Source organism: Clostridium sp. HMP27, from assembly GCF_000765165.1.
GTDB lineage: Bacteria > Bacillota > Clostridia > Clostridiales > Clostridiaceae > Clostridium_AK.
In genome coordinates, this window is sequence record NZ_JMFY01000018.1 from 115,343 (window position 1) to 346,028 (window position 230,686).

The 230,686-nt window shown below is 31.1% G+C and carries 222 protein-coding genes, 2 tRNA genes, 2 pseudogenes, 6 riboswitches and 1 other annotated feature (2 of these 233 cut by a window edge); of the genes and pseudogenes, 58 read left to right on the forward strand and 168 right to left on the reverse strand.

Annotated elements, in window-relative coordinates; genetic code table 11:
* The 4 genes from DP68_RS09710 to DP68_RS09725 all read right to left on the reverse strand — a co-directional run.
* On the reverse strand, nucleotides 1–639 hold the 5' end (the start) of the coding sequence (locus tag DP68_RS09710) for a methyl-accepting chemotaxis protein (protein ID WP_035308936.1). It extends 1,443 nt beyond the left edge of the window; only the first 639 of its 2,082 coding nucleotides appear in the window; it begins with the start codon at nucleotides 637–639; its stop codon lies off the left edge, out of view.
* Nucleotides 640–978: 339 nt separating this feature from the next.
* Nucleotides 979–1,992 (reverse strand): homoserine dehydrogenase, encoded by a 1,014-nt coding sequence (locus DP68_RS09715; protein ID WP_035308938.1) that lies wholly within the window; start codon nucleotides 1,990–1,992, stop codon nucleotides 979–981.
* Nucleotides 1,993–2,099: 107 nt separating this feature from the next.
* A complete protein-coding gene (locus DP68_RS09720; protein WP_081957185.1) occupies nucleotides 2,100–2,534 on the reverse strand; it encodes a PadR family transcriptional regulator in 435 nt (144 codons plus the stop codon).
* 15 nt (nucleotides 2,535–2,549) lie between these two features.
* Nucleotides 2,550–3,398: a DegV family protein gene (locus DP68_RS09725; RefSeq protein WP_035308942.1), complete on the reverse strand. Its 849-nt coding sequence runs from the start codon at nucleotides 3,396–3,398 to the stop codon at nucleotides 2,550–2,552.
* A 204-nt stretch (nucleotides 3,399–3,602) separates the two neighbouring features.
* Here DP68_RS09725 and DP68_RS09730 point away from each other — a divergent pair, with 204 nt between their 5' ends.
* The 4 genes from DP68_RS09730 to DP68_RS09745 all read left to right on the forward strand — a co-directional run bounded on the left by DP68_RS09730 (nucleotide 3,603) and on the right by DP68_RS09745 (nucleotide 6,411).
* Nucleotides 3,603–3,929 carry a thioredoxin family protein gene (locus tag DP68_RS09730; RefSeq protein WP_035308944.1) on the forward strand — a complete coding sequence of 109 codons (327 nt, stop codon included), beginning with the start codon at nucleotides 3,603–3,605 and terminating at the stop codon, nucleotides 3,927–3,929.
* 38 nt (nucleotides 3,930–3,967) lie between these two features.
* Nucleotides 3,968–4,519, forward strand: coding sequence for a GDSL-type esterase/lipase family protein (locus tag DP68_RS09735; protein WP_035308946.1), 552 nt, complete (start codon nucleotides 3,968–3,970; stop codon nucleotides 4,517–4,519).
* 215 nt (nucleotides 4,520–4,734) lie between these two features.
* On the forward strand, nucleotides 4,735–5,337 hold the full coding sequence (locus tag DP68_RS09740) for an ECF transporter S component (protein WP_035308948.1): 603 nt from the start codon (nucleotides 4,735–4,737) through the stop codon (nucleotides 5,335–5,337).
* A gap of 102 nt (nucleotides 5,338–5,439) precedes the next feature.
* Nucleotides 5,440–6,411 (forward strand): P1 family peptidase, encoded by a 972-nt coding sequence (locus tag DP68_RS09745; protein ID WP_035308950.1) that lies wholly within the window; start codon nucleotides 5,440–5,442, stop codon nucleotides 6,409–6,411.
* Between the two features lie 469 nt (nucleotides 6,412–6,880).
* On the opposite strand, the gene DP68_RS09750 is transcribed toward DP68_RS09745, so the two are convergent.
* Complete coding sequence (locus DP68_RS09750; protein WP_291548347.1) at nucleotides 6,881–7,306, reverse strand: GNAT family N-acetyltransferase; 426 nt, start codon at nucleotides 7,304–7,306, stop codon at nucleotides 6,881–6,883.
* A gap of 247 nt (nucleotides 7,307–7,553) precedes the next feature.
* Here DP68_RS09750 and DP68_RS09755 point away from each other — a divergent pair, with 247 nt between their 5' ends.
* Nucleotides 7,554–8,207, forward strand: coding sequence for a hypothetical protein (locus DP68_RS09755; RefSeq protein WP_035308952.1), 654 nt, complete (start codon nucleotides 7,554–7,556; stop codon nucleotides 8,205–8,207).
* 29 nt (nucleotides 8,208–8,236) lie between these two features.
* On the opposite strand, the gene DP68_RS09760 is transcribed toward DP68_RS09755, so the two are convergent.
* Nucleotides 8,237–9,901 (reverse strand): Na/Pi cotransporter family protein, encoded by a 1,665-nt coding sequence (locus DP68_RS09760; RefSeq protein ID WP_035308956.1) that lies wholly within the window; start codon nucleotides 9,899–9,901, stop codon nucleotides 8,237–8,239.
* 353 nt (nucleotides 9,902–10,254) lie between these two features.
* Nucleotides 10,255–10,944, reverse strand: a complete 690-nt coding sequence (locus tag DP68_RS09765) for a DUF5668 domain-containing protein (protein ID WP_035308958.1) — start codon at nucleotides 10,942–10,944, stop codon at nucleotides 10,255–10,257.
* A gap of 186 nt (nucleotides 10,945–11,130) precedes the next feature.
* Here DP68_RS09765 and DP68_RS09770 point away from each other — a divergent pair, with 186 nt between their 5' ends.
* Nucleotides 11,131–11,493, forward strand: a complete 363-nt coding sequence (locus DP68_RS09770) for a hypothetical protein (protein WP_035308960.1) — start codon at nucleotides 11,131–11,133, stop codon at nucleotides 11,491–11,493.
* A gap of 134 nt (nucleotides 11,494–11,627) precedes the next feature.
* On the opposite strand, the gene DP68_RS09775 is transcribed toward DP68_RS09770, so the two are convergent.
* The 5 genes from DP68_RS09775 to DP68_RS09790 form a co-directional block, all read right to left on the reverse strand.
* Nucleotides 11,628–11,834 (reverse strand): heavy metal-associated domain-containing protein, encoded by a 207-nt coding sequence (locus DP68_RS09775; protein WP_035308961.1) that lies wholly within the window; start codon nucleotides 11,832–11,834, stop codon nucleotides 11,628–11,630.
* Nucleotides 11,835–11,872: 38 nt separating this feature from the next.
* Complete coding sequence (locus DP68_RS09780) at nucleotides 11,873–14,302, reverse strand: heavy metal translocating P-type ATPase (RefSeq protein WP_035308963.1); 2,430 nt, start codon at nucleotides 14,300–14,302, stop codon at nucleotides 11,873–11,875.
* A 20-nt stretch (nucleotides 14,303–14,322) separates the two neighbouring features.
* A complete protein-coding gene (locus DP68_RS19575; RefSeq protein ID WP_291548370.1) occupies nucleotides 14,323–14,460 on the reverse strand; it encodes an LDCC motif putative metal-binding protein in 138 nt (45 codons plus the stop codon).
* A 20-nt stretch (nucleotides 14,461–14,480) separates the two neighbouring features.
* Nucleotides 14,481–14,747, reverse strand: a complete 267-nt coding sequence (locus tag DP68_RS09785; protein WP_035308965.1) for a metal-sensing transcriptional repressor — start codon at nucleotides 14,745–14,747, stop codon at nucleotides 14,481–14,483.
* Between the two features lie 155 nt (nucleotides 14,748–14,902).
* On the reverse strand, nucleotides 14,903–15,460 hold the full coding sequence (locus tag DP68_RS09790) for a GNAT family protein (protein WP_035308968.1): 558 nt from the start codon (nucleotides 15,458–15,460) through the stop codon (nucleotides 14,903–14,905).
* A gap of 351 nt (nucleotides 15,461–15,811) precedes the next feature.
* On the opposite strand from DP68_RS09790, the gene DP68_RS09795 reads away from it, so the two are divergent.
* Nucleotides 15,812–17,020 (forward strand): cation:proton antiporter, encoded by a 1,209-nt coding sequence (locus DP68_RS09795; RefSeq protein WP_035308970.1) that lies wholly within the window; start codon nucleotides 15,812–15,814, stop codon nucleotides 17,018–17,020.
* Between the two features lie 74 nt (nucleotides 17,021–17,094).
* Here the strand turns inward: DP68_RS09795 and hpdA are convergent, their stop codons facing one another.
* The 5 genes from hpdA to DP68_RS09820 form a co-directional block, all read right to left on the reverse strand.
* The gene (gene hpdA / locus DP68_RS09800) at nucleotides 17,095–18,036 is read right to left on the reverse strand and encodes a 4-hydroxyphenylacetate decarboxylase activase (protein WP_035308972.1); all 942 of its coding nucleotides are present in this window, start codon (nucleotides 18,034–18,036) and stop codon (nucleotides 17,095–17,097) included.
* Between the two features lie 94 nt (nucleotides 18,037–18,130).
* Nucleotides 18,131–19,402 carry an MFS transporter gene (locus DP68_RS09805; protein WP_035308974.1) on the reverse strand — a complete coding sequence of 424 codons (1,272 nt, stop codon included), beginning with the start codon at nucleotides 19,400–19,402 and terminating at the stop codon, nucleotides 18,131–18,133.
* Nucleotides 19,403–19,417: 15 nt separating this feature from the next.
* Entirely contained in the window at nucleotides 19,418–19,681 is a 264-nt protein-coding gene (gene hpdC, locus DP68_RS09810) for a 4-hydroxyphenylacetate decarboxylase small subunit (RefSeq protein ID WP_035308976.1), read from the reverse strand.
* A gap of 4 nt (nucleotides 19,682–19,685) precedes the next feature.
* Nucleotides 19,686–22,403 carry a 4-hydroxyphenylacetate decarboxylase large subunit gene (gene hpdB, locus DP68_RS09815; RefSeq protein ID WP_035308979.1) on the reverse strand — a complete coding sequence of 906 codons (2,718 nt, stop codon included), beginning with the start codon at nucleotides 22,401–22,403 and terminating at the stop codon, nucleotides 19,686–19,688.
* Nucleotides 22,404–22,531: 128 nt separating this feature from the next.
* A complete protein-coding gene (locus tag DP68_RS09820; protein WP_035308981.1) occupies nucleotides 22,532–23,035 on the reverse strand; it encodes an HAD family hydrolase in 504 nt (167 codons plus the stop codon).
* A gap of 310 nt (nucleotides 23,036–23,345) precedes the next feature.
* On the opposite strand from DP68_RS09820, the gene DP68_RS09825 reads away from it, so the two are divergent.
* Nucleotides 23,346–25,754, forward strand: coding sequence for a glycogen/starch/alpha-glucan phosphorylase (locus DP68_RS09825; RefSeq protein ID WP_035308983.1), 2,409 nt, complete (start codon nucleotides 23,346–23,348; stop codon nucleotides 25,752–25,754).
* 308 nt (nucleotides 25,755–26,062) lie between these two features.
* Here DP68_RS09825 and DP68_RS09830 read toward each other — a convergent pair whose 3' ends face one another.
* The 3 genes from DP68_RS09830 to DP68_RS09840 form a co-directional block, all read right to left on the reverse strand.
* The gene (locus DP68_RS09830; protein WP_035308985.1) at nucleotides 26,063–26,299 is read right to left on the reverse strand and encodes a hypothetical protein; all 237 of its coding nucleotides are present in this window, start codon (nucleotides 26,297–26,299) and stop codon (nucleotides 26,063–26,065) included.
* 86 nt (nucleotides 26,300–26,385) lie between these two features.
* Nucleotides 26,386–26,901 (reverse strand): hypothetical protein, encoded by a 516-nt coding sequence (locus DP68_RS09835; protein WP_035308987.1) that lies wholly within the window; start codon nucleotides 26,899–26,901, stop codon nucleotides 26,386–26,388.
* 431 nt (nucleotides 26,902–27,332) lie between these two features.
* On the reverse strand, nucleotides 27,333–27,986 hold the full coding sequence (locus tag DP68_RS09840) for a DUF6483 family protein (RefSeq protein WP_035308988.1): 654 nt from the start codon (nucleotides 27,984–27,986) through the stop codon (nucleotides 27,333–27,335).
* 207 nt (nucleotides 27,987–28,193) lie between these two features.
* Here DP68_RS09840 and DP68_RS09845 point away from each other — a divergent pair, with 207 nt between their 5' ends.
* Entirely contained in the window at nucleotides 28,194–29,063 is an 870-nt protein-coding gene (locus DP68_RS09845) for a radical SAM protein (RefSeq protein WP_035308990.1), read from the forward strand.
* A 466-nt stretch (nucleotides 29,064–29,529) separates the two neighbouring features.
* Here the strand turns inward: DP68_RS09845 and DP68_RS09850 are convergent, their stop codons facing one another.
* From DP68_RS09850 to DP68_RS09860, 3 genes are all read right to left on the reverse strand, one after another.
* Nucleotides 29,530–30,981 carry a carbon starvation protein A gene (locus DP68_RS09850; protein WP_035308992.1) on the reverse strand — a complete coding sequence of 484 codons (1,452 nt, stop codon included), beginning with the start codon at nucleotides 30,979–30,981 and terminating at the stop codon, nucleotides 29,530–29,532.
* Nucleotides 30,982–31,116: 135 nt separating this feature from the next.
* Nucleotides 31,117–31,836, reverse strand: a complete 720-nt coding sequence (locus tag DP68_RS09855; protein WP_035308995.1) for a LytTR family DNA-binding domain-containing protein — start codon at nucleotides 31,834–31,836, stop codon at nucleotides 31,117–31,119.
* Nucleotides 31,837–31,840: 4 nt separating this feature from the next.
* Entirely contained in the window at nucleotides 31,841–33,514 is a 1,674-nt protein-coding gene (locus DP68_RS09860) for a sensor histidine kinase (RefSeq protein ID WP_035308997.1), read from the reverse strand.
* Between the two features lie 261 nt (nucleotides 33,515–33,775).
* On the opposite strand from DP68_RS09860, the gene DP68_RS09865 reads away from it, so the two are divergent.
* Nucleotides 33,776–34,900 (forward strand): M20 family metallopeptidase, encoded by a 1,125-nt coding sequence (locus DP68_RS09865; RefSeq protein WP_035308999.1) that lies wholly within the window; start codon nucleotides 33,776–33,778, stop codon nucleotides 34,898–34,900.
* Between the two features lie 72 nt (nucleotides 34,901–34,972).
* On the opposite strand, the gene DP68_RS09870 is transcribed toward DP68_RS09865, so the two are convergent.
* The 17 genes from DP68_RS09870 to pduA form a co-directional block, all read right to left on the reverse strand.
* On the reverse strand, nucleotides 34,973–35,788 hold the full coding sequence (locus DP68_RS09870; RefSeq protein ID WP_035309001.1) for an MIP family channel protein: 816 nt from the start codon (nucleotides 35,786–35,788) through the stop codon (nucleotides 34,973–34,975).
* Between the two features lie 49 nt (nucleotides 35,789–35,837).
* Nucleotides 35,838–36,386 (reverse strand): BMC domain-containing protein, encoded by a 549-nt coding sequence (locus tag DP68_RS09875; protein ID WP_035309003.1) that lies wholly within the window; start codon nucleotides 36,384–36,386, stop codon nucleotides 35,838–35,840.
* A 14-nt stretch (nucleotides 36,387–36,400) separates the two neighbouring features.
* The gene (locus tag DP68_RS09880; protein WP_035309005.1) at nucleotides 36,401–37,729 is read right to left on the reverse strand and encodes a 4Fe-4S dicluster domain-containing protein; all 1,329 of its coding nucleotides are present in this window, start codon (nucleotides 37,727–37,729) and stop codon (nucleotides 36,401–36,403) included.
* Between the two features lie 96 nt (nucleotides 37,730–37,825).
* Nucleotides 37,826–39,235 carry an aldehyde dehydrogenase family protein gene (locus DP68_RS09885; protein WP_035309007.1) on the reverse strand — a complete coding sequence of 470 codons (1,410 nt, stop codon included), beginning with the start codon at nucleotides 39,233–39,235 and terminating at the stop codon, nucleotides 37,826–37,828.
* Nucleotides 39,219–40,250, reverse strand: coding sequence for a cob(I)yrinic acid a,c-diamide adenosyltransferase (locus DP68_RS09890; protein ID WP_035309009.1), 1,032 nt, complete (start codon nucleotides 40,248–40,250; stop codon nucleotides 39,219–39,221). Before DP68_RS09890 ends, DP68_RS09885 begins: the two co-directional genes overlap by 17 nt.
* Before the next feature lie 12 nt (nucleotides 40,251–40,262).
* Nucleotides 40,263–40,541, reverse strand: a complete 279-nt coding sequence (locus tag DP68_RS09895; RefSeq protein ID WP_035309011.1) for a EutN/CcmL family microcompartment protein — start codon at nucleotides 40,539–40,541, stop codon at nucleotides 40,263–40,265.
* 21 nt (nucleotides 40,542–40,562) lie between these two features.
* The gene (locus tag DP68_RS09900; protein WP_035309013.1) at nucleotides 40,563–41,342 is read right to left on the reverse strand and encodes a flavoprotein; all 780 of its coding nucleotides are present in this window, start codon (nucleotides 41,340–41,342) and stop codon (nucleotides 40,563–40,565) included.
* Between the two features lie 13 nt (nucleotides 41,343–41,355).
* The gene (eutJ, locus tag DP68_RS09905) at nucleotides 41,356–42,174 is read right to left on the reverse strand and encodes an ethanolamine utilization protein EutJ (protein ID WP_363330951.1); all 819 of its coding nucleotides are present in this window, start codon (nucleotides 42,172–42,174) and stop codon (nucleotides 41,356–41,358) included.
* 5 nt (nucleotides 42,175–42,179) lie between these two features.
* Nucleotides 42,180–42,833 (reverse strand): phosphate propanoyltransferase, encoded by a 654-nt coding sequence (locus tag DP68_RS09910; protein WP_035309017.1) that lies wholly within the window; start codon nucleotides 42,831–42,833, stop codon nucleotides 42,180–42,182.
* 11 nt (nucleotides 42,834–42,844) lie between these two features.
* Entirely contained in the window at nucleotides 42,845–43,396 is a 552-nt protein-coding gene (locus tag DP68_RS09915) for a BMC domain-containing protein (protein WP_035309018.1), read from the reverse strand.
* Nucleotides 43,396–43,848, reverse strand: coding sequence for a glycerol dehydratase reactivase beta/small subunit family protein (locus tag DP68_RS09920; protein ID WP_035309022.1), 453 nt, complete (start codon nucleotides 43,846–43,848; stop codon nucleotides 43,396–43,398). Before DP68_RS09920 ends, DP68_RS09915 begins: the two co-directional genes overlap by 1 nt.
* Nucleotides 43,845–45,671 (reverse strand): diol dehydratase reactivase subunit alpha, encoded by a 1,827-nt coding sequence (locus tag DP68_RS09925; protein WP_035309024.1) that lies wholly within the window; start codon nucleotides 45,669–45,671, stop codon nucleotides 43,845–43,847. Before DP68_RS09925 ends, DP68_RS09920 begins: the two co-directional genes overlap by 4 nt.
* 13 nt (nucleotides 45,672–45,684) lie before the next feature.
* Entirely contained in the window at nucleotides 45,685–46,212 is a 528-nt protein-coding gene (locus DP68_RS09930; protein ID WP_035309025.1) for a diol dehydratase small subunit, read from the reverse strand.
* Between the two features lie 10 nt (nucleotides 46,213–46,222).
* Nucleotides 46,223–46,891 (reverse strand): propanediol/glycerol family dehydratase medium subunit, encoded by a 669-nt coding sequence (locus DP68_RS09935; protein WP_035309028.1) that lies wholly within the window; start codon nucleotides 46,889–46,891, stop codon nucleotides 46,223–46,225.
* A 17-nt stretch (nucleotides 46,892–46,908) separates the two neighbouring features.
* Entirely contained in the window at nucleotides 46,909–48,573 is a 1,665-nt protein-coding gene (locus DP68_RS09940; protein ID WP_035309030.1) for a propanediol/glycerol family dehydratase large subunit, read from the reverse strand.
* Between the two features lie 17 nt (nucleotides 48,574–48,590).
* Nucleotides 48,591–49,472 (reverse strand): propanediol utilization microcompartment protein PduB, encoded by an 882-nt coding sequence (gene pduB / locus DP68_RS09945; protein ID WP_035309032.1) that lies wholly within the window; start codon nucleotides 49,470–49,472, stop codon nucleotides 48,591–48,593.
* Nucleotides 49,473–49,493: 21 nt separating this feature from the next.
* Entirely contained in the window at nucleotides 49,494–49,775 is a 282-nt protein-coding gene (pduA, locus tag DP68_RS09950; RefSeq protein WP_035309034.1) for a propanediol utilization microcompartment protein PduA, read from the reverse strand.
* 243 nt (nucleotides 49,776–50,018) lie between these two features.
* Between pduA and DP68_RS09955 the strand changes: the two genes are divergently transcribed.
* The gene (locus DP68_RS09955; protein ID WP_035309036.1) at nucleotides 50,019–51,230 is read left to right on the forward strand and encodes a PocR ligand-binding domain-containing protein; all 1,212 of its coding nucleotides are present in this window, start codon (nucleotides 50,019–50,021) and stop codon (nucleotides 51,228–51,230) included.
* A gap of 22 nt (nucleotides 51,231–51,252) precedes the next feature.
* Nucleotides 51,253–52,014 carry a response regulator gene (locus DP68_RS09960; RefSeq protein ID WP_035309038.1) on the forward strand — a complete coding sequence of 254 codons (762 nt, stop codon included), beginning with the start codon at nucleotides 51,253–51,255 and terminating at the stop codon, nucleotides 52,012–52,014.
* 352 nt (nucleotides 52,015–52,366) lie between these two features.
* Here DP68_RS09960 and DP68_RS09965 read toward each other — a convergent pair whose 3' ends face one another.
* Entirely contained in the window at nucleotides 52,367–54,103 is a 1,737-nt protein-coding gene (locus DP68_RS09965; RefSeq protein ID WP_035309040.1) for an ABC transporter ATP-binding protein, read from the reverse strand.
* A gap of 420 nt (nucleotides 54,104–54,523) precedes the next feature.
* Here DP68_RS09965 and DP68_RS19580 point away from each other — a divergent pair, with 420 nt between their 5' ends.
* On the forward strand, nucleotides 54,524–54,694 hold the full coding sequence (locus DP68_RS19580; RefSeq protein ID WP_186430582.1) for a hypothetical protein: 171 nt from the start codon (nucleotides 54,524–54,526) through the stop codon (nucleotides 54,692–54,694).
* A 43-nt stretch (nucleotides 54,695–54,737) separates the two neighbouring features.
* Here the strand turns inward: DP68_RS19580 and amrS are convergent, their stop codons facing one another.
* Together amrS and amrA are read right to left on the reverse strand one after the other, a co-directional pair.
* A complete protein-coding gene (amrS, locus tag DP68_RS09970; RefSeq protein WP_291548469.1) occupies nucleotides 54,738–55,712 on the reverse strand; it encodes an AmmeMemoRadiSam system radical SAM enzyme in 975 nt (324 codons plus the stop codon).
* 28 nt (nucleotides 55,713–55,740) lie between these two features.
* Entirely contained in the window at nucleotides 55,741–57,144 is a 1,404-nt protein-coding gene (gene amrA, locus DP68_RS09975; RefSeq protein WP_035309042.1) for an AmmeMemoRadiSam system protein A, read from the reverse strand.
* A gap of 224 nt (nucleotides 57,145–57,368) precedes the next feature.
* On the opposite strand from amrA, the gene DP68_RS18930 reads away from it, so the two are divergent.
* On the forward strand, nucleotides 57,369–58,106 hold the full coding sequence (locus DP68_RS18930) for a DUF3298 and DUF4163 domain-containing protein (protein WP_052085739.1): 738 nt from the start codon (nucleotides 57,369–57,371) through the stop codon (nucleotides 58,104–58,106).
* 237 nt (nucleotides 58,107–58,343) lie between these two features.
* Here the strand turns inward: DP68_RS18930 and DP68_RS09985 are convergent, their stop codons facing one another.
* The 9 genes from DP68_RS09985 to DP68_RS10025 form a co-directional block, all read right to left on the reverse strand.
* Nucleotides 58,344–59,078: a cell wall hydrolase gene (locus tag DP68_RS09985; RefSeq protein ID WP_035309043.1), complete on the reverse strand. Its 735-nt coding sequence runs from the start codon at nucleotides 59,076–59,078 to the stop codon at nucleotides 58,344–58,346.
* Between the two features lie 3 nt (nucleotides 59,079–59,081).
* Nucleotides 59,082–59,206: riboswitch (cyclic di-AMP (ydaO/yuaA leader) on the reverse strand.
* 194 nt (nucleotides 59,207–59,400) lie between these two features.
* Complete coding sequence (locus tag DP68_RS09990) at nucleotides 59,401–59,676, reverse strand: DUF1294 domain-containing protein (protein WP_035309044.1); 276 nt, start codon at nucleotides 59,674–59,676, stop codon at nucleotides 59,401–59,403.
* Between the two features lie 222 nt (nucleotides 59,677–59,898).
* Complete coding sequence (locus tag DP68_RS09995; protein WP_035309047.1) at nucleotides 59,899–61,305, reverse strand: peptide MFS transporter; 1,407 nt, start codon at nucleotides 61,303–61,305, stop codon at nucleotides 59,899–59,901.
* A 236-nt stretch (nucleotides 61,306–61,541) separates the two neighbouring features.
* Nucleotides 61,542–62,114, reverse strand: coding sequence for a hypothetical protein (locus DP68_RS10000; protein WP_035309050.1), 573 nt, complete (start codon nucleotides 62,112–62,114; stop codon nucleotides 61,542–61,544).
* Between the two features lie 133 nt (nucleotides 62,115–62,247).
* A complete protein-coding gene (locus DP68_RS10005) occupies nucleotides 62,248–63,456 on the reverse strand; it encodes an ABC transporter permease (RefSeq protein ID WP_035309051.1) in 1,209 nt (402 codons plus the stop codon).
* Between the two features lie 23 nt (nucleotides 63,457–63,479).
* A complete protein-coding gene (locus DP68_RS10010) occupies nucleotides 63,480–64,172 on the reverse strand; it encodes an ABC transporter ATP-binding protein (RefSeq protein ID WP_035309367.1) in 693 nt (230 codons plus the stop codon).
* 14 nt (nucleotides 64,173–64,186) lie between these two features.
* Nucleotides 64,187–65,356, reverse strand: a complete 1,170-nt coding sequence (locus DP68_RS10015; protein ID WP_035309053.1) for an HlyD family efflux transporter periplasmic adaptor subunit — start codon at nucleotides 65,354–65,356, stop codon at nucleotides 64,187–64,189.
* 130 nt (nucleotides 65,357–65,486) lie between these two features.
* Nucleotides 65,487–66,650, reverse strand: a complete 1,164-nt coding sequence (locus DP68_RS10020; protein WP_035309055.1) for a M20 family metallopeptidase — start codon at nucleotides 66,648–66,650, stop codon at nucleotides 65,487–65,489.
* 102 nt (nucleotides 66,651–66,752) lie between these two features.
* On the reverse strand, nucleotides 66,753–68,036 hold the full coding sequence (locus DP68_RS10025; protein ID WP_035309057.1) for an L-serine ammonia-lyase, iron-sulfur-dependent, subunit alpha: 1,284 nt from the start codon (nucleotides 68,034–68,036) through the stop codon (nucleotides 66,753–66,755).
* A 299-nt stretch (nucleotides 68,037–68,335) separates the two neighbouring features.
* Here DP68_RS10025 and DP68_RS10030 point away from each other — a divergent pair, with 299 nt between their 5' ends.
* Entirely contained in the window at nucleotides 68,336–70,078 is a 1,743-nt protein-coding gene (locus tag DP68_RS10030; RefSeq protein ID WP_035309059.1) for a sigma 54-interacting transcriptional regulator, read from the forward strand.
* A gap of 67 nt (nucleotides 70,079–70,145) precedes the next feature.
* Here DP68_RS10030 and DP68_RS10035 read toward each other — a convergent pair whose 3' ends face one another.
* The 4 genes from DP68_RS10035 to DP68_RS10050 all read right to left on the reverse strand — a co-directional run bounded on the left by DP68_RS10035 (nucleotide 70,146) and on the right by DP68_RS10050 (nucleotide 74,784).
* On the reverse strand, nucleotides 70,146–71,018 hold the full coding sequence (locus tag DP68_RS10035; RefSeq protein ID WP_035309060.1) for a pyridoxamine kinase: 873 nt from the start codon (nucleotides 71,016–71,018) through the stop codon (nucleotides 70,146–70,148).
* A 13-nt stretch (nucleotides 71,019–71,031) separates the two neighbouring features.
* Nucleotides 71,032–71,958, reverse strand: a complete 927-nt coding sequence (locus DP68_RS10040) for a radical SAM protein (protein ID WP_035309061.1) — start codon at nucleotides 71,956–71,958, stop codon at nucleotides 71,032–71,034.
* 227 nt (nucleotides 71,959–72,185) lie between these two features.
* A complete protein-coding gene (locus DP68_RS18935; protein ID WP_052085740.1) occupies nucleotides 72,186–73,646 on the reverse strand; it encodes a cell wall-binding repeat-containing protein in 1,461 nt (486 codons plus the stop codon).
* A gap of 148 nt (nucleotides 73,647–73,794) precedes the next feature.
* A complete protein-coding gene (locus DP68_RS10050) occupies nucleotides 73,795–74,784 on the reverse strand; it encodes a cell wall-binding repeat-containing protein (protein WP_052085741.1) in 990 nt (329 codons plus the stop codon).
* A 274-nt stretch (nucleotides 74,785–75,058) separates the two neighbouring features.
* Between DP68_RS10050 and DP68_RS10055 the strand changes: the two genes are divergently transcribed.
* Nucleotides 75,059–75,784, forward strand: a complete 726-nt coding sequence (locus tag DP68_RS10055) for a DUF1287 domain-containing protein (RefSeq protein WP_035309064.1) — start codon at nucleotides 75,059–75,061, stop codon at nucleotides 75,782–75,784.
* Between the two features lie 51 nt (nucleotides 75,785–75,835).
* Here DP68_RS10055 and DP68_RS10060 read toward each other — a convergent pair whose 3' ends face one another.
* The 7 genes from DP68_RS10060 to DP68_RS10090 all read right to left on the reverse strand — a co-directional run bounded on the left by DP68_RS10060 (nucleotide 75,836) and on the right by DP68_RS10090 (nucleotide 84,091).
* The gene (locus DP68_RS10060) at nucleotides 75,836–77,443 is read right to left on the reverse strand and encodes a CTP synthase (RefSeq protein WP_035309066.1); all 1,608 of its coding nucleotides are present in this window, start codon (nucleotides 77,441–77,443) and stop codon (nucleotides 75,836–75,838) included.
* Between the two features lie 435 nt (nucleotides 77,444–77,878).
* Nucleotides 77,879–78,613, reverse strand: coding sequence for a nucleoside phosphorylase (locus DP68_RS10065; RefSeq protein ID WP_052085742.1), 735 nt, complete (start codon nucleotides 78,611–78,613; stop codon nucleotides 77,879–77,881).
* Nucleotides 78,614–78,616: 3 nt separating this feature from the next.
* On the reverse strand, nucleotides 78,617–80,326 hold the full coding sequence (locus tag DP68_RS10070) for an adenine deaminase C-terminal domain-containing protein (RefSeq protein WP_035309068.1): 1,710 nt from the start codon (nucleotides 80,324–80,326) through the stop codon (nucleotides 78,617–78,619).
* Nucleotides 80,327–80,340: 14 nt separating this feature from the next.
* Nucleotides 80,341–81,405 carry an ABC transporter substrate-binding protein gene (locus DP68_RS10075; RefSeq protein ID WP_035309071.1) on the reverse strand — a complete coding sequence of 355 codons (1,065 nt, stop codon included), beginning with the start codon at nucleotides 81,403–81,405 and terminating at the stop codon, nucleotides 80,341–80,343.
* Nucleotides 81,406–81,418: 13 nt separating this feature from the next.
* Entirely contained in the window at nucleotides 81,419–82,465 is a 1,047-nt protein-coding gene (locus DP68_RS10080; RefSeq protein WP_035309073.1) for an ABC transporter ATP-binding protein, read from the reverse strand.
* Nucleotides 82,466–82,477: 12 nt separating this feature from the next.
* Nucleotides 82,478–83,260, reverse strand: coding sequence for an ABC transporter permease (locus DP68_RS10085; RefSeq protein ID WP_035309075.1), 783 nt, complete (start codon nucleotides 83,258–83,260; stop codon nucleotides 82,478–82,480).
* Nucleotides 83,261–83,266: 6 nt separating this feature from the next.
* A complete protein-coding gene (locus DP68_RS10090; protein ID WP_035309077.1) occupies nucleotides 83,267–84,091 on the reverse strand; it encodes an ABC transporter permease in 825 nt (274 codons plus the stop codon).
* Between the two features lie 214 nt (nucleotides 84,092–84,305).
* Between DP68_RS10090 and DP68_RS10095 the strand changes: the two genes are divergently transcribed.
* Complete coding sequence (locus tag DP68_RS10095; RefSeq protein WP_035309080.1) at nucleotides 84,306–85,016, forward strand: MBL fold metallo-hydrolase; 711 nt, start codon at nucleotides 84,306–84,308, stop codon at nucleotides 85,014–85,016.
* Between the two features lie 631 nt (nucleotides 85,017–85,647).
* On the opposite strand, the gene DP68_RS10100 is transcribed toward DP68_RS10095, so the two are convergent.
* The 3 genes from DP68_RS10100 to DP68_RS10110 form a co-directional block, all read right to left on the reverse strand.
* Nucleotides 85,648–87,417: a helicase-related protein gene (locus DP68_RS10100; protein WP_035309082.1), complete on the reverse strand. Its 1,770-nt coding sequence runs from the start codon at nucleotides 87,415–87,417 to the stop codon at nucleotides 85,648–85,650.
* A gap of 141 nt (nucleotides 87,418–87,558) precedes the next feature.
* The gene (locus DP68_RS10105) at nucleotides 87,559–88,650 is read right to left on the reverse strand and encodes a M14 family metallopeptidase (protein WP_052085743.1); all 1,092 of its coding nucleotides are present in this window, start codon (nucleotides 88,648–88,650) and stop codon (nucleotides 87,559–87,561) included.
* Nucleotides 88,651–89,087: 437 nt separating this feature from the next.
* Nucleotides 89,088–90,782: a M3 family oligoendopeptidase gene (locus tag DP68_RS10110; protein ID WP_035309084.1), complete on the reverse strand. Its 1,695-nt coding sequence runs from the start codon at nucleotides 90,780–90,782 to the stop codon at nucleotides 89,088–89,090.
* Nucleotides 90,783–91,098: 316 nt separating this feature from the next.
* Here DP68_RS10110 and DP68_RS10115 point away from each other — a divergent pair, with 316 nt between their 5' ends.
* On the forward strand, nucleotides 91,099–91,917 hold the full coding sequence (locus DP68_RS10115; RefSeq protein WP_035309086.1) for a TIM barrel protein: 819 nt from the start codon (nucleotides 91,099–91,101) through the stop codon (nucleotides 91,915–91,917).
* Nucleotides 91,918–92,711: 794 nt separating this feature from the next.
* Here the strand turns inward: DP68_RS10115 and thiE are convergent.
* The 8 genes from thiE to dut form a co-directional block, all read right to left on the reverse strand.
* A complete protein-coding gene (thiE, locus tag DP68_RS10120) occupies nucleotides 92,712–93,338 on the reverse strand; it encodes a thiamine phosphate synthase (RefSeq protein WP_035309088.1) in 627 nt (208 codons plus the stop codon).
* 11 nt (nucleotides 93,339–93,349) lie between these two features.
* Nucleotides 93,350–94,177, reverse strand: coding sequence for a hydroxyethylthiazole kinase (thiM, locus tag DP68_RS10125; protein ID WP_035309090.1), 828 nt, complete (start codon nucleotides 94,175–94,177; stop codon nucleotides 93,350–93,352).
* A gap of 37 nt (nucleotides 94,178–94,214) precedes the next feature.
* Nucleotides 94,215–95,081 (reverse strand): hydroxymethylpyrimidine/phosphomethylpyrimidine kinase, encoded by an 867-nt coding sequence (locus tag DP68_RS10130; RefSeq protein WP_035309093.1) that lies wholly within the window; start codon nucleotides 95,079–95,081, stop codon nucleotides 94,215–94,217.
* A 62-nt stretch (nucleotides 95,082–95,143) separates the two neighbouring features.
* Nucleotides 95,144–95,638, reverse strand: a complete 495-nt coding sequence (thiW, locus tag DP68_RS10135) for an energy coupling factor transporter S component ThiW (RefSeq protein ID WP_035309094.1) — start codon at nucleotides 95,636–95,638, stop codon at nucleotides 95,144–95,146.
* A gap of 150 nt (nucleotides 95,639–95,788) precedes the next feature.
* A riboswitch (TPP riboswitch) is annotated at nucleotides 95,789–95,898 on the reverse strand.
* 83 nt (nucleotides 95,899–95,981) lie between these two features.
* Nucleotides 95,982–96,551: a pyridoxal 5'-phosphate synthase glutaminase subunit PdxT gene (pdxT, locus tag DP68_RS10140; RefSeq protein ID WP_035309096.1), complete on the reverse strand. Its 570-nt coding sequence runs from the start codon at nucleotides 96,549–96,551 to the stop codon at nucleotides 95,982–95,984.
* 1 nt (nucleotide 96,552) lies between these two features.
* Nucleotides 96,553–97,428, reverse strand: coding sequence for a pyridoxal 5'-phosphate synthase lyase subunit PdxS (pdxS, locus tag DP68_RS10145; RefSeq protein WP_291548638.1), 876 nt, complete (start codon nucleotides 97,426–97,428; stop codon nucleotides 96,553–96,555).
* Between the two features lie 125 nt (nucleotides 97,429–97,553).
* Nucleotides 97,554–98,831 (reverse strand): pitrilysin family protein, encoded by a 1,278-nt coding sequence (locus DP68_RS10150; protein WP_035309099.1) that lies wholly within the window; start codon nucleotides 98,829–98,831, stop codon nucleotides 97,554–97,556.
* 2 nt (nucleotides 98,832–98,833) lie between these two features.
* Nucleotides 98,834–99,265 carry a dUTP diphosphatase gene (dut, locus tag DP68_RS10155; RefSeq protein WP_035309101.1) on the reverse strand — a complete coding sequence of 144 codons (432 nt, stop codon included), beginning with the start codon at nucleotides 99,263–99,265 and terminating at the stop codon, nucleotides 98,834–98,836.
* Nucleotides 99,266–99,422: 157 nt separating this feature from the next.
* Here dut and DP68_RS10160 point away from each other — a divergent pair, with 157 nt between their 5' ends.
* Nucleotides 99,423–99,878, forward strand: a complete 456-nt coding sequence (locus DP68_RS10160) for a SoxR reducing system RseC family protein (protein WP_052085744.1) — start codon at nucleotides 99,423–99,425, stop codon at nucleotides 99,876–99,878.
* A gap of 109 nt (nucleotides 99,879–99,987) precedes the next feature.
* Here the strand turns inward: DP68_RS10160 and dhaM are convergent, their stop codons facing one another.
* The 3 genes from dhaM to dhaK form a co-directional block, all read right to left on the reverse strand.
* A complete protein-coding gene (gene dhaM, locus DP68_RS10165; protein WP_035309103.1) occupies nucleotides 99,988–100,377 on the reverse strand; it encodes a dihydroxyacetone kinase phosphoryl donor subunit DhaM in 390 nt (129 codons plus the stop codon).
* Nucleotides 100,378–100,465: 88 nt separating this feature from the next.
* Nucleotides 100,466–101,122, reverse strand: a complete 657-nt coding sequence (gene dhaL, locus DP68_RS10170) for a dihydroxyacetone kinase subunit DhaL (protein WP_035309105.1) — start codon at nucleotides 101,120–101,122, stop codon at nucleotides 100,466–100,468.
* 68 nt (nucleotides 101,123–101,190) lie between these two features.
* Nucleotides 101,191–102,183: a dihydroxyacetone kinase subunit DhaK gene (dhaK, locus tag DP68_RS10175; protein WP_035309107.1), complete on the reverse strand. Its 993-nt coding sequence runs from the start codon at nucleotides 102,181–102,183 to the stop codon at nucleotides 101,191–101,193.
* Between the two features lie 397 nt (nucleotides 102,184–102,580).
* Between dhaK and rocF the strand changes: the two genes are divergently transcribed.
* Complete coding sequence (rocF, locus tag DP68_RS10180; protein WP_035309109.1) at nucleotides 102,581–103,477, forward strand: arginase; 897 nt, start codon at nucleotides 102,581–102,583, stop codon at nucleotides 103,475–103,477.
* A gap of 158 nt (nucleotides 103,478–103,635) precedes the next feature.
* Here rocF and DP68_RS10185 read toward each other — a convergent pair whose 3' ends face one another.
* From DP68_RS10185 to DP68_RS10210, 6 genes are all read right to left on the reverse strand, one after another.
* The gene (locus tag DP68_RS10185; protein WP_035309111.1) at nucleotides 103,636–104,115 is read right to left on the reverse strand and encodes an L-2-amino-thiazoline-4-carboxylic acid hydrolase; all 480 of its coding nucleotides are present in this window, start codon (nucleotides 104,113–104,115) and stop codon (nucleotides 103,636–103,638) included.
* A 104-nt stretch (nucleotides 104,116–104,219) separates the two neighbouring features.
* Nucleotides 104,220–104,930 carry an ABC transporter ATP-binding protein gene (locus DP68_RS10190; RefSeq protein WP_363330952.1) on the reverse strand — a complete coding sequence of 237 codons (711 nt, stop codon included), beginning with the start codon at nucleotides 104,928–104,930 and terminating at the stop codon, nucleotides 104,220–104,222.
* 8 nt (nucleotides 104,931–104,938) lie between these two features.
* Entirely contained in the window at nucleotides 104,939–105,700 is a 762-nt protein-coding gene (locus DP68_RS10195) for an ABC transporter ATP-binding protein (RefSeq protein ID WP_035309114.1), read from the reverse strand.
* On the reverse strand, nucleotides 105,693–106,709 hold the full coding sequence (locus tag DP68_RS10200) for a branched-chain amino acid ABC transporter permease (protein WP_052085745.1): 1,017 nt from the start codon (nucleotides 106,707–106,709) through the stop codon (nucleotides 105,693–105,695). Before DP68_RS10200 ends, DP68_RS10195 begins: the two co-directional genes overlap by 8 nt.
* A 9-nt stretch (nucleotides 106,710–106,718) precedes the next feature.
* The gene (locus tag DP68_RS10205; RefSeq protein ID WP_291548519.1) at nucleotides 106,719–107,597 is read right to left on the reverse strand and encodes a branched-chain amino acid ABC transporter permease; all 879 of its coding nucleotides are present in this window, start codon (nucleotides 107,595–107,597) and stop codon (nucleotides 106,719–106,721) included.
* Nucleotides 107,598–107,732: 135 nt separating this feature from the next.
* Nucleotides 107,733–108,899 (reverse strand): ABC transporter substrate-binding protein, encoded by a 1,167-nt coding sequence (locus tag DP68_RS10210; RefSeq protein ID WP_035309115.1) that lies wholly within the window; start codon nucleotides 108,897–108,899, stop codon nucleotides 107,733–107,735.
* Nucleotides 108,900–109,199: 300 nt separating this feature from the next.
* On the opposite strand from DP68_RS10210, the gene ald reads away from it, so the two are divergent.
* Nucleotides 109,200–110,315 (forward strand): alanine dehydrogenase, encoded by a 1,116-nt coding sequence (gene ald / locus DP68_RS10215; protein ID WP_035309117.1) that lies wholly within the window; start codon nucleotides 109,200–109,202, stop codon nucleotides 110,313–110,315.
* 121 nt (nucleotides 110,316–110,436) lie between these two features.
* On the opposite strand, the gene DP68_RS10220 is transcribed toward ald, so the two are convergent.
* Both DP68_RS10220 and DP68_RS10225 read right to left on the reverse strand, forming a co-directional pair.
* On the reverse strand, nucleotides 110,437–113,307 hold the full coding sequence (locus DP68_RS10220) for a DNA topoisomerase IV subunit A (protein ID WP_035309118.1): 2,871 nt from the start codon (nucleotides 113,305–113,307) through the stop codon (nucleotides 110,437–110,439).
* Nucleotides 113,308–113,318: 11 nt separating this feature from the next.
* Nucleotides 113,319–115,274: a DNA topoisomerase IV subunit B gene (locus tag DP68_RS10225; protein WP_242966468.1), complete on the reverse strand. Its 1,956-nt coding sequence runs from the start codon at nucleotides 115,272–115,274 to the stop codon at nucleotides 113,319–113,321.
* 767 nt (nucleotides 115,275–116,041) lie between these two features.
* Here DP68_RS10225 and DP68_RS10230 point away from each other — a divergent pair.
* A complete protein-coding gene (locus DP68_RS10230; RefSeq protein WP_035309124.1) occupies nucleotides 116,042–116,413 on the forward strand; it encodes a hypothetical protein in 372 nt (123 codons plus the stop codon).
* Nucleotides 116,414–116,785: 372 nt separating this feature from the next.
* Here DP68_RS10230 and DP68_RS10235 read toward each other — a convergent pair whose 3' ends face one another.
* Together DP68_RS10235 and ptsP are read right to left on the reverse strand one after the other, a co-directional pair.
* Nucleotides 116,786–117,691, reverse strand: coding sequence for a tetratricopeptide repeat protein (locus DP68_RS10235; RefSeq protein WP_035309126.1), 906 nt, complete (start codon nucleotides 117,689–117,691; stop codon nucleotides 116,786–116,788).
* A 39-nt stretch (nucleotides 117,692–117,730) separates the two neighbouring features.
* The gene (gene ptsP / locus DP68_RS10240; protein WP_081957168.1) at nucleotides 117,731–119,449 is read right to left on the reverse strand and encodes a phosphoenolpyruvate--protein phosphotransferase; all 1,719 of its coding nucleotides are present in this window, start codon (nucleotides 119,447–119,449) and stop codon (nucleotides 117,731–117,733) included.
* A gap of 498 nt (nucleotides 119,450–119,947) precedes the next feature.
* On the opposite strand from ptsP, the gene DP68_RS10245 reads away from it, so the two are divergent.
* From DP68_RS10245 to DP68_RS10270, 6 genes are all read left to right on the forward strand, one after another.
* Entirely contained in the window at nucleotides 119,948–121,153 is a 1,206-nt protein-coding gene (locus DP68_RS10245; protein ID WP_035309130.1) for a dicarboxylate/amino acid:cation symporter, read from the forward strand.
* Nucleotides 121,154–121,182: 29 nt separating this feature from the next.
* Nucleotides 121,183–122,391 carry a threonine ammonia-lyase gene (ilvA, locus tag DP68_RS10250; protein ID WP_035309132.1) on the forward strand — a complete coding sequence of 403 codons (1,209 nt, stop codon included), beginning with the start codon at nucleotides 121,183–121,185 and terminating at the stop codon, nucleotides 122,389–122,391.
* A 234-nt stretch (nucleotides 122,392–122,625) separates the two neighbouring features.
* The gene (locus DP68_RS10255; RefSeq protein WP_035309134.1) at nucleotides 122,626–123,012 is read left to right on the forward strand and encodes a GntR family transcriptional regulator; all 387 of its coding nucleotides are present in this window, start codon (nucleotides 122,626–122,628) and stop codon (nucleotides 123,010–123,012) included.
* A 21-nt stretch (nucleotides 123,013–123,033) separates the two neighbouring features.
* Nucleotides 123,034–123,894, forward strand: coding sequence for an ABC transporter ATP-binding protein (locus DP68_RS10260; protein ID WP_035309136.1), 861 nt, complete (start codon nucleotides 123,034–123,036; stop codon nucleotides 123,892–123,894).
* An 11-nt stretch (nucleotides 123,895–123,905) separates the two neighbouring features.
* A complete protein-coding gene (locus DP68_RS10265) occupies nucleotides 123,906–124,556 on the forward strand; it encodes an ABC-2 transporter permease (RefSeq protein WP_035309139.1) in 651 nt (216 codons plus the stop codon).
* Between the two features lie 13 nt (nucleotides 124,557–124,569).
* The gene (locus DP68_RS10270; protein ID WP_035309142.1) at nucleotides 124,570–125,256 is read left to right on the forward strand and encodes an ABC-2 transporter permease; all 687 of its coding nucleotides are present in this window, start codon (nucleotides 124,570–124,572) and stop codon (nucleotides 125,254–125,256) included.
* Between the two features lie 115 nt (nucleotides 125,257–125,371).
* Here DP68_RS10270 and DP68_RS10275 read toward each other — a convergent pair whose 3' ends face one another.
* From DP68_RS10275 to DP68_RS10300, 6 genes are all read right to left on the reverse strand, one after another.
* Nucleotides 125,372–125,911 carry a hypothetical protein gene (locus DP68_RS10275; RefSeq protein WP_291548531.1) on the reverse strand — a complete coding sequence of 180 codons (540 nt, stop codon included), beginning with the start codon at nucleotides 125,909–125,911 and terminating at the stop codon, nucleotides 125,372–125,374.
* Between the two features lie 236 nt (nucleotides 125,912–126,147).
* Nucleotides 126,148–126,861 (reverse strand): superoxide dismutase, encoded by a 714-nt coding sequence (locus DP68_RS10280; RefSeq protein ID WP_052085746.1) that lies wholly within the window; start codon nucleotides 126,859–126,861, stop codon nucleotides 126,148–126,150.
* A 138-nt stretch (nucleotides 126,862–126,999) separates the two neighbouring features.
* Nucleotides 127,000–127,194, reverse strand: a complete 195-nt coding sequence (locus tag DP68_RS10285; protein WP_035309144.1) for a DUF4250 domain-containing protein — start codon at nucleotides 127,192–127,194, stop codon at nucleotides 127,000–127,002.
* A gap of 62 nt (nucleotides 127,195–127,256) precedes the next feature.
* Nucleotides 127,257–127,715: a hypothetical protein gene (locus DP68_RS10290; RefSeq protein ID WP_035309146.1), complete on the reverse strand. Its 459-nt coding sequence runs from the start codon at nucleotides 127,713–127,715 to the stop codon at nucleotides 127,257–127,259.
* 20 nt (nucleotides 127,716–127,735) lie between these two features.
* Nucleotides 127,736–128,119: a 4-fold beta flower protein gene (locus tag DP68_RS10295; RefSeq protein WP_035309149.1), complete on the reverse strand. Its 384-nt coding sequence runs from the start codon at nucleotides 128,117–128,119 to the stop codon at nucleotides 127,736–127,738.
* A gap of 22 nt (nucleotides 128,120–128,141) precedes the next feature.
* Entirely contained in the window at nucleotides 128,142–128,465 is a 324-nt protein-coding gene (locus DP68_RS10300; protein ID WP_035309150.1) for a hypothetical protein, read from the reverse strand.
* A gap of 175 nt (nucleotides 128,466–128,640) precedes the next feature.
* Here DP68_RS10300 and DP68_RS10305 point away from each other — a divergent pair, with 175 nt between their 5' ends.
* The 3 genes from DP68_RS10305 (at nucleotide 128,641) to DP68_RS10315 (ending at nucleotide 131,143) form a co-directional block, all read left to right on the forward strand.
* Nucleotides 128,641–129,264 carry a hypothetical protein gene (locus tag DP68_RS10305; protein WP_291548536.1) on the forward strand — a complete coding sequence of 208 codons (624 nt, stop codon included), beginning with the start codon at nucleotides 128,641–128,643 and terminating at the stop codon, nucleotides 129,262–129,264.
* Between the two features lie 149 nt (nucleotides 129,265–129,413).
* Nucleotides 129,414–129,980: a hypothetical protein gene (locus DP68_RS19585; protein ID WP_052085747.1), complete on the forward strand. Its 567-nt coding sequence runs from the start codon at nucleotides 129,414–129,416 to the stop codon at nucleotides 129,978–129,980.
* A 176-nt stretch (nucleotides 129,981–130,156) separates the two neighbouring features.
* Nucleotides 130,157–131,143, forward strand: a complete 987-nt coding sequence (locus tag DP68_RS10315; protein ID WP_052085748.1) for a GIY-YIG nuclease family protein — start codon at nucleotides 130,157–130,159, stop codon at nucleotides 131,141–131,143.
* A 104-nt stretch (nucleotides 131,144–131,247) separates the two neighbouring features.
* Here DP68_RS10315 and DP68_RS10320 read toward each other — a convergent pair whose 3' ends face one another.
* The 4 genes from DP68_RS10320 to DP68_RS10335 all read right to left on the reverse strand — a co-directional run bounded on the left by DP68_RS10320 (nucleotide 131,248) and on the right by DP68_RS10335 (nucleotide 134,809).
* The gene (locus DP68_RS10320) at nucleotides 131,248–131,814 is read right to left on the reverse strand and encodes an NUDIX hydrolase (protein WP_035309152.1); all 567 of its coding nucleotides are present in this window, start codon (nucleotides 131,812–131,814) and stop codon (nucleotides 131,248–131,250) included.
* Nucleotides 131,815–132,015: 201 nt separating this feature from the next.
* Nucleotides 132,016–132,879 carry an MBL fold metallo-hydrolase gene (locus DP68_RS10325; RefSeq protein ID WP_035309154.1) on the reverse strand — a complete coding sequence of 288 codons (864 nt, stop codon included), beginning with the start codon at nucleotides 132,877–132,879 and terminating at the stop codon, nucleotides 132,016–132,018.
* Nucleotides 132,880–133,068: 189 nt separating this feature from the next.
* Nucleotides 133,069–133,293 (reverse strand): hypothetical protein, encoded by a 225-nt coding sequence (locus DP68_RS10330; protein WP_035309156.1) that lies wholly within the window; start codon nucleotides 133,291–133,293, stop codon nucleotides 133,069–133,071.
* A gap of 124 nt (nucleotides 133,294–133,417) precedes the next feature.
* Nucleotides 133,418–134,809, reverse strand: a complete 1,392-nt coding sequence (locus tag DP68_RS10335; RefSeq protein WP_035309157.1) for an MATE family efflux transporter — start codon at nucleotides 134,807–134,809, stop codon at nucleotides 133,418–133,420.
* Nucleotides 134,810–134,980: 171 nt separating this feature from the next.
* Between DP68_RS10335 and DP68_RS10340 the strand changes: the two genes are divergently transcribed.
* Nucleotides 134,981–135,904: a ribonuclease Z gene (locus tag DP68_RS10340; protein WP_035309159.1), complete on the forward strand. Its 924-nt coding sequence runs from the start codon at nucleotides 134,981–134,983 to the stop codon at nucleotides 135,902–135,904.
* Here the strand turns inward: DP68_RS10340 and DP68_RS10345 are convergent, their stop codons facing one another.
* Complete coding sequence (locus tag DP68_RS10345) at nucleotides 135,905–136,858, reverse strand: RsmB/NOP family class I SAM-dependent RNA methyltransferase (RefSeq protein ID WP_035309161.1); 954 nt, start codon at nucleotides 136,856–136,858, stop codon at nucleotides 135,905–135,907.
* A 180-nt stretch (nucleotides 136,859–137,038) separates the two neighbouring features.
* Here DP68_RS10345 and DP68_RS19590 point away from each other — a divergent pair, with 180 nt between their 5' ends.
* From DP68_RS19590 to DP68_RS10355, 3 genes are all read left to right on the forward strand, one after another.
* The gene (locus DP68_RS19590) at nucleotides 137,039–137,200 is read left to right on the forward strand and encodes a diacylglycerol kinase family protein (protein ID WP_291548540.1); all 162 of its coding nucleotides are present in this window, start codon (nucleotides 137,039–137,041) and stop codon (nucleotides 137,198–137,200) included.
* A gap of 113 nt (nucleotides 137,201–137,313) precedes the next feature.
* Complete coding sequence (locus DP68_RS10350; protein ID WP_035309164.1) at nucleotides 137,314–138,369, forward strand: sensor domain-containing diguanylate cyclase; 1,056 nt, start codon at nucleotides 137,314–137,316, stop codon at nucleotides 138,367–138,369.
* 59 nt (nucleotides 138,370–138,428) lie between these two features.
* On the forward strand, nucleotides 138,429–138,878 hold the full coding sequence (locus DP68_RS10355) for a DUF523 domain-containing protein (RefSeq protein ID WP_035309166.1): 450 nt from the start codon (nucleotides 138,429–138,431) through the stop codon (nucleotides 138,876–138,878).
* A gap of 530 nt (nucleotides 138,879–139,408) precedes the next feature.
* Here DP68_RS10355 and brnQ read toward each other — a convergent pair.
* The gene (brnQ, locus tag DP68_RS10360; protein ID WP_035309169.1) at nucleotides 139,409–140,752 is read right to left on the reverse strand and encodes a branched-chain amino acid transport system II carrier protein; all 1,344 of its coding nucleotides are present in this window, start codon (nucleotides 140,750–140,752) and stop codon (nucleotides 139,409–139,411) included.
* 120 nt (nucleotides 140,753–140,872) lie between these two features.
* Nucleotides 140,873–141,129: a binding site (T-box leader), on the reverse strand.
* Between the two features lie 66 nt (nucleotides 141,130–141,195).
* Nucleotides 141,196–141,642: an Lrp/AsnC family transcriptional regulator gene (locus tag DP68_RS10365; RefSeq protein WP_035309171.1), complete on the reverse strand. Its 447-nt coding sequence runs from the start codon at nucleotides 141,640–141,642 to the stop codon at nucleotides 141,196–141,198.
* Nucleotides 141,643–141,782: 140 nt separating this feature from the next.
* Between DP68_RS10365 and DP68_RS10370 the strand changes: the two genes are divergently transcribed.
* Entirely contained in the window at nucleotides 141,783–142,199 is a 417-nt protein-coding gene (locus tag DP68_RS10370) for a carboxymuconolactone decarboxylase family protein (protein ID WP_035309173.1), read from the forward strand.
* Between the two features lie 206 nt (nucleotides 142,200–142,405).
* The gene (locus tag DP68_RS18945) at nucleotides 142,406–144,664 is read left to right on the forward strand and encodes an SBBP repeat-containing protein (protein ID WP_291548548.1); all 2,259 of its coding nucleotides are present in this window, start codon (nucleotides 142,406–142,408) and stop codon (nucleotides 144,662–144,664) included.
* Nucleotides 144,665–144,804: 140 nt separating this feature from the next.
* Here DP68_RS18945 and DP68_RS10380 read toward each other — a convergent pair whose 3' ends face one another.
* From DP68_RS10380 to DP68_RS10390, 3 genes are all read right to left on the reverse strand, one after another.
* Nucleotides 144,805–146,145 carry a hypothetical protein gene (locus DP68_RS10380; protein ID WP_035309175.1) on the reverse strand — a complete coding sequence of 447 codons (1,341 nt, stop codon included), beginning with the start codon at nucleotides 146,143–146,145 and terminating at the stop codon, nucleotides 144,805–144,807.
* A gap of 108 nt (nucleotides 146,146–146,253) precedes the next feature.
* The gene (locus DP68_RS10385; RefSeq protein WP_052085750.1) at nucleotides 146,254–147,180 is read right to left on the reverse strand and encodes a HAMP domain-containing sensor histidine kinase; all 927 of its coding nucleotides are present in this window, start codon (nucleotides 147,178–147,180) and stop codon (nucleotides 146,254–146,256) included.
* Nucleotides 147,181–147,197: 17 nt separating this feature from the next.
* Nucleotides 147,198–147,563 carry a response regulator gene (locus DP68_RS10390; RefSeq protein WP_052085751.1) on the reverse strand — a complete coding sequence of 122 codons (366 nt, stop codon included), beginning with the start codon at nucleotides 147,561–147,563 and terminating at the stop codon, nucleotides 147,198–147,200.
* 191 nt (nucleotides 147,564–147,754) lie between these two features.
* Here DP68_RS10390 and DP68_RS10395 point away from each other — a divergent pair, with 191 nt between their 5' ends.
* Nucleotides 147,755–148,894 carry a trypsin-like peptidase domain-containing protein gene (locus tag DP68_RS10395; RefSeq protein ID WP_035309176.1) on the forward strand — a complete coding sequence of 380 codons (1,140 nt, stop codon included), beginning with the start codon at nucleotides 147,755–147,757 and terminating at the stop codon, nucleotides 148,892–148,894.
* Between the two features lie 41 nt (nucleotides 148,895–148,935).
* Here DP68_RS10395 and truA read toward each other — a convergent pair whose 3' ends face one another.
* Nucleotides 148,936–149,685 (reverse strand): tRNA pseudouridine(38-40) synthase TruA, encoded by a 750-nt coding sequence (truA, locus tag DP68_RS10400; protein ID WP_035309178.1) that lies wholly within the window; start codon nucleotides 149,683–149,685, stop codon nucleotides 148,936–148,938.
* A 240-nt stretch (nucleotides 149,686–149,925) separates the two neighbouring features.
* On the opposite strand from truA, the gene DP68_RS10405 reads away from it, so the two are divergent.
* Together DP68_RS10405 and DP68_RS10410 are read left to right on the forward strand one after the other, a co-directional pair.
* Nucleotides 149,926–150,339: an Rrf2 family transcriptional regulator gene (locus tag DP68_RS10405; protein ID WP_035309179.1), complete on the forward strand. Its 414-nt coding sequence runs from the start codon at nucleotides 149,926–149,928 to the stop codon at nucleotides 150,337–150,339.
* A 183-nt stretch (nucleotides 150,340–150,522) separates the two neighbouring features.
* The gene (locus DP68_RS10410) at nucleotides 150,523–151,152 is read left to right on the forward strand and encodes a class I SAM-dependent methyltransferase (protein WP_035309182.1); all 630 of its coding nucleotides are present in this window, start codon (nucleotides 150,523–150,525) and stop codon (nucleotides 151,150–151,152) included.
* 188 nt (nucleotides 151,153–151,340) lie between these two features.
* Here the strand turns inward: DP68_RS10410 and DP68_RS10415 are convergent, their stop codons facing one another.
* The 10 genes from DP68_RS10415 to DP68_RS10460 all read right to left on the reverse strand — a co-directional run bounded on the left by DP68_RS10415 (nucleotide 151,341) and on the right by DP68_RS10460 (nucleotide 161,879).
* Nucleotides 151,341–152,516 (reverse strand): cyclopropane-fatty-acyl-phospholipid synthase family protein, encoded by a 1,176-nt coding sequence (locus DP68_RS10415; protein ID WP_035309184.1) that lies wholly within the window; start codon nucleotides 152,514–152,516, stop codon nucleotides 151,341–151,343.
* Between the two features lie 688 nt (nucleotides 152,517–153,204).
* Complete coding sequence (locus DP68_RS10420) at nucleotides 153,205–154,761, reverse strand: ABC-F family ATP-binding cassette domain-containing protein (RefSeq protein WP_035309187.1); 1,557 nt, start codon at nucleotides 154,759–154,761, stop codon at nucleotides 153,205–153,207.
* Between the two features lie 178 nt (nucleotides 154,762–154,939).
* Nucleotides 154,940–155,404 (reverse strand): 6,7-dimethyl-8-ribityllumazine synthase, encoded by a 465-nt coding sequence (ribE, locus tag DP68_RS10425; protein ID WP_035309190.1) that lies wholly within the window; start codon nucleotides 155,402–155,404, stop codon nucleotides 154,940–154,942.
* Nucleotides 155,405–155,566: 162 nt separating this feature from the next.
* Nucleotides 155,567–156,769 carry a bifunctional 3,4-dihydroxy-2-butanone-4-phosphate synthase/GTP cyclohydrolase II gene (locus DP68_RS10430; protein WP_035309192.1) on the reverse strand — a complete coding sequence of 401 codons (1,203 nt, stop codon included), beginning with the start codon at nucleotides 156,767–156,769 and terminating at the stop codon, nucleotides 155,567–155,569.
* 14 nt (nucleotides 156,770–156,783) lie between these two features.
* Nucleotides 156,784–157,437 (reverse strand): riboflavin synthase, encoded by a 654-nt coding sequence (locus DP68_RS10435; RefSeq protein WP_035309194.1) that lies wholly within the window; start codon nucleotides 157,435–157,437, stop codon nucleotides 156,784–156,786.
* A 38-nt stretch (nucleotides 157,438–157,475) separates the two neighbouring features.
* Complete coding sequence (gene ribD / locus DP68_RS10440) at nucleotides 157,476–158,561, reverse strand: bifunctional diaminohydroxyphosphoribosylaminopyrimidine deaminase/5-amino-6-(5-phosphoribosylamino)uracil reductase RibD (protein WP_035309198.1); 1,086 nt, start codon at nucleotides 158,559–158,561, stop codon at nucleotides 157,476–157,478.
* A 242-nt stretch (nucleotides 158,562–158,803) separates the two neighbouring features.
* Nucleotides 158,804–158,918, reverse strand: a riboswitch (FMN riboswitch).
* Nucleotides 158,919–158,977: 59 nt separating this feature from the next.
* On the reverse strand, nucleotides 158,978–160,003 hold the full coding sequence (gene mnmH / locus DP68_RS10445; protein ID WP_035309200.1) for a tRNA 2-selenouridine(34) synthase MnmH: 1,026 nt from the start codon (nucleotides 160,001–160,003) through the stop codon (nucleotides 158,978–158,980).
* 130 nt (nucleotides 160,004–160,133) lie between these two features.
* Nucleotides 160,134–160,505: a Rid family detoxifying hydrolase gene (locus tag DP68_RS10450; RefSeq protein WP_035309202.1), complete on the reverse strand. Its 372-nt coding sequence runs from the start codon at nucleotides 160,503–160,505 to the stop codon at nucleotides 160,134–160,136.
* 239 nt (nucleotides 160,506–160,744) lie between these two features.
* Nucleotides 160,745–160,945 carry an asparagine synthase gene (locus DP68_RS10455; RefSeq protein WP_035309204.1) on the reverse strand — a complete coding sequence of 67 codons (201 nt, stop codon included), beginning with the start codon at nucleotides 160,943–160,945 and terminating at the stop codon, nucleotides 160,745–160,747.
* A 118-nt stretch (nucleotides 160,946–161,063) separates the two neighbouring features.
* Nucleotides 161,064–161,879, reverse strand: coding sequence for a hypothetical protein (locus tag DP68_RS10460; protein ID WP_035309206.1), 816 nt, complete (start codon nucleotides 161,877–161,879; stop codon nucleotides 161,064–161,066).
* A 198-nt stretch (nucleotides 161,880–162,077) separates the two neighbouring features.
* On the opposite strand from DP68_RS10460, the gene hutG reads away from it, so the two are divergent.
* Complete coding sequence (gene hutG, locus DP68_RS10465; RefSeq protein WP_035309208.1) at nucleotides 162,078–163,091, forward strand: formimidoylglutamase; 1,014 nt, start codon at nucleotides 162,078–162,080, stop codon at nucleotides 163,089–163,091.
* 156 nt (nucleotides 163,092–163,247) lie between these two features.
* Here the strand turns inward: hutG and DP68_RS10470 are convergent, their stop codons facing one another.
* Nucleotides 163,248–163,739 carry a DsrE/DsrF/DrsH-like family protein gene (locus tag DP68_RS10470; RefSeq protein ID WP_035309209.1) on the reverse strand — a complete coding sequence of 164 codons (492 nt, stop codon included), beginning with the start codon at nucleotides 163,737–163,739 and terminating at the stop codon, nucleotides 163,248–163,250.
* Between the two features lie 82 nt (nucleotides 163,740–163,821).
* The gene (locus DP68_RS10475; RefSeq protein WP_035309210.1) at nucleotides 163,822–165,195 is read right to left on the reverse strand and encodes a hypothetical protein; all 1,374 of its coding nucleotides are present in this window, start codon (nucleotides 165,193–165,195) and stop codon (nucleotides 163,822–163,824) included.
* A gap of 190 nt (nucleotides 165,196–165,385) precedes the next feature.
* Between DP68_RS10475 and DP68_RS10480 the strand changes: the two genes are divergently transcribed.
* Complete coding sequence (locus tag DP68_RS10480) at nucleotides 165,386–165,946, forward strand: biotin transporter BioY (RefSeq protein WP_035309211.1); 561 nt, start codon at nucleotides 165,386–165,388, stop codon at nucleotides 165,944–165,946.
* Between the two features lie 39 nt (nucleotides 165,947–165,985).
* On the opposite strand, the gene DP68_RS10485 is transcribed toward DP68_RS10480, so the two are convergent.
* The gene (locus DP68_RS10485; protein WP_035309212.1) at nucleotides 165,986–166,972 is read right to left on the reverse strand and encodes a biotin--[acetyl-CoA-carboxylase] ligase; all 987 of its coding nucleotides are present in this window, start codon (nucleotides 166,970–166,972) and stop codon (nucleotides 165,986–165,988) included.
* A 166-nt stretch (nucleotides 166,973–167,138) separates the two neighbouring features.
* On the opposite strand from DP68_RS10485, the gene yfcE reads away from it, so the two are divergent.
* Nucleotides 167,139–167,684: a phosphodiesterase gene (gene yfcE / locus DP68_RS10490; RefSeq protein WP_035309213.1), complete on the forward strand. Its 546-nt coding sequence runs from the start codon at nucleotides 167,139–167,141 to the stop codon at nucleotides 167,682–167,684.
* 65 nt (nucleotides 167,685–167,749) lie between these two features.
* On the opposite strand, the gene DP68_RS10495 is transcribed toward yfcE, so the two are convergent.
* Nucleotides 167,750–168,646, reverse strand: coding sequence for a DMT family transporter (locus tag DP68_RS10495; protein WP_035309214.1), 897 nt, complete (start codon nucleotides 168,644–168,646; stop codon nucleotides 167,750–167,752).
* A 275-nt stretch (nucleotides 168,647–168,921) separates the two neighbouring features.
* Between DP68_RS10495 and DP68_RS10500 the strand changes: the two genes are divergently transcribed.
* From DP68_RS10500 to DP68_RS10520, 5 genes are all read left to right on the forward strand, one after another.
* Nucleotides 168,922–170,157, forward strand: a complete 1,236-nt coding sequence (locus DP68_RS10500; protein WP_035309215.1) for a hypothetical protein — start codon at nucleotides 168,922–168,924, stop codon at nucleotides 170,155–170,157.
* A gap of 84 nt (nucleotides 170,158–170,241) precedes the next feature.
* Nucleotides 170,242–170,967 (forward strand): ABC transporter ATP-binding protein, encoded by a 726-nt coding sequence (locus DP68_RS10505; RefSeq protein ID WP_035309216.1) that lies wholly within the window; start codon nucleotides 170,242–170,244, stop codon nucleotides 170,965–170,967.
* Nucleotides 170,954–171,706 (forward strand): ABC transporter permease, encoded by a 753-nt coding sequence (locus tag DP68_RS10510; RefSeq protein ID WP_035309217.1) that lies wholly within the window; start codon nucleotides 170,954–170,956, stop codon nucleotides 171,704–171,706. Before DP68_RS10505 ends, DP68_RS10510 begins: the two co-directional genes overlap by 14 nt.
* A gap of 28 nt (nucleotides 171,707–171,734) precedes the next feature.
* Entirely contained in the window at nucleotides 171,735–173,171 is a 1,437-nt protein-coding gene (locus tag DP68_RS10515) for a HAMP domain-containing sensor histidine kinase (RefSeq protein WP_035309218.1), read from the forward strand.
* Between the two features lie 14 nt (nucleotides 173,172–173,185).
* On the forward strand, nucleotides 173,186–173,881 hold the full coding sequence (locus tag DP68_RS10520; protein WP_035309219.1) for a response regulator transcription factor: 696 nt from the start codon (nucleotides 173,186–173,188) through the stop codon (nucleotides 173,879–173,881).
* Between the two features lie 32 nt (nucleotides 173,882–173,913).
* On the opposite strand, the gene DP68_RS10525 is transcribed toward DP68_RS10520, so the two are convergent.
* The 5 genes from DP68_RS10525 to DP68_RS10545 all read right to left on the reverse strand — a co-directional run bounded on the left by DP68_RS10525 (nucleotide 173,914) and on the right by DP68_RS10545 (nucleotide 178,608).
* Nucleotides 173,914–174,717, reverse strand: a complete 804-nt coding sequence (locus DP68_RS10525; RefSeq protein WP_035309221.1) for a DUF368 domain-containing protein — start codon at nucleotides 174,715–174,717, stop codon at nucleotides 173,914–173,916.
* A 182-nt stretch (nucleotides 174,718–174,899) separates the two neighbouring features.
* A complete protein-coding gene (locus DP68_RS10530; protein WP_035309223.1) occupies nucleotides 174,900–175,598 on the reverse strand; it encodes a DUF4956 domain-containing protein in 699 nt (232 codons plus the stop codon).
* Nucleotides 175,535–176,335, reverse strand: a complete 801-nt coding sequence (locus DP68_RS10535; protein ID WP_035309226.1) for a polyphosphate polymerase domain-containing protein — start codon at nucleotides 176,333–176,335, stop codon at nucleotides 175,535–175,537. The genes DP68_RS10530 and DP68_RS10535 overlap by 64 nt, the downstream gene beginning before the upstream one ends.
* Nucleotides 176,336–176,555: 220 nt before the next feature.
* On the reverse strand, nucleotides 176,556–178,076 hold the full coding sequence (locus DP68_RS10540) for a methyl-accepting chemotaxis protein (RefSeq protein ID WP_035309229.1): 1,521 nt from the start codon (nucleotides 178,074–178,076) through the stop codon (nucleotides 176,556–176,558).
* 217 nt (nucleotides 178,077–178,293) lie between these two features.
* Nucleotides 178,294–178,608: a hypothetical protein gene (locus DP68_RS10545; RefSeq protein WP_035309232.1), complete on the reverse strand. Its 315-nt coding sequence runs from the start codon at nucleotides 178,606–178,608 to the stop codon at nucleotides 178,294–178,296.
* Nucleotides 178,609–178,873: 265 nt separating this feature from the next.
* Between DP68_RS10545 and DP68_RS10550 the strand changes: the two genes are divergently transcribed.
* Nucleotides 178,874–178,949, forward strand: a tRNA-Met gene (locus DP68_RS10550).
* 264 nt (nucleotides 178,950–179,213) lie between these two features.
* Nucleotides 179,214–179,289 (forward strand) — tRNA-Met (locus DP68_RS10555).
* 88 nt (nucleotides 179,290–179,377) lie between these two features.
* Here the strand turns inward: DP68_RS10555 and DP68_RS10560 are convergent.
* The 9 genes from DP68_RS10560 to nagZ all read right to left on the reverse strand — a co-directional run bounded on the left by DP68_RS10560 (nucleotide 179,378) and on the right by nagZ (nucleotide 186,248).
* On the reverse strand, nucleotides 179,378–180,049 hold the full coding sequence (locus DP68_RS10560) for a YetF domain-containing protein (protein ID WP_035309233.1): 672 nt from the start codon (nucleotides 180,047–180,049) through the stop codon (nucleotides 179,378–179,380).
* 44 nt (nucleotides 180,050–180,093) lie between these two features.
* Complete coding sequence (locus DP68_RS10565; RefSeq protein WP_291548566.1) at nucleotides 180,094–180,447, reverse strand: DUF4363 family protein; 354 nt, start codon at nucleotides 180,445–180,447, stop codon at nucleotides 180,094–180,096.
* A gap of 39 nt (nucleotides 180,448–180,486) precedes the next feature.
* On the reverse strand, nucleotides 180,487–180,852 hold the full coding sequence (locus DP68_RS10570; RefSeq protein WP_035309236.1) for a DUF4363 family protein: 366 nt from the start codon (nucleotides 180,850–180,852) through the stop codon (nucleotides 180,487–180,489).
* Between the two features lie 15 nt (nucleotides 180,853–180,867).
* A complete protein-coding gene (locus tag DP68_RS10575; RefSeq protein ID WP_035309237.1) occupies nucleotides 180,868–181,596 on the reverse strand; it encodes a DUF421 domain-containing protein in 729 nt (242 codons plus the stop codon).
* A gap of 183 nt (nucleotides 181,597–181,779) precedes the next feature.
* On the reverse strand, nucleotides 181,780–182,640 hold the full coding sequence (locus tag DP68_RS10580; protein ID WP_035309239.1) for a permease prefix domain 1-containing protein: 861 nt from the start codon (nucleotides 182,638–182,640) through the stop codon (nucleotides 181,780–181,782).
* A gap of 15 nt (nucleotides 182,641–182,655) precedes the next feature.
* Nucleotides 182,656–182,982, reverse strand: a complete 327-nt coding sequence (locus DP68_RS10585) for a PadR family transcriptional regulator (RefSeq protein WP_035309242.1) — start codon at nucleotides 182,980–182,982, stop codon at nucleotides 182,656–182,658.
* A 302-nt stretch (nucleotides 182,983–183,284) separates the two neighbouring features.
* Complete coding sequence (locus tag DP68_RS10590) at nucleotides 183,285–184,049, reverse strand: MerR family transcriptional regulator (RefSeq protein WP_035309244.1); 765 nt, start codon at nucleotides 184,047–184,049, stop codon at nucleotides 183,285–183,287.
* Nucleotides 184,050–184,198: 149 nt separating this feature from the next.
* Nucleotides 184,199–184,720 carry a hypothetical protein gene (locus tag DP68_RS19595; RefSeq protein WP_035309246.1) on the reverse strand — a complete coding sequence of 174 codons (522 nt, stop codon included), beginning with the start codon at nucleotides 184,718–184,720 and terminating at the stop codon, nucleotides 184,199–184,201.
* A gap of 64 nt (nucleotides 184,721–184,784) precedes the next feature.
* The gene (gene nagZ / locus DP68_RS10600; protein WP_291548570.1) at nucleotides 184,785–186,248 is read right to left on the reverse strand and encodes a beta-N-acetylhexosaminidase; all 1,464 of its coding nucleotides are present in this window, start codon (nucleotides 186,246–186,248) and stop codon (nucleotides 184,785–184,787) included.
* A 199-nt stretch (nucleotides 186,249–186,447) separates the two neighbouring features.
* On the opposite strand from nagZ, the gene DP68_RS10605 reads away from it, so the two are divergent.
* Nucleotides 186,448–186,708 carry a thioredoxin family protein gene (locus DP68_RS10605; protein WP_035309248.1) on the forward strand — a complete coding sequence of 87 codons (261 nt, stop codon included), beginning with the start codon at nucleotides 186,448–186,450 and terminating at the stop codon, nucleotides 186,706–186,708.
* Between the two features lie 84 nt (nucleotides 186,709–186,792).
* Here DP68_RS10605 and DP68_RS10610 read toward each other — a convergent pair whose 3' ends face one another.
* The 6 genes from DP68_RS10610 to DP68_RS10635 all read right to left on the reverse strand — a co-directional run bounded on the left by DP68_RS10610 (nucleotide 186,793) and on the right by DP68_RS10635 (nucleotide 192,262).
* Nucleotides 186,793–188,019, reverse strand: a complete 1,227-nt coding sequence (locus tag DP68_RS10610) for an MFS transporter (protein WP_035309250.1) — start codon at nucleotides 188,017–188,019, stop codon at nucleotides 186,793–186,795.
* Nucleotides 188,020–188,064: 45 nt separating this feature from the next.
* Nucleotides 188,065–189,711 (reverse strand): ribosomal protection-like ABC-F family protein, encoded by a 1,647-nt coding sequence (gene abc-f / locus DP68_RS10615; RefSeq protein ID WP_052085752.1) that lies wholly within the window; start codon nucleotides 189,709–189,711, stop codon nucleotides 188,065–188,067.
* A gap of 434 nt (nucleotides 189,712–190,145) precedes the next feature.
* Nucleotides 190,146–190,736: an ATP-dependent Clp endopeptidase proteolytic subunit ClpP gene (gene clpP, locus DP68_RS10620; protein WP_035309252.1), complete on the reverse strand. Its 591-nt coding sequence runs from the start codon at nucleotides 190,734–190,736 to the stop codon at nucleotides 190,146–190,148.
* A 45-nt stretch (nucleotides 190,737–190,781) separates the two neighbouring features.
* Entirely contained in the window at nucleotides 190,782–191,192 is a 411-nt protein-coding gene (locus DP68_RS10625; RefSeq protein ID WP_081957193.1) for a helix-turn-helix transcriptional regulator, read from the reverse strand.
* A 96-nt stretch (nucleotides 191,193–191,288) separates the two neighbouring features.
* The gene (locus DP68_RS10630) at nucleotides 191,289–191,867 is read right to left on the reverse strand and encodes a phosphatase PAP2 family protein (RefSeq protein ID WP_035309253.1); all 579 of its coding nucleotides are present in this window, start codon (nucleotides 191,865–191,867) and stop codon (nucleotides 191,289–191,291) included.
* Nucleotides 191,868–192,019: 152 nt separating this feature from the next.
* Entirely contained in the window at nucleotides 192,020–192,262 is a 243-nt protein-coding gene (locus DP68_RS10635; protein WP_035309256.1) for a VTT domain-containing protein, read from the reverse strand.
* 436 nt (nucleotides 192,263–192,698) lie between these two features.
* Between DP68_RS10635 and DP68_RS10640 the strand changes: the two genes are divergently transcribed.
* Nucleotides 192,699–194,084 (forward strand): peptidoglycan binding domain-containing protein, encoded by a 1,386-nt coding sequence (locus tag DP68_RS10640; RefSeq protein ID WP_035309258.1) that lies wholly within the window; start codon nucleotides 192,699–192,701, stop codon nucleotides 194,082–194,084.
* A gap of 84 nt (nucleotides 194,085–194,168) precedes the next feature.
* Here DP68_RS10640 and DP68_RS19600 read toward each other — a convergent pair whose 3' ends face one another.
* Nucleotides 194,169–194,321: a hypothetical protein gene (locus tag DP68_RS19600; RefSeq protein ID WP_291548580.1), complete on the reverse strand. Its 153-nt coding sequence runs from the start codon at nucleotides 194,319–194,321 to the stop codon at nucleotides 194,169–194,171.
* Between the two features lie 112 nt (nucleotides 194,322–194,433).
* Nucleotides 194,434–195,069 (reverse strand): flavodoxin family protein, encoded by a 636-nt coding sequence (locus DP68_RS10645; RefSeq protein WP_035309260.1) that lies wholly within the window; start codon nucleotides 195,067–195,069, stop codon nucleotides 194,434–194,436.
* Nucleotides 195,070–195,327: 258 nt separating this feature from the next.
* On the opposite strand from DP68_RS10645, the gene DP68_RS10650 reads away from it, so the two are divergent.
* The 3 genes and pseudogenes from DP68_RS10650 to DP68_RS10660 form a co-directional block, all read left to right on the forward strand.
* Entirely contained in the window at nucleotides 195,328–195,672 is a 345-nt protein-coding gene (locus tag DP68_RS10650) for a helix-turn-helix domain-containing protein (RefSeq protein WP_035309263.1), read from the forward strand.
* 130 nt (nucleotides 195,673–195,802) lie between these two features.
* Nucleotides 195,803–195,904, forward strand: a riboswitch (TPP riboswitch).
* Nucleotides 195,905–196,042: 138 nt separating this feature from the next.
* A riboswitch (TPP riboswitch) is annotated at nucleotides 196,043–196,148 on the forward strand.
* A gap of 84 nt (nucleotides 196,149–196,232) precedes the next feature.
* Nucleotides 196,233–197,546 (forward strand): phosphomethylpyrimidine synthase ThiC, encoded by a 1,314-nt coding sequence (thiC, locus tag DP68_RS10655; protein ID WP_035309266.1) that lies wholly within the window; start codon nucleotides 196,233–196,235, stop codon nucleotides 197,544–197,546.
* A 135-nt stretch (nucleotides 197,547–197,681) separates the two neighbouring features.
* Nucleotides 197,682–197,861 (forward strand): annotated as a pseudogene (locus DP68_RS10660) (amidophosphoribosyltransferase); the annotation flags it as partial.
* A gap of 263 nt (nucleotides 197,862–198,124) precedes the next feature.
* Here DP68_RS10660 and DP68_RS10665 read toward each other — a convergent pair.
* The 17 genes and pseudogenes from DP68_RS10665 to DP68_RS10740 all read right to left on the reverse strand — a co-directional run bounded on the left by DP68_RS10665 (nucleotide 198,125) and on the right by DP68_RS10740 (nucleotide 213,888).
* Nucleotides 198,125–199,657 carry a methyl-accepting chemotaxis protein gene (locus DP68_RS10665; protein ID WP_035309270.1) on the reverse strand — a complete coding sequence of 511 codons (1,533 nt, stop codon included), beginning with the start codon at nucleotides 199,655–199,657 and terminating at the stop codon, nucleotides 198,125–198,127.
* 66 nt (nucleotides 199,658–199,723) lie between these two features.
* Nucleotides 199,724–200,725, reverse strand: coding sequence for a ketoacyl-ACP synthase III (locus DP68_RS10670; protein ID WP_035309271.1), 1,002 nt, complete (start codon nucleotides 200,723–200,725; stop codon nucleotides 199,724–199,726).
* Between the two features lie 124 nt (nucleotides 200,726–200,849).
* Nucleotides 200,850–200,941, reverse strand: a riboswitch (cyclic di-GMP riboswitch).
* A gap of 206 nt (nucleotides 200,942–201,147) precedes the next feature.
* The gene (locus tag DP68_RS10675) at nucleotides 201,148–202,431 is read right to left on the reverse strand and encodes a VanW family protein (RefSeq protein WP_291548587.1); all 1,284 of its coding nucleotides are present in this window, start codon (nucleotides 202,429–202,431) and stop codon (nucleotides 201,148–201,150) included.
* Nucleotides 202,432–202,472: 41 nt separating this feature from the next.
* Nucleotides 202,473–203,114, reverse strand: coding sequence for a hypothetical protein (locus tag DP68_RS10680; RefSeq protein WP_035309273.1), 642 nt, complete (start codon nucleotides 203,112–203,114; stop codon nucleotides 202,473–202,475).
* Nucleotides 203,115–203,555: 441 nt separating this feature from the next.
* A complete protein-coding gene (locus DP68_RS18950) occupies nucleotides 203,556–204,335 on the reverse strand; it encodes an ion channel (protein WP_291548592.1) in 780 nt (259 codons plus the stop codon).
* Nucleotides 204,336–204,453: 118 nt separating this feature from the next.
* Nucleotides 204,454–204,600 (reverse strand): annotated as a pseudogene (locus DP68_RS19240) (undecaprenyl-diphosphate phosphatase); the annotation flags it as partial.
* 6 nt (nucleotides 204,601–204,606) lie between these two features.
* Entirely contained in the window at nucleotides 204,607–205,602 is a 996-nt protein-coding gene (locus tag DP68_RS10690) for a DUF4003 family protein (RefSeq protein WP_035309275.1), read from the reverse strand.
* 172 nt (nucleotides 205,603–205,774) lie between these two features.
* On the reverse strand, nucleotides 205,775–206,527 hold the full coding sequence (locus DP68_RS10695) for a MerR family transcriptional regulator (protein WP_035309278.1): 753 nt from the start codon (nucleotides 206,525–206,527) through the stop codon (nucleotides 205,775–205,777).
* A gap of 61 nt (nucleotides 206,528–206,588) precedes the next feature.
* On the reverse strand, nucleotides 206,589–207,566 hold the full coding sequence (locus DP68_RS19245; protein WP_081957178.1) for a DUF2087 domain-containing protein: 978 nt from the start codon (nucleotides 207,564–207,566) through the stop codon (nucleotides 206,589–206,591).
* 135 nt (nucleotides 207,567–207,701) lie between these two features.
* Nucleotides 207,702–209,444: an arsenical pump-driving ATPase gene (arsA, locus tag DP68_RS10705; protein WP_035309402.1), complete on the reverse strand. Its 1,743-nt coding sequence runs from the start codon at nucleotides 209,442–209,444 to the stop codon at nucleotides 207,702–207,704.
* Between the two features lie 20 nt (nucleotides 209,445–209,464).
* Nucleotides 209,465–209,839, reverse strand: coding sequence for an arsenite efflux transporter metallochaperone ArsD (gene arsD / locus DP68_RS10710; protein WP_035309280.1), 375 nt, complete (start codon nucleotides 209,837–209,839; stop codon nucleotides 209,465–209,467).
* A gap of 13 nt (nucleotides 209,840–209,852) precedes the next feature.
* Complete coding sequence (locus tag DP68_RS10715; protein WP_035309282.1) at nucleotides 209,853–210,182, reverse strand: metalloregulator ArsR/SmtB family transcription factor; 330 nt, start codon at nucleotides 210,180–210,182, stop codon at nucleotides 209,853–209,855.
* A gap of 311 nt (nucleotides 210,183–210,493) precedes the next feature.
* Nucleotides 210,494–211,261 (reverse strand): type I 3-dehydroquinate dehydratase, encoded by a 768-nt coding sequence (aroD, locus tag DP68_RS10720; protein WP_363330953.1) that lies wholly within the window; start codon nucleotides 211,259–211,261, stop codon nucleotides 210,494–210,496.
* Nucleotides 211,262–211,422: 161 nt separating this feature from the next.
* Nucleotides 211,423–211,662, reverse strand: a complete 240-nt coding sequence (locus tag DP68_RS10725; RefSeq protein ID WP_035309287.1) for a PC4/YdbC family ssDNA-binding protein — start codon at nucleotides 211,660–211,662, stop codon at nucleotides 211,423–211,425.
* Nucleotides 211,663–211,676: 14 nt separating this feature from the next.
* On the reverse strand, nucleotides 211,677–211,871 hold the full coding sequence (locus tag DP68_RS10730; protein WP_035309288.1) for a YwbE family protein: 195 nt from the start codon (nucleotides 211,869–211,871) through the stop codon (nucleotides 211,677–211,679).
* 147 nt (nucleotides 211,872–212,018) lie between these two features.
* Nucleotides 212,019–212,564 (reverse strand): flavodoxin domain-containing protein, encoded by a 546-nt coding sequence (locus DP68_RS10735; RefSeq protein WP_035309289.1) that lies wholly within the window; start codon nucleotides 212,562–212,564, stop codon nucleotides 212,019–212,021.
* A 76-nt stretch (nucleotides 212,565–212,640) separates the two neighbouring features.
* Nucleotides 212,641–213,888 carry an MFS transporter gene (locus DP68_RS10740; RefSeq protein WP_035309290.1) on the reverse strand — a complete coding sequence of 416 codons (1,248 nt, stop codon included), beginning with the start codon at nucleotides 213,886–213,888 and terminating at the stop codon, nucleotides 212,641–212,643.
* 157 nt (nucleotides 213,889–214,045) lie between these two features.
* Between DP68_RS10740 and DP68_RS10745 the strand changes: the two genes are divergently transcribed.
* Nucleotides 214,046–214,687 (forward strand): hypothetical protein, encoded by a 642-nt coding sequence (locus DP68_RS10745; protein ID WP_035309291.1) that lies wholly within the window; start codon nucleotides 214,046–214,048, stop codon nucleotides 214,685–214,687.
* A gap of 41 nt (nucleotides 214,688–214,728) precedes the next feature.
* Here the strand turns inward: DP68_RS10745 and DP68_RS10750 are convergent, their stop codons facing one another.
* The 6 genes from DP68_RS10750 to DP68_RS10775 form a co-directional block, all read right to left on the reverse strand.
* Complete coding sequence (locus DP68_RS10750; RefSeq protein ID WP_035309293.1) at nucleotides 214,729–215,484, reverse strand: ABC transporter ATP-binding protein; 756 nt, start codon at nucleotides 215,482–215,484, stop codon at nucleotides 214,729–214,731.
* Nucleotides 215,481–216,293 (reverse strand): cobalt ECF transporter T component CbiQ, encoded by an 813-nt coding sequence (gene cbiQ / locus DP68_RS10755; protein WP_035309295.1) that lies wholly within the window; start codon nucleotides 216,291–216,293, stop codon nucleotides 215,481–215,483. The genes DP68_RS10750 and cbiQ overlap by 4 nt, the downstream gene beginning before the upstream one ends.
* 61 nt (nucleotides 216,294–216,354) lie before the next feature.
* A complete protein-coding gene (locus tag DP68_RS10760; RefSeq protein ID WP_035309297.1) occupies nucleotides 216,355–217,410 on the reverse strand; it encodes an energy-coupling factor ABC transporter permease in 1,056 nt (351 codons plus the stop codon).
* A gap of 191 nt (nucleotides 217,411–217,601) precedes the next feature.
* Complete coding sequence (locus DP68_RS10765) at nucleotides 217,602–219,194, reverse strand: oleate hydratase (RefSeq protein ID WP_035309299.1); 1,593 nt, start codon at nucleotides 219,192–219,194, stop codon at nucleotides 217,602–217,604.
* Nucleotides 219,195–219,372: 178 nt separating this feature from the next.
* The gene (gene dhaS, locus DP68_RS10770; RefSeq protein WP_035309301.1) at nucleotides 219,373–219,939 is read right to left on the reverse strand and encodes a dihydroxyacetone kinase transcriptional activator DhaS; all 567 of its coding nucleotides are present in this window, start codon (nucleotides 219,937–219,939) and stop codon (nucleotides 219,373–219,375) included.
* 143 nt (nucleotides 219,940–220,082) lie between these two features.
* Complete coding sequence (locus tag DP68_RS10775; protein WP_035309303.1) at nucleotides 220,083–221,792, reverse strand: methyl-accepting chemotaxis protein; 1,710 nt, start codon at nucleotides 221,790–221,792, stop codon at nucleotides 220,083–220,085.
* Between the two features lie 222 nt (nucleotides 221,793–222,014).
* Between DP68_RS10775 and DP68_RS10780 the strand changes: the two genes are divergently transcribed.
* Nucleotides 222,015–222,638 (forward strand): TetR/AcrR family transcriptional regulator, encoded by a 624-nt coding sequence (locus DP68_RS10780; RefSeq protein ID WP_035309304.1) that lies wholly within the window; start codon nucleotides 222,015–222,017, stop codon nucleotides 222,636–222,638.
* Nucleotides 222,639–222,810: 172 nt separating this feature from the next.
* Here the strand turns inward: DP68_RS10780 and DP68_RS10785 are convergent, their stop codons facing one another.
* From DP68_RS10785 to DP68_RS10800, 4 genes are all read right to left on the reverse strand, one after another.
* Nucleotides 222,811–224,214 (reverse strand): MATE family efflux transporter, encoded by a 1,404-nt coding sequence (locus DP68_RS10785; protein ID WP_035309305.1) that lies wholly within the window; start codon nucleotides 224,212–224,214, stop codon nucleotides 222,811–222,813.
* A gap of 219 nt (nucleotides 224,215–224,433) precedes the next feature.
* Entirely contained in the window at nucleotides 224,434–224,850 is a 417-nt protein-coding gene (locus tag DP68_RS10790) for a thioesterase family protein (protein ID WP_035309307.1), read from the reverse strand.
* 52 nt (nucleotides 224,851–224,902) lie between these two features.
* A complete protein-coding gene (gene ftsH, locus DP68_RS10795) occupies nucleotides 224,903–226,825 on the reverse strand; it encodes an ATP-dependent zinc metalloprotease FtsH (RefSeq protein ID WP_081957181.1) in 1,923 nt (640 codons plus the stop codon).
* A gap of 33 nt (nucleotides 226,826–226,858) precedes the next feature.
* On the reverse strand, nucleotides 226,859–227,311 hold the full coding sequence (locus DP68_RS10800) for a MarR family transcriptional regulator (RefSeq protein ID WP_035309308.1): 453 nt from the start codon (nucleotides 227,309–227,311) through the stop codon (nucleotides 226,859–226,861).
* Between the two features lie 176 nt (nucleotides 227,312–227,487).
* Between DP68_RS10800 and cls the strand changes: the two genes are divergently transcribed.
* Nucleotides 227,488–229,023: a cardiolipin synthase gene (gene cls, locus DP68_RS10805; RefSeq protein WP_035309309.1), complete on the forward strand. Its 1,536-nt coding sequence runs from the start codon at nucleotides 227,488–227,490 to the stop codon at nucleotides 229,021–229,023.
* A gap of 37 nt (nucleotides 229,024–229,060) precedes the next feature.
* Here cls and htpG read toward each other — a convergent pair whose 3' ends face one another.
* Nucleotides 229,061–230,686 carry the 3' portion of a molecular chaperone HtpG gene (gene htpG, locus DP68_RS10810; RefSeq protein WP_035309311.1) on the reverse strand. 255 nt of this gene lie beyond the right edge of the window, so 1,626 of the gene's 1,881 nt are visible here — the last part of the coding sequence; its start codon lies off the right edge, out of view — the gene reads right to left on this strand; it ends in the stop codon at nucleotides 229,061–229,063.

Genomic DNA, 230,686 nt, shown 5'->3' on the forward strand with positions numbered 1-230,686 from the left:
ATAAATTTCTTGAACTTGGTCTTTCTCTGGATGGGCTATAACAGCACCTTCTCCATCTATTACATAAGCATAAGCTTTATTTGTACTATATTTTTCTACCATTTTTTGAAGCTCGTCCAGCTTTAAATCTGCATCCATAACTCCAAGCATCTTGCCTTTATCATCTAGTATAGGAAATATAATAGAGTTAATTGCTTCGCTATCGTCATTTACAGTTAAATAAGATTTGCTCACGAACGGTTTTTGAGTAGAAACTGATTGTTTGAACCACCATCTATCTGCTCTATTAGCAAGTTTTCCCTTAGTCCTAGAAGTTTGATCTCCTTTCATGTCCTGTATACAGAACAAATCGAAGTAAGGATTTCTCTTTATTGTATCCTTTATGGCTTTTGTTTGAGCCGGTCCATCAAATGCTTTTACTATGTCACTACTAATAACTTCTTCAGTCAGCACATAGGCTTTATTCATGTAATCCGTAACTCCATTAGCAATGGTTTTGCCAAGAGTTGCATGATCTCCATATACATGTTCTTCTAAACTTCTTTGCATGGAGATATTAAAAATCAAATTGGATACTAGCAAAGGAATTGCAGCTATTAAAACTGCCATAAGTATTAATTTTTGCTTTATTGATTTCATTTGTTCCCCCTCTTCCTTGCACAATTTACAGAAATTTTAATTTTGTTGTAAATTAGCACATATCAATTTTACTGAGATACTTCCTACATAACTTTTACATTGTTAATTTTATTACAAATTAGCCCATCTTATAGTTACTGAAATGTTTACTTATAAGTGTATAATATATCAAATATTAACAAACTTCAATGAAATTTAACAATTTTCTCTGAAATATTATAACTTTCTTCAAGTACACACTTTGATACATGCAAAATTCACTATATTCGAAATTTTATATTAATTTTTATAAATCCTTTACATATATTTTCGGCAAAGTTTTCCAAAACTTTAGTTTATTTATCTTGATAAGTTTATTATATCTTTAAGTCCTGCTGCGGCAGCTCCTAAAGGATTAGAAGCTCCTCCTAATACATATATTTCTCCCATAGTATCCGTACTAAATACCGCTCCCTTATTTGTTCCTTCTACGTAAGATAATATATCATTCGAGTAAACTTCCGTAGGTTTTACCTCAATGGAAACCTTATCACGTTCTTTATAAGCATGAGCTAGAAGTTTTAATTTGGCACTTTTCTCCTTAGCTCTTTTTATGTCTTGCTCTTTAATTTCCTCTATACCCTTTATCTTTATGTCACTTAAGCTATATTCTGACTTCATAAGGCTATTAGCTAAAATTAATATCTTAGATGCACTGTCTATGCCTTCTATGTCTAGCTTGGGATTTTTTTCAGCTATTCCTTTTTCTTGCGCCTCTATCAAAGCTTCATCAAAAGAAATATTATTTTCATGCATTTTACTTAATATATAGTTAGTAGTTCCATTTAAGATACCCTTAATAGAGTTAATTTTACATCCTGCTAAACTATAATGTCCCACATCCATGGTTGGAAGAGCTGCAGCTGTAGCGCCGCTATACTTTATATTTACACCCTTCTCCTTTGCCTTTTTCATTATAGTAGAAAAATTTGAAACTAATGCTCCTTTAGAAAGAAGTACTATATCCATTCCCGAATTCATTGCATTTATTGTATGCTCTAAACCAACTCCTCCATTTACATCACTTGGGGTGCAGTCTACAAAAATATCTCCTTCATATATTGAATAGCTGTAAAAGGAATCACTATTCTGTTCTCCATATTCTATAAGTCCATCAGATCCTGTGGTGCATTTTAGAAGCATGTCTGAATTTAATCCATTATATTCAAATACACACCCCTTACTTCCTATAACTCCACTTAGAATTAAATTAATGTCATACTGTTCATATATTTCTGCATGCTTGTCCTTAATAAGCTGTATGAGAGCTTTCCCAACATTCCCATATCCGCATACTATTATTCTTTTGTCCATTAACATTTCACCCCTTTATAGAATACTGATTTATTATAATTATATCACAATTTTGACAAATATATAGTAAAAATAACAGTACCCAAGCAATAAAAGCTCATTTACTGTCATTTATAAAGATCCTTATATATAATTTTAAATACCTCTAGTGCTTCTTGAATTTTAACCTGTAAAAGTTCCTTTTTTTCATCAAATTCTACATAACCTGCTTCTGTAAGTGTATATATCTTTTGCATTCTATTTTGAGAATCATCCCACTTACCATCTATAAATTTTTGTTTCTCAAGTTTTTTTAAAAGAGGATATATGCCCCCAGTACTTGGTATCCATAATCCTCTTGTTCTTTCCCCTATTTTATGTGCAATATCATTTCCATTAGTCGGCCCTAAACTGAGTATATAAAGAACATATAGAGGAAGCAGCCCTTTAGTAAATACCTGTCCTACCGCTTCCTTTTCCTTTTCTACTTTTTTTAATTCCAATAACTTTTTTTTATATTCTTCATATAGCCTTTTTTCTTCAAGTTTAGAGTCCTTGCCCATATTAGACATATATTATTACTCCTCTACTAAAATCAAGCCAACCAAACCTGGTCCACTATGCACTCCTGCTACAGGACTTATTTGGCCTCCAAAAAATCCTTCTACTACATTTTCATGCGTTGAAATTACGTCATATACCTTTTTTGATTCTTCTAATGCATCTCCATGCATTATATATAGCTTGCACTTCTTTTTATCTAAAGTTTCTTTAGCAAGCTCTAAAAGTCTATTTAATGATTGCTTTCTTCCTCTTACTTTATCATAAGTATAATACTTTCCATCATTTTTATCCACACCTATTATAGGTTTAATATTAAGAAGTTCCGCAATGGTCCCAGATACTTTTCCAATCCTGCCGCCTTTTTTTAGGTATTCTAATGTGCCTACTACAAAAAATAAATGTACCTTATCTCTTATTCTTGGTATCTCATTTACTATATCAGCATAACTCATCCCCTGAGCTATCATTTCTCCACATTTTTCAGCTAATATACCTTCCCCCATGGAAATTGAACGTGAATCGTATACATGTATATTTAAGTTAGGATGATTTTCGCTTACTAGCTTAACACTATTATATATACCCGAAAGTCCTGAGGAAAGTGTAATTATAATAGCATGAGTGTATCCTTCATTTTCTAGTTTGGTTAACAAATCTTCTGTATCTTGCATAGAAGGCAGCGAAGATGTTGGTACTTCAATTTTAAAATTATCATAAACCTCTTGAGGAGTTATCTCCAATTTATCCTTATATTCTCTGTCCCTATATATAATCCTAAATGGCAAAATCTCTATATTGTATTTCTTTATAATATCTTCATGTAAATCAGCAGCTGTGTCTGTAATTAAAGCTATTTTTTCCAATGAATATTCCTCCCTATCAATATATCTTCTTAACTAGTATTTCACATATTATATAAATTATATCATCTTTCAAGCAATTATCAATACTGATACATATCATTACTGATACCAATCACCATTGATACCAATATTGCTAATAAAAGCTTTATATTTATATTTATTTTTATTAAATATTTAGCTATACTAATACCGAGGTGTTGATAAATGGAAAACATAAATAATCTAAATGAACTACAAAGTTTTATAAATGACAATACTTTTGCATTCTTATATGTATCTTCTAAAAACTGTAGTGTGTGCACTCCTCTTTCCTACAAGATGGAAGAAATGTTATCACAATTCCCAAATATTAATTTAAGGAAAATGGATTTGGATGAGCTTCCCGAAGTAGGGTCTACTTTGTCCTTATTTACTGTTCCAATGATGATACTATTTATTGAAGGACGTGAAACTTTTAGAGAATCTAGGTTTGTAAAAATAAATGAGTTCAGGGATAATATAAAAAGAATTTATGATATTTATTATAACTAAATCATATTACTATAATACTTTGTCTTAGGAGTGATATAATGAAGATAGTTTGCATTGGCGATAGCTTAACCTACGGGTATGGTGTTCCTACGGAAAATAGCTGGATACAGTTAGCTTCTAAAATATCAAATAATGCATTTATAAATTCAGGTTTAAATGGCGATACAACCTCAGGTATGCTCTTTAGACTTGAAGAAGATTTAATAGGCCTAAAACCTGATAAAGCATTTATAATGGGTGGAACTAATGACTTTTTAATGGGATATAAATTACAAAACACAATTGAGAATATAAATGTCATAATTAGTGAATGTATAAATAATAATATAACCCCTTATTTAGGTATACAAATGAAAGCAGATAAAAAATTAGCTGAGCTTTATTGGAGCTCTTATATAAATTATGATGAAGTTAATTTAAAAATTGAAGAGTATAGAACTCATTTAATAAAAAAGTGCGAAAAGGAAAACTTAGTCTACTTTGATTTCTATGAGGTATTTGAAAATAACTCTACAAAAGATCTTTATTCAGATGGAATACATCCAAGTATTTATGGTCATAAATTAATGAGTTCTATAATAGAATTCTAGTACATAAGAAATGTTAAAACTTTATTAAAAAATTAAAATATTACGAAAATAAAAACTTTAATGTTTTTTGATAATTTTTTAACATAGATATTTTACTTATCACAAAAACGTGATAAAATATTTTCGTCGGTATTCTTATGAAACTGAACAAGTAAGTTTAATAAGAAAGTTCCGAATTATATCCTTATCAAGGAATAAGAACGGAGGTAAGATTTATGGAAAAAAATCTAAGAACTACTACCCACATCAACACTAGACAGCTTGCCGTTGTTGGTATGTTGTCCGCTATTTCAATCATACTTGGAGCTACTGGATTAGGCTTTATACCTATTCCCCCTGCAAAGGCAACCATAATGCATATACCTGTAATTATAGGTGCTATTGTCGAGGGGCCTATGGTTGGTGCCTTAATTGGACTTATGTTTGGTGTATTTAGCGTAATACAATCTGTTATAAATCCAACACCACTATCCCCTATATTTATGAATCCTTTAGTTTCAGTATTACCAAGAGTTTTAATAGGTATAGTGTCTTACTATTGTTACATATCTATTAAAAACATTCCTTTTATAAAAAAATCAAATATGGTTAAAATAGGAATTACTGCTGCTATAGGCACTCTTACTAACACTATAGGTGTACTTGGCATGATGTATATCTTGTACGTAGAGAAATATGCACAAATCTTGCATATAAGCTCCTCTGCAGCTAAAAAAGGTATAATTGCCATAGGTGCTACTAATGGATTACCTGAAATCACAGTATCAATACTTATAACTATACCAGTAGTAATGGCAGTAAAAAAACTTAAAAAGTAACTTATACTCCCGATTTTTCTAATCGGGAGTTTTTTGAATATAAGTATCTTTTTATATTATATATTTAAAATTAAAACAAAATATAAAAGTGAGGTTTGAAAAATGGAAGAAATAAATTTTATAGATATAGAAGGCATTAGCGTGGGTCATGCAGAGGATATGGAAGGAGCTACAGGCTGCTCTGTTGTAATATGTAAGGATGGTGCTACAGCCGGAGTAGATGTGCGTGGTGGTGCACCAGGAACTCGTGAAACTGATCTTTTAAATCCCGTTAATCTTGTTGATAAAATACATGCAGTGGTTTTATCTGGTGGAAGTGCTTTTGGTCTTGAAGCATCTAATGGTGTGATGCAATACCTAGAAGAACAAGATATAGGGTTTGATGTAACTGTAGCTAAAGTTCCGATAGTATGTTCTGCGGTTCTTTTTGACTTAGTTATTGGTAATCCTAAAGTTCGTCCCGATAAGTCTATGGGATATAAAGCTTGCTTAGATTCGGAAAAAAACAATAAAGACGTTCAGGGAAATGTAGGAGCCGGAACTGGAGCTACAGTTGGAAAAATACTTGGTGCAGATCACTCTATGAAAGGCGGATTAGGATCCTATTCAGTTAAAGTCGGTGATCTTCAGGTCGGAGCACTAATAGCTGTTAATTGTCTAGGAGATGTAGTAAATCCTGAAAATGGAAAAATAATGGCTGGAGTCATTGATGAAAACTTAAACTTCATTGACACAGAAAACATAATGATATCTCAATATAGAGAAAAGAAAAATTTATTTTCAGGAAATACCACAATTGGAGTTGTAGTAACTAATGCTAAGCTTACAAAAGCTCAAGCAAGTAAGGTGGCTTCTATGGCACATAATGGATATGGAAGAACCATGCGTCCTGCTCACTCTATGGCTGATGGAGATACTATATTTACTATGGCTACTGGGACAGTTGATGCCGATATAAACGTAGTAGGACTTTTAGCGGCACGTGTTGTAGAAAAAGCTGTTATAAACGCCATAACTCATGCAGAATCACAATATGGGCTTATGGCTTGGAAAGACCTTCCCCATAAGGCTTAACAACATTTTTAATACTCTGGTCGTATAGACTTTTCATCTAGGAAGGCGTTCATTTTGCCGAGAACGGCTAATATTTACAAATTCAAAATCCCTAAGCCGTCTAAACTCGCTATCGCTCAGACAGTAGGCGGCTTTTAACGGTATTTTGAATTTATAAATAAAGCCGTTCCAAGGCTCATTCAATGCCTTCTACGATGAAAATTCTATGCTCCAGAGCATTAATAAGTTCTTCATGCGAACTGCTGAATGAAGAAATATTAGAACTCTTTTGCGTAGCGAACGGTTGCATAATTTATAGAAATCTATGATTTTGTTATAAATTAGCACATCTCAGTATGCTGAGATGTTTAATCAATTATTCAAATTCCATACGACCTGTTTAACAATTAATAGTTACAATAATGAGCTAGAGATTAGAGACTAGGGAATTCTTTAAAATCTATTGTTCCTAGAACCTTTAGCCTTCCCCTTATTTACGAAGTACCATACTTACATGAGTAATTCCTCCTTCATAAAATAATTCTCCATAAGGTGTAAAATTAAGCCTCTCATAAAATCTTTCTGCATGCTTTTGTGCATGAATATGTATTTCATGAGCTCCTAGTTCGAAGGATTTTTTCACTAAGTTCTCTACTAGCATTTTACCTATATCTTTACCTCTATATTCCTTTATCACCGCAATTCTTCCTAGCGAGCAGCTATCCCCTCTAAAAATTATTCTTCCGGTAGCTATAGGAACATCATCATTATAAAATATAATATGCGTAGAAGACACATCTAATTTATCTCTTTCAACTTCTTCTGGTACATTTTGTTCTTCAATAAATACCATTTTTCGTATTTCATGCGCATCCCTTAAATCATCATCTCCTGCTTTCCATATCACTTTAAACACTTCAACATCTCCCTTCATAATTTTATTATATAAGAGTTTTTTAAAATATTTAATAAAAAAAATTATATTTATATCAATGAGCTTATTATAAAGTATGTACCAAAAATCTTACATGTCCGATTTTTTATAAAATATACTAAGTATAAAATATCTTAAAAAGAGTAAATTAATTTATATATATTATATTTATTTAACACTATATTTATCTAATAAAAATACTTACTAAAGCAATAAGGGAGGAATAACAATGAGAATGCATAAGAAAAACGGATATGTATTAGGAGCTGCCATGGTAGCTGCCGCAGCTGGTGTAGGTACTTTAATATACAAAACAGTTAATAAAAAGTCAGATGATAATGAATATGAAGGTAAAGCTGGAACTATAGAAATTGAAGAGTTAGAAGATCTTCCAGGCAATGGCGAAATCTATGGAAATTTTAATAAAGTTGATAACATGAATACTTTTACCAATACTTTTACAAATGCAAGCACTTCTACAAATACTTCTGCAGATATAAATTATGGTGAAGATAATCAAATGAAAAACAATATAAATATAGATCAAAATGTGAGTAAAAGCTTTCAGGAAGAAACAAAAAAAGATAGAGATGACTTAACCAACTTGTGGAAAAAGGATTTTGATGCAACACTTAAAGGTGCTCCTAAAAATCCTGAAAAGGAGTCTAACACTTTAGGTACAACTAATACTTTTACAAATACTGCAGCTTCAAATCCTACTACAGTTAACTCTTCAACAACTTTAAGTTATACTGTAGGTGAAGCAATGCACGATGCGTTTAATGACAGTGTTAATTTAAATAATGATAATGATGATTATTCTTTTAATAAAAAGAATGCTGAAGCAACTAAAAATTACTATGATCAATATAAGAGAAATTAAAGGGATGCTATTTAGCATCCCTTTCAATTTTAATTTTTTCCAAGTATTTGATTTACTGTAGGATTTTCATTTAACTTATTTAAATGATTTATATCAAGTACTGCTTCTGCAATATTTAATGAATGATCTCCTATTCTTTCAAAGTTACTTAATATATCAAGATATATGGCACTTACCCTTGCTTCACAAGTAGCACTACTAAGTCTCTTTATATCATTGTCTCTAAGTAACTCTTGAACTTCATCTATTTTTTCTTCTACTTCATATACAGACTTTGCAAGTTGTATATTATTTTTTTCAAAACTTCCTGATGCCCTTGTAAGAGCGTCTAAGGTATATCCATATAACGACTGAAGTTCTTCCATAGCATCTTCTGAAAATACAAGTCTTTTATTTATCTTTTCCTTTGATAAATCTGATATATTCTTAGCATGATCTCCTATACGTTCTATATCTTTTACCACATGAAACATAGAAGTAACTATATCAACTTGTTGTTTGGAAAGTTCCTCATTAGATAATTTTACTAAGAATTTAGTTATTTCTTCCTCTAATAAATCTATAAGATCTTCAGTTTCCCCAACCTTTTTAATTAAATCTTCATCACCCTTTTTTAGTGATTCTACTGACATCTCAAGGCATTCTTTTGCCTTACCCGCCATATGTACTATTTCTCTTTGACATTGTCCTACTGCTATAACAGGAGTTTCAAGCAGTCTATCATCTATGTACTGAACTCCAATATGTTCTTCTATTTCGTCTCCTGGAATAATTTTATTAGCAAAAGCTACTAAGTATTTTATAAACCAAATTTGTATTAAAACATTTGCTATATTAAAAAATGTATGTGCATTTGCAATTTGCTTTGCTATATTTCCTGGGGTTATCATTACAATAAGACTAGACACCGGTTTTAGCAAAATTAAAAATATAGTTGTACCTATAACATTAAAAGTAAAATGTATAAGTGCTGCTTTTCTAGCATTCTTATTTGTTCCTATACTTGATAAAAGTGCAGTTACACAAGTTCCTATATTATCCCCAAATAGTACTGGTAGTGCAACGGATATAGGTAATACTCCATTTTGGCCTAATGCTATGAGTATTCCTATAGTTGCAGAAGAACTTTGCACTATTGCCGTAAGCCCTACACCAACTAATATTCCTAGAAATGGATTAAATGATAAAGTAGCTACTAGACTCTTAAATCCTTCAGATTTCGCAAGTGGTTTCATAGAACCAGACATAGATTCCATACCTATAAATAATATACCAAATCCTAGTATTATATTTCCTATTTCTTTTGTTTTTCCACCCTTAGAAAAGAGAATTATAATCGCACCAATCCCTACAAATATTGGCGCTATTGCGGTCAAATCCAAAGCTACAAGTTGCCCTGTAATAGTTGTACCGATATTAGCACCCATTATGACTCCTGCGGCTTGATACAAATTCATAAGGCCAGCATTAACGAAACCTACTACCATAACAGTAGTGGCACTACTACTTTGAATTACTGCCGTAACTACTGTACCTGTAAGAACAGCTTTTATAGGATTAGATGCAATCTTTTCAAAAAAGACCTTCAATCTATCTCCCGCTGCATTTTCTAGGCCATCTCCCATTACCTTCATTCCATAGAGAAATAAACCTAATCCTCCAAACAATCCAATCAACATTGATCCAATATTCATTTTCATGCTCCTTCCAAATTAATTATAAATAATACAAATCGATTACTCTAAGCATTTATACGCATGAGTTATAGATAATTTTAGTCTTACTATAAATCAATATACTTTTATTTTATCGATATGTTTCCCTTATAAATAATATATTAAATTTGACTAAAAAAAATAATTCTTAAATTTATTTAACACAATCTTAACAAAACACCCCCTCTAAATTACTTAAATGTATTTATTTTGAACTATGAGTCCATAGTTTTTTAATTCAAAACGAATTTTGTAAAGTCTAATCATTTAATCATTAAAAAACAAGCCATAATATAATTAAATTATATTATGGTTTTAAAATTGCTTTAAATTTATTTGTAGTTTTTAATATCTATTCCTCCAAAAGCTGCAACACATCTTACTTTTAAAACCAGCCCATCATTTAACAAACTTTCTTCATATTCTTTAGTTTTGTTGCTCCAACCTCCAAATATAGGAATCCCTGTAACAATTACCTTCCAACCTTCTGGCACTAATATATCTATTCCTCCAAAGGCTACCGTTAAGTCAAGCACTGCTCCTTCTCTTGCTAATTCACTTTTCCTCAAATCTATATCTGCTCCTCCGAAAATTGCAGTTACTTTTCCTCCCTTAAAGTTTTTAGATATGTTTTTATTTTCTATTCCTGAAAATAACGTAAAGTAATCTATATATTCATCTGAAACTTCCTTTATTCCCTTACCTAGAAATTTCTTATCTGAACGAGAAAAAATTATCTTTATTCCTATTATTATAAATACTATAGGCCATAATAAGGATCCTAAACTTTGGGTTATAATCCCTAGTTCCCTTAACTGAAAAAAAGCTCCTATTCCTATTATTATAAGTCCACTTGTATTAGAAATTGATTTATTTGTAATTTGTATCAATCCAATAAAAATTATTATTGATGGCCACCAAATAGAAATTATATCCCCAAAATCCCATATTCCAAGTTGATTAAACAAAGTTCCAATTCCTATAAATATAAATATTAATCCCAAGACAGATTTTTGTTTCATTTTTTCTATCCTCACTTAATTTATTATTTTTAAATTAATTATATACTATTGTAAACTTATTTGTTACTAATAGAAGTCATTTTTATTATATTTCTATAAACCTTCCATAATGTTATTATAATTTTTATTTTAAATTAGGACAAAATAAATGTGTACTAAAAACAAACCTTGAATGGAGGGTCTTAAATGGATAATAAAAAGTGTAGAGATATAGAAACTGAAAATAGAATAGAAGAATTAATAAATGTAGTAGAAAATCATACACGTACAAAAAGACATTTAGAGCAGCACTCAGATATTGCTTCACCTAATCAATTATCTAACGCTAAACATATTCAACAAGTTAGAGAAGATAATATAGATAGCTTAAAAGATAAAATAGTTTATGATGATGGTGGTCCAACAAAGGAAAAAGAAAACATTCGTAAAAATATAGAATTTGCTAATGGATATATTAAGAACAATAAGGATCATATGGGCGAAAAACAATTAGAAAACATGTTAGAAAAACAAGAAAATCGTCACCAAAAATTAAATGAACTTCAATAAAAAATATATAACATTTTTTAAGCATTAAAGAAAAGGCACTAGAAACTAGGGAATTGAGGATTTTATATAACAAACCCCAAATTCCCTAGTTTCTAGTACTTTAGTTTATTTGTGTTTAATACTATTTAATATTTTTATTCTATAGTTATTACTTCGTACCCTGCTTCTGCAACTACTCTTTTTATTTCATCATTACTTACTTCATCATCAAATCTTCCTACAAGTGTTTTACTTTCAAGATTACCTTCTAAATTTTCCCCACCTAATTCAAGCAGTGCATTTTTAACATGACTAAGGCAATGCGCACAAGTCATTCCTTCAACTATAATTTTCTTTCTCATTTTTATTTCTCCCTTCTCTTTTTAAGCTTTTTATTATATTATAACTTTAAGGTTTTTAGCCTTAATGCGTTTAGCAACACGGAAACAGAACTTAAACTCATTGCAGCTCCTGCAATCATAGGATTTAATAGCGGACCTCCAAATACATGAAGTATCCCCATTGCTACCGGTATCCCTATAGTATTATACCCAAATGCCCAAAATAAATTTTGCTTTATGTTTATTATTGTCCTCTTACTTAAAAGGATAGCTCTTGGCACATCCATTAAATCACTTCTCATAAGAACTATATCAGCAGATTCTATGGCCACATCCGTACCTGAACCTATAGCGATACCAATATCTGCTTGTGCTAAAGCAGGTGCATCATTTATTCCATCTCCTACCATAGCCACTTTCTTACCTTCCTTTTGAAGCTTTTTCACTTCATTAGCTTTATCTTGAGGTAATACTTCAGATAACACTCTATCTATTCCTACTTGTTTAGCAATAGCTTCCGCAGTTCTTCTATTATCTCCCGTAATCATTGCTACTTCTATTCCAAGCTTATGCATTTCTTCAACTGCCATTTTACTTGTTTCCTTCAATTTATCCGCCACTGCAATTATACCTATTATTCTCTCAGACAAAGCTACATACATAGGGGTTTTCCCATCTTCTGCAAGCTTTTCAGATATCTTTTCTATTTCCTTTGTTAAAAGATTTTTTTCATCCATTAACTTCTTATTACCTAGAAAAATATCTTTCCCATCTATTTTAACTTCTATTCCTTTTCCTGGGACTGCTTTAAATTCTTTAGTTTCTTTAAACTCTAGATTTTTTTCTTCTGCATTTTTTACTATAGATTCTCCTAGTGGATGCTCTGAATTTTTTTCTCCACTTGCCGCAAGTGTTAATAATTCTTCTTCATTAAAATCAAAAGTAATTATATCTGTCACTTCAGGTTTACCCTGAGTTATAGTTCCTGTCTTATCTAAAACCACTGTCTTTATATGATGAGCACTTTCCAAGGCTTCCCCACTCTTTATAAGAATTCCATACTCTGCTCCCTTTCCTGTTCCTACCATTATAGCTGTAGGAGTTGCTAATCCAAGGGCACAAGGACACGCTATTACTAGTACTGATATAAATATAGTTAAGGCAAATGTATTAGTTTCGCCATATAATTTCCATCCTATAGACGAAAGTATTGCAAGCACTATTACTATAGGCACAAAATATCCAGATATAATATCTGCAAGCCTTGCAATAGGCGCCTTGCTTCCTTGAGCTTCTTCAACTAATTTTATAATTTGAGATAGCACTGTATCCTTTCCTACTTTAGTTGCTTCATATTTTACAGATCCATTTTTATTTATACTTCCACCTATTACTCTATCTCCCTTTGTTTTTTCCACCGGAATACTTTCTCCAGTAAGCATTGATTCATCTATCGAAGTAATCCCTTCTACAATTACACCGTCTACAGGAATCTTTTCCCCTGGTTTTACTACAACTATATTTCCTACTTCTACTTCGTCTATAGATATTTCAGACTCTACTCCATTATTTATAACTCTAGCTGTTTTAGGTGCAAGTCCCATGAGTTTTTTAATTGCTTCTGATGTCCTCCCCTTACTTCTTGCCTCTAAATATTTACCCAAAGTTATCAAAGTGAGGATAACTGCAGCTGATTCAAAATAAAGGTTGTGTGCTGCATGGTGATTTCCTATAAATATTTTATACATAGAATATAAGCTGTATACAAAGGCGGCCAAAGTACCTATTGCTATTAGGGAGTCCATATTAGGCTCTCTTCTTATTAATGTTTTAAATCCTACTCTGTAAAACTTTGCCCCTAAAACTATAACAGGTATAGTTAAAGCAAGCTGAACTCCTGAAAACACTTTAGGATTGATATCGGGGCTTATGAAGTCTGGCACAGGAATTCCTATCATAGGTCCCATAGCTATATATAAAAGAGGAATTGTAAGTATGGCAGATAGTATGAACCTCTTCCACAAATCATCCATTTCTTTTTCCTTTTTTTCTTGATGAACATCCTTAGTTTCTTCTTCTATCAATTTATATCCTGATTTTTCTATAGCTTTTTTAATCTCACCTATACTAGCAATTTCAGGATCATAGGTAACTGTTAATTTCTCCAAGGCTAAATTTACATTTGCCTCACTTACACCATCTACCTTTTTAGCAGCTCTTTCTACTGCTTTAGAACAAGACGCACACGTCATTCCTTCTACGGAAAACATTTTAGTTTGAGTTTCTGTAAAAGCCTTATATCCTGCTTTTTCAATAAAGTTTTTAACTTCTTCCAAATTCATCTTTTCATCTTCAAAATCTATCATAAGTTTTTCTGTTGCAAAATTCACATTAGCTTCTTTTATCCCATCGACTTTTTTCGCAGCTCTTTCTACCGCCTTAGCGCAAGCCGAACAAGTCATTCCTTCTATTTTAAGAATCTTTCTCATTTTTCCCACCTCTCTTATAGTTATTTATTTTTAGAACTATCTTTCTTATTTTTATCATTGTTACTATTTAACCCACAGCAATCTAATTTATTGTTTCCAAAGGTCTTGTCATTTTCTTCTGCAATTTTTCTTATAAATTTCTTTAAAAATGCCTTCATAATTATTTCTCCTTTAATCATTACTTTTGAATAAGCTTTTCTAAAACTCCTATAATCTCATCTACCTTTTCATCTCCATTATCATTCATAAAGGCATGCTTTACACAATGATTTAGATGTTGTTTTAGTATAAGCATATTTGCTCTTTTCAATAAAGCTTGAGATGCTATTATTTGGTTAGATATATCTATGCAGTATCTGCCATCCTCTAACATTTTTATTATTCCCTCTATTTGTCCCTTACAAGTTTTTAAAGCTTGCATTGCTTTCTTTTGTTCTTCATTCAACTTCCATACCTCCCTCCCCCGGTGGGGGTGTGTTTTATTTCATTATATACTCATTAAGTGTATTTTTCAAGTATAAATTTTATCTTTTTTAAATCTTCCATTATTTACTAATCTTAAGACTTTTATTAAAATAAGGAGCAGATAAACTTAAGAGTTTATCTGCTCCTTATTTTGCCCCATTCACTATCTAATATCCCATATACATACATATCATACCATGTTCCATCTCTTCTGACTGCTTCCCTCAATATCCCTTCTTTTTTAAATCCCAGTTTTTCATATAACCCTATAGCTTCTTCATTATAACTTATTGTTTCAAGCTGAAGCCTATGTAAATTTAATTCTCTAAATGCGAAATCTATTACGAGGGATAGTCCTTCGGTACCATATCCCCTCCCGCGATAATTATTATTTCCTATTCCAAGCCCTAGCCATCCAAATCTATTGTTCCAATTTATTCTATCTATCTCTATATATCCTATAAATTCATTCTCTTCTTTAGTGCGAAGTGCAAAAAAATAGTTATTTGAATTATTCACTTCTCCTAAAAGCCATTCTTTTATTCTTCCTCTATACATTGGTGCAGCGGCATTAAAGTCGAATTTTCTTAAAAACTCGGTATCCTCATACCACTCCATCATTATGTCTATATCTTGTTCTTTTAATGATGTTATTTTTAACTTCTCACTTTTTAACAAATTATTTTTTAGCATTCATTATTCCTCCTATAAAAACTTCCCTACTATTTATATAATTATAAATCATATAAATAGTTGCATCAATTATTCTTATTTATAAATAAATTTACACATATAATTTTCAAAATGACCAAACTTAGTCAATTTCATAAATATTAACATTTCGTTAAATTAATTAAATTTTCTGCGTTTTTGTGAAAATATTGTGTCTAGTTCTCAATTATGATAAACTTAAATTGTTGAATTTTTAACATATCTATTATGCAATTTATTCACTTATTGTAAAATTATCAAATATACAAATTCTGTACAAAATTAACGATTATACAAATTTCATATAAATTTGTCGAACAAGGAGGAAATAGTATGTCAATAGAATTTTTAATGGATATAGTAGTTATACTACTAAGCACTAAATTATTTGGACTATTAGCTAAACGATTTCAAATGCCTCAAGTAGTTGGTGCACTTTTAGCTGGACTTATAATAGGTCCTGCATTTTTAGGATTAGTTCATTCTAGCGACTTTTTATCAAAGCTTTCGAAATTAGGTGTACTTCTTTTAATGTTTACTGCCGGACTTGAAACCGATTTAGACGAACTTAAAAAGAGTGGTAAGGCTTCATTTATTATTGCACTTGCTGGAGTAATCGTACCTTTGTTAGGTGGACTTGCCGTAGCTGGTTTCTTTAATAATGACGGAAAGCCTTTTAGTGGAGATCTACAAACTCTTTTGCAAAATATATTTATAGGTATAGTATTAACTGCTACATCTGTTAGTATTACGGTAGAAACCCTCCAAGAGATGGGAAAATTAAAAACTCCATCCGGTACAGCAATTCTTGGAGCAGCTATAATAGACGACATTTTAGGCATTGTACTTTTAACTGTTGTTACAAGTGTTTCTAACCCATCTGTAGATATCAAGGTAGTTTTGTTTAAAATTGTAGCTTTCTTTGCTGTTTCTGCGGTATTTGGAATATTGTTTTATCATGGATTCAACAAATTATCTTCCGTAACAGTAGATAAGAAAAAACTTCCAATATACGCTTTAATCTTTTGCTTCGTAATGGCTTTTGATGCAGAACACTTCTTTGGAGTAGCAGATATTACAGGTGCATACATTGCAGGTTTAGCTTTATCTAAAACAAGCGAAGCACATAATATAATGGAAACTGTAGAAACTGTTTCAACTACATTATTATCTCCTATATTCTTTGCTAATATTGGTATAGCTACTGTTATACATGGCATGAATATGAAAATGATAATATTTACCTTCTTATTATTATTAGTTGCTATATTAAGTAAATTAGTTGGATGTAAATTTGGAGCACAAGCTTGCGGATATTCTAAACAAGATGCTCTTCAAATTGGTACTGGAATGATATCTCGTGGAGAAGTTGCCTTAATAGTTGCAAACATCGGCGTATCTATGAAGCTTATGAAGGAAGAATATTTTGCTCCACTTATATTAGTAGTTATAGTTACAACAATTATAACCCCAATACTTTTAAAAGTTGTTTATGGCTATGAATCAGAAACCGAATCAGTTCCTGACTTAGAACGCGTATAAGACATATTTTAAATACAAAAACTCCTGGTAATTTATCCAGGAGTTTTTATTATATTAGCAACTGCTTACTTATATCAAAAGTTGGTTTCATGTCCTATATAACATGCAATTTCCCTATCTAAAAATAGATCTTGTATATAATCCATTTTATCCTGCGCAGTACCCTCTTCACTTTTATATGCATATTCCTTTCCTAACTGATTCCATTTGGAGTCTCCAAGTCTATGAAATGGTAATATGTTAATTTCAAACAATCCTAGAGAATTCATAAATTCTGCAGTTTGTATAATATTTTCATCATTATCATTAAAATCTCTTATTACTGGCATTCTTAAAACCAGCCTTCCATTCCAGTTTGACTTTGTAAGCTCTCTTATGTTTTTTAATATCAAATCATTATATACTCCCGTTTTTTCCCTATGCTTTTCTCTGTCCATATGCTTTATATCTATAAATGCAAAATTTATATATTTCATCACATCTAGAAAAGTTTCCGTATCCTTGTATGCTGTAGTTTCTATTGCAGTGTGTATATACTTTTGTTTACATCTTTCTAAAACCTTAATTAAAAATTTTGATTGTAATAGCGGTTCTCCACCACTAAAGGTAACTCCCCCTGTATCTCCCCAATATTGTCTATCCCTATTTAATATATTTATAAGGGAATCTATATCATACCATTTCCCACAAAGCTTTAAAGCTTCATAGTAGCACGCATTAGTACATTCAAAAGTATTACAACTTCTACATTTTTCCCAATGAATATTTAAAGACTTATCCTGATTTATACTTATTGATTGCTTTGGACAAACATTTATACACATTTCACATCCGTTATTAGATTTACACTTACTTTGGGCAAACATTAATTTTTCTCCATAATACCAGCTTTCAGGATTAGCACACCACTCACATTTTAAAGGACATCCAGACATAAAACAAATAGTCCTGCATCCAGGTCCATCATGTACCGAATAACTTTGTATATCAAAAATTAATCCTTTATTTTCTTGCAAGTTCTACTCACCCCTCCCACAATTAATCAAAGACTTTGCTTTAAAAAATTATTAATGTTTAACTTATCAAAGCAAAGCCTTTAATCAATCTTTGTTATTTGGCTGCTTCTTTTTTATTATCAATAGACAATGGTAATGATAAAGCTGCTACTATGGATACTGCAAAGGAACAAGTTGCAAATATTATAGAGTAAAGATAGCTTCCGGACCTGTCAAATAAAAATCCTCCCATGAAGCTTCCAAGAGCTGGTCCTATACCCATAACAACTAAAGTTGCTGTTCCCCAAATCTTGCCTAGTGTTTTACCCCCATAAATAGTACCTGCATATCCTGCAACTCCCCCTGGTTCAATTGCCCAGTAAATAGCGAATAATATACACGCAATTCCTCCTAGAATAATTGACTGTTTACTCATTAGAAGAAGTATGCACGCAATTACTCCCATAACTGGTGCAAAAACAAGCATTATTTTTCTGCCCTTTGTTTCATTTCCAACTTTTACAACAACCTTATCTGCTATGATTCCCATTAAAGGCATGGTGATTATTCCTGCAATACCTATCATTACATATAAATTAGTAGCTGTACCTAATGATAATTTAACATCCGTAGTCCAATAGGTAACAATTTGAGTCCAAATCAAAAATTCTGCTACCATACTAGTTAAAAAAGCAACTATTGCTCCCCAAATAGGAAATGTACCAAAGGCTTCTTTAACTGTCCATAAGTGTTCATTTCCAGATGCCTTTTTGCCTGGAGCAGTTCCAAATGCTTCTAGTCCGTAATCCTGAGGATTTTTCTTCGCTACAATTGCTGCAATTATAAGAGCAATTAATACCACTACTGAAAGCCCTCTCATTGCAAGTCTCCAGTCCATAGTAAGTAATATCTTTTTAACTCCTAAACTTAAAGCAACTTGAGCTACTGGCGCTCCCATAAAAGCAATGCCCCACATAGTAGCATAGGATTTCCCAATATACCATTTACGAACAGATACTGTAGAAGAAACCCAAAGCATACCTGTACCTATGCCTGCAAAAACTGCATAAGGAATTAAATATCCAAAATAAGTTTGAGCAAAACTTGTTACATAAAATCCTAAAGCCGCACATACAGAGCCAATAGCATAGGCAGGTTTAGTTCCCCACTTATCTATTATCATACCGCTGAAAAATGCTGTTACTGCATATACCATCATCATGATTGAGTATCCAAGGGAGACCTTGGATACACTCCATCCAAGGTCTTTAGTCATTGGTCCTAAGAGTACAGAAAAGGTAGATCTGTATCCAAATAGACAAAATACTGCTAGCCAAGAAGCAAGTACAACCATGTGACCTAATTTACTTGCTCTTCTATCTTCCATAGACTTTCCCCCTAATTATTTTTTTTCATATCCTTCACAAGTTACTCCCATAAGCTCTCCATAGGTCCAATACTCTTTATTAAGTCCACTACATATTCCCATATTATCTGCATTTGGATTTTTAAACTTGCTGCAATTTTTACATTTTGGCGCTTCGTTAAAATTCCCACATACTTCAGAATCTATAAATATAATAGAATTTGTTTTTCTACATATTCCTTTAGCTACGTCTATAGATGCAAAATTCAAACAATCATTGTGTTTATTGTTATTTGTCATAATACTACACCCCTTCATATTCTGTTCTTGCAACTACTTCATCTTGGATTGGTTTTCCTATTTCACACCAATATTGAGTAAATCCCGCTACTCTTACCATTAAATCTCTATAATTTTCAGGCTTCTGTTGAGCATCTTTTAAAACCTTAGAGTCTACTATATTATATTGAATATGATATCCACCCTTTCTCATATAAGCTCTTGTAAGATCGAGAAGTTTCTTTGCTCCTTCCTCACCTTTTATAGCACTTGGATGAATCTTTAAGTTCATTTGAGAATTTTGTGATTTAGTATGATCCCAGATAGTTGCAGAGTTAAACAACGCATAAGCTCCATTTTTATCTGTTCCAGGATATGCAGACATAGATCCATCTGAATACGTTGTTCCTGCCAGCCTACCATCTGGAGTTGCAAGTGTTGCTGCTCCCTGGGCACCATGAGTGGATACAGAAATTTGACACGCATACATCTTCTTACCAAATAGTGATTCATAGTTATGAGTCATTTCACAGAACCAATCTTCATATTCCTTTAGAATACTATCTGCGTACGCATCATCATTTCCGTATTTAGGCGCAAGTAAGCAATCTCCATATATTTTGTCATACTTACTTCCATCTTCTCTCTTTTCCTGATCTGCTAGTGAGTAACTTCCTACTTCTGATGCAGTCTTAAATCCAAAATTATTAAGAATCGCTTCTTGCACTTCTTCCAAAGTGTATTTTTTATCATCATATACAAGTTTCTTAATTGCCGCTAATGAGTTAACCATATTTATAGTTCCACAGCTCTCAACATTATAGGTTGCATTATATCTATATCCCATATTTCCAATATGCTGCCCTTTGTCTAGACAATCTGGTTTAAGCATTGAGCTAAACACTGCCATATTATTTTTTCTCCAGATGTCATGCTGAATATTATTTGTTCTAGCAAGGCAATCGCAAGTTATATTATAATATTCTTTATAGATATTCCAAAACTCTTCATAGCTTTCAAGCTTTTTGTTGTGAGGAGGATATACTTGAATATTTGTTCTGTAGTCCTTACCATTTGTTATCACTAGTTCCAATATTTTAGGATTTGCAATAAAGTGTACTCCTACGCTGGTTGGCTGTCCTGCTCCCCCTGGAATAAAGTATTTCTTTCCATTCAAAGTAAGCTCTTTCCATGCGCAAGGTGATGTTTCTAAGCATCCTCCTATGGCAAAGGATCTAGCTTCTTCTACTGTCATACCTTCTCCTGCATACTGATTTAATATAAATTGCATACCACCTTGATTATTCATCCATGCTGGATATCCCGCTCCAGTTTTATCACATTCAATGCATTTGAGTAAAAATTCTTCTGGAAGCTTTTCATCATATAAAACTGATAATGTTGGTTGAGGAGATCCACAGGTAATTCCAGCTTCAACTATTAACATTTCAAGTTCATTAGCTGCAGATTTACCATCCTTAGTGAGACCACCTAAGCTTAAGTTATTAAATGTATTTCCTGAAAGCACTCCGCCTACAACTCCTGTAGAAGCAAAGCAATCTATACATGTAAATTTAACTCTATGAAGCTCCAATAATTCTAAAGCTTCCTTTTTAGTAAGTCTTCCTGCTTCTAAATCCTGTTCAAACCAAGGATAAAGCACCTGCCCTACTCTTCCTGGTGAAAGCCCTGAAATGGCATCTTCATTTAAACAAGCAATATGAATAGTATAAGTAAGCTGTAGTGCTTCTTTAAAAGTTCTTGGCTGATTGTGAGCTATCCATTCTAAGCAATTTGCTATTTCTTCGTATTCTTCTCTTTGTGTTTCATCCTCTGTTATACTTATAAGTCTCCTAGCTTCTTTCACATAATTTAAAATCCAGTTTTGTATTCCCTCTACTACCAACTTTACAGCCTCATAGAAGTACAACCTGTCCATACCTATTACTCCGTCTCCATCAGCATTTCCAGCTACTTCCCTCTTACATTCTTCAGCCATTTTTATTAATCCATCAAATCCATATTGAAGAGGATAATAATAATTTATAACTTCTCTTCCTTGTGGAAGTGTAAATCCTGAGTCAAACATACATATTAAACTTTTCATTATATTTTCTTTGATTTGATAACTTGGAACCATTTGCTCATACTTATGTCCTAAATCTTCTACAGATTTTCCTACCCATGCCTTTGCCAGTGTTACCAATGCAGGAACTTCTTCTTTTCTAATGCCAAACTTTCCAGCTATAGATACTACATTTCCAAAGCTATTAGTAACATTTCCTCCGCCAGTACCAAATTTACTTAACTCACCAGCACTAGCACTTCCTCTTTTTAAAGCTTCTTTATAAAGTTCATCTTCCTTTGCTACAAAGAATCCTTCTGAAAGCCAAGGCATTGGAAATGATCCTCTGTAGTAGTTAGTTTTTTGCATTACAAGCTTTTCTCCTGGAAAAATAGTTGGAGTTAAATGTGAAAATGCACATTTTAATGCCTCAGCTCTTCTGATTACATTAACTTCTCCTTCTAGCTCATTCCATCTTCTTGTGTACCAGTATGGAAATTCTGTATTAGTGGAGGATAGTGTATTATAGTATATATCTCTTAGTTTTTTTGCTCTTTCCGTAGGTTCTTTTTTTACTTCTCTATCTACTAGCTCCTCCGGCGCAGTCCCTCCCGCTTGAAAATTAATAGGTAATCCTTTAGCTGCTAATATGTCTGCTAGCTTTGTCTTTATTGACATTTTATCTCCCCCTAATGTCTCAAAAATTGTTTTACAACCTATAAATATGTTTATACCTATTTTTTTATTACTTTACAAAAAGTTCAAAAACTGCAGTAATAGCTACTACAGTTTGAAATTATCTATTTTTATTTATATTTTAATATCTTTTTTATTACTTTGAGCAAGTTGCTTCCATTTACGTTAGCTTTATCACAAAATTCTCCAATCTTACCTGTTTTACATCCTGCCTTTATCCCAGCCTCCACATCGGTATCCCTGTCTCCTATCATCCAGCTTTCTTTAGCATTTATATTATATTTTTCTATAAGCTCAAGTAACATGGTAGGATTGGGCTTTCTACAAGAAGCATTTCTATCATAAAAGGGACAGTATACTATTTCCCTTATCTCTCCATAAGGTTCTATTTCTTTTATAAGCTTTTCATGTATCTTTTCAAGTTCCTCTTCTGTTAACGTTCCTACTTCAATCCCTCCTTGATTTGTTACTACAAATATACCGTATCCAGCCTCAGTTGCAATTTTAATTCCTTCCTTTGCCTCTTCAAATATTATTAAGTCTTCAGGAGTACGTACATATTCTTTAAAATCATTTATTACTCCATCTCTATCTAAAAATATTGCTTTATTCAAATACACTAACCTCCTGTATAAAAACTTGTTATTACATGAAATAAATAAAAAATAATTCTTATTATCTAATAACCAAGTTCACGAAAAATTTTCATTATAAATATTAATACTGCATTTATAGTTGTGTGCATAATAAACTATTTTGAATAATATAAATTATAGTTTATATAAATATATAATAATTTATTATAATTATATCCTTAATCCATAAAATTCTCAAATATGTTAAACTTTATCACCTTTTTTATTGACTAATAGTTAATAAAAATATATCATATGAAAATACAGTAAATAAAGAGGAGGGATTTCCTTGAATATAGATAAAGAAAAAATTAAAACCGACTTTCGGCAAAATCTCATCAATTTATATTCCATAGATATTGATGAAGCTTCTGCCTTTCAGAAGTATGTTGCCTTAGGTTTCTTAATAAGATCCTATGTTGGAGAAAATTGGTTAGAAACTAATAAAAAATATGCTAACAACAAAGATAAACAGGTATATTATTTTTCTATGGAATTCTTAATTGGTCGGCTTCTTGGTAATAATATGATGAATCTAGGGATTTATAACATATGTAAAGAAGCGTTAAATGAACTTAATATAAACATAAACGAACTTGAGGAAGTTGAAAGCGATGCTGGACTTGGTAATGGCGGTCTTGGGAGACTTGCTGCCTGTTTTTTAGATTCCATGGCATCTCTTAATATTCCCGGTCATGGTAATGGGATAAGATATAATTACGGACTTTTTGAGCAAAAGATAATTGATGGATATCAAATAGAGGTACCTGATAAATGGTTAAAAGAAGGTAATGTTTGGGAAACTAGAAAGCCAAATAAATCTGTTACTGTTGATTTTTATGGGACTGTAAAGCATATATATGAAAATGGCAAAACAAAATTTATACAAGAAAATACAGAAACAATACTTGCTGTTCCCTATGATACTCCTGTTATAGGGTATAATAATAAAACAGTAAATACTTTAAGACTTTGGAGCGCCGAACCTATTGATAAGGATTTTGACTTAAATTTGTTTAGCCAAGGAGAGTATTCTAAAGCAGTTGAATACAAGTCATCTATTGAGTCTATAACCAAAGTCCTTTATCCAGATGACTCCACAGAAAAAGGAAGACTCCTTAGATTGAAACAACAATATTTCTTTGTAAGTGCTGGAATTCAAAGTATAATTCGAAGATATAAAAAACTTAGCAAACCAATAACCGATCTTCCTAAATATATTGCTATACAAATAAATGATACTCATCCAGCTGTTGCAGTACCTGAACTTATGAGAATATTAATAGATGTTGAAGGACTTCATTGGGATGAGGCATGGAATATAACTACAAATACTATAGCTTACACCAATCATACAATTCTTGCTGAAGCAATGGAAAAATGGCCTGTAGATATATTCAAGGGACTTCTTCCAAGGATCTATATGATAATAGAAGAGATAAATAGGCGATTTTGTATTGAGGTTATAGATAAATTTAACGATTCAAATAAACTAAAGGAAATGTCAATAATACAAGATGGATATATAAAGATGGCATTCCTTGCTATTGTCGGAGGACATTCTGTAAACGGGGTTGCCAAACTCCATACAGACCTTTTAAAAAAGCAAGAACTATCTAATTTCAATGAATTTTATCCTGGTAAATTTAATAATAAGACCAATGGTATAACTCACAGACGATGGCTTTTAAAAGCTAATCCAAACTTAAGCAATCTTATAACTAAAAATATTGGAGAAGGTTATATATACGAACCACTAGACCTAATAAAATTAAAACCTTTTGCATATGATAGTTGGTTTAGAGAAGAATTTCATAAAATAAAAGTTAATAATAAAATTGAATTTTGTAAGTTTGCTAAAGATAAATTTAATATGGACATAGATCCTAATTCCATATTCGATGTTCAAGTTAAAAGATTGCATGCTTATAAAAGGCAGATTTTAAATTTATTTAATATAATGGATTTATATTTTAGACTTAAAGATAATCCTGAAATTGATATTATACCTAGAACGTTTTTCTTTGGTGCTAAAGCTGCTCCCTCTTATCATCTTGCAAAACAAACTATAAAACTTATTAATACTGTAGGCGATATGATAAACAATGCTCCTTGTGTGAAGGGAAGAATAAAGGTTTATTTCCTTCCTAACTATTCAGTATCCTTAGCAGAAAAAATAATTCCTTGCGCTAATGTAAGTGAACAAATCTCTACTGCTACCAAAGAAGCATCTGGTACTGGAAACATGAAATTTATGATGAATGGTGCCATTACCTTAGCTACCTTAGATGGTGCTAATATTGAAATAAAAGATGCTGTAGGAGAAGAAAATATAGTTATATTTGGACTAAACAAAGAGGAAGTTTTAAACTACCAAAAAAATCGCAACTATAACTCCTATGATTTTTATAATTCTGACATGAGGATAAAAAGAATATTAGACTGCCTTATAGATGGTTCGTTAAATCCTAATAAAAATGAATTTAAAGATATATATGATTCTCTTTTAAGTGGAAATGATGAATATTTTGTTTTAAGAGACTTTGCAGCCTATGTAGATGCACAAAATAAAATAGATGCTCTTTATAGGGATAAGGATCTTTGGAACAAAATGTGTGTTATAAATATTGCTCATTCGGGAAGATTTTCTTCCGATAATACCATCAAAAGATACTGGGAAGACATTTGGAGCGTATAAAAAGGATATTACGACATTTTTAATGTTAAACCTTCCGTATAGGTTCTGCCTTTAAGAAAGCGTTCACTGCGCAAAGAAGCTCTAATATTTATAAATTAAAATCACCTAAATTTTATAAACTCGCTGTCGCTCAGACAGTATAAAATTCTTAACGGTGCTTTACATTTATAAATAAAGAGCTTCTAATTGCTTGTTCAACGCTTTCTACAATGCAGAACCCATACTAAATTTAACATTAAAAAGTTTCCCGTAATTCACATTTTAATAAAATTATGTCTTAACATTTTTTCTCGTTTTTCATGAAGATATCATTGTAAAAACTCACTAATTAAAACTTGCAACTCTTTCTCATCATAATATATCTCATCGCTAATAAACTTTTCAATCTCAATAGTTCCATCGTTCATAAATTCTATTTCCCATCTTTGCCCTGGAACTGCAACCTCAACCATAATACTTTCTGCTCTTATTTTATTCAAGCCATAATATATGCTATTTTTATCCAACGTATTTAAAAATTCGTTTATGTCTTTAAATTCTTTCATACTCAACTCTCTACTTAGTTAAGACATAATGCTTCACAACATCTTATAGTTGTGTAACAATATAAGGAAAATGCGTATTAACTGCTTTATAGTTTTCGGATAATCTTTAACCCCTTATATGTATCTAAAGAATTAACCTTCATTGCATAAAAAAATGTAGATTCTGATATCGGAAGTTCATAAATCTCTCCATGAGAAAATTCTATATAGCTTTTAAATTCCTCAATAATTGATTTGATATCTAATGTTTCATAAACTTTAGTAGAAAAAGATAATGTAATATGATTTGGTGTACCACCACAATATCTAACAACATATGTGTTGTAATCAAAGACCGCTTGTTTAAAGCCATCTGGAAGTGAATATATACTAAGATTTTTTAAGGATTCTCCGTTATCTATTGCTTTCATAAATCTTCTCTCTACTCTTTTAATGGTTAATACTTTCCCCGACTTAAATGTTTCACTACTTATCTCCACATAATTAGGAATATATCCTAATCGTTCAGTTAGAGATTTGCAATACTGATACCAATCTCTCCATATTTGTGGGTTATCTTCGACTTTCCAATATATGGTTATTGAGGTATTAGTTTCTTTCATATTAATCACCCTTTAATGCCTAATTATAAAATTATGACTTCTTATCGATGCGACACAATATAATACAATTGCCCATTTATCTAATTATATATTACTATGTAACCTTTCGGGCCGCCCTAAAAGATATTTATGTGCTAATTCCTAAAACATCTTAGAAATTCAATTAGCTGAATTCCATTCTTTAGCAGTTTTCATGAAGGCATTTTTAATGCTGGAGAGTGTAGAATTTTTATCGTAGAAGGCATTGAATGAGCTTTAAAAGGGCTTTATTTATAAATTGAAAATACCGTTAAGAGCCTCCTACTGTTTGAGCTTACGGCGAGTTTAGGAGGCTTAGGTATTTTACATTTATAAATATTAGCCCTTTTTGGCAAAATGAACACCTTCCTAGATAAAAATTCTATACGACCCCCAGCATTAAAAATGTCGTCCTATTTTGAACTCAGAGAACTTTTTGCTTCCAGTATTTCTTCTCTTGATAAATTACCTTTTTCTAAAACAGCATCATCTAGTTTAAGCAAAAAATCATAAAATTCTTTCGCAAAGGTTATAGAATCTTCATCCTTGCCTGTAGCATCAAAAAGCTCATATAAATAGTCTTCTCCTGATGCAAAATCTCCTACTTCTTTGTAGTAACTTATAATTCTTTTTAAAGTTTCCTCAGAAAGAACATACCCTGAAGTCTTTTCTATTATAACGGGTATATCTTTAAAATACCTATTAAGATCAGTTTCTTTATCACATAAGAAAGCTTCAATAAATAGATTTAAAGCCTTTATATATATGTAAAAACTTTCGTTATCTTTTCCTTGAATAGCTAATATATGTGCTCTTTGTTCCAATAACTTTGATATTATAATAGCCTTATCTTTTTCAATTTCACCACCGACTTTTAATATATCAATTAAATTATCATTACTCATAGAATTGAAAAATAGGGAATTAAGTCTAAATAAATTGCTAAATGTCTCATCAATAAGTCGTAAAGCTGCATCGTAGTCTTTATCGTTTGTTAAATTAAGAACTTCCTCAAAGCTTTCTTCAAATTGATTTGTAAGTCTTTTAGAAAAGTTACTTTTAAGCATAAAACTATTCCTCCATTTTAACTAAATTATTAACAGCTAAATTATACCATAACTTAAACTTCCATAATACTTCATTAAATTTTTGCATTATTAGTTTTATTATGTATATGTTATAATTTACATACATCACGGGTTAAAATGTGAAATATATATAAGTACTTTAATATTTTAAATAAAATAGAAATTAATGAAAGGTAGTGAATAGGTATGAGATATGAAGGAGTAGTATATAGACCTCCAAGTGAAGCGTATAGTTTAATAGTGCAGGCAACCGTAGGGTGTGCCCATAACAAATGTACATTTTGCAGTATGTATAAAGATAAGAAATTTAAAATCAGATCTCTAGAAGATATATTTATAGATTTAGAAATGGGCCGTTCATACTATAAAAGAGTAGATAAAATTTTTTTAGCTGATGGCGATGCCCTAGTTCTTAAAACAGAAAATTTAAAGTCTATTCTTAGAAAGATAAGGGAACTATTCCCTGAATGCACACGAGTTGGTATTTACGGAACACCAGGAGATATTCTAAGAAAAAGCATAGATGAGTTAAAAGAGCTTAAAAGTGAAGGTTTAGGAATTGTATATCTTGGAGTGGAAAGCGGCAGTAATTTAATACTTCAAAATATCAAAAAAGGAGTTACTGCTGAGGAAATGATACAGGCAGGTAAAAAGATTAAAGAGAGCGGATTAACTTTATCTGCAACTCTTATTTCGGGGTTGGGTGGAAAAGAAAATTTAGAAGAACATGCTAAAGAGTCTGCAAAAGTCATAAGTGAAATTGATCCTGATTATCTAGGACTTCTTACTCTTATGTTTGAGTCAGAAACCCCTCTATATAAAGAAGTTCAGGAAGGTAAATTTAAGCTTTTACAACCAAGTGAAATAATGATGGAAACAAAACTTTTAATAGAAAATTTAAAGGTTACAAACTGCGTATTTAGAAGTAATCATGCCTCAAACTATGTATCTCTTAAAGGCACTTTGCCAGAGGATAGAGAAAATCTTCTAAATAAAATAAACTCCGTTCTTCAAGGAAATCAAGGTTATAAAAGCGAAGCCTTTAGAGCACTATAAAAGGATATTACGACATATTTAATGTTGAACCTATCGTATGCGATTTGCATTTAAGAAGGCGTTCACTACGTAAAGAAGCTCTAATATTTATGAATTTAAATCACCTAAACTTTTTAAACTCGCTGCCGCTCAGACAGTAAAAAGTTCTTTACGGTGTTTTAAATTCATAAATAAAGAGCTTCTAATTGCTTGCTCAATGCTTTCTACAATGCAAATCCCATACTTATGTTCAACATTAAAAATTTCGTTCAGGCTCACTGCTGAAGGAAGGAATTTCGTTTTGACGAAATTCCGTTAAATTGACACTTATAAAAGGGCTAGTAGGCCCGCAAACCGATGGGTCGCAAGATATTAAGTATTCTATTTTTTATCAGAAGTCTTTTATTGTACTCCCCTATCTTTAATTTACAATTTTTTTTATTTAGCGTAAGCTCCTGTAACGTTAAGGACTGCCGTCGTAATATTTCTATGATTGTAAACTAGCTTTATTTGCATTCACCTTAACTGTAACCTTTTTAGCTGTCATTAGGAACCATGTTAGAGCTAAAATTGCTCCTATTATTCCTGCTGGCAATCCAATTCCCATTGATAATTTAAATCCTTCTGGTGCAACTATTATATAAGTTATACATACTGCAGTCATAAATACAGCTGGTACTGATGCCATCCAATGACTTCTTCCTTTATAAACTAAATACATTGCGGATGTCCAAAGAACTATTGTAGCTAATGTCTGATTTGACCATCCAAAGTATCTCCATACTATTCCAAAGTCAATTTGTGTTAAAATAAATCCTATTATAAATAATGGTATACTAATCATTAACCTATTTTTCATAGATTCTTGCTTAAAGTTTATAGAATCGGCTATTGTAAGTCTTGCACTTCTAAACGCTGTATCCCCTGAAGTTATAGGACATGCTACAACTCCAAGTATTGCAAGTATCCCACCAATTTTCCCTAGTAAACTATTACATATTATATTTACAACTGCACCCGCATTGTTACCGTTTTCTGCCATGAACTTAGTAAGTCCCTCAACTCCTCCAAAGAAAGTCATTGATGCAGCTGCCCATACTAGTGCAATTATTCCTTCTGCTATCATTGAACCATAAAATATTCTTCTGCCTTGTCTTTCACTTGTAATACATCTAGCCATTAGTGGTGATTGTGTTGAGTGAAATCCTGATATAGCTCCACATGCAATAGTTATAAACAGCATTGGAAATAAAGGATAACTTTCTGGTTTAACGTGCATATTGTTAAGATTTCCTGCAATTTCTGGTATATTATATCCACCTATTATTAAAGCTCCACCTACTCCTACACACATTATTAATAAACATAATCCAAATAAAGGATAAACTTTTCCTATCAGCTTGTCTATTGGAACAAGAGTAGCTATTATATAATATGCAAATATTATATATAGAAAAGTTTTAAGTCCTATAGAAGGTACTAATCCATTTAATATTCCTGCTGGTCCACTTACAAATACAACTCCTGTAAGAACAAGTAGTATGACTGAAAATACTCTCATAAAGTTTTTAAAACCATTACCTAAATATTTTCCTACAACTTCTGGAATACTTGCTCCATCATGTCTTACTGATAGCATTCCTGAGAAATAATCATGTACTCCTCCTGCAAAGATAGATCCAAATACAATCCATAAGAATGCAGATGGCCCCCACATTGCTCCTGAAATTGCTCCAAATATAGGACCAAGTCCTGCTATATTTAAAAATTGAATTAAGAATATTTTCCATTCAGGCATTGGTACAAAGTCAACACCATCTTCAAGTCTTATTGCTGGTGTTTTTATTTTGTCGTCTGCCCCGAAAAGCTTTTCAACAACTTTACCATAAATGAAATAACCAACTATTAACGCAATAATTGAAAGTATAAATGATATCATGCTTCTCCCCCCATTTAAATTAAATTTTAAGCTACCACTTAACCTAAAGTTAATTCTATGGCTAAATTATACATAAATTTAATAGAATATTTTCATTTATTACGCCAAATAACAAAAAAAGCACATAAAGTGCATTTATATGCCCATTAAGTGCTTAAATGAATTTATATTATTTCTACTTACAGGTATTTCTCCTTCTGTTCCTTTTAGTTTAATCATATAGGTATTATTGAACCAAGGTATTATTTCTACTACTTTTTCTAAGTTTACTATATAGGATCTATGAGTCTTAAAAAACATGTTTGGGGGAAGTCTTTTATAAATCTCTGATATACTACAATTTTCTATGTAGCTGTCATTTATAGTATAAATTAATGTCTCCCTTTCTTTTGCCTCGCAATAACAAATATCACAAATATCTATTACTTTTAACTTATTATTCTTCTTTAATGTAATTTTATTACCTATACATGGTGTATTTTGTTTTTCTTCTCTATCTTCTAAAGCTTCTAACTGCGTCAAGGTCCTTATAATCCGCTCTTCTGAATAAGGCTTTAAAATATAATCAAATGCTTTTATCTCAAAAGCATCTACTGCATGCTCTTTATATGCTGTTATAAAAACAACAAAGCTTTTCTTTTCAAAGTTATTAACTATCCGTGCCAAAGCAACGCCATCTAATTTAGGCATGTTTATATCTAAAAATATTATATCTGGCCTATTTTTTTCAATGTATTCAAGCGCTTCTATAGAATCTTCAAATTCACCATCAATATCTATATTACTAAATTCACGTATAAAGTGCTTCAACTCTTCTCTTGCTGGATATTCGTCATCTACAATTATACAATTCATAAAATCATCCTTTCAATGTTTCCACTATAAAAGTAGTTCTAGTTCCTTTATCTAGCCTTTCCATTTGAAGTCCTTTTCCATAAAGATATTTTAATCTATTATTTACGTTGGATATTCCTATTTTATTTTCCTGCATATTGTCATTATATACTCTTTCTATAACTTTCTCTGAAATTCCTACTCCATCATCTTCAATAATAACTTTAGCTTTATTATTCGTTATCTTTTTCACGTAAATTTTAACAGTACCCCTTTTGCTTCCTTCTAAAATCCCATGTTTCACAGAATTCTCAACTATAGGCTGTATTATCAAGCTTGGTATTTTTATATTTATATCTTCATCTATATCATAAATTACATTTAATTTATCTCCAAATCTAGCCTTTTCCACTTCTACGTATGCTTTTACTTGTTCTAACTCTTTATAAATATCTACTAAATTATCCCCTATCTCTAAATTATATCTTAAATAAGTAGATAAATTAATAATAAGTTCCCTTGCTTTATCCGGATTTATACGTACAAATGAAATAATGGTATTTAAAGCATTAAATAAAAAATGAGGATTTATTTGAGTTTGCAGTGCTTTTATTTCAGCCTTTGTTGCCATTTCCTTAAGCTTCCCAAGCTTACTTATTTCAAGCTGTGTAGATATAATTTGTGAAAGCCCTATTGCTAAATTTGTATTTCTAAAGGATATAGCATCTTCCTTACCATAATATATTTTTAAGGTGCCTATTATTTCATCTCCATCCTTTAATGGCGCTATAATAGCTGATCTTAATGGACACGTACCGCATGAACAATCTATTTGCTCTGCATTTGTTAAAATTAATATTTCTCCCTTTTCTATAACCTTTTCTGTGGCACCAGTTAAAATATCATTTCCCTTAATATGATGGTCCTCCCCCATGCCAACATGGGCTAGAACGTATTTTTTATCCGTTATCGCTACTGCATCTGCATCGATGGATTCCCTTATAATTTCACAAATATTTTCAAAAGAATTGCTATTGATTTCTCTAAAGTATGGTAATGTCTTATTAGCTATTTCTAGAGCTATCTTTGCTTGCTTTGCTGCAATTTGCTCTTTTTCTTCAAAAATATTTTGTATTAATAAAATTAATATTGATATGCCTATAGCATTTGTAAATACCATAGGGATATATATATATTTAACTATATTTAAAGCTGTAGAAAATGGCTTCGACATAATAAGAATTAATACCATCTCTAAGCTTTGCATAAGTGCACCTCCAATAAGGCCATAAATCCATTTGTTTTTATAATTTGAGTACTTATAAAAAACACTGGTTACAATTCCTGAAACAATTGTTGCAATAGCACATGGAACTGCAGTAAGAGTACCAATATTTATTAATAATCTATGGAGCCCCGCAATAATTCCAGATGCAATTCCTACAAAAGGCCCACAAAGTAACCCTCCAGCTACAACCCCAATAATTCTTGTATTTGCTATTGCACCATTTATATCCGTTCCCATATAAGTTCCTAGCACACCAAATCCACCAAATATTATAGATAGAATAATTAAATCCTTCTTTTTAAATTTATCTTTTTGTATTATATTTTTAAAACTATTAGACCTTGATACAATAAATCCTACTAAAATCACATAACCCATATTATTAGTAAGATTTCTAATTAATTCCATCATTACCTCCATCTCCTACGCTTAAACTAAAAACATCTTTTCCAAATTATTTTATTTTGTATACACTAACACTTCACTTATAATATATACAATTATAGCATAATCATTTATGCTTTATTTTAGAGTTTTTTACAAAACTATTGCATAATTATAAGCACCATGCTATACTAACATCAATTTAAAACACAGTTGGATATTGCTAAATTACTCCATAGAGGTGCTGTAATTAAAGACCTTAGCATTTTTAAAAGGAGATGTATTAAAATGAATGTAAAAGATATTATCTTAAGTAACCTTTCTGAAATTAAGAATTTGAGAGAAATCTTGCATAAAAATGCAGAACTAGCTCATAAGGAATTTAAAACTCAAAAAATAATAATGGAAACACTTGAAGATCTAAATATAAAATATAGCCCTTGTGCTGGCACAGGTGTTGTAGGAGTATTAAGTACTGATGCGACTTGCATAGGTGTTAGAGCTGACATAGATGCTCTTCCTATAAATGGAGTATTTCATGGTTGTGGACATGACTATCATACAGCTATAGCACTCGGAACTGCAATGGTACTAAAAGAAATGGGCTTTGATAAATGTGTTAAGTTTTTATTTCAACCTGCTGAAGAGCTAGACGGTGGCGCCTACCCTATGATTCAGGAGGGTGCTTTAAAAAATCCTGAAGTTAAATATATGATAGGTTTTCATGTTTGGCCTAATTTAGAAGTCGGAAAAATAGAAGCTCCTGATGGTCCTTCTATGGCTTCCGTAGATGACTTTTCTATAAAATTCAAAGGCGTTGGTGGTCATGCTGCTATGCCTCATTTATGTAAAAATCCTATTTATCCCGCTATGGACTTTATACAAACTATGAATAATAAAACTAAAATGGAAGTAAATCCTTTAAACCCTCATGTATTAACTTTTTCATCAATTAATGCAAATAACACGGCATCTAATGTAATACCTGAAAAAATAGAGGTACTTGGAACTTTAAGAACCTTTGATACGGCTCTTGTTGATAAAATTAAAAAAGATTTATATGAAACCTGTGCTTTTTCAGCTAAAAAATATGATTGCGAATATGAATTAAACTTTCAAGTTGCATACCCTCCTTTAACTAATGATAAAGATTTATGTGACAAATTTTATAAATCTGCTGTGAATACTTTAGGTGAAGAAAATGTGTTAACTGCTGAAAAAACCTTTGGTGCAGAGGATTTTGCTTTCTTTGCTCAAGAAGTACCTTCAGTACATTTTAGAGTAGGTATAAGTGATGACAAACAAGGTTTACATCCACTTCACTCCCCAGTGTTTGATGCAAATAATGATGCAATTTTTTATGCTATTTATACTATAGTAAACTTTATATTAGAAGTAAGTGATGAAATTTAGAATTTCTATCAATTTAAAAATAGAGAGTCCCATATAGTATTTAATCAATACTATATGGGACTCTCTAAAAATTTACACTGACGTGCTTTTTCCTGATACTTTCTTATTTATTAAGTTTGGCAAATAAGGTACAACTAATTTTTCATATATACCGCCACCTAAAATTGCCCCTATAATTGGTGCAAATATTGGTACAATCAGTCCATAGCCATTAGGGCCAATAACTGTTGATCCCCATCCTGAGAGTAAGGCTACAAGTCTTGGGCCAAAATCACGAGCTGGATTCATTGCAAAACCAGTTAAAGGTCCATAAGACGCTCCAATAAATGCTACAGTTAAACCAATAGCTACTGCTGGTATTCCTGCCTTAGGAGAACCCTCGTTGTTTCCATCAGTTACTGCAAAAATAACCAGTAACAAAACTGCTGTAATACATACTTCAATCATAAAAGCATTAACCATAGATATATTGGCTGCTGGGAATGTACTAAATATTCCAGCGGTAGCCCATCCATCTTTTGATGCCCTTATTATGTTTTTACTACTTTCAAAGGCTGTAATAGTTGTTCCATATAACCCGTAAGTTAATGCAGCTCCTAAAAATGCTCCAATCACTTGAGAAATAATATAAGGGATAATCTTTTTTTTATCAAAGCCTTTCCATACTGCAAGAGCTATTGTTACTGCAGGATTTAACTGTGCTCCTGAAATTGATCCCACTATATATACCGCCATAGTTATTGCAAGTCCCCATACTAAGCTTAGTTCCCAAAATGTCACATTAGTTCCTGCTGTAACAAGTGCTGCAACAACTCCTGTTCCTATGAAAATGAAAAGAAATGTACCAATAAGTTCTGCTAGACATTCCCCAAGCAAATTATTTTTCATACAATCTCCCCCTATATTTTAATTATTATAAATATATTTAAATAAAGCTTTATAATAAGTGCTGCAGTAATTCCTTACTAGGCCCTGATATTACAGCTTTATTTACAAGCATTCCGCTTTCAAGTGCAGTACCTGCTCCAACTGTTACTGCATTTTTAACCGAACTAATTTCTCCAGTGAAAGTTATAAAAGCTTTCCCTCCTATCCCCACTCCCAATCTTACTTCTATTAGATCTATATTGGCTGACTTAACAGCAGCGTCGGCTGCAACAATAGCTGCAGCAATACTAAAAAACTCCAAAACGCCTAAGTCTTTTAGTTTTTCAATATTTCCTGATGCAGTTATAGCTGGAATTACCTGTGGATGAACATTTGGTAAAATCAATTTATTTACCACATAATTTTCCCCTAAGCTCATACCATGATTAATAGCAGTTTCTACAGCACCTACGTTTCCTGTGATTAGGATTACATATTTGCCTGGGCAAACACTTTTTGCAAAGATCAAATTAACTTCTGCAGCCTTTAGCATTTCATCTGCAACTTGAATTCCCCTAGCTATACTATTTAATTCAATCATACCTATAGTTCTTATCATTTTATCACCTCAGCTTAAATAGCTTTTATTGATATACTATCACTTATTTCGAAAATTACGCCCCCAATAGTTGCATGAACATCGGACCCCATTTTCCCTTCTTCTATCTTCCCTATGACTTGGCCTATCTCTACAGTGTCCCCTACCTGGATTACCGGAATTACTCCAGCACCTATACCTTGTCTTAAAGGAATTTTTACTTCTTTTGGATTTACTTCTTCCCCTTCTTGAAGCCTTTGCTTTTTATACTTATCTAAATGTAATCTTGCTATTAACCTGTTGGTAGGTATTTTTCTGTACTCCCTCATTGTATTAGCTGTAAAATTATTGGTTTTGTTTTGCCATTTTTCACCGTTGCTCCTTAACTTACCTTTCAAATAAATGTTTATTCTCTTTGGTGATAACCCCATAGGGCAAGCATACATTTCACATATTCCGCATTCGCAACATATAAGTGCTTGTTTTATGACTTCATTATCTAACTCATTTAATGCAACACTTCTCATAATCTTATGAGGATTTAACGGATGTCCAATTAAATTTCTAGGGCACATGTCTGTGCAAAAGCGGCATTGTATGCAAGCTGATTTTGCTTGATTTTTCATATGTTCAATAGTTAGCTTTTCTCTTTGGATTAAATAATGATTTTCAGAAATTACAATAATTGCTCCATCCGTTTTTGTTATAACTATATCTTTTATTTGATCTTTTGAAATCTTTCTTCCCATCATTGGTCCACCGATAATTAATGAATAATCCTTTATAAGTGTTCCACCACACTTATCTAAGACATCTTTTATCTTTGTTCCTATGGGCACTTTAATGATTGAAGGTGTCTGTATTTCTCCTATAACTGTAACAAACTTATATGTAACCATTTTTTCTTCAAGTGCTTCAAAGATATTGAATACAGTACCTGCATTTGATACTACAGCGCCAACATTTAAAGGTATTCCTCCTGGTGGTATTGTTCTTCCTGTAACCTCATAAACTAAGATTTGTTCATCTCCAGCTGGATAAAACACTCTACTTAAATGCAGCTCAACTCTAGAATTAAATTTTTTTACGGAAGCCTTTAGTGCCTCTATTTCTTCATGGTATTCTTCTTTTAATCCAATAATTATGTGTTCTGCTTCAATAGTTCTTCCAATTTCTTCTGCTGCTTGTATTATTTCATCGCTGTTATTTCTCATTATATACTTATCCGATTGAAGTAATGGCTCGCATTCTAATCCATTTATTATGAAATATTCCACCTTACAATTTAACTTAAGATGAGTAGGAAATCCAGCTCCACCTGCACCTATAACTCCAGCATTTTTGATTTTTTCAAGCAAATCCAAAATTCACCCCTCCTTTTAGATGAGAGTTATGAGTTAAGAGTTAAGAAAAATATATATCATAATATTAACTCCTTACTCTTAACTCTTATTTAATTTCTATACAATTCTAAATGCTTCAACCATTGTACATCTTCTTTTTCTTGTAAAACTTAATGCATTAGTAAGCCCTTCCCCTGTTGGTCCTGCTATGGTAAAGGTTGTATGTCCTTCTCCTCCAAATCCAATTCCTGCATAAGATGGTGCATTTTTAACGAATATCGTAGTGTCTATAGCTCTTGCCATCTTAGTTAAATTATCCACATTTTTGGAATGCATAATTGCTGTATGTCTATTCCCATGTTCATCTTCCACAGCAAGTTCTAAAGCTTCCTTAAAGTTCTTAGCCTTAACTATTGGAAGAATAGGCATCATGAGCTCTTCCTGAACAAAGGGATGGCTGTTTTCTGCTCTGTAAATTAAGCATTCAATTCCATTTGCTGCATCTTTTCCTATGCTTTGCAGTAAATACTTAGCATCTTTCCCTATAAACTTCTTATTTACGGAATACGTATTTGATTCTCTATCATAAATTAAAACTACATTAGCTAACTTCATTGCTTCCTCATCATTTAACTCGTATACTGCTTTATTGCATTTCATTTCTTTTATAAGTTCTTCATAAACATCCTGAACTACAATGGCTTCTTTTTCAGCTATACATGGCAGATTGTTATCAAAGCTACATCCAGCAATTATATCTCTTGCTGCTTTCTTGATATCTGCAGTTTTATCAACAACTACTGGAGGATTTCCCGCACCAGCTCCTATAGCCTTCTTTCCTGTAGAAAGGGCCAATTTAACTATAGCAGGTCCTCCTGTTGCAACTATCATCTTTATCTTTTTATGATTTAATAATATATCAGTATTTTCTAATATAGGTTTATTAACTGCTGTAATTAAATTATTTGGTCCGCCTGCGTCTTTTATGGCTTTGTTCAATTCCTTAATCATAGTTAATGATGCATTGAAAGCTCCTGGATGAGGTGAAAATACTACAGTATTTCCTCCTGCAAGCATTCCTATTGCATTGCAAGCAACTGTAGCTGCCGGATTTGTAGATGGTGTAATTGATCCTATAACACCAAAAGCACCATTTTCTACAAGTGTAAGTCCTTTATCACCTGAATAAGCAGTTGTATTTAAAACTTCAGTTCCTGGCGTTTTTTCTGCTGTCAGCTTTAGCTTTAAATATTTGTGATCAATCCTTCCCATGCCTGATTCATTAACGCAAAGTGTTGCAATGTTCATGGCATTATCAATTATCGCCTTTCTCATAGCATCTATTAATTTTTCTCGTTGTTCAATTGAGTATTCAGAATACTTTTTTTGTGCCTCATAAGCTGCTTCTATGGCTTCTTCCATGGTATCAAATATTCCATCACTTACGTCATTTTTAATATCTCTTTTACTCATTTCCTTTAAGACTTTTTCTATTATAAGTGATAACTCGTTACTTTCTAATTCCACTTTTTACTACCTCCTCAAAAGCATTTAATCCACATTGGGCAATCAACACATCCTGCTCAACTGTACCGCCGCTAACACCTATTGCGCCAACTATTTCTTCATTTATTCTTAGAGGAAATCCGCCACCAAAAGCAATTATTTTCTCATTATTATCAATTCCATAAAGTTCTCCAGTTGGCAATGACAGTTCTCTTAAGTCACCTGTGGATATCTTAAGCACTGCAGCTGTATATGCTTTTTTTTCAGCTATTTCTATACTGGCTAAAAGAGAATTATCCATGCGGGTAAGAAGTATAATACTTCCATTAAAATCTGTTACACAAATAACCATGGGTACTCCCACTTCATATGATTTTTGTATACACCTTTTAGTTACATATTCAGCAGTTTCTCTATTAATAGCAATTTTACTTATGGTAATTTCATTACTCTTTTTCGCCTCTGAATTATTCAATACTTTATTATTTTGTGTAAAGTTCTTTATATTTTCTTCTGTCTTTTTCATTATGTCTTTATAATCAAAATATCTAGCTATAGCATAAATAGTATCAGATAGTCTATTCACGTATTTCATCAAATTTTCATTAACATCATAGTGGGCAGTAAGCTCTGCTATATACCTCTCAGCTCTTCTTATATCTGTTCTTGCAACATCAAGATAAGCTGATTCCACAGTACCTCCCGGAACTATAAATCCAGTTTGTGAAGGCTTAAGTTCATCCATGCTATCTATGGTCTCTTCAAGAAATCTTATATCTTCATCGCTTATTCTTGTTTTAAAATAATCCGTTCCTATAGAAGCAAGTTCAGCTCCAACTTCAAATAAAGTCTTTTGAATCTTTAGGAGTTTATCTAAAGTATTTTTTTCTTTAATATGAATTTTCGCCATGCCAATAGACGAATTTGCTTCATCTATACTTCCATAAGCCCATACTCTTAGATCATGTTTTTTTGTCCTATCTCCACCTACGAGACTTGTACTTCCTTTGTCTCCAGTTTTGGTGTATATCTTCATTTTTCCACCACCCTAATAACCTAAATCCCATTCAATAGAGTCTACAATCCCTATAATAGATGCATCAGCAGGTATTACCTTATCTGAGATATCTGTATATCTTGCACCGCTTCCAGTGACTACAATTACAGTATCCTTTATTCCACCGCCTACTGTATCTATGGCAACTATAGGTTCTCCAATGGTTTTTTCATTTTCATCTATATGTTTAACTATCAATAGCTTGCTTCCAATAAACTTTGGATCCTTTTGTGTTGATACAACATTTCCAACAACTTTTGCTAAAAACATATCTATACTCCTTTACTTTTGTTAACAATAGTTAACATTAATTCCATTGTTGTATATATAATCCTTTGCCAGTGGAGTTAATAAAGAACCTTCTTTAACCCAAATTTCTTTTGAATTATTAGCCGCTAACATAATATCTTCTATAGTTAAAATTCCTGATAATTTTTTAATATTGCAGGTTTCTTCTTTATTTACAACAGTATTTTTTATTGCACTTTCATGATTTAAGTTCTCGTTTGCATTGCTCATAATACTAAACCTTGCATTTATAGTTCTTTTTATGTCAGCAGCATTTATAAACTTAACGCCAAAGCTTGTCAGTTTATCTTCATAGCCTAAAATAAGCTTATTATATGCTGCATTTTTGTTAAATCCTAAGCTTATATTTACTTGATTTTGAGGATCAAAACTATCTTTGACAACAATAACTTCTTTGTTCATCATAATGGCCTCAGCTATTCCCGTTGTTACTAAGTTATCCTCAATGCCTGCAGCACATTTAGCTAAAGTGTTTCTGGTCATTATTGGAACTATTATTATGTCGTCTTCTCTCACTGCTTTAGTAAGCTCCACTTTGCAATCTATTAACCTACCATTCAAATTAGTAATGTATTCTTCTGGTATAACCTTTTTAGATGCTTCTGTCATTACTATGTCATATTGAAGCATTTGCATAGAAGATAGTGTCTCAAAAATGCCTTTTAAATTTACAGCACCGCCAGATATAAATAAAAGTATTCTTTTATTCATCTTATTTACTATTTCAGCAATTATAGGCCTTAGTAAATCTTCAATATTCATTTACTCACCTCGCTTAATTGACACTGTTCATAGCTATTCCTATAGGAGTCACTAGAAGTGGATTATATGGTTTTATTGTTCTGATGCCTGTATATTTTTCAACTATCTTTTCCATATCCTTAAGGCAGCAGGTTCCTCCTACAAGATAGATATTATCTACATCATAGCCTTTTGTATGTTTTGAAATTATATCGGCCATTTTTTCTATTACCGGTCTAACTAAAGGAAATACCGTATTATAGTTGGTATAAGCAATTTTAAATTTTTCCGCTTCTTCATACTCCATCCCTAAACTTCCAGCTATAACTAAACTCAAATGGTGTCCTCCTGTAGGTTCATCAGCTGTATAAATCACTTTGCCATTTTTCAATATAGATATTCCCGTAGTACCTCCACCTATATCTACTACTGCACCATTTTGTATATTTAAAACTGAAGATGCTGCAGTTGGCTCATCAATTACATTAGTTACATTAAAATCAGCTGCTTCTACTACATTACTTATAACCTTTATATTTCCCCTGCTTATTCCTGGTGGTATTGCTGTAGCGGCATAATTTAATGTCTTATTTAGTTTTATCTCTAATCTTTCCTTTAACTTCCTTACTATAGTTACAGCTTGTAAATATTCAACTACTATGCCGTCTTTAACAACACTTGCTGGATATATTTCTCCAGCTATTGGAATATTATTTTTATCTAATACTGTTATAACTATATTAGATGTACCCAAATCCACACCTACTTTAAGCTCTTCTTTTTCATGTATTTTAATTGGATTTAAAATAGTATCTTCCATTTCTTTGATTAAAACATTAGCCTCATTTAACATAACCATCACCTGCTCTTACCTAATATCTTGACAAATTCATTGTTTCTTACTTCACAAGCATTAGCTTCATCTGTATCCAAGTGAATTTCAAGGGCTGATTTACTATTAGCTCTTATAAGAACATTTTTCAGTATTATTCCTTTATCTCCGCATGTCTCTACATCCACTAGTTCCCCATCTTTCACACCATAGTTTTCTGATAGTTCTGGAGTCATGTGAATATGTCTCTTAGCGCAGATAACCTTATTTTTAAAAATCAATATACCCTTGGGCCCAATAACAGAAAGACTTTCTGAATCCTCAAGCTCTCCTGAGTTTCTAATAGGCGGCTTTATCCCTAAAGCAAATGCATCTGTTCTAGATATCTCAATTTGGCTGTATTTTCTTACAGGACCTAAAATTCTTACATTTTGAAAAGAACTTTTAGGCCCTGCAATAGTTACCGTTTCATTAGCTGCAAACTGCCCTGGCTGCTTTACAGCATTTTTTATCGTCAGCTGATATCCATTACCAAATAGGCATTCTAAATCTTCTTGTGTAACATGAATATGTCTATTTGATATACCTATAGGTATTGAAAAGTCTCTATTTTTTATATCAGCTTTTCTCATAACATCTAATATAATATCCTTTATCAGTGTATCATTTATATCTATCATATATATCACCTTCAAATTTGTTTATGATGAATACATAAACCTCTTGATTGTCCTTTTCTCCTTGAACATTTTGGGTCATGGCATATATTACATATATCCTCATTTTCCTCATCTTCCATAAGTTCAAGTTCTTCTTTACTATCATCCTTATTATCTTCAAATGAGATACTTTCAACATGCTGTACACTTTCGCTATCACATTCCTGAGTATCTTCAACGTTACTTTCAATATCATCTTTTACATTTTCTTTTACTTCACTTTTATTAAGTTCAATTCCTATAGTCATATTAGATTCAATAATACTCTCTAAGCTTTTAACTGGCCTTGGTATAACAACTGATGCATATACCTTATTGACTTTACTCGAACTAATCTTTGCTGCTTCAATTGCTGCCTTAACTGCTCCTACATTTCCCTTTATCTTAATAGTTACAAGTCCAGAGCCTTTTGTTAGCTCGTATCCGATTAGTTCCACATTTGCTGATTTTACACAAGTATCCGCTGCTTCTATTGCCGCAGCCATTCCAATAACTTCAATAATGCCGAGGGCTTCTCCATTCATTAAAATCCCTCCCTATGAATTTCTATATCAAAGTTTTTCAAAACAGATATCACTGTTTCTGTAATTTTTTCTCTAAGTTTATCTTCTAAATTATCTATACCTTTAAGAGGCATTACTTTATATAGTCTTGCCGCATTGGCTCCTATTGTTCGTGCCTTTTCTTCTTTATCGTAGAAATTTAAATTTATATCTAAAAGCGGTTTTTCTTGTCTTAATTTATTATGCTGAAGTATTATTCTATTATCTATAATTGCAACAGCTATCCCCATTCTTGATTTTTGGCATGCTTCGTGTAAATACTTAAGTACACTGCTTTCATTAAAAGTTATATTTTTCACATCATAAGGAATGCCTTCTTCTTCTATCCCTGCAAGAAGTTCTTTTACAACTGCCTTTTCAGCATTACTTGCTATTACAAAGATAGCAGGCTTTTCTACATTACTTCCTATCATATGTTATTACCTCTCAAACTATTGTAATATGAAATTACAAGTCCTGTCGCAACAGCATTTCTAGGTCCTTCAATTCCCCTTATATTGCCGCCGCCGCAGACAACTCCATAATGAGATAATTCGTCTGATATCATTTCTGGAACTTCAAAATCTAATGCAGATCCCCCTACTAGCACAACAAAATCAATACTTCTCAAGTCATGATTAGGTGCAATATCCTTTAATGCTCTAATAGCATTTGTTACAAAAACCTTCCTTTTTGCTTCCCTTCTTACAATTCTTATCTTTTCTATAGCATGTTTAGTAGGAATTGGAATCATTTCGTCTTTTTTCACCACTATGTTTCTTGCAAATAAATTTGAGTCTAAAGGCTGTTGAAAGAAACATACACTCCCATCCTCATATCTTATATTGAAAAGACTTTCTACTTTTGCAAGAGGAAACTTTTTAATATCTTCCGCTAAATTATAGTCCTCAAGACCTAATTCAGACTTTATAAGCATTGTAACCATTTCTCCTGCACCAGCATGATGGATGGACTTGACAGTATTATTTTTATCAATATAAGCTGAATCTGTGGAACCTCCTCCCATGTCTAATATGACAAGAGGTTTATCAGTTCCAGGGGTAGTTAAAGCTCCTAGTACTGCCATACCTGCTTCTACTCCACCTATTAAAACTTTTACGTTAGTTTCACTTTCTAATTTTTGAGCTATATTTTCCATAGGAAGTTTACTTGTCTTTACCATAGCTGCAAGAGCTACAGCATTTTCTAAGGCAAATTCCTCTGCTAATCCCCCTTGAACCTTTTGTGGTATAAATGTATCTACGGCTAAAACATCCTGAATTTTAATTTCTTCTGTATCTTGATTTGTAAGTTCACTCATTACTTGTCTTACTCTCTCTATCATTCCACCTACATTAGTACCGGGCTCTCCACTTACATCTTCTAAAGGCCATACCTTATCTAAACTGTTCATTATAGCTAAGGCCCCTTCTTCTATGCTGATCCTGCTTTGCTTAATTCCCATAAGAATAAGTTTACCTGCAGGTATAACCCTTTCCTTTACATCCCCCTCAGGGGTTCTTATAACAACAGCCGACCTGTTGCCAATAAGAGCCCTTGAAATTGGGATTATATGTTTTGTTTCTTCAGGTGAAAGTTTAAAGACAGTGGCAAGTCCATAAGGATTAGATAAAACCTTTATAGTCCTTCCTGGCGTTGATACTTCTACTGCAGCAATCATACCCATGGGAACTTTATCAATATAGGCTACTTCGTCTACAATAGGAATTTGCTTAACTAGTCTATTTGATATTATTACTCCATCATCCCCCTGCGCTACTGCAGCAGTAATTTGTATATTTTTATTAAAGGCTTCATTTAATTTTTTAGCTGCTATTTCAAAATTTGTTGATTTTGGAATTATACAAATCACATCTTCATTACTATGAAGATATTCCAATTCATCCAGAAAAACCGTTCTCCCTATTCCTACTCCTATGCCTCCTGGAGTATCTGGATTATGTCCAATCATTGTAGATTCTGTAATTATGGTTTCAGTGATGGTTTCCATAGCTACATCACCAATAACTGGAGTTGCTTCATTAATGCAAATAACGTCTAGGTTTTCTAATGAAATATTTATATTTTTACATGCTTCCTTTAGTCCTAAAAGTACACCAGCGACATTGTCTGTTGTTCCTTTAATTCCAGTAGTTTTAACTATGCTGCTTGTAATGAAATTTAACTTATTACTAATATCTGCAATAGCAACTTCTGTAGTTGAATTTCCTATGTCTACTCCTGCCACAAGCTTCACTTGTCCCACCTACCTAAACTTTTAATCTACCTCTCTTTTCATATATCTCAGCTGCTTCTCTAACTAGTCTTGCATTCATTTTTGCATTATATTTGTTTTCTAATTCATCCACTATATCAAGCAGTTCTTGTTTTGTTGATCTATAAGGTCTTAGTGCATTATAGATTTCAAGAACTCTTGCATCTGGAACTGATGTTAACTCTGCAGCTCTTCTTAAATTTGTTGCAAATTGACTTCTTCCTACGGACTCTGCAATTTCAGCTTGATATAATAATACCTCTGGAGTTATTTTTATATCTTCTGGAGTCACACTTCCATTCAAAACTTCTTCAATAGTTATACCTTCTAAACTTTTTCCTGTTTTTGTCTTTATAAGATCTTTTCTCTTTTGTCCCAAAGGATAATCACTTTGAGTAAGCTTTTTTTCACTTTTAGTTTGTTCAACTATAGTTTTAGCTTCCACCACTGACTTCTCCTTACAATTTCCCATAGTCTTTAATACTTGATTTACTATTTCTTCTATTAAAACACTATTATCCATAATTTCACCCCTATTCGAAAACTGCTTTTAATTCTATAGGTTTAGCATTTGCTACTACATGTTCAGTTTCTTTTATATGCAATACCGCTGCTTTAGCTTGATATTTTGGTCTTGCCATTTGATCGTTTTTAACAGGTACTGGATCTGGAGATTCTCCTTTAGCGTACTTAGCTGCATTTTTACCTATAGCTCTAAAAGTCTCCCTGTCTATTAAAGGAGCCTGAGAAAATAACTCAAGGTTATTTAATGGTTCTAAGTCTTTTTGATGTATAACTGTTGTACCCTTTGACTGGATACCTACACCAATACCTGAACCACTTATTTTTGCAGCATCATGGCTCATAAATGCCACATCAGAAGTACGTAAAACCCTTATTACTCTTGGAGTAATTCCTTCTTCTTCTACACCAGCCATAACTTCTCTTAAAACATCATCATGAGGTATTCCAACTATAGTTTCTGTTTGATGTATTCCAAAGGAAGGCGCAAGTGCTATAACAACTTCATCACTTCTCTTTCCATACTCTGCAGTCCCTACTTCTTGTAAACTCATTCTTCCAACTTTTGAAACAGAATTCCCAGCTTTCACATCTTCACAACTATTATTTTTTGCTAATTGATTTAAAACCTGTTTTGTTATTAGTTCTATTAATTCCTCATTGGACATTGAATTAACCATACACTAATCACTCCCCGTTACATTTTGTCAGGATCTAAAGCATGAGTTATGTTCTTTATTTCTTCCCATCTCTCACCTTCAACTCTGTATCCTGTTCCAGGTCCCATATAATCATTTCTATCATTAACACCGCTTACAACGTTAAAGTCTTTATCAAATATAGATGATGCATGAAGATAGTCTCCAACTATTCTTTGTTTCAACAATTTTAAAACTCTTTCCGCAACTTCTTTGAAGCCGCCTTTGTAAAGTGCTTTAACAATATCAAGACCTGTAACTTCACGACTTAAAAGTTCTTGGGCTGCCTTTAAATCCTCTACTACATTTCTCTTAGGCATATCATTACTGCCATGAGCATAAGTTGCAGCTTCTACTTCTTCATCTGTAATAGCTGGTAGTCCTAATTCTTTAAACACAGCTTGTAGAGCTCTTGCTGCCTTGTTTCTTATAGCTATAACATCCTCTTCTTTTACTGGTTTTAAGCCTCCATCTACTTTCAAATCTCTTTGAAGAACTAAATAATCATCATAATCTTCAGCATCAAAGTTTGAGCCTGCAAACATGTTATCATAATTTGGTGTAGCACTATATCCTGAGAATATAAAATCAGTTCCCGGTAAGAATTGCATCATAGTTCTTGCAGTTCTTCTTATGTCAGAATGAGTAAAGGTTTGGTCGTTTCCTGATGCAACTTCCATATCCAGCATAGTGGTAATGAGATTTTCACCAAGTACCGCTCTTATACCTCCTGGTACTGCACCTGGAACGCCTATACAACTAATAGAACCATTTTGTAATCCTTGAACTCCTGCTCCCTTGGTTATCATGATACATCTTGCCTCAAGATAAAGCATTGATTTGCCATCTGCATATCCCATTTGGACTTCAGAGCCTGTACCTGACGTAAATCTCATCTTAAGACCTCTTGATGCATAAGCCGATGCCAAGAAGGATTTTGACCAAGGTGTGTCATCACCATCTACAAATACCTGCTCAGTTCCATAGACAGAAATAGTTTCTGCATACGCTGTATAAGCAAGCATTCCTAATCTAAGCTCTGTAGCTTCTTCTAATGCACACTGAGTTAATACTCCGCCTCTTCCAGTTTGAGCCCCTACTAAGAGTGAAAGAGCATTAAAAGGTGCATATCTTACTATACCTACTGTAGTTTCCATTTCATCAAAGCCTCTTAGAGCTGACTCTGCTGCATCTGCTGCAATTTGCACTGGATTATCACGTACGTTAGTAACATGGCATTGATTTGATGGAGTTCTTCTTGATCTCATCTTTTGAAGTGCCATCATCATTTCAACTACATTTAATTTGTCTACTATTTCTACAAGCTTTGCAGGAGTTAACGCAGTAGTTATATCTATAATGTCATCTCTTGAAACATTTATATCCGTAAGCATTCTAGCTATTTCAAGCGAATCCATAGCCATTGCTTTCTCTGTATTTTTTATATTAATGGAATGATCTGCTAAGAATACATCTATAAAATCAAAGTCTTCCCTTTTCTTCCCATCCATTTCAACTATCTTTCCATTTTCAACCTTTACACTTGCCTTTGGGTCACTAGGACTGTCTACAGCTATAAGCCCAACTTCTGGCCATTCCTTAACAAACCCATCGTTATGAACAGGTTTATTTTCTAATATTTCAAATCTCTTAGATCTTTTCACAGTAACACCACCTTCTGTTAAATATATGGCTTCGTATCAGTTTTAGGATCTTGTCCCATTGATCTTAAAATTGAAAGGCCCACTTCTCTAGCTGCTATTACAGATTGTCTTACAGCACCAGAATCTCCAGTAATAGTTATTATAACCTCATTAGAATGAGCTGTACCTGCATTAGGACTTGCATAGGTAACCATTTCTACGTTGGCTGTTTTCATTGCTGCATCTGCCATTACTACACCAATTCCAGCTGGAGCTCCTACAATTATTCCAAAAGCCTTCCCAATAGGTGCACCAAATGCTTTTTCTAGTGCTAAACTAGCTCTTGCAGTATATTGAAGTTCAAGATGTCCTACATCACATCCATAAACATCGCCAAAGGTTCTATCCAGTTGTGCTAGAGCTACTTCCACAGCCCTTCTAGCATCTGATACATCTTCAGCTGCTAAAATTATTAATGAGCCATGTCCTGCTCCACCTTTTGTATCTCTTGCAAGCTCTATGCTCACTACTTCAGTATTAGTAGCTTTTACAGCTTCATCTGCTGCCATTATTTGAGGACCTGCTCCTGTTCTTGAGCTAATTATTCCTATAGAACGATATTTTTTATCTAATTTCATACTTTCATGAAGACTGTAATCTACGTTAGCTATAACTAATCCAACGGTGTCTCCCCTTGCTGCTCCCACATATTCTGTTACTGCTGACGGTGCACTCATAACTTGTACCTCCTCTTTACCTTCTACAATACTATTTTCTTGACTTTCTCTACTAATTTCTTGCTCTATTATTTTTGAAGCTGTGGATTCAATAATTTTACTCATTTGCTCACTGTCTACATTTTGTAAATCTAAATGCTTTCTAATCTCAATTAAAACCTTTTCAATAATTTCATCATTCATATCAATTACCCCTTAAGCTTATTATTCTGATAACTTAGGTAATATTTTTTCTACATCTGTGTGTGGTCTTGGAATTACATGAATTGATATAACTTCTCCAACTCTCTTAGCTGAAGCAGCACCAGCATCCGTAGCAGCCTTTACTGCTCCTACGTCCCCTCTAACCATAACAGTAACTAATCCTGATCCTATTTTTTCATATCCTATAAGTGCAACATTGGCAGCCTTTACCATAGAATCAGCGGCTTCAATTGCAGCAACTAATCCCTTTGTCTCAACCATTCCCAACGCTTCTTGTCCCATAAAAATACCTCCTAAAATAAAAATTTATCTTACCAATATCTATTCTATAATATTATCAAAGCAAATTTACAGAATATTTTGCTTGTTTTATGGTTTATATAACCCTTGTAAATATGTAATTTTTTAACTTATTTTTGTACTTTTTTTACATTCAGTAATATATCTTACTTACATTATTGTTAATAATTTGATTTAAATGATATAATTATTTTATGCTGATTCCTAAACTTAGGGGGTGATTTTATGGAAAACTTGAATAAATATACGTTAGATAAAATTATAGATATACCTTCTCTTCAGAATATACAGGATAAATTCTCCAAAATGACAGGCTTATCTTCTATAACAGTTGATAAATTTGGAACTCCAGTAACAGCACCTAGTAATTTTTCAAAATTTTGCAATGTACTTAGGGATTCAAAAATAGGCTGTTCCAGATGCATTACCTGCGATGCAGAAGGCGGGTTAAGATCTATGTTATCAAAACAACCCATAATTTATACCTGTCATGCTGGGCTTACAGATTTATCTGCTCCAATAATTGTAAATAACACCTATTTTGGCTGCATGCTTTGTGGACAAGTAATGATCAAAGAAGGGAAAAATAAAAATTCTGTTAACATAAAGGAACTTTCAGAGGTTACAAGTATTCCAATTGAAAAACTTGAAGATGCTTTAAATGAAGTGAAAGTTGTTGAGTATGATGCATTGATAGATTCTGCTGACTTTCTTTCCTTGTTTGCTAATTTGATTACAGAAATGGGTGTTGCAACTATAACACATTTTCACCTACTTAAAGAAACAGAGGAAAAAATGAAATACCAAGAGTTAGCTAAGGATACTCAGTTCAAGGCTCTTCAATCTAAAGTTAATCCACACTTTTTATTTAATACATTAAATACTATTGCTGGCATGGCTCTTATGGAAAATTCTCAAAACACAGCTGACCTTATATATGCTCTTTCTGATTTATTAAGATATGGCATTAAAAATTCTGAAGACATGGTTGAAATAGGCGCTGAATTGGAAAGTATAAGAAAATACTTATTTATTGAATCAGTAAGATATAGTGATAAACTTAGTTTTGATATAAAAATTTCTGATGAGATATTAAAATATAAAGTTCCAGTTATGACATTACAGCCTATTATTGAAAACGCTATCATACATGGTTTAGAACCTAAGAAAAATCCTGGCAAGATAACAATCTTCGGAAAGATATTACCAAACAAAGATGTTTTAATTAAAATAAGTGATGATGGAATTGGTATGAGCAGTGAAAAATTAAATACGCTAATTCAAAATATAAATTCCTCTTCCAGCAGAAATTGTATAGGTATGAAAATTGTTCAGGATAGATTAACATATTATTTTGGATCTAAATATGAAATTAAAATGGAGAGTTCTCTGGCCACTGGAACAACAGTTTATATTACAGTTCCTCTTACTAATTAATATATCAGGAGGCGTTTTAATTATGTATAAGCTATTAATTGCTGATGATGAAGCTTTTGAACGTAAAACCATGAGATTTATCCTTAAAAAAAGTTTTGCTAATTTAGAAATAATTGAAGATGCTAAAACTGGGGATGAAGCTGTACAGTTATCAAGAAAATGTAAGCCTCACATAATCATTATGGATATTAAAATGCCCGAAAAAAATGGCTTAGAAGCGCAAAAATCAATTATTAAATTTCTACCAAATATAAAAACAATTATTTTAACTGCTTACGACAACTTTAGCTTTGCTCAAAGTGCAATTAAGCTTGGTGTAGTTGATTACATATTAAAGCCTGTTAAACCAGATGAACTTAAAGAATCTCTAAATAAAGCTATATACTTATTGAACAATGAAGATACAAATCTTAATTCTTTTAGCGATTCATCTCATGATAGAGATTCTATTCATGATGCACTAAAATTTATAAATAAAAATTTTAGTGAAAATATTACTTTGGAATCCGTATCAGAACATGTTCATTTAACTTCCCATTATTTTAGCAGATACTTTAAAAATAGTACCGGTGTAAACTTTATAGAATACTTAACTAAGCTGCGCATAAAAGAAGCCAAAAGACTATTGGTGTCTACAAATAAAAGTATAAGCAGAATTTCCCTTGACATTGGCTATGTGGATTCTGCATACTTTTCTAAAGTCTTTATGAAGTACGAAGGGGTTTCTCCCCATAAATATAGACTAAATGAAAAAAGGCATCCTCTTGATTTAGAAATGCCTTGATACTTTACGACCTATCGGTCTGCGGGCTTATCAGCCCTTTGATAAGTGTCAATTTAAAGGAATTTTGCCAAAGCGGAATTACCTCCTTCAGCAGTGTTGATGAAGACATTTTTAATGTTAAATTTAGTATGGGTTCTGCATTGTAGAAAGCATTGAACAAGCAATTAGAAGCTCTTTATCTCTCAATTTAAATCACCGTAAAGAACTTTCTACTGTCTGAGCGGCAGCGAGTTTAGAAAGTTTAGGTGATTTAAACTGAGAGATATTAGAACTTCTTTGCGTAGTGAACGCTTTCTTAAATACGGAACCCATACAGAAGATTTAACATTAAAAACGTCGTAATATTCTTTATTTATGAAACTTGATCAAACTGCATATTGTAAAGATTCATGTATTCACCTTTTTTATTCATAAGTTCATCATGATTTCCTCTTTCTTTTACTCCTTCATCAGTAAGAACAATTATCTCATCTGCATTCCTTATAGTACTTAATCTATGAGCAATTACAATAGTTGTACGATTCTTGGAAAGAAGTTCTAATGACTTTTGTATTAGTCTCTCACTCTCATTGTCAAGAGCAGATGTCGCCTCGTCCAATATTAGTATCTGAGGATTCTTTAAGAAAACTCTGGCTATTGATATTCTCTGCTTTTGTCCGCCAGATAGCTTGACTCCTCTCTCTCCTACATAAGTATCATATCCTTCTTCAAGTCCCATTATAAATTCATGTGCATTTGCCATTTTAGCTGCTTCAATTATTTGTTCATCAGTAGCATTCGTATCGCCATATGCAATGTTTTCCTTAATTGTTCCTGCAAACATATATACATCTTGTTGAACAATACCTATATTACTTCTAAGGGATTTTATCTTAATATCTCTAATATCAATACCGTCTATTTTTACTGACCCTTCATCTACTTCATAAAATCTTGGTATTATACTGCAAAAAGTGGTTTTACCACTTCCTGAAGGACCTACAATGGCAACTGTTTTTCCTGCTTCCATAGATATATTAATATCTTTGAGAACTGAATTTCTATTATCGTAGCTAAAGGATACATTTTCAAGAATAATTTCTCCTTTTGGATTCTCTAACTCTATAGCATCCTTTTTGTCTATAATATCTGGGTGTGTGTTAATAACTTCTAAAAATCTTTCAAAGCCAGTTATTCCTTTCTGATATTGTTCTGTAAAGTTTACAAGCTTGTCTATAGGATTAAGGAAAATATTTATATATAGAATATAAACCATTAGATCTTTAGCTTGAAAACTTCCATTACTTATAAATATACCTCCAAAAATCACTACTGAAAGATATAGTATCCCTTGGAAAAATCCATTCATACTAAAGAATTTTCCCATAATAGTATAACTATTCTCCTTTGTTTGTAAAAAAGCATCGTTTCCTATTTCAAATTTCTTATTTTCTATCTCTTCATTTGAGAATGACTTTACAACTCTTATACCTGAAAGGCTATCTTGAATTTGAGCATTTACATTTGCTATCTTTTCTCTATTACTCTTAAATACTGCTCTCATTTTTTTATTATAAAAAAGTGAAGAATATATCATAAATAGAGTTATAAATAATAATATAATTGTTATCCTTGCATCAATACTCATAAGTATCATAAAAGAACCGACAATTTTAAGCAAAGATATAAATAAATCCTCAGGTCCATGATGAGCAAGCTCTGATATATCAAATAAATCTGTAACTATTCTAGACATAAGTTTTCCTGTATTTGTATTATCATAATAAGAAAATGATAATCTCTGTAGGTGGCTGAATATATCGCTTCTCATATCAGCCTCCATTCTTGCACCCATAATATGTCCCCAAGAAGTTATATAGTATTGACAAAAATATCTCACTATATACATTAAAAGTAAGCCTGTACCAATTAAAGTTATATACTTTAATATCTCACTTCTTTCTTTTATATATACATTGTTTAGCATGAAGCTGACGATAATAGGGAACATTAAATCTATAAGCGATAACGTAAATGCACAAAGCATATCCATATAAAACATTTTTTTATATGGCTTATAGTAACTTATAAATTTCTTTAAAGTTTTCATTAATTATAATCTCCTTTCTTTACATATAGTTTTACTCAAACACTATCATTGCTAAGGTTTATATAAAGAATATCTCATATAATCAAACTCTACATGAACCTAATAATCAATTGATATACAAACTAAGATAACATTTTATTTGCTATTTATCAACATAATATTCTACATATTTTTTATCTATAATTAATTTTTTCAATATTTAATTACAGATAAATTTGTACAATATTTACAAACTTATATTCAGTATATTACTTTATATTAAAGGTAAAAATATAATTAGCCTATCTTTGCATGATTTATAAAAATCCTTGATTTTATTATAAATCAGCACATCTCAATTTATTGAGATGTTTCCTTGTATAACTTATAAAATCTTTGATGGAGAAAGGATGGTGAATCCTGATTATTTCAGGAGATACTATGGATAATAATAAAAGCCATTTAAAAACCGATGTTAAAACCAATGCAGAACTTAGAAAAATGTATCCACGAGATGGAGCTAAAATTGGTATAGAAAATGGAGAAAAGATTGGAGCTCATTCTATTGGTAAAAAATACACAAAGCGCTCTAAACTTTCTCATAATAATTAATAAAATGGGTGGTGGAGATCGAGTTCCACTGCCCATTTTGTATTTATTTTATATTGAAATCACAACTTTTACATTTTCCATTGGCTCTCAAGTCTTTAATTTCATATCCTTCTCTTTTAATTACTAGCTCATTACACTTAGGACAATAAGTATTATTATTTATACCAGGTACATTACCAATATACACATAATTTAAATATTTATCTCCTATTTCTTTTGCCTTTAAAACTCTTTCAACAGGAGTTGGTTCTTCTTTAAATTGATATGAAGGAAAATATCTAGAAAAATGTACTGGAATATTTTTATCAACAGATGCTATCCATTTACATAGCTCTTCAACTTCTTCTTCCGAATCATTATATCCATTTACAAGCAGTGTAGTTATTTCCACATGAGTTTTTTCACTGCAGAGCTTTATATTTTCTAGTACCTCCTTGATATCCCCCTTACAAACATCCTTATAATACTCATCCTTAAATGCTTTAAGGTCTATATTCATCGCAGATATATAAGGCAATAATTCCTTTAATGGTTCTTTGCTAATGTATCCATTACTTACAAGAACTATATCTATATTTTTATCTACAGCTTTCTTGCTTACATCCCATATATACTCATACCATATTGAAGGTTCATTATAAGTAAAAGCGATTCCTACGTTGTTTTTCTGCTCAAGAGCTAAATTTATCAAATCCTCAGGCTCCAAGTATCTAGTATCTACGTTATGTTGAGAAATACTATAATTTTGACAAAACCCACATTTAAAATTACATCCAAAGCTTCCTACAGAAAGTATATAACTTCCTGGTTTATAGTGATATAATGGCTTCTTTTCTATAGGATCTAAAGAAATAGAACTTATTTCTCCATAATTTGAATTGTATAGCTTTCCATCATGAACCTTTCTAGGCCCACATAGTCCTCTCCCTCCATCTTTTATATGACAGTTATGAGGACACAAATTACATATAACGTAATCATTATCTATTTTTTTATAAAACATAGCTTCCTTAAGCACGCTTTCTACCCCCTTTACCTTTCAAAGATTACCTATACCTTAATACTTCAAATCTTCGCAGAGAGTATTGTTCCCCAGAATTTATACCCGCTTTTCTGAGTACCACATCTAATTGCTTTTCCACAGTATCTATTCCCTCAAGGTCTGGAAGTAATAAAGCTCCCTTATATCCACTATTTACTATTACCCCATACTTTTTAGGATCTAAGTCTTCCCTCTTAGTATCCTCCGCAGGCATGAGCACATCAACAGAATATATAATTTCATCTAATTCCTTTTCTTGTAAGGGAGCAAATCTTGGATCTCCTACCGCTGCCTCCACTGCATTTTTTATTATCTCTTCTGCTATATTATTTGTTGTAGGCGCTGTTGTACCAATACATCCCCTAAGATCTCCATTCTTCTTTAGAGAAACAAATACTCCTCTTTTTTCTTTTAACATTTCCTCAGGTAAATCTTCAGGGATCTCAATATATTTTTTATTTCTTATATACCCTTCAATGCTTTTTCTAGCAAGTTTTACATATTCACTTTCTCTATCCTTTATCTTCTTTAATTTTTCCTCTTTTTTTGTTTCTAATTCCTTTAAGATATTCCTTTCTTCATCCCCTACTGCTTCTATTTTCATTACTCCATACCCTATTCCAAAAGGTCCTTCGTAAGAAAGAAGTTTCCCTTGTATTTTTTTATCATACAATGTTCCAAGTAAAATATAAAAAGATCTAAGTCCACACTCTCCAGCAACTTCACACATATTGCTATTCAAATTGAAAATTTCTTTTACATCTCCACTTTCTAAAAGCGTTATTATTTTATCATCAAATTCTGGTCCTTCCTTTGCATATCCATAGGGACTCTCTTCGCTTAATTTATGAGATAAGTCACCTGAGGCTATTAAAACCGCATCTATGGAAGAACTCTCTACAGTACTTTTAATTATCTTACCTACTTTATAAAGTTCTTCTGAGGATAATAATCCATATGTTATATGTACTAATTTGTAATTCTTATAATTTTTATTTATAAAATACAGCGGAACCATAACACCATGGTCTAATTCTAATTCTATATCATATAAGCTAGAATTTGTTTCATCTATAGCTACAGCCATTATATCCTCATTACCCAAATTCTTTAATAGATTGTTTGATGTTTCTCTATCTATATTTACTTGAAAATTTACATTTGGGGTATTAAAATTCCTAAAGTCCCCTTCTATACTCTCTGAATTCATTATTGCCACAGCATCTCTAAAAAGCGGTCCATGAGGAGTAATTATAATTATAGTTTCAGGCTTTTTTTCTGCTATATCCTTTGAAATTTCAATACATGCATCTATGGTCTTTTGGATCTTTTTTTCTTCCCCTTTTCCTACCTCCGCTACAGCAATAGGTGGATGCGGCATTATGTAATGTGATAAAATTTTACTCATTTATATTCTCTCCTTAATATAAAATTCACTATGTACTAATATATTTCTCTAAACTACCCATATTTAAACACTATAATTTAATTCAAAAAATATCTTACTGAATTACAGTGTATTAATAATCATAATTTAACCATTATTTTTGCAAATCATGAATATTATACATACATAATAAATCTAATAAGACAAATGCTAACTTATGAAGACGTAACTTTTGAGGTGATTAAATGAAAAAATCTTTACTTGTATTTTCTGCCTTAATACTAACTTTGTTAAGTTTAATCATAAATATCATTCATCCTGTTAATGCCCATTCCGCAAAACTAAAATCAAGTTCTACGCTTTTATATGATACAAATAATACACCTATAAGTACTACAAAGATAAATTACAAGGAAGATTATATTGAAGTGGATTTGAATATACCTACATTAAATAATTTAAAGGACAAAAATATTCAAGATAAAATAAATAAATATATATTAAATTCTATTTGTGATCTTAAAAATAAAACAGAAAAACTTGCTAAAACTGATATGAACAATAGCGTCTTAACTAACCCTTATACTGTACAAACAACTTATGATGTTCATTATGCAAATGCCTCATTCTTAAGCCTTACTATTATGTATTACGAATATACTGGCGGCGCTCATGGCATTTCATATAAACTACCTTATAATTTCAACTTAAAGACTAGTGAAAACATTACTTTAGGAAAATTATTTAAGCCAACCACAAATTACATTGACTTAATTAATAAGGAAATACAGCTTCAAATAAACAAAAAAAATTCTGTTCCTGGAGCTATTCCAATAACAGAATTTAAAACTATAAGTAATACTCAACCTTTTTATATTGATGGTAGTAACCTTGTAATTTACTTTCAACCTTATGAAATAGGTTCCTATGTATTAGGCATTCAAGAATTTACAATTCCTCTAAGAAAATTGCGATATTTTTAATGTTGAGCATATAAGTATGGGATTTGCATCGTAGAAAGCATTGAATGAGCTTTAGAGCAGCTTTATTTATAAATTGAAAATACCGTTAAGAGCCTCCTACTGTCTGAGCGACAGCGAGTTTGGGAGGCTTAGATATTTTGAATTTATAAATATTAGCCGCTCTTAGCGAAATGAACGCTTTCCTAGATGCAAATCCCATACGTTAGTTCAACATTATCTTAAAATGTCGCACTTTTTCTAATATGCGTAAACCATTTTACCTATCTTAGCTTTTATAGGCTTGGACAATAACCATTTACTTGTACAACTTGTATCATAAAAAAACAATGCACCATTACTTGGATCTTTTCCATATAAGGCTTCCTGTACTGCTTTTTTGTTAGCATCTGTTGCAGGTTTATTAATTTGTCCATTTTGTACTGGTGTAAATTGATTGTTACTGTTTATAACTGCATTTATCGTATTTGGAAACTTTGAGCTTTTAACTCTATTTATAACTACTGCTGCTACAGCCACCTGTGCACTATAAGATTCTCCCCCTGCTTCTGCTCTAACAAGTCTTGCAAGAAGATCTAACTCTTTTGCATTATATGATATAGCTGCCTTAAGATTTCCTCTACTTGCAGTAACCTTATTTGATGCTTTTGCCTTTGGTTGTGCTTTTGAAACTGTACTAACTGTTTTAGCATTAGCATTCGTCTTATTTGAACTATTTACATTTTGCCCCTTATTCTTATCTAAATTTCCAGATTCATCTGCATTATTAAATCTTACAGTTTTTAAATTTGTATTTTCCTTATCTTCATTAACTGCCTTATGCGTATTGCCTTCATTATTAGACAATGTCACCATTTCTTGATTTTGATATTTTCTCTGCTGATTACTAGCCATTTTAGCATTAGTATTATAAATCACAACACTTAATCCTAAAACTAAAATCATAGATAAAGCAAATACCTTTAATTTTTTCATAATTTTATACCTCCATTTTGCCTCCGAGGTTAGTTGACGGGTTCGGGTTAGAGGTACCCTACTTTTAAAAGATTCACCCCATAGGATATCCCCCGTACTCCATAAAGGAGATTCGGCATCTTTGTAAGTTACATTCTATAGTCTATTATACAAGTTGTCTATATGAAATTACTGGCATATTGCCTTAACCCATTGATTTCACTGGTATTGTTTACAGTAGATTTTTCTAATAAAATATAGTAAAAAACTTAAATTTTATATAAGTTTTTTGCGAAAATAAAAAGACATTTATATAAATGCCTTTTTAAGCAAATCATTTTTATTAAAATATCATATGATATTTTAATAAAAAAATTATAATCAAAACCCACTGTGTAATCATAAGAGTTGGAAAGCCGTATCTAAACATATTATGCAAAGTTTTATGATGAAATATCTTCATTCCTAGGTATGCTCCAGTAGCTCCAAATAAAAATGCCCACCCAAATAATACCTTTTCAGGCACCCTCCATTTATGCTTTCTTGCACAGTATTTATCCCACCCCATAAGCGAGTAGCTTATTATGTTTACGACTATAAAAATATAAATATAATACATATATATCTCCTTACATGATTTGAATGCCTATTAGTAATCAGTAATCTTAAATTTTAGTATAAATTAATAACCTATTAGAAATTTTCCTGTATCTATTTATAATTATATCACTTTTTATAAAAATATGTCTTAGTCCATTTAGAAGTTATCTGTATTTGAAATAATTTATAATTTTTACAGAAAAAGTGTGTGTAATCCATCAAATTACACACACTAACCTTCTTATTCCATCATTGAAACTAATTTTTTACTTAAAACTAATAATACTGCTCCAAGTACTATAGATATAGCTGCTATTCCACCAAATATTTGTAGATGTCCAAGTACTTCAACATAGGATGCCACATATCCTGCTGCTATATTAGCTATAAAGCTGCCCATTAACCATACTCCCATTAATAAAGAAGCATATTTTATTGGGGCAAGTGAACTTACCATAGATAATCCTATTGGGGATAAACATAGTTCTCCAAGGGTATGAAGAAAATAAGCTCCTACAAGCCACATTAAATTAGCTTTTACTAAAGTATTATCTCCAGCTGAACCTCTTTCAAGTACTGCTCCTACCATAAGTAGGAAACCTACTCCAAGAAGTATCATACCTAGAGCCATTTTTGCAGGTACTTTCAAGTCTCCTTGTTCCGTCTTAGAAAGGCTTATCCAAATTTTAGATACAATTGGTGCTAATATAACTATAAATACAGGATTTAAAGATTGGAACCAGGATACTGGTATTTCCATTCCAAATGCATTTCTATTTATATAATCTTTTGTGTAAATAGTAAGAGAACTTCCTGCTTGTTCAAATCCAGCCCAAAAGAATACAACAAATGCTGTTAGTATAAATATAACTGCGGTTCTATTTTTTTCTTGTTTTGTAAGGGGTCTATTTGCATCTTCATGATTTTCAGTTATAGATTTTGTTTTTATGACAGGTGACTTACCAATATCTCCAAGATATTTTTGAGCTAATAGTGTAAACAAGATTCCTCCAAAAATCATGCCTATAGCTGCTGCAAGAAAGCCATACTTAAATCCGTAGTGCATTATTTGCTCTCCTTGTCTTTGAGCAAATATATTCTCAGCTAAAGTACCACACACAAGTGGTGCTAAGAATGCGCCTACATTAATTCCCATATAGAAAATAGTGAATGCTGAATCTCTTCTATCATCTCCATCTTCATATAGTTGTCCAACTAATGTGGAAATATTAGGCTTAAAGAATCCATTCCCTATTATAAGAAGTCCTAACCCTATGTATAAAAAGGTTCTGGTTTGTGATGCAAAAAGGGAAAACTGTCCTATTGCCATAATAATACTACCTAGTATTATAGCTTTTCTCTGACCTAAGTATTTGTCAGATAAATATCCCCCAATTATTGGAGTAAAATAAACAAATCCAGTAAAATAACCATATATAAGAGCTGCTGTATTTTTGTCAAATCCTAATCCACCTTTTAAAAGTTCAGTACTTAAGTATATTATAAGTAGTGCTCTCATACCGTAGTAACTAAATCGTTCCCACATTTCTGTCAAAAAAAGCATATATAACCCCGGCGGGTGTTTTAGCTTTTTAGAGCTATTTTCAAAATTTCCTTGATGCATACCCTCTTCTTTTCTTAACTGCATTTTACCAACTTCCTTCGTTCATTATTTCGACATATTTTTTGACACAAAGAAAATTTTATCATCTTCTTTTAATTTCAACAAGATATTTTTATATATTTTTAATACAATTAATTTTTACTATTTTCAAGCTATATTAAATTCACTTATGATTTTATAAATTTATTTACCTGAATTTTTCTACAAAGCCATGCCTATAAATAATTAAGGCAATGCCATTTAAAGCATTGCCTTAGGAATTATGATAATTTTTCAATTTTTGATTTTAATCTACTATTGGACTGCTCCATTGAATTAATTATTTTATCAAAACTAGATTTTACTTGTTTTTCATCCTTTGAATCCACAGCCTTTTCAAAATCTTTCCACATAGCTTTCTTTTCTTCTCTCATCTTATCATGCTCTTTTTTCATTTCTTCTCGTTTTTCTTTATTTTCTTCTTTGCAGTCTTTTTTATTTTCTGCATTATCTTTTACCATATTTTCTTCCTTGTGCTTTTTAATTAACGGCTTAAATTGCTCCATTAATTCTTTTCTTTCCTTTATAGTCTTATCCCATTGTGCCTTTGTCCCTGGAACTATTTCATCTGCTTTTTCTACAAGCTTAGATTGTTTTTCTAATTTTTTGTTTATTTTTTCTTCTCTCTTTTCAAACTCTTCTTTCTTATCTTGTTTCTTATCTTTCTTTTGACTTTCTATTATATTATTGGGTGACTTTTGTTCATTTGAAGGCGTTGGTTTAGCCAAAACGGCTGAAGGCATCATAGATGCTGCAATAGTTAATGCAACTATAAACTTCTTAGATTTCAACATAATACATTCTCCTTTCTGTGTCATTTGTAAAACTCTTTCATGTTATTATAAGTTTACATACTTTGATTTTATGGTATGTTCTTTATTAGTATTGGGAAAAAAGGCGATATAAATTCAGTAAATAATTTCCATTTTACTCATATCTCAATGCATCTATAGGATCCATTTGGGCTGCTTTTTTTGCAGGGTATATTCCAAAAAAAATACCCACTGCCGAAGAAAACAATATTGTACTAGCTACAACTACCCAGGATACTTCTGGTACGATATTTGCAAAGGAACCTATTATATTTGCACCTATTACGCCCAAAAGCATTCCTATTATTCCTCCCACAACTGAAATTATCACAGATTCTGTTAAGAATTGAAGCAAGATTGTACCTGTGGTTGCACCTATTGCCTTCCTTATACCTATTTCTCTAGTTCTTTCAGTAACTGATACAAGCATAATATTCATAACGCCTATACCTCCAACCATGAGAGAAATAGCAGCTACCGCACCTATAAATGCAGTAAATATTCCTATTACCTTATTTATTTGTTCTAATTGTTTCATAAGTGCTTCTGCTTTATATATGTCTCTTCCTTTATTATTATGTCTGCTTTCAAGCATATTTAGAACACTATTTCCAGCTGTTTCACTTAGCTCCTTAGAAGTTGCACTTATAAGTATTGAATCTATTAAATTATCACTTCCATACAATTCTTGTACAAGTGTTACTGGTACCATAACCATAGCAGGTATATTTTCATCATCTCCTCCAAACATCTCCATTTCACTTTTTATAACCCCTATGATTAAAGCTTGCTTAGGAGAATTTTTAGGGCCAACCTTTATTGTTTTGCCAACCACATCTTCATATCCAAAAAGCTTTCTAGCCGCTATTTCATCTACTACAATTACAGACTTTCCTTCTATGTGCTCTCTTTCACTAAAAAACCTACCATATACTATTTCTAAGTTTCTAACATACTGTAATTCTTCATTGCCTCCGGTAATATATGCCCTCTTAGACTCTTTATCTGATGTTATTACTCCCTGCTTTTGTAATGTAGGAGTTATATATTTTACAGAAGATATTTTATCTCTGATTTGATCTATGTCTTCCATAGTTATATAATCACTTTTATTTGCCTTTTGAACATCAACTCTTATGCTTACAGATGTAGAACCTATCTTTTCAAATTCTCCTGTAATGGTACTTTGACCACCCTGCCCTAAAGAAACTATTGTAATTACGGAACTTATACCAATTATTATACCGAGCATTGTTAAAAGTGACCTTAACTTATTAGCCCTTATGCTATCTAAAGCTATTTTAAAGTTTTCAAAAAAACTCATTTTATTCTCTCCTCAAATGACGCTCACACTATAAGCCTATTTTTTACAGCTTCATCAGATACTATTTCCCCATCTCTAAATCTTACAATTCTTTTTGTATATTTAGCTACATCTGGCTCATGGGTGACCATTATTATGGTAGACCCTTCATTGTTTAAATCTTGAAATATTTTAAGTATCTCAAAGGTAGACTTGCTATCTAAATTCCCCGTAGGTTCATCTGCCATAATAACAGAAGGATTATTAACTATTGCCCTTGCTATTGCCACTCTTTGCTTTTGCCCTCCTGATATTTCAGTAGGTTTATGTGTAATTCTATCAGATAGTCCAACCCTTTCTAATGCATCAAGTGCCTTTTCTATTCTTTCTTTTTTAGAAATTCCTGCATACACCATTGGTAGTTCTACATTTTCAAGTATTGTCATACGCGGAAGAAGATTAAAGGCCTGAAACACAAATCCTATTTCTGTATTTCTTATTTTAGCAAGTTCATTATCTTCTAAATCAGATATATTTTTATTATTTAATATATACATACCACTATCCATTTTATCAAGGCACCCTAAAATATTCATAAAAGTGGACTTACCAGAACCCGAAGGCCCCATAATGGATGTAAATTCTCCCTTATCTATACTTAAATTTATTCCCTTTAAAGCTGTAAATTTAAGCGCTCCTGTATCATAGGTTTTATAGACATCCTTTACTTCAATTATCATATCGTTTCTCCTTATACTACCCTAACCTTAGTTCCAGTTTTAAAATTTCCAGATGGATTTAATACAACCTTTTCCCCTTGAGCTAATCCTGATTTTATTTCAGCTTCCATATCTGACTGAAGCCCTAGTACTACTTCCTTTTCACTTAACACTTCATTTTCAACTACATACACAAAGTTTTTCCCACTTTTATCTGTTCTTATAGCCTCTGTTGGTATCTTTAATACCTTTTTTACTTCTCCAAGCAGTATATCTACATCTGCATCAAAATCTATCTTTAAATCTTGTGGATTTCCTAGAATATCTATATCACAATCCAAAGTTTTATCCACTGCATCTGCTACGCCTACCCCCATAACATTTTGCCCCTTGCTTGCTGAAGGACTTATAAAAGAAACCTTACCCTCATATATTTTATCTCCATTTTTAATTATTGCACCTTGACCCAACTTAACCTTGAGTACATCGTATTTCCCTAAAGAAACCACTGCCTTTAGTGATTTTATATTCTCAAGAGCTGCTGCAGGTTGTGTTGGATTCCCCATGGAACCTTGCGATGCATTTAATGAAGTTATAACCCCATCAAAATCAGCTATTATTCCTTCTGAAGCAATGCTTAGCTTACTATATGCTGTATTAAGTGAAGTTTTAGCTAATGCAACTGAGTTATCTAAAAGCTGAAGCTGCTCATCAGATATGCTTTTAAAAGAATCCCTTTGCTGCTTAAGTGTTCCTAAAGTAATTTGATCCTGTGGATTTTTACTTTCCTCTAGTCTTTCAATTTCCACTTCTATATCTTTACGCTTGCTCTCCACCATCTCTCTTTGATTAACTGCATCTCTCTTTTGCAAAATAGCATTGTCATATTGAATTTGTGCCTGCCTAACTTGCGCATTTATGTCTGTTATATCATAATCTAAAATTTTATCTCCCTTTTTTAAATCGCTCCCTACTTTAACATAGACTTTATTTATTTTAAGTTGAGCTGCATAATAATCCTTGCTTTCTTTTGATTTAATTACTGCAGTAGTTGACAAATAAGACTTTATATCTCCCCGACTTATTGTAGCCACTTTCACTTCCTTAATCTTTGATTTTGCAATTCTCTGTCCTTGAAAATATATTCCGCCAACTAATAAAATTCCTATAATTAATAAAATAATTGCAGTTTTCTTTTTCATATTATTTCTCTCCTATATCAACTCTGCATTTTGAAAATTTTATAATATAGTATTTGAAATAATAATAAAATTAATACCAATAAAAAAAAGTTGCAAAGCAACTTTTCAGGTAATAGTTTAAAGCTAAAAATCAATCTTCTAAGAAGTCCACTGCAAACTGTGCATACAGTGCCGCTCCTCTTTTTAAAACATCTTCATCTACCGTAAATTTATCACTATGGTTAGAATATATTGCTCCTATAGCTTCGTTTTTACATCCTAAAAATCCATATACTCCAGGAACTACATCCATGAAGTATGCAAAATCTTCTGACCCCATAAGTCTATCCATTGAAACTAAGCTTTCTTCTCCATATAATTTTATTGATGCTTTCTTTGCTATTTCAGCAAGTTTTTCATCATTTATCACTGGGGATGGATAATATGAATATTCAAATTCCACTTCTGCATTTAAGGCCTTAGCTGTGTTTTCTATTATATTTCTTAAGTCCTTTTCTAAATATCCTCTAAGCTCCTTTGAAAAAGTTCTTATAGTTCCTTCCATTTCAACTTTATCTGCAATTATATTAAATCTATTTCCACCATGTATAGTTCCTATACTTATAACAAGAGGATTCAATGGATTGTTTTTTCTGCTCACATAAGTTTGAAGATTCATTATTATTGAAGCTGCTGCAACTACTGCATCTTCCCCTAAATGTGGTGCAGAACCATGGGCTGCCTTCCCCCTTACAGTTATTTTAAAATTATCACAGGAAGCCATGCGGCCACCTGGCTCAAAGTTTATCTTAGGCGCATCTAATGTCCCCCATATGTGCATTCCAAATATAGCATCCACTCCTTCAAGAATTCCCTGCTCTACATAGTACTCTGCTGCATGGCAGGTTTCTTCTGCTGCTTGAAATATAAACTTTATATTTCCATTTAACTCTTCTTTAATTTCCGCAAGTATTTTTACAGCTCCTAAAAGCATGGCAGTATGACAATCATGACCGCAAGCATGCATATTTTTGTTAGTAGATTTAAAAGGTAACTCTGTATGTTCTTCTATGGGAAGTGCATCTATATCTGCTCTTAGAGCTATGGTTTTTCCAGATTTCCCACCTTCTAAGTACGCCACTACTCCAGTCTTACCCTCAAACCTTTCAGTTTTCAATCCAATATTCCTTAATTCTTTTTCAATTTTATCAGTTGTCCATTCTTCCTCCCAGCTTAATTCTGGATGCTGGTGAAATTCTCTTCTCATGCTTATAATATAATCATTATACTTTTCTGATAACGCTTTAATATCCATAAAAAATCTCCCTTCCAATAAATAAAATCCCTACTCTTTATTTATATTAAATGTAGGGATTAATTTATCCATCATATTGGATTATTTATATATTTTTTATTATTAAATGCACTTTTTAACCATAACATCTAATATAACACTATCAGTATGATCCATACCTTCATTAGAAACCCTGCCTAAATTTTGTATGGTTTTTTCTACTGATTCATCTAATATACCATTATTTGACGGTATAACTACATCATTAAGGGCAAGTTCGCTAGCATCTAAGGCAGAAGCTACGGATATAGCAAGCTTATAAGCACACCCTATCTTTGCTCCATCACATATCATTCCTGTAAGACCTGCAATCATGTTACTTATAGCACCCTCTATTTGTCTTGTGTTACCTCCTAAAAGATAAGTAAGTCCAGCACTAGATCCTACACCTGCTGCTACTCCACATCCGCATACTGGAGTTAAAGAACCTGTATAGCTTTTTACAAATATAGTAACTAAATGACTTAATGCAACTGCTCTTATTATTTTCTCTTCTTCTATTCCTTTTTCCTGCCCTATAAATGCAATTGGAAGTATTGCTACAAGTCCGTGATTTCCTGAGCCTGCACTACTCATTACAGGAAGTGGATATCCAGACATTCTAGCTTCAGATGCCGCTGCTGTTAGTGCCTTTGCCTTATTTTCTACTCCTTCTAATTTACTATAAAACTTTGCAATACCAATTCCACTTTCTCCTTTAAGTCCAACATTCCCCATTGCCATGTTCATTTGAATTCCATCATCTATAAATTTTATTTTTTCATAATCTATTTCATTAACAAACATAATCAAATCTGAAATTGTAAATTCTCTTATTCTATCTCTTAAATTTGAAGCATCTTCCTTCTTTTCTTCATTATTAGCTAAAACTTCTTCTTTTTCAAATAATATCTCTTCATTTCTTGATACACTTACTAAATTCAAATGAGTATTTCTAATCTTTGATATGGATATATTTCCTATTCCCTTTGCTATAACTTCTATATATAATCCTGAAATGTCATCTTTAAGATTTAATTTTATTATCTTTTCATTAACTATCTTAAATGCTTTTTGTATATCTTCCTCAGATATTCCTTTAAGCGCTTCCAATTTATATTCAGATTTTCCCATTACTAGTGAAAGTGCTGCCGCAAATATAATTCCCTTTTCCTTCGTTCCCGGTATTCCAACTTCCATACCATTTTTTAATATATTTTTATCTACTATAATTTCTAAAGATTTAACTTCCTCGTGAAGCGCTTCTTTAGCTACTGCCACAGCATAAGCCACCGCTCCTGGTTCTGTACATCCTAGAGCTGGTGTTACTTGATTTTTTAATATATTTAATAATAATTCCTCATTCATAAAATTTCCTCCCTTTATTTCTATCACTATTTATTCTTATCAATATTTATAAGCAATAACCATGCCAATAGCTAAAGTGCCTTCTTTTTATACTTTATTTTAAATTTTCTTTTTATAATTCTCATATTTGATAAATATAAGTATGTAAACGTATAAACACTTGTGTTTATTCCTTATTTAAGGTATTATCAGAAATGAGAACTATATTATCATTTGTGATAATATAGTTCTATTATAGTTTAGTAAATTTTTTTCGATATTTTAATTATACTTGGAGTAAAATAAAGAGGAGATATATTATGTTAAATACCTTTCAAAAGGATCTGCAAGAAATTTGCGAAACCACTAAAGCCATAACTGGAATAGATATAACAATTGTAGATAAAAATCTTCAAAGAATATGCGGAACTGGGGAATTTAAAGAAAAAATAGGTGGATTTATTCCCCAAAATTCTGTTTACCATAAATCTCTTGAAACAGGAAAGAACTTTTTTATTACAGACCCTACTAAAGATTCCTTATGCCAAGGGTGCTATGCTCAGGATACCTGCAAAGAACAAGCTGAACTCTGCATGCCTATAGTAGTTGATGAAAATATAGTTGGGATACTGGGAATGAGTATTTTCAACCACGATATAAAAGGTCTATTTGTAGATAAAAAAGATGATTATGAAGCCTTTGAAAATAGACTTAGCAATCTAATAGCCTCTAAAATACACGAAAGACTTTTAGGAAGTATGGCTGAATATAAGTTATCTGAATTCAATACTTTAATAGATTCTATAAAAAACGAAGGGGTTATCACTATAAACAATGATGGGCAAATAATAACGGTAAATAAATACCTGAAAGAAAAATACTTAGATACCTTAAAAAATTCATCCGACATAAACTCTTTACTCTCTAAAAGCGCCATAAAAAGTTTAAAAGAAATAAATTTTAATGGTGAAATAGGCCCATTATCTATAGGCAAAAATTACTTTATAATAAACTCTTCTCCTATACTTGTAAAAGATAAACGTGAAGGAGCCGTATTGTTATTTTCAGACTTTAATAAAATGCAGAAATCCGTTTTTAAAGTAACTGAAAACCCAAATATAACTACCTTTGAAGATATACTTGGAGAAAGCGAAATCCTACTTAAAGCAAAGCTTCAAGCTATGCAAGTTGCTGAAAGTGATGTATCCGTACTTCTTTTAGGAGAAAGTGGTACTGGAAAAGAAGTTTTTGCAAGAGCTATTCACTGCTCTAGTAAACGTCGTGAAGATATATTTATGCCTATAAATTGTGGAGCAATTCCTGAATCTTTAATTGAAAGTGAACTTTTCGGATATGAAAAAGGCTCATTTACTGGCGGAAATCTTCAAGGAAAGCTGGGAAAGTTTGAAATAGCTAAAAATGGCACAGTATTTCTAGACGAGCTTGGCGATCTTCCTCAAGATTCTCAAGTAAAGCTTTTGAGAGTACTTGAAGAAAAGGAAATAATGAGAGTTGGCGGTCTTAAGACTATAAAAGTAAATCCAAGGATAATATCTGCCACAAATAAGGACTTACATAAGTTGGTAAGCGAAGATATCTTTAGAGAAGATTTATTTTATAGAATAAATGTAATTCCTATAAGAATACCTCCCCTACGTGAAAGAGGTTACGATATAATACTTTTGGCTAGATACTTTTTAAAGAAGTTTTGTACCATTTATGAAAAAGATATTAAAGGCTTTACAAATGAATGCGAGAAAGCCCTACTTTCATACTCTTTCCCAGGAAATATACGAGAGCTTAAAAACCTCATAGAATATGGAGTTAATTTTGCCACCGGTAGTAATATATCTTTAGATGTGTTGGGCGCAAAACTCAAAAATGGGAACATAAAAGTTGCTGAATCTTCCATGGATTTAAACCATATGGTAAAGGACTATCAAAAGGCATTGGTTTTAAATGCCCTAAATATTTATGGAAATGACCTAAACGGAAAAAAAGCCGCTGCAAAAGCCTTAGGCATAAGTATGGCAACACTTTATAGAATAATTAATGGCCAATAAATAATAGTTAAGGGAGAAATTCAATTTACTCTGAATTTCCCCCTTAATATTATTACCTGTTTTCTTACTACAGTAATTGATAACTATTCATATATACTGGCATATTAAGATTATTAAGTACATTTTCTAGAAGTACTCCTTCTCTTTCTGGATAATCAAATCCATAACTTGCCTTTATTGCCGAATTTACAAATTGAACCGCCCTATCTATGGCTACAGGAATGCTTTCTCCATTTAAAAGACTTCCTACTATAACACTACTAAATATATCTCCTGTTCCTGGATAATGTGCAGGTATAAAAGCACAGCTAACTTTCCAATACTTATCATGCCTTTTGTCATAAGCAATTACACTTGTGAACTTTTCATCCTTATCTTCAGGCATACTTGTTCCTATAACTACTTCCGGACCCATATCAGACAATTCTTTTAACCATAACTTTAGTTCTTCTGTACTTATATTTCTATTATACTCCTTGTCTAAAAGCAGCGCCATTTCAGTAAAATTGGGAGTTATTATTTGTGCCTTTTTAATAAGTTGTCTCATGTTTTTTACCATTTCATCATTCATGGTGCTGTACAATTCTCCATTGTCAGCAAGTACTGGGTCAACTACTACTAATGTATCCTGTTTCTTAAATTTATCTATAAATTCTTCTACAATTTCTATTTGCCTATTAGAGCCTAAAAAACCACTGTATATTGAGTCAAATTCTAAATTTAGATCCTTCCAGTGTTTTATATATGCCTCCATGGTATCTGTTAAATCTACAAAAGTATAATTATCAAATCCTCCAGTATGGGTAGACAATATAGCTGTAGGAAGGGGACATACTTGAATTCTCATAGTAGACAATATAGGTATTATTGCTGTAAGAGAGGTCTTACCAAAACCAGACATATCATGAATAGCTGCTACTCTTTTAATATGTTTTTCCATAGTATCCCGTCCTTTATATTAATCTAAAAGTTTTATAACCCTTATAATTAACTACTTCTACCTTACTATCTTCTTCTAATCCTTTTACTATATCATCTATATTTTCAGCATTTCTATCAGTTAAAAAGCTAATAATCTCATGCTGATTCATTGGATGTCTTTTTATTATATCAAGTATAGCCTTATAACTATCCTTTTCTTCACTATAAAAACTTCCTTCAGTTAAGGTATCTATCGCAATTCCTTCAAGTATCTCTGAAGCTTTTATCATTGTATCCTTAGATACTTGACCTGCATATCCTTCTGCTGGAGGTCTTACAGGGGTGTTTATATATAATCTATCATACCTTAAACCTTTTAAAAGCTCTCTTAATTTTTTAAGACTTTCTTCACTATCATTAAATCCCTTCACGAGCATAACTTCTACCCACAATTGCCCCTTGTATTCTCTGCAAAATTTAGCCAATCCCTCATATATATTTTTAAAGTTAATTTTTTTAATTGGCCTATTTACCTTTATAAATTCTTCCTCGTCGCACGCATCAAAGGTAGGAAGTACTATATCTGCTTTCATTAAGTCTAGTCTAACCTCTTCCAAGTCAAAAAGTCCTCCATTTGCAATAACTGCTACAGGTTTCTCAGTTAAGGCTTTAAGCTTATCAATAAGCTCTCCAAGTCTTGAATAGAGAGTAGGTTCTCCTTCTCCTACCACTGTTACCACATCAAAATTATCATTGCTTTTTATGTACTCTTTAAATTCTTCTACTATACCTTCAAGAGGGAAATATTCGCGTCTTTCATTGGTCATTTTGTCCGTTCTACCTAATTGACAATATATACAGGAATAGTTGCAAGTTTTTTTAGGTATAGGGCTTACTCCTAAGGATAATCCCATTCTTCTAGATGGTATAGGTCCAAATATATATTTATATTCTTTCATTATTTTAACCCCCATGCTTCATGAATTAGTTTTATATTAAAGTAATTTTATTTTATTATTTCATACTTCTATAAATATGGCAATTGTATCGATACTTATAATTGGATAAAAAAACAACAAGAATACCGAAATATTCTTGTTGTCTTTAAAAAGTGTTTTATTTATAGGAATTTAAGTTAAACATATTTTAAATTAAATTCAACCGGTGCATCCATAAAGTTTCATCATTATCTAGCTACACCGCCAACTTCTGATAATTCCTCATAGTAATCCACCACAACCTTACCATTTTCAAATTTAAGCACTGCTTTTGTAGACGGATACTGTTCATCATACTCCGAGTAACCTGACCAAGTAATATATAATTTATTTCCTTGTACTTTTTTATCAACTATTTTGGATTTTGAAAGCTCAAAGGCTAATCCTGGCTGACCAATTACTATATAGTACTTACCATTTACTTTTTCGTAATACAAACTATTTATCAATTTATTACTGTATTCCTTAGAAAAATTCTCACTAAGTAATTTTAAAAGTCCTTCTCTAGTAGAATACTCATCTTTAAGTTCATGATAGTAAGTATCATTTATTATCACTTCGTCACCATGTTTTAAAATATCCTTATTGAGCCCCACCGCAGAATTTATTATAAAATCCCATCCATTTTCCACATAGTTTCTTATTTCACTTTCACTTAAAGAAGCTAATATTTCTTGTGGTCTTGCTTTTTCCCCTATAGCATAGCTATATGCGTCTTCACTTATACTGCTTAGTCCGCCTAATATAGTTATTTCTTTTAATCCATCATTATTTCCCTTTAAAAAATTATCTGTGGCTTTGCCTGGATTATCATTTAAAAGTACTAATGGAGTTTTATTTATAGCCGCAAGCATTGAACCTGAAAGAGCATCTGGAAAATTTTCTCCTGAAGCCACTATAGATTTAGATAAATCTAGTTCATCTCTAAAGTGATTTATTATATTTATATTAGTTTCATATCTAGTATTCCCATATAATCTTTCTACATTTGGAAGTTTATTTTTAACAGCATCCGTTATTACACCAGGACCACCTATTAAGTATACCTTATCTACATTATGATTTTTTATGAATTCCTCTGTTTCCTTAGGAATATCATTTTTATTTACTAAAAGTATAGGCATTGATTTCATAGCTGCAATAGGAGCTATAGATAATGCATCTGCAAATAACGAACTGGTTGTAACTACTACTTCATAGCTTTCATCCATTTTTTCTGCTATTTTTACTGAGGTTCCATACCTAGTTGTTCCACTAATTCTTTCCACTTCTATGTTTAAAGCCTTTATTTCATCCTCTACCTTTTTGCTAACTGACCCATTTCCACCTATTATAAACACCTTTTTTACGTTGAGCTTAATAAGCCTTTCTTTAACATTAGAACTTAACTCATTCTTACTTGTAAGCAATATCGGTGCATTATACCTCTTTGCTAAAGGAGAAGTACAAAGTGCATCTGGGAAATTTTCTCCTGATACTATAAATGCAACCTCAGCATTATTTGCAAATTCGCTATCGCATATCTTTGCTGAAGTCTCATATCTATCCGATCCAAAAATTCTTTCCTTATTAACATTTGAAGCTAAAACTGCTGAGGTCAAAGAAAGGCTTAAGGCTAAAGTTAATGTACATATTGCTTTTTTATTCATATAGATTCCCCCTAAATTTTTTCAGTAGTATCTATATGAATTTATGTCCAGTTTGTCTTTAAATATACCAAACAAATTTCATCAAATTAATTTATATCCTAATAAAAAACTTATATATTTATATAAATATATAAGTTTTTTGTCTACACTACTTTACTTCTTCCACTGGCCTTTCTTTATCACCCCATACATAATCAAGGGCATTTTGGCTTAATACAGCAGTTCCACCTAATACAAGAGTATCTTTTATATTTTCTTTATTCTGACTAATAAACTCATCAGTAAGACTGCCTGGTTTTTCACTTAAAAGCATTAATGGTGCTTTATTTACCGCTGCAAGTATTGAACCTGAAAGAGCATCTGGAAAATTTGCTCCTGAAGCAATTACAAGTTTTGATAATTCTAATTCTTCCTTGAAATTATTTATTACATTTATATTTGTTTCATATCTTGTATTTCCATATAATCTTGTAGCATTAGGCAGTTGCCCCTTTACATTGTCACTTATTACTCCAGGCCCACCTATTAAGTACACCTTGCTTATATCATGGTTTTTAATAAAATCAGTCGTTTCCTTAGGTATCTCATTCTTGTCCACCAATAATATAGGCATAGATTTCATTGCAGCAATAGGAGCAATGGATAATGCATCTGCAAAAGCAGAACTCGTTGTCACTACTATTTCATTACTTGCACTCATGTTTCCTGCTATTTTAGCTGAAGTTGCATATCTATTAAGTCCATATATTCTTTCAGTATACATGCCTAAAGCTTGCATCTCTTCTACAACATCCTCAGATATAACTCCAGTTCCCCCTACTACAAAAACCTTTTTAGCATTAAGACTTTGAAGCCTTTCTTTAACTTTAGGATCAAGCCTATTTTTCCCACTCAAAAGTATTGGCGCATTATACTTTTTAGCTAAAGGTGCCGTACATAATGCATCTGGGAAGTTTTCCCCTGATACTATAAAAACAACTTCACTACCCTTTGTAAATCCCTTTTCACTTATAGCAGCTGAAGTCTCGTATCTATTTAGGCCAAAAATTCTGTCTGCATTCACAGTAGCTGCTGCTACTATAGAAGATATTGAAAAACTTAATGTTAAAGCTAATGCACATATTCCCTTTTTATTCATGTGTATTCCCGTCCTTTACTCATTTTATTCTATTACTTAATCTATTCTCTTTATACTATAAAATTCCTTGTAGTATTTGTAAAGGGATTTAAAAAAATCAAGAATATTTTCAGTCTTTGTATCGTAATCACTATATGGTAAAATGTTCATGAGAAACAACTTTCACAGTATAATAAGTCAAAATAAATATTAAGCTTTATGGCCAAAAGGGTACAGAGATATATACTGCAAACTAGAAAACTATATCCGTAATTTAGTTAAAGGAGGTGCCAGTATGAAAAAGAAATTACTTGTTATATCCCTGTTATTAATTAGTGCTTTTATGACCTTTTGCTATAAGAATTCCATTTCATATAATGATATTAAAAACAATATAGCTCAGTATCAAAAACCTAAAATCAAATATTTATTTAAAAAGCCTGTAAAAGTAGAAAAAGTGTCTGTAAATAATGACAAAGATAATGATGGAAAATTGGATTTAGAAGATATAGTAGAAGGCGCAAGACTTGATGCTAAAAACAAACCTATATATAAAAGTGTTTATTATCAAGGTGGTTATCCTCCAAGTACTGAAGGAGTATGCACCGATGTAGTATGGAGGGCACTTGAAAATGCTGGGTATAACTTAAAGGATATGGTGGATGAGGATATTAAAAACAATATGACCCTATATCCTCGAGTAGAAGGAAAGCCAGACCCTAATATTGATTTTAGGCGCGTCCCTAATTTACATATATTTTTTACAAGACATGCTGAAAGTTTGACTATAGAACTTACGCCTGGGGATGTTGAAAATTTAAAACAGTGGCAGGGTGGGGATATTATAACCTTTGATAATCCTCAGCATATTGCCATAGTTTCAGATAAAAGAAGAAAGGACGGCGTCCCCTTTATAATCCATAATTCAAGTCCTTACACTGCTGAAGCTGATGTTTTAGATTATTGGTATCCCAAAATAACTGGCCACTTCAGATATACTAAAAATATAAATAATGATTAGCATCCAAATATAGAAAGTCCCTTTAAGGGACTTTCATTTAAAATTAATAATTTATTTATTATTCAATGTTGCCTTTATAAAATCTGTAAATAACGGATGAGGCTTATTAGGTCTTGATTTAAGTTCTGGATGAAATTGAGTTGCTACAAACCAAGGATGGTCTTGAACTTCTACAATTTCAACTAGCTTTTCATCTGGACTAACCCCTGTAATTTTAAGTCCTGCATCCGTAAGAATTTTTCTATACTCATTATTAAATTCATATCTATGTCTATGTCTTTCATAAATTACTGATTTACCATATGCCCTAAATGCATTAGACTCCTCTTCAAGCTTGCAAGGATACAATCCAAGTCTCATAGTTCCACCCTTTTCGTTTACATCCTTTTGATCTGACATTAAATCAATTACTGGATGAGTAGTATTTTCGTATATTTCTGAACTATTAGCATCTGTATATCTTAATATATTTCTTGAAAATTCTATAACTGAGCATTGCATTCCAAGGCATATTCCAAGAAATGGCACCCCCTTTATTCTTGCATACTTTATAGCTTCAATTTTTCCTTCTATTCCCCTATCTCCAAAGCCTCCTGGAACCAATATTCCACTTACATCCTTTAAATAACTATCTACATTTTCAAAAGTAACATTTTCTGCATTGACCCATTTAATATTCACTTTAGAATTATTAGCAAAGCCTCCATGGCTTAAAGCTTCTACAACTGATATATATGCATCATGAAGTTCTACATATTTGCCAACAAGAGCTATCGTTGTATTTTCTTTTAAATTCTTGATTTTATTAATCATATTTAACCACTCTTCATTATGTATCTCATTTTCGGTACAGTTTAGGTTTAATTTATCACAAACCAGTGTATCTAGTCCTTCATTATGTAGCATAATGGGAACTTCATAAAGATGCTCTGCATCTAAATTTTGAATTACCGCATTAGCATCCACATTACAAAACAAGCCTATTTTTTCTTTTACATCCTGCGAAAGTGGTTTTTCACTGCGGCATACTAGAATATCTGGCTGAATACCTATGCCCCTTAATTCTTTAACTGAATGCTGAGTTGGCTTAGTTTTAAGCTCTCCTGCCTTTCCTAAGTAAGGTATTAGCGTTACATGAATAAAACATACACTTTCACGTCCAACTTCGTACTTGATTTGTCTTATAGCTTCCAAAAAAGGTAATGATTCAATATCTCCAACGGTTCCACCTATTTCAGTTATAACCACATCTACATCTCTTTCTTTAGATATTCTATATACTCTATCCTTAAGCTCATTGGTTATATGAGGAATCACTTGAACTGTTCCACCTAAATAATCTCCACGTCTTTCTTTTTGTAGAACGGACCAATATACCCTGCCTGTTGTAACATTATTATTTTGACTTAAATTTTCATCTATAAATCTTTCATAATGTCCTAAATCTAAATCTGTTTCTGCGCCATCATCTGTAACAAAAACTTCTCCATGTTGATATGGACTCATAGTACCTGGATCTATATTTAAGTATGGATCCAGCTTTTGTATAGAAACCTTAAGCCCTCTATTCTTCAATAATCTTCCGAGTGAAGCTGCTGTTATTCCCTTCCCTAGCGAAGATACAACTCCTCCTGTTACAAATACATATTTAGTATTCATTTAAATTCCTCCCTACTTTATATTCATAGACTATTGACAAACTACAATTTTGTTATTATAATAGAAATTACCCTGTAAAATGGGTTATCTATATCATGTTTTAAAACATACTTAATATCATATCATATTTTCTCTAGCTATGCTAGGGCTTTTTGGCGTTGGTATCTTTTTGAATCATTTTATAATATTACTTTCTCCTAACAGAAAAGCATCCCATATACTGGGATGCTTTATAAATTACATTATCAAAATTATCAGTAAGTAGGGGTAGCCGGCAGACTTTCATCTAACCGGCATTGTGGGAAAGAAGATTTTTTATCTTCGTGAATATATAATTCTACACAAATTAATTTTTTCCTTCATACTTTGCAGATTTTTTTTATTTATTTTAATACTTTACAATGATATTTTAATATTATTGTAAATCACCGCTTCTTACTTCGCCAGATTTACTAAAGCTCTAACTGCTATGTTAATAATTTTCTTTTCAACTTCATTATAGAGCTTATCCTTTTCTTCTAGTGTAAGTTGATTTTTTTGAAGTATATTAGAATCAGTACCTACTATAGCACCGACCCTATAACCTCTTTTAGAACCTACAATAAACGCTGTAGCACATTCCATTTCAGATACTGCAACATCAGTGTTTGATAACTTTTCATTTAATTCAGTATCTTGCATATAATAAGCATCTCTTGTAAGGCTTGTGCCCATAAAAACTTCTTCATTTAATTCGCCAGCCGCTTCCCTAAGCGCTAATGTCACATCAAAGTTTGCAATTGCAGGGTATATTTCTGGAAGATATACCTTACTTGTTCCTTCAGCTCTTACTGCTGCATTTACTATAACAGAGCTTCCTATTTTTAAATCCTCTCTTCTTCCTCCGGCGGAGCCTACTCTAATAAAAGTATGGCATCCAATTTTTGCAAGCTCCTCCATTGCAATTGCTGTTGACGGTCCACCTATCCCTGTAGAACATACAGTAAGCCTTACTCCATCCTTTTCTCCCGTATAAACTACATATTCCCTGTTTTCTGCTATCTTTTCCATAGTATCAAAGGTTTCTGCAATCCTTCTTGCCCTACCAGGATCTCCTGGAATTAATACGTAAGGTGCTACGTCTCCTTCTTTACATCTTATATGTTTTTGCATTGTTATATCGTAACTCATGTATTATTCCTCCACTATTAAGTTTACTATTTTTCCTTCCTTAACCTTTACAAGTCCCATATCTGTTATTTTAAGCTCAGGGCTAACAGGAAGGGAATTTGTGCTTAAGGACATCACAGGATTGTAGTGATTATATCCTAAATCCTTCATAGCTTCTTTTACCTTTGAAAGCTCAAAGCCAACTTCTTCTACTGACTTTTCAGAAAGTATTCCTGCCACATTAAGTTTAACACTTGCTAGGATGCTTTCATTTTCACAAACACAGTATCCTCCCTGATTTTCTATAATAAAGTTTGCAGCACATACTATGTCTACTGGACTTTTTCCTATCACAAGTAAGTTATGATGATCATGGGCATAAGTAGTTGCAACTGCCCCCCTTTTAATTGTATCTCCTGAAGCTAATGCTAAAGTTACATTACCCGTACCCTTATGTCTCTCAAATACACCTATAAGAGCATATGGAGAACCTTCCCAATCTATATATCCATTTACTACATCTAAATAATCAAAAACTTCCCCTGTAAAAGTACTTCCATTTTTCACATTTATAATTCTGCACTTAACCCTTCCATTTTCTACATTTGCCTTTATTTTTAGATCTTCTTCATTTATCTTTTCAAGTTTAACACTGTTATAAAAATCTTTCGGAAATTTATTTTCGGAAGGTGTATATTGATATTTTTCACCTTCTTCATAAACGCATTCCCCATTTTTATATACTGAATTAATACTAAATTTCTCTACATTATCTAATATTATAAAATCTGCTATTTTACCTGGGGCAACGGCTCCTCTGTCCTTTAAATCCATTCTCAAAGCTGGGTTTAATGTACCAAAAGTTATTGCCCTTTCAGGTTTCATACCAATCTTAATTGCCTTTTTAATTATGTTGTTTAAATGGCCTTCATTTATAAAGTTATCCGCCATTACATCATCTGTTACAAAACAAAAATTATTATAAATATCATTTTCTTCAATAAACTTTATGTTTTCCTCTGTTAACGACTTATCTTGAATTTCTACAAACATACCATTTAAAAATCTGTCTTCTATAGTTTCTGGAGTGTGCTGAGTATGATCTGAATCCACTCCATTAAATATAAACTTATATAAATCTTCTCCCACAATCCTTGGGCAGTGTCCTTCGATAATAAGCTTTGGATATTTGTTTTTTATATAACTTAAAAACTTATTTATCTTACTTTCTGGATTTTTAATCACTTCAACATAATTCATAACTTCCCCAAGGCATATTACCTTAGGATTTTTTATAAGCTCTTCAAATTCTTCTATGCCAATCTCCGCTCCTGAGGTTTCTAATTCTGTCGAAGGAACAGAACTTGGAATTCCATAAAAAATATCGGCAGTGCAGTTCTCATCTCTTTTTATCATTTCCTTTATTCCAACAATTCCAAATACATTAGCTATTTCATGAGGTTCTGCAACCACTGTAGTCACACCATCTTTGATAAGCTCGTGAGAAAAAGCTTCCGGAGTTACCATTGAGCTTTCTATGTGAAGATGTATATCTATAAGGGAAGGAATTAAATACTTTCCTTCCCCTTCTATAACCCTATTAGCCCTTATATTCTTTATATCCTTCAAAGTAGTATATAAAAACTTTCCGTCCTTTATCACAACCGAAGACTTTATAAACTTTTTTGAATACACATTAAATACTTGTATATTCTTTATTATTAAATCCATCATATATTTAACCCTTCTTATTTCCCAGAGGATATTTCCTTATTCCAAGTATCTATCCACTGCTTATTTACCTCATTTACATATTGCCAATTTACAGACTTTAACTTTTTAATCATTTCTTCTCCATAAGTTTGACCTTTAGCTTCTTCTTCAGTTAATTTTACATTCTTATTTGATGGTGCTTCTACTTTAGCTTTACCAGTTGCAGTTTGAACTTCTTCACTTAATGCAAAATCTATAAACTTTTCAGCAAGTTCTTTGTTCCTTGATCCCTTAACTACATTTATTGTATTAAGCCCTACATAACTTCCTTCTGCAGGAGTTACAAATTTAGCTCCCGGGCATGCCTTCAATATATTTCCATAAGCAAAGTCTTGAATAACTGCTACAGCTATTTCACCTTGATTAAACATATTTGCAAGCTCTGAGGATTTTCCATAATATTTAACAACACTTGGAGCAAGCTGTTTCATCTTATCAAAAGCTTTAGCTTCATTTCCCTTTATATCTACTCCAGCTTGATCACCTGCTACCATCATCATAAGTGGTCCTGCAGTTACTGTTATATCTGGAATTGCAATTTTTCCTTTAAGTTCTGGTTTCCAAAGATCTGCCCAGGATGTTATAGGAGTTTTAATAACTTCTGGATCGTATACTATTCCAAGACTATTTATAGTGTATGCTGGTCCATATCCTTCTCCTTGAGGAGCTTTTGCTAAATCATATACATTATTTAAGTTTGGAATATTTGCTGTATTTATCTTTTCAAATAATCCTTCTTTTATTCCCTGCATGGAATACAAGTCTGCAAGATAAATTAAATCAATTCCTTCTTTCTTTTGCTTAAGTTTTGTAAGTCTTTCTCCATTGTTACCCTTTTCTAAAACTATTTTTACATTGTATTTTTTTTCAAAAGGCTCATATATATTCTTCTTTAATAAATCCTCATTAAACCCCCAAGTGGAGATTGTGAGTGTTTTTGGTTCTTCCTTGGTATTTGTTGAAGCCTCTTTAGATCCACAACCTACTAAAAGTGTAGTTGCAGTAAGTACTGATGCAAGTAAAATACTTAATTTTTTCATTGATGTTTCCCCCTTAAACTAATATTAATTTATCTTTATTAAATTTAATATTTACCTTTTCACCATTTTTAAAGTTATTCTCAAAACTTGTATTTACAATAAAATCACCAAGCTTAGTGCTTACTATATACTGAATTTGCTTTCCTAGGAATGTACTTATGCCAACAATTCCTTCTATGGTATTTTCTGAATTTCTTCCATCAAATCTTTGAATTTCTATATCTTCCGGTCTTATGGTTCCTTTTGCATCCGACCCCTTTGTGTAGCTTGTATAGAATATTGTGCTATTTTTTGCTTTATAAACTCCTTGACCATTTTCTTCACTTATAAGATCTAAGTCTATGAAGTTTTCAAATCCCACAAACTTTGCAGTAAATTCAGTTAGTGGATTGTTATATATGTTAATTGGATTATCTAACTGTTCAATTATGCCGCCATTCATTACCGCAACCTTGTCTGAAATAGAAAAACATTCTTCTTGATCATGAGTTACATATATTGCAGTAATTCCAAGTCTTTGCTGAATCTTTCTTATTTCAACTCTCATTTTCACCCTAAGTTTTGCATCTAAGTTGCTCAAAGGTTCATCAAATAGTAATAATCCTGGTCTTATAACTAGAGCTCTAGCCAGAGCAACTCTTTGCTTTTGTCCTCCTGAAAGTTCATCTGGAAATCTCTTTTCAAATCCCTTAAGGTCTACTACCTCAAGCATTTCCATAACCCTTTTATTTATTTCTAAATTATCAACTTTTCTAAGCTTTAATCCAAATGCCACATTATCAAATATACTTAAATGAGGAAATAACGCATAGTTTTGAAATACATATCCAAAGTTTCTTTTATGCACAGGCACTTTAGTATAATCCTCACCGTCAAATATAAATTGCCCTTCTGTGCTGTTTAAAAAGCCTTGAACAAGCCTTAAAGTTGTTGTTTTTCCACATCCGCTTGGCCCCAAAAGAGAAACAAGCTCTCCCTTTTCAACTTGGAAATTAAAGTTTTTAAGTATCATATTATCGCCATAACCTGCAGTTATATTTCTTAATTCAAGTAATGCCATATATTATCACTCCTATTTAGCAAAATAACTTAACCCTAAAGTTTTTTCTACAATTACCATTAAAACTATTGTAAATACCATAAGCACAACAGATAACGCTGCAATAGTTGGGTCATAATTGTACTCTACATAACTTAGCATTTGTATAGGTAATGTGCTTACACCTGGTCCTGATAAAAATACCGAAAGAGGCACATTATTAAAGGAATTTATAAATGCAAGTATAAATGCTGCTATTACTCCTGATTTAATATTAGGAAGTACCACCTTAAAAAATGTCCTTCCTTTACTTAACCCCAGACTCATAGCTGCTTCCTCTATAGAATAATCAAAATTACTAAGACTTGAAGAAACTACCCTTATAGCATAAGGAAAAAGTATTATAGCATGTCCGATAAACAAGCTTAAGTAAACTGGAAAATCATTTTCTACCATTAAAAATTTTAATAATGCAAACCCTAAAACTATTCCTGGTATAAGTACAGGCGATACAAATATTCCATTAAGAACATTCTTACCCTTAAAGTTATATCTGTTTATAGCATAAGCTGCTGGAATTCCCATAATAAGTGCTACCATAGTAGCCAAAAAAGCAATTCCCAAACTAATTTTTAAAGTTTCCATAAACATTTCTACATTTAATATATTTTCAAACCATTTAAGAGAAAATCCCTTTGGAGGGAAAGCTAAAAAATTTTCACTGCTGAAAGAAGCTCCGATTATTATAAGCAGTGGTCCTAGCAAGAAAATATATACCATTAAAGTGAATATCACTAAAAATTTATTCTTTTTCACCTTGTCCTACCCCCTTTTATTTAAAGTTTTAGCGCCTCTATTCATGATGGAAGTAACTATAATTGTTGTAATTATCATTATAACGGCTACAACAGATGCGCTATTCCAATCAGATAAAGTCATTGCATTTTGATATATCAATGTTGCTAAAACCCTTGTCTTAGTCCCTCCTAAAAGCTGTGGAGTGGTGTATGCAGTAAGACATCCAGTAAATACAAGTACGCTTCCTGTCATGAGTCCTGGCACGCTTAATGGGAATACCACTTTTAAAAACGCCTTAAACTTAGAAGCTCCAAGACTTTCTGCTGCAAGCATGTAGTCTTCTGTTATATTTTCCATTACACCTATAAGAGAAAGTATCATTAAAGGCAGGAACAATTGCACAAATCCCACTACAATAGAAAATTCATTATATAACATGCTAAGTGGGCTATTGATTAAGTTAAGATTTAAAAGAATTGTATTTAAAAGTCCTTTCTTCCCAAGTATTACAATCCAACAAAAAGAACGAACAACTGGAGATGTAAGCATAGGAAATACTGCTAGCGCTATGTATAATCCTCTTCTTTTAACACCTATTTTAGATATGTAATACGCTGTAGGCAATCCTAAAGCTGCACATATTATAGTACTTATTAAACTTAGTTTCATAGTTCTTATAAATACATCTTGAAAAAAAGAATCCCTAAGTATGTTGGTATAGGCTTCTATAGATAATGCACCTTCAGCTTGAAATGTAGAAATACATATTTTAAATACCGGAATTATAGCGAACAAAGTCAAAAATATTGCAGCAGGTATCATTAAATAAAAGCCAGTTCTCTTTTTCATATTTGTCACCTCCTAAAATTTACACATTAACTACGATAATTCTTTATTTTATAATTACACAAAAGCCCGATTGTAACGAACTAAATATTTATTTTCGAAACCATCATTCGTGTTTTACAAGATAATAATATATCACTTTAGAAATATAGTCAATAGTTTATAAATAATAAATGGTGGTATAATAATATGTATCACTGAATACGGAGGTGTTTTTATGCAAACATTAAACTTTTTAGGAAGAGGTTCTGCTTTTAATACAGAAGAGGGAAATACTTCAGCTTATATAAGACGCGGTGATAAACTTCTCTTAATAGATTGTGGAGAAAGCATATTTGAAAGAATAAAACAAAAGAGGCTATTAGAAAATTCTAAAGAGATAACAATACTAATTACTCATTTACATTCTGACCATGTAGGAAGCCTTAGCAGCCTTATTTTTTACTGTTACTATATGCTAAATAAAAAAGTTTCTATAATATACCCCTCCTCTTATGCATTAAAATCTCTTTTTAGCATAATGAACAATAAAGATAATATGTACAACTTAATAGAAAGCTATGAAAATACTAGTATTTCTTTAGGTGATATAGAAGTTATGCCCGTAAAAGCTTCTCATTCTAAAGAAATGTATTGCTATGGTTATTTTATTTACTATGATAATAAAACGATTTACTATAGTGGTGATTCTAATGCCATTGAGGAAAACACATTAAATCTCTTTAAGAACGGAAAAATTGATGAGTTATATCAAGATACCTGCTACCCTGACTATATGGGAAGTGGTCATTTATCCATTAGTAAACTGTCTGATTTGATTCCCGAAAATCTAAGAGAAAAAGTTTATTGTATACATATAGATGGAAATGAACTTATTAAAGAGGCAACAAAGCTTGGCTTTAATATAGTAGAAATCAATAACTTATAGTCATCATAAAAGAATATTATGACATTTTTAATGTTAAATCTTCCGTATGGGTTCTGCATTTAAGAAAGCGTTCACTACGCAAAGAAGCTCTAATATCTCTGAATTTAAATCGCCTAAACTTTCTAAACTCGTTACCGCTCAGACAGTATAAAGTTCTTTACGGCGATTTAAATTGAGAGAGAAAGAGCTTCTAATTGCTTGTTCAATGCTTTCTACAATGCAGAATACATACTAAATTTAACATTAAAAATATCTTCATCCACACTGCTGAAGGGAGGAATTTCACTTTGGCCAAAGTTCCTTTTAAATTAACACTTATCAAATGGCTGTTAAGCCCGCAGACCGATAGGTCATAAAATATTAATCATTCTATTTTTTATAAAAATTTTTTTATTGTATTACCTTATCTTTAACTTATAAGCTATATTTCCTCATCCATTTAGCATAAGATCTTGCAATGTCAAGGAGTGCCGCCCTAAAAGATTTTTAGAAATTCAGTTATCTAAATTTTTTCCTTTAGCAGTTCACATGAAGAACTTTTTAATACTTCAGGGGCATTGAATGAGCCTTAGAACGGCTTCCTAGATGAAAATTCTATACGACCCAGAACATTAAAAATGTCGCCTTATCTCTATATTTTCTTTAGAATGTTATTTATTCCTTCGCTTGCTTTTAAACGCTGTTCTTGAATCCATTCTTCGTCAAATTCCAAATGGAACAACTTTGAAAAAGAGTAATATAAATTTAATTTTTGATAGTAAATCTCTAATTCATATAAGTCATTAAATCTATAAGAAGGTTTTGAAAGTTTTTCTTGTTTTGCTACAAATAATTCATCTACATAAGTTAAAAATGTGTGCATAAGATCTTTATCACTTACATCAAAAGGTACTTTCAAAAGCTTCCATTGGATTGATTCATCTAACTTATAAAACTTTAAGTTATCAAGTATAATTATATATTCATTTATATCCATCTTTCTGTAAAAAGATACTTTTTCTTCTCTTGTGCTCCATAATGCTAACTTTTCTCTTAAAGGTAAACTTTTTACCTTTAGTATTGCATCACTAGGCCCTATTACCCCTTCATTTATGTCCCTATCTTTTACCATAATCATCTCATCTATAAAGTCTTGCGTATGCCCATGGGATGCTACATATCCTATATCATATATACCCTTTCTACCTGCCCTTCCTGCAATTTGTTTTACCTCTTGAGAAGTTAAATATCTTACTTCATTGCCATCAAACTTTTTAACATCCATAAATACTATTCTCTTTATAGGCAAATTTACTCCCATACCAATTGCATCGGTAGTTATAAGTATAGAGGTTTCCTTATTTATAAATTGTTCATACTGCTTTCTTCTAACTTCTGGAGGCAAATCTCCATATATAAGACTTGCTTTTATGCCTAAATCAGCATAATGATATGCAAGATTTAAAACTCTCTTTTTAGAAAATACAACTAATGCATCTCCCTCTTGAATATCCTTATATGCAAAAGGATTTTCTTGTATCTCTAAAGGTATATCCCTTGTATATTCTCTAAACTCGTATTCATCTTCACAATCCTCTATTATTTCTATTAAAAGCTCTTTTGCATTTAACGCACCACACACATGAATTTCCTTACAATTTAACGCCAACATAGCTCTTGTCCATGCTGCTCCTCTTTGATCGTCATTTATCATTTGCACTTCATCTATTATTGCTAGGTCATAGTTTTCTCCTATATTCAACTTTTCTATAGTGCATGAAGTATGGGTTGCACCTTCTATGATTATCTCTTCTTCTCCTGTAAGTAAGTTGCACTTTACTCCTTCACTGTTAAGCCTTTCAAAATTTTCTAATGCTAGTATTCTTAAAGGTGATAAATATATTCCTTTAGTAACTTCTTTTAACCTTTGCATAGCATTGTAAGTTTTTCCAGTATTCGTTTCTCCCAAGTGAAGATAAAACTTTCTTTTAAGTCTTCGTGCATCTTCATATTCATCCTTTGGATTTTTAGGAAATATTGTTTCAAATTCATGATATATAAGCTTTGGAATATGCTTAGTTATAAGTACACTCATAGCACCTGATTTTAAATAAGCGCCATAATTCCCCTTCACTATTTCGTCAAATCTATAACTTGTATGATTTTTTCTATTGTAATCCTCTATGAGTTTTTTAGATATGTACTCTAAAATTTCTGAATATCTTTCATGAACTACTCTAAACTCTTTATTATCAAGACCTTCAAACTCTTTTAATTGCTTTATTTTTTTACGAACTGATGCCTCGTGCTCCCAAAGCATATGTGGTTTAGTATGCCTTACTATTTGTTCTATTTGATTTATTTGACTTTTTATTTTTCTAAAATTTCTATCTACTGTACTTTTACTGCTACCTCTTCCCATAGTAAAACTCCTTACATATGATATTTATAATTTACTATTATATCATTATTTCCCATTAAAAATGCCCCTCTTAGTAAAGCTTATATTTAGCTTTACCAGAGAGGAAAATTAAATGCTATATTTTATTAATATTATTATTTTTTATTCTACTTCTATTCCATCTTTAGTTACATATGGTCCTGTTTCTGGCATATTTTCAGCTATGCTTGTATCCGCTTCGTATAAGGAACCATCCGCTGTTGATGATACTAGAGACATAATAGCTTCTACAAAAGTTTTTGTTAGATATCCCGAAGATTTTTGTCCAAGACTCTGCATTTGTCCGCGCATTTCAATTAAAACACTTCCAGCTCCAGCTATACCGTAGGAATTTCTTGCTATTCCTTCATAAGCCCCGCCATCATATCTACTTACTTCTGCAAATCCAAAATGTTCTAGATCATTATATATAACTGAGCACATTTTCTTTGATAACTCTACTGCTTCAGGTTTTGCTTTTGGATCTGTAGGCCAAAGTATTGAAGTTTTAATCATATCTCCATCTTCTTCATTAAGATATGTGCCCTGATGATGTAAATCAATTATCCATTCAGGCTGAATAGCTTTAAATGTATTCAATACCGCTACTGATTCCTTAACAGGATTAGTTGGGAACGTCTTTCCATTATCCAATTTATAATACGGGCTGTCCTCCCAGTTTTGCCAATGCCAACGATTCATATCATATCCTACACCAGCACTTGAATAGCTAACCTTTGGTGCAGTTGGATCATCCGTATACCTTTGTTTCTTTTCTGTTCCATCAACATTTACCCTTGGCACAATATATAAAGTAACTTTGCTTAATATGTCTTCAATTTTACTATTATCTGTACTTAAATATTTTAATACGTTCAGTGCTGCCTCTGTTCCTAAGGGTTCATTCCCATGCTGTTGACTGATTACCATAACTTTTTTAGGGCCTGTCCCTATTTTCGCCAGATATATATCTCTACCTTGATTAGATTGTCCTATAGTTGAAAGCTGCATTTTGCCCTGAGATGATTTTTCAATTTGCTTCAACGTTTTTGATAATTCCTCATAGTCATGTAAGCCGCTTAAGCTTATGTTTTGAGTTTCAGTTACCCATGGACCGCTTGGCTTTAAGCTAGTACCACCTGCATAAATTGTTGATGATGCAGTAATTACTGATGCTAAAGCCAATGCTAAAGCAAGTGCACGTGATTTTCTCATAACATTCTCCTCCTATAAGTTCATTATTCTTTAATCATTTAGGTTTATTGCTTAACCTATTTTTATTATATACCCCTAAAATACTATTTTATGTCATAACATAGCATACGTGCGCAAGATATTTCCAACGATTTTACAACTTTTTTTCATATTTTCTTTTTTCTTTGCTATCTTTCTTATTTTTAAAATATTTATAAACTAATTAAAACCTTAATTAAAGAAAAAAATATAGGATAATTTAAAGAATTATGTAATTATTTTTATTGAAAAAAATTATAATTAAAGTATATATGTTTAATAAAATAATAAAGTTCATTAAAGTAAAAGAAAAAAGCTTATTAAAACAAACCAATAAGCCCTTTTCTTAAATTTATTACTATAAAAATTATAAAAAGTATACAATGATTTAAATCACTGTATACTTTTTAATAACAAACCTAAAATTTACTGTCATCCACACTTAAAAGTTCCTTTTTTATTTTATCTACTACTTCCCTTACAGTTCCATCTTCAAAAGGTGATTTAAGTCCTGCTTCGAATGCAAGTTTTAAGAAGGACTTACTTCCCCCAAGCTTACATAACTTAACATAGGATTTCCATGCCTTTTCTCTATTTTCCATGGACCATACATAGTATTGAAAAGCACATAACTGAGCTAAGGTATAATCTATATAATAAAAAGGTGATTCATAAATATGTCTTTGTTGCTGCCAATATCCACCTTTCTCAAGAAAGTCATTTTCTTCATAGGTTTTATGAGGAAGATACTTCTTTTCAATACCTCTCCAAGTATTTTTTCTCTCCTCAGGAGTCATATCAGGGTTTTCATAAATTTTCTCCTGAAACTCATCTACAGATACTCCATAAGGTATAAATAAAAGCGCATCTGCCAAATGAGAAAATTTATATTTTTCTGTTTCATCTTCAAAGAATAAATTCATCCAAGGATAAGTAAAGAATTCCATACTCATGGAATGAATTTCACAAGCTTCATAGGTTGGAAATTGGTATTCTGGTATTTCATAGTCTCTACTGCTGTAAACTTGGAAAGCATGCCCCGCTTCATGAGTTAAAACATCTACATCGCCTGAAGTTCCATTAAAATTTGAGAATATAAATGGAGCCTTATACTCGCTTATATAAGTACAGTACCCTCCACTTGCTTTCCCTTTTTTAGCTACTAAATCCAAAAGCTCTCCATTTACCATAAAGTCAAAAAATTCTCCTGTTTCCTTGGAGAGCTCATTATACATGTTCTTTGCATTATTCACCATAAAATTTGCATCACCATGGGGTTTCGCATTCCCAGTTTTAAATTTAAAATCTAAATCATAATAACTCATATTAGATAAGCTAAGTCTTTTTCTTTGTTTTTCTACAAGTTCTTGGCATACAGGTACTATACTTTCCTCTACCTGTTTTCTAAAATTCTTCACCATATCCTTATTATAGTCTGTTCTAAGCATCCTGTCATAAGCAAGCTCTACAAAGTTGTTATAGCCTAGAGCTTTAGCTACTCTTGTCCTTATCTTCACAAGCCTATCATATATGTTATCAAATTCTTTTTCATGTTCCTCAAAGAACTTATACTTTGCCTCTGATGCCCTTTTTCTTACTTCTCTATCCTTTGATTGCATAAATGGAGCCATCTGAGCTAAATTTCTCTCTTCTCCTTCAAAAATTATCTTTGCTGATGCAAGAAGCTTTGTATATTCACTAGAAACCTTATTTTCTTCTTGAAGATCTGAAATCACTTCGGGAGAAAAGGTCTTAATTGAAAGCTCTGCTATATCGAATAGCTGAGTTCCCCATTTTGCTTCAAGCTCTTCCTTAAACTTAGAGGATGTAAGAGCTTTATAATAATCTGATATAACCTCTTCATATAATGGCATATTGATATCCAAGAAGTCCTGCTCCTCTTCATAAAACTTATCTGTAGTATCAATGGTATGTCTTATTTCAGCTATTTGAGCCATAGATTCAAATTCACTTCTTAATTTATTTATATCTTCCATAATTTTATTTTGTTTCTCTAAAGTATCACTGTTTTTAAATTCTTCAAGAAGAATATTAAACTTTCCCTTAATTTCTTTTATATTAGGTCTTTCATATTTAAATTCACTAAACTTCATAGTACTCCATCCCTTCAATGTGTATTATTTTCTTAGTATTTTCACTTTCACATGCAATTATATGCACCATAATTCATATAAATCAATAGTATTATACCATATTAAGGATTAATTTATATATTTTCGGAAATGTATTTTTCAACAATTGGATTGCCCTTAAAGCTAATATAATTATTAAAATCCAAGCCGTGATATTACTATTTATACACTTGACAATTAACTATTATAATTGAATAATATTAATTATTAAATATGATCTCTAAATGAAGTTGTTTGATAGTCATATAATATAATTCAAGAAAGATGGTGCTTTATTATGGATAAATTATTATTCGGAATATCTGGCCTGCCTATAGGCGAAGAAGGTATGAAATTTACTTATAAAACTGGCATAGAATACTTAAAAAACATAGGACTTGATGCAATGGAACTCCCCTTTGTGCGTTCTGTAAATATCACAGATAAAAATAAAGATGAAGTTTTAAATTCAAAACTTTTAAATGACTTTTATCTTTCTGCACATGGCTCTTATTATATAAATTTAAATGCTGATGAAGATGAAAAACAAGAAAAGTCTCTTGAGAGAATAATAAAAGGCGCTGAAGCTCTTTTAAAAGTACAAGGAAGAAGTTTGGTATTTCATCCTGGATTTTATTTAAAGGACAGTAAACAAGAAACCTTTAATACCATTAAAGAGAACCTATTAAAACTTCCTGACCTTGGAGTGGATTATAGACTTGAAACCACCGGAAAAGGCACCCAATTTGGAAGCCTTGAAGAAAATGTAGCTCTTTGTAAAGAAGTTAAAACCTGTAAACCTTGCATTGATTTTTCCCATTTACACGCAAGATATAACGGCAGCTTAAAGACTTATGATGACTTTGCAACGGTACTTCAACATATAAAGAATGAACTTGGCTACGAAGCCTTAGAAGATATGCATATACATATATCAGGTATAAACTACGGAGAAAAAGGCGAAAAAAATCACCTTCCATTTTTAGAAAGTGATTTTAAATTTGAAGAATGCTTAAAAGCCTTTAAAACCTTTGATATTAAAGGCTGTGTGGTTTGTGAAAGCCCTATGCTTGAAAAGGATGCACTGCTTTTAAAAAGCTTTTATGAAAGCCTTTAGAAAAAATATAGCATTTTTAATATTGAATCTATCGTATGGGATTTATATTTAGGAAAGCGTTCGTTTCGTAAAAAAGGTCTAATATTTCTGCCCTTAAAATATCTAAACCTTCTAAACTCGCTCTGCTCGAACAATAGAAGGTTCTTAACGATATTTTGAGTTCAGAAATAAAGAACTTTTAATACTTACTCAATGCTCTCTACAATATAAATCCCATACTATTATTCAATATTAAAAATATCATTGAGCTTACCTGCTAAAGGAGGAAATTCAGCTAACTGAATTTCTAAATTATTTAGCACTTAGCACATAAACGTCTTTTAGGGAGGCAGCCCTATGGGCGACAAGAACTTGTACGAAATAAAATTTTAAATTTATAAGCTAAAGATATGAGGGTATGATAAAAGGTTCTTAATAAAAAAATTGTATCTAATATTTCCCTACCTATCGGTCTGCGGGCTTATCAGCCCTTTTATGAGAACCAATTTTAAAGGAACTTTTGCCAAAGCGAAATTCCTTACTGCAGCAGTGTAGATGAAGACATTTTTAATGTTAAATTTAGTATGAGTTCTGTATTGTAGAAAGCATTGAACAAGCAATTAGAAGCTCTTTATCTCTCAATTTAAAGCACCGTTAAGAATTTTCTACTGTTTGAACGGTAGTGAGTTTAGAAAATTTAGGTATTTTAAATTGAGAGATATTATAGCTTCTTTGCGAAGTGAACGCTTTCTTAAATGCAGAACCCATACGGAAGATTTAACATTAAAAATGTCATAATATCCTTTTAGTTTGAACTATTCCATCAAGCTCTTTAACTGTTCCGCAGCCTTTTTAATATCTTCTTTCCCAAGTATTGCAGATATAACAGCTACTCCATCTATATTGGCTGGCTTTAACTTTGTTATATTATTTTCGCTTATTCCTCCAATAGCTACTACAGGAATGTTTAAGCTTTTCTTTATACTTGAAAGTTCCTCTATGGTTACGCTATCTGCATCATCCTTTGTAGTAGTTGGAAATACTGCCCCAACTCCTACGTAATCTGCTCCATCTTCTTGTGCCTTTAGAGCTTCTTCAACATTAGATGTTGAAACCCCTATAATTTTTTCTGAACCTAATATACTTCTTACTATACTGCAAGGCAAATCGCTTTGCCCAACATGAACACCATCAGCATCTACAGCCAATGCAATGTCAACTCTATCGTTAATTATTAAAGGAACGTCATACTTTTTACATACTTCCTTCACCTTTAGAGCTTCTTTATAAAAGTCTAAAGAATCCACATCTTTTTCTCTTATCTGTACTAATGTTACTCCACCAAGTATTGCTTCCTCTACAGCTTTATCTAAAGATCTATCTTTTATGAAACTTCTATCTGTTACAAGATATAAAGTATAATTTACACTTTTCTTATTCATAATTAGTCTCCTTATTTTTCAGTTATCTTTGCATATTCATAAATTATTTCAGGAGTGATATTTGAAACGCTGTCAATTATAGCTGTCCTAAAACTTCCCGTTCCCAAATCCTTATCTGTTACAGCCTTGTATGCTCTTTCCCCGCTTATGCCCATAGTTAAAACTCCAAGTACTGTAGCTATATGCTTATCTTCTCCTGTTCCTAAAAATGCACCTATAAGAGAGGAACACATGCAGCCAGTTCCCGTAACTTGTGATAACATAGGGTGTCCATTATATATTAAGTATGTTTTATCATTGTAGCTTATGGAGTCCACCTTTCCTGTTATAGCTATTACAGAATTTAGTTTTTTAGATAATTCTTCTCCTAGTTTCTTTCTTCCTTCTATTTCATCTTTTTCTTCTACATCTACATCTACGCCTCTAGTCTTTGAGCTTAGTCCTGCTAAAACTTTAATTTCTGAAAGATTTCCTCTTATAACATCAAATTGTATATTTTCTAGTAAAAGCTTTGCAGTTTTTGTTCTAAGACTAGTTGCTCCAACCCCCACAGGATCAAGTATTACAGGAACATTTAGTTCATTTGCCTTTTTCCCTGCAAGTATCATAGAATTTATAGTTCTGCTGTTTAATGTACCAATATTTATTACTAGTGCCGAAGCAATAGATACCATTTCCTCAACTTCAGCTTCATCATCTGCCATTACAGGGCTTCCACCTAGCGCAAGTACAATATTTGCACAGTCGTTTACTGTAACGTAATTTGTTATGTGATGTACAAGAGGTGTCTTTTCCTTAACTTGTAAAAGAATACGATTAAGCTTTTCATTAATTCCCATAATAGTTTCCTCCAAACTTATATATAGATTTTTATTTCTATAGCATACCTGCATTTTTATACAGTGTGTAAAAATGATTAGTAGGACCTACACCATGGCCAATATCTAATGAGTGCTTAATTGCTTCTGTAATATATTCCTTAGCTCTTTTTATTGATTCTACTAAAGTATAACCCAATGCTAAATTAGAACATATTGCAGAAGATAAGGTACATCCTGTTCCATGAGTATTTTTAGTATGTATTCTTTCTCCTTCAAAATAATGAAATTCTTTTCCATCATATAATATATCTACAGCATCATCCGCTAAATGACCTCCCTTTAAAAGTACATTAGGGGCCCCTATGAAATGAATTATCTTTGCTGCAGTTTCCATTTGTTCTCTTGTTTCTATAGCCTTTAATGTTTCAGCTTCTTTTAACAATTCACTATACTCATGATTATCCGTATACATCTGTTTATAAGTTTCTATTATAGCCAATGCTTCAGGGATATTAGGAGTTATAATAGAGCTTAAAGGTATTAATTTTTCTATAAGTGCTTTTTTTGATTCAGGTTTAAGTAAATCAAATCCACTTTTTGAAATCATCACAGGATCTAAAACCATATTCTTAGGTTTATATTCATTTAACTTTTTACTGATTGCATCTATAGTTTCTATTTTTGAAACCATTCCTATTTTCACTCCATCTACCTCTATATCCTTAAATATTGCATCTATTTGAGCCTCTATAATTGAAGATGATAAATCCTCCACTGCCCAAACACCTTGAGTATTTTGAGCCGTAATAGCAGTTATAACACTCATTCCAAAGGTTCCATTTGCAGAAAATGTCTTTAAATCAGCCTGAATACCTGCTCCTCCTGAACTGTCAGAACCTGCAATAGTTAATACTTTTTTCATTTACAAAACCTCCTCATTTAGTTTTTTCAATACTTTTTAATCAATTTCAATTAGCCTTAGTGTTATTGCTTATAAACCATGTTTATTATGTTTCTCTTTAATATAATAGTTAGTACCACATAAGCTATTAATGCTCCTCCTAAACTGCTTATGGAAAAAGGTATTACATAAAATAGTGCTGCAACATCTTTTCCAAGTACTAATTTAGAAATTGGGTAACAAACAAGTGCTCCAATTACTCCCGTACCTATAACTTCTCCTAGAAAAGCATGTATAATCTTTTTGCCTCTTTTATAAAATAACGCTGCCAAAAATGCTCCTATCATGCTTCCAGGAAAAGCCATAATAGAACCTGTTCCTAAAATATTTCTTATAACTGATATACAAAAGGCAATACCTACTCCTATGTAGGAATTAAACATTACTGCAGAAAGTACATTAATTAAATGTTGTATAGGAAAACACCTTGAAGCTCCTATTGGAATATAAATTAAATTTGAAAGTAAAACTCCCATAGCTATAAGTAGTGCTGAAAAAGTTAATTTTTTTGTACCCATAAAATCACTCCTAAATTTAAATAATATAAAATTTTAGTACTATCCAGCAGAAAATTAGAAGTATTTTAAAAGTAGTAGTTTTTAATTTTTCTATAATATAAAAAACAAAAGACATAAACTCCCACGAAGTTTATGTCTTAAATATCAAAACAATATCTACATCTAACTCCCTACGCCGGCATTATCCAGATCAGGTTAAAGGGTCTAAGAATGGATTTCTTACTCTCAGCTGGCCATTACCAACTCCCCTGTGTAATTACCTATATTATTAATTTTCATTAACATCATACTATATATAAAAAATTAAGTCAATTGATCCCTATGAAGTTCCTAAAAATTCAAGTTAGAACTGGCACATAGAAATAAAGTATTTGTGGAACTGAAGATTTTCTGTAAGTTCAGGATGAAAGGATGTGACAAGGATATTATTTTGTTTAGCTGCTACTATATTCTCCTTTAACTTATGGAGTACTTCTACATCATCTCCCACACTAACAATAAATGGTGCTCTAATGAACACAAGCGGAATTGGATTATCTGATACACTCTTAATAACATCCTCAGTGCTAAAACTATTTATTTGCCTTCCATATGCATTCCTTCTAACTTTTATATTCATTACAGAAATATGTGTTATGTCGTCATTTTCAATTTCCTGTGCAAGCAGTATCATGCCTGCACAAGTTCCCCATACTGGTAATCCTAATAGTATCTTCTCTCTAAGCTTGGGAAGCATTCCTGTTTCCCTTAAAATTTTGCCAATAGCAGTACTTTCTCCCCCTGGTAAAATTAATCCATTAATATCTTCAATATCCTTTAACGTTTTAACTTCAACTGCATCAAAGCCTAATGCATTTATGCTTTTTATATGTTCTATAACTCCACCTTGAAGGGATAAAACTCCTATCTTCATCTTACCAGCCTCTTTCTGCATATCTATTAGTTAAATCTCTTAAGTCTATTCCACTCATCGGCTCCCCTAATTCTTCTGAAACCTCGGCAAGTCTCTTAGGATCATTATGATAAGTAGTTGCAAGTACTATTGCCTTTGCTCGTTTTTCTGGACTATCTGACTTAAATATTCCAGAGCCAACAAACACCCCTTCGGAGCCAAGCTGCATCATAAGTGCGGCATCTGCTGGTGTTGCAATTCCACCTGCTGCAAAATTCACTACAGGAAGCTTTCCTTCCTTCCAAACAAATTTTATCAATTCGTATGGAGCTGACATTTCCTTTGCAATTGTCATAAGTTCTTGTTCTGGAGCATTTTTTATTTTTCTTATTTCATCCATCATGCATCTCATATGCCTTACAGCTTCAACAACATTTCCTGTACCCGCTTCCCCCTTTGTTCTAATCATAGAAGCTCCCTCACCTATTCTTCTTAAAGCTTCTCCAAGATTTTTAGCACCACAAACAAAAGGAACTTTAAAATCCCATTTATTTATATGATAAGCTTCATCTGCAGGAGTTAAAACTTCACTTTCATCAATATAATCGATTTCCAAAGCTTGAAGTATTTGAGCTTCTACAAAGTGACCAATTCTAACTTTGGCCATAACTGGTATTGAAACTGCTGATTTTATTTCTTTAATCATTTTAGGATCGGACATTCTTGCAACTCCACCTTGCTTCCTTATATCGGAAGGTACTCTTTCAAGAGCCATTACAGCACAAGCTCCAGCCTTCTCCGCTATTTCAGCTTCCTTTGGATTAACAACATCCATAATTACTCCACCTTTTAACATTTGAGCAAGGTTTTTGTTTAGTTCATAATTGTTCATAAAAATATTCCCCCAATAAAATCTAAATTTTCTTACATCCATATTATAAAACAACAATGTATTAGTACAAAATGTACCGATACAAATTGTACCGGTACATTTTAGATGTAAATTTGTAAATCTTATAAGACTCACTTGATAATTTGTATTGTAGGAAAATTTAATACTTTATTTATTACCCTAGAAATTTCCTCGCTTGTGACTTCACTTAAAATTTCGGGCATTTTATATATAATATCATTTGATGAATACATTATTTCGCTGCAAGCTAAATCCTTCGCTAATTGCACTGACTTCTCTGACCTCAATGCCGTTTTAAGTTCTATATTTTTTATAAGTTTTTTAATTAATTGCTTATTAAAAATATAAGTATCTTGTTTAATTTTTTCTATAGAGCTATCTATAAGTCTTACCGCTTTTTCAATATTTTCTCCTGATGTCCCCATAGAAATTTTAAATAATCTTATTCCTCTTTCTTCTTTTATACTACTTTGAATTTCATAAGCCAGTCCATTTTGGGTTCTAATTGTATCATATAAAATACTAGAAGTTCCTTCTCCAAAATAATTATTAAATACCTTTAGACAGCCAAGTTCCTTTAGGGATAAATTATGTATTGGATAAGCATATTGTATTTTAGAACCATTTACACCTTCCCTAAACTTTACGAACATACCTGCATTATTATTTTCGTAAAGATAATCATTACCTATGTCACTTCTATTAAGATACTTATCTTCTAAGCCACATGACTTAATACTTTTTAAATTTCCCACATTCTCTTCTATCTCAAAAACATCAAAGCATTTTTCAACTACACTTATAGCTTCTTTCTCTAGAAGTCCCGTAACCACAGTTATCACCATATTAGATGGCAAATAATATTTGTTATAAAACTCTTTTACAACATCTAATGTAATTTTAGATATACTCTCATGCGTTCCTATTATTAAATCTTTTATTCTTCTATGCTGGAAAGCATTATGTAATAATTCATCCTCGCAAAACTGATATAAGTCCTCTGACCATTCATTAAGCTCTTGATTAATTATATCCATTTCCTCTTTAAAGCCATTTTCAGGGAAGGTAGGCCTTAAAACTATATCAGAAAAAAGTCCTAATCCTTTTTCAAAATCCTCATTTAGAAGGCTGCCATAATAAACTACATAGGGGTAATTTGTCATAGCATTTTGAAATCCAAACAATTCATCGCATAGCTTATTTATTTCTAGCTCAGTTTTATTTATTATTCCTTTAAACACCATATGTTCTACAGCATGAGCTGTGCCTAGTGGGAATCCTTCTTCTTTTATAGCTCCAGCATCTACTCCTATACAAAATGAGGTTATATTTCCCGGAACATATTTATATATAACTTTTAATCCATTTTTCAAGACTTCTTTTATCAAAATTATACACTCCCTGTAGACCCAAATCCATTTGCCATTCTATCAGAATCATTTACTTCCTGGACCTCAACGACTTTAACTTTTAGCACAGGTTTTATTACCATTTGAGCAATTCTCATGCCCCTTTCTACTTTAAAATCACATTTCCCATGGTTTATAAGTATTACTCCTATCTCTCCCCTATAGCCTTCATCCACAGTTCCTGGAGAATTGAGAACAGTAATAGAATTTTTAAGCGCTAAGCCGCTTCTTGGTCTAACTTGTGCCTCTGTATCCTTTGGAAGTTCTATTACTATACCTGTTTTTATCAAAGTTGTTTCATTAGGTTTTATTATCCTTTCCTCCACTGAGCAAAGATCCATTCCTGCATCACTCTCATGAGCATATCTTGGAAGTACTGCATCCTTATGTATTCTTTTTATATTAAGTTCCATTCATCATTCCTCCTTATCATTACCTCTATTTTATATTCTAAGTAAGTATTTAACAATACTATTATTCCATTTGCGTTTTTTGTCGTATGTGCTATAATATTAATTGAAATGTTATATCCGAGTATTTTACTTGGAAATAAGTAAAGAGGTGAAATTAATGAATCAGGTAGGATATGTTACACGTGTTAATGGTAATGAAGCTAATGTAATGTTTAAAAGAATGTCTGGTTGTGGCGATAACTGTGCGTCTTGCGGGGGAAGCTGTGAAGTTCCACCTATGCTTTTAGAAATGGAAAATACAGTTTCTGCAAAGCCTGGAGATTCCGTAGAAGTACTTATGGAAGATAATACTTTTTTCAAACTTACTTTTTTTGCTTATGTATTACCTCTTATATTTATGCTGGCAGGAATCGGAATTGGACATGTAGCCTTTAAAGATGATCTTATTTCAATATTTATGGGATTTGGATTTTTAGCAGTATCTTATGGAATACTTAGATTAGTTAATAACCATCATGTAAAAAATAATAAGCCTTCAGTATCTATGGTAAGAATACTATCAGAAGAAGAGCTTGCAAAAATAGAACTTTTAAGAAAGCAGGAAAGCTTTTAAGGAAATTGCATAGCAATTTCCTTTTATTTTGCCCATAACATGGATTTATTATTTGATTTATGCCATCCAGTATGTGCTGCCATTATATATTAGTCAATCTCTAATCCACCTAAGCCATTTTACCAAGCTTTAATTCCTCTAAGACCTTTATGATTTCCTTTAAGCTTTTATCCATACTTATTTGCACCGCTCCAGTTATGGCTCCCTCTACTAAAGCTGTATCTATTATCTTAACTTTATGCTTTTTATCTTCTGATAAAAATTCCAGAGCCATTTCTGCATTCATTAGTGCACTTCCAAGATCAAATAATATTACAACTCCGTCATCTGAATATACATTGTTTATGCCTTCCAATATAATATCTATGTCTGTACCAATACTCCCATCTTTAGTTCCTCCTGATGCTGCTATGGATACCTCTGGAGCCATTTGTAGTGCCAATTCCCTAACCCCTTCAGCAATTTTTTTACTATGAGATATTATAACCATTCCTACCATGTAGACACTCCTATCTTTTAAGTAATAACTAATAAAACAAATAATAATTTTAGTAAAATCTTATTTTATTAAAAAATGAAATTTAATCTTACTCGTTGTATATTGCTTTTTTATTATTATTTATAAAGTATTTGTATATTTCATTTAGCATAAAATAACTTGAAGTTGCTCCTGGATCTTGATGTCCTATGCTTCTTTCTCCTAAATATGCCGCCCTTCCCTTAGTTGCAACTATAGATTTTGTATATTCTAATCCTTTAAGCGCTTCATTCTTCATATTTTCTAAAGCTTTTTCGTCAATTAATCCATCATCCTTTGATTTCACAAGTGCATTTAATGCAGGTTCTATGGCATCTATCATAGTCTTTTCCCCTGCCTGAGACTTTCCTCTAGACTTAATTCCTTCTAATGCAGCTTTTAACATATTTATGAGATCATAAATATCCATAAACTCCTTATCTATAGCCATTGAAGCTTTCATAAATGCAGTACCATATAAAGGACCAGATGCTCCACCTACATTTGAAACTAGTGTCATACCTGTAATTTTTAAAATCTCCGATATACTTTCAGTATTTGTTTCATTCAGTTTTTTTATTACTGCCTTAAAACCTTTAGACATATTTATACCATGATCTGCATCACCAATATTCGCATCAAGTTCTGTTAGAAACTCCTTATTTTCTTCTATTACTTTAGCAATATTTTTTATAGTTTCTTTGACTTCATTTACCCCTATCTTCAACCCATTCACTCCCCTTAAGTAACCACTAATTTGTAATACCTTTTATAGCAAATTATATTTATTAATCATTATTTAAATCCGATAGTATTGGCTGGAGCATCCAACAGTTTTTTAAGTTCATCATCAAGCTTTAACAGTGTTATAGAGCATCCTGCCATTTCTAATGATGTCATAAACTCTCCTACATAGGTCTTATATATATTTATTCCCTTTTCATTTAATATTTTCTGAACTTTATTATTCACTATATACAATTCCATAAGTGGCGTTGCGCCAAGACCATTTATCATCACTGCAACTTCTTCTCCGAAAGAAACTTTTAAATTCTCTAGTATTTTATGGAGTAACTTTTCTGTTATTTCATCAGAGGTTTTCAAAGTTTCCCTGCAAATGCCTGGCTCACCATGTATCCCAACCCCTATTTCCATTTCATCATCTTTTAATGTAAATGTAGGCTTTTTAGCTTCAGGAACTATACAAGATGTAAGTGCAACTCCCATACTACCCAAGTTTTTTATAACTTTTTCCGCAATATTTTTTACTTCTTCAAGGCTTGCCCCTTCTTCTGCTTTTGCTCCTGCTATTTTATGCACAAATACCGTTCCTGCAATTCCTCTTCTTCCTATAGTATAAGTGCTATTCTCCACTGCCACATCATCATCTACTATAACACTTTGGACTTTAACGCCTTCCATTTCTGCCATATCCTTGGCCATTTCAAAATTCATTACGTCTCCGCTATAGTTTTTTATTATAAGTAAAACTCCCTTATCAGATTTCACAGCTTTTATAGCTTCATAAACCTTGTCTGGTGTTGGTGATGTAAATACTGAACCGCATACAGCAGCATCTAACATTCCATATCCCACATATCCCGCATGAGCTGGTTCATGTCCGCTTCCACCACCGCTTACCAAGGAAACCTTTTCATTACCAATTGTATTATATCTTATTATAATATTTTCTCCATCTAGTCTTTTAATATCTTTTGGATGAGCAGCTACCATACCATTTATCATTTCTTCTACAACCTGCTCGGAATTGTTTATTAACTTTTTCATATTTCCCCTCCCATATTCTAAATCTGATTTATAATTTTGTATTATGAAATTTCAACGTCATAATAAGATATCCTTTATTTTTACTATATATTACTAAAATTTTATAATATCCGTGTAACATTTTCCATTTACTGATACTATACTATACATGGAAAATAAATTATATAAATTTGAATTAATTTTTTTAAATTAATTTGATATTTCCCTGATTTAACTTTATTATACTCTTGTAATTTCTGAAATAAGTAACATACTAATAATAAGTATAATTCTTATATGTTAAATTAAGAATATTTTTAATTATATAAATTTGTTAAAAAACCTTATATTCTTTGTGAATATGTTATATAATTCATAATCGAACTATAAATTTATTAAAGTAAAGGGGGTTATTTATTTGGACATTAATTTGATTGGTGTACCACTATTTTATGGCTGCGATAAAAAAGGCGTAGAATTTGGTCCTAAAAAATTAAGAGAAAAAAATATAGCATCTGTATTAAACAAATATCATAACGTATACGATTTAGGCGATTTATATGTGCCGCAGGTATTGGAAGCTGCGAAGTATGAACATCATCCTAAAATGAAATATTTAAAACCTATTATCGAAGTAAATACTAATCTTGCACAACAGGTATATGCATCTTTAAGTTCCGGAAGTTTCCCCCTTGTTGTTGGTGGTGACCATTCATTAGGACTTGGAAGCATATCAGGTGTTAGTAAATATTATAAAAACTTTGGTGTTATATGGGTAGATGCCCACGGAGATATAAATTCTTATTTAACTTCTCCTTCAGGTAATATTCATGGAATGCCTCTTGCAGCTGCAATGGGAGAAGGTTTTGATGAACTAACTAATTTATATTTTCATGGAACAAAAGTTAAGCCTGAAAATGTATTTATAATTGGTGCAAGAGATTTAGATAAAGGTGAATGTGAACTTATTGAAAAGCTAAACTTAAATGTGTATTCTACTTCTAGAGTTCGCGAAGAGGGTATAAATTCCATAATTCAAGATATTTTAGCTAAGCTAAAATCCCAAAACGTGGAAAATGTTCATTTAAGTTTTGATATAGATTGTATTGATTCTTTACTTGTGCCTGGGACAGGTACTCCAGTTGGAGATGGTATGACCATAGGCGAAGCTAAAACAGTATTAAAATGTCTTGGAGAAAGTAGATTAATAAAATCAATGGATTTTGTAGAGTTAAATCCAGAACTTGATAAAAATGATGCTACTGCAAACTTAAGTGTAGATTTATTAAATTGGGCATTTAAATATATTAAATAAAAATTGCAAGGCAATTTTTAGTAACCAGTAACCATGGAAGTGTTGCTTTTTCCTAAAAGCCTCCATATACGGTTACTGGTTACTAGCTACTAACTATAAGCCCTAGACCTTGCCCTTAATTCCTACTAAATGTTTTGAACATACTTATTAGCTACCGTTTACCTCTTTGTTATAACCATATGACAACAGTCATCGCCATGAGATAACAATTCTGGAAACTCTAGTTTAAGCTCTGGGAAACAACTTACAATGCCAAAATCTCCAAAACTAGCTAATTTACAAAGTGTTTTTATTTCTTCTGGTGAACATCCAAGTTTTTTCCAAGCTTCTACAAGTGCACAATGTCTAAACTTTAATTCTCCTACTTTTTCTTCACTTTTTACTCTTTCCATACCAAAAGCATAAAATCCTTGGCCTTCTGAAATCTTATCCACAAGTTCTCCTGGATTTTTTGCATCTGCCATTTTTCTGCCCTTTATTTTGCCAAACTCAGTTATAGCATCATAAGCCATTTTTTCTGTATCTACTCCTTGTTTCTCTCCAGCTTTAAGTAAGAGATAAAACCAAGTAGCTCTATCCTGTATTGCCAATCTCACAGCCTCAGTTAATTCACTTTGTGTATATATTTTTTCTTCCATAATAAACCCCACCTTTACTTTTTAAATTTAATATATAAATTTTTACCTATATCTTTAATATACATCTATACCCTAATTTACTTCATAGCCCTTTAACCCAGCTCCTAGCATGAGCTTTCCCCTAAATACGCTTGTCTAACCATATCACTACCTAATAGATTCTCTGCGGTATCTGATAAAGCTATTTTACCTGTCTCAAGTACATAACCCCTATCTGCAATCATAAGTGCCATTCTTGCATTTTGCTCAACTAACAAAATGGTTGTTCCCATTTTATTTATTTCTTTTATTAACTCAAATATATTTTGAACAATTATTGGTGCTAATCCTAAAGATGGTTCATCTAAAAGAAGTAGCTGTGGCTTCGCCATCATAGCTCTTCCTATAGCAAGCATTTGCTGTTCTCCACCAGATAATGTTCCAGCTATTTGTTTTGTTCTTTCCTTTAATCTTGGAAAAAGGGTAAATATCTTTTCAAGCCCTTCTTTTTCTTCTTCTTTAGTCCTTATAAAGCTACCCATCTCAAGATTTTCCAAAACAGTCATCCTAGGAAAAACTTGCCTCCCTTCTGGTGACATACTGATTCCCATTTTAACAATGTGATTTGTATTTTTATTTGTTATATTTTCATTTTTAAATTGAATTGTTCCTTCAGTGGCTTTAATTAAGCCACATATTGTTTTCATGGTAGTTGTTTTTCCAGCTCCGTTACTTCCTATTAAAGTTACTATTTCTCCCTTTTCTATATATAAATTAATTCCTTTTACTGCTTTTATATTTCCATAACTTACATGAACATTCTTAAGTTCTAAAATGGGCATATTTAAACCCCCTTTCCTAGGTAGGCTTCTATAACCTTTTCATTGCATTGAATATCCCTCGGAAATCCTTCAGCAATTTTTCGCCCATGATCTATAACATAAATTCTTTCGCATATATTCATAACAAGTTTCATATCATGTTCAATTAAAAGTACTGTATTCCCTAGCTTTTTAAGTCTCTTTATAAATTTTTTCAACTCTTCAGTTTCATTTTCATTCATCCCTGCAGCTGGCTCATCTAAAAGTAAAATTCCTGGATTGCTAGCCAGCGCCCTTGCTATTTCAAGCTTTCTTTGCTCACCATAGGGTAAATTTTTAGAGAGCTCCTCACTTTTATTTTTTAAATCAACCATTTCTAGTATTTCTAAAGCCTTTTTTATATTTTCTTTTTCTTCTATCTTATGCCTTTTAGTTCTTAATATAGCATCAAAAGTGTTACTTTTGCATCTACTGTGAAGACCAACAAGTACATTTTCTATTACAGTCATTTTCCCAAACAACCTTATGTTTTGAAAAGTTCTAGCAAGTCCACATTTAGTAATTGTATAAGGTTTTAATCCTGTTATATGATTTCCCTCGTAGATAACTTCACCAGTAGTTGGAGTGTACATTCCTGTAAGAAGATTAAATAACGTAGTCTTTCCTGCTCCGTTTGGCCCTATAAGCCCTATTATTTCATTATTATCTATATACATATCTATATTTTCTACAGCAACTAATCCGCCAAATTTTTTAGTTATATTATTAATCTCTAATTTATGCATTCTTCCCTACCTCCTCTTCTTTATCATTTTTATTGGAGGTCATCTTATTGATTATCTTAGTAAGATTTATGTCCCCAAACAATCCTTGAGGTCTTACAAGCATCATGACAACTAGCACTATACCATAAAGCACCATCCTATATTCTTGAACACTTCTAAGTATTTCAGGTATAGATACTAACACCAGCGCTCCTATTATAGTTCCTGGTATGCTTCCCATTCCTCCAAGTATAACCATACTTAATATTTGAATTGATTCATCAAAAGTAAAACTTTGTGGGTCAATAAAAGTTACATAGTGTGCATAAAAGCTTCCTGCAAGCCCCGCAAAGAAAGCTGATATAGTAAAGGCTAAAAGTTTATATTTAAATATGTTTATTCCCATAGCCTCTGCTGCTATATCATCTTCTCTAATAGCTATCATTGCTCTACCTGTTTTTGAGTTTATAATATTTTTAATAACAAATATTGTAATTACAATTAAAATCACAATTAAATAATAATAATCTCTATCCTTTTCTATGATAAATCCAAAAATCTTAGGACTTGGTATTCCTGGAATTCCTAAAGGCCCACGTGTTAAACCCATCCAATTTAATTCTATAATTCTTGCAATTTCACAAAATCCTAAGGTTACTATTGAAAGATAGGATCCTTGAAGTTTTAATGTAGGGGATCCCAGTAAAACTCCAAACATAGCAGCCATAATTCCCCCACAAGTTGCTGTTATTAAAAATGAGTACCCAAACTTTAAAGAAAGTAGTGCTGATGTATATGCCCCTATTCCATAAAAAGCAGCATGTCCTAGAGAAACCTGGCCTGTAAACCCAGTAAGTAAATTTAAGCTAAGTGCTAGTACTATATATATTCCACCTAATATAAGTATTCTCATAATATAGGAAGAAAAATTAAGCATTGGTATTGAAACTACTAGTAATATAAATAAAATCATATAAAACTTTTTATATTTTAAAATACGTTCTATAATTTTTCTCAAAGTAGATTTCACATTTCTCACCTACACTTTCTTTGGAGCCTGTTTGCCCATGAGTCCAGTTGGCCTTATTATAAGAACTATTATAAGGATTGCAAAAGCTATGGCATCTCTATATCCTGCATGAATGTAAGCTGCCGCCAAGGTTTCAATAACTCCAATTATAATGCCTCCAAGCATTGCCCCTGGAAGTACCCCTATGCCTCCTAAAACTGCTGCTGCAAAGGCCTTCATCCCTACCATAAATCCCATCATAGGATCCACTGTTTGATAATACATTCCAACCATTGTTCCAGCCACTGATGCAAGAGCTGAACCTATAAAAAATGTTAAAGATATTATCATATTTACATTAATGCCCATAAGCATTGAAGTTTCTGTATTTTGAGCAGTTGCTCTCATGGCCTTACCTATTTTAGTTTTATTTACAATAAACTGTAGGCCAGTCATTAAAAATATGCAAATACAAAATATAATTATTTGAAGGTAGGTGAGTTTTGCATTTCCTAGATTTATGCCACCTAAATCTAAAATCATAGGGAAATTTTTTGTTTCAGATCCCCATATCATCATAATAAAATTTTGTAAAAATATAGATACACCTATAGTACTTATTAATGACGTAACTTTTGGTGCATCTTTTTTTCTTAAAGGATATAGCGCTATTTTATCAATTATTATTCCAAGTATCCCTGTAATAAGTATACTTAATGCAAAACCTAGGAAGAAATTCATATGAACTGAAGTTAAAAGCATCAGAGTTATAAATGCACCTGTCATATAAACAGAACCATGGGAAAAGTTAACTAATTCAAGTATTCCAAATACCATTGTATATCCTATTGCAACTAGTGCATAGGTACTTCCTATTGTAAGCCCATTGATTAATTGTTGAAGTATCATCTACACTCCCCCATCACTTAGTGCTATGTCGTAAGGTACTAGGAATTAGGTGCCAGGAAGTACATAGATTTGCACAAGCAAAATCCTCTCCATTTCTAGCGCCTAACTCCTTTATCCTATTTCCTAGTTTTCAAGTTATTTCTTAATATCAATTAAATTAAACTTTCCATCTTTTACTTGTAAAAGCACCATAGTCTTTATTACATCTCTATTTTCATTGAAGTTTGTAACACCAGTTATTCCATCATAATCTTTTATATTTTGAAGAGCATCCCTTAATTTTGCTCTGTCCGTTCCTGATACTTTTAGAGATTCGGAAATCATTCCTAGTGAGTCGTATGCTTGTGCTGCAAACTGATCTGCATCTGCTCCATAAGTATTTTTAAACTTTGTTAAGAAACCCTTAACCTTTTCACTTGGATCTCCTGGAAAGAAATTACTTGTAAGATACATTCCCTCTGCTGATTTTCCTGCAAGCTTTATTAGCTGTTCGTTATTTAATGAGCTTGTTCCAATCATCTGAATATCATAATTAAGTTGTTTTATTTGTTGAGTTATCATACCTGCTTCTGAATACATAGCTGCTAAAAATAATATATCTGGGTTTGTTCCTCTAATTTTAGTTATAGTAGGTGTAAAGTCCTTTGTTTGTCCCCCTATAAATGTTTCTTCTGCAACTATCTTACCACCAAACTTTTCAACCCCTTGCTTAAAGTAATCCTTTGCAGTAATCCCCCAGTCATTGTTTATATATATTATTGCTACATTCTTTTTACCTAAGAATTTCACAGCATATTCTGCAGCAATAGGGCCTTCAATTTCTTGGGTATTTACATTTCTAAACATGTAAGTTCCTTGTTTAGTAAATTGAGGATGTGAAGATGTAGGAGACAACTGAACTATTCCAGCCTTTTGATATATTGGAGCTCCTGCTAGGCATGCGGTACTTGCAAAGTTACCTACAACAGCTAAATAATCCTTATTGGAAGCTATCTTTTGAGCAATATTTGCAGCTTCCTTAGGATCATTCTTATCATCTAACATTTCTAGCTTTATTTTTACTCCATTAACTCCACCTGCATCATTAATTTCTTTAGCTTTCATTTCAGTTCCTCTTTTAAAAGCTTCTCCATACTGTGCATAATCACCTGTCATTGGCCCTACTACAGCTATCTTATACTCTGACACATTAGACCCTTGCTTTGCACCTTGATCCTTGTTTCCTCCACATCCCGTAAGCACTGCTGAGGTTATAATCGTCATCGCTGCTGCAATAGCTAATATTCTTTTAGTCCTTTTCATAAATACCCTCACTTTCCTTATTAATTATTTTCATAAAACTACAACTAAATATAAAAACTATTTCTCCCTATCTTTTTCGTGCACCTCCCAAATATAAACCCTATTTTAAAAATAATATGAGACTTTATATAACTTTATGATTACTACATTAATTCTTGCTTGCTTTATCAACCTTACTTCTAAATTTATATATATGTTAGTAATATTTTATTATATTGAAAACCAGTACCAGCATACTATATAAAAAATAGACTATTAATAAAGTAATAAAGTATTTAAGAAGAGGGGAGCAGATTTAATATGATAATTGGATTACCTAAAGAAATAAAAAATAATGAAAATAGAGTTGCACTAACACCTTCTGGTGTAGGTATATTAGTTAAGAATGGTCATACTGTTTTAGTAGAGACCTCTGCAGGTGTAGGCAGTGGTTTTGAAGATGACCAGTATATTTCATCGGGTGCTGAAATACTATGTGATAAAAAACAACTGTTTGATAACTCAGATATCATTGTTAAAGTAAAAGAACCACTTGATAGTGAATATAATCTTTTTAAGGAAGGCCAAAGTCTTTTCACCTATCTTCACTTAGCTCCAAATCCAATACTTACAAAAGCTTTACTAGATAAAAAGATTGCGGGCATAGCTTATGAAACCGTTCAGTTAAACAATGGCTTTTTACCTCTTCTAGTTTCTATGAGTGAAGTAGCGGGAAGGATGTCAATTCAAATAGGAGCAAATTTACTTCAAAAATATAATGGTGGAATGGGAATACTTCTTGGTGGTACAACAGGGGTAGCTCCTGCAGAAATAGTTATCATTGGTGGTGGAGTTGTTGGAACTAATGCCGCAAAGATGGCTATAGGTATTGGCGCCAGAGTAACAGTTCTTGATATAAATAGTCACCGTTTATCTTACCTTAGTGATATATTTGGCAGCAGAATTACTACTTTAATGTTTAATGAATACAATTTAGCCAGTGTAATAAAGAATGCAGATTTATTGATAGGTGCTGTTCTTGTCACTGGAGCCAGTGCACCAAAAACAGTAACAGAAGAAATGGTAAAAACCATGAAGAAAGGCTCTGTAATTGTGGATGTGGCCATAGATCAAGGAGGTTCTATTGAAACAATTGATAGAGTCACTACACACGATAATCCTTCTTATGAAAAGTATGGTGTCATTCATTATTCTGTAGCTAATATGCCTGGAGCCGTTCCTAGAACATCTACCTTAGCACTAGAATCTGCAACGCTTCCTTATTTAGTTCAAATAGCAAATAAAGGATTAAGAAAGAGTTTATTAGAAGACTCTTCTCTATTGCTGGGCTTAAATACCTATAATGGATATATAACAAGTAAACCAGTAGCAGATAGTCTTAAAATGAAATATACAGATCCATTATCATTATTATAATTTTAAAAGCCATGTATTTTATGAATACATGGCTTTATAATTAATCTAAAAAATTCATATGTTAAATTACCGAGTTTTAGCGTATGGAAGTAAATTTTCTTTTTATTAACCAGTCAAAGCTTTACTCGCAGCTTTTTAAAGTATCTCCCATAACAAGCAGCATGATATTATTTCCCCTGCCTGCTCTATTTTGCGGCTTTGTAGAAGCTATATCTAACTTCGTTTCATTTTCATGCTTAGATATCAAATGTAATTCCTGCAGCTCATCATCTATCACAGCTCCAAATAAAACTTCATCACCATCTTTTAAACTTATACCTGTAACCCCAGAAGCAACTCTCCCCATAGGACTTACAGATTCTTTATCAAATCTTATACACATAGCTCTTTTAGTTATTATTATAATATCACTTTTTTCATCAGAACTAGCAAAATCTATAGCCAATAGTGCATCGTCTTCTGCTTTAAATTTATATGAAGTAGTTATGCTATAATCTTGGTTAAACTCCTGCAAAGAAGTTTTCTTTACTAGTCCCTTTTTAGTAAAGAAGAGTACTTCATCAAACTTTGTTTTTGAATTTAGAGCTATTACATTTAAAATATTTACCTCCTTCAAATTAAGCTGCATCATTTCAAGCAGGTTTATAGATTTATCTGGTATATTTTGAAGCATAAAAGCTGGTATTCTAATAACTTCTCCATTACTTAAAAATAAAAGAATTTTATCTAAAGAATTAGTACTTATTTTAAAATCATACTTTTTAATTCCATTCTTAAACTCTCTTAAATTACCATCCTTACCTAATAACAGTTGAAAATTCTTAAATTCATAGCTTTCTACAACTTCTATTTCAACTACTTCATCTTGAGAACTTAAGTTAAACATTTGCTGAGGTAATATGTTTCTATCCACACTCTCAAGTTTTGGCTCTTCTAATGTAAAATTAAGGCCTAAAGCAGTTTTAACATGGATAAACTGTTCTTCTCTATCTCTATCTATTAAATACGTCTTAATTAATTTGTCCTCATTTTTAAGTTTAAGTGCCATAAGTTTAGAATAATTTGTACTAAATTTATCTAATGGAGTCTTTTTAACTCCTCCTGTAGAAGTGATAAACATTATATCCTTTTGATAAGCAAAATTATCTATTCCATAAGCATCAATTATCTTTTCTTCTTCTAAATTTATTCCCTTTATGATGTCATCTATCTTTTCACCTTTTTCTTTCCACTTCATTTCAGGGAGAGCTATAGTTCTTATTTGATACATATTTCCTTTATCTGTAAACACTATAAGAGTATCCCTTGTATTTACAAATATTAAGAACTTATTATAATCTCCTTCCCTATACTCGATTTCATCCACATCAGTATTTGAACGATTATAGGTTTTAAGAGGAACTCTTTTTATAAAACCTTCATTAGATAAGGTGATAACTACGTCTTCCTCTACTATTATTTCTTCTATATCAATTTTAGCTTCTTCATCATCTTCCACTAAACTTGTTTTTCTATCATTTCCATACTTATCTCTTATTTCAATAAGCTCTTCTTTTACTACACTTAAAAGTTCTTTTTCACTTTCGAGTATTTTCTTTAACTTTTTAATTTTTTTATCAAGTTCTCTATATTCTTTTTCAAAGGCTGTTATTTCAAGACCTGTAAGTCTATAAAGCATAAGTTCAAGTATTGCTTCTGCTTGCATATCTGTGAATCCAAATTTATCTACAAGATTTTTTTGTGCATCCTTTTTAGATTTGGATGCTCTTATGGTCTCAATAATTTGATCCATTATACCTATTGCTTTAATAAAACCTTCTACTATATGAAATCTTTTTTCCGCTATTTCAAGTTCTCTCTTAGTTCTTCTTGTTATTACATCCTTTTGGTGATTTACATAGTGAGTTATTATACTCTTAAGTCCTAATGTTTCTGGCTTTCCATTTGCCAATGCTACCATATTAAAACTTAAGTTACTTTGCATGTCTGTTTTTTTATAAAGATATTTCAGAACCTTTTCTGCCATATCTTCATCTATAGATTTCTTAAATTCTATGACAGATCTTATTCCTGTTCTATCTGATTCATCTCTTATATCGCTAATAGGCTCTAGTGCCTTTGAATGTTTTTTATCTGCAGTCATAATAGATATGGTTTCCAAAAGCTTTGCTTTGTTTTTTCTATATGGAAACTCTGTTATAACTATTCCAAGTCTTCCATTTTCAAGTCTTTCAATTTTTGCCTTTACTCTTAAAGTTACCTTGCCAGTACCTGTTTCATATGCACTTTGTAATGAGTTTTTACCTATTAGTATACCTCCAGTAGGCAAATCTGGTCCTTTTATATACTTCATAAGTCCTTTAGTATCTATATTTGTATCGTCTATGTAAGCTAAAGTACCATCTATAACTTCTTTTAAATTATGAGGTGGAATGTTAGTTGCAAGTCCTACAGCTATTCCAAAGGTTCCATTTACAAGAAGGTTTGGATATCTTGCTGGAAGCACTTCTGGTTCTTTTTCTGAATTCGAATAGTTATCCACCATGTTTACTACATCTTTATCTATATCTTTTATCATTTCCATGGCAATACTTGTCATTCTTGCTTCAGTATATCTCATTGCTGCTGCGCTGTCTCCATCTTGAGATCCCCAATTACCATGTCCATCAATTAATGGTTCTCTTGTTGCAAATTCTTGAGCAAGGATAACCATAGCATCATAAACTGAGGTGTCTCCATGCGGGTGATACTTACCTAGAATATCTCCAACAATTCTTGCTGATTTATAATAAGGCTTATCAGGAAATGCTGAAAGCTTATATGCTCCATATATTATTCTTCTATGTACAGGTTTCAATCCATCACGCACGTCAGGCAATGCTCTATCCTTTGCAACTTCCACAGCATAAGGAAGGTAGTTGTCTGGCATAGCTTCTTCAAGCGGCGCATTAATTATATTATTATCCTTAGGAATATCTATCTTTTTTGCCATACTCATCCCTCCTAAAATTCTGCGTACTTATACATATAATTTTTTCTAGGTTCTACCACATCCCCCATAAGTAAAGACACCATTTTTTCAGCCTTTGCAGCATCTTCTATGGTAATTCTTTGAAGCGTTCTTGTTTCAGGGTTTAATGTAGTCTCCCAAAGCTGATCTGGGTTCATTTCTCCAAGTCCCTTATATCTTTGAAGTAAATATCCCTTTCCAACTTCTTTTTTAACTTGTTCCAGTTCTTCATCACTATATGCATATTTTACTATGCTTTTCCCCTTGCTTTCCTTATATACCTTATACAACGGTGGCATAGCCATATAAAGATGTCCATTTGCAATTAAAGGCTTCATGTATCTATATATATATGTCATCCATAGTGTTCGAATATGATACCCGTCCACATCAGCATCTGACATTATTATTATCTTATCGTATTTTAAATCTTCTTCTCTATAATTATCAAGTACACCTGTACCTATAGCTATATTAAACATTTTAAGTTCTTCACTGCTTAATACATTTTCAAGCTTTTGCTTTTCTGTATTCATTATTTTACCCTTAGAAGGCATGATAGTTTGAAATCTTCTATCCCTGGCTTGCTTTGCAGAGCCTCCCGCAGAGTCTCCCTCAACCACAATAAATTCTGTAAAAGAAGGATCCTTTAAAGTACATACAGCAACTTTACCTGCCAGTGGTGCTGTACCTCTTCCTATCTTTTTCTTCTCTGCTTCATTTATCTTTTTAATTTTTTCTCTTCTAGCTGCTGCTTCTATAGCATTATTTATCATAATAGATGCAACATCTTTATTATCCTCTATCCACTCAGAAAACTTAGTATAGGTTAAATCATTCATCATAGTGTAGGCTTCATTATTACCTAATTTAGTTTTAGTTTGCCCTTCAAACACAGGATTTGAAATTTTTATTCTTATAATTGCAGTCATTCCTTCTCTTAGGTCATCTCCCTCAAATTCCTTATCCTTTTCTTTAAGCAAATTAAGCTTTTTAGCCCATTCTTTAAATGCTCTTGTCATACCTGTTTTAAATCCAGTCTCATGGGTTCCTGCTTCTGTAGTTGGAATGTTATTTACATAGCTTGCTATGTTTTCTGTAGTAGAATCAGTAAATTGAATGCACACTTCCCCATACATATTAAGGTCATTTACTTCTCTTTCGCCTTCAAATAATATAGGTGGATTGTGAATGACAGTTTTACTTTCATTTAGGTAATCCATAAAATCCAAAAGTCCTCTTTCAGAATGATACACCTTTTCTATTACTTCTTCCTTCCTATTATCGACGAATTTTAAAGTTATTCCTTTATTTTGAAAGGCTAACTCTTGAAGCCTTTGATCTATTACATCAAATTTAAATTCTGTAGTTGAAAACACTTCTTTATCTGCTAAGAATGTAATTTTAGTACCTGTTTCCTTAGTACTTCCTATTACTTCAAGTTTAGTTACAGCTGTTCCTGGCATTTTTCTTTTTGACTGTTTATCATAGGCATATTCAAATCTTTGTTTATATATATTTCCATTTTGTTTCACTTCAACTTCAAGCCACTCTGAAAGCGCATTTACTACGGATGCTCCAACACCATGAAGTCCTCCTGAAGTTTTATATATAGAATTATTAAACTTACCTCCTGTATGAAGCTCTGTAAATACCATTTCTACACCAGATTTCTTCTTAACAGGGTGAATTCCTGTAGGTATTCCTCTTCCATTATCCTGAACACTAACAGTCTTATCTTTATTTAAAGTAATTATTGCTGTATCTCCATAACCATTTGATATTTCATCAATGGCATTATCTAAAATTTCCCATATACAATGATGTAATCCCTTTGTCCCTGTAGATCCTATATACATTCCTGGTCTCACACGAACAGGCTCTAATTTTTCAAGTGAGGTAAGGGCTGTGACATCATATACTGAAGCATTTTCTATATTTTTTTCCACGCTAATTCCCCCTTGTAACATCTCAAGTTTAGATTATATCAAAATTTTAAAAATAAAACAAACGTTCCCATTAAAAAATGCAAAGCCTTTTCAGTTACCAGCCACCAGAATCCATCAATCAGTTTGCTAATAGCCAGAAACCAATAAAATTTCATTTTGCTATGCAAAATTTTCATAACTGGCTACTGGCTACTGATTATCAGTTATTGACTAATTATCACTAAAATTGTTCTGCAATTTTAACAGTTAATATTTCTTCTTACTCTATATCCATAGGCAATTTTTAATATTTCTGCATTTTCTAATAGATAAGATATATCTTCTGAGGCTGCAAATTTTACTCCATTTAGCTCATAAATCTCGTCATCTTCCCTTTGCTCATCCAGAGCAACTCCAAGACTTGGCCCCCCTCAGCCATAGCCTGAAATTTTAATTCTCACCACTTCACTGTTTGATTTTTCTAGATCTAATTTAAGTGCATTTAAAACTTCTTCTGATGCCAATATTTTCATAATCTCACCCCAACTTTGTAGTTAGTATCTAATAATTAATATTTTAAGTTTTATTTGAGTTTTTATACTTTATTTAAAAATGGTAACTAGAATTGATGATGCAAAATGCTAATTGATAAACTTTAGCACTATTTTTTACAACAAATAAAATTTATTACTTAGGACCCTCCTTCTATTTTCACAATTACTTAAAATTTGCATATAAAAATACTAGGGAACTTAATTATTTCCTAGTAAGGAAAGGAGGCGAAATTTATGTCAAGTATCGTTCTTCAATATGTTCTTATAGTATTTCTTGTAGTTGGAATAGCTTACCTGGTATATATATTAAAAGACAAAGGAATAGGTATCAAAGATGACTACTTTGGCATAGCATCCTTTATACTCTCTACCCTATCACAAGATGAAGCTACTCCTGAAAATGTAAAAAAGATAATTCGTGCTGTAGGAAAAGCTGTTGAATATGTAGAGGTTAATTATAAAGATGAAGATAATGCTATGAAAGAAGATACAGCTATGGAACTTTCAAAAGAATCCCTTGCTGCATTAAATTTAACAAACCCACTGCCTGAGGATTCTATACGATATATAGTTCGTTTAGCTGCAGCATTACTTCCTAAAAAGTAATTAATTTCAAGATAATATTGAAATTTTAGTATGGAATTTCCATCTAGAAAAGTCATTGAATTATGGTAACATCTCAGCAAACTGAGATGTGCTGATTTATAACGAAATCATAGATTTCTATAAATCATGCAACAACGGCTAATATTTATAAATGTGAAATACCTAAACATTCTAAACTCGCTAACGCTCAAACAATAAAAGGTTCTTAACGGTATTTTACATTTATAAATAAATCCGTTCTAAAGCTCACTCAATGATTTCTACGATGCAAATTCCATACTATATATTCAACATTAAAAATATCATTACAGCCTACTATAGGAAGAAATTCAGCAAGCTGAATTTCAGCACTACAATGTTAACTATTTAGTATTAATCATTGGCAAAAAAGAATTTTTTAATTGTTCTAAGTTCCTTGTCTCTTTTCACATATTCTATAAATTTAGGATATAGCTTAATTCCCTTTCTCATGTCTTCTGCTGCTTCTTCTAATCTTCCAACATTACAAAGAATACATGCTCTATTGTAATATAATGAGCATTCTTCTGGATTATATTTAATGCCATTACTTAATATTTCTATAGCTTCTTCATATTCCTTTTCCATTTTATATAAAAGTGCTAAGTTCAAATAACTATATCCATAAAATGATTCGGACTCTATAGATTTTTGGTAATACTCCTTAGCTTTTGGAATATTTCCAAGCTTTTTATTTATAACTCCTGCATTAAATAATGCTAAATAATTATTACCATTTATGATTAAAGCCGTCTCTATTTCCTCTAGCGCTTCTTCATTATTATTAAGTTCTTCATATATGGATGCTAAATTTACATGTGCCCAAAAATCCATCGGTTGTATCTCTATAGCTTTAAGATAATTTTCTATTGCTACTTCCTTTTCTCCAAGCTCATCATAGGCATTTGCCATAAAAAAGTAGGCCTTCTCATAATCATTATCTATCTCAATGGCCTTTTTATATAAATTTATAGCTTCTGCTAAATCACCCATATTATCCTTAACTGTTCCAAGACCATAATATGCTCTTGCCTCTTCAGGATTTAAAATTATTACTTGATTATACATATTTTCTGATTTGTCTAATTCATCTACTTCATCATATAAAAGTGCCAGCTTTATCAAAAGTTCTACATCCTTTTTCCCAAAAGACTCATTATAAGCTTTTTCATAAAAACTTATAGATTTTAGGGTTTCCCCATTTTCTTCAAACATAGATGCTATGTTTTTATAACTTCTATACTTATAATCGTTAATCATTTTCTCAACTCCTAGTACATTTTATCTGGCACCTGTTAACTACTCTTCTCTAAGTTCTGGTACACCATTTAAAAGCTCTCTTACTTCTTTCGATGTTCTTAAGTCATCTAATTTGTTAGCTAATCCCCTGCATTTTTCAAACTTTAAATCATTTATTTCTTTTCTAATTTCTAGTATCGAAGATGCATTCATGCTGAACTCTCTTAGGCCCATTCCTAAAAGAAGCGGGATAAGCTCTTTTTTTCCGGCCATTTCACCGCACATGCCAACATATTTTCCCTTTTGATTTGCATTTCTTACTATAATATTAATAAGCCTCAAGACTGCTGGATTATAAAAGTCATATAAATATGATACCTTTTCATTCATTCTATCTACAGCTAATGTATACTGCATCAAGTCATTAGTTCCTATACTTAAAAAATCTACTTCTTCAGCTAAAATATCAGAAATTATTGCTGCTGAAGGCACTTCTATCATTATTCCTACTTGTACCTTATCATCATATTCTATATTTTCTCTTTTCAGTTCTTCTTTGCACTCTTCTAAAAGCTTTTTTGCTTCCGTTATCTCCTCAACATTACATATCATAGGAAACATTATTTTTAAATTTCCATAGTTCGATGCTTTAAGCAGTGCCCTAAGTTGAACTTTAAATATATCTTTTGTACCTAAACATAATCTTATAGCTCTATATCCAAGGAAAGGATTTAATTCATTATCAATCTTTAAATATGAAAGATTTTTATCCCCTCCTATGTCCAACGTTCTTATTATTACAGATTTTTTATTCATATTTTCTAATACTTCTTTATATGCATTAAACTGCTCATCTTCAGTTGGCAGCTTATCTTTAGACATATATAAAAACTCTGTTCTAAAAAGCCCTATGCCTTCAGCCCCATTTTCTAGTGCTGCATTTAAGTCTTCTATAGAACCTATATTACAAGATACCTCTACTTTTATTCCATCCATTGTTTTCGTATCAATATTTTTATATTTAATAAGCTCTTCCCTAAAAATTTGTTGATACCTTATCTTATCTTTATAATCTTTCAGTATACCTTCATCTGGATTTATTATTATCAATCCTTCATTTCCATCTAAAATTATCAAATCATTATTTTTTATATTAAGTAAACCTTTTTCTAATCCAACCACTGCTGGTACTCCTATAGTTCTTGCAATGATTGCTGAATGGGATGTAACTCCTCCAATTTCCGTGATAAATCCTAGTACATTTTCTTTATCTATTTGAGCTGTATCTGATGGAGTAAGGTCATGAGCTATTAAAATACACTTATCCTGTATATTACTAATGGAAATTGTTTTAATTTCCATTAGTATATTTATAAGTCTGATGCTTACATCTCTTACATCAGCAGCTCTTTCTTTCATATAGCTATCATCTAAAGTTTCAAATATAGCAGCTATATCTTCTGAAGTAACCTTTACTGCATACTCAGCATTTACATTTTCATATAAAATTTTAGATATTATAACTCCTATAAATTCAGGATCATCAAGCATAAGTAAATGTGCTTCAAATATTTTCACCTTTTCTTTGCCAAGCTTTTTTTCTGCATTTGTAATAATTATTTTCAGCTCTTCTTTTGCCTTTGTTACAGCATTCTCTAACCTTTGTTTTTCTGTTATGCTATCACTTACTATTTTTTTAAATATTTTATATTTATTCTCCTTCAATAACAACGCTCTTCCAATTGCAATACCTGGTGACGCACTTATTCCCCTAAACAAGATATCCCCCCTAAATTAGGTTTTTAACTAATCTTTTATTAATTTTATTTCATATAAATTTGCCAAATTAATTTTTTAATAATTTTATTATATACATACTTCAGTGAATCTTTCAAATACTTACTTTATCTATAATTCGTCACAAAAAGTTTTTATCAAGAATACTATGATGTCTTATCCTTCATTATCAACGACATTTGTATTTGTACAGAGTACGTCAACTCTATTTGTACGCAATAGAGAGATAATATTGAATTTTACCATTATTTGCTCTTATTTTACTTGAAATTTGAACTTCATGGGGTTTTTCCATAAATTGTAATGATGATATTATATATGTATAGGATAAGAAAACTAATATATATATAATTATTTGAAAATTCCAACTAATGTTGCAATCATTCAATCCTTTTACAATTCTGCAAGTTATTATATTGTTTGCCATTTGGATTTATGAAATCCAGCAAAATATAATTATATTAAAAGGAGATTAAATCAATGAAAAAAGTAGGTCTTATTCCAAAACTAATCATTGCCATTGTACTTGGCATACTTATCGGTGCTTATGCTCCAACAATAATAGTAAGCATACTAGCAACATTTAACTCCATCTTTGGTAACTTTCTTGGATTTGTAATACCTCTAATCATCCTCGGATTCGTTGTGGCAGGTATTGCTGATCTTGGTGCCGGAGCTGGAAAACTTCTTGGAATTACTACTGCTTTAGCTTATGGCTCAACTTTAATAGCAGGATTTATCGCATACCTTACGGCAACTTCACTATTCCCAAGCTTTATTCACTCATCTAAAACTTTAGAAAATGCAGTTAATCCAGAAGAAAAATTACTTGCTCCACTTTTTAAAATAGATATGCCACCAGTAATGGGCGTTATGGCAGCACTTATACTAGCATTCATCTTAGGACTTGGAATTGCTGCAATTAAAAACGAAAAACTTGGAGATACTTTATATAAGATGTCGTTTGAATTTCAAAAAATAATCGAAAAAGTTATCTCAGGCATAATCATTCCACTGCTTCCTATTCACGTTGGTGGTATATTTGCTAACATGACACACGCTGGAGAAGTTTCCAGGGTTCTTTCGGTATTTTGGAAAGTATTTTTAGTAGTTATTACATTACACTTGATAATAATCTTATTTCAATTTACAATCTCATGCACCATTGGAAAGAAAAATGTATTTGCATGCTTAAAAAATCAAATCCCTGGATATTTGACAGCCATTGGAACTCAATCCTCAGCAGCTACTATACCAGTTAATTTAAAATGTGCTGAAAATAATGGAGTCTCAAAAGCAATTAGAGAATTTGTTGTTCCATTATGTGCAACTATTCATCTATCAGGAAGTACGATAACCTTAACTTGCTGTTCTATAGCAGTTATGCTACTTAATAATGTTACATTTACGCTTCCACAAATGCTTGGATTCATAATGATGCTTGGCGTTACAATGGTTGCAGCACCTGGGGTTCCTGGAGGAGCTGTTATGGCAGCACTTGGAATACTTCAATCAATGCTTGGATTTACAGAAGCACAACTTGGTCTTATGATTGCGCTTTACATTACACAGGATAGTTTCGGAACAGCTTGTAATGTATCAGGAGATAATGCTATAGCTATTTTAGTTGATAAGATTTATAGTAAAGATATAAAACTACCTAACGATTCAAGTTTCTCAAAATAATATAAATTGCCCAAGGGAGGAAATCTATAATGCAACTTAAATTAAATCTTGACATGGTTAAAAAGGCACAAGAAAATATTAAAGGAGTTGCAAGAAAAACGCCCCTTTTCTACTCTAGTACCTTTTCCAATATCACTGGATATAATATATACTTAAAATGCGAAGACAAACAAAAAACTGGCTCATTTAAGTTAAGAGGTGCATATAACAAGGTATGCTGCTTAACTGAAGATGAAAAAAAATGTGGAGTTATTGCATCATCTGCTGGAAATCACGCACAAGGCGTTGCCTATGCTGCAACTGCATTTGGGGTGAAATCAACTATATTTATGCCAATAACTGCACCAATGGCTAAGGTTAATGCAACTAAAGGATATGGAGCTGAAGTTGTTCAGTTCGGAGAGGTTTATGATGATTGCTATAATAAGGCTATTGAAATGCAAAAATCTAGTGGAGCTACATTTCTCCATCCATTTAATGATGATGAAGTTATGGCCGGACAAGGAACTATAGCACTTGAGATATTTGAAGAACTTCCGGAAGTTGATACAATCATTGCTCCAATTGGAGGAGGCGGACTTATATCTGGCATAGCTGTAGCTGCAAAGGCTCTTAAACCATCAATTAAAATAATTGGAGTTCAAGCTGAAATAATAGCTTCTACAAAGGCTTCACTTGAAGCTGGAAAAGTTACTACAGTTCCAGGAGCAAAATCACTTGCAGATGGCATATCAGTCATGACCCCTGGTGACAAAACTTTTGAATACATTAAAAAATATGTCGATGAAGTTGTAACAGTTACAGAAGATGAGATTGCACTTGCTATGTTCTCATTGATGGATAGGTCAAAGCTTATTGCTGAAGGAGCAGGTGCAACACCTCTTGCTGCACTTCTTGCTGGAAAAATTAGGGATGCTGGAAAAAATGTTGTTTCAATAATAAGCGGCGGAAATATTGATATAGCTATGGCCTCTAAGATAATAGAAAGAGAACTCACTAGACTTAGAAGAAGAATTTCCTTCGATGTTCAACTTGTAGATAAAGTTGGTCAGCTTGGTTCACTTATAACACTTATAAGCAAACTTGGCGGAAATATCATAAAAGTACGTCAAGAACAAAATTGGGATGAAGCCGGACTTGACTATGCTAATGTAAAGCTTGTAATAGCAACTGAATCAGATAGTCATTCTGATAAAATTTTAGATAATATTAAGAAAAATGGCTATAAATTAATATAGTAAAACCCAATCTTCTTTCCCCTAATTATACAAGGGGAATTTTTTTATGTCTTAAAAGGTTCAAATTATTATGTTATCTTCATATTTCCCTTTTAGCCTTTTAAATCCATTTTTGAATTCTATTTTTAAGAAATTTTATTTATTAGGTTGACAACTGTGTATAGTGTGTATATACTGTTAATATAATATATATACAGTATATACACACTATACGCTTTTAAAGGAGTATGCTACATGAATATAATAATTTCTAATACTTCAGGAGAACCAATTTATGAACAAATAGTAAAACAAATAAAAAAGCTTATATTTATTGGTGAGTTAAATGAAGGAGATCCCCTTCCCTCCATAAGAAACTTAGCTCAAGAACTTAGGATAAGTGTAATTACTACAAAAAGAGCATATGAAGAACTTGAAAATGAAGGCTATATTGTTACCATGCAGGGTAAGGGCTCATTTGTAGCTAGTCAGAATAAGGAACTTTTAAAAGAAAAAAGGCTTAGATTAATTGAAGAAAAGCTAGGTGAAGCAGTTAAGGAAAGCAGGCTTATAAGCTTATCTTTAGAAGAGTTAATCGACATACTTAGTATCTTATACAATGAAACATATCAAATTGATTAATAAATTTAGGAGGCTAATTTTATGAATAATATTTTAGAAGTTAATAACCTACGAAAGGAATATAATGATTTTACATTAAAGAATATAAGTTTCTCTTTAGAAAGAGGCTATATTATGGGTTTTATAGGCCCTAATGGTGCTGGGAAAAGTACAACTATAAAACTAATTATGAATCTTATAAAAAAGAACACAGGAGAAATTAAAATATTTGGATTAGATAATATAGCTCATGAAAAGGATATAAAACAAAAAATAGGATTTGTATATGATGAAAATTATTATTATGAAGAACTTACAATAAATGAAATGAAAAAAATAATTTCTCCCTTTTATATAAATTGGGATGAAAAAAGCTTTCAAAATTATATTAAACAATTTGATTTAAATCCTAAGAAAAAAATAAAAGAACTGTCCAAAGGGATGAAAATTAAATTTTCACTAGCCGTTGCCCTATCTCATGGTGCAGAGCTTATAATAATGGATGAGCCAACCTCTGGACTTGATCCTATTTTTCGAAGAGAAATATTAGATATTTTGTACAGTTTAATTCAGGATGAAAATAAGGGCATATTTTTTTCCACTCATATAACCACAGATTTAGAAAAAGTTGCAGATTATATAACCTTTATAAACAAAGGAGAAATAGTGTTTTCTATGCCAAAGGATATTATCCTTGATAAGTATGCCATTGTTAAAGGCAGTAAAGAGCTTTTAGATTGGGATACAAAAAAAGAATTTTTAAATATTAGCGAAAATTCCTTTGGTTTTGAAGCCCTCACAGATAATACTACAAAAATACGAAGTTTATTTAAAAACAATGTTATTATAGAAAGACCTTCTTTAGAAGACATTATGGTTCATACAGTAAAAAAAGTAATATGAGGTGGAATATTATGATTAATCTTATAAAAAAAGATATATTAATTCAGAAAAAAATGCTCCCACTTTTATGTGTATTTATAATTATATTTGCACTAAATAGTCAAGTTAATTCTCGTGGATCTATATATATTCTTGGAGTCACAATAGGATATATGTTAACCATTGGAGCTTTAGCATATGATGAAACTTATAAGGGACATATATTAATAAATAGTTTACCCTTAACCCGTAAAAATGTAGTGGTTTCTAAATACCTAGCAATATTTTTCTTTACTGCATTCTCCCTTATATTTTTAACTTTAATGGCACTAATATTTAATTTCCTAGGTATTTCAGACCTTTCAATTAGGTATATTTCCTTTGCAGATATAAAGACAATAACATCAACCTTGATTATATTAAGCAGTATAATGATTCCTTTATTTTTGAAATTTGGAACTAAACTAGGCAAGCTTTTTAATTTTATAATTTTCTTTATGTTTTTTAGCATTAGTAATTTTATTATGCAAAATAAAGATGAGATACTTATTAAAAACATATTAAATTTTATTATAAATAATAATGGTACAACTCTTACTATTATAAGTATTATAATTTTAGCTTGCATTTATATTTTATCCATGTATTTTTCTTTTAAAATATATGCTAATAAGGATTTTTAAAGTAGGTGTATTTATGATTAATTTAATTATCAAAGACTTAAAGCTTCAAAAGAAAATTTGTATTATTGGTATAACTTTTTATATATTCATGATATTTTCCCTTGGTTCTGCTAGTAAAGATATACCTGCGGAGTTTAGTATATTGGTATTCAACGGTTGTTATACTCTTATGGCAGTTTACATGGTATGTCTTTCAGTACTATATTCAGATGCATATGATGAAAAAAATAAGTCTCACATTATATTGAATAGTTTACCTATAAATAGGAGCACAATAATTATATCAAAATATATATCTTTATTCATTTATCTAATGATTTACCTTATTTCAATATTGATGTTTTCAAATATCTTAAAATTTGTATCTCCCAATTTAAAATCCTTAAACATTGCTGGAATATTATTATCCTTTATATTTATTGGAGTAACTTTCTCAATGTACTACCCCTTATACTTTAAAATAGGGAAAAAAATGTTTGGAGTATATAGAGTACTCATATGGTGTTCAATAGTAATATTTCCTACTATAATTAGTAAAACAATAAAAAAAGTACCTCTATCAGCGGTACAAAATATGTTAAATAATATAAAAGTTAATTATAAACTTTATCTTACCTCATTATCTATAATGGCCATTTGCCTTGTTACATTATCCTGTATGTTGTCAATAAAATTATATACTGCTAGGGATTTGGATTAATAGCTATTACAAATCTTAAAATTATGATTTATATTATAAAGAACTTTGGATTTCCAAGGTTTTTTATAATTTTTATTTAAAATATATCATCTAATTTTTTAGATTGTGATATTCATTACTCTGCCCCAGCACCTATGAATATTGAATCAACTTTATCTCTTTCAAAGTGAAATATTGTTCCATTATAAATCGATCCTAGAACTACTATATCTTGATTTCCAAAGCTATGCTCTTCATTTATTCTATCTTTATATTTATTAAGTACTTCTCTTCTAGTACTTCCTATCTCAATATCTTCTCTTGTTTTATAATTACATGGACTTGTTATTTTTATACTCCATACTTGTTGTTCCTCTTTATTTCTTATCATACCTACTTCAATACCTTTATCCTCATATTTCCATGTTTGATGTTCTAATCCGTCTGATATCCATATAACTTCTTCAGATTTCAATTCAGGTTGTCCTATGTTTTTTATTAACACTTTATCACTAGTGCCTAAATCTAAAAATCCAATAGTTCCCTGTGCCTGAGTACCATTTAACATACATTGAGCATATTGATTTATGCTACTTTGCTCTCGAATTAAAATAAAACTACAAATTCCCAATATTAAAATTAAAATAATAATTACACATGCACTTGATTTTTTCATAAACATGCTAACTTCCTTTCATAACTCCGCTAATATCACCTTAAGTATATTTTATTAAAATTTTTATGTCAATATTTTACATGAGCTGAATGTCTCTCTATATAAACTCCTATTAAAATAAAAACAACTTTGCTATGTTTTACGATAAAAATAGGAAAGTGCTAGAGAAGATGTAACATTACAAATCAAAGTTACATTTATTAACTCTTAGCACATTAATCCTAATTCAAAATTTTTTATTCTATTATTTGCATGGTTTCTTCATCAAAAATCCAATTAGGGCAGTATCTAGCATAAGATTTGTCCTTTTTCATTTCTGTTTCCATCACACCTTTGCCACTTTTAACGCCTTTAATTCCATAATGTATTTTATATTCCTCAAGTCTTTTATTTACTACATTCCAATTTATGTTTTGAAGGAATACGTCTATATATTTGCCCCTTCCAGTTGTAAAATCATAAAAATATGCATGTTCATATACATCAAGTACAAGTACTGGGTGGCTTTTCCACACAGCACCTACATCATGAGCATCTGATCCTATTATATGAAGTTTTCCATCCAAGTGATCTATGGTAACTATTGCCCATCCTCTCATGCTTTGGCCAACTTTTTTTAAATAACTTAAAAAGTTATCATAACTTATAAAATCTCTCTTTATAAGTTGTAACATTTCTGCTGAAGGTCTTCCCTTATCTATACCTGTTATATTTTCAAAATAAAGTTCATGAAGTTTTACTCCATCTAATGCATAAGTTTCTCCTAGCTTTAAGCTTCTCATAGAACTATAAGTAGTATTTGGATCTTCAAATTCATCCGCATCTTTTGTTATGTTCCATATTTCATTTAACTTATTTACGTATCCTTCATATAATTTATAGTGTTCTTCAAGCTGCTTTTGACTTATCCCCTTTACTGTTGAAAAATCAAATTTTTCCGCTATTACCATAGCAATCTCCTTAAAATTTTTTACCTATATATTATATGCAAGTAGGTTTCTTTTGTTGAATGATTAAGATTTTAAATAAAATAAAACTAGAGTTTTAACCCTAATTTTACTTCTAATGTTAAAATTTCTTACCATGAATTATATGAATTGATTAGTAGCTTCATTATAGTGAAATCCAACTTTTTCAAGTTTATCTTTTATCTCATTTTCTTTAATATCATAAGTCTTGCACAAATCATCTAAATTTAAAAATTCATCTCTAAGCTTCATATTTATAACACTAAATAATATATACGAATCCATATTTAAAAGCTTATCTTTGTCTAAATCCATAATACTATCTCTCCTTACATCCTTTGTATCATATATCTAATAATAAACTTATTATTCATTATTTATTTTTTATCATCTTTATCCTTTTTATCATTGTTGTCTTTCTTGTCATCCTTTCCTTTTTTATCACTTTTATCTTTTTTACTATCCTTACTATTATTACCACTTTTATTATCGTCATTATTATAATTCTTATCTTCTTCAGGCCATTTTATAAGTATTATTGGTATAATTTGATTAGATGAAACAAAAAGTATGCCTTTGCTTATCCTATCTTCAATTTCATCAATTCCTCTTGCTCTTATGTACATTTGAATTACATCTTTGTCTCTAGTGCTTCTAGCATCTATAGATCCCCTTGAATCTAAATAATAAATAGCTGCAAGTATTTGAGATTTATTACACCCTATAATTTTATAAAATTGTCTTTGAATATCTCCGTAATTTTCTACTTTAAACAAATCATTATAAAGTTGAAATAGTATATTAAGCCTTAAAAGTTCATTTTGAGCAGGAATCATTTAAATCCCCCTTCTATTTATTACCCCCTAAGCCACTTATAAAAGGTTAGAGGGGACCATCCTGAAGGTGGTCTAGGCGGTCTTCCAGGCCTTAAAGGTTCCTCTGCAATAAGAGGTTTATCTGGTGCAAGAGGTCTTGGTTGAAATAATGGTTCTTCCTTAAAATAGCTTCCTCCACCTAAAGAACTTATTGGAAATCTTGGATTCCAAGCCACTACTCTTCCTTGTCTATCAAAAAGTGTTAAATTATTTATAGCTCCTATCCACTGTTCATCTACATTCCATACATATCCATTAGCTATGTAAGCTACCCATCTTAAGTTTACATCAAATATATATTGATTATTTACAACCCATGCAACTAAGTTTCTGTATCTATCATACAAAGGCTCATAAGGTTCCATTAAGTTCTCCTCCTACATTTCATCAATTTGGCTCACCTACTCGTTCCAAAAGATCTCCATATAATTGAGATAAAAATAATTCTCCACCTTCAGAAAGTAAATCTTCTACTACATCTATGCCCGATCCTCGTATGTAAGCTGATACGGTTTTATCCTTCTCAATATTAAAAAAAATCCACCTTCTCTCAAACAGATAATAAAGTGCTGCTATTATTTCTATCCTATTACATTCTTGAACATTATAGTCTATGCTTATGCAAAATTCATATCCATAGGTAAAGAAGTCCTTATATAGTTGTACAAGCAAACTATTCCTTAATAAATTTCTCCCTGCTAAAAATAACATATATTCTCCAACTCTTAAAATACTTACTATAATATAATATTCTTAATAGATTTTTAGTGCACATCTTACTAATAATATTTTTATTATTCTTTTATAGAAATATCAGTTTTAATTAACACTTTCTCTGCAATCTTCATACTATATTATTGGTAATCTTAAATAAGGAGAGTAAATCATGTATATTGATGATTTTGAAGATTTCTATAGGGCAGATGAAGGTGAATTCCCTGAAGAATTTGACAGTAGGGATAATTTCGATGAAGACGATACTTTCGATGAATTTGAAGAATTCACTGAATTTGAGGAGTTAGATGATTTTAGAAACGACAATATCCTTAGAGATTTTGATGATACCGATGATATTAATGAGTTTGACGAAATTAATGATCTTGATGATAGCAAATTTACATGTCAAGGGGTTTGTCCTTTTTATAGACAATTTCCATTCTTCCCTCCCACATCTGGACCTGATGGTCCTGGTGGACCAGGTGGACCAGGTAGACCAGGTAGGCCAGGTGGGCCTGGACAAGGCAATAGGCCTCCAAGCGGCCCTCCTCCATCTATAGCCCCACAACAGCAACTATCTGCAGGCGGCCCTCAACTTTATGCAGTAGATCCAGGTTCTATACGAGGATGCAGGTTTAGATTTGTGTATATTTGGCCTAGACGCGGCAGAGGTTTTTGGATGTGGTTAACCTTTGTAGGAAGAAGATCTATAGCTGGCTGGCGCTGGAATGGATTTACATGGTTTTACTTTGGCATGGACTTAAGAAGAATAGAAAGCTTTAGATGCTATTAATTATAATATATATTCCTAATAACTTTTTGATGTACGCTTTAAATTATTGATATTTTTTAGTTTTATTTTAAATAATGAAGTTTTCAGTTAACACTTTTCATATAACCCTCATACTATATTATTGTTAATCATAAAAAGGAGAATAATTTATGTATATTAACGATTTCAAAGATTTCTATAGAGCAGATGAAAGTGAATTCCCAGAAGATTTTGATACTCGAAATGAATTTGATGAAGATGATGAATTTGAAGAATTCACTGCATTTGAAGACTTAGATGATTTTAAAGATGATGATACTTTTAGGGGCTTCGATGATACTGATGATATTAATGAATTTGACGAAACATATGATCTAAATGATAATTCATTCATGTGCCCAGCAATGTGCCCATTCTATAGGCAGCTTTATAGGCAAATGCCACCTCCTGGATATGGAGGAACTAGGCAAATGGATAGACCTCCAAGTGGACCACCTCCATCTAGTACACCTGCAGAACCATTTTCAGCAACTGGAGGTGCTCAAACCTTTGTAGATTCTGGTTCTATAAGAATGTGCAGATTTAAATTTGCATATATTTGGCCTAGACGAGGAAGTAGCTTCTGGATGTGGATAACTTATGTAGGTCGCAGTTCCATAGCTGGCTGGAGATGGGATGGCAGAAGATGGTTCCGCTTTGGAATGGATTTAAGAGACATAAGAAGCTTTAGATGCTAGTAATAGAAAAATTACGACATTTTTAATATTGAGCTGATCGCATGAGATTTTCATCTAGTATGAAAATTTCATGCACTTTTTAATATTAAAATTATCCTTTCCTTGCACCTACCTCCTGATACCTAAAGGAAATTGCTTCACAATTCTCCCTATGATATAATATTTTCGGTGATTATATGAATTTAATAGAAAAGGCAAATGCACTCCCTCATCATCCTGGTGTGTATATTATGAAAGATTCCTCTGATATAATAATATATGTAGGAAAATCTAAAAACCTAAAAAATAGGGTGAAACAATATTTTTATAATGGTAAAAAACCTTCTAACAAGGTTGAAAAATTAGTTAAGAACATAAGAGATTTTGAATTCATATTATGTGATACTGAATTTGAAGCGTTGCTTTTAGAAAATAAATTAATAAAAAAGTATAAGCCTCATTATAATAGGCTGCTTAAAAACTATGAAAAATATGGCTATATAAAAATTACTAGAGAAAAATTCCCCAAATTAGACGTATGTCTTAACATAGAGGATGATTCTCTTTACTTTGGTCCATATACAAATTATTATACTGCTTTAGATGCAGTTAATGCTATAAATGATAATATTCTAATACGTTCCTGCAAAGATAAAACATTCACTAAATCTTTTGAAGGGTGTTTGAATTTCCATTTAGGCAAATGCTTGGCTCCTTGTAGAAAAAATATATCTAAAGATATATATGAAAAAGAACTATTTAAAGCTATAAACTTTTTATATAGTAAAGATGAATCTATCTTAAAAATCATAGAAAAAAACATGGAGGCGGCATCCTTAGATTTAGATTTTGATAAGGCCATAAAATTTAGAGACAACTTAAAAGTATTAAATGCTATTTTAAGAGAAACTTCTTTCATTATAAACACTTTAAAGCATCAAAGAAAGGTACTTATTGAGGAGCTTGAAAATGGATACAAGCTATTCTTTATAATAGGTTATAAGGTGATACATAAAGAAATTGTAAGTTTAGGATTCGATATAATTAAGTACTATATAGAGAACAAATGGAGAACTCTATCTTGTGATGACTTGGATGTTAAGGACTATATTCTTAAGGAAGAATTAGATGAAGCAGAAATAGTTCAATGTTACTTAAATAGAGAAGATAAGGTTGTATTTTAGTTTTAATGATCCATTTAAAAAGTATGCTAATTTAGTAATTTTAGCATACTTTTTTACATACTATTACCGCTTTAAGCTTAGTCATTTTTTTCTATTTTTTAAGCTCACGGCTTATATAACGCTTGAGTTTTAGATATTATTTTGTAGTATATTTTCTTCATATGCGGTTCATTTGAGTATGTATCTATTTCTTCTATAGGTATCCATTTAACGCCGCTATTTTCATCAGGTTTAATAACAAGAGGTTCGTTCTCATCAGCCTCAACTAAATAAGCAATTGATATATGTAAATGTGGTGATACATACTTTCCACTTTTTATATGTCCTGGTACATGTATAATATCTAATGATACAATATCCCCGCTAACAGGACAAATTTTTTTTACTCCTGCCTCTTCCTTAAGCTCTTTAATTGCAACAAGCAATAAATCTTCCTCTCCGTCTGTGTGTCCTCCTGTCCATGACCAAGAATTAAATATATTATGATGTATCATTAAGGTTTTATCTCTATTTTTATTTACTACAAATGCAGAGCTTGTCATATGTACTAACTCATTGTGTCTTGTTAAAATATCATCAAACATCCCTATACATTTTATAGTTATTTCTTTGTCCTTTTCTTCTTGAGCAGTGATAGGAACATATTTTTTTATTGATTCAATCCAATTCACTTTAATGTATGCCTCACTTTCTTTAATAAAATATTATTGTGGTTTTATTTCCTACTTTCTATTATACTTTACTTTTAAATTTATTATATAATTCTTTATAATCTATGGAATATAGATTTATTTTTTATTCTTTCAAGTGAATATTATCTTAATAAACAAAAAAATTAGCGGTAGCACTAATTGTACTACCGTTTTACTTTTTTACTTATTATTAATTATTGATTTTATCATAGCTCGGTTATTTATCTCAAAAGCACGCTCTGGCTGAAGAGATCTACCCTCTTCATCCTGAAAATTCTTTTTAAACTCTTCAAAAATTGTATCTTCATCAAATCCTTCTTGAAATAATTCAAGCACAAAATTTTTGGCCCTATTTGCAGCTTCCATACACTTTTCCCAATATGTAGGAACTTCATCTTCACTTACAAATCCCAAATGAGGAGATACAATATACTTTGCATTTGCTTCCTGGCATTTTTTAATAGAGTCTATTGTTTGGTCATAGCTGATTATAAATGAGGGGTAATTTTTTCCTGACTTACCCATAACCCCAGATGTTTCACTTGGAAAGATAACCTCATTATTAACTAAAAATGATAATGAACATTTAGTATGTCCAGGGGTTTCTAGTACAGTAATGATTGTACCGCCTAAATCCAGCAAATCACCTTCTGAGATCTTTTCGTCTACTTTCATTAAATTATCGTCATAATTTAACAATTGACCTTCTCCATAAAGTACAGCCGCTCCATTGCCAAGTTCTCTAATGGTTTTTAAAGCACTTTCCTTAGTTAAAACATTTTTTGCGTATTCTGCTGCCATAACTTTAACATCAGGCCATGCCCCTCTTAAGTAAGGAACAGATCCAATATGATCGTAATGAGAATGACTGAGAAGTATATAATCTAATTTTCTTCCATTATCAAGCACCTGCTGAATATTTTTAATAAGATTAGAGGCACAATAGGCCATTCCACAATCAATTAATGCTGTTTTATCTTCTCCAATTATCAAAAATGCGGTACTGCTACCTTCTCCACCTGTTACATTTATTATGTTGTCCATTAACTAACCACCCTCCAAAAAATATCTTACTATAATATAATTTAAAAATTAATTTCTAAATGATATAACTATATTATCATCTTCTGTAACAATATTCAAAACTGCTGATTTAATATATTTCAAAGATACATATTAAAAATAAAACTAGAGTAAAATACCCTAGTTAATAAACAATTAAATAATTCAGATTCATTCCCAAGTCATTATATTATCAATACCATTCAATTCTTCAACTGCCCATTCCACGGCATCTCTGCTGCTTATAAATTCCTGATTTGTACTGCTTACATAAGAATAACCCTCTTTGTCGTCCACGGTTTGAATAAATAACTCCTTTGCTCCATCATTGAAACTTATTTCACCCTTTGCCTCCAGTGTATCTATTAATTTGTCAATTATTATTTTTCCATCCATATGATAACCACTCTCCTATTTTATTTATAGAATTATGATTTATCAAATGACATTATTTTATAACATATTTTGAAAATATAATACGAATCCTTGCAAGTGATGATTACAAAAATACAAGTGGAGCTTAAAATTCCACTTGCTTCTGTAGTATTCGTTCTTTTTCTTTTATAGTTTTATTTTGCTTTGAAAGTATATACAGGAAATAAGAAGTGAGTACCACTCCCTTTAGTACACTGCTTATGCTTATACTCCACCACACTCCATTAAGTCCTAACATATTTGGCTTCGAAAGCCATATTGCGCCAGGTATTCTAAGGGCTGTAAATACTATTCCCACTACAGCTGGCGGAATGGTTTTTCCTAATCCATTGAATGCCCCAGCTGTAGTTATTTCATAACACATTAGAAGCTGAGAAAATCCTAAAATCCTTAAATAATCTGCTCCGTATGGAATAACATCTGCTTCAGGTATGAATACTGCAAATAGTGCCCTTCCCCCTAGTATTAAAAGTAATGAAGTAGCTATACCTACAGCACTTATTCCAATCATAGCTGTAGTATATCCCTTGTTTATTCTATCCCATTTCTTTGCTCCAAAATTTTGCCCTATAAAAGCACCCATGGCTGTTGCAAATCCCTCTGCAGTCATCCAAGACAATGCTTCGATTTGAGAACCCACCTTTTGCACTGCAATTGCAGTGTCCCCAAAGGAAGCTACTATTCTTGCAATGAACATAGCAAATACGGTAAACAGAACATTTTGTAATGCTATAGGTAGCCCAAAATGGAATATCTTTTTGAAAAATTTCAAATCAGGTTTATCAAAAATGTTTACCTCATTGAATAAGTCCGTTTTCTTAAATATATTATATAAAAATATGATTGTTACTACAAATTGCCCCATCACTGTACCTATAGCTGCTCCTACTACTCCAAGGGCTGGAAAAGGCCCTATACCAAATATTATAAATGGGTCTACAACTATATTTATTAAAAGTCCTACGGTATTTATTTTAAAAGGAGTTTTACTATCTCCATATCCATTAAATATTCCTGTAAATACAGGATTTATAAAATAAAAGCTCATACCTAAAGAAATAACTGTAAGATAGGTTTCTGCCATATGGATTATGTTTTTATCTCCTAAATTAAAAAATCCTATAAGCTGCTTTCTAAATATTATAAGTGCTAAGGCGTATGTGATTCCTAAAATTATATCAAGCTGTAGTGTATTTTGTACATATTTCTTTGCATCTTGTATCTTTTTTCTTCCCATGGATTGAGATACACCAATTTCTGCCCCAGCTCTAGGTACAAATATTATACCTGTTGCAAGCCATGTAAAGAAACCTGCTGTTCCAACTGCTGCTACAGAGCTACTGCTGAGTCTTCCCAAATACAACATATTAATAAGATTACAAGACATTTGAATAAATGACGTCCCCATAATTGGCAGTGATAGCTTCATAAGTATGTTTAAAATATTACCTTCTGTTAAATTCAATTTATTCTCCACAACATTACCTCTCGATTCCCGAAAATTAAGCCTGTACAATTATATCACTTATAAATACAATATAGAAGATGTGTTCTAAGTTATTTTAATAAAACTTTAATGACTTTATTCCTTGCAACTATGTATAATTATATAAAATATCCTTTATAATATTTTTAGAGGTGATTATAAATGCTTGATGTATGTTTATTAGGCTGCGGCGGCAGTATGCCCACCCCTTATAGATATCTTTCTTCATTACTCTTATCATATAAAGGTCATAAAGTACTTATAGATTGTGGCGAAGGCACCCAAGTTTCTATGAAGCTTTTAGGATGGGGATTTAAAGATATAGATGTTATATGTTTAACTCATTTCCATGCAGATCATGTTATAGGGCTTCCTGGACTGTTGCTTACCATTGGAAATTCAGGTAGAGAAACTCCTTTGACTATAATTGGCCCTGAAGGTTTATCTAAAGTCATAGATGGTCTTACTGTAGTATCTCCTTATTTACCATATTCTCTTGACCTTGTAGAACTTCCCTTTGATGAAAGTTATTATGAAGATAAGTTATTTGAATTAGGAGATTTAGATATTTACGCTCTTCCCCTTCAGCATACTTCTCCATGTTTAGGGTACAGCATAACTGTAAATAGAAAAAATAAATTTAACAAAGAAAAAGCTACCCAAAATAATGTTCCACTGAAGCTTTGGAATACTTTACAAAGAGGAGAAGATATAAAATTTGAAGGAAAAATATATACACCAGATATGGTACTTGGTGAAAGTAGAAAGGGCATAAAGATAAGTTATCTAACAGATAGTCGTCCTGTACCTTCTATTATACCCTTTGTAAAAAATTCAGATTTATTTATATGTGAAGGAATGTATGGTGAAGATGATAAGCTTTCAAAGGCAGAGGAAAATAACCATATGCTTTTTTCAGAAGCAGCTGCCTTATCCAAAGATGCAGAAGTAAAAGAGCTTTGGCTTACCCACTTTAGCCCATCACTTATAGAGCCCGAAAACTTTTTAGATAATGCCAAAAATATATTTAAAAACACCTCTATTGGAGAAGATAGAAAGACTGTAACATTAAAATTTGAAGATTAGCTATTTCTTTTTTAATTTGCATACAAAAAAGCCTTCCATCTCTTCATTTGGTATTACCCTAAGTGCCTTTTTAATATTATCATTATATTTTTTATCCTTATATACATTTAGCCCTTGTATGGAATTTTTTACATTTATGCTTAGATTCATAACTCTCAAATTTGGATATTTATTTAGGGCATAATCAACTATTTCTTCATTCTCCTCTGGTGAAATGGTACACGTGGAATAAATAAGTATCCCTCCCTTTTTTAATGCCTTAATTCCACTTTCTAAAAGCTTTTTTTGAAGCTTTGAATTTTCACGTATAAATTTAGTACTCCATCCTTTATAGCTTTCACGTCTTTTAAGCTCAATTGTCCCCTCTCCTGAACAAGGTGCATCTAAAAGAACTCTATCAAATTTTTCTTGAAATGTATCTCCGAGTACTTTACCATCCATACCTATTACTTCTATACAGCTTGCTCCTTGCTTTTGCACATTATATTTAAGTCTTTCTCGTCTTATAATATTTATTTCATTTGCTGTAATTTCTCCTTGATTATCTATAATTGCTGCAATTTCAGTAGTTTTACCACCTGGAGCTGCACACATATCTAATATAGTTTGTCCCTTTTCTAAGTCCAAAAGCATTGGCGGAAGCATACTTGAAAGATTTTGAATATATATACTTCCCTCCTTGTAGCAATTAAGTTTTGTAATTTGAGACTCTCGTGCTTTATTTAATATAAAAGCTTCTTTTAAAAAACTACTATTTGAAAAACCTATGCCATTACTCCGAAGCTGTCTTTGAACATCGTTGATAGTTGTTTTTAACTTATTTACCCTTAAGGTAGTTTTTCGCCCATCTATAAAACTTTTTAATATGGAATCTACCGTGACAGGAGAATAAATATTATAGAGAGTTTCTAAAAACTCTTTCGAAAGTTTATAAGCAGCATTTTTTATTTCCATGTAAAGCACCCCCATATTTTGTGGTGTGTAATATTACATTTTATTAATGTGCTTTATTTTTTATACATAAAAGCTGGCATGTATCAAAATACCTTTTTTATATACCATTTAAATGGTATAATTGGGTTAAAACTACTTTTACTTAGTTGTAAAGTAAATATTTGTCATTTAGGGCGAACAATGAAACATGTATTTATAGTAAACCCTACTTCTGGTAAAGGGTACGCTAAAAAATTAATTCCTGTTATATCTAAAATATGTATTCAGGAAAATATAAATTATATTATTGAGCCCACCGAATATCCTATATATGCTACTGAAATTGCAACAAGCACTGTTTAAAAGAATATGAAGATAAATATAGATGATGAAATATTTAAAAATACCAATATAAACTTTGAAGTATCTACAAAAAAATAAACTTCGTATTTATTAATTCATAAGAGGTGTAGAATATGAATACTAATGAGTCTTATGAAAATTTAAAGCATGACTATGAAACTTATCAAAATCTTGCCGAAAACGTTATACAAAACTTAAGCAGTAAAAATATATTGCTAGAAAAAAAGCTAGATTGCTTAGTTAATATGGTGGAAATTAGTAAATACATTAATTCTAATATATATAACAAAAACTTAATACAAATGATTAATGACATGATGATAGGAATACTTGGAGTAGCTTATTCCACAATTCTTACTAAAGAAAATAATGAGTTTATCATTAGATCTACTAATATGAATACAAATCAGTCACCGGAAAAATTATTATTTTATCCTCAATTATCAAAGGAGAAATTTTTTCTTTTAAATTGTAAGTGGCCCTTATCATATAAAAATTATGAAAGTAAAATTATTCGTTCCATTGTTGGAATTCCAATTTTCTTTAATAATAATTTTATAGGATACATTATAGTTGGACACACATATCGTGACTTTTTTACAGGAGAACTTATATCTTTCATTACGTCTATCGCAAATCAAATTGGAATTGCTTTAGAAAACGCTTCCTTATATAACAAGCTTTTAGAATCCTCAAATAAAGATCCATTGCTTAATATTTATAATAGAAAATACTTTTTTGATACTTTAAATGAAAAGCTAAAGAAATCTCAGGAGCCCTTTGCTACCGTAATAATTGACATAGATAATTTTAAAAAAGTAAACGATACCCATGGTCACTCTTTTGGAGATGAAGTATTAATTAAAACTTCTAACTTATTAAAAAAGTCTTTAAAAGGCAATATTTTAGCACGCTACGGTGGAGAAGAATTTATAGCTTGTGTTCATAAAGAAGACATATCAAATATATATAATCAAATAGAAGATATTCGTAATGAGATTACTGAAAATGTAATCAAGCTAAATAGTAAATTAATAAAAATTACTTGTAGTTTTGGAATTAGTTATTATCCTAACGACGGACAAACTGTCAGAGATCTTCTAGACAAAGCCGATGATAGATTATACTTAGCTAAAAATACAGGAAAAAATAAAGTTATAGATGCATAACATCATTTTAGTATCTAGTTAATGATTCTATACAAAATTATAAAAGGAGATGTTACAAAATGTATTTAGTAAGTTCATGTTTAGCTGGAGTTAATTGCAGATATGATGGGGATAACAATGAAAATAAAGATATATTAAACTTAGTTAAAGAAGGTAAAGCTATAGCAGTATGTCCAGAACAGTTAGCAGGATTATCCACTCCAAGAGTGCCTTGTGAAATTATTGTAGGCAAAAATGGTAATAAAAAAATAGTTAATAAAGATGGAGAAGATTTAACTAAAGAATTTATGACTGGTGCAGAAAAGACTTTAGCAGTTGCAAAAGCTATAGGTATTAAAAAGGCAATATTAAAATCTAAAAGTCCTTCCTGTGGCTGTGGTTCTATATATGATGGTACATTTTCAGGCAAATTAATAAAAGGAAATGGTTTTACCACAGAGCTTTTAATTAAAAGCGGATTTGAAGTGTATACAGAAAATGATTTAGAAGCTGGACTATTTGAGAAGTGATAACTGCATTACATAACCTTATTGACAATTAAAGGATATTGCCACGTTTTTAATATTGAACCTATTGCATGGGATTTGCATAATTAATGAAACATCTCAGCACACTGAGATGCGCTAATTTATAACAAAATCATAGATTTGTATAAATTATGCAACCGTTCGCTACACAAAAAAACTCTAATATTTCTTCCTTTTAAGGCGCCTAAGCCTTCTAAACTCGCCTACAGCTCAAACAGTAGAAGACTCTATACGGCGCCTTAAAATCAGAAATCTTTTATTGCACTACCTCATCTTTAACTTGTAAGTTTTTTGTTTATTTAGTGTAAGTTCTTGTAACATTAAGGACTGCCGTCCTAAAAGATCTTCATGCGCTAATTTCTAAAATATCTTAGAAGTTCAGTTATTAGAAATTCATTTAGCTGAATTTCTTCCTTCAGTAGTTCACATGAAGAACTTTTTAATACTCTGGGAGTATAGAATTTTCATCGTAGAAGACATTGAATAAGCTTTAAAACGGCTTTATTCATAAATTATGCTCCTACCTTATTAGATTCTAAAGTAGTCTTTTCTTCAGCATTCTTATTGCTAAATCCTCCAAAAACAAATCCTACTAAAGCGCCAACTAATGCTGGAACTATCCAACCAAGTCCCTTAGAATAAAGAGGTAGGATGTTAAGCACATCAAACTTTAATCCAAATTGTCCTAATGCATCTAAAATGCTAACAACAGAAGTAAATATCATAGTAAATAAATACACATAAGTATTTCCCTTGAAGAAATCATTAGCAAATGCAAGTATCATAAGAACAATTGCCATTGGATATATTGCTGTTAATGCTGGGACTGAAAATTTAAGTATTTGTGTAAGCCCTACATTTGCAAACATCATACTGGATACTGCTAGTATTGTAACCCATGTTTTATATGAAACCTTTGGCATTAATTTTGTAAAATATTGGCTGCAAGATGTTAAAAGTCCCACAGATGTTGTTAAGCAAGCAAGTGAAAATATAAGTCCTAATATAACTGATCCATTTTGTCCAAATAAGTAAAATACTACATTTGTAAGTGTTTGAGCTCCATTTTCAGTTGCTCCAAATCTTGTCTGTGAAGCAGCTCCTAAATAGGCAAGCATTCCATATATTATTGTTAAAAACAGACCTGCTATAGCCCCTGCTTTTATTGTATTTGATACAATAGCTCTTTCTTGTGTTACCCCCATTTGCTGAAGAGCAATAGAAATTACTATACCAAAGTTAAGTGCTGCTATAGCATCCATTGTCATATATCCATCTAAAAATCCCTTAAGTAAAGGAAACCCAGCATAGTCACCACTTGGTGCTGAAAATGTTCCTATAGGCTTAAATAAACCGAACACAAATATACTTGTTATTAAAACTAATAATGTAGGTGTTAAAATTTTTCCAAACCTATCTACAAGCTTTGATGGTGACATACATAACCAAAAGGCTATTCCAAAGTAAACTAAAGTATATATAAATAATGGCAATTTACTAGTAGTTAATGTACTTGATAAAAATGGTGAAATCCCCATTTCGAAAGCTAAACTTGCTGCTCTAGGTATTCCTAAAAAAGGTCCTATTGATAAGTAAATTAAAAGAGTAAATGTAAGTGCAAAAGTCGGATGCACACGACTTGCTAGTATATGAAGCCCACCTGCTTTAGCAACTACAGCAATTGCAAGTATTGGTAGTCCTACTGCTGAAATTAAAAACCCTCCCATTGATACCAGCATATTTGTTCCTGATAATTGTCCTAATTGTGGTGGAAATATTAAATTACCTGCTCCAAAAAACATTGAAAATATCATTAAACTTACAAATAATAAATTCTTTCTATCCATTTTTTCCATTTTAAAAACCCCCGATTTATATTTTTTAATTTATGATTACAGATTATAATATCAATATCACTTTCCATAATCATCCCCCCTTTTACTTCTTATTTTAAAAAATAAAAAACTCGTCCCTATATAAGGGACGAGTTATACTCGCGCTACCACCCTAGTTCCATAAATTAATATATAACAATTAATTCATAACACTCATCAACGTACATTACAATACGTGTTCCTTTTAAAGGTGGACTACCTACATCGCTTACTAAATAACCTTCAGCTTTGCTTCTCAGAGATGATTTTCAACTATTCTTTGAACATTGGCTTTCAGCAAAATGCCAACTCTCTGTGGGACAATAAAATAGATTACTTTTTCTCTTCATAGAATTTACATGTGTATTTAATTGACTTACATATTTTATATCATATATGCTAAAGTCTGTCAATAATTAATTTTGTTAAAATAAAAACTTACTAATATCATTATTCACCTTAATCTCTGAAAAAGCGATATTAGTTATTGTTATGGCATATGATGATATTTCATCAATAAATTCTTCTATTTCACTTAAAGTTTTAACAGATAGCTTGATTAAAAAACAACTATTCCCAGCAATTCTATAACCCCATTCACTTCTTTTATACTCTTTTATAAATGCCTTAAATCTTTCATATTCCCCGTTTTTCATAGTAACTTTTATTATACAATCAATAGTTAATCCAAGTTTTTTCTTATTTATTTTAATTGTATATCCTTCGATTATCCCATAATCCTCAAGTTTTTTCACCCTTTCAGTAACAGATGGCGGTGAAAGATTAATTCGTTTTGACAATTCTCTAATTGATAATCTACTATTTTTCTGTAATTCTGATAAGATTAACATATCAATTTCATCAATTTTCATTTGTAATCATTCCTTCTTATAATTGTTTCAATCGGTATATATACTTCTATATTATATATCATATGAAATACAATACAAATTTTATTTTATATATAATATATTATACAAAATAAAATTAATATTAATAAAGGAGATTTAATATGACAAGAATAGTTTTCTCACATGAAGGTTGTACACCATTTCAACAATTACTAGGTCATAACAAAGATATATTAAAAAAATGGACTGATCTCGAAAATAGCATATTCAACTCCAATACTTTTAGTGCCGAGCTAAAAGAAGAGGTACGTCGTACTCTTGCATTTAATAATGGCTGTCAATATTGTATGGCAAAAGGTAGACCATCTAACAATATTTCTAATTTAAAAGTTTTAATAGCTGTTAAATTTGCAGATATGTTCTCTAAAAATATATCTTTTGATAATACACATTTTAGTGCATTAAAAGAAGAGTTTGATGACAAAGAAATCTCTGAGCTCTTTGCATTAATGTGCTTTATTACAGCTTCTCAAAAGTTTGGAGCATTACTTGATTTACAGCCAAATTGTTCAATATAATATCTAATTTCTTGCTACTTCTCTGTTATATAGTTGTAAATTCACCTCATTTTAATCCTTTTATGAAGTACTTTTAGGTAACACTTCATTAACATTTCCGTAATATACTACTATAAAGTAATAAATTTGTTTATTTTTATGCTTTAAACAAAATATCATATAAAGATGATAAATTTGCTAATTTAAAATGAGGTGAATTAATGTATATGGAAAATAACATTCAGCAAATATTGCCCTCTGAAAACCTTATTAAAAATATATCTTCTTTTTTTATTAAAAATTGTGGACAACTAGATAATAAGGTTAAGTATTATACTTCAAACGGAAATTTTTCTTGTTATCTTACTTCACAAGAAGCAATATTTAGCTTTGTTAAAATAGAACGTACTTCAGAGAATGAAGGAGATGTAGAAAATTTAGACAACATCAAAGGTGTTGCTTTTTATTTAAAATTCTTAGATGCTAATAAGAATGTGGAAATACTATGTCAGTCACAATGCAGCAGTAAAATTAATTATCTTAAAGGAAATACTCCAGATAAATGGTATAAAGAATTACCTACCTATGAAAAAATTATTTATAATAATTTATGGCCAAATATAGATTTAGTATTTTACAGTGTTAAAGGCGAGCTTAAGTATGAATTTGTACTTTATCCTAATGCTTCTTTAGATGATATTAAACTTCTATATCTTGGTGTTGATGGTGTTGCATTAGATAAACAAGGTAATATGATAATCTCAACTGCACTTGGTACTGTACTTGACAAAAAACCTATAAGCTATCAATTTATTGAAGATACAAAGGTTATGATAGAAAGTAACTTTGTTTTAAAAGATAAAAGTATATTTAATTTCCAACTTGAGGATAGTTATGATAAAAACCATCTACTCGTTATTGATCCTGGGCTTCAATACTCAACTTATATTGGTGGTAATGGTGAAGATGTAGGCTTTGGTATAGATGTAGATAATAATGGCAATGCTTATGTAGTTGGAAAAACTCTTTCAACAGATTTCCAACCCACCCCTGGAGCTTTTACTGATACTGGTGGAATGGATGCATTTGTTATAAAAGTTAATACTAAAGCTTCTGGTCCTAATTCCCTTATTTATTTCACATATCTTGGTGGAGATCTTGAAGATGAGGCACGTGACATTGCTATAGATAATAATGGCTTTGCTTATATAACTGGACGAACTACATCAAGTGATTTCCCAACAATTTTGTCTACAGCTTATCAAGGTACAAGACCTGGCCCTGTTGATAACTCTAATGCTTTTATAACAAAACTTTCTGCTGATGGTTCATCACTTTTATATTCTAGCTATCTTGGTGGAAATAATTACGATACTGGTATTGGCATTACAGTAGATGATGCTGGCAATGCTTATATAGCTGGAAATACTTTTTCTACAAACTTTCCAACGACACAAAATACAGCTTATCAACCTATAGATCCTAGTAATACAAGCTATGATTGCTTTATAACTAAAATTAATACTTTAGCATTATCAGGCCCTGCTTCATTTGTGTACTCGACTTATTTTGGTGGAAACGATAGTGATTTTATTTTTGGAATTGATATAGATGATGCTGGTAATGCTTATGTAACCGGAAACACTATGTCCACAATTTTTCCAATAACACAAACTACAGCTTATCAAAATACAAATCCTAGCCCTGGGTTTACTAATGGTTTTGTTTCTAAAATTAACACTTTAAAATCAGGACTTGCTTGTCTTGAGTATTCCACTTATCTTGGAGGAAACGGTAATGATTTGGGTCAAGGAATTTCAGTAGATAATGCTGGAAATGCCTATGTAACTGGGGAAACTTTATCTATGAATTTCCCAATGACACCATCAGGTTATCAACCCATAGATCCTAGTTCTGCTCCAAACACTAAAGATGCATTTTTAAGTAAGATTGCCACTCTCCCTACTCCTCCGCTAATAATTAATTGTCCTGGTGATATACTAGCTTCAAGTTATCCCGGCATCTGTGGTGCTGAAATAAACTTTCAAGTAACAGCTTCTGGAGGATGTGGAGAGATTACAATTGTTTGCAATCCCGAATCCGGTTCCTTATTTCCAGTTGGCGATACTTTAGTTACTTGTACAGCTACTGATCTATGTAGTAATGCTATTACTTGCAGCTTTACAATAATTGTACTTGATCTTCAGCCTCCAGTTATCACGTGCCCAGGTAATATGACGATAGTGATTCCCTCCGGTCAATCATCAACTGTTGTAAACTTTACCGTTACCGCTGTAGATAACTGCGATGATGATATTAATGTTATTTCTATTCCCCCATCTGGCTCATCATTCCCAGTTGGCATAACCGAAGTAACTTGTACAGCTACAGATTTGTACGGAAATACTGAATCGTCTTCATTTAATATTACCATAGTAAATGAACAACCTAAACCCAGCAGAGGGCTGATAGTTGATAGCTTTTAGAAAAATTATATATCAACATTATTCTAAAAAATTTGTTTTATCTCAAAAGTTTAATAATCCGAGGAATTTTGCTAAAGCAAAATTCCTCTCTTATACGTTCTGATATGATGTCTATTCATCATTAAAAATGTGGCATTTGCCTATTTAAATGTTATCAAATTAACAACTGATTTATCATTGATTCCAAATCCATTTTTAACTTCTACTTCACCTGTGCTAAAAAATAAAATTTTCTTGCTATCCTGTGACCACTGTACAATATTAGACAAAGAGCTTGCTAAGTTTATATCCTTTTTTATAAGGACTCTGCTTGTAAAGGAATTACCATTTACCTTAGCTGCATAAAGATTCCAAACCTCTTTCCCATTTTCATTTGCTCTATTCATATATACAACCTTAGTTTTATCAGGAGATAAGTAACAAGGTGATGAAAAGGATCCTTCTTTGGAGTCTATATGAGTTATAGTCATATGAAATTCTTTCTTTTCCACATCATAAATATAAGTACCATCTACATCATCTAAAATCCCTTCAAATAATATCCTCTTTCCCTCATCTAATACATAATACTCAACTGAAGGTATGCAGTTTTCTTTATAATTTGATTTCCCAAATTTATTACTAGTTCTATCTACATAAGGAAGTATCATAACATCTTCAATTTTACCTGTATTTGAATTCACCTTATATATTCCTTGCCTTTTTGGATCCCCTTTGCCAAAACTCTTTTGTTTTTCTTCCCCTATAAAATATATTTCTTCCCCATTTTCACTATAAAAGCTTGGAATTGCGCTTATATACAAGTTATCACTTTTTACTTTTACTATTTTAGTTGTTCTCGTTTCAGTATTATAAAGTTCTAAGTCTCCATCCTTATATCCCATAAAATACTTTGAATCCTGAGACCAATTGCCATGTTCCTCTTCTGCTATATTTACATCTTTTACAATCTGAAAATTATCTCTTGTTAAATTATAATTGTATACTTTAGATAAATCATGAAAGTTAAATTTTGTTCTATCTGGTGAAAGTCCTGCCATTACTAACCTATTAGATATCAATTTGTTATTTACCTTTATAGGAGTTTTTTCAAGAGTGTCTAAATTAATTTTGTATACTTTACCATACATATCTTCATAAGCATTGTCTTCTTCTTCCATTGTCATTTTATTAGAATCCTTTGTATACTTTTTATAAAACTCTTCCTTGTTTAACCCTATTCCTACCAAAGTTTCATTGTTACTTATAAATCCATAACTTTCTGACACACCTTGTATATTTCCATAGGATTTTTTATCTACAATTTCTAAAGGCTTATCATCTACTATTGAAATTTGAGAATTATTTTCTGAAATAACCTTTATACTATTTGTAAAATCTTCTGCCTTAGCATTAAACATATGCTCTAAAACAAACGCTCCTCCTATCAATGCTACTGGTATTGCTATTTTTAAAATAGTTCCTCTGAGATTTCCTTTCATTGTTAGCTCCTCCCTAATACTTTTGGCAATTTCATTGCTGTTATATATATCATATATACTTCTTTTTTCCAAGCCGTTTCCTAGTTATTGTTAAGTTGTAAACAAATACTAAACCTTACTACATTTCAGAGGAATTTTTATAATAACTTCAGTTCCTTCGTTTAATTTGCTACTAATATCTATAGTTCCATGATGTTTATCCACTATATCTTTAACTATGGCAAGTCCCAATCCATTTCCTTCTCTATTTCTTGGCATATTTTTATTTGCTCTATAAAAAGGCTGAAATATTTTATTCAACTCTTCTTTAGGTATTCCTTTACCCCTGTCTTTTATAGTTACTAAAGCTTGATTGTTAGCTTTAGTAAGTAATACTTGTACACATGATTTTAATGCACCATATTTTATGGAATTGTCTAAAATATTTATTATCATTCTTCTAATTTCATCAGTACTCCCATAAACGTATATATCTCTTTCTAAGTTACTTTCAATTTTAATATCATACTTAGATGCCTTTAGTTTCATATCTTCACATACACTACCCATAAGAACTGATAAATTTATATTTTCATCATAGAAAATACTAGATTGAATTTTAGACATATCTAAAAGTTCTACTACCATACTGTGCATATTATCTGCTTCCTTCTTTATTCGCATGGTTGTTTTCTTAAATATTTTCTCATCTTCTCTTCCCTCATCCATAAGCATTTGTGTATATCCGCTTATTATTGTTAGAGGAGTTTTCATTTCATGAGTTGCATTATCAAAAAAGTACTTTCTATGCTTTTGTAGCTTTAATAAATTGTCCCTATCCTTTTCTATTGTTTTTATTTGCTGTTTTATTTTATCTTGCATGAAGTTAAAATTTTGAGAAAGTTCTCCTACTTCATCTGTTGTATTTATGTGAATTGGTGAATAATTCCCTAAAGCTATTTCCTTTGTTCTTTCACTTAATTTTTTTATTGGATTTATTATGCTACTTGCAAGAACAATTGAAAGTAAAAAAGTTACTATAAAAACTACTATCATAAATAGTTTTATATTGTTTAGAAGCTCCCTGCTATAACTTTTTCATTATTTTTAAAGGATGCTTTATTTAAAAAGAAACTTGTAATATAATCATCTGCTCCAAGTTCCAGCCCTAGTATTTTATCAACTATATCATTTTTAGCAGTCAGCATTATTATAGGAATTTTATGTTTACTTGATATGCTCCTGCACACATCATACCCACTTATATCTGGAAGCATTAAATCTAGTAAAACTAAATCCATTCTTTTATCATTTATTAATTCAAGTGCCATTTCTCCACACTCTGCTTCAAAAACTTCGTACCCTTCCTTCTTCAAATAATGAGTCAATATGTCTCTTATTGCTTCTTCGTCTTCTACAACAAGTATCTTTTCCTTCAATTTCTCTACCTCTTATCCTATATTAAATATCACTTTCTATATTATCAATTATTTATTGCCAAGTTGTAAACATAGATATATGATTCCATAAAATAACGATGCTAATATAATAAGATGATTTTTATTGGTATATTTACCACATAAAAAGTAAAAAATACATTTATGTTAATATACCTTTGGAGGGTTTAATTATGGCTGATTTGTATTTTAGTGATAATCATTTTAATAAAACACATAAAAAAAGAAGAAGAAAATTTATATTTTTACTTTCACTGGCACTCGTTATAAGCTCTTTAGCATTTTTTACTTTTTCATGCTCACCTAATTTACTTTCTAACAATAAAAATAATGATAATAATATAAGCGCTCAGCAGCCTCCATCTTCCTCTACTAATCCACCAAACTTTGCTGAACCAAAGGAAGCCCTATCTATTCCTGAGGTAGTTAAAAAAGTAAGCCCCGCAGTGGTTAGTGTTTCTACAAAAAGCATCGTACGTCAGTGGGGCCGAGATTTTGGAGTTCAAGAAGGTATAGGCTCAGGATTTATAATAAATAATGAGGGCTATATACTTACAAATTATCATGTAATTTCAGGTGCTCAAGAAGTAAGAATTATATTTAATGATAGTAAAGCAGTAAACGCCAAAATAATCAATTACGATTCAGTTCAAGATATAGCTGTGGTAAAAGTAGATGGAAATATAAAAGTTCCTGGAGTTGTTGAGCTTGGAGATTCGGATAAAGTACAGGTTGGAGAAAGTGTCGTTGCCATAGGCAATCCTTTAGGCAAGGAATTTATAGGTACTGTAACTCGTGGAATAATTAGTGCTACAAATCGCGGTGTTGAAGTTGAAAAAGGAAGAACTCAAAACTTTCTCCAAACAGATGCTGCTATAAATCCTGGCAACAGTGGCGGACCCCTTATAAATACCTTAGGTCAAGTTATTGGAATAAATACTGCAAAAATCACTGAACAAGGCGTAGAAGGAATAGGTTTTTCCATACCTATAAATACAGTAAAACAAAGGCTTACAGCCTTAACTAAACCAGTGCTTAGAATAGGTATTGGCGCCATAGGCATAACGAATGAAATTTCAAAAAGCGAAGGCATTCCTACAGGGGTTTATGTTAAAGAAGTATATCCTGAGAGCCCTGCATCTAAAGCAGGTATTATAGTAAATGATTTAATTACTAAATTCGATGGAAAACCCGTCACATCTATAGAAGAAATAAATTCTATAAAGGCAACTCATAAAGCTGGTGATGTAATTAAAGTTGAAATTTTCAGAAATAAAAAAAATATAACGACAAACCTTACTTTAAGTGAGTAAGTATTAAAATAAAAAAGTTGGCATTTAGCCAACTTTTTAAATTAGTATTGAACTTCTTTTAATGTTAGTCCTTTAGCTGATGCTTTCTGGCCTGCTTTTTCCCTACTTTTTTCCATTAATATAGTCTCTACATCCTCTGCCATAAGTTTCCCTTCACCAACTTCTATAAGTGTTCCAGCTATAATTCTCACCATATTTAATAAAAAACTGTTTGCGTTTACTTCTATTTCTATTAATCCATCATTCTTATTTATATTTATGTAATTTATTGTTCTAAGGGTTGATTTATTATGCTTAGCTTTTAAACTAGTAAAGCTTTTAAAATCATGAGTTCCTATTAAGTACTCCGCTGCTTTCTTCATATTTTCTATATCTAACTCATTAGGTATATGATTTGTAAAATCTCTAGTAAATACATTATTATATCTATTGTTATCAATTTTATAAACATAGGTTTTTGATTTAACATTGTATCTTGCATGGAATCTATCTTTTGCAATCTTTAGTTCCTTTATTACAATATCTTTGGGCAAATATTCCTCTAAATATTTCTCCATTTCATATGTTGGAAGCATACAATCAGTAAAAAAATTAGCTATATAGTTTTCCGCGTGAACTCCTGAGTCAGTTCTTCCACAACCGATAACATTTATCTCCTCTCCTGTCATCTTACTTAAAACATTTTCTATCTTTCCTTGTATGGTTTTAGCAGTGCTATCCTTTTGATTTTGCTTCTGCCACCCATTATATCTTGTTCCATCATACTGAATTATCATTTTTATATTTCTCATACTAATCTCCTTTTTCGCTTTTCGCAACATTATTATATCTACTATTCTGTGTCAATGCAAAATATCTTTTTCTTTCATAGCTAAAGTATACTATTAGATGAATTTAAAAGCCACATGTTAATTTTTACCCATGTAGCTTTTATTACTGACTTTCTCTTTTTAAATAGTTGACAATAGTAATTATTATTCTTATAATTATAGATAAATAAAGTCTTTAATATCTGTTAAGGAGGTTTTACTTTGAAATATACAAAAGCTACAAACTACGCATTACATATAATTGCATATATGATTAGATATGATAAAAATGATAACTTGAGTTTACAGCCGCTAGCAAATCACTTCAATATATCTCCTACTTATCTTTCTAAGATTTTAACGCAGTTAGTAAAGGCTGGTTTAATTCAATCAACTCCAGGTGTAAACGGCGGTTATATTTTGAATAGAAAGAAAGAAGAAATTTCATTTATGGATGTAATCAGAGCAACCGAGGGCACTGGGGCATTATTTAATTGCGGCCTAGAAGAAGAAGGCAAGTGTTGTATTCATAAAGTAATGGCAGAAGCAGAAACTGTGATGGAGACATATCTGCAGAATAAAAAGATCTATGAATCAGTTAAAAATTCATCAAATTATGAAATAGATAAGGAATAATTCTTTCACCTATTAACCTATATTATATAGCTTTCAACGCCTTAATTACAGATATTAAATATCTGTAATGCATGTAATCTAAAGATTTTGATTAGTTCTTTTAAGTAAACAGTGTATATTCTCAAAACTAACGTTAGCAATATTCTAGTGAGCCATAAAATAAAGCATAAAGGAGAGGTATATATGGGAGAATTTTGGGAAGCAAGTTTTATAGAAAAACAAATGATGTGGGGACTGGAGCCTGCAGACTCTGCAATCTTGACAAAGGACCTTTTTTTGGAGAAAAAAGTTAAGGATATATTGATTCCAGGTATTGGATATGGCAGAAATGCAAAGACCTTTATTGACAACGGAATTAATGTAACAGGTATTGAGATATCCCAAACAGCCATTGATTTAGGAAAACAGAATGGGCTTGACAGTAAAATCTATCATGGTTCAGTAACTGATATGCCTTTTGATGACAAACTTTATGACGGTATATTTTGCTATGCACTTATTCACTTATTAAATAGTCATGAAAGAGCAAAATTAATTAAGGATTGTTATAATCAGCTAAAGCCAAATGGATATATGATTTTTACTGCAATTTCTAAGAAAGCCCCAATGTTTGGAAAAGGTACACAACTTAGTAAAGATCGATTTGAGATAATGGACGGTGTGAAAATGTTCTTTTATGATTCGAATTCAGTAAAGCAGGAGTTTGGTAAATATGGATTAGTGCAATCTTCAGAAATCGATGAACCTAGTAAAACTATAAAAAATAAACCTCCATTGAAATTTACAATTATAAAATGTAAAAAAGAAAGCTAAAAGCAAGTTTGCTATGGATGCTTATTATTTTCACATCAAAAGAGCGGATATTATTAGAAAAATATTCGCTCAAATAATTTTATTATAACCAATACCAAATGAAGACCCATGCTTCGCATATATTTAAAATAAGCTCTATCTAATCGCAATCTTATTCTATTCAAAAGGCAACCTTTAAATCTTTAAAATTACTTGTAAAGATATTCTCTAGCCATAGGAATCCCATTATTAAGACCTTTTGTTACTAAAAATTGATGAATATCCATTACACCATAATGAAATGAAGCTGCACAGGCATTTAAATATAATCTCCACATTCTAATAAATGTTTCATCTTCCATCTCTTTGATTTTATCTTGTTGATTTTCAAAATTACCTGCCCAACATTCTAATGTTTTCTTATAGTGTAATCTTAAACTCTCTAAGTCAATTAAATGTAAATCATTTTCTCCCATACTATATACCAGTTCTCTTATAGATGGTATATATCCTCCTGGGAATATATATTTCTTAATCCATTGATTAGGCTCACTTTCAATTTGTGCAGTAATACAATGTAAGAGTGCTATACCCTCCTGTTTCAAAAGACCATTTATGTCTTTAATATATCTGGGAATATTTTTTCTTCCAACATGCTCTATCATACCTACACTTACTATTCTTTCAAATCTTTCCTCCGTATTTAACAATTCTCTATAATCCATTAATTTAACTTCTACTTGCCCTTCTAAATTATTTTCCTTAATTCTTTCTTCCACCTTTTTTACTTGTTCATTACTTAATGTTATCCCAAGTGCTTTTACCCCATATTTTTTAGCTGCTGTTATTATTAGTTCTCCCCAGCCGCATCCTATATCAAGTAGTGTATATCCAGGCATTAAATTAAGCTTTTTTAATATATAATCTATTTTATTAAGCTGCGATTCATATAGTGTATTTTCTTCATTTTTAAAATATGCGCAGGAGTAACTCATGGTTTTATCTAGCCATAATTCATAGAAGTCATTTCCTAAATCGTAATGATACTCTATGTCTTTTCTGCTCTTTTTGATAGAATGAGAGGTTATATTATACAACTTTTCAAATAGATGTGATTTGTTTAAAAAACTATCCCTTTTTTTATATACAGACTCTATTATTTCTTGTATATTTCCTTGAAAATCTATTATATTTTTCATGTAAGCCTCTCCTAAAGTTAAAAAGGGGTCTTTTAAAATATCCCTTTTGGATAGTTCATGGTTTATAAATATCTTAAACTTACTTTCACCTTCACCATACTTTTCAACACTACCATCCCAATATTGTACCTCACAAGTATCGGAAAACATATTTTTTAAAAAACTGCTTATAAAACTCTTTCCCATATTTACATCTCCTTCTAAACTGCTCTTAAAATCCCAATCAGAATACATTTCATCTATATACTGTAGTAATTTTTGACAAATTCATCTGCAAATATACACTTTAGACGGTGTTACATTTACAAAACGAATTAGCCATACATAATTAACTCAAACTATTAATAATTGTGTGTCATGCAAAGCATTCATAAATAATTAAAGCTTCTATAATTTCTTTATATTTATCAACTTCTAAATAGCTTTTGTAATTTAAAAAATCGCATAACAAAAGGTCAGAAACTGTAATCTGACCCCACATCTTTCATAGTCTATATCATTAGCAAATATCTTTGAACTTTTTTAAATCTTTCCAACTTGGTTCTAATCCATATTGTTTACATACTTGTAAGTATCTCTCTAGGATTTTAATACTCATACAATATCCCTCCTTGACAATCATTACTGATGTGCTCTTTTTATTCTTTCTTATATGTAAACTCTTTGCTGTTATTTTACATAGAACGATTTTATTTGTGTAATTTATCACACCAATATTATATCAATATTTACATTATATGTAAATATATGGAATAGAATGTCGAACGATTTTATATTTCTCTGTATATTATTTTTTTATTTTATAAAATTAAAGAGTACCATAAATTAATATGATACTCCCTAACATTGAAATTATATATTTTTAATTCTGTAATTATACTATTTTAGTTGTCCAATCCTCACAGTTCCATATTTCTGTCACTATATCTCTATAAAATTCTGGTTCGTGAGATACTAACAAAATTGATCCCTTATATTCCTTTAAAGCTCTCTTTAATTCATCCTTTGCATCTACATCTAAGTGATTAGTAGGTTCGTCTAGAATTAAAATATTAGTTTCAGTATTTAATATCTTACATAATCTAACCTTTGCAGCTTCTCCTCCAGATAAAACCATTATCTTTGATTCTAACTGCTTAGTTGTTAATCCACATTTTGCTAGAGCTGCTCTTATTTCATACTGAGTTTTACTTGGAAACTCATTCCATACTTCTTCTATACAAGTATTTGTGTTTCCTGATCTATCTTCTTGTTCAAAGTATCCAATATGCTGATAATCTCCAAGCTCTACTTCTCCAGATAGTGGCTTAACTTTTCCCAAAAGACTCTTGAGTAGTGTTGATTTACCAAGACCATTAGCTCCAACTAAGGCTATCTTCTGACCTCTTTCCATATAAAGATTTAATGGTTTAGTTAAAGGACTGTCATATCCTATTACTAAATCTTTAGTTTCAAATATCATCTTTCCTGAAGTTCTGGCAATTTTAAAATTAAATTCTGGCTTTGGTTTTTCTTTTACTAGCTCTATAACTTCCATTTTATCTAATTTCTTTTGTCTTGATTTAGCCATATTTGCAGTGGCAACATTTGCCTTATTTCTTGCAACGAAATCTTCAAGTCTTTCAATTTCCTTTTGTTGTTTTTCAAAGGCTGCTTCCAGTCTCTTTTTATTTGCTTCATATAATCTCATAAATTCATCATAGTCTCCAACATATCTTGTAAGCTTTCTTTCTTCTACATGATATATTAAGTTAACTACTGAATTTAAAAATGGTATATCGTGAGATATTAGTATAAAAGCATTTTCATATTTATTTAAATATTTCTTAAGCCATTCTATATGTTCTTCATCTAGGTAATTAGTAGGCTCATCTAACAGCAGAATATCTGGATTTTGAAGTAAAAGCTTTCCAAGCAGTATCTTTGTTCTTTGTCCTCCTGATAAATCTTCTACATCTCTATCTAATCCTAAATCTAAAAGTCCTAACCCCTTTGCAACTTCCTCTACTTTAGCATCTATTGTATAAAATCCATTATTATCTAATAAATCTTGAATTAATGCTGTTCTCTCAAGCATTTTTTCTAATTCTTCTGGTTCCACCTCACCCATTTTTTCATATAAAGAATTCATTTCCTTTTCTAAATCAAATAGGTAACTAAACGCATCTCTTAGAGCATCTCTAATACTTTGACCTTTAGTTAATGCTGCATGCTGATCCATATATCCAACTCTAACATTATTTGACCAAATAACCTTGCCTTCATCTGGCATAAGCTTATTTGTTACTATATTCATAAAAGTTGATTTACCTTCTCCATTAGCACCAATTAGTCCAACATGCTCCCCTTTTAATAATCTAAAAGACACATCTTCAAATATAGCTCTATCACCAAAACCATGGTTTATATTTTTAACTGTTAATATACTCATAATTTGCTCCTTTACTGTAAAAAATTCATCATATTTAGTCTAATCGGCAGAGTATTTGATGTCAAGAAGAAAATAATGCTGAACCAACTTCAAAAATAAGGAAAGATTGCAAATGTAATTTACACATTTATAATCTTTCCTTATTTACTAGTGTTTAGTTATTTAATTCATCCCTAGCCTATTCTATTTCTCTTAAAAGATTAGCCATTTCAATTGCAGTTACTGCTGCATCATAGCCCTTATTTCCTGCTTTAGTTCCTGCTCTTTCAATTGCTTGCTCAATTGAGTCTGTAGTTAATACTCCAAATATAACCGGAAGCTCTGTTTGTAATCCTACATGCGCTATTCCCTTAGTAACTTCAGAAGAAACATAATCAAAATGTGGTGTATTTCCTCTAATAACTGCTCCTAGACATATTACTGCATCATATTTTTTTGACTTTGCCATCTTATTTGCAGCAAGTGGAATTTCAAAAGCTCCTGGTACCCAAGCAATTTCTATTTCATTTTCTTCTGCGCCATGTCTTTTAAGTGCATCTATTGCTCCTCCCAAAAGTTTAGATCCTATAAATTCATTAAATCTTCCTACAACTATACCAAATTTTAATCCTTTAGCAATTAAATTTCCTTCATATGTTCTCATTTTTTCATCCTCCAACTTTCAGTTATATTTTTTTTAGTTTTTATTTTATGTTACAATTTGCTGCAACTTTAAGTTTCAGCTAATATCTTTAATACCTAATGTCTAATATCTAAATATATGCTACCTAATTATTAAAAAAATTTAGTGACTAGGAACTAGTAATTAGAGATTATTAAGCATATGACCCATCTTTTCTTTCTTGGTTCTTAAGTAAAATTCATTTCTTTCATTATGATTCATTTGGATAGGTACTCTTTCTAATACTTCAATACCATATCCTGAAAGCCCTGAAAGTTTCTTGGGATTATTTGTCATAAGATTTATCTTAGTTACTCCTAAATCAGAAAGTATCTGTGCACCTATTCCGTAATCTCTCATATCTGCTGGGAATCCTAAAGCTATATTAGCCTCTACGGTATCCATTCCTTGGTCTTGAAGTGCATAGGCCTTTAACTTATTTATAAGTCCTATTCCACGACCTTCTTGTCTCATGTATAAAAGAATTCCTCTTCCTTCTTCAGCTATTTTTTTCATAGCTGATGCGTACTGCTCTCCACAATCACATCTTTTAGAGCCTAGTGCATCCCCTGTCAAGCACTCTGAGTGAACCCTGACAAGTACAGGTTCCTCTCCACTTATATCTCCTTTAACTAGAGCTACATGATGTTCTCCATTTAATTTATTTATATATCCATATATATCAAAGTCGCCATACTTGGTTGGCATTTTAGTTTTTACTACTCTTTCTATAAGCTTTTCACTATGTCTTCTATAGGCAATTAAATCTGCAATTGTGATTATCTTTAAATTATGTGTCTTTGCAAATTCCATAAGCTCAGGAGTTCTTGCCATGGTTCCATCTTCATTCATTATTTCACAAATAACCCCTGCTCCTTTAAGTCCTGCAAGTTTTGCAAGGTCCACTGCTGCTTCAGTATGACCTGTTCTTTTTAACACCCCGCCTTGTCTACAAGCTAATGGAAATATGTGTCCAGGTCTTCTGAAATCTGATGCTTTAGCATTAGGATCTAGAGTTTTCTCTATAGTTAAAGCTCTTTCATAAGCTGAAATTCCTGTAGTAGTTTCCATTGCATCTATTGAAACCGTAAAAGCTGTTTCGTGATTATCTGTATTATTTTTAACCATTGGGTGTATGTTTAATTCATTTAATCTTTCTTCTTCCATTGGCATGCATATAAGCCCTCTTCCGTATTTGGCCATAAAGTTTATAGCCTCTCCCGTAACCTTTTCTGCTGCCATAAGAAGATCACCTTCATTTTCACGATCTTCATCATCTATAACTATTATGATTTTTCCCTCTCTAATATCCTCTATCGCTTCTTCTATACTATTGAATTTATACATTCTTTAAATCCTCCTTAAAATCCATTTTCCCTCAGAAACTCTAAGGTTATGGATGATTTTTTATTATTTTCTTCTTTAGACTTTATACCTAGTAGCTTTTCTACATATTTTCCTAACACGTCACATTCTAAGTTCACTATATCTCCTGGTGATTTTTTCAACAGTATAGTTTCTTCTCCAGTATGTGGGATTATGGACACTTTAAATACTCCTTCGTCCACATAGGCTACAGTTAAGCTAACTCCATCTATTGCAATCGAGCCTTTATGAACTATATACCTTAATATGTCCTCGTTTGCCTTAATGGTAATCCAAAATGCATTATCCTCTTTCTCAAAATTCTCAATAATTCCTGTCCCATCTATGTGGCCGCTTACTATGTGTCCCCCAAATCTTCCATTAACTTTTAATGCTCTTTCTAAGTTTACATAGCTTCCTCTTTTTAGACTTCCAAGACTGCTGCTTCTTAAAGTTTCAGCCATAACGTCCACTGTAAATGATGATGATGAGTACTCAGTAACAGTTAAACAAACACCATTGGTACTTATGCTATCACCAAGTTGTACTTCATCTAATATGTTACTAGCTTTTATAGTAAGCCTAGCTGATTTTGTTCCTCTTTGAATATCCTGTATTATCCCTATTTCCTCAACTAATCCAGTAAACATACTTACCCTCCTAACTCCTAGTCCCCTTTGTGTAATATTTATTTTACGTATCCTTCAATTAAAATATCTTCATCAAAGGTTTTAAATGTGACATTTTGAAGGATTATGCTTTCACTCATTAATGGTTTCCCTTTTCCACCAATTGGAGTTTTGGCACTTTCCCCTCCAATAATCTTAGAGGCTATATAAGCTTGCACTTTATCAACTATTCCCTGCTCTATTGCTGAATAATTCAATGTGCTGCCTCCTTCTAAAAGTATGCTATCTATACCCATTTCTCCAAGTCTTTTCATCAAGGCTTGTAAATTTACTCTGCCATCCATATCTTCAACTATTAAAACTTCTGCTCCTTTATCTTTTAAAAGCTGTATCTTATCCTCTGAAGCTTTTTTAGTAGTTGCAATTATAGTTAAAGTTTCGTCCTTTATGTTTAAGACATTTGAATTTAAAGGTATTCTTAAAGTACTATCTACAATTATTCTCTTTGGACTCATACCGTCCTGAATTCTACAAGTAAGGCTTGGGTTATCTTGAAGTACCGTACCTATTCCAACCATAATTCCCGAAACTTTATTTCTTAACTTATGTACTTCCTCTCTTGCCGCCTCTCCTGTTATCCACTTAGAATCTCCAGTAAAAGCTGCTATTTTACCATCCAATGTCATAGCATATTTCATGATTACAAAAGGAAGTTTAGTTCCTATATATTTTATAAATATCTCATTTAAGCTTTTGCACTCTTCCTCTAGAACTCCTGTTATCACCTCAATACCATGATCTCTTAGAATTTCTACCCCTTTTCCTGCAACCCTTGGGTTAGGATCAAGCATCCCTACTATAACTTTTTTTATATTATTTTTGATTATTGCATTTACACACGGTGGAGTTTTCCCATAGTGACAACATGGTTCTAATGTCACATACATGGTACTTCCTTCAACATTTTCCTTTACGCTTGAAAATGCATTTATCTCTGCATGAGGGCCACCATAATATTCATGATATCCTTCACCAATTATTTTGTTGTCCTTTACTATAACTGCCCCAACTAAAGGATTGGGATTTACTCTTCCCTCACCTTTTTTAGCAAGTTCAAGAGCAAGCTCCATGTACTTTTCATTCACAATATCACCTTCTCTGCATAGTATATATAATTTTTTGATTTACTAACGCTATTTATGCATCATTTTCAAAAGTCTTTTATTTTATTACAAACAAAAAACCCTAAGCTTTCACTCAGGGCTAATAATCAAATAAGTTTATTAATTTATATCTAACAAACAAAAGCTCTGAAACATAAGTTTCAGAGCTGGTAGACACTAAATTAATTTATACTATAAAAAATTGTAACTTTATAGTATAACCTGCCTATCTTCTTTCATCCAGACTTTACTGTCGGCCTCGGAATTTCACCGAATCATGCCTTACGGCTCGCGGGCTTTACCGCCGGTAGGGATTCACACCCTGCCCTGAAGATAATTTATTAAGTTTTACAAGTTCATTGTAAACCAGTACATTATATATGTCAATACTAAATTATTTATCTCTTCACCTTATCTAATATAGTGATACAACATTCCTCTAAGTTAGTATTGATCACTTCACAATAGAAATTTCTATCTTTAAAGTTGTACATAGGATCATAATAAGTAATCATTAATTCACTAATTACCTCATCATATTCATCCTTTAAAATCTTACCTGTAAACTTTTCTATTCTAGATGCAGATATATATTTATTCATATTTTTTAAAGCTTCTATTATCTCATATTTACTGCTTTCATTTATTAGATAATCATCTTTTATATTTTTTATACGATATTCTAATGGAGCTGTAACATTAATTTGTGTTCCATTTTCGATTGCATTAAACATATACTCTGGCATAACTATCTTATCTATTCTTTTGCTTTCTCCTTCAGTAAACACTAAGTTTGTCTTTCTCTTTGATAGCTCTTCAAATACTAAGGATTCAAACATCTTCTGAGAATTTCCTGAGCCTAGCCCTACTGATCCAAGTAATGATCCTCTATGATTTGCTGCTGCTTCTAAATCTAAAGTATCATAGCCCATTTCCCTTAATTTACTCAACAAATGAGTCTTACCTGTACCTGTATTTCCATATAATACAACAAATTTAATTTCTTCAAATAACCTAGGAAGGCTATGATTTATATATTCTCTATAACCTTTATATCCCTTTGTAACTTTAATAATATCCATTCCAAGTGCAGTAAACAATGATGCTATAGATGAGCTTCTCATACCGCCTCTAGCACAAAATATAGCTGTCTTTTTCTTTTCATCATCAATTGTCTTATAACTCTCATACATTTGGGGTAACTTTTTTGAAACAATTTCTATTCCACGCTTCTTTGCCTTATCTTGCGAATCTTTCACATAAATTGTCCCTATTTCTTCTCTTTCTTCATCAGTGAATAATGGTATATTTATTGCTCCTGGTATAGTAGCTTCTTTAAATTCCTTAGGACTACGTACATCCACAAAAACCATTGGCTTTTTATTTTCTTTAAGTACTTCTTCATATTCTAATGATCTTAACATTTTCATCATCCCAACAATCAGTTTATATTTATTAAAATACTTGCCACATATATAAAATTTAATCCATATATACTTTATAATATCACAAATAAATAAAACATACCAAATTTACTAATTGTCTAGAAAATGCTTAAACCTCAGCAATTACATCTATCTCAACTAAAAACTTATCTAATAATTGACTGCCTATTGTTGTTCTTACAGGATACGGCTCTTTGAAAAATTCAGCATAAATCTTATTAAATTTTTCGAAGTATTTTAAATTTGACAAATGTACCGTAGCTTTAACTACATCATCCATAGTTGCACCACCGCATTTTAAGATAGCTTGTATATTTTTTAAAACTTGCCTTGTTTGTTCTTCAATGCCCTTAGGAGCCTTTCCTGTTATAACATCTACTCCTACTTGTCCAGATACATATATAGTGTTTCCAACTATCAAGCCTTGTGAATATGGACCAACTGGCTTAGGTGCTAATGAAGTTTCAATTTTCTTTTTCACTTTTAATCCCCCAATATATTAATTGACCTTACTTAATAAATATGAAATATATTTTATATTATGAGAATTATAAGTTAAATACTGAAACATCTTAGCAAACTGAGATGTGCTAATTTGTATTGAAACCATTATTTTCCATAAATTAGCAAAGGTGATGTCTTAAAGTATTGAAATTAAATTTCAACATTTTACAACACCACCTTGTAATATTAAAAAGTTAGTTTATTTTATAGATTTCATTACCATAATCCAAATCTTTTTACATGTTCCATTTTGTCATCTCTATGCTGAACCATTTCTATTGAGCCTAAAACTATATGTGCGAGTCCAAATCCTAAAATACCAGCGCCAATTGCTGTAGCTGCTTTTTTCTTAACCATTGTAGCACCTGCTCCAGTTACTGCTGCACCTAAAACTGTAGGTATCATTCCCTCACGCATAACTTATTCCTCCTCTTTTATCCTAATTTTTATTTAAAGAACATAATTATTATTCCACCTATAAACTTATTTATCCTTAATAAAAATAGAAGAAAAGAGTAATTCTATGGTAACTACTTTATTTGTCCTTTTGTGCTTCTCCACCTTCTTCTTCAAAAAATCCATCAAAATAATATTTTTCTCCTTCTTTTACAATCAATATATCGTATATAACATTATTCCCATAATCTATAGTAGCCGAAATAAACCCATCAGATACTCTCACTTCAAAAGGCTTATTTTCATATTGTTTCATATTTTTATAGCCTTCTTCCGTTATAATTTCATCTAGATTATCTTTTATCTTGGAGCTACTTATTTTTTTTATTGTCTCCTTGTCACCTCTACTTAATGCCTTCGTAAAAGTTTCTGCAAGTTCTTTCATAGTACTATTTTTCACACCAATATCGTTAATTAATATATAATCATAAAGTATATTATTTCTGCCTTCCTTGTCTACAAGTTCATAATTACTAGGTACAAAGCTGTCGAAATAATACTTTCCATTTTCATCCCTCATCTTTAATGCTACATACTTAGCTTCATTACTATTATTTGTATCAACTTCTACATAAATAATAGTATTTTCATTTACATGAGTAAAATCATAAGCAAAATCATCATTATCTTTTCCCTTAAAATATTTTTCACTAATATCTAAAAGAACTTTGGTACTAAATATGTCTTTATTATGATTTATTACGCTTAAAACCTTTTCATTTCCTGATACTAAAGCATCAATTAATGTAAATGTAGCTTCTTCTGCAGTATTATTTTTTATGTTTGCTGTTGATAAATAATTCATATTTATATTTGCTTTTGAAGTAGAATTGGAGCACCCTAAAAAACTCAAAATTATACTTACTGCTAATACTATTAAGATAAATTTTTTCATTTAACTCCCCCCTTTGTATAATTTGTAAGCTACTTATATATATGCCTTTGTTATAAATAGTCGCTTGATATTTCTGGTGCTTTATAGTAATCCTCAGATTAAAAATTATTTTTTTAATTTTTAATACAATACTGGTGGAAATGAATATAAAAAAGATGATATTATATATTTATATAACACATGGGGGGTTGGCAAAAGATGTTTAGTACAAACTATAAAATTGCAGATAGATCAGTTTGGCAAGGAAGAATTGATAGTGATACAAATTTTGATGCATTTAGATGGCATCAATGGGTTGAATTAATAGATTTAAAGAATGAGCATTTAATTCCTTTCGATGGACAATTAGGTTTTGCCTTCATTGGATTTTGTTGTGATGAAGGAATTAATAGAAATAAAGGTAGAACTGGTGCTTCTAAAGGTCCCGAAAGTATTAGAAAGGAGCTTGCACATCTTCCTTGTTGCTTTACACAAGAAGTCAAACTTTTTGATGCTGGAGACATACTTTGTGAAAACATTTCTTTAGAAGAAAGTCAAGACTTACTTTCAAAAGCAGTAGACAAGATTTTAAGCTTAAACTTATTTCCCATAGTCTTAGGTGGAGGACACGAGACAGCTTGGGGACATTATAGTGGTATTTTAGGTAATTTATCTAAAAATAATCCTAAACCTAATATTGGTATAATAAATTTTGATGCTCATTTTGATATTAGACCTTATCCAAATGGTAGTCATTCAGGTTCTATGTTTAGACAAATAGCTGATATTTGTGAAGAGAAAAGCTTAGAATATTCCTACATGTGTCTTGGAATTCAAAAACACAGTAATACTGTAGATTTGTTTAAAACTGCTGACAAATTAGGAGTGGATTATATTTTAGCAAAGGATATTTTAAATAGTGACGATTGGAATGTATTTGAAAGATTAGATGAGTTTATAAAACTTAGAGATCATATTTACATAACTATATGTTCAGATGTATTTTCTTCAGCATTTGCACCAGGAGTTAGTGCATCTCAACCGCTGGGACTTGATCCTGAAAAAGTAATAAAGTTTATTAAATATATTTTAAAATCCAATAAAGTTGTGAGCTTTGATATTGCTGAGGTTTCTCCAAGATTTGATTTGGACAACACCACAGCAAATTTAGCTGCAGTAATCATTTTTTCAGTAATAAATACAATGGCTCATATATGTAATTTATCACTATAGAAATAACACGACATTTTTAATGTTGAACCGCCTGCAGTGAATTTGCATTTAGGAAAGCGTTCGTTACGCAAAAGAGCTTTTAATTGCTTGCTCAATGCTTTCTACAATGCAAATTCATTGCTTGTGTTCAACATTAAAAACGTCGCAATATCCTTTTTATATGAATAGCTGTATGTTAGAATTCAATGCATCTCTCATATAATCTTGAGCTGTTATGATTGTAAAGCCTTCAATAAACTCTTCTTCCTTAAACCCCATCACTTCTACAGACATTTTACAGCCGTAGAATTTAACTCCCTTTTTTATTGCTCCATTTAAAAATTTTGTTAAAGTAGGTGTTTCTGTATCTTCCATCATCTTTTGAAGCATTGCCTTTCCAACTCCAGCCATATTCATTTTTGATAGTGGAAGCTGCTCAGGTCCTACAGGCGTTACAGAATCAAACATCTTTTCATAGGCTGTTTTATCTTCTAAAGTCATTCTTTCAGGATCTCTTACTAAAAATAGTCCCCAAAAGGCACAAAATATACTCACATCTACTCCAATATCACTTGCTGCATTTGCAATAGTAAGAGCAGCCAAAGCTTTATCATAATCGCCACTAAAAAGAACTAAGCTTAATTTCTTATTGTCTACGTTATTATCCAAATTACTTACCTCCTACATTTATAGTATTTATTAAGTACTTAAATTTTTATATTTTTCTTAATAACACTAACTAACTTATTAATTAAATCAATATAAATGCTGCAATTACTGTAGTCATAATTCCTACTATTACTGGAATCATATTTTTTCTAGCTAAATCAAAGGGTTTAACATCACAAATTGCTGCAACCGATACAACACTCCATGGTATAGCAGTTCCTCCTATCCAAATTGAAAGTACTTGCCCAAAGGCTGCTACCTTTGATGTATCAGTTCCTATTGCTGTATTAAAAGCATGTGCCAATGTTCCCATAAGAGGAAGTCCTCCAAAGGCAGAACCGCTTACTCCAAGTATAACAGCTACAAACCCTTGAATTGAAATCACTGAAAAACTAGATAGTGTTATTTTACTGGATATATACATTGCCATATCTGTTAAAAGCCCTGTAGCATTATTACCCAAAATCTCCTTTGCCGTATTCTCACTTCCTAAAAAGAAAAAAGCACCTATAACTATTACTGGAGCAAAAACTTTTATACCAAACACAAAACCGTCCTTTATGTATCTTGTTACTTCGCCTAAGGACTTTACTACTCCAAAATTTAAAATAGATGTAAATATTAAAATTAAAATAGCAGTTCCTCCTATTAAAGCTGTTGCACCTTGACCCTTTAACTTAAACATGTATATAAAAATTACATCTATTAAAAATACTATAGGGGTAGATATTGCTATGAGCTTTGGATTGTGCAGTGGCGGATCTTTATCAATCACCACCTCTTGAATATGCTGTTGCTCATTATAATCATCAACTTTATTTGTTTCTCTTTTCATAATAAAAAATGCAGTTCCTACAGTAAAAACACTCATCGTAATCCAAAAGGGTATACTTTGCCTTACTATTATAAATGTATCATTTATTCCTGCAGTCTTAGCAGTTATTGCAGGTGCACCCTGAATAAAAAAATCACTAGATAGCGCTATTCCCTTGCCAAATAAAGATAAAGCAACTGCTGCCCAAATTTTTGGAAGACCTGCTTTTACAGCAGCAGGCACCATTATTGCGCCAATAAATACGGTTGCAGGAGTTGGCCATATAAACCAAGAGGTTATAGTTACAGTGAAACCTAAAACAAAAAAAGCTACTACCTTGTTTATCATAAATTTTCTTAAGGGATTTACAATAAGTTCATCTGCACCTATATCGCTTAAAGACTTTGACATAGCATTTACCATAGAAATTATAAGCACAATTTCTATAAACTCTCTGCCAGATACTAATATGGCCCTATAAATAATTTGCACTGCCTCCAAAACATTCGAAGTTTTTATTAATCCAATTATACCTATCCCTAATATACAGGGTATTACAACATCCTTTTTAAAAAATATAATTCCAATAACTAAAATAATTATTGCTAAATATATATAGTGTATTAATCCTAATGTAATCATAGTTTTCTCCTGCCTTCTTATATTGAAAATACAATATATAAAACTATGTTTTGTTTAAATCTCAAATATTATTCTAATTAGGGAATATTATTTCATCGAATGTTTTGTTTTAATTGCATTGACAACAAAGTGTTATTATTGTAAACTTTATTTAAATATTAGGTTTACAATAAATTTAGGAGGTTTTTTAATGAAAATTACTACACGAGATATGATTCTTGTTTCCTTATTTACATCTTTAACTGCTATTGGAACATTTATAAAAATCCCTCTAGAACCTGCACCCATTAATCTTCAATTTTTATTTACAGCACTTGCAGGAATACTACTTGGCTCTAGATTAGGTGCATTATCCCAAATTGTATATGTAACACTAGGATTATTAGGTCTTCCTGTATTTACAAAGCCAGGTGGTTTATCTTATATTTTTCAGCCTACTTTTGGATATTTAATAGGATATATTATTGCAGCTTATATTATAGGTAAACTATCCGAATCACAAAATAGGCCAAGCTTTTTAAAACTTTTAACTGCCTGTATTTCAGGAATAATTATTGTTTACATTATTGGAGTTCCTTATTTATACATTATATTAAAATATGTATCCTCAGTTACTATAACTATTCCTTCTGCATTAAAGACTGGATTTTTGATATTCCTTCCAGGTGATTTGATTAAATGTATATTTACTGCATTCCTTGGAGTTAGAATTATACCTGTTATAAAACGTTATGGATTAGCTAATTCTTAAAGATATAAATATAAAAAATCAGGGAATACCTCCCTGATTTTATACATATCCATAAAGTCCTCTTACAGAAACTTCTCCTGATATTACTTCATGAATACTTCCATCCTGATACTTTACAATAAGCTTTCCATCATCACTTAAATCCAATACTTGTGCTTGAATTTCATCATTTCTATTAATTATTCTGACTGACTTCCCAATTAATATTGAATTTTCTCTGCAAATATCTATAGAAGTTTTTATATCTTCGTTTTTTATAAATTCTTTATATAATTCTTCTAAGTTATTTAAAATACTTGCAACCAAGGCTTTTCTTTCAATACTCTTACATTCTTCAATTTTTAATGAGGTTGCAATTTCCTCAATTTCTTCTGGAAAATCCTCTTTATCAATATTTACATTTATGCCTATTCCCATAACCACATAATTTACATTGTTTATTTCCCCACTCATTTCAGTTAGTATTCCGCAAACCTTCTTATTATTTAATACTATGTCATTAGGCCATTTTATGTATGCATTTATCCCCTGCTCTTTTATAGCCTTTAGCACCGCCGCAGCTCCAACTTGAGTAATTTTTGCTACATTCATTGGGTCAATATCAGGTCTTAATACTATAGACATCCATATTCCCTTAAATTTTGGAGAAACCCAATTACGTCCAAGCCTTCCCCTACCCATAGTTTGTTCTTCGCTTATTATTACTATTCCTTCTGAGCATCCACTACTTGCTAACTTTTTAGCTTCGTTATTAGTAGAATCTATTGAGTTAAAGTAAACTATTTGTTTACCTATATAGCTTGTATTTAAATAAGGACTTATTTCTTCAAAAGTAAGCAAGTCTGGAGATGAAATTAACTTATATCCTTTTCTAGATACAGACTCTATATTATATCCATCTTCCTTTATTGCCTTCATATATTTCCATACAGCAGCTCTTGAAATCCCCAAAGCACTGCTAATATCTTCTCCAGATATAAATTCATTTTGATTTTTCTTTAGTAATCTGATTATTTCTTCTTTCAATGTGCCTCCTCCTTATCTTTTCATCATTATAACATTTTCATTTAGAAAAAGTACATATCATTAAATCTAAGTCAATCTTTTATTTGATATAATATTAATTTATACTATAAATTGTTGTGATATATTAAATACAATCCAATAATTCAATAAAGAAGGAGTTATCTTTATGAAATTACTATTTATCTCTGATATTCATGGTTCTTTATACTATTTAAATGAAGTTCTTCAATTATGCCAAAACGAAGATCCAAACTATATAATTATATTAGGTGATGAGTTATATCATGGAGCAAGAAATCCACTTCCAAAGGAATATAACCCAAAAGCAGTAACTGAACTGTTAAATTCTTATAAAGATAAAATTATTGCGGTTCGTGGAAATTGTGATAGTGAAGTTGACCAGATGGTTTTAGAATATCCAATGCTTAGTGATTATTCCGTAATTCTTTATAATGATAAAAGACTATTTTTAACTCATGGTCATATTTATAATAGTGATAATTTGCCTAATTTAAGTACAGGTGATGTATTAATTTATGGTCACACCCACGTACCTTTAGCTGAAAAACATAAGGATATATTTATATTAAACCCTGGTTCCATAACCTTTCCAAAAGAAAACACACCTAATTCTTATGGTGTGCTTGAAGACTACATATTTAAAATTAAAACTTTAGATGGCGACATTTATAAAGAAATCGAACTAAAATAGTCTTCAATTGTTCCCAAATATGTATTATCCTCGTCACCATTACATATTTGGGAAGTAGGATATCATTATAAAAACAATACCCCTACCCCTACAATGGTAATTAGTGATCCAACTATTTCCCTTGAAGTAACCTTCTCCTTTAATATTCTAATTGCAGGCGGAATGATTAAAACAGGAGTTATGGATGTAATTGTTGCAGCTACTCCAGCTGTAGTATGCTGAATTGCTAGCAATGAAAATGACACTCCTAAAAATGGCCCAAAAATCGCTCCAAGAGAGATTCTTTTTAAGGCATAGGCATCTTTAAAAGCTATACTTAAATTTCCCCACTTCTTCATTACAGTAATCAATATAGTAAATCCAAAAATTCCAGCAATTATACGTATTTGCGTAGCTGCAAAAGGATTATAATTTCCCATTCCTACTTTACTTAATATAACGCCACACGCTTGCCCTAAAGATCCCAAAAACGCAAAAGCTAGTCCCTTTGCAGGATGAGCAAATTCAACCTTATTCTCCTCTAAATCCTTCTTAAAAACTACTATTGCAATGCCTATTATTGTAATTGACATTCCTATAATACTTATTTTACTTAATCTCTCACCAAAAACTATATAGCTTATTATTGCAGTAATTGGAGGTGAAGTTGCCATTACAAGCATCGCAATTCTCGAGCCCACTTCAACATAAGCTTGAAATAAAAATAAATCTCCTAAAACAAATCCTATAATTCCTGAGATTAATAGCCATAGCCATGTACTTCCAGTGGCATCTATAGGTAAAAATAACCCTCTAGTTATGAGCGTATATATGCTTATTAACACAAAACCTATCAAAAGTCTTATAAGATTTACAGATAATGATCCAACTTTTTTACCTGCTGACTCAAATGCCAGCGCTGTAACAGTCCAAAACATTGCTGTTAGTAATGCTGCAAATTCTCCAAAATGTGACTGTAACATAAAATCCCCTCCACCAAACCATATTCTTTCCTAATTTTACTAAGTTATATTATACCATAACTATTTCTTAATTATATTTAAAATATAACAACATTCTTATTCACTTAAAGATATTTAACACTCTTTCTATAAATAATATATATTGTTTCTTAATTTTCATATAAAAAAGTTTATATTTTGTTTATAATTAGTTTATGAAAAATAGAGATATACATTTTAAAATAAACTTATGAAGGACCTTCATGAAAACAAACCTAAAGGAGATGTTATTAAAAATGAAATTAAAGAAAAAAACAGCAATGTTTTTAAGCTTTGCTCTAGGAACTGTAATGTTTGCTTCTACAGCTATGGCAGAAGTAATGTCTAAAAGTGGATATGATCAATTAAAGGATTCTATGAAATACACGGCTGAAAGTCTTACCTCAGATGTTTCAAGTTATACTTTAGACATGTCTTTTGCACTAAAGGATAATGGTACTGTTATTTCATCTGAAACCTCACTTAATAAATATGATGTTTCAAAACAAGCTATGGAAAACGTATCAACAAATATTGATGGTAAAGTTAAAAGAGATAATTATTACTACGCTGACAAAAATGGTTATATAAATAAAAACAGTGACCAAAATGTATATTATGTAAGTGAGTATACAAGTCCTCGTGAAGTAAATTCTTTTAAAAATCCATTTAAAGAAAAAGAAGCTAGCGATGTTGAAAAAATAGCAGATGCTCTTGTAGGTAATTTAAAAGATTCTGTTATTGTTACTGAAAATACAGATGGAAGTAAGGTATTATCTGGATCTTTAAAAGAATCACAAATACCAGCACTAGTTAATGCTGTAGTATCCCTACAATCTAAAAATGAATTTGGCAATAGAAATAATAACCAAGATAATATGCCAAAAATCACAAAGGATATCTTTGTTAAAGAAATATCCGGTAAAATGGTAGTAAATAAAGATGGATTAATCCAAAGCATACTTGGAACTGGTGTACTTTCTGGTAAGGACGATAGCGGAAAAGAACATGTTATAACTTTAGAATTATTAGGAAAAGTAACAAATGTAAACTCAACTGTTGTTAAAAAGCCTGATCTTTCTGGCAAAACTGTAGAAAAAAATACAGAAAGAGATTATAACAAGCTAACTAACCCAGAAATATATGTTGGACAATATAAAACTGATATTATAATAGAAAAAAATAATAAGTTTGAAAAAATAGGTGAAAAATTTGTTGATATTACTAATGCAACTGAAACTAGTATTAGCGGAAGATATCATGAAGAATATTTAAAGGGTTATGAAAACTATGCATCTGATAAGAAAGACTTTGAATTTAGCGCAAAATTCGAAAAAAATAATGGCACTTATGGACCTTTTACTGCTTCTGATAATACTATAAAAGGTGATATATCTGTAAATCCATATTCAGCAAATATATACTTTAATATAAATGAACGTGTAAGAACAAACATTTTATCTGACAGTGAGTACAGCAGAGTATTTAATTAATAATATCTATAATAACTTGTCGGTATTACTATACCGACAGGTTATTTTTAAAGCTTTATTATAATAAGTTTTGGAGGGATTTAAATGGACAAAGTTATAGAAATTCAAGACCTTTCCAAAGTATATAAAAATGGACGAGGTATAACTGACATTAATCTTGATATATATAAGGGTGATATTTTTGGATTTTTAGGACCAAATGGTGCTGGTAAAACCACTGCCATGAAAATCATGGCCGGCCTCATAAAGCCTGATAGTGGTGATGTTAAAATTTTAGGTCATAGTATCTTAAATGATTTTGAGGCAGCTATAGCAAAGGTTGGCTGTATTATAGAAACTGCTGAATCATATCCCTTTTTAACAGCTTTTGAAAACTTAAAACAATTTTCAAGATATTATAAAGATGTTGATTCTAAAAGAATCGAAGAAGTTTTAGAGCTTACTGGTCTTTTAAGATACAAAAATGAAAAGCCAAGAAAATTCTCTCTTGGAATGAAACAAAGACTTGGAATTGCTGCTGCAATTTTATCAAGGCCTGAGGTAGTTATACTAGATGAACCTTTAAATGGTCTTGACGTAGAAGGCATGATTGATATGAGAAACATTATAAAAGATCTTGCAGAAAAAGAAAATACTACATTCTTTATATCAAGTCATCTCATCCATGATGTAGAACTTACCTGTACCCGTATTGGAGTTTTATATAACGGGAAAATGCTTAATGTAGATACAACAAAAAATATATTGAATAACTATGCTTCCCTTGAAAATTATTTTATTAGTGAGGTAGAACGAAATGGTAGGATTTAAAGCAGCTTTAATAAATGAACTTGAAAAACTATATAAAAAGAAAAAAGTTTTAGTGGCAGCTATAATGTCACTTATTTTCATTATATTTGGCCAATTTTCTATCATTGGTCTTAGAAGCGGTTTTGGAGTTCGCGGAACTTCCGGGGTTGACTTCCCTCTACTTGTGCTTTCTGTTGTTGTTAATACAATTCTCCCTCTATTTACAGCACTTGTAACTATAGATAGCTTTTCTGGAGAATTTGCTCAAAACACTATGAAGATCGCACTTACAAGGCCAATTACAAGATTAAAGTTTTTTTCTGCAAAACTCACTGCTGTAATAATATTTGTACTAGTTAATCTTATGTTTGTAATGATTTTTTCAACTATAACTGGTATGATTTTTAATTCTAGTTCATTTACTATGCAAGGAATTGTTAAAATACTTGTTTCTTATTTAGTCACATTGTTTCCAATGATAGTATTGTCATTAGTAATTATACTTTTTACAAATATACTTAAAAGCGGAATAAGTGTATTTTTTATCTCTATCCTTATTTTTATAGTTTTCAAAGCATTAGGAATTGTTTTTTCAAGCTATTCTGCTTTGTTTTTTACAAGTATGATGGATTGGTACAAACTATGGATTATGAATGACATTTCCTTTTTAAAAATTCTTCGACAGTTTATGATGATGTTTAGTTATGCTATACTATTATTTACAGGTGCCTATTATTTATTTGATAAAAAGGATTTCTAGGCAAATAACATTCTATAAGGTGAGCAAAATGGATATAAAAAGACGTCTACTTATTTCTAATACTATAACTGTTATAACACCGTTTATAATTGCAATTTTATCAGCCTTTATATTTACACTTGTATCTTCAAAAGTTTTTAATAGAAATATTAGCTATGATAAATTCACAAAATTAATGGTTGCAAGATATCAGCTTATAACTGCAGTAAAGGACGTGTCAAAATCTAGCCCCGGGACCATTGAAGATAGTAAATTTCAAAAATATCTATACGATAAGCTTTCAGATATTAATGGAGAAATCATAATAATTAAAAATAACAATGTCATATTTTCATCAAAAAATATAACTAAAATTGATATAGAAAAGTCTTTAGAAGTAATACGAACTAATTCTTTAAAAAATACGGTGAAAATTAGCGATGGTTCTTATATGGTTGACGGTGCTTCACTTGTATTTAAAGATGAATCCATCGGAAATGTAATACTGCTTTCACCAGTTGGAAAAGATACAGATGTTTTCAAAAAGTTTATTATTACTCTGATAAGTGTATTCTTTATATCATTTATAGGAATTAACTTATTTATGTCTTACCTTTTTTCAAAGCGAATATTAACTCCTATTTCACTGCTTAAAAAAGCTGCTGCTGAAATTAGTAGAGGTGATTTAAACTTTGAAATTATAGAAAGTGGTGACGGAGAAATTAGAGAGTTATGTGCTGATTTTGAAGCTATGAGATTACAGCTAAAGGATTCTATTCGCATGAAAATGAAATATGATGATAATAGAAAAATGCTAGTTTCTAGTATATCTCACGACTTAAAAACCCCCATAACTTCCATAAAGGGGTATGTAGAGGGGATTTTAGATGGTGTGGCAAATACTCCTGAAAAGACGGAACGTTATTTAAAAACCATTTATTCAAAATCTGAACAAATCGATGTTATGATCGATGATTTACTTTTATACTCAAAATTAGATTTAAATCAAATTCCTTTTAATTATGAAAAGACAGATATTGTTGAATACTTTGACTATTGCATTTTAGAAAGCTCACCAGAGCTGGAAAAATATAATATACATATTGATTTTCAAAATAATCTAAAGGATTTTCGCTATGTTATGCTTGATAGAGCGAGAATGAAGCGAGTTATAGTTAATATTATTGATAACTCTCGCAAGTATATGGATAAAGAAAACGGCCTAATAACAATAATGCTTAGAGAAACTAATTCTAGCATTATTATTGAAATAAAAGATAATGGCTCTGGTATTGATAAAAGTGATGTAAGTAAAATATTTGATAGATTTTATAGATCAGATTTAGCAAGAAGTGATGCAAAAGGCAGCGGGTTAGGACTTGCAATCGCTAAGCAAATTGTAGAAGGCCACAAGGGTAAAATATGGGCAATAAGCCATGAAGATGAAGGTACCAGTATAATAATTTCACTAGCAAAAACTATTTAAAAATGGAGAGCATTATGAAAAAAATTTTAATTATTGAAGATGATTTAAGTATTGCAGAACTTCAAAAGGATTATTTAGAGCTCAACAACTTTGAAGTTACTATATGTACAGATGGTGTGCAAGGTTTAAATACCTTAAAGGAGACTAGCTTTGATCTCTTGATACTTGATATTATGATTCCTAAAATTGATGGATTAAGCATTTTGCGTAGTATTCAAGATTCTAAGGAGATTCCTGTTTTACTTGTTTCTGCAAAAAAAGAGGAAATTGATAAAATTAAAGGATTAAGTCTTGGGGCAGATGATTATATTACAAAACCATTTAGTCCAGGTGAATTAGTTGCTAGAGTTAAATCTCATATTCAAAATTATGAGAGAATAAGAACTAAGTTCTCTTCGAAAGTTAAAAATGATATTATAACAATACGAGGTTTGGAAATAATTAAAAGTTCACGACAAGCATTTATAAATGGTAATGAAATAAATTTAGCTCAAAAGGAATTTGATTTACTGCTTTGTTTGGCCGAAAATCCAAACAGAGTATTTAGTAGAGAAGAATTATTCGAACGAATTTGGGGGCTTGATGCTCTTGGCGATACTGCCACAATAACTGTTCATATTAGAAGAATAAGGGAAAAAATAGAATCCTCTCCTTCCAACCCTCAATATGTTGAAACTGTTTGGGGTGCTGGGTACAAGCTTAGAGTTTAAAAAGGAACTTTCGCCAAAGCGAAAGTTCCTTTTTAAATGTCTTTTTCACTTATATATCGGATTGCTATAAATCCTATTATAAAAGCTATTAAAGAAGTTACAATGCTAATTCCACCAGGTATACCTGGAAATACAGGTATAATAGAGCCTATAACAAAGCCTAAAATCAACAAATATGTTTTGCTTGGATATCTTTTAAGTAAGTTTTCTATACCCCTAGTAGTTGCTAAAACACCTATAACAACTCCTATGCCTAAAGGTATTAAGAAAGGTACATTTCTATTATTTACAGCATTTAGTGTTACATCATACAAATTTAATGTAAGCAGCATAAAAGATGCGCTTATCCCAGGTAAAATCAAGGCTATAGAAACTACCACACCTGCAATTAAAAGAAATACTATACTTAAAACTCCTTGTGATGTTGCCAGTGTAGTAGTTGCTGCTGGATCTGCCCCCATTAAAAGAACTATTATAAAACCAATAATTAAAAACAATAAATCTCCTTTATTCTTTTTACCTGAAGTTGATTTCTTATATAATACTGGTATTCCACCACAAATAACTCCTATAAATAAAAATCTCATTACAAATGGCTGACTTGCTAAAGCTGATTCTAATATTTTACTAAATAAAATAAGAGCTGTAAGCCCACCTAGTCCAACTTCTAGTAACAGCATAGTATGTGCTTTTATATCTTCAAAAAAATGACCAATTGAATGAATCAAATCATCGTAAATTCCAAGTATTATTGCCATTGTTCCACCGCTAACTCCAGGAACTAATGTAGCTATGCCAATAACTATTCCTTTTAAAAAGTTTTTAATGAATTTCATGTTATCCTCCACTAATTAATTATGTTAGTTATTTTTTATATATTATATCATACATTCAAATACTTTTTAGTTTCCAAGTTCTTAATTTATTCTTACATTTTATACGAGGCCATGCGATTAAATAAAATATTCCAGTTTATATTATTACTAACATTACAACATAAACTGGAATCTAAAGTTTGTTAATATTCCTCTATATCAGTATTCATAGTTAAGGTAATATTTAAGTTACCATTTCTACATCTAAGCGTATCTAGGAATTCTTTTTGACTTATATTATTATCCATTGTTATTGTATAAACAAGCTGAAACAAGCTGCCTAAGTCAGTAGTTTTAACCTTTTTAAGCTCATAACTCTTTGTGTACTTTTCAAATATTTCATCAAAAGCTCCTTCATAATCTAAATTTTCTGGAATAGTTATTTTAAGAATCTTTTGCGATGTTTTATTAGCACCAAAATTAAATATATTGATTATAAACATAAGCAAGCAAAGGAACACTGTAAAGATAGCTGCATATCCAAAAGCCCCGACTCCACAAGCAAGTCCTGCTGCCATTGTAAATAGTATATAAGAAATTGCCTTCGGATCTCCTGGTTCACTTCTAAATTTAATAATTGAGAAAGCACCTGCTAAGCTGAACGCCCTTGCAAGATTGCTTCCTATTAAAAGTACAATTATAGAAATAACTACGGGTAAAATAACTAAAGTAACTGAAAAGTTTTGAGAATGCCCTCTTTTACTTGAAGTCTTCATATAAGTAAGGCTTATAATTCCTCCTAAAATGAAAGCAACAATTATTGTAAATACCGAATCCATTAAAGGTATTGCTGTACTAGTTGTGGTTGTGTTAGATGCTGTGTTAAATATTGTTTCGAACATAAATTCATTTCTCCCCTCAAGTTCATATTATTTAATAACATTTTTTCATATTCTTTTCCATACTTTGAAAAACTCGTTTTAAAGATCTTATATTCTGAAAGCATTTGTGATAGCCATAATGGCATGCTGCTTCCAACTTTTATCTCCATTAGCCATTTATCATCATCTACTAGACTTTCTCCATGATCTCCACTTTCAAGTCTTAAGTCATATCTTCTTGTCCTTATATTTGTATCAAAGGTTATTCTTATATCTCTATTTTCTTTACAAAATAGTGCTTTTCTCTCATAGGCTACATAAACTTTAGGCTCTAAGTCATACATCTTTAGCATATATTGAATTTCATTTATAACCTGTTTATTCATATAATCCTTTATCTCAGGCTTTTCTTTAGTGTATACAAACTCATAAGCTTCATTTAATTTTAATTTTGTTCTTCTTTTGCTCCCGACCCCAGCGACTTTTTTCTTGACCTCAAAATATATCTTTTCATTTCTTTCAGGAATTCCATATGCTCTGATTCTAAGCTTTTCTTTATATCTTGGCTTTGACAAAGAAGTTCTTATTAAATGATTATCTTTTGTATCTAAGTAAATATTGCTTATGGTGTATAACTCGTGGTTTCTGTTATACTCATCCAACTCCATATATTTTAAAAGTCTTCCTTGAATTTCTTCATATATTGACTTATCAATTAAATACTTAACTTCGTGCCTTTTAAAAACATCAATAGCCATTATGATTCTCCTTTCATTAATTCATTCATATTTCCTTCGTTGATTTAAGTATATAAAATGAACCTTAAACAAATCTTAAATAACTTATATAAATTTAATGTTTAAAATCTGCGTTATATTTAAGAAAAATAAAAAAATCACCTATAAATTCTCAAAAGAATTTATAGGTGATCTTAATTTATTCTATACAGCTTAAAAGAATATTACCTCCTTAATATTTCTAACAGTCGCTGCAGCTTGCACAATCCCCACAGGCAATTTCTGTTGTTTCCATATTAAAAATATGCTCTCCTGCGGCATCAATATCCTTGACTTCCTTTATAATTTCTTCTAAACACTTAAATATTTTAAAAGATATTCCCTCAGCTTGTTTACAATAGTTATGTGCATTTTCGTAGTTTTCGCTTTGAATTGCATCCATTACCTTTCTGCCACAGTTATGAAAATCCATATGAACTTTCTCTATTGCCTTCCAGTTAGAACTAATCTTTGGATGCTCAACATTAATTGCATAATAAAAATGACCAAATGCACATCTGCTTCCATCTAATTGAAGAGGATATACTTTCATTGTATTTACAGATCTTTTTAAATTAGACAGCCACTCTTCATGGGACTTTTTAGCTTTCTCCATGTATGCAATAAAATCTTTATTATTTATTGAATTTGAGCTATTTTTTAAATGCGATAACATTTTTTTTACTATATCTGATAATTCAGAATCAATCTTGGAAATCTTTGTTGCTTCACTGGAACTCTCAACAGCACTTTTATGAATTTCCTCTGTCATATTAGTAAGTTTTTCTGCATCAGAAGTTGATATTTCCATAGCTTTATTAATTTCATCTGCTGAAATGCTAATTCCATTCATGGATTCATTAAGTACTTTTATATCTTTAACTGTAGTGTTTAATAGGTTAACATTTTCTTGAATAGTAACTTTAACTGTATCAATTTTTTCGCTCATTTTACTTGTTACATTTATTGTCTTATCCATACTGCTTTTACCGTCTGCTGCAGCTTGATGAATATTTGTCATAATAGATTTCATGCCAGAAAGATTTACTTTTGTATCATCTGCAAGTTTTCTAATTTCTTCAGCTACTACTGCAAATCCTTTTCCATGTTCCCCCGCTCTTGCTGCTTCTATGGAAGCATTTAGCGCTAATAGATTTGTTTTTCCTGCTATTGCTTCTACAGTTTTTACAATATCACTAACTTTATTAGCCATTTCAACTAGATAATCAATCTTACTACTCATTACATTTGCATTACTAACAACATCTTCTTTAATGTTACCGATTTCATGCATTTGATCAAGTGCTTCAATATTACTTTTCATAAGATTTTGTGATGAATCTGATACACTATTAAGAGTCTTGGTTGCAACAGAAATGGTGTCATTAACCCCATTCATGCTAGCAGTAGTCTGTTCAACAATAGCTAAATTAGACTGACTCACATCTGACATTTCTTTAGCAAAATCAATTAACATATTGGATATATATCTCATCTCAGAATCAAAACTGCTTATACTAGCACCTATATCAATGATCTTTTTAGCAGATTCAGCTAAACTTTCTTCACTCTCAAAAAGTTTATTAAAATAATCAGCTATTTTTATATGCCTGTTATACTGAACAACAGGTTTTTTAATTATTCTGCCTCTCATACGATTATCAACATATTCCATAATATCGTCAGCTTCATGACATGGTGTTCTTCTCGATTTAAAAAACATAAAATCCTCCCCTTATAAATTTTTATTTAGTTTTGATACTTTATAACATTTATTTGTATTCTTTGATATTCTTAGCTTATTTTATCGGTTAAAACTACCAAAATCTTTACCATTATATACAAATTTAACATTTTGTTTACATCATCATAAATAAAAAAGACACCCCATATTTAGGGATGACTTTTACTCTGTACATAAATTGCTAGAATTATTAACTTTATGTTTCTTCATTCAATTTTTTTAATAAATTAAAAAAGTCTTCTTCAGTTTTTCTGTCCAAATATATATTCAGCAGTGATTGAGTAGACATTTTACTAAACCCCTTACACCCATTACTTAGTATATCTGCAAGAATGTTCATAAAAGTTTCGTTACTTTTATCTATATCCTTAAGCATTCTAGCTGCCATGTCGTTTACTAACTCTCCTTCTATGCTCTCTCTAAGTCTTCCAGTATATTTTTTCATAAATTCCTGAGTTTCTTCAGGATATGCAGAAAAATCTCCCGACAACAGTTCTTCAATTTTAATCATATCTTCACTCCCTTTGTAAGTAAACAGCTTCCTTTCATTATACTTTGCATAGTAGTTTATCTCAAGAATTTATATATTTAATTGGATATAATCAACAAATCATTCTGCCAATAAATATAATCTTATAAAGAAGCAAATAGACTTTGCACTTCATTTTAATATATATTTTTTATTAATAATTATTATTTTAAAAAAACACTTGACTTATATTATTAATTACACTATACTTAACCTACAGCTTAAGGGAAGCCTTAGTTGATAATATCGCGGGATGGAGCAGTTGGCAGCTCGTCGGGCTCATAACCCGAAGGTCGTAGGTTCAAGTCCTGCTCCCGCAACCATAGAAAAAACATCCTAATGCTTAGGATGTTTTTTATTTTAGATTTTTCCACCTTATTTAGTAATAATTATTTACCTAGCATCTTTGACACAAAGCACAATTCTTACATAACAATATAAATTTATATCGTGTTACAATAATTTTATATATTTAAAATTCATTAATAAATGAAGTAAATAATTATTATTTTTAAAAACCCTTGACTTATATAATTAAGTACACTATACTTAACCTACAGCTTAAGGAAAACCCTAGTTGATAATATCGCGGGATGGAGCAGTTGGTAGCTCGTCGGGCTCATAACCCGAAGGCCGTAGGTTCAAGTCCTGCTCCCGCAACCATAGAAAAAACATCCTAATACTTAGGATGTTTTTTATTTTAGATTTATTCATCTAAAGTTATTTAATAACTAGTATATTGTAAAACTTTCTATTTTCTTAAAACTTCTAGTTGCAATGATGAATTGATCTCAGCTATTATAACTTCTTTCTTATAATTAAATACATTTTGTTTCTTTAATTCTTTTAGTAGCCATTCTTTATTCTTCTTTATATGCCTAAGATTTTGTTCTATTATGCTACCATCCATTATTAAAGGAATAGTTAGTCCTTCATTTGAAGTTTTAATTTTCAAATCTTTTAATGTTACTGGCTTATTTTCAGGCTTTGGAAAGGCAGATATATTACCTTGGGGTTCCATAATTATTGTATCTAAATCTAACATTTTATCATATCCCTGTTGCCGAAGTAATCCTTCTAATTCGTTTAAAGTAAGCCCCATTCCCCTTATAGATTTCATATCCAATTTCCCATGTTGCATAATTATTGTTGGTGTATGTTCCATAATAGTTGTAAATTTATTACGTATAGCAAGCCTGGTGCTTAAAAGCATTAAAATAACTAAGAAACCAACTCCATAAACAGATTTTATAGTAACTTTATCTACTAATGGCTCAGCTGCAACGTTGGCTAAAATCATTAGCCCTGCAATTTCATAAGATGTCATTTGTGCAATAGCTTTCTTGGTTAGAGTTCTAGTACTTAAGTATGTAAATAAATATACAATAGCAACTCTTCCACTGTATGATAAAAAATCCTGCATTGTAACTCCTCCAAAGAAATATTAATAGCAATCAAATCATTTCATTATGGACCTGAGAATGCTTTCATAACAAAATCTAAGGAATTTCTTATAGCTCCAATATATTCAATTGCTGCATCCTGTTTGTGTTGCACCGAAGCCTCTAATTGTCCCATTGTAAGCTCAAAGGTCGTAAAAATTTCTGTGGCGTTATTCATTTGAATAACTACCCTTTTTTTATTATAAACACTCTTTAATTCTTCCATAGATTTTTGGGCATTATTCCAGTCCTTATTTGTTACACTTTTTTCTATTTGATTTAAATATGAATTAAACTCATCATTTGGTAATACACCACTAAATATAGCCCACATACTAATAAAACAAATCATCCACGCAGTAGCTATATAAAATCTCATTTTATTTTCACCAAACAAAATCTTCACCTTCTAACAATATTACTTCCCCAATTCCTTCCAATGTTCATATGCTTCGCTTAAATCAGAAAATGAACTAGCTTTATCTTTTCCTTGAATTGAGCCACGAAGACGTGCTAAGCTAAAGCTAAATCCATTAATTTCATCCCTTTCTGAACTAAATTGAACTCTTTTAACTATTTTATTCCACGCTTCATCTAACTTTTCAGTATTATTACTAGCCTCTTCCCACTTTTCATCGTTTATATTACTAGTTATCAATTGAATAATTTCTGGTATATTCTTATCATTTACAGAAGAATTTTTAAGATAATTTCCACTTAACATTATAAGTATGAAACAAATTATTGTAACTATTGGTATAGAGACTATAAAAAATTTTCTCATTTTATTTCACCTCTCTTAATAAGGTCCCTTATAATCACCTATGTCAGTAATATTTTTCATGTGATCCTTATATTTATCAATATATAAATTTCCTCCTGGATCTAAAGTTAAGAGAAATACCTCTTCTGGGTCTTCCACCCCATGTTTTTTCAGCTCCCTTAATAACCACTTTGTATCTTTATTAAGCTGTTTTAAATTTTCTTCAATGACTATTCCGTCATAAATTATTTCTGTACCTATTCCAGAAGGTTTTATCTTAATATTCATATCTTTTGGAGTTACAGGCAAATATTCCGGCTTCTTAAGAACTGAAATATCTCCATTGAGTTCTATTATGGCATAAGCTACTTCATTTAAGTTAAATATATCTTTACTTCTAAGTAGTCCTAAAAGTTCTGCTACTGTATATTTCATTTTTTTTAAAGCATCTTCCATTATTTTGCCATCCATTATTACAATAGTTGGCTCTCCTTCTAAACACTTGGCTGCATATCTCCATTTTAAACTTATAACTTCCATTAAATATCCCAAAGCTGCCCAAGCTATAAGTCCTACCCAGTGTGGCCACGCTCTACTTGATAAATCTGTAGTAAGTGTGGCTGCAATAGATCCAATTGTAATACCCAGAATATAATCAAAAAATGTCAACTGACTTATCTGTTGTTTTCCAAGAACTTTTGCAAATATGTGCATTGAGAAAAAACCTATAGCCGCCCTAACAAAAACAACTAATCCTTCATTCAAAGCTTCTACCTCCTTGATTTCTTTACTCTATTATTCGTTAATACATTCTGCCACTTATCTGTATAGTATTTCCTCCTCACATGAAATTTATAAAATATAAATACAAATATAAAAGCCTTTTTATACTTGGTTTATAATCAAACCAAGTATAAAAAAGCTCTGCAACATTTATCAATATTTAAATTATCTTTTTTTCCTTGTCATAAAGAAACTTTCTATTAAAATCTCAAATCCAATAGCAACTATAAATACTATCCATGAATACTTCCACCCAATGGCAAATCCTATTAAAAGGAATGCAGCAAATGTAAATATCCATAGTGCACCAGATATGTTTCCTCTTAGCATCATTGTTTGAGGATCACTATAATGTTTTACCCATTGATCCTGCCAATCCTCATCCATTTTTGTTCTATTTTTCTCAGTTAACCCTAGATATATAAAAACTATTGTTGAAGATATAATAAACGGCATTGAAGTAGCTAAAACTTGAAATAACTCTTGCCCAGAAAAATATACAAGACCTGTTGAAAAGATTCCAAACATAAGTACTGCAGTAGCTAAACAATATAATAATGCTCTTTTAGGTTTCATCCCATAACTATGTTTTGTTTCTTGAGTTAGTCCAAAATACATAAATAATAGTACTGATACTATTAAAAATGGCATTAAAGCTCCTGTTGTATCCATTAAATTCTTATTTTGAAGATAAACAATTCCTGCAGCCATACCTCCAAATAATAAAATAGAAGATGCAACTATATAGGCTATTATATGTTTTTTATCAAGTTCAAACTCTTTTGTTATATTTTCTTGAAACTTTTCTTTAGATACTCTCTTTAAATTTCCAACTAGTTCGTCCATATCTCCCAAACTTGAAACAGCTTCCCTAAACGCTTCTTCTTCAGTTTTACCATTGGAAATTAAATCATTTACTTTTTCTAACAAGTTAGCACTTATTTCTTCCTTTAATTCACGTAATTCATTTGTATCATATATATCTAAAAATAAATTATCTACATATTTTTTAATCTTATCTTTCACTTCTATTCTCCCCTCCTATAATAATTTATCTATTATTTTTTTTGCAAATTCCCAATCATGTTTATTCAAATTATATACATCTTCGCCTAATGGTGTTATTTTGTAATACTTTCTCCTCCCTCCAAGGGTTTCATCACCCCAATAGGATATAATATTCCCATCCTTCTCTAGTCTCCTAAAACTTGAATAAAGTGTAGCCTCCTTTAGCTCATATACTCCTTCACTTTTTTCAATTATTTTCTTATATATCTCATACCCATAACTATCACCATCCATTAATATTTTAAGTACTATGGTGTCAGTATGCCCTCTAAGTAAATCCGATGAAATTTTTCCATTCACTTAAGTTACCTCCATATGGAATTTTTCTAGTATTTATTTTTTATCTTCATTTGTTTTTCGACTACATCTATAATATACAACAAAGTACTATGACTGTCAATATACTTTTATTGATATAATTGTGTGATTGTAAAATAACTTTTATGAATTGATTACTCTATCTAAAAATATGAACAAGCTTACAAATCTATTTAAACTATAAAATACATCGTTTAATACTTAACTAAAACTTAATAACTTTAATTTTTAATATAAAAAGCGATTGGTTAAACCAATCGCTTTTCTCTGGACTTTTTAATATACTATTTACTCATTCCTGTATAAATGAAAATTGCATCTCTTAAAAATTCTGCTGTCCCTGGTTGTTCCTTATCATAGTATTGCGTAAATCTCTCATCATCAACATACATTTGTGCAAGACCTGCATGTGCCTCCTTACTGTACTGACTCCAAGAATAAGTTAACCATTTCTTGTGTAAGTCAGCTGCCTTTTGAGCTAGCTCACTTGCTGGATTCCCAGTTTTAAAAGCTTCTGCTAAAGTTGCCATTAATTCCTCTGATAGCGCTGTCACCTCGTTATATTGTTCTTCTGTCATGTTCATTAACTTTGCATTTGACTTATTAACAGTATCATCGCCATATTTCTCTCTTATTTCTTGACCATACTTTTTCTCATTGTCATCAACCATCTTTTGTTTAAATCCTTCAAACTTTTCTCTATCACTCATAATAATTCTCCCTTCAGTTTGTGCAATTGTTTTATCCACATTTGAAATCAACAAATCCAATTGATTTCTCTTTTCAAGAAGCTGGGCGCGGTGTTTTTTCAGTGCTTCGGCTCCATCAAAGGATGGTGCAGTTACTATATTTTTTATATTTTCTAAACTTACACCTAATTCTCTGTAAAATAATATCTGCTGCAATCTATCAACTTCAGCTTGCCCATATATACGATATCCTGATGAATTAATTCTTGCCGGCTTAAGAATTCCTATTTCATCATAATATCTAAGTGTTCTAGTACTTACACCCGCTATTTTACTTAGTTTTTGCACTGTATATTCCATGTGCTCACCTCCTGACAAAATAAATATACACCTTTACGCAACGTTAATGTCAACAGCTTTTAAAAACTTTTTATAAATTTTTTTAATAATAAAGAAAGAACAATAAAAGCGTGGTACCTCAAGTATTCCACGCCTTTATTATAAGTTAGTTATTTATTAGTTACTGGATCATATCCTATCACAGTCCATATTCCTGTACTATCTTGTCTTATAAGTCTTTCTAGGTAGACTCTTCTAATAGGAGTCTTATCTCCAGGTACTTCTATAATTGCAACTTTTCCATTATTCTTTATAACTTTAAGCTCTTCATATTTAATAGGATAATCTCCTTGAATACCTTCTGGAGAAATCTTTAAGCTTACAAAAACCTGAGTTACAAATATCGGATCTAACTTCCATGGTGAATGCCCTGCATCAACGCTTTTCTGATCATTTTTTTCCTTCTCTAAATCAATAGGAACTTTAACTTGTGGTTTATCTGCAAATTCACCTACTGATAATTGACCTGCTGCGCTGTTAGTTGGAGTCTTTGTACTCTCTGCTGCATATGCAATGTTAGTTTTTTCTATAGGCACTATATTATTTAATATAATACCTAATGTAGATATCATTGCAACAGAAAATATTCTACAAACCCACTTTTTTCTTAATTTGTTCTCTCTATCGCTCATAGGCCCATTCCTCCATTATTTAATAATCTCTTTTTAGCATTTCCAAGGTTTTTATTATAAATTCTTAGGATACCTTGTAAATATCTAAAAGTGTTTTTATTTTATTATTTATTTTATTAACATCTACAGAATTTATTATTTCATCCTTCAAGTTGTACTTTTCTTTTAGTTTCAATATCCTATAAACACTTTCGTCTATTCTTTCTTGTGATATTTCTCCCTTGGATACTGCACTTTTCAAAGCGTTAATTACTCCTATTTCATTATTATAACCATGACCAACTAATATAATATCAGTTCCAGCACTAACTGACTTTACCGCAGCCTCATTAAGGCTATAGTTTTTAATTATTGCCCCCATAGTCATCTCATCAGTAATTACCACACCATCAAATTTAAGATTATTTCTTAATATGTCTGTAATAATAGTCTTTGACATGGAAGATGGATTTTCACTATCAATCTTAGATAGAAGTATATGGGCAATCATTACCATATCAGCGTCATTTTCTATAGCTTTAGCAAAAGGTATCAGTTCAAAGTTTTGTAATCTATCTAAATCACTATTTACAGTTGGAAGCCCTACATGTGAATCTACTGAAGTATCACCATGTCCTGGGAAATGCTTAACTACAGGAATAACATTTTCTTCTTGGATTCCTTTCATGGTTTCAACACCTAAACTGCTTACAATATCAGGGTTTGATCCAAATGATCTACTACCTATAACTGGATTTTTAGGATTACTATTAACATCTAGAACTGGTGCAAAGTTCATATTAAATCCAAATGACTTTATTTCATCAGCAATAGTTCTACCAATCTTGTTTGAAAAATCTTTATCATTTATCTGCCCAATTATTTTATTTGTCGGAAACCTTTTAAATTCCTGAGGCATCCTTGTTACCTTTCCCCCTTCTTCATCTAGAGAAAAAAATAGAGGAATTTTATTATTAACATTTTCCCTTTTCAATGAATTAACTAAACTAAGAAGCTGATTAGTACTCTGAACATTCTCTCCAAATATTATAAATCCTCCAACCTTATGCTCTGTTATTAGCTTTCTTGAATTATCATTTAAATTATATCCTTCAACTCCTACCATAAGCATTTGCCCAATTTTTTCATCTAAGGTCATTGTGTTTATTTTTTCTACTATATGGTCAACTTGCTCAGTGATTCTGATTATTTTGGCATCAGCTTGAACAGGGTAAGACTCTCTTACTGGTCCTTTAAATATAATTTCAACTTTTGTTCCCTTTTTTAAAGCATTTTTTTCTAATTCTTCTTTTGTATCATTATCATAAATTTTGGTTTTCTCTCCAATGAATACACTAGCTTTATCATGTTGCGTATCCTGTTCAAGTTTTCCTTCTACTAATATACTTGTTATTTTACCATTATCATCTAATGATACATTTGTTATTTCTCCCCTTATACTTAACTTTTCTTCTGTAATTTCTTTACTGCATCCAACTACGGTAAGTAATAAAAAAATACTAATTAATAATATTATCTTCTTCATCATAAATTTAACCTTCCTATAACTTTTATTTCACTTATATATACGTAAATATAAATAAAAATGTCATTTTACTACATATAACAGTAATTTTAATAACTATTATATTCTTGTCAAATTTCATATTTGTTATAACATCTTTAAATTTAATTACAAAAGTGTATACTATTCTTATGATAAATTTTTCTAAAAGGTGGTGCTACTAATGAAAGATATAAAAGTATTTATAACAAGTTGGTGTCCTCATTGCAAAAGGGCATTAGACTGGATAGATGAAGTAAAAGAGGAAAATCCAAAATACAGAGATATTAAAGTAGAGATAATTGATGAAGAAAAGCATCCTGATATATCTAAGCAGTATGATTATTATTATGTTCCTACTTACTATGTTGGAAATAGTAAAGTTTATGAAGGAGGTACTACTAAAGATATTGTTATACAGGCCTTTGAGGAAGCCGCTAAATAAAAAATTCCTGATATCATAATATTTAGAAAAGCTATGAGTTTTTTCTAAAAACTCATAGCTTTATAATATGCTTTGTTTTAAAAACTATAATTCAGGCTTAGGCATTGGCATTCCTGCCTCAATAAGTTCTTTGTTTTTCATTAAGAAGAAACCTTGAATAACTAGTAACACTCCAGTTCCAATAAGCATCCATTCTATAGCAACAGCATCAGCCAAAGGCCCAAACACAAGCATAGCAAGAGGCATTGTAATACTTGATATCATCCCTAAGACACTAAATACTCTACCTAGAAAATTCTCTTCTACTTTCTCCTGCAGTAAAACCGTAGCAGGTGTATTAAAGGCTGGCATAACAGCACCAAATAAGCACATAAAACTTAAATATACCCAAAAGTTTGGAACAACTCCAAGTGCAAAGGTACATATCCCCATGATAAGGCTTGACAGCGTCATTGTATGAGTTCTATTTTTAAAGCCTCCCCAAGATGCTATAATAATACCACCTAACATCATACCAATGGAAAAAGTGATTTCAACTGCCGTTAAACGCCAAACATCATCACCAAAACTACGTGCTACCTGCAGAGGTGTTAAGAATGCAGCTGGTGAAACTAATACATAAAAAATCGCACAAAATACAAAGAATCTCTTAACATATCCGTGATTTTTAATGTAGTTATAACCTTCAACCATATCACTAAAATAGCTAGTCTTTTGTTTCTCTAATGCTTTCGCATGCGATGGGACCTTTAAAAATAAAAGTAATATAGAAACCGCTATAGCTGCTGTAATAACATCTATAAAAAATATCGATTCTATGGTTGCCATATTTAAAAGGGCTCCACTAATCATAGGTGATACCAACATAACTAGTGATTGTATACTGCTGTTTGTTGCATTGACCTTAGTAAGCTTATCCTCTGGCACAAGCTGTGGAAGAAAGGCTGATATAGCTGGAGACTGGACTCCTGAGCCCACGGAACGCACTGCAGATGCCACAAAAAGCATCCATAATGAATTGTATCCTTTTAAAAATAGTATAGCTAAAATAAGTGTTGATATTGCAATTAAAGAATCTGATAACATTATAAGCATTTTTCGATTATATCGGTCGGCCCATACCCCTGCAAATGGCGAAAGAAAAAAGGTAGGCACAAACCCACAAATAATTGATATGGCCATCATTACACCAGATTGTGTTTGTAATGTAATATACCATGTAATTGCATATTGAACCAGCATGGATCCAAAGAGAGATATGGTCTGACTAGCTAAAAAGAGTGTTATGTTCCTTTTCCAATTATTATTCATATTTAAAATATTTCCTCCAATTATTTTTATGAAAAATCATCCATTTTAAAGACTATCCCTTAGCTTTTTTAATTTAGTTAACGTTTCATGATATTCCTTATCTAATGCTATTACATCATCCTTTTTTGATGGCATGGATAGTCTTCCTATAAGTTCTGAAAGACGATTTTGTAATACAAAGACTTGTTTTTCAATTTCAGCTTTATTATTATCTACAATTTTATTTTTACTAGCTAAATATTCCTTATAGTTTCCATTAAACATATTTATTTTATAGTTTTCTACGATCATTATCTGCTTTGCAACAGATTCTACAAATCTTCTATCGTGAGAAACAAAGAGTAACGTTCTATCATACTCCTTAAGTGCATTTTCTACAACTTCAAGGGAATTTATATCCATATAGTTAGTAGGCTCATCTAATATAAGCAAGTTAATATCCTGAAGCAGCATTTTTGCAAAAGAAACCTTAACTCGTTCTCCTCCACTTAATACGTTTATTTCTTTATAAACGTCTTCTCTTTTAAATAACAATCTTGCTAATAATATTCTAGCAAAGGTTTCATCATATATGCTGCTTTCCATTACATTTTCTATTATGTTTAAATCCTCTTGCAAAATACTCATGTCCTGACTAAAGTATCCTATCTTTGCTCCCTTGGCAATTTTTATAGAATCATCATTATTCATTATCATTTTAATTAAAGTACTTTTCCCACATCCATTAGGTCCAATTAATGCTATCTTTGATTCATTGTATATATTGAATTCAGCATTATTGAATATAACCTTTTTCCCAAAAGATTTATTTATATTGTAGCCTTCTATAATTATTTTACTATGAAGCTTGCTTGAGTCTATAATATCCAGTTTAATTCCCTCTTGTTTCTTAGGCTTTTCCTTAACTTCAAGATGTTCTATTCTTTTTTCAACATTTTTTACTGCCCTCTCAAGACTTGCTTTTCCCTTTTGTCCTCCCATCTTATGGAGCCTAACTTCGGAGTTCCCCATTCGCTTAGGTGTTCTTTTTATACTCTTTACCTTTTGCGCTGTATCCGTAATCACTTCTTCAAGCCGTTTCTTCTCTTTCACATAATCTTCATATTCAAATTCAGCTCGTTCTCTTTCTTGAGTTTTTTGAGCAACATAGCTACTATAATTGCCATTATATATTTGTATTCTTCCATTATCTACTTCCAATATCTTATTGCAGAGCTTATCTAAAAAGTTTCTATCATGGGATATTAATACTAATGCCCCTTTATACTCACCAAACTTTTTCTCCATAAGCTCAATGCCTTCTATATCAACATTACTAGTAGGCTCATCTGCAAATATCAATAAACTGTTATTACTAAAGCCATCCGCAAGCTTAAATCTAGTTTTTTCTCCTCCACTCATATTCTCATCCCAAGTATTTTGAACACCAAACTTTGAAGCCATTTCATTACTAATGTTTCTATTTTCAGGTTCTTCTAACTGAGATATATATGAGTATCTTTCATATAGCTTAATCAAACCTTCATCTGGTTCTAACCTCTTACTTAGTATATTGATTAAGGTGGTCTTACCTACCCCATTTACCCCTATAACTCCTATTCTATCTTCAGAATAAATTTTCAAGCTTCCTACATCTAGCACCAATCTATCACCAAAATATTTTTTAATATTACTGCATTCCATTAACAACATAAAAAATCCCCTCCTTGTAACTTGGAGAGGATAGCGTAATAACTATATAACAACCTAAATGTACCCTAAATCAAATCTTAACTCATGTAAGCATAAAGTTGTAATACAAACATATGATTTACTCCTCTAACAATAAGAAGATAAGTTTCATATACTGGTACATATCAAGATTTAATTAGCTAATTAAGGCTAAAATTCTACTATATAGACAAACTATCAACAGTTACAAACGACGCTATCCACTCTCAAAATTCAATAAAATGCATGACAATAAAGCCTTCTATTAAGACTTTATTAAATTTTCATTCTACATAATTAAAAGTGAATTACATTCTCATTTCTGCCAATACCTTGCCCTTTCTTAAAATTAAATTTATTGATATTCAATATGATTATATAGGCAACTCATCTGATTGTCAACTTATGGATGACATTTATTTATTTCTAATAAGTATTTCGTCAATAAGTCCATACTCCTTTGCTTCCTTTGAAGTCATAAAGTTATCTCTTTCCATATCATATTGAAGTTTTTCTACAGATTGCCCTGTTTTCTCGCTATATATTTCTATAAGTCTTTTTTTAGTTTTAAGTATCCTATCAGCATATATTTTTATATCAGTAGCTTGACCACTTAATCCTCCTGAAATAGAAGGTTGATGTATCATAATTTCACTGTTGGGTAAGGCAAATCTTTTACCCTTAGCTCCGCCTGCTAATAAAAATGATCCCATACTAGCTGCCATGCCCAAACATATAGTTGACACATCAGGTTTAACATACTGCATAGTGTCATATATAGCAAGCCCTGCTGTAATTACTCCTCCTGGACTATTTATATAAAATACTATATCCTTTTCTGGATCTTCAGCCTCTAAAAATAGCATTTGGGCAATTATAATACTTGCAGTAGAATCGTTAACTTCCTCGCTCAAAACTATAATTCTGTCCTTTAGCAGTCTTGAATAAATATCATAAGATCTTTCTCCTCTATTAGTTTGCTCTACAACCATAGGTATATAACTCATATATTTTCTCCTTTACTTCAAAAATATTAATATATGTTTTTCCACCTATGCAGCCTTGCATATAGAGCTTATTGTTGAAGGTGAGGATATCTTACTATAGGATGTCTCAATCTTTCTATACAATAAAATATCAACTTGTCTCCTTCTAAATTCCCCTGGAGATATATCAAACCTCTTCTTAAATGCTCTTGTAAAAGATTCTTGAGAACTAAATTGATATTTAAGTGCTATATTTATAATTTTTTCATCACTTTCTACTAATTCTCTAGCTGCTTCAGTTAAACGTCTCTTTCTAATATAATCCATTACCGTTTCTCCAATAATCCCATGAAAAATTCTATGATAATGAAATTTAGAAAGAAACGCTATTTTAGCTAAATCTTCAAGCAATATCTTTTCCTTTAAATTATTTTCAATATAATCTATAGATTCTTGAATTACTTCCCTATAATCCATATCACACCTCACTCTATCAAAGCTACATGCTTTAATTATAGAAGCTTTACAAAGAAAAATCTTAACATTTTTTGCTCTATTCATTTTTCAATAAAACTATTTTCTCATATATAAAACACGAGGAATGACAGTAAGATACAAATAATTTATACTTTCACTATGAAAAATAGTTACTACCACCTTAGAACATATAAGACCTAAAGCAATTCCTGTAATAACATCTAATGGATAATGCACGTTTAGATAAATTCTAGAAAATGCTATTAATGAAGCTAAAACAACTGCCACAATGCTTAATTTATTGTCCATCATGATGAGTATGCCTGATGCTGCAAATGAAGATGCGGTGTGTCCTGATGGAAAGGAATAAGTTATAGGCTTGGATATTAATAATTTATTTATCTTCATATGTTCAAAGGGTCTTGTCCTTTTTATAATATGCTTTATTATTCCCTCTCCAATAATAGTAACTAAAACTATAGAAGCAATTACCATATAACCTTCAATTCTATAATTCTCATTTTGTATTAAATATATTGAAATAATTGCCCACACTATGGCACCATTACCTAGTGCAGTAATCAACGGCATTATTTTATCAAGTACTTTACATCTTATTCTTTTGCTTAATAAATTCAACATTTTTCTATCAATAATTTGCAAATAAGTTATCATACAGTAATCACTTCCTTTCTATATTTTTATTTAAATTTAAAAACATATTAACTATTATATTATATATATTAATTCTATCATAGTTTTTAATGATGTTTTAGTTATAAAATGAAAAATAACTTAAGAAAATCTTAATTTTACTATGATAGTTATTATTTCTCCCTTAAATTTAAAATTAATATTAAACTGGTTAACTGCACCGATTGAGAATAGGCAAGTATTGTAATTATTTTAGAAAGTACAGCTATGATTATAAATTTCTTAAAACTAACTCCACTAATTCCAGCTCCAACACAAATAACTTCATCTGGAAGTATAGGCAAAATAAATAATCCTATTAAAATAACAATTTCATTCTTAACAACAAAGTTTTTAAATTCAATGTTATTCACCATAACTACATCTCTCTTTTATATAATCATTTGCTTCTTTGTCTAGAAAAATAACAAAATGATAAAATTGATATTAATGCCACTCCCAATTCCAAATAAGCCTTAAATGTTATAAAGATTAAACTTAAAAATATAAATATAATTAATCTTAAAGTTATTATTTTATTCATCTTCATTCCATCTCCCTGCTAATTTATATCTATATTTTAAGCCTGAAATATTAAAACCTCATTAGAAAAGCATTAATGTTTATTAAGAAAAATCTTAAGATTTATTAAGAAATTTAATGTATAAATATTCTTATTTCTAATAGTTAAATATTTAGGAGCAATATCCCTACTGATACATATTATAAAATGAGTGGCTAAAAAGACACGTTCTTCATGTTATCAAAGGAATTCTTTTTAGCTTGTATAATCATGTGGAGGGATTAATTATTATGGGGGAACCCAAAAATAAACTCAAAAAAATCATGATACTTATCGTTATTTTCTTTACAACTTTACTTAGTATGTACTTAGCTATGTCCGTATATTTTATGAATCGCTTTTATTTTGGCTCCTCAGTTAACTGCACTAATGTTTCTGCGAATACTATGCAAGAGGCAAATAAAGAGTTAGCAGATAAAATTGCAGGATATACGCTTATATTAGAAGGACGCGGTGGTTTAAGAGAAGAAATTAAATCAGCTGATGTTGCTTTAAAATATAATCCCGATGCTAAACTTCAAAGTTTAAAAGATAGTCAAAATCCTTTTAAATGGATTTATGGAGTTTTTAACAAAACAAACTTTGACTTATCTGAAGTAGCTTCATACGATGCAGATTTATTAAAAAAATCTATAGATAATCTTTCTTGCTTTAATGCTAATAACATAATCGAACCTAAAAATCCTAATTTTAAGTATTCAGATAATGGATACAAAATTGTTAAAGAAATCAGTGGAAATAAAGTCAATAAAAATATCTTATATAATCACGTTGTAGATGCAATTCTCAAAGGAGAAACAAGAATAAATTTAGAATCAATAAATTGTTATGAAAAACCTCAGTATACTTCAAATTCTAAAGAAATACTTACTATTAAAGATATGCTTGATAAATACACGTCTACAAAAATCACCTATACTTTTGGTCAGCGTATGGAAACTTTAGATGGTAATATAATAAATGCCTGGATTAATGTGGATGAAAATTTGAAAGTAACATTTGATGAAGTAAAAGTTAAAAATTATATAGATACTTTGGCAAAAACTTATGATACATTAGGCAGCACAAGAAACTTTATTACATCTTCAGGAAAGCCAATATCAGTTAGTGGTGGTGATTACGGGTGGTCAATTAACAAATCTAAAGAAGTGCAGGACATAATTGCAGCTGTAAAGAATGCAAAATCTATAACTAAAAAACCAGTGTACAATCAAACTGCACTATCTCATGGCATTAATGATATTGGAAATACTTATGTTGAAATCAATCTATCGAAGCAATATCTATGGTTTTACAAAAGCGGCTCTCTTATTGTAGATGGAAGTATTGTTACAGGAAATGTAAGTAGCAACCATTCAACACCTTCAGGTACTTATAAATTGAAATATAAACAAAAGGATACTGTCCTCCGAGGAGCCGATTATGCCGCACCTGTAAGTTATTGGATGCCTTTTAACGGAGGCATTGGTATTCACGATGCAAATTGGAGAAGCACATTTGGTGGAAATATATATTTAACAAATGGTTCTCATGGATGTGTAAATGCTCCCTACTATGTGGCGAAAGCAATATTCAACAATATCGAAGCAGGAACTCCAATTATTTGCTATTATTAATTTAACTCAAATGGGCTGTCTCAAAATAATTAAAAATTATTTCAAGATAGCCCTTCTTTGCTATTATTAATTAGAACTTTAAAATTAAGCAGCCTTATTTTTTAACTCTTTACATTCATTTATTGCTGCTGTATATATCTCTTCAACAATATCATTTGTTTTATTATATTCACTTACAAGCTTTTGGGAATATTCTTGTCTAAATTTCTTACTAAATAAAATCTTTAATAATCTCATATCTTTATCCTCTCCTCATAAATTCTATATAAATATTCTAAATCTGAATTATGAAGTGATGATGAAGATATGAATTTAATATATTTATTTTTTTAATAATCATGTACAAGCCTTACCTTATAAAATTCATAAATACTTTATCTTCTTTTTGATTTTCTTCTATATTATTTTTACCAGAGTGAATTAATTTCATAAGCCAAGACATATTTTTACCTAAAACTCTCATAATTTGCATTCCTTCTTCATCTTGAGTTGCTTCACCTGGTTCTGTACCATGTACTACATTCCAGTAATTTGATGTAGGCATCACCATTTCTGAATAGTTAATGTAGTTATTTAATTGGTCAAAAGTTGGAACCCCTCCTGATCTTCTAACTGCAACAACACTAGCTCCTACCTTATGTCTAAGTATTCCGCTATTTACTGATGTTACAAGAAATGCTCGATCTAAAAATGATTTCATGGTTCCTGCTATAGCTGAATAATGTACAGGCGATCCTAAAATAATTCCATCAGCTTCTTTCATTTTTTGAATCCATTCATTAACTTCATCATTTTCTATAACACATCTTTCATTCATATTTCTACTACATCCACCACAAGCTAGGCATCCACGTATTACTTTGTTTCCTACATGGATAACTTCTACTTCTATATTTTCTTTTTCTAACTCATTAGCCACAGCTTTTATAGCCTCATAGGTATTCCCATCTTTTTTAGGACTTCCGTTAAAAGCAATTACTTTCATAGTACATACCTCCATATAAACCTTTATATTTATAATCTTTTGTGCTTATGGGATTATTATATGGCTCGGTAATTTAATTAACAAGTACGCACTTTTTTGTTAGATGACTTACCTTCAGGTAAGATTTATTGTAATATGTATATTTACGCTATGTTATAAATTTTTATTGATAATTTTTCTAGTATATAATATAACTATAATATGTTTTTTAATTTTATATTTCTCCTATTCACAAAATAACTAAAGGCAGGTACCTTAATGATACATTATAATGAAAAAGAATATATATGTTTACTAGATTTTGCGATGGATCTTATAAGAGGAAAATGGAAAGCCGTTTTATTATGTCATTTATATAATGAACCTAAAAGATTTTTAGAACTTCAGCGAATAACTAAAGGAATAAGTCAAAAGGTATTAAATGAAAAACTTAAGGAATTAGAAAATGATGAATTAATAAGCAAAATAATTTATGCTGAAATTCCTCCTAAAGTTGAATATTATCTTACTAATAAGGGAAAAGAACTTACCAAGATTATTAAAGAAATTGAAGATTGGTCTATTAAATATTATCCTCACTTAGACAGTGATTGTGATCAATAATTTATTAAATTGAGATATACTATTAAAGAAGCACTGAATAATTATTCTAAAAAATTCTTTACATAGTATCACTTCAGCATTATAATGAGTTTAAAGTAATATATTACTTACATAAAAAATAAATATAATTATAATTAACTAGGGGTGCCCTTTGGCTGAGAAGATTTTACTAATCTAACTCTATGAACCTGACGTAGTTAGTACTACCGTAGGGAAGTTATGTACGATTATTATTATAATTGATTTTTATAATATGATTTTGTAAGAAGCTTTGCCGTATGGTAAAGCTTCTTTTTAATTTATTTTTAAAATTTAATAATTGGACCTTTTCAAAAATACAAACAAACCCTGCTAGTTATTTTTTGAAGACGTCTAGCGCAAGGGGAGCTTATATTGATAAGCTGAGAAAGAGATGTTATCTCTGACCCTCATAACCTGATTTGGATAATTCCAACGTAGGGAGCATTTTTCAACTATACATTCGTATTCTTGTTGCAAGCCCTATATAGGCTTGCATTTTATTTTTGTCAAAAATAATTAAATAATAAAGGAGAGTTCAAATTATGTATACAACTCAAATGGATGCAGCTAAAAAAGGTATTATTACAAAAGAGATGGAAATAGTAGCGAAAAAGGAAAATATGCATATAGAAGTTTTAAAAAAGCTTATTGCAGAAGGGAAAGTTGCTATACCAGCTAATAAGAATCATAAATCCATAGATCCAGAAGGTATAGGAGAAGGCTTAAGAACAAAAATAAATGTAAATTTAGGTATATCAAAAGATTGCTGTGATATTGATGAAGAAATGAAAAAAGTACAGCTAGCTTTAGACATGAAGGCTGAGGCTATAATGGACTTAAGCTCCTTTGGAAAAACTGAAGAATTTAGACAAAGACTTGTTACTTCATCATCTGCTATGATAGGAACTGTCCCAATATATGATGCTGTGGGATTTTATGATAAAGAATTAAAGGATATTACTGCAAAGGAATTTTTAGATGTTGTAGAAAAGCACGCAAGAGATGGTGTAGATTTTGTAACTATTCATGCTGGTATAAATAGAGAGACTGCAAATGTGTTTAAAAGAAATAAAAGACTTACAAACATTGTTTCAAGAGGTGGTTCTCTTCTTTATGCCTGGATGGAACTTAATAACAAGGAAAATCCTTTTTATGAATATTACGATGAATTATTAGATATATGTGAAAAATACGATTTAACTTTAAGTCTTGGAGATGCCTGCAGACCTGGTTCTATCAATGATGCTACCGATGCCTGCCAAATAAAAGAATTAATGGTATTAGGCGAATTAACTTTAAGAGCTTGGGAAAGGAACGTTCAAGTTATCATAGAAGGTCCTGGGCACATGTCATTAAATGAAATTAAAGCAAATATGCTGCTTGAAAAGAAGCTTTGCCATGGTGCTCCATTTTACGTATTAGGCCCTATAGTTACAGATATAGCCCCTGGCTATGACCACATCACAAGTGCTATTGGAGGAGCATTAGCTGCTAGCTGTGGAGCTGATTTTCTATGCTATGTAACTCCGGCAGAGCATCTAAGATTACCTAATCTAGAGGATGTTAAAGAAGGTATCATTGCTTCAAAGATAGCTGCTCATGCTGGCGATATAGCCAAAAATATTCCTGGTGCTAGAAACTGGGATAACGAAATGAGTAAAGCAAGACAAGAACTTAATTGGGACAAAATGTTTGAGCTTTCTATTGACCCAGAAAAAGCTAGAAGATATAGAAAAGAATCTTCTCCTGAGCATGAGGACAGTTGTACTATGTGCGGAAAAATGTGTTCCATGAGAAATATGAATAAAATAATGCAGGGAAAAGATATCAATATTTTAAGAGAAGATAACTAGGAAGTGATGAAATGCAAATAAATGATGTTGATAAATACAAAGTATAAATGGTTTTTCTGCCATAGGCCATGTACGATACTCTGCCTTTGGTGAAAGTACTGTTATAAATGCTCAGAAAGCTGCGTTTTAGATATGATTGATGGCACTAGTGTTTATAACTCAAGATTCAAAGCTGGTGAGATCTTATTTAAAGAATGTCCTGTAGAAGCTGATATTGTAATAGGAGTGCCTGACTCTGGCACCCCTGCTGCTTTAGGATATTCTAAAGTCTCATCCATACCTTATACTTTAGGCTTTATTAAAAAGAATTTTATATGACGAAGCTTTATCGAAGTAAATAGTTTAGGATATATAGGCATAGATGGTTTTTTAAGCACTTTAGATCATAAAAAAAGTGCATGTTTAAAGTGCTTTATGTAATATATATTGTGGGTGTTGATTTATGAGACTTCATAGACTTTTGGGGATTATTTTGATATATCGCAATTAAGTAATTTTTATTATATTTGATGCATCTTAAAAGGTTGAAAAGCTATCTTATGTAATAATAGTTTTTCAACCCTTTTGAAAATCACTAGTTATTTAATTAATTCATTCATTGCAATAGCTATATTTTTTAATTCTTCAGCACTAGTAGCTATTTCTTCACTTGTAGCTGCACTTTCACTTACTGAATCACTTACTGTACTAAACATATTTATAGTATTTTGTGTTTTTCCAACTATATCAGAGTTGAGAACCACTACATTTTCTGTTTCATTAAGTAAGTTAGTTGTTAATTTATTAATTTCATCTATATTTTCTCCAGACAACTTTAAATCTTCAATCATACTAATTACATTAGAAACCGTTTCATTAAGAAATTTATTTCCTACACCTATTTTGTCATTATTATCTTCCATTAGTCCTTGTACTTGATTAGTCTTTTCTTTAAATTCATTGACAATAGTACTTATATCACTTAATGACTTTTGACTATTATCTGCAAGTCTTCTAACTTCATCTGCAACAACAGCAAATCCCCTACCTGCTTCCCCTGCCCTTGCAGCCTCAATACTAGCATTTAATGCTAGTAGGTTTGTTTGCTCTGAAATGCTACCTATAACAGATAATATCTCATCCATTTGTCCTGATCTTTCTTCTAAAACTCTTATAGCATTATAAGTTGCTTCTATACTCTTTATTATGCCTTCCATAATAAAGAGTACACTTCTTAAAGATTCCTCATTATCATTAGAAACTCTAACCAAGTCTATAGAAACCTCTTTAGTCTCCTTAGCTTTCAAAGATACCATTTTATTTATATCTAATAATATTTCTAGACTATCCTTGCTTTTATATGACTTATCTAACATTTCTTTTGAATCTACACTTATTTCATGACTAGTGTTAGCAATTTCTTGAATCGAATTAGTTTCTTCTTCAAGCATAGTTGATAACAAATCACTTGATTTTAATAACCTATTTGAAAATTCAGCTATCTTAATAAATAAACCCGAAATCCTATCATTTTTTTCTTTAAGCATATCCTCATTAGCTTCTACATCTTTAAGTAACATGGAAGCAAAAAGTGTAAAAATATAAATTCCAGCAGAAATAAGTGTTATAACTATACTTCTTACTATTAGCTCTCTTATAATTACCTGATCATCTGGCAAAATTGAAGGATTAAATTTAAATATTATAAATTGACATATTAAACCTATGATTATAGACAATATGTTCATTTTATTATCTAAAAATAATGCTCCTATTATTATAAAGTAAAAAACACTTACCCATAATTCCTTTGACGGTATCATTAAAGTAATATAAAGATAATTAACATATGATATTACTAATATAATTGGCTTAAACATATTTAACTGATTCATCCAATTATCATTAGCTTTTAATATTGATTTATAAACGACTCTAAACATTACCACTTCTAATAGCACTAGTACTGTAAATATTACAATATAGCCCCATTTCACTTCTTTATATAAGCCTAAGAGCTTCATACCTGCAAATGTTATACCTGCTAACAAGGCACTTATAGAATAGAGAATTAAAACAAATCTTAAAGTTTTCTTTTGATAATTGCTCACAATCCCATCATTATTAGCCATAAATTATCCTCCGTTTAATTACATATTTTTGTACAATAAGTTTCTTAATATTTAATAATAATTTTGCTAGCATTTATATAATAATGCAGTCATTATATATCCACCAGCTACCGAACAAAATACTAGTATATCGTCTTTATTAAACTTCTCTTTTCTTACTCTGTCATCTAAAGCCATGATAGGGCTTGTACACCCAGTATACCCATATTTATCGCCGACAAATGTTGCCTTATTTAAAGAAGCTTCTAACTTGTTTAATGTTAATTCTATATCAGATTTAGAAAACTGGGACATGAAATAATGTGAAACGTCCTTTGGTTTGTATTTATTTTCTTTTAATAACTCAGTAATTAATTCTGTCCATTTGTCTGAAAGAAATCCAAAATCAAATGGGTTCCATGCCATTTTTTTATCATGTGCTTTAATAGCACTTGGTACATTAGATAAACCACATGCAGGAAATCTAATGGTTTCATTATATGTATCATCTGTAAATACTCTGGAGCCTAATAACCCTCTTTCTTGATTTTCTTCCTTTACCTCTAATACAACAGCCGCTGCACCATCTGCAAGACATGAATAAACAACCATATCATCTTCACGAGCAAAAGGACTTATAAGCATTGAGCCAACAACTAAAATTCTTTTATATTTTTTATCAGTTTTTAAATACTTTGACGCGATATCTATACCAGTAAGCATACCTACACAGTCATTATTTACGTCAAATACATTAGTAACATTTTCTGCTTGTAACTTATTTTTTAATATTAATGCACAACATGGAGTTAAATATTCTGGCGTATCAGAAACTGCTATTATGGCATCAATATCCGATGACGTTAAACCAGCATTTGAAAGAGCATTTTTAGCAGCCTCTACTCCCATGCTTATACTTGTTTCATTTTTACTAGCTAAAGTTCTTGAACTTCTTCCAAGCTTTTTCATGAGTCCGGCTACATGCTTTTCTGACCCATATCGTTTAAAATGGTTAATGTAGTATTCATTCTTGACTAGCCTCTTGGGGTGATAACTCCCTATTCCTCTTATATAAACATTTTTAAACATAATTATGGCCTCCCTGATTTTATGATATTTAAAAACAAAAAATGCTAAAGAAGCCTTTGCTACAAGGGCACCTTTAGCACTTTATTATAAACTTTATTCATAAAACACTGTTCTATTAAAATACTTTGGCAACCTGGCAATCATCGGATTGATAATTCATCCATTAGACCCATAGCTTTGCGTCCCTACTTTTCAATAGGTTTGCTATTTTCAATATTTATTTGGATTTCACTAACATATTTTACATGAATTTAATGCACAAGTATATAATCGGCATTATTTACTACTTCTTTAGTATATTTTATTGATTGTACTATTATTATACAACTTCTATACATATCTAATGCCTAACAAAACTTATTAAAATATAATAAAAAACTCATCAGTATCTGTTGAATGGTAGTTTTTCAAGTTTATTTATATTAGAGATTGGAAGATATTAGTGCATACGTATCGTTAGAAATAAATTCAGAATTAATGAGCATTCCATTTTCATATGTTTTTCTTATGACTTTCACTTTATAGACACTATCATTCCTATTCACATCGTTTTCAATTACATATACTTTCTTACTTAAATCAGAATTTGAAAAAATATTAATATATAAATTTCCATTCTCAGTATGTCCCTCTATATATATTGGATAGTTAAGCGTATTTACAAACTTAAAATCTATGTTTTGCCAATCAACTGTAGCATCAAGTCCAAGCTCTACATAAGAAGATGGTAATGAATGATTTATTCTCTCTATATTTTGTATTCCTGCTTTTAAGATTGCATTATATAGGGTAGATGACACCTGACAAATACCTCCACCTATCCCTGATTCAATTTTATTATCAATTATAACTGGGGCTTCCATATATCCTCGCTCTTTCGTTCTCTCTCCTACTACATCATTAAAACTAAAAGTCTCACCTGGCATTAAAATTGTACCATTTATAGCATTAATACAAACCTTAATATTATTAACTCTCATAAAAGATGACGATTTAAAACTTGTACTAAACGACGATATGCACGTATTAATACCAGAAAGTTCAGACTTTTTAATTTCAGCTTCTACCTCTTTAACAGGCGCCTTTATATAAATATCACCGCTTGTTCCTGATTCTATCATACTCTTAATATACTCATAAAGTTTTTCTTTTTCAACTATGGCACCTTTTATATCATCTTGTATTTGTATTTTACTTTCAGTATTCATTTTTATTATTGCATTTATAGGATTTTTATTGATTTCTTTTTCAATTTTACTTATGAATGCCCTAATTACTCCGTCATCACAAGTAAAATCTAAATTATATGCCTTATTACTACCAAGATTTATAAGTTCATGCTGTTTAATTATATTTAAATCCTTTCCAAAGCTAAATGCTTTATCAATGGCACTATCAATACTGTAACTTTTAATTAATTGAAGCTTGTTTATAGAGTAAGTTTTACCATCAATTGTTACATATAGTTTCTTGTTATATATATTATCTATGTATTGAGTATTAATTATATTTCTTGCTTCTTCCTTAGTTTTACCCCCCAGATCAATATCAGCTATTTTTATATCACTATAAATCAACTGACTCCATCTCTCATTTTCCATATTTAATCCCCATACAAAACCAATTATTAAACCTAAAAAACTTGAGATAAACTGGAATACTAAAATCTTAAAACCTAAAGTAACACGATATTTTCCCTTCATCATTCCCTCATATTTCATCCTAAAATTAAAAATATATTACAAATCTATTTTGAAAAAAAGTTTATAATTTCGCCTATTTTTTGGGATTCGTATTTAATTTCATATATTTGCTCTTCTAACATATTTTCATTAATTTTTATTTGTTCTTGATAATCATTAATTAAACTTGATAGCTTGGCTATCTCTTCTTTATATTTAGTAATATTATTGTTAGTTTGCTTGCAATAGCCGTCTATTACCTCATCCAATAAATTCAATCTTTGATCTCCATCAGAAAGAAGTTTGTTTAAATCCATCTTGGAAGCATCAATAATATTTATAACCGACTGCTTCACTATATCTTTGGGCAGATTTTGTGGTAAAGCATTGATTAAACTTTGCAGCATGAAAACTGTATTAATACTGCTATTTTCGAGTCCATTTAAGGAATATATCTCATCTATCGTCATTTTCTTTTTATATCTATTATTATCAACTATGGAAGACTTATCCTCAATAACTGGCTCGACAATTTTAACTTCTTCTTTGTAATCATTAGCTTCAACATTTACAACGTCATCCCCATTGTTTACCACTCCATCAAGTTTAATATTATTTTTTAACTCTGAATCAGTATATTCTGACTTTTCTTTACTAACTTTTTCTACTAAATTATACTTTTCTAAAACAGACATTATTTTTGACATGGTATACACTCCTCAATATTAAAACTTTATTATAACTATATAATTCGCCAGATAACCATTTTCCCTATTATTATGCCTAATGCAAACATGATTGAACAAAAGAAGATATACTGAAACTTATCTGTAAATCCATATTGTGTTTTAAACAATTTGTTTTGAAAAAATTTGAATATACTTCTACAAAAAAGCAATGAAATTAAAGAAAATACAATTCCAATTAAAAAAAATTTTATTATCACCTATAATCACATCCATATTATATATATCGAAGTCAGTCTAGTGATTTTTAATAGTTTTTAATTATTTTATTAATTTAATTATATATCATATAATAAAACATTATTTTGATTACATGCTAAAAAAGCTTAAACACCATTCAGTTGGCAGTTTAAGCTTTTTAGTTAACTTCTACTTATTTTAGAGAACTCACGACTTATAATTTTACTTACTTGATACCTTAAACAATAAAATTGGTATAATGATTATTCCTAGTATGTAGGCGCTTATCATTTCCATTATGGAAGTGAAATACATTATATTACCAACAGGATGCATATCCCCATATCCTACAGTAAAAAAAGTAGTTGCACTAAACCATAGACAATCCGAGAAGGGTTTAGCTACCCTATAATAGTATTTAATGGGGTCTTTAAGAAAATTCCCATCAAATATACCATTAAGCTGACTGGAAGGAAAGTTGTGTATAATAAAGTATACAACGGCATTTGCCACAATTATAAGTAGTACAATTGAAATAAACGTTACTGATGTCTTCATTATTGTAAGTTGCACATTATTTTTATACTGTATTGACATATGATTATTAATTGATAATATTAGTATTACTATAACCATGTATATCATTATCATATATGCAATAGGAGCGTCTTCTATTAAAACAATATTAGTAAATATTATATACTTCTGCATAAAAAATTTTATAGGATAATAATATACAATCCTAAATAGTATATAAGAGGAAATAGCTATATTTATTAAATTAAGTGCAAAAATACTCACCAATTCATTAGAGCCTATCTTCTTCCTTTTATTATAATATCTATACGATATTATCAATGTAGCTGCAAGACTTACATAAAATAAGGCATAACTTCTAAGTAAAAGTATTAATACAGAGCAAAATAAATTTACAACTACACCACTTATAATATTTACATCAATTAAATACGCTAAACAAAAACATAATAAAGAAATAGCCACAATTATCAAATTATAAGCAATGATATTTATGATGTTACCTCCTTAAAACTACTATTTTATATAATATATAGTTTTAAAGCCTTTCCTATTACTAAAAACTTTCCTAGTGAAATATTCCTGAAAATCCTGATACCCATCCCCCTACAATTGTTGAAGCTGAACGTGACATTCCAGAAATTATAGCCAAACATTGAAATAATCCTATTCTCAATGCTTGCTTTGGAGTGATATTTAATTTCTCTATCTTCGCCCTATTATTTCTAAAATAATACTATGAATTTGAAGAGCTAGTTGCAGCAGCATTTGTGGCTATAATTGCAGCTACTGTTGCTTGTTGCTGAGCAATAATAATAGCACTAATAGTATTTCCTAAGGCTATTTGTAGAACTCCCTTTTTAATTTCATCTACATAAAAATCGGAAACCAATGTAGTTGCTAGCATGATTTTCATTGATTTATTAATGCTCCAAAAACTGTATCCTTCCTTTTCAGATATATAATCAAAAACTTCTTTTATCTCGCCGACTATCTTATCCACATCATCAGTTACAAGCGCTAAAAGCCCTAAGGTGGCTAAACCATTGTATTCAATCTTACATTTCGCTTCTTTTAGTTTATTGTATAAATTTACTGCCTTATTACATTTTTCTTCTATAATTTCTTCTCCAATGGCTAAAACATGGGATAAAGTTTGAAGATTATTTCCTTTATAAAAACCCTCATTATTTAAATACTTGTAGCACTCTTCAATCTTTCTTGATGTTTCTTCCACTTGTAAATTCGTTAAAGCTAAAACTGCAGCAAAAACATAATCATCTGCTGATGTTAAGAAGAAGTGATTTTTCTTCATATTATCGAAGAATTCTCTTGTCCTTCTAATTTTATAATCCCATTCATACATTGAAGTTTCTTTTACTATTGTATAAGCAGCTAAAGGAAGCTGTACACTTCTTTTAAATTTTTCCTCTTTCATTTTTTCATAAAGCTCAGTCATGGATTTAAAAAAGCTCTTATAATCCTCTTCAAAATATAAAAGATTTACTAATAAAAATTCATTTGTTCCTCTAAAGTATGAAGTCCAACTTGTTTCATCTTTAATATATTTCTTTATTTCTTGAAGTTTTTCTATATTAACTTTCTCATTTTTAGTTGCATGAATCATAGCACCAAAATGTTTCAACAAGTTGTTTTCCCATTTAAATGAGGTTTTTAATTCATGATAGTTCTCTGCCATTAAATCTACCTTTTGTTTTAAATATATATCCATAATTTATCCTCCCAGTTAACTTTCTATCACTTATGTATAAGTATATTATATATAATAAATTTATCATATATAATTTCAATTAATTAAATATAACCTTAAGTTTTCTTTAGTATAATCTATCTATAAAGAGTAAAAAGCTGTAAATGAGCCTAAGCTCACTTACAGCCAAGAATTAACTATTACTTTGTGTTGAATACATTTCCGATGCTGTATAAAGATAATATGAAAGACCAATTTGCTGACTTTCTAACATATTTCTATGAAAATCATCCTGTAAAAAGAACTTTGAAACATTCACAAATGATTTTTCATCCATAGTCGCACCATGATTATTTAAAAATGTTATATGCTGTTTAATTTTATCTTGTAGTTTCTCATCATCTGCTCTCCATCCGCTTTTCAGCGCATTGGCAACATAATTCATAAATTCCTGTGCTTCTAAAGCTTGCTCATTTAGTTGTTCCACTTGAATATCTTCAGATTTTAACATGTCATACTCATATTTATCTTTAAGATACTCATTTTGTTCTGTAAGCACCTTACCCCATTCTTCTTTGTTGAGACCTTGAAACATTGCTGATTTATCCATATTTTCTCCTTTCTTAGTAAGACGAATCGATTCTTCAATGGTATTTAATACACAATCCATTCTCTGCTTACGCGCAATAAGCAGTTTTTGTTGCTCAATCAAACACTCAATTCTACTCGGTTCATCTTCAAGAGCTTTTTTTATATCTCTGAGAGAAAAATCAAGTTCACGATAAAACAATATTTGTTGTAATCTTTGCAGCTCTTCCACTCCATAAATACGATAGCCGGCTTCTGTCATCTTGCATGGTTCTAATAATCCTATTTTGTGATAGTGATGGAGTGTTTTTACTGTTACTCCTGTTAACTCTGCAATTTCTTTAACCGTGTATTCCATGATTTCTCACCTCGAATATAATGTTAAGCTCTTACCTAAGGTAAGAGTCAAGGGTTTATCTTTAATTTATTTTATTATATAACTTTAGATTCTCCTCTTGTTCTTCAAACCATATCAGTAGAAGTTCTTTTAAATCATCTAACTTTTGCTTTTCTGTAGCACCTTCTTGCACCTTAAGCTTTTCCACAATTTTAAATGTAAAACTGTCTTCTCCATAAATTTTCCAGTCCTCTTGTAAGTTTTTCACCTTAAATCTTCCCATATTTAACTGAAATTTAATTCCTTCAAAGGGCTTATATAAGTTCTTACATATATCTACATAAGAATATCCTGTAGCTTTATTGTGTATTTCAATTATACCCATTTCTATCTCTTGCTGCTTATACTCATTAATAAGTTCTTTTTTCCCCATCTTATCCATTACATTTCCCTCACAATTCTTATAATATTTACTTCCATCTTTAGTTCTCTTTAGATAACCATAATCCACTAAATAACGGCGTATAATTGCATCGTCTTCATAAATAGGTTTAATAATCTTTTTTACTTCCATTTCCGTATAATCTTTGTTTGGCTCAAATAAATCAGCAAACCTAGGTAATAAAGCTTTTCTTTTCCCTTCTCTAACAGGAAAGCTTCTAAGCTTAGGCTGTGTTGCTGCTGGCATTTTTTCATCAGCCAATTCCATGATTGCCAAAAAAGCTCTTGCTTGCCTTGCCCTTTCTCTTAAAGCAAATCTCATGTTTCTTACCGTTGATTCTGCACAAGAAAGCTTTGCAGCAATTTCTTTATCACTATATCTATTTGATGCCATTTCCAAAAATTCTTTTTGGATTTCAGTAAGTCCAGTGTACTTTTTATCTAACAAAAGTAGTCTTTCAATGGGATTACCATGTTCTACAATGTGAGAATTTACATCATTATCATCGTTACCTATGTTCGCCCCACATGTTACGCAAATAAATTCTGCTTTCTTGCTGTTCCAAACATATCCTCTTTTAAAATCATCTATAGTTGCATTACGAATTAATTCATTCACTTTTTCCTCTCCTGTCTATTGTTTTCATAGACATGTTAACATTATTATTTATTATTGTCAATTACACTAAAAAAGCGATTGGTTTTAACCAATCGCTTTTTTCAACTTGCCACTTGCCACGTGAGTGGCACTACACTACAAAAGTTTTAAAAGTTTATTATCTTTAATTTCTTCCGCTTTCCATTCTATTACTGCAAAGTTGCCCTTTGAAATTTTATTAACTTTATTAATCCAAACAATCTCATTGCTAGCTTTAGCCTTAAGAATATTATTTGTAGTATTTGCAGCATATAAACTTGAATTTATTATCCACCATTTACTTTTTATACCTGCACGTTTTAGATCTTCCTCAAGCCTCATAGCTTCATAAACAGGTGTCGCTTCAGCTAAGGTTACAATTATTACTTCTGTTTCATCTGCATTTTTAAGTTTAGGTAAAAGCTTTCTAACTGATTCTGGTACATCTCCTTGCGAACGCTGTATTTCTCTATTATAGCTTTCTGTTGAATCTAGTAGTAATAATGTGTGCCCTGTTGGTGCTGTATCTATAACAACTACTTCATTTTCCGATTTCTCAACAATTTGAGCAAATGCTCTAAATACAGCAATTTCTTGAGTACAAGGACTTCTTAAGTCTTCTTCTACATATTCAATATCTTCTTCACTCATTGTTTCTCTAGCTTTGCTTAAAACTTCTTCTCTATATTTTTCTAATTCTATTTTTTCATCTATGCTACTAATTGTAATACCATAGCTTTCATGTAAAACAAACTTCAAATGTGCCGCTGGATCTGTAGTAGTTAAATGAACTTTCTTGCCTTTCTTAGCTAAACTTAATGCAATTGTTGCAGCAATGGTAGTCTTGCCTACCCCACCTTTGCCCATTGTAAAAATAACCTTCTTGTTAGAATTATATAAATCCTCTACAATAGAATTTAACTTTGGGATTTCATTAACTTGTAGTTTTTCATTACTGTACTTAATATTATCTTCTTTCAAAAATGCTCTTATATTTTCAAGTCCTGTTACATTGTATGGCCTTAGTGGAATTTCAAATGCAACTAATTTTTTTAGATGCTCTGGTATATCCTCAAGCGCCATTTGCTGCTTGTTAAAAATATCTTTTGATAAATTATCATCAGCATTTTTAAGGATACCATTTATAACGAGAATTTGATTGTTAACCCCTATATCTTGTAATTCTTTTGATGCTCTTTCAGCTTCTTTTAATGGGGCTGTTTCTGGCCTTGAAATAAGTATGAGTGTTGTTGCACTTTCATCTGCTAATGTTTTGACTGCACTCTTATAAACTTCTTTTTTACTCTCAAGTCCTGCTAACTGACCTAAACAGGATGCACCATGGGTGCTTTCACTAATAAAGTTACTCCATGCTGATGGTAACTGTAACATTCTAAGTGTATGACCTGTAGGTGCTGTATCAAATATAATATGGTCAAATTTATCCTTAACTTTTTCATCTGTAATAAAATTGGAAAATTCATTAAACGCAGCTATTTCAACAGTACATGAGCCTGAGAGCTGTTCTTCCATATTTTTAATTACTACCTCAGGAAGTTTCCCTCTATATGGACCTACCACGCTTTCTTTATATTCTCTTGCAGCTGCCTCGGGCTCAAAGTTTGCCACTATAAGGTTTGGAACTTCTTTTATCTGAACACCTTTATTGTTTAATTTTGTGTCGAAAACATCGTGTAAATTTGAAGCTGGATCCGTACTTACAAGCATTATTCTTTTCCCTTGATCTGCTAGCATAATAGCAGTTGCACAAGCTGTTGATGTCTTTCCAACTCCACCTTTTCCAGTAAAGAACAAATACTTAGTCAATTTTATATTATTAGGATTGAAACTTTCTAGCATTTCTCCACGCTCCTTCTTTATTAGCAGCATCCATCCTCACAATTACAACTTTTAGGTTTCATCTTTTTTATTGAAACTTTAAGGTAATCCTCTGGAATATCCAACATTCTACAAAACTCTTCATTAGTTGGGTATGATTTAGTTTTAATAACTTCCCCATCAACAAGCGTCACTGGTAGTACATCTACTCCTTCACTATTTAGCAAATCATTGATAAGCTTATTATCTACAAAGGCTTGTGGGTTATTTGTTAAATTATATCTTTCAACAATAACTCCATTGCTCTTTAAATTATTTAATACAGTTGAAACTCTAAGAAGCTGTGGATCAATAACAGGTCCACACACTCCAGTAGAACAGCACATAGCCGGATCAAAAATAATCATCTTCTTCATAATATACATCTCCTCATCTTTCTTTACATTGACATTTTGATTTATCTTTGCAAATACAATCTTCTGTATCTGTTACAAGATTCATAAGAAATAACATTAACTTACTACAGTTAGAACTATCTAAAGAATAATAACTCCATAATCCTTCTTTTCTACACTGAACAATGCCACAATCAATTAAAACCTTCATATGGTGAGAAAGCGTAGGTTGAGTAAAATTAAAATTCTCTAATATATCACAAGCACATTTTTCTCCACAGGATAATATATCAATTATTCTAAGTCTGCTGGAGTCTGAAAGCGCCTTGAATATTTTTGCATTATCATCATAATTTAAATTCACCTAACCACTCCTTATATAGATATGTATCTATATATAATATAGAACACTATCTATGTATAGTCAATATTTCTTATATAATTTAACATAACATTAACTATTACATCTATTATTCTCTATGTACACCTAATATATGCAGCCACCATTTATTTGCCTTTGTATTATCTAAAAAAATAAAAAGGCGATTGTTTCTAACCAATCACCTCTTTCGGCGTAGATATACTATTTTAAGAGTATAGATTTTTTATTCAATCACATAAGTTTTTACCCTCGGACTACCGACACAATGCCACCTTATATTTTATACTAATTAGTTATTTGGAGTATTTATGTATTAACTGTAATCCATTGTATAAATCTTCTGCACCTATTTGCCCAGGAGCTGATGCCCTTTTAGCTGCACCAAATGTCAATGCAGAGCCAAATACTTCTCCTGCTAAACGGCTTATAATACCCATTCCTGACATAGACATTGTAATTATAGGTCTATCTGCATATTTTTCTGACATAATTAACGTAGCCTCTAATAATTCTAAAACATCTAGTTTTGATTTTGGCATTACTGCAATTTTAGGAATATCTGCGCCTAAGTCTTGCATTTTTCTTAAGCGGTAAATTATATCATCTTTGGATGGTGTTTTGCCAAAATCATGATTTGAAGCAATAACCTTTACTCCTGACTTATGTGAGCTTTTAATAATATCTTTTACAATCTCATCTCCTGTAAATGCTTCAACATCTACCATATCCACTAGTCCTGTTGCTGCTACTGCTTTATTTAACTCAGCATATGTTTTAAAATCAATTGCCTTCTCTCCACCTTCTTTAGATGTGCGGAAAGTAAATAATAAAGGAATATTATTTAAAGCTAGTACTAAATCCTTTAAAACATCTTTTACCTTTTCTATATCAAAAACATCATTGAACCAATCCACACGCCATTCTACAACATCTACATGTATATTTTTAAAGCTTACTGCTTCTTCTATTATTTCTTCTTTAGTTTTTGCTGCTATAGGCACACAAATTTTTGGTATACCATCACCTAATACTATATTTTTTATCTTTACTGTATTCATAATTTACCTCCTTAATTCTGAAAATACATTATTATATATAATTATATACAATATACAGTACCGACAGTTAATTAAATTTGTTTCAAAATTTTATTTCTTCTACTGAATAACCCATTACAAATACAAAGACTGCTGAAGAACATCCAGCAGTCTCTATGTTTAATTTATTCTACCTCTAATTCATCAAGGTCAATTCCATTTAAAATTTCCTTAAGCTCTTTTAGTTCTTCTTTATTTAATGTGATTCCCTTTCCCATTTTTTCGTGATTTTCATCCCACTCACGAATATCCACTTTTGGCTTTTTCTTATTCCAAGTCATCACATTAACTTCTCTTTTCCAACCTTTTGCACTTTCTGATATGACTCCTAAATTTTGTTTAATATCAAATTTAAAATCTGCCATTATTAACACTCCTCTTAAGTTATTATTTGCTGAACTCTTCCAACTATACCATCTTGAAGCATAACCTTAATTCCATGATGATGATTTGGTGAATTAGTAAGTATTTTTTTAACTATTCCTTCAGTTAGTTTTCCTGTGCGTTGATCTTGCTTTTGCACAACCAAGACCTTTAATCCTATTTTTATATTTGCTCTATTAGTTCCATCCATAATTTTATTCCCTCATATTCTTTGTAGTCTTTTCTTATTTATACCGCTATTCATTATAACATAGTTATCATATAATTGTATCTCTAGGGTGTAATTTCCTCCAAATAATAAAGCCCTTGAAACCTCAAGGACTTAACTTTTTGTATTCTATCTCTTATTTATACACTGAACAATAGGTTCAATAGCCTTTTTATCTGTCCAATCAACCGGGTTATCATAACATTCTAATAATCCTTTAACATCCTCAGTAATTTCGTCTTCCTTCATTCTTTTTAACTTCATTTTAAGTGCATTCATCATAATTTTATCAACAAAATCCAATTTTTCATAATTAAAAGCACCTCTTAAATAAAAGAAATTTATCTTTTCTCTTATCTCTTCTTTAAAGTTGGCATAGAAAACCTTATTAATATCATTTGCCCTTTCAGGTGTACATCCTACTGCAAATACTATGATCTTCTTTTCCATAAGTTTTTTGATGTTATCAGTAATTATCTTCACTCCACTAATGCCAACCGCATGTAAAGAACCGCCAAAAACTATGGTGTCATGTTTGTTTAAGTCATCAGCTTTTACTTTAGAGCTTTCAAGTAAATCTGCATTTACCACGCTGGCTATCCACTCTGCATAACGTTTTGTGCTTCCATACTTGGATTTATAAATTACAAGGACTTTTTTAGTTTGTTCTGACATAATTTATTCCCCCACATTTAATATATAATATATTATATATTAAATTACCCAACTTTCCCAATATCCTGAGCCTATTTTAAATAATTTGGTTTTGCTTTTTTAAGAAATTATAAAGTATAACTGAACTAATAGAACATAACAATGCACAAACTCCTACAAAGGCATATCCAGCCTCCATCCCTATTATAAGTCCATTTTCTACACCATATATTTTTGTGAATATATTTCTAAATAAATCTACAATACTGCCTACTAAAAAATTTCCTATAACACTTCCTATTCCCATAAGTGTTACTGTAAAGCTAACGGCTGTGCTGCTATTCTTAGAATATCGCTTAGATAAAATAGCCATCACCGTAGGATAAATTGGTGCTATGCCTACCCCTGCAAGAGCAAATAAAAACGCAGCAGATTGTCCAATAATTATTCCCATAAGAGTAAAAATCCCTGAGGCTCCCGAAAAAATTGCAAGTGATTTTGTAAGTCCAATCTTATCTGTAAATGGTCCAAGTAACAGCCTTGAGAGAGTAAACATAAAAAAGAATGCCGAAAGTAATCCCGAGGAAGCATTTGTATTCCATTTATAAACTTTTTCAAGAAAATTAACTAGCCATCCACCAACTGCAAGTTCTGAAATTACTCCAAATGATAAAATAACTACTATCATCCATGCAGCAGGATCCCTTGTATATTCTTTAAAGGATGTATCTTTCTCTCCTTCAATATCATCCTTTGGAAACTTTGTAAATAAAGTCATTATTAGTGGAATTACTGATAATGAAAGCATTATTAAATACATTTCATGCCAACTAAAGCTTCTACCTAAGGCATATACTTTCATAATTCTAGTAGAAACAATGGGTGCTATAGTTGAACTTAATCCATAAAAAAAATGTGCCAAGTTCATCATCATTCCCGTATTTTTAGTAAAAACCTTTGCTGCTAATATTCCAAGAGCTATTTCCAATATTCCATTACCTATATACATTAAGAAATAAGACGCTGAAAGAGTTGTATAATTTACTGATAAAAATATAAAAACTCCCGAAAGAGCCATTGTTCCAAAAGCAAGTAAATTAGAAAACCTTATTCCAAACTTCTTTGTTAGTACTCCAGTAAAACTACATGCAAGAAGATACCCTAATGAATTAAGTGCCAAAAGTAACCCTATTTGCATTTCATTAAGTGAAAAATCCGTCTGTATACGTGGAATAGCTGGTCCCTTTATATTTTCTGAAAATCCAAATACTAAATATCCAACGAATATCACTGCTAATAGTATATAATAATTTTTGCTGTAAGACTTACTTTTATTAATCTCCAAAACTTTTCCTCCAATTCACTAATTTATTATAACAATAGGCATGTCAAATATATTATAATAGTTATTAATCATTATGTATATTATATAACACATGAAATAAAATAGAGTTATTGAAATTTTCCAAGTATAATTTTTTCTAAATTGGAGGTCTTTAATTATGAATCAAATCAAAATCTTTGATAGTATTTACATGTTTAATACCTATAACGAACATATAAATTTGTCCTTTAATCAATTTCTTCTTTTAGGAGAAGAACCTATACTCATACATACTGGAAGTTATCAAATGACAGAGGAACTTATTCCTAAATTAAAGAGTATTTTAGGCGATAAGAAGTTATCTTATGTTTTTGTTTCTCATTTTGAAAGTGATGAATGTGGTGGATTAACACTGCTTTTAAAGCATTATCCTGAAGCTATATGCATATGTTCTGGAATAACTGCTCGTCAACTTACTGGCTTTGGCATGGATGTAAAAGTAAAAATAGCAGCTCCTGAAGAATCTTTGTCTTTAGCCGGAGCAAATCTTAACTTTATATCTTATCCATCAGAAATGCATCTATGGGAAGGATTATTAGCCTTTGAAACAAATCAAGGCCTTTTATTCAGTAGTGATCTCTTTATTAGAATGGGCAAATTAGAAGATTCAATTGTATCCTCAAACTTAAAAACTGAAGTATCAGGAATAGTTGAACATCAAATTCCAAGCCCTGCAGCTCTTAAAACACTACAGGATACATTATATAATCTTTCTATTAAGTACATAGTACCTGGTCATGGTCCAGTGTTAAAATTATAAGCATCAAGAAATAACTTGCCACGTGCCAGGCACCTGGCAAGTTATTTTTTACTACCGCAAATCGGACAGCTCTGAAGGCATAATGGTAATTCAAGAGAACTCTTACTCATTAATTTCTCATTAGATAAAATTTCTTTTGTTAATCCGTCTGCAATAATAATTCCTTCACTAATTATTATCGTTCTTTTACAAGTTTCCCAAACCATATCCATGTCATGAGTTGCAATAATTTTTGTATGAGGAAATTCTTTTAACAGAGATATTAATCTTCTCCTTGATTTAGGATCCAATGCCGTCGTAGGTTCATCCATTATAAGGATATCCGGCTCCATGGATAGCACAGTTGCAATAGATGCCGCACGCTTTTCTCCGCCGGATAACTTGTAGGGTGGCCTATCTTTAAGATGTGCTATTCCAACGGTTTCAAGAGCTTTAATAACTCTTTTATGCACTTCTTTTTCATCTAACTTATAATTGCGTGGCCCAAATGCCACATCTTCATATACGGATGGCATAAAAAGCTGATTATCAGCATCTTGAAATACCAATCCTATCTTTTGACGAATTACAGGCAGGGTTCTCTTACATATCATAGTATCACCAATATCAACTTGACCCTTCATTGGAAAAATAATTCCTAATAGTAAATTTAAAAGTGTTGATTTACCTGCTCCATTGGCTCCTACAATTCCTACAGATTCTCCGTGACTTATTTTAAATGTAATTCCATTTAGTGCCCTTTTTCCATCGGGGTAGGAATAATATACATCCTTACAATATATAGAATCATGACTCATGTTATCACCCCTGTTATAATCTTTCCTAATAATTCTGGAATATTAAATAACCTCGCTGTAAAAAAAAATGTCACCCATAAAAATAAATATGCTGTAGAACCAATTGATAACCTGCTATCTGCAGCAAAAAAATATTCTCCATGAAATCCCCTTAATATCATTGCATCATATACCCTATTTGCCCTATCAAAGGCTCGTAATAATATCTGCCCTAAAAGAGACCCTGAAACTTTAAAAGATACGCCCTTCTGCATTGGCGCTCTTAAATGATATGCTTTTATAATTTGTGCCGTTTCTTCTAACAATACAGAAATATATCTATAAGTTAAAACAAACTGAGTGACGAAAATTTTTGGTACAAATAGCTTTCTTAATGCTAATGATATCTTTTCGATTCCAGTTGTAGCTATTAGAAGTAATCCTGCCAAAACTGTTAAACTACTCTTTATTATCAATGAGGCAAAAGAAATCCACCCACTAGAAATATGAATTCCCCATATTATAATATAAGTTTTCGTGTCAAATAATGGATTAAATATTCCAACTCCTATAACAAAAGGTAAAACAATAAGAGATCTTCTAAACATCGGTAAAAAGGGTACTTCAGACAAAACAAAAACTATAATTGGATAAAAAATGTACGGTAATAGTCCTATAATATCATATTTCCCAAAGGATAATACCACTAATAAATATATTATTGTCACCAGTAACTTTACAATAGGATTTATTTTATGGATTATTGTGTTTCTAGAAGCTAATTCATCTAATAAACGAATATTATAAATTGATTTAGTTATACTTTCCATATCCTAGATCATCCCTTAAATAAAGATATTGGCGAGGTTACTCCCCTCGCCACCTGTTCATTTATATTGGTTTTGCTTTTCTTTTCCTACGTCTAAAAAAAGTAATAACAAGTCCAGTTAAAGCAGCAAGAACTAAAGTCATAATTCCACCTAAAATACCTGACACACTTGTTTGAGCATTAATACCTGTCACTACTTCTTCATTCTCTTCATTTTCCTCTTTATCTATATCTTTTGAAGCTTTAAAACTATAATCAGGTAAAAAAGCTAATTTATTTTGTATTTCAGAAAGTTTTCCATGAATACTTTCTGTAGTTTTTAGTTCTGACGTACCTGACGTTTTAATCATTGCCCATTCTAATCCATCTGGATTACTAGAAGCAAATGATGAAAGAATACCACCTATTATTATAACACTTGTTATTATGATAATAAAAAACCTTTTTATTGAAACATTACCTAAGGGTTGTCTTAATGAAGACTTTTCAATAATTTCAGGACGTGCCTTCCAAACAAATGAAACTACTGCTGCTGTTACAAGGCCTTCTACAATTCCAATAGCAAGATGGATAGGCTGCATTAAAATAGCAAAGTTAGCAAAAGGCAACTCAGTCTTTCCAGAAAACAATGTTTCAACAACAACACTGAAAGCTCCCATTTGAAGTCCAATTATTGACGCAATTATAGATGCACTAAAAATCTTCTTAGAACTATATCCCTTTTTCATGATACCTTTATAAATTAATGGATATGCAATAAAGCATGTGTAAAATCCAAGATTAAATACATTAGCACCAAAAGCTAATAGTCCTCCATCAGCAAAGAAAAGTGCTTGAATTAATAGTACTGACGCCATTGTTAAAAATCCAGCATATGGCCCAAGTAAAATAGCAAGAAGTAATCCTCCTCCAATGTGCCCACTTGATCCAGTACCTGGAATTGAAAAATTAATCATTTGAGCTGCAAAAACAAAAGCTCCCATAACACCCATCAAAGGTATCTTTTTATCATCTAACTCATTTTGCAATTTTTTCACTGAATAAGTAGCAATACCAGCTGTTGCACTAAACATTGTTCCACCAACAATTGGCGAAATCAAGGCATCTGCCATGTGCATATCATCACACTCCTAATAAAACAATAACTCATAAAGGGCAACTTTAATTGCAACCCTCTATGAGTTTTATTCTCATATATACAAGTTGTCCTTATATCTTTTATTTCAATTGTAAATAATTGTATCATGTTTTTTTACAATTGTCAATTTTCACTTTAATCTTGTAGTAATTTTAAGAGTGCTCTGCCTAGTTATCTATACGAAGCGTTTAAGGCTTTTAGTAAAGTACGAATATCATATTTATGAGGAGTAACTGGACAAATTTTCTTATTTACACCAAGCAAAGTATATACTGCAACTCTCGCGGCACGGATTGAGTACTCTTCAGTAAAAACCATATCCTCTGGTATTTCAACAAATTGACTAATCATTGCAAGATTTGTTGAACCTTCAGGCACTACCTTAGGACGATCGCTCATTGCACGTGGCTGAAACTGTGCATCAATATAAGGCATCATACATGGAATAACATTAACTATAGTATCCATGATTTCATTACTGTCCTTTTCAAAATGTAAATGTCCTAAAAGTTCAATTAACATTTCTTCACCTGTACAATCTCTCATAGGCTTCTTTACATAGTTGCCTTCCTTGTCGGTATACAAACCATATCCCCAGAAAATTGTAGTATCTTTTGGTTGATTCTTGAAATGAGGCTGTGCTGCAACTACGATAGACATAAGCCAATTGGAATCCTTAAATGTCATCAATGCTCCGCTGCCAGGTTTATTACGGGAATATCTTTCAATCATTTTAAGAAGTTTATCACCTTTACATGTTACAGTAAAAGACTCCCAGTTTGTTTGTTCTGCATTACCAAAGAAAGGTTTTGGATTTCCAAGTCCTTCTTTCTTTGATGCGATTTTAGCCCAAAGATCCCCAGAGATAGGATTTTCTATTTTCATTTCTGCGGGGGTATTAAAATTTCCTAAGCTTGCATTGTCAGTCATACACCCATTTGTTACAATGCATAAATCACCTTTATTAAGTTTAATTACATCTTCTTTTCCATTCTGCTCATAATGAATTGCTGTAACAGTAATTCCTTCCCCTTCTTCAAAATCTAAATCTTTAACAGTGTATTTCAAGGTAAAATCAACGCCGAAATTCTCTAAGTAAGTTTTTATAGGCAATATAATAGAGTCATATTGATTGTAAGGAGTTCTCGTTACACCCTCAAGAGTTTGGATACGTGAGAACTCAAATATCATACGATTCATATAACGTTTCAGCTCAAATAAACTTGACCATTTCTGAAATGCAAAGGTTGTTTGCCACATATACCAAAAGTTTGTTTCAAAAAAATGAGGTGTTTTTGCAAACCAATCGCATATGCGTAAATTATCTAGCTTTTCCTCTGGAGTAATCATTAGTTTCAATAGTGCCATACGATCAGCATCATCAAATCCCATAGATATAACATCAGTTACTTCTCCATCTTCATTTATAAGTCGTGCATTTGCATGAGTTGGATGTGCATGATCAAAATCAAGAATTTCATCGCAAACTGACATCCCTTCTCTTTCTAAGGATGGTATAGAAGCAAGTAGATCCCATGTATTCTCATAAGTTTCTTCATTAAGCATTCTTCCACCACGACAAACAAATCCATCAGTTGCATTGCCTGCTCCGTCATTACTTCCTCCGAGAATATTCATTCCTTCTAAAATGTGAATATTCTTGCCCGGGAAATCACAATCCCTAACTAAATATACAGCTCCAGCAAGTGATGCTAATCCGCCACCCACAAAATATATTTGTTTGTTTTCATGTTCTCTTCTCATATAGATACCCTCCATAAATCTTTAATTTTCTATGAAACACTTTATCTGACTTTCCAATAACATAAATATAATACTTCTGCTTTCGGATAGGTATATTCAAAAAATATAACCTGTATAATTTTTATACATTCTGCTTTAAATGTATAAAAAAATAAGTCGTGACAAATTTAAAAATTTATCACGACTTATTTTCGTATCTTTCCAAAGCTCTTATAAAATTTCCTTCAATTAATTCACTAAGCTTATCAATTATAACTTTAGGATTTTCCTTCATTCCTTCTTTCATCCATTGGATAACTAAGCCAGTAAATGCATGTGTATAAAAGTTGCCAATAAACTCCTTATCCTCTTTCTTAGCATTCATATTATGAGAAACTTCATTAACTACTCCCATAAGTAATTCATTTGTAACTGAATAGAGATATGTATCTAAATGATTTCTTCCTAAAGAATTTAAAGTATTGAGACAAAACGCTTTATTATTTTCTATATAAATAAAAATTCTATAAAATCCGTCTGTCCATGTGTCATAACTCCTATATTGAGATATACTTTCAACTGCTTCTGTCCTATAAATCCACTCGGTTAAATCATATATATCCTGAAAGTGATAATAAAATGTTTGTCTGTTAAGTCCACAACTTTCTACAATCTGCTTAACAGATATTTTATTTAAAGGAATATCCTTCATTAACTCCTTTAAGGAATTGGCAAGGGCCTTTTTCGTTATTAAAGAACTAGACAATTAATCACCTACTATTTTCAAAGTTAATATACAATCTCACTTGAAATTATACCTAAATGAAAGATTTTACTCAATAAAATAGGATAAACTTTAAAGTTCATCCTATAATTTGTTATGTATTTTTACGATTATAAACTTGTTAATTAAACAATAAACTTTGACATTTCTACTTTTAGATTATTTACAATTTCCATAGATTCCCTTGTGCTTTCGACTATTCCATTAGTTTTTTCATTTACATGTATTATTTTCTCTGCTATATTAGTTGTTCCAGAAGCCCCCTCACCTGCTGCTTCCGCTACTTGCTCAATTGTTTGTAAAACATTTTGAACGGACACTAATAATTCTTCTGAAGTAGAACTGAATTCTGTAACTAGGTTATCTACAAAAGATGCATCTTCACTATACTTTTCTGCTACATTTAACATAGATTTATATTCATTAGATACATTCTCTGTCATAAAAATCAGTAGATTATTTGAACTACTTGAAAGACTTCCTACTGATTGTATTACCTTTTCAGTTATGTTCTGTATTTGGATTACAGTTTCTTTTGATTGTTCTGCAAGCTTTCTTATCTCATCTGCAACCACCGAAAATCCCCTCCCAGCTTCACCAGCTCTGGCAGCTTCAATAGCTGCATTTAAGGCTAGCAAATTAGTTTGAGCTGTTATTTCCATTATTGCTTGAGATAAGATGCTAATTTGTTCAACCACCTTAGAGTCACTAATTGCTTTTTCTAATTCTACCTTAGTTTGAATAAATATAGTATTTGCTTTATCTTGAGCTTCAATAACTCTATCCTTTGTTTCAATAGCTCTTATGTTTATTTCCCCAGCTGCCTCTGCACCCGCTTGAGATTTTTGAGATATAGATTGTACTGCTCTTTCAACTTCCTGAGTAGTAGCTGCAATTTCCTCAGCTGATGCGGCTGTTTCTTCCATGCCTGCCGAAAGTTCTTCGGTAGTAGAAGACACTTCTTGTACATTTTCCATAAGTTCACTTGAATTTGCACTAATAACTTCATTTATTTTCAAAGTATTTTCAGCAGTAATCTTAACTTCCTTAATAATAGTCCTTAAATTTGATAAAAATAAGTTTAATGCCTTGGCCAAATCTGCTATTTCGTCTTTAGAGTTAACTTTAATTTCTTGTGTTAAGTCTCCTCCTCTTTCAGCAAGCGCAAAAAGCTCTCTTTTTAAAACATTCAAAGATTTTAAAATCCCAGATATAATAGCACTCGCGAAAACTATTGCAATTACTGTTAAAACTGAAATAATTACTACTGATATCAGTATTGCTTTTGAATAAATATCATTTCCTTCATTACTTGCTGTCCTGGCCATTTCTTTATTAAAATTCACAAGCTCTAATAGAGATACCGCTGCACTGTCAAAGGATTTTTTACCTTCTCCGCTCATAATTTTCATGGCTTCATCAGTTTTCAAATTTCTACTAAGTTCTATTGCAGCTTCATTAGCTATTATGTATTCACTCCACTGCTTCTTTACCATTGAGTAAATCGCTTTATCTTTATCCTCATAAAGTGATTTCTCATATAAAGACATTATGTTTTCAATTTCCGCTTTTTTAGCTTCCATTTCCTTTTCCTTTGTACTCATTACACTCTTATCTACTGTTACTATATGTTCATATTCCAAAATTCTGAAATCCGACATCATTGTATTTAAGTCTTCTGAAAATATTATCTTTGGTATTCTATTTTCTGAAATTACAGTAGAGTGGTTATTAATCCTTTTCAAACTATTTATAGAAAAAACTCCTATAAAAATTAATGAAGCTACTAACATTGAAATTAAGATAATCAATTTACCTTTAATAGTTTTTAGCAATTGCTTTCCCCCTAACCTAATAAAATATTTAACTATACTATCGTTCGATATATAATCTACTTTAATTTTATTAATTATATATTAACAATTGTATTTTTATAGACATATTGTTGATTAAGAAACTTATAAATATTATAATATTTATAAGTTTCTTAATAATATCAATTAATTTCAAAGTATTACCTTCACAATAGAATGACTATGAAATGAGGAAATATTCTAATGTCAAAAAACTCTAGCGATAAAAGATCACTTCAAACTAAAAAGATAATAAAAGATACTTTATCAGATTTAATTGAAGAAAAGGGTTTTAATGAAATATCAGTTACAGACTTAACTAGAAGAGCTAATATAAATAGAGGTACATTTTATCTACATTATGCTGATAAATATGATTTATTAGAACAGGTCGAAGAAGAATTGATAAAAGAAATTCAAGAGCATACCAAAAATTTAGATTGCCTAGATTTGCTAAATATAAATCTTGTAAGTGACTCTGATCCATTTACAATAAAGCTTCTTGAATATATTAAAGAAAATGCAAGCTTCATTAAGGCTATTTTAGGTCCAAAGGGTGATCCCATGTTTCGCATTAAGCTTAAAAAACTTATAGAAGCTAATTTATTTGAAAAGCAACTGTCAAGTGAATATAATCCAGGAAATATGTTAGTTGAAGAAGAGTATTTTATTTCTTACGTACTTTCAGCTCATTTAGGAGTAATTATGCATTGGCTTGAAAATGACCTAGAAAAATCCCCAAGGGACATAGCACTGATGTTATCGAAACTATCTATGCTTGGAAGTTTTACGGTATCAGGACTAGGAAATACTAAAAATGAAATTTAATACTAACTCTTAGATTTCATTTCTTAAAATTCATTTTGTTTCTAGAAAATATAGATTATTAAGAGATTTATTAGCTTTAATTTAACTTAATAAATCTCTTATTTAATATTGATATTATAATATTGATATTATAATCTTGTAATTTATGATTTTCCTAGCATTTGTAATGTATTCATCTCAACTTTATATATTTCCATTTTCCTGTTTTAAATCTTATATAAACAAATAGCCATCTTACAAATTGGTCTACAAATACCGCCATCCACGCTCCCGCCAGTCCATATCCACATATGTTGACAAATATATGTGCAAGTGCAACTCTAATTAGTATTGCTCCAAAAAATGTAGCTATTAGAGGCCAAAATGTATCTCCTGCTCCTCTTAGCCCTCCTGCTAATATAAGCTGAGATGATTGAAACGGTTGCACTAACGCTATTATTTTTAAGGCTATAGATGATTTCTTTATAATCTCTGGATCATTTGAATATAATCCTACAATCTGCGGACCAAAGAAAAAGAATATTACAGCCATAAACGTAGATATCATTGATCCAATTTTTCGTGTTTCTTTTGCATAATTTTCAGCCTGAGAATGTTCGTTAGTTCCAAGGCTTCTACCTACTAAGGATGATGCTGCTATTCCAAAGGCCTGGCCTGGCTGAAACGAAAGACTTAATATATTTAGCGATATTTGATGTGCTGCGTAAACAATGGTTCCAAGTCCTGCAACTATTTTTACAAATAAAAGCACGCCTACCCTTAAAGCCATTTGTTCTAAAGAAGCAGGCATGCCTATCTTTATTAAATTATACATTATATTTTTATCAAATTTAAAAGGCTTTTTTAAATTAAGTTTAATGATACTCTCACCTTTTATAACATATCTAAATAAAAGTATACTTGCAACCACATTTGATATAGCAGTAGATATCCCAGCTCCAGTAATGCCAAGGCTTGGAAATCCCAAAAGACCATATATAAGAAGTGCATTACCAATAACATTTAAAAAATTTGCTTTCAGGTTTATCTTCATGGGTATTTTTGTTTCGCCAATTCCTCGAAGTGCTGCTGATATAGACATACTAAATGATTGAAATATAAATCCTATCATAATAATTTTAAAATAAGTTTTACCCACTCCTAAAGTATCAGATTGTGCTCCCATAAACTTCATAATAGGTTCAGTAAATATTATTCCAAGAATTGACAGAGGTATTGCTAGCATCATCAAGCTTAACAACATTACATGCTTTAATGTTGTTTCTATTTTTTCATTTTTACCAGCCCCTAGATATCTGGCAACCATAGCTGTACCACCTACATTTAAAGCCTGAACAAGAGATAATCCTATAAATAACGGTTGATTTGTTATACCTACAGCTGCAACAGAAGCTGCTGCTACTCCATTATTAGTTATTCTTCCAAGCATCATCATGTCTATCATACTAAAAAGTGATCCTAAAAGAAGTTCTACAAGAACAGGCCATGCAATATTAATAACATCAGCTCTGATTGAATTATTAAACCACAAAAACAATTTACTTTTTTCAGCATTCTTATATTCTAAGTCAGCCATTATCATTCTTCTTTCTATAACTTATTTGTATATCTTTTATTGTACACTACATTATATTCGCTTTAAAAATATATTTCCCAGGATAACAGTCTAAAAAACTTATTTTTATACGTTTACTCTAGGTTTATCTTTGAATAATTTACTTTTTTATACATAATTAATTTATTATAAAATAAAACCCTGAGGATCACTCCTCAGGGTTACAATATTATATTGTATTTATTTAAGATTTTCTAGTTTACTCCAAAGATCTGGATTCTTCTTTTTAACATTTAATATTTTAAAGTTTTCTTTATTTACAAATGCCTGAGTAGTTTTTCCTTCTGCAATAAGTTTATCATCATCATTTCTTATAACTCTATATTTTAACACTACCTTAATTGGAGTTAATTCATCTAAACTAGTTTCAATTATAAGATTATCAGCATACTTTGCTCCTTGAATATATTTACATTGTGTTTCAATGAGCGGCATCATTATGCCCATATCTTCTATATCCTTATATGAAATACCTGATCCAACAATAAAGTCTTCTCTTGCAGTTTCAAAATATACATAATAATTAGAGTGATGCACAATTCCCATTTTGTCTGTTTCTGCATACCTAACCTTTAGTTTTGTTGTACTTTTATACATAAAAACTCATCCCTTTCATTAGTACTTAAAAGTTCACTCTAAATTTTTTAACTTATGTGTTATTCTTATTTAGAACTTGTGTTTTATCATCTTCCAACACTTCAGTTTTATCATCATTTATAACTTCAGTCTTATCACTATCTAAAACTTCTATGCTACCACCATTTAAAATTTTCATGAATTCATCGCCTGATATAGTTTCTTTTTCCCACAAATACCTTGCCAATTCATGAAGTTTGTCTTTATTTTCATTTAAAATATCAATTGCTTTTTTATAAGATTCTTTAATTATCTTTAAAACTTCTGCATCTACCTTTGCTGCAGTTTCAGCAGAACAAGCAAGGGATGCATCTCCTCCAAGATATTGATTTGATACAGTTTCTAGCGCCATCATACTAAAATCTTCACTCATACCATAACGTGTAACCATTGCTCTAGCAATTCTTGTTGCTTGCTCAATATCATTGGAGGCACCTGTGGTAATAGAATCGAATATAATTTCCTCTGCAGCACGTCCACCAGTAAAAGTAGTAATTTTATTAAGCATTTCTTCTTTAGACATTAAAACACGTTCGCCCTCTTCCACCTGCATAGTATATCCAAGTGCACCAGAGGTTCTAGGTATAATAGTAATTTTATGAACAGGTGCAGTATTTTTTTGCTTTGCAGCAACCAAGGCATGCCCAATTTCATGATAAGCAACAATAAGTTTTTCTTTTGTTGGAACAACAGCTCCCTTACGTTGATATCCAGCAATAACTGTTTCAATAGATTCATCAAAGTCAGATTGATTTACCTCTATTCTGTTGCTTCTTACAGCTCTTAATGCTGCCTCATTTGCAATGTTTGCAAGTTCAGCACCTGATGCTCCAGAGGTTGCCCTTGCTACTTTATTATAATCAATATTTTTATCTACTTTAATTTTTTTAGTATGCACCTTTAAGATTTCTTCTCGTCCTTTTAAATCAGGAAGCTCTACGGGAACACGTCTGTCAAATCTACCAGGTCTTAAAAGAGCCTTATCTAGTATTTCAGGACGATTAGTTGCAGCAAGAATTACAACTCCTTTGCCCCCATCAAATCCATCCATTTCAGTTAATAATTGATTAAGTGTTTGTTCTCGTTCGTCATTTCCAGTCATACCAGAATTATCACGCTTTTTTCCAATAGCATCAATTTCATCTATGAATACAATGCAAGGAGCCTTTTCTTGCGCCTGCTTAAATAAATCTCTTACCCTTGCTGCACCCATACCTACAAACATCTCAACGAACTCAGATCCCGAAATAGAGAAAAATGGAACCTTCGCCTCACCAGCAACTGCCTGAGCAAGTAGTGTTTTCCCTGTACCTGGAGGACCAACCAATAATGCTCCCTTTGGAAGTCTTGCTCCAATTTCTTTGTATTTATCAGGTCTATGCAAAAAGTCTACAATCTCAGTAAGTGCTTCTTTTGCCTCATCTTGGCCAGCAACGTCTCCAAAAGTCTTACCTGTTTGTGCAGCAACATACACTTTGGCATTACTTTTTCCAAAACTCATTTTATTTCCCATACCACCCATTTTCTTTTGCATCATTCTTCCAAGTATCTGCCCCATTCCTATGAAAAGAACCATTGGTAAAATCCAATTCATTAAAAAATTAGTAAGTGGAGAATTTTCTTTAGGAATTACTTTTGAAAATTTTACTCCAGCAGTTTTTAAATTATTTACAAGATTAGGATCATCTAGCTTTCCTGTAACGTATACAGTTTTTTCTTCATCAGTCTTAGAACTAAATGTAATTTTTGTATCCTGTATTTCAACAGTGTTTATTTTCTTTTCATTTACCATTGTTAAAAATGTTCCATAATCAACTTCAACTATACGTTGTTTTTGAAGATTAGGCATAAGCCATGTATTTAGCATCATAAGTCCTATAAATGCCAGTATATAATAATAAAACAAAGGACCCTTAAGTTTCTTTATATTTTTCATTTTTATTAGTACTCCTTATCTTAATTAATTTTACTATAAACTCATATCTGAATTATTTATCTTCTGTAATAAAACATTTAGCTTTTGTAATCCTTCAATAATATCATTTATATTTTCTGTAGATTCGGTTTTTAAAGAAATATCGAACTTTCTCGTAAGCAAGTCTTCAATATCTAAAATAGCACTTTCCCCCTTTTCTGACAAGTGGACTTTTACAACTCTTTCATCCATCTTATCTCGCACACGATTTAGAAACCCTTCTTTTTCTAACTTCCTGCACATAGCTGAAATATTTGCCCCTGCTACACATAAGTTCTTTCCTAAATTTCCAATTGTTTGTTCCTGTTCTCTAACATCTGTAAGTATTCTTACCTGCATAGCAGTTAACCCATGCTTGTCATACATAGGGCGGAAAATACTATCCATATTTACCGATATATCTCTAAGCAAATTCCATATAGTATTATTAAAATCCATAACCTCCATATTCTATTCCTCCAAACTTTTTGTAAACATTCGTCACATTATATATACAATATAAATAATATGTTTTATAATTTATATTGTCAATACACAGAACAGTTAATTAATAAATTAGTCATAAATGTTTATTAAAGTTTTCATTTATAGTATAAATTATAGTTCAAAAGGAAGTCATGCTTATGAAAAAATTATTAAAATTACTTTTTAGCAGAGCATTTTTAATTGGATGTGCTATTCTTGTTCAGATTTTTACTCTTGTTATTATGATTTGGAAGTTCGGAGAATATTTCATTTATTTTAATACTATCAGCTCTCTACTCAGCGCTATTGCAGTACTGTGGATTATTAACAATAAAAACAACCCTGCATATAAGATAGCCTGGATAATTCCAATTATGCTGTTTCCTATTTTCGGCGGACTTTTTTATTTAATGTTTGGCGGGAACCAAATTAGCAAACGTAATAAACAAAAAATGAAATCAATGTATAGTAAAATGTTTAATATTTTAAATAGGGATAAAAATACTTTAAAAGAAATTGAATCTAAAGATAAAAATGCGGCCAATCAAGCACGTTATATAGAAAAGTATTCTTTATGTCCTGTATACCCAAATTCATTTTCAGAGTATTTAACACCTGGGGAAATGAAATTTGAAAGATTAAAGCAAGAATTAAAAAAAGCACAAAAATATATATTTTTAGAATATTTCATTATCGAAGAAGGAGTCATGTGGAATTCTATTTTAGATATTCTCGTAGAAAAAGTGAAGCAAGGCGTAGATGTTCGTGTGATTTATGATGATTTTGGCTGTTTAACAAAACTTCCATATAAATATGATAAACATCTGAAAAATCTTGGCATTAAGTGTTGTGCTTTTAATCCTCTCATTCCAGTACTATCAATAAGAATAAATAATCGTGATCATCGTAAAATTGTTGTGATTGATGGCCATACAGCCTTTACAGGTGGTGTTAACCTTGCAGATGAATATATAAACGCCTGCGAAAAATATGGACACTGGAAAGACTCTGCCATTATGATTCAAGGTGAAGCAGTATGGAACTTTACAATTATGTTTCTTTCTCTGTGGAACTATTTGAACAATACAGATGAAGACTATGAAAAATATAAGTGTTTGTCGTTTGATGAAAAAGCATTAAAAAATGATGGTTATATACTTCCTTTCGGTGATAGTCCTTTAGATGGAGAAGCTTTAGGTGAATCTGTGTATATGAATTTAATTAACAATGCAAAGGATTATATATACATCAATACTCCTTATTTAATTCTTGACCATGAAATGACTGTTGCTCTATCTCTGGCAGCAAAACGAGGAGTTGATGTTAAAATTGTAACTCCTTTTATTCCCGATAAAGCCTATGTTCATACAGTAACTCGTTCATATTATAAAGCTTTAATTGAAAGTGGCGTAAAGATTTATGAATATACCCCTGGCTTTATTCACGCTAAGTCTATTGTGGTAGATGATGATTTTGCTATAATAGGTACTATTAACCTTGACTATAGAAGCCTTTATCTTCACTTTGAATGTGCAGTGTGGATGTACAAAACAAGTAGTATTCTTGATATTAAGAGTGATTTTATTAATACACTAAAAAAATGTAAATTTATTGATTTAGATCAATATAGGAATTTGCCTTGGTATAAAAAAGTTATGGCATTATTTTTACGCGTATTTGCACCACTTATGTAAAAAGAAGGAATTTCGTTTTGACGAAATTCCTTCTTTATTATTTCATTAGTTTGCAAATATTATTAGTGAATTCTACTGGATCACTTATAGGTAATCCTTCAATAAGAAGTGCTTGGTTATATAGAACGCTTGTGTACAAGTTAAGTTTATCTTTATCATTTTCGTAAGCTTCTTTTAATGATTTAAATACATCATGATTTATATTTATTTCTAATGCTTTATCTGCTTTCACATTTTCATTATTTGGCATAGAATTTAATATTTTTTCCATTTCTATTGTAAGTTCCCCTTCGCTAGAAAGACATACAGGATGATTTTTCAATCTCTTTGATGCTTTAACACTAGCTACTTTTTCAGATAAAATATTTTTCATATATTCAAATATTTCTTTTGTTTCTTTATCATCTACACTTGAAGAATTATTATTTTCCTCTGCTTCTATTCCTAAGTCACCGCTTGATACAGACTTAAATTCTTTATCTTTGTAGCTCATTATCATTCTTACAGCAAATTCATCTATGTCATCAGTAAAGAATAGTATTTCATATCCCTTATCTGATACAAGTTCTGCTTGTGGAAGTTTTTCAATTCTTTCAATTGATTCTCCTGCAGCATAGTAGATATATTTTTGATCTTCAGGCATTCTAGAAACATATTCACCTAAAGTAACCATCTTTTTCTCTTTTGATGAATAGAACATTAATAAGTCCTGAAGTACATCTTTGTTACTTCCAAAATCACTGTATACACCATACTTTAACTGTCTTCCAAAGGACTTATAAAACTCTTCATATTTATCTCTTTCATTTTTTAGAGTATTTTCTAATTCGCTTTTTATTTTAGACTTAATATTTTTAGCAATTAGCTTTAACTGCCTATCATGTTGAAGCATTTCTCTAGATATATTAAGAGATAAATCTTCTGAATCCACCATACCTTTTACAAAACTAAAGTAATCTGGCAATAAATCGGCACACTTATTCATAATCATAACGCCATTTGAATATAACTCTAACCCTTTTTCATATTCTCTTGTGTAAAAATCATATGGCATTTTTTCTGGAATAAATAAAATTGCATTATAGCTTACAGTACCTTCTGCTTTAATATGAATATGCTTTAATGGTTTATCAAAGCCATAGTGTTTTTCAGCATAAAAATTGCTGTAGTCTTCATCTGTAAGTTCACTTTTATTCTTTTTCCATATAGGAACCATGCTGTTTATGGTTTCTTCTTCTTTATAACTTTCATATTCATTTTCGCTGCCTTCTTTAAGTGCGCTCTTAGTTACATCCATTTTAATTGGGTATCTAATAAAATCAGAGTATTTCTTAATAATAGATCTTAATCTATATTCTTCTAAATATTCATCAAAGTTTTCATCTTCTGTGTTTTCTTTTATTTTAAGTATAATTTCTGTACCAACTGAATCTTTTTCACACTGTTCAATAGTGTAACCTTCTGCACCCTTAGATTCCCACTTGTAAGCCGTATCACTTCCAAAGGATTTGCTGATAACAGTAACAGTATCAGCTACCATAAACGCAGAATAAAATCCTACACCAAATTGACCAATTATATCATAGCCATCTTTAAGTTGATTTTCCTTTTTGAATGCTAAGGATCCACTTTTTGCTATAACTCCAAGATTTTCTTCAAGCTC

Bases quoted from the DNA above. Each gene is read 5' to 3' on its own strand.
- DP68_RS09715 (WP_035308938.1), bottom strand. From the start codon at position 1,992: ATGGACAAAAGAATAATAGTATGCGGATATGGGAATGTTGGGAAAGCT.
- DP68_RS09720 (WP_081957185.1), bottom strand. From the start codon at position 2,534: ATGGGCAAGGACTCTAAACTTGAAGAAAAAAGGCTATATGAAGAATAT.
- DP68_RS09730 (WP_035308944.1), top strand. From the start codon at position 3,603: ATGGAAAACATAAATAATCTAAATGAACTACAAAGTTTTATAAATGAC.
- DP68_RS09735 (WP_035308946.1), top strand. From the start codon at position 3,968: ATGAAGATAGTTTGCATTGGCGATAGCTTAACCTACGGGTATGGTGTT.
- DP68_RS09740 (WP_035308948.1), top strand. From the start codon at position 4,735: ATGGAAAAAAATCTAAGAACTACTACCCACATCAACACTAGACAGCTT.
- DP68_RS09745 (WP_035308950.1), top strand. From the start codon at position 5,440: ATGGAAGAAATAAATTTTATAGATATAGAAGGCATTAGCGTGGGTCAT.
- DP68_RS09755 (WP_035308952.1), top strand. From the start codon at position 7,554: ATGAGAATGCATAAGAAAAACGGATATGTATTAGGAGCTGCCATGGTA.
- DP68_RS09760 (WP_035308956.1), bottom strand. From the start codon at position 9,901: ATGAATATTGGATCAATGTTGATTGGATTGTTTGGAGGATTAGGTTTA.
- DP68_RS09765 (WP_035308958.1), bottom strand. From the start codon at position 10,944: ATGAAACAAAAATCTGTCTTGGGATTAATATTTATATTTATAGGAATT.
- DP68_RS09770 (WP_035308960.1), top strand. From the start codon at position 11,131: ATGGATAATAAAAAGTGTAGAGATATAGAAACTGAAAATAGAATAGAA.
- DP68_RS09775 (WP_035308961.1), bottom strand. From the start codon at position 11,834: ATGAGAAAGAAAATTATAGTTGAAGGAATGACTTGTGCGCATTGCCTT.
- DP68_RS09780 (WP_035308963.1), bottom strand. From the start codon at position 14,302: ATGAGAAAGATTCTTAAAATAGAAGGAATGACTTGTTCGGCTTGCGCT.
- DP68_RS19575 (WP_291548370.1), bottom strand. From the start codon at position 14,460: ATGAAGGCATTTTTAAAGAAATTTATAAGAAAAATTGCAGAAGAAAAT.
- DP68_RS09790 (WP_035308968.1), bottom strand. From the start codon at position 15,460: ATGCTAAAAAATAATTTGTTAAAAAGTGAGAAGTTAAAAATAACATCA.
- DP68_RS09795 (WP_035308970.1), top strand. From the start codon at position 15,812: ATGTCAATAGAATTTTTAATGGATATAGTAGTTATACTACTAAGCACT.
- DP68_RS09805 (WP_035308974.1), bottom strand. From the start codon at position 19,402: ATGGAAGATAGAAGAGCAAGTAAATTAGGTCACATGGTTGTACTTGCT.
- hpdC (WP_035308976.1), bottom strand. From the start codon at position 19,681: ATGACAAATAACAATAAACACAATGATTGTTTGAATTTTGCATCTATA.
- hpdB (WP_035308979.1), bottom strand. From the start codon at position 22,403: ATGTCAATAAAGACAAAGCTAGCAGACATATTAGCAGCTAAAGGATTA.
- DP68_RS09830 (WP_035308985.1), bottom strand. From the start codon at position 26,299: ATGAAAGAATTTAAAGACATAAACGAATTTTTAAATACGTTGGATAAA.
- DP68_RS09835 (WP_035308987.1), bottom strand. From the start codon at position 26,901: ATGAAAGAAACTAATACCTCAATAACCATATATTGGAAAGTCGAAGAT.
- DP68_RS09840 (WP_035308988.1), bottom strand. From the start codon at position 27,986: ATGCTTAAAAGTAACTTTTCTAAAAGACTTACAAATCAATTTGAAGAA.
- DP68_RS09845 (WP_035308990.1), top strand. From the start codon at position 28,194: ATGAGATATGAAGGAGTAGTATATAGACCTCCAAGTGAAGCGTATAGT.
- DP68_RS09850 (WP_035308992.1), bottom strand. From the start codon at position 30,981: ATGATATCATTTATACTTTCAATTATTGCGTTAATAGTTGGTTATTTC.
- DP68_RS09855 (WP_035308995.1), bottom strand. From the start codon at position 31,836: ATGAATTGTATAATTGTAGATGACGAATATCCAGCAAGAGAAGAGTTG.
- DP68_RS09860 (WP_035308997.1), bottom strand. From the start codon at position 33,514: ATGATGGAATTAATTAGAAATCTTACTAATAATATGGGTTATGTGATT.
- DP68_RS09865 (WP_035308999.1), top strand. From the start codon at position 33,776: ATGAATGTAAAAGATATTATCTTAAGTAACCTTTCTGAAATTAAGAAT.
- DP68_RS09870 (WP_035309001.1), bottom strand. From the start codon at position 35,788: ATGAAAAATAATTTGCTTGGGGAATGTCTAGCAGAACTTATTGGTACA.
- DP68_RS09875 (WP_035309003.1), bottom strand. From the start codon at position 36,386: ATGATAAGAACTATAGGTATGATTGAATTAAATAGTATAGCTAGGGGA.
- DP68_RS09890 (WP_035309009.1), bottom strand. From the start codon at position 40,250: ATGAAGATATACACCAAAACTGGAGACAAAGGAAGTACAAGTCTCGTA.
- DP68_RS09895 (WP_035309011.1), bottom strand. From the start codon at position 40,541: ATGTTTTTAGCAAAAGTTGTTGGAAATGTTGTATCAACACAAAAGGAT.
- DP68_RS09900 (WP_035309013.1), bottom strand. From the start codon at position 41,342: ATGAATATTGAAGATTTACTAAGGCCTATAATTGCTGAAATAGTAAAT.
- eutJ (WP_363330951.1), bottom strand. From the start codon at position 42,174: ATGTTAAATGAGGCTAATGTTTTAATCAAAGAAATGGAAGATACTATT.
- DP68_RS09910 (WP_035309017.1), bottom strand. From the start codon at position 42,833: ATGATAGATATAAATGATACACTGATAAAGGATATTATATTAGATGTT.
- DP68_RS09915 (WP_035309018.1), bottom strand. From the start codon at position 43,396: ATGAATGGAGAAGCCCTCGGCATTATTGAAGTTATTGGAATGGCTGCG.
- DP68_RS09920 (WP_035309022.1), bottom strand. From the start codon at position 43,848: ATGATAGGAAGTAATGTAGAAAAGCCTGCTATCTTTGTAATAGCAAGT.
- DP68_RS09930 (WP_035309025.1), bottom strand. From the start codon at position 46,212: ATGGATAATAGTGTTTTAATAGAAGAAATAGTAAATCAAGTATTAAAG.
- DP68_RS09935 (WP_035309028.1), bottom strand. From the start codon at position 46,891: ATGGTTAATTCAATGTCCAATGAGGAATTAATAGAACTAATAACAAAA.
- pduB (WP_035309032.1), bottom strand. From the start codon at position 49,472: ATGAATGATGAAATTATTGAAAAGGTTTTAATTGAGATTAGAAAGCAT.
- pduA (WP_035309034.1), bottom strand. From the start codon at position 49,775: ATGGGACAAGAAGCGTTGGGAATGGTTGAGACAAAGGGATTAGTTGCT.
- DP68_RS09955 (WP_035309036.1), top strand. From the start codon at position 50,019: ATGGAAAACTTGAATAAATATACGTTAGATAAAATTATAGATATACCT.
- DP68_RS09960 (WP_035309038.1), top strand. From the start codon at position 51,253: ATGTATAAGCTATTAATTGCTGATGATGAAGCTTTTGAACGTAAAACC.
- DP68_RS09965 (WP_035309040.1), bottom strand. From the start codon at position 54,103: ATGAAAACTTTAAAGAAATTTATAAGTTACTATAAGCCATATAAAAAA.
- DP68_RS19580 (WP_186430582.1), top strand. From the start codon at position 54,524: ATGGATAATAATAAAAGCCATTTAAAAACCGATGTTAAAACCAATGCA.
- amrA (WP_035309042.1), bottom strand. From the start codon at position 57,144: ATGAGTAAAATTTTATCACATTACATAATGCCGCATCCACCTATTGCT.
- DP68_RS18930 (WP_052085739.1), top strand. From the start codon at position 57,369: ATGAAAAAATCTTTACTTGTATTTTCTGCCTTAATACTAACTTTGTTA.
- DP68_RS09985 (WP_035309043.1), bottom strand. From the start codon at position 59,078: ATGAAAAAATTAAAGGTATTTGCTTTATCTATGATTTTAGTTTTAGGA.
- DP68_RS09990 (WP_035309044.1), bottom strand. From the start codon at position 59,676: ATGTATTATATTTATATTTTTATAGTCGTAAACATAATAAGCTACTCG.
- DP68_RS09995 (WP_035309047.1), bottom strand. From the start codon at position 61,305: ATGCAGTTAAGAAAAGAAGAGGGTATGCATCAAGGAAATTTTGAAAAT.
- DP68_RS10000 (WP_035309050.1), bottom strand. From the start codon at position 62,114: ATGTTGAAATCTAAGAAGTTTATAGTTGCATTAACTATTGCAGCATCT.
- DP68_RS10005 (WP_035309051.1), bottom strand. From the start codon at position 63,456: ATGAGTTTTTTTGAAAACTTTAAAATAGCTTTAGATAGCATAAGGGCT.
- DP68_RS10015 (WP_035309053.1), bottom strand. From the start codon at position 65,356: ATGAAAAAGAAAACTGCAATTATTTTATTAATTATAGGAATTTTATTA.
- DP68_RS10020 (WP_035309055.1), bottom strand. From the start codon at position 66,650: ATGGATATTAAAGCGTTATCAGAAAAGTATAATGATTATATTATAAGC.
- DP68_RS10025 (WP_035309057.1), bottom strand. From the start codon at position 68,036: ATGAATGAGGAATTATTATTAAATATATTAAAAAATCAAGTAACACCA.
- DP68_RS10030 (WP_035309059.1), top strand. From the start codon at position 68,336: ATGTTAAATACCTTTCAAAAGGATCTGCAAGAAATTTGCGAAACCACT.
- DP68_RS10035 (WP_035309060.1), bottom strand. From the start codon at position 71,018: ATGGAAAAACATATTAAAAGAGTAGCAGCTATTCATGATATGTCTGGT.
- DP68_RS10040 (WP_035309061.1), bottom strand. From the start codon at position 71,958: ATGAAAGAATATAAATATATATTTGGACCTATACCATCTAGAAGAATG.
- DP68_RS18935 (WP_052085740.1), bottom strand. From the start codon at position 73,646: ATGAATAAAAAAGCAATATGTACATTAACTTTAGCCTTAAGCCTTTCT.
- DP68_RS10050 (WP_052085741.1), bottom strand. From the start codon at position 74,784: ATGAATAAAAAGGGAATATGTGCATTAGCTTTAACATTAAGTTTTTCA.
- DP68_RS10055 (WP_035309064.1), top strand. From the start codon at position 75,059: ATGAAAAAGAAATTACTTGTTATATCCCTGTTATTAATTAGTGCTTTT.
- DP68_RS10060 (WP_035309066.1), bottom strand. From the start codon at position 77,443: ATGAATACTAAATATGTATTTGTAACAGGAGGAGTTGTATCTTCGCTA.
- DP68_RS10065 (WP_052085742.1), bottom strand. From the start codon at position 78,613: ATGAGTTACGATATAACAATGCAAAAACATATAAGATGTAAAGAAGGA.
- DP68_RS10070 (WP_035309068.1), bottom strand. From the start codon at position 80,326: ATGATGGATTTAATAATAAAGAATATACAAGTATTTAATGTGTATTCA.
- DP68_RS10075 (WP_035309071.1), bottom strand. From the start codon at position 81,405: ATGAAAAAATTAAGTATTTTACTTGCATCAGTACTTACTGCAACTACA.
- DP68_RS10080 (WP_035309073.1), bottom strand. From the start codon at position 82,465: ATGGCATTACTTGAATTAAGAAATATAACTGCAGGTTATGGCGATAAT.
- DP68_RS10090 (WP_035309077.1), bottom strand. From the start codon at position 84,091: ATGAAAAAGAGAACTGGCTTTTATTTAATGATACCTGCTGCAATATTT.
- DP68_RS10095 (WP_035309080.1), top strand. From the start codon at position 84,306: ATGCAAACATTAAACTTTTTAGGAAGAGGTTCTGCTTTTAATACAGAA.
- DP68_RS10100 (WP_035309082.1), bottom strand. From the start codon at position 87,417: ATGGGAAGAGGTAGCAGTAAAAGTACAGTAGATAGAAATTTTAGAAAA.
- DP68_RS10105 (WP_052085743.1), bottom strand. From the start codon at position 88,650: ATGAGAAAATCACGTGCACTTGCTTTAGCATTGGCTTTAGCATCAGTA.
- DP68_RS10110 (WP_035309084.1), bottom strand. From the start codon at position 90,782: ATGAAGTTTAGTGAATTTAAATATGAAAGACCTAATATAAAAGAAATT.
- DP68_RS10115 (WP_035309086.1), top strand. From the start codon at position 91,099: ATGGATAAATTATTATTCGGAATATCTGGCCTGCCTATAGGCGAAGAA.
- thiE (WP_035309088.1), bottom strand. From the start codon at position 93,338: ATGAATAAGAAAAGTGTAAATTATACTTTATATCTTGTAACAGATAGA.
- thiM (WP_035309090.1), bottom strand. From the start codon at position 94,177: ATGGGAATTAATGAAAAGCTTAATCGTATTCTTTTACAAGTTAAGGAA.
- DP68_RS10130 (WP_035309093.1), bottom strand. From the start codon at position 95,081: ATGAAAAAAGTATTAACTATTGCAGGTTCTGACAGTTCAGGAGGAGCA.
- thiW (WP_035309094.1), bottom strand. From the start codon at position 95,638: ATGGGTACAAAAAAATTAACTTTTTCAGCACTACTTATAGCTATGGGA.
- pdxT (WP_035309096.1), bottom strand. From the start codon at position 96,551: ATGAAGATAGGAGTTTTATCCCTTCAAGGTGGAGTTATAGAACATATA.
- dut (WP_035309101.1), bottom strand. From the start codon at position 99,265: ATGGAACTTAATATAAAAAGAATACATAAGGATGCAGTACTTCCAAGA.
- DP68_RS10160 (WP_052085744.1), top strand. From the start codon at position 99,423: ATGAATCAGGTAGGATATGTTACACGTGTTAATGGTAATGAAGCTAAT.
- dhaM (WP_035309103.1), bottom strand. From the start codon at position 100,377: ATGGTAGGAATGGTTATAATATCTCATAGTAAAAAAATTGCTGAAGGG.
- dhaK (WP_035309107.1), bottom strand. From the start codon at position 102,183: ATGAAAAAGTTAATAAACAATTCCGAGCAGGTTGTAGAAGAAATGATA.
- DP68_RS10185 (WP_035309111.1), bottom strand. From the start codon at position 104,115: ATGGAAGAAAAAATATATACACAAAGTGAATTAACTGAGGCTGTGAGA.
- DP68_RS10195 (WP_035309114.1), bottom strand. From the start codon at position 105,700: ATGCATAAATTAGAGATTAATAATATAACTAAAAAATTTGGCGGATTA.
- DP68_RS10205 (WP_291548519.1), bottom strand. From the start codon at position 107,597: ATGATACTTCAACAATTAATCAATGGGCTTACAATAGGAAGTACCTAT.
- DP68_RS10210 (WP_035309115.1), bottom strand. From the start codon at position 108,899: ATGAAAAGGACTAAAAGAATATTAGCTATTGCAGCAGCGATGACGATT.
- ald (WP_035309117.1), top strand. From the start codon at position 109,200: ATGATAATTGGATTACCTAAAGAAATAAAAAATAATGAAAATAGAGTT.
- DP68_RS10220 (WP_035309118.1), bottom strand. From the start codon at position 113,307: ATGGCAAAAAAGATAGATATTCCTAAGGATAATAATATAATTAATGCG.
- DP68_RS10230 (WP_035309124.1), top strand. From the start codon at position 116,042: ATGTCAAGTATCGTTCTTCAATATGTTCTTATAGTATTTCTTGTAGTT.
- DP68_RS10235 (WP_035309126.1), bottom strand. From the start codon at position 117,691: ATGATTAACGATTATAAGTATAGAAGTTATAAAAACATAGCATCTATG.
- DP68_RS10245 (WP_035309130.1), top strand. From the start codon at position 119,948: ATGAAAAAAGTAGGTCTTATTCCAAAACTAATCATTGCCATTGTACTT.
- ilvA (WP_035309132.1), top strand. From the start codon at position 121,183: ATGCAACTTAAATTAAATCTTGACATGGTTAAAAAGGCACAAGAAAAT.
- DP68_RS10255 (WP_035309134.1), top strand. From the start codon at position 122,626: ATGAATATAATAATTTCTAATACTTCAGGAGAACCAATTTATGAACAA.
- DP68_RS10260 (WP_035309136.1), top strand. From the start codon at position 123,034: ATGAATAATATTTTAGAAGTTAATAACCTACGAAAGGAATATAATGAT.
- DP68_RS10265 (WP_035309139.1), top strand. From the start codon at position 123,906: ATGATTAATCTTATAAAAAAAGATATATTAATTCAGAAAAAAATGCTC.
- DP68_RS10270 (WP_035309142.1), top strand. From the start codon at position 124,570: ATGATTAATTTAATTATCAAAGACTTAAAGCTTCAAAAGAAAATTTGT.
- DP68_RS10275 (WP_291548531.1), bottom strand. From the start codon at position 125,911: ATGAAAAAATCAAGTGCATGTGTAATTATTATTTTAATTTTAATATTG.
- DP68_RS10280 (WP_052085746.1), bottom strand. From the start codon at position 126,861: ATGGTAATAGCGGAAAAATTTGATTTTTCAACAGTAAAGGGGATAAGT.
- DP68_RS10285 (WP_035309144.1), bottom strand. From the start codon at position 127,194: ATGGATTTAGACAAAGATAAGCTTTTAAATATGGATTCGTATATATTA.
- DP68_RS10290 (WP_035309146.1), bottom strand. From the start codon at position 127,715: ATGATTCCTGCTCAAAATGAACTTTTAAGGCTTAATATACTATTTCAA.
- DP68_RS10295 (WP_035309149.1), bottom strand. From the start codon at position 128,119: ATGGAACCTTATGAGCCTTTGTATGATAGATACAGAAACTTAGTTGCA.
- DP68_RS10300 (WP_035309150.1), bottom strand. From the start codon at position 128,465: ATGTTATTTTTAGCAGGGAGAAATTTATTAAGGAATAGTTTGCTTGTA.
- DP68_RS10305 (WP_291548536.1), top strand. From the start codon at position 128,641: ATGTATATTGATGATTTTGAAGATTTCTATAGGGCAGATGAAGGTGAA.
- DP68_RS19585 (WP_052085747.1), top strand. From the start codon at position 129,414: ATGTATATTAACGATTTCAAAGATTTCTATAGAGCAGATGAAAGTGAA.
- DP68_RS10315 (WP_052085748.1), top strand. From the start codon at position 130,157: ATGAATTTAATAGAAAAGGCAAATGCACTCCCTCATCATCCTGGTGTG.
- DP68_RS10325 (WP_035309154.1), bottom strand. From the start codon at position 132,879: ATGGACAACATAATAAATGTAACAGGTGGAGAAGGTAGCAGTACCGCA.
- DP68_RS10330 (WP_035309156.1), bottom strand. From the start codon at position 133,293: ATGGATGGAAAAATAATAATTGACAAATTAATAGATACACTGGAGGCA.
- DP68_RS10340 (WP_035309159.1), top strand. From the start codon at position 134,981: ATGCTTGATGTATGTTTATTAGGCTGCGGCGGCAGTATGCCCACCCCT.
- DP68_RS10345 (WP_035309161.1), bottom strand. From the start codon at position 136,858: ATGGAAATAAAAAATGCTGCTTATAAACTTTCGAAAGAGTTTTTAGAA.
- DP68_RS19590 (WP_291548540.1), top strand. From the start codon at position 137,039: ATGAAACATGTATTTATAGTAAACCCTACTTCTGGTAAAGGGTACGCT.
- DP68_RS10350 (WP_035309164.1), top strand. From the start codon at position 137,314: ATGAATACTAATGAGTCTTATGAAAATTTAAAGCATGACTATGAAACT.
- DP68_RS10355 (WP_035309166.1), top strand. From the start codon at position 138,429: ATGTATTTAGTAAGTTCATGTTTAGCTGGAGTTAATTGCAGATATGAT.
- brnQ (WP_035309169.1), bottom strand. From the start codon at position 140,752: ATGGAAAAAATGGATAGAAAGAATTTATTATTTGTAAGTTTAATGATA.
- DP68_RS10365 (WP_035309171.1), bottom strand. From the start codon at position 141,642: ATGAAAATTGATGAAATTGATATGTTAATCTTATCAGAATTACAGAAA.
- DP68_RS10370 (WP_035309173.1), top strand. From the start codon at position 141,783: ATGACAAGAATAGTTTTCTCACATGAAGGTTGTACACCATTTCAACAA.
- DP68_RS18945 (WP_291548548.1), top strand. From the start codon at position 142,406: ATGGAAAATAACATTCAGCAAATATTGCCCTCTGAAAACCTTATTAAA.
- DP68_RS10380 (WP_035309175.1), bottom strand. From the start codon at position 146,145: ATGAAAGGAAATCTCAGAGGAACTATTTTAAAAATAGCAATACCAGTA.
- DP68_RS10385 (WP_052085750.1), bottom strand. From the start codon at position 147,180: ATGATAGTAGTTTTTATAGTAACTTTTTTACTTTCAATTGTTCTTGCA.
- DP68_RS10395 (WP_035309176.1), top strand. From the start codon at position 147,755: ATGGCTGATTTGTATTTTAGTGATAATCATTTTAATAAAACACATAAA.
- truA (WP_035309178.1), bottom strand. From the start codon at position 149,685: ATGAGAAATATAAAAATGATAATTCAGTATGATGGAACAAGATATAAT.
- DP68_RS10410 (WP_035309182.1), top strand. From the start codon at position 150,523: ATGGGAGAATTTTGGGAAGCAAGTTTTATAGAAAAACAAATGATGTGG.
- DP68_RS10415 (WP_035309184.1), bottom strand. From the start codon at position 152,516: ATGGGAAAGAGTTTTATAAGCAGTTTTTTAAAAAATATGTTTTCCGAT.
- DP68_RS10420 (WP_035309187.1), bottom strand. From the start codon at position 154,761: ATGAGTATATTAACAGTTAAAAATATAAACCATGGTTTTGGTGATAGA.
- ribE (WP_035309190.1), bottom strand. From the start codon at position 155,404: ATGAGAACATATGAAGGAAATTTAATTGCTAAAGGATTAAAATTTGGT.
- DP68_RS10430 (WP_035309192.1), bottom strand. From the start codon at position 156,769: ATGTATAAATTCAATAGTATAGAAGAAGCGATAGAGGATATTAGAGAG.
- DP68_RS10435 (WP_035309194.1), bottom strand. From the start codon at position 157,437: ATGTTTACTGGATTAGTTGAGGAAATAGGGATAATACAGGATATTCAA.
- mnmH (WP_035309200.1), bottom strand. From the start codon at position 160,003: ATGTTAAGATCATTAGAATATGAAGAAGTACTTAAAGAAAATAAAAAG.
- DP68_RS10455 (WP_035309204.1), bottom strand. From the start codon at position 160,945: ATGCGTGAGGGAATGATACCTACAGTTTTAGGTGCAGCAGTAACTGGA.
- DP68_RS10460 (WP_035309206.1), bottom strand. From the start codon at position 161,879: ATGAAAAAATTTATCTTAATAGTATTAGCAGTAAGTATAATTTTGAGT.
- hutG (WP_035309208.1), top strand. From the start codon at position 162,078: ATGTTTAGTACAAACTATAAAATTGCAGATAGATCAGTTTGGCAAGGA.
- DP68_RS10475 (WP_035309210.1), bottom strand. From the start codon at position 165,195: ATGATTACATTAGGATTAATACACTATATATATTTAGCAATAATTATT.
- DP68_RS10480 (WP_035309211.1), top strand. From the start codon at position 165,386: ATGAAAATTACTACACGAGATATGATTCTTGTTTCCTTATTTACATCT.
- yfcE (WP_035309213.1), top strand. From the start codon at position 167,139: ATGAAATTACTATTTATCTCTGATATTCATGGTTCTTTATACTATTTA.
- DP68_RS10495 (WP_035309214.1), bottom strand. From the start codon at position 168,646: ATGTTACAGTCACATTTTGGAGAATTTGCAGCATTACTAACAGCAATG.
- DP68_RS10500 (WP_035309215.1), top strand. From the start codon at position 168,922: ATGAAATTAAAGAAAAAAACAGCAATGTTTTTAAGCTTTGCTCTAGGA.
- DP68_RS10505 (WP_035309216.1), top strand. From the start codon at position 170,242: ATGGACAAAGTTATAGAAATTCAAGACCTTTCCAAAGTATATAAAAAT.
- DP68_RS10510 (WP_035309217.1), top strand. From the start codon at position 170,954: ATGGTAGGATTTAAAGCAGCTTTAATAAATGAACTTGAAAAACTATAT.
- DP68_RS10515 (WP_035309218.1), top strand. From the start codon at position 171,735: ATGGATATAAAAAGACGTCTACTTATTTCTAATACTATAACTGTTATA.
- DP68_RS10520 (WP_035309219.1), top strand. From the start codon at position 173,186: ATGAAAAAAATTTTAATTATTGAAGATGATTTAAGTATTGCAGAACTT.
- DP68_RS10525 (WP_035309221.1), bottom strand. From the start codon at position 174,717: ATGAAATTCATTAAAAACTTTTTAAAAGGAATAGTTATTGGCATAGCT.
- DP68_RS10530 (WP_035309223.1), bottom strand. From the start codon at position 175,598: ATGTTCGAAACAATATTTAACACAGCATCTAACACAACCACAACTAGT.
- DP68_RS10535 (WP_035309226.1), bottom strand. From the start codon at position 176,335: ATGGCTATTGATGTTTTTAAAAGGCACGAAGTTAAGTATTTAATTGAT.
- DP68_RS10540 (WP_035309229.1), bottom strand. From the start codon at position 178,076: ATGTTTTTTAAATCGAGAAGAACACCATGTCATGAAGCTGACGATATT.
- DP68_RS10545 (WP_035309232.1), bottom strand. From the start codon at position 178,608: ATGATTAAAATTGAAGAACTGTTGTCGGGAGATTTTTCTGCATATCCT.
- DP68_RS10560 (WP_035309233.1), bottom strand. From the start codon at position 180,049: ATGCAGGATTTTTTATCATACAGTGGAAGAGTTGCTATTGTATATTTA.
- DP68_RS10565 (WP_291548566.1), bottom strand. From the start codon at position 180,447: ATGAGATTTTATATAGCTACTGCGTGGATGATTTGTTTTATTAGTATG.
- DP68_RS10570 (WP_035309236.1), bottom strand. From the start codon at position 180,852: ATGAGAAAATTTTTTATAGTCTCTATACCAATAGTTACAATAATTTGT.
- DP68_RS10590 (WP_035309244.1), bottom strand. From the start codon at position 184,049: ATGGAATATACAGTGCAAAAACTAAGTAAAATAGCGGGTGTAAGTACT.
- DP68_RS19595 (WP_035309246.1), bottom strand. From the start codon at position 184,720: ATGAGCGATAGAGAGAACAAATTAAGAAAAAAGTGGGTTTGTAGAATA.
- nagZ (WP_291548570.1), bottom strand. From the start codon at position 186,248: ATGATGAAGAAGATAATATTATTAATTAGTATTTTTTTATTACTTACC.
- DP68_RS10605 (WP_035309248.1), top strand. From the start codon at position 186,448: ATGAAAGATATAAAAGTATTTATAACAAGTTGGTGTCCTCATTGCAAA.
- DP68_RS10610 (WP_035309250.1), bottom strand. From the start codon at position 188,019: ATGAATAATAATTGGAAAAGGAACATAACACTCTTTTTAGCTAGTCAG.
- abc-f (WP_052085752.1), bottom strand. From the start codon at position 189,711: ATGTTGTTAATGGAATGCAGTAATATTAAAAAATATTTTGGTGATAGA.
- clpP (WP_035309252.1), bottom strand. From the start codon at position 190,736: ATGAGTTATATACCTATGGTTGTAGAGCAAACTAATAGAGGAGAAAGA.
- DP68_RS10625 (WP_081957193.1), bottom strand. From the start codon at position 191,192: ATGGATTATAGGGAAGTAATTCAAGAATCTATAGATTATATTGAAAAT.
- DP68_RS10630 (WP_035309253.1), bottom strand. From the start codon at position 191,867: ATGATAACTTATTTGCAAATTATTGATAGAAAAATGTTGAATTTATTA.
- DP68_RS10635 (WP_035309256.1), bottom strand. From the start codon at position 192,262: ATGGTGAATAACATTGAATTTAAAAACTTTGTTGTTAAGAATGAAATT.
- DP68_RS10640 (WP_035309258.1), top strand. From the start codon at position 192,699: ATGGGGGAACCCAAAAATAAACTCAAAAAAATCATGATACTTATCGTT.
- DP68_RS19600 (WP_291548580.1), bottom strand. From the start codon at position 194,321: ATGAGATTATTAAAGATTTTATTTAGTAAGAAATTTAGACAAGAATAT.
- DP68_RS10645 (WP_035309260.1), bottom strand. From the start codon at position 195,069: ATGAAAGTAATTGCTTTTAACGGAAGTCCTAAAAAAGATGGGAATACC.
- DP68_RS10650 (WP_035309263.1), top strand. From the start codon at position 195,328: ATGATACATTATAATGAAAAAGAATATATATGTTTACTAGATTTTGCG.
- DP68_RS10665 (WP_035309270.1), bottom strand. From the start codon at position 199,657: ATGGCTAATAATGATGGGATTGTGAGCAATTATCAAAAGAAAACTTTA.
- DP68_RS10670 (WP_035309271.1), bottom strand. From the start codon at position 200,725: ATGTTTAAAAATGTTTATATAAGAGGAATAGGGAGTTATCACCCCAAG.
- DP68_RS10675 (WP_291548587.1), bottom strand. From the start codon at position 202,431: ATGATGAAGGGAAAATATCGTGTTACTTTAGGTTTTAAGATTTTAGTA.
- DP68_RS10680 (WP_035309273.1), bottom strand. From the start codon at position 203,114: ATGTCAAAAATAATGTCTGTTTTAGAAAAGTATAATTTAGTAGAAAAA.
- DP68_RS10690 (WP_035309275.1), bottom strand. From the start codon at position 205,602: ATGGATATATATTTAAAACAAAAGGTAGATTTAATGGCAGAGAACTAT.
- DP68_RS10695 (WP_035309278.1), bottom strand. From the start codon at position 206,527: ATGGAATACACGGTTAAAGAAATTGCAGAGTTAACAGGAGTAACAGTA.
- arsA (WP_035309402.1), bottom strand. From the start codon at position 209,444: ATGCTAGAAAGTTTCAATCCTAATAATATAAAATTGACTAAGTATTTG.
- arsD (WP_035309280.1), bottom strand. From the start codon at position 209,839: ATGAAGAAGATGATTATTTTTGATCCGGCTATGTGCTGTTCTACTGGA.
- DP68_RS10725 (WP_035309287.1), bottom strand. From the start codon at position 211,662: ATGGCAGATTTTAAATTTGATATTAAACAAAATTTAGGAGTCATATCA.
- DP68_RS10730 (WP_035309288.1), bottom strand. From the start codon at position 211,871: ATGGATGGAACTAATAGAGCAAATATAAAAATAGGATTAAAGGTCTTG.
- DP68_RS10735 (WP_035309289.1), bottom strand. From the start codon at position 212,564: ATGTCAGAACAAACTAAAAAAGTCCTTGTAATTTATAAATCCAAGTAT.
- DP68_RS10745 (WP_035309291.1), top strand. From the start codon at position 214,046: ATGAATCAAATCAAAATCTTTGATAGTATTTACATGTTTAATACCTAT.
- DP68_RS10750 (WP_035309293.1), bottom strand. From the start codon at position 215,484: ATGAGTCATGATTCTATATATTGTAAGGATGTATATTATTCCTACCCC.
- cbiQ (WP_035309295.1), bottom strand. From the start codon at position 216,293: ATGGAAAGTATAACTAAATCAATTTATAATATTCGTTTATTAGATGAA.
- DP68_RS10760 (WP_035309297.1), bottom strand. From the start codon at position 217,410: ATGCACATGGCAGATGCCTTGATTTCGCCAATTGTTGGTGGAACAATG.
- DP68_RS10765 (WP_035309299.1), bottom strand. From the start codon at position 219,194: ATGAGAAGAGAACATGAAAACAAACAAATATATTTTGTGGGTGGCGGA.
- DP68_RS10780 (WP_035309304.1), top strand. From the start codon at position 222,015: ATGTCAAAAAACTCTAGCGATAAAAGATCACTTCAAACTAAAAAGATA.
- DP68_RS10785 (WP_035309305.1), bottom strand. From the start codon at position 224,214: ATGGCTGACTTAGAATATAAGAATGCTGAAAAAAGTAAATTGTTTTTG.
- DP68_RS10790 (WP_035309307.1), bottom strand. From the start codon at position 224,850: ATGTATAAAAGTACAACAAAACTAAAGGTTAGGTATGCAGAAACAGAC.
- ftsH (WP_081957181.1), bottom strand. From the start codon at position 226,825: ATGAAAAATATAAAGAAACTTAAGGGTCCTTTGTTTTATTATTATATA.
- DP68_RS10800 (WP_035309308.1), bottom strand. From the start codon at position 227,311: ATGGAGGTTATGGATTTTAATAATACTATATGGAATTTGCTTAGAGAT.
- cls (WP_035309309.1), top strand. From the start codon at position 227,488: ATGAAAAAATTATTAAAATTACTTTTTAGCAGAGCATTTTTAATTGGA.